Consider the following 230,686-nt stretch of genomic DNA (forward strand, 5'->3'; position numbering starts at 1 on the left):
CGATTGGCGGTTCGATTGGCGGTTCGATTGGCGATTCGATTGACTTTTCGGTCGGCGGTTCGCCTGCCAATTTCCTGCGCGGTTATCGGATGGTGACGGCGCAGGTCAAAACCTGCAAACCCGCATCCTTTTTAAGCATAACGACCGACTAAGCGCAAAATTCCTGCGAAAGTGCAGGCTTTACCGGAGCCTATGCCCATTTTCTGCGTGATCGGCCAGAAAAACCTGCATTTTGGCATCAAAATGCTCCATACGCCCACGATTTGCAGGAAAAGGCTGACAATTGCAGGATTGTTGCGGACGTCGACGGATTCGATTTTTCTAACCAATACGCCGTTTCGCCTTATGAACAAACCTGTTCGTGTTCTCGGCGTCCGGCTCGATTGGGTCTCGTCCAACGAAAAAGCTGTGCTTGACCTTGCCAACAAACTTATTCGTACTCACATCATCGGCTAGATTGATTTCTCCAATGAATACGCTGTGCTTCACCTTACCAGCAAACCTGTTCGTACACTCATCATCGGCTAGATTGGATTTCATCCAACGAAAAAAGCCGCTTTTTCAAACTCGCCGGGCCTGGTTGGATTTTGTCCAACGAAAAACCTGACATAAGCGACTTTTTCGAAAAATCGGTCCGCTTGGTTGGATGATTTCCAGCGTAGGATCGAATTTTGTCCGATTTCCCTTTCCTGATTGGATATTTTCCAACGTAGCCCCTCATTATCGACGTAGGCAGGTGACGTGCAAATGAAAATCAGCAAAATGACGCGCGCCGCAACCGGATGGACGGCCGCCATCGCCCTGCTGTTGGCGGCGAATCTCCCCGCGACGACGGCTTCCGCGGCGGAACTGCCCGCTATAGCGGCTTCCGCGGGGGATCTCCTCGTGACGGCTGAGCCCGCGGCAGCTTTCCCCGCGGCGGCGGCACCCGCGGCTTCTCCCGCGGCGGCGATCCGCACCTCCGCCGCGCTTAGCGTCGCCCCGGCGAGCACTGACGGCGCGCCCGGCGCAGCCGCGGCCGCAAGCCTGGCCGCGGCTTCCTTCCGCTCGCCGCCGGACGTGCGCGCGCTTTCGCTCCGGCCGGCGGCCGAAGGAACGGCAGCGAAGCTTCGGGCCGCGGCGGCGGAATGGATGAACCGGCTGGCGCGGGAGCCGGCGTTCGCGGAATGGAAAGACGCGACGGCGGAAATCGCGCCGCTCGGTCCGGGAACGCATGCATGGCTCGCCACCGTGAGCAATAACGGCAAGCCGGTCGGCTACATGGTCATCTACGCCGCCGAAGACGGATCGTACCGGCTCGGCGAATACGGCGCCGGGCCGCAGCCGTTGTTCGACGCGGCCGCGCTGAGGCGCTCGCTGGAGGAAAACGGGCTCATCACCGCCTCCCAAGCGCGCGCCGAATCATACCGCGCGGTCCGGCATTATTTTCATCCGTTCGCGGCGATGTGGGAAGCGCGCGTCGGAAGCGAGACCTACTGGCTCGACGCCAAGACCGGCGAACTGCTGCCGATCGGCGTCTCGGGCTGGGACGAGCTGCGGCGCAAGCTGACGGCCGACGCAGCCTCTTACGTGCCAGGCGCTTCTCCGGATCCGAAAGCGGCTTCCGGCCGTTTCGTCCTTAACGAAACGTTCGATCCTTACGAACGCCTTCCCTGGCTCATGAACGAAAGTCCGTTCGACGGAGCGGACGACGCCAAAGTGAAAACCCGCTTGGAGCAGAGCGGCCATTTGCGGTTCGTCGTTTCCCCTTTCGGCGAATCGATGCTGTATGCCCAGCCCGTCGTCGGTTATCACCAGTGGTCCCCGCAGCGGCTGGATCTGGCAATCGACATGAACGGGATCCGCTTTATCCCGGCAGATACGCTGAAGAAACTAGGACTGTTTTATCTATAATAAAAAACGCTGTCCGTTATATGAAGAGGGTGTAAGGTGAGCCATTTTTACTAAGCAGCTTACGGAAGGGTGTGCTTGGCGGGTTGAGATGAGTCGCCACGACTCAACCGGATCGACAGCAGGCGGGCGATGGCGGCGAGATGAGTCATTTTTACTCAACTGCTTACGGATGCGTGCGCTTGGCAGGTTGAGATGAGTCGCCACGACTCAACCGGATCGGCAGCGGGCGCGCGATGGCGGCGAGATGAGTCATTTTTACTCAAATACGTACGGATGCGTGCGCTTGGCGGGTTGAGATGAGTCGCCACGACTCAACCGTACCGGCAGCGGGCGCGCGATGGCGGCGACATGAGTCATTTTTACTCAACTGCTTACGGAAGCGTGCGCTTGGCCAGTTGAGATGAGTCGCCACGACTCAACCGATCGCGGAGGGGCCGAGCCGTCGGCGAGCGGTGCGCCTGTGCCGCGTAAGCTTGCGTTGAGCGCTTTCACGCCGTGAAGAATTAAACTTCCTTAACTGCAAACAAGTTAAACAAGCCGCGGCGCTCCCGATTCACGAACCGGGAACGTGCGGCTTGTTTTTTTTCCGCTCCTGCCACCATAACTGAACGCCTACCGCGAGCAATCCGAACCAGCGGACGCCCCAAGGCTCGCGCGCCTGCTTCCGGCGCTGCTTTTGCTCTTTTTTGCTTTCCGCCGGAGTCGTCAAATATGCCGCAAACCGGTTGGTCAGCAGCTTCAGCCATTCCAATCCGTCGCCCATTCCATCCGCCTCCTTGTCGGCTCACTGCCTATAGGATGCCCCGCCGGAGACGTTTCCAAACGGCCAGAGTTTTACGCGAACCTGCATGAGAGCCACCTTCCCGAGCCAATCTAGAAAAAGCAAACCGCTAACGAAGGAAGGAAAAGCGATGAGGTCGTCCATGAACCGCGCGCTCCGAGCCGCCTTATCGGCGGCGTTTGCGCTCCTGCTTCTGTATTCGCCGGCCGCGGCTGCCGGCGCGAAAGACAGCGTGCCTTCGGCCGGGCTCACGACCGGCGCGAAAGACAGCGTGCCCGCCGCCGGGCCCATGGCCGGCGCAAAAGGCGGCCTGCCCCCGGCCGGGCCCGAGGGCGCAGGCGTCCCCGCGCGCGGGCTTTTGCCGCATTCGCTGCCCGCCGCGGACGTGCTGATCGATGCCGGACACGGCGGCATCGATTCCGGAACGCATTACAAAGAGGTAATGGAAAAGGATATCAACCTTGCCATCGCGCGCAAGCTTTACTTGATTTTGCGCAGCCACGGCGTGCGCGCCGTCCTGAACCGGACCGGCGATTATGCGCTGAGCGACGAAAACCGCTGGCACCGCGCTTCGCGCCACAGCCGGGATTTGTCCCAGCGCGGCAGCTTGACCGAGGAAATCGAGGCGCGAACGTTCGTCAGCATTCACGTCAATTGGTCGCCGAAAGGCAGCAAGCGCGGCCCTCTCGTCATTCACCAGAAAGAAGGCCGAAGCGCCCTGCTCGCTTCGTTCATCCAGCAGTCGCTGAACCGTCAGCAAAACACGAAAAGACTCCCGCAGGCGGGAGGCAAATATTACGTGCTGAACCGGATTCGGGTGCCGAGCGTCATCGTCGAAACGGGCTTCCTGAACCATGCGGGCGACCGGGCGATGCTAACGAGCTCGCACGGGCAAACCCGGGTGGCGGCGGCCATAGCCGAAGGCATTTTCGCTTATCGCTGCGTGACTACTTGAACCAGCCCTTCTCCTTGAACCGAGTGATAGCTTCGATCCGGTTGCTGACGCCCAGCTTGTCCAAAATGACCGAAATGTAGTTTCGCACGGTTCCGGTCGTAATGTACAGCTGGCTGGCGATTTCCTTCGTGTTTTTGCCGTCCGCGATCAGTCCGAGCACCCGCTTCTCCTGCTCGGTGAGCGGATTTTCTTCGCCGTACACCTCGTCCATCAGCTCCGGCGCGAAAATCCGCTGACCGGCCATCACCTGCCGGATCGAATTCGCCAGCTCCTCGCTCGGGCTGTCCTTCAGCAGATAAGCCGAGACGCCGGCTTTCAGCGCCCGGTTGAAGTATCCCGCGCGGGCGAAAGTGGTCAAGATCATCACCTTGCAGCCCGTGCCTTTCAGCTCCTCCGCCGCTTCCAGCCCGCTTTTGACCGGCATTTCGATGTCCATGATGCAGACGTCGGGCCGATGAAGCCGGGCCAGGGCGACGGCTTCCTCGCCGTTGGCGGCCCGGCCGACGACGCGCATATCCTCCTCGAGCTCGAGCAATGAAGCGAGAGCTCCCAGCAGCATCCGCTGATCTTCCGCAATGATCAAGGAAATCATGGCAAATCGTCCTCCTTCCCCGCGCCGGCCTGTCTCGTCAGGTTCGGCACTTTGATGATTAACGCGGCTCCGTTTCCCTGGCTCGATATAATCTCCAGGCTGCCGTTGACGAATTCGAGCCTTTCCGCCATTCCCCGCAAGCCATTGCCGCGGGCGCGGCCCTCTTTCCCGGTAAATCCGATCCCGTCATCCGTTACCCGGATCGTAAGCTCCGTCGGCGAAGGCTCGATATCGACGGAGCAGATGTCGGCGCGGCTGTGCTTGACGACGTTCGTGACCGCTTCCTTGAGACACATGGCCGCAACGTTTTCGTTCAGCATCGATATCGTATTCAAGTAAGGCTCGCCCGTCAGCCTGAATTCGATATGGGCCGCGGACAAAATCTGCTTCACCCGAAAGATTTCGTCGGACAGGCGCGAGCCGCGCATCTCCGTCACCAGCTCCCGGACTTCCTTAAGCGCGGTTCGGGCCGTCTGGCGGACATCCGCCAGCTCCGCCTGCGCGCGCCGCGGGTCCGCGTCGATCAGCTTGCCGGCGAGGTCGATTTTCAGCCCGATAAGCGACAGCTTCTGGCCGAGCGTATCGTGCAAATCCCGCGCGATCCGCTGCCGCTCCTCCTGCTTGACGAGCTCGGCGATCCGCTTGTTCGCGTCCTCCAGCTGCACTTGCAGCTGTCCGCGTTTATTCCGGTAATACGTGCTGAACGGCAGCAAAATGACGGCGACGAGACAGACGAACATAAACGGAAACTGGTTGAGAAACACCTGCTTCGATACGAAAATGCCGAAATTGACGCTGACGAACGTCGACAGCAGATGAATCGAGTACAGCGTAAAGAAACCGACCCTGTTTTGAATGTTGCCGATAAAAAAGGCGAGAAAAATCGAAAAATAAACGTAGCCGTACGCCATCGTCATCACGATCGAAATCACGATCTGGATGCTGGTCCAGAAATAGACCCACCATCCCTTGGTGACGAAGGACATCATGTAGCAGCCGAAAAAAAGAAAAATCATGACGATGCCGACAGCAATTTCGTACGGAGACGACGAGCGCAAAATGAAATAAAACGGCAGAATACAGAACACAACCCAAACATATGGGCTAAGTCCTGTATTCCTCGTGAAAATCTGGTACCATTTCTGCATGACGGCCCACCTTTGTGCCGGATGTCCGCTAGCCGGTCGCTCCTATTTTACCATATCCCGATTCCGCCGGGCCATCGAAGGCATCCGCCCCTTTGGCGCCGGGAGCTCTTTCTCCCGCTATGCGGCGGCGTCGGGCCGGGCCGGACGGTTTCGCCACGCCTTGAAGCTGACGAACGTTTCCGCTTCTTCGTCCCACAGGTGAAACCGGAGCGACTGCAGGCTCGTGCGCAGCGTAATCGTCGTAGCCTTGTGCAGCGGAGGCGTCGCGTTGTGCGCCTCTTCCAAATAATAATTGGGCACCCTCGGATTCAAATGATGCACGTGATGATAGCCGATATTGCCCGTAATCCATTGAAGCGGCTTCGGAAGCTTGTAGAAGGAACTGCCTTCGACGGCGGCTTTCACATAGCTCCATTCGTCGTCATGCTCGTAGTACGATTCCTCGAATTGGTGTTGAACGTAAAACAGCCAAATGCCGAGCGAGCCGGAGACGAAAAAAACCGGCGCCTGCACGAGCAGGAACGCTTCCCAGCCGAGCGCCCACATGAGCAGCGCGTAAAGCGAGACGAGCGCGATATTGGTGACGTACGTGCTGATGCGCTCCTTGCGCTTCGCTCCTTTGCGGTTGAAGCGGTATTGGATCAGAAACAGCGCGATCGGGCCGAGGCCGAACAGGACGACAGGATTCCGGTACAGCCGGTAGGCGAGGCGGCGAATCCGGGAAGCCGCGGCGTACTCGTTCACCGTCATGACCCAAATATCGCCGATGCCCCGCTTTTCCAGATTGCCGCTCGTCGCATGGTGGATCGCGTGGGTGTTTTTCCATTGTTCGTAAGGGCAGAGCGTAATGACGCCGGCGATCGTTCCGACGATATCGTTGGCACGCCGGCTTTTGAAAAACGATTGATGGCAGCAATCGTGAAAAATAATGAACAAACGGATGACGAATCCGGCAGCCGCAATCGCGAAAACGAGCGTCAGCCAGTAGGAGACGGACAGGCTCAGGTAGGCGGCCGTCCACAGCAGCAGCAGCGGCACCGTCGTATTGAATAGCTGACTCGCGCTTTTTCGCTTGTCGGTTTTCTCGAAAACGGCGACTTCTTTTCTCAAGCTTGCTTGCTTGGCTTTCATCATCGTACGATTCCTCCTCGTCAAAACGCGGGTCCCCGCGCGACGCGTCTATATTCTTATCGTAAGGAATCGGGCGTCGTCGTTGTAGTCATAAACGTCAGGAGACGGGGATGACAAATGTCATGGTTCGCCGGGCGCGCCCGGCAAAAAAAGGCGCCCGGAGGCGCCCTCAGCCGGCCATATCGCTGTCAGCCCGCCGCTTTTCGGACCAGGTCCGGCCCCAATTGCGACAGCGTGACGAACTTGACTTTCTTTTGCAGCTGCGGGATGGCCGATTTCAGCGCGTCCGACGTAATGAGCCCGGGAGGGCCGACATGGCCGATGACGACGCATTTTTCATCCTTTTCCAGCTTTTCCAGCACGACGCCGAGCTGCCGGGCGACGTGCCGGGCCGAATAGACGTCGTCTAGAAACACGTCGTTTCGGATCGTCGGCACGCCCAGCTCCGCGGCCACTTTCGAGACGACGGACCGATGGCTCGTGCGGCTGTCGAGAAAAAACAACCCTTTTTCCTTGCAAACCTGCAGCACGATTCTCATGACCCGCTCGTCCGCCGTCGCCCTGGAGCCCATATGGTTGTTCATGCCGACCGCATGGGGCACGTCCGCGATCGCCTTTTCGACGCGTTCGCGAATTTCCCCGTCGGACAGCGACGTCAAAATCGCGTTCGGGCCGAGCCACTTCGGATTCCCGCGAACCGGCTCCATCGGCATGTGCACGATGACGTCGTGGCCTTTGGAGTGCGCCTCCTCGGCATCGCGCCGGGTCGTCGGAAGAAAGGGCATGACCGCGACCGTCAGGCGAACCGGAAGCTCGAGCATCTGTTCCGTTCCTTTCATGCGGTTGCCGAAGTCGTCGATGACGATGGCGACTTGCCGCGGCGTTTCCGGGAAGCCCGGCAACGCGGGCGATGCCGGCGCAACGCTTGCCGGAAAGACCGTCCCCGCGATCAAAAAGGCCAAACCAAACGACAGGGCGCGCCGCGAAAGTCCTTTTTTTCTCACCGTATCCACGTTCCTCCCCGGTTTTATTTGGAAGCCGTTCGGTTACATTTTGGCTCGCCGGGCCGCGAAATATTCCCGGGCCGATTTTTCCCGGGGGACGTTCGTGTATAATGGTAACAAGATTACGCGCGCAAGGAGGACGCCCGCCATCGAAGCTCTCATCCGCAAAATCAGATCCGAAGGCATCGTCATCGGCGATCAGGTGCTGAAAGTCGACTCGTTTCTGAACCATCGCGTAGACCCCGTTCTGATGGACGAAATCGGGGAAACGTTCGCCGGCCTCTTCCGCGAAGAGGGTATTACGCAGGTGCTGACCATCGAATCTTCGGGGATCGCCCCGGCCGTCATGACCGCCTTGAAGCTGAACGTTCCGCTCATCTTCGCGCGCAAGCGCAAATCGCTGACGCTGAACCGCGATCTTTTGACCGAAAAAGCCTACTCCTTCACCAAGCGGGAGGAGAACGAAATCACCGTCTCCAGAAATTATTTAAACGAACGCGACAACGTGCTCATCATCGACGACTTCCTGGCCAACGGACAAGCCGCGCTGGCGCTGGCGCGCATCGCGAAGCAGGCCGGCGCCCGGGTCGCCGGCATCGGCATCGTCATCGAAAAGTCGTTCCAATCCGGCCGCGCCGCGCTGCTGGAAGCCGGCTACCGGGTCGAATCGCTCGCGCGCGTCGCCTCTTTGGCGGACGGAGTCGTGACATTCGCGGAAAATCGTTAGGCAGACGAGGACTAGGCATTCATACAAGCGTAGACATTCATCCCTTCGTATATTGTAAAACACCCAGCGAAAGGAGATGAATGTCTTGTCTTCGTGTCCAGAAGATTCCCTCTGCCCGGCGCAAACCGTGTATGATCCGCCCGAAGTCGTCTACGAGGACTACTACCATCCGCAAGTCGTCAACGTCGTTCATCAGGTGGAAGTGATCCGCCGCCACCACTGCGTGCCGGTCCCCCACCACGTCGTATCCGTCACGGCGAAAGACGTTTTTTGCGGTTCGAATCCGCACGACTATCGCGGTTCCTCCCGCTCCCGGTCTTCCGGCCAGCGCAAAAAACGTTAATCCGGTGCGATTTTACGCGGCTCCCGCGCCGAGCCTTCGGGCTTGCACGGGAGCTGTCGTTTTTCGCCCAAAAGTTGACGTTAACGTTAAGGTGAACTAAAATGGATCATGGGAATGAAAGGAGGCAACGGCGCATGACGCAAACGTATAAAATCGACGACGTCGCCAAGGCGTGCGGTTTAACGAAACGAACGATCCGCTATTACGAAGAAATCGGATTGCTCCCGCCCCCGAACGAAGCGAGGGCGGCATTCGGCTGTATACGCGCGAGCATATCGACCGGCTCAAGCGGCTGATCGACGCGCGCGACGTGCTCGGTTTTTCGCTGCAGGAGCTGCAGCATTATTTGGGCATTATCGAAGAGCTGGAGGACCATCGGAAAGGATACCGGGAGCTGGCCGACGACGGCCGGAAGCTGCGGAAGCTGCTCGAAATCGAACCGGTCGTCCGCCGCCAGCTTGACGTCATCGGAGAGAAGCTGGACAAAATGCTGCGAATGCGTCAGGAAATCGAGGAATTTCACGGGCGCGTCCGGGCCGGGATCGAACGGTTGGGCGGTGCGGAAGCTCAAGAAAAGAAAGATTGAACGCAAAACCCTTTTTAAGGAGAGAACATCATGCCATCCGAATTGGAAACACGACAACATCTTTTCAACCAGCCCAAAGCCGTTTGGGCGGTTTGTTTCGCCAGTATCATCGCGTTTATGGGAATCGGCCTCGTCGATCCGATTCTGCCCGCGATTGCGGCGCAAATGAACGCTTCGCCGAGCCAGGTCACCTCGCTGTTTACGAGCTACAACCTCGTCATGGCGGTCGCGATGCTCATTACCGGCGCCGTATCGTCCCGGCTCGGCATCAAATGGACGCTGCTGGCCGGCATCGTCATCATCGCCGCGTTCGCCGCGCTCGGCGGCGCCTCCGACAGCATCGGCGCGCTGATCGGACTGCGGGGCGGCTGGGGGCTCGGCAACGCCCTGTTCGTCGCCACGGCGCTGTCGGCGATCGTGTCGCTGTCGACGGTGGGCACTGCCAAGGCGATCATCTTGTATGAGTCGGCGATCGGGCTCGGCATTTCCGTAGGTCCTCTGCTCGGCGGCGAACTCGGTTCGATCAGCTGGCGGGGGCCTTTTTTCGGCGTCAGCATCCTGATGGCGCTGGCTTTTTTGCTCCTGCTTTTCATGATGCCGAAGTCGAAGCAGACGGCCAAAAAGAAAACGTCGCTCGCCGATCCGTTCCGCGCCCTGAAGCACCGGAGCCTGCTCATTCTCGGCATCACGGCGCTGCTGTACAACTTCGGATTTTTCACGCTGCTGGCGTACTCGCCGCTCGTCATGGAGGAAGTGATGGGCCTCGACGCCCACGGGCTCGGGTACGTCTTTCTCGGCTGGGGGCTCCTGCTCGCCTTCACTTCCGTCTTCGTCGCCCCCAAGCTGGAGTCGCGGTTCGGAACGGTCACATCAATGTGCGCCATGCTCGTCCTGTTCGCGGCGACGCTGCTCGCGATGGGCATTTGGACGTCGACCGGCTGGCTGCTCGCGGCTGCGGTCATCGTGGCCGGCGCCTTCCTGGGCAACAACAACACGCTCATTACGACGGCCGTCATGCAGGCCGCTCCGGTGGAACGGTCGACGGCGTCGGCGGCGTACAGCTTTTTGCGGTTTCTCGGCGGAGCGATCGCGCCGTGGCTCGCGGGGAAGCTCGCGGAGCGATACAACCCGCACGTCCCTTTCCTCGTCGGCGGCGGCTTCGTCCTCGCCTCCGTGCTGTTCATCCTGGCCAACCGCCGGCATTTGCGGCACATCGGCCAAGCGAGCTCCGCGCACTGACAAACGATCGCCCGATCATCCGGCCTCGATTCCGCAAGTAGTGCACCGGGTGCGCTACATGCCCGCCGCCACCGCCGTTTTCCCTCGATGTGGTGCACTGGATGCACTACCTGCCCGCCGCCGCCATTTCCCCTCGATGTGGTGCACCGGATGCACTACTTGCCCGCCGCCACCGCCGTTTTCCCTCGATGTGGTGCACTGGATGCACTACATGCCCGCCGCCACCACCGTTTCCCCTCGATGTGGTGCACCGGATGCACTACTTGCCCGCCGCCACCGCCGTTTTCCCTCGATGTGGTGCACTGGATGCACTACATGCCCGCCGCCACCACCGTTTCCCCTCGATGTGGTGCACCGGATGCACTACTTGCCCGCCGCCACCGCCATTTCCCCTCGATGTGGTGCACCGGATGCACTACATGCCCGCCGCTGCCGCCATTTCCCCTCGATGTGGTGCACCGGACGCACTACTTGCCCGCCGCCACCGCCATTTCCCCTCGATGTGGTGCACCGGGTGCGCTACTTGCCCGCCGCCACCGCCATTTCCCCTCGATGTGGTGCACCGGATGCCTGTTCGAGGCGGCGGCGGACGGCGCGGCGCGATCCCGCACCGCCGTAATGCTCTCCTGCACGACGCGGACCGCGATTTCCCTGCCGTATGATCGGCGAACGGACGCGGAGCCGCCGCCGGGCGCGGCTTCCGTGTCCGAAGCCGGCTCGGCCGACGGCACGGCTTCCGTGCCCGAAGCCGGCCCGGCCGTTTTCGTCGAGGCCGACGGCGACAAGCTTCGCCCGCCCGCCGGCTCCCCGTCCGCGGCCGTCAGTCCCAGCTGCTCCTTCAGCGAAAGAACGCGGCACGCTCGATCCTTGAGCGCTTCCAGTGTCAGGCGGCCGCTCGCCAGCCGCTTCTCCATCTCCCGGTAAAACCGGTCGTCGACGCGCGGGAACAGCAGCATGTCGCAGCCGTTCTCGATCGTGTCCGCGCAGGCGTCGTAGTAGTTCATGAAGCCGACGACCCCGCCCATTTCGATCGCATCCGAGACGATCAGGCCTTCGAAGCCAAGCTCGCCCCGCAGCAGATCGACGAGCAGCCGCTTCGACACCGTCGCCGGCGGATACAGCCCGCGCCCGTCCGGCTCGTCGAACGCCGGCAGCGCGATGTGGCCCGGCATGACCGCCATCGCGCCTTGATCGATCAGCTCCCGAAACGCCCGCCCGGGCCCGCTTCTCCATTGGTCCGCCCCGAGCGGGCACACGGGCGTCGTCAAATGCTGATCCCACGTCGTAAAGCCGTCGCCCGGAAAATGCTTGATCGTCGCCATCATCCCGTTCTCCTGCAGGCCGCGCATGTAGGCTCCGGCCATCCGGACGACATGCTCCGGCGTATGGCCCGCGCTGCGCGAGGCGACGACCGGGCTGTCCGGTTCGACGGCCAAATCCGCCACCGGCGAAAACGTCCAGTTATAGCCGATTTCCCCGGCTTCCAGCGCCGCGATTTTGCCTGTTTCGTACGCCAGCTCCTCCGAGCCCGTCTGGCTGATGCCCATCATGTGCGGGAACCGGGCGGCGCCGAGCACCATGTCTCCCGGGCCGTTTTCCATATCGCTGACGATCAGGGGCGGGACGGCGCAGCTCGCCTTGAACGCGCGAATCTGTTCGTCCAGCTCGGCGCGCGGCTTCGGGTGGAAAAACATCGCCCCGAACTCCTGCAGGTTGGCGGAGCCGAGCCGACCGAAGTTCGGGCAAAGCACCTGGTTCAGCAGCCGGCGAACGTCCCAGCTTTCGACCGTTTCCCGGGCGCGCGGCGACAAGGCGATTTTGAATTTCATCCGTGCCTCTCCTTTCATTGTCCGGTTCCGCCGCGCAAGCGACGGGTCAAACCGGACACCCGTTTCCATTCGTTTCCATCCGTTTTCATTCGTTCATTCATTTTTATCCGTCCGCGCGGAAAAGCGGGAGCAGCCGAGCCGACCGCATCCCGCCTTGCCTGACATAGGTTTACTGCAGCCCCGCGTCCTTCAGGGCCTGATCGTAAGCGGCGTTGTAGAATTCCGTAATCTGGTCGGCCCCCGCCTTCTTGAATGCGTCGAGCGCCTCCTGCTTGTTTTTCGCGAATTCCTCGTCCGTCTTGGACAGGATGATTTTCGCGGCCGACCGGGCGGCCAGTTCCTTCAGCTGGCTTTCCAGCTTCAGCAAGTCCTCGGTCAGCACCGGAGCCACGACCGTCGCTTCCTGCAAAATTTGCTCCTGGGTTTTGCCCTTGAGCGCCGTGTTCGAGTCGATCAGCTTGCCTTCTTCGATATACTTGGCGAATACGTCGCCCGGCTGGCTGACGCCGTAGTATTCGCTGAAATCCTTCTGCAGCGCGTTCAGGCTCTTCATGATCGCCTCGGAGGTGGAGAACAGGTCGACCGGCGTGTTCGTGGCCGGATCGACGACCGCGGAGCCGAGTGCGATCAGGTTGCGGTCGAGCGCGATGCCCGTCGATTCCCACTGCTGGCCGCCCGCCGTTTTCAGCGCGAACGTTTCTTCCTTGAGCTGCGGCTTGCCGTCCACCATATCCCAGTGCGTGCCTTCGATGCCGCTGTACATCGTCCTTGCGCCTTCGTACGAATACAAGTAGTTCAGGAACTGCATCGCCTTCACCGGATGCTTCGAGCTCTTGGAAATACTGTAGCTCTTGTCTCCCCAGCCGATCGGATTGACGCCGCCGTTCCAGGCGAACTTGCCGGCCGGAACGACCATGAAGCCCTTGCCGTCTTTGGCGTACTGCGAGTTGAAATCGCCCATCGCCCAGTCGGCCGGTCCGGAGACGAGCTGCCCGGCGGTCGCCTTCGCCATATAGTCGTTGTTTTTCATCGTCAGCGCGTCCGGATCGAGCAGCCCTCTGCGGTTCGCCTTGTTGTAATAGTCCATCGCGAGCCAGTAGTTGGACGACTCGTCGGTCAGGATGTTGATGAAGTCGTCGGCTCCCGCCGCCTTTTGCATAAGGTCGGTGGTGACGGCCGTTTGCGACGTCTGAAAGACGAACGGAACGATATACGGCCACAGGCCCCAGTCCTGCCACATCGAAACGCCGTACACCTTTTTGCCGTCTTCGGTCGTCGGGTGGTTTTTGACGATTTGCTCGATCACGTTGAGCAGGTCGTCCGTGTTGTTGATTTCGGGAGCGCCGATTTCCTTGTACCAATCCCAGCGCAGCGTCGGTCCGATCGTCAGCGGCTTCACGACGTCGCTCGGCTGCGGCTGCACCTGCGGCGGCAGGAAATACAGCTTGTTCTGGCCTTCGCTCCAGTTTTTGCGGCTGTAGTCGACGAGCGTCGGAACGTTGGCCGTAATGTCCTTGCCGAGCTCTGCCAGCATATCGTCCATCGGGATGACAAGATCGCCTTCGATCAGCTGGCGCCCGTATTTGTTCGGATCGGCGCGGACGATGTCCGGCAGATCCCGCCGGCGAGCAAAACGTTGAATTTGTTTTCGTCGGCTTCGACATACTCGATCTTGACGCCGACTTTGTCCGCGATCGCTTGCGCGACCGCGCTGTCGGGGTACGTATTCCATTTCGTCCCCGATTCGATGACGAGCAGCCGCAGCGTCACGACCTCATCGGAGCCGCCGCTTGCGGATGCGCTCGCGGAAGCCGAAGCCGAAGCCGTCTCCGAGGCGCCTTGCGAGCTTGCCCCGTTTGTCGGCGAAGCGTTATTGCCGGAGCAAGCGGCCAGCAGCAGCGAGAGCGCGAGCAGAACCGGCGCCGCGGACTTTGCAAACCCTTTCATTTTCATCGTTTTTTCCCCTCCAACGATTGTTTGTATAATTATCGGCAGCGGGCGGGCCGCCAGGCCCGATTCCCGCGCCGGATAATCCTCCGTAAGCGAACGGCTGACCGAATCAAAATCAGCCCTTGACGGCCCCCAGCATGATACCCTTGACGAAGTACCTTTGGAGCAGCGGGTAGACGAGCACGATCGGCAGCGTCACGATCATCGTAATCGTCATCCGGATCGATTCGGGCGTCATCGCGCGGACCGTATCTCCCCGCGTCAGCTCTTGCGTGGACATGTTGGCGATCGCGTTCGACTGGTTGAGAAATTGATAGAGCATCAACTGAAGCGTTTGCAGTTTCGGATTTTCCACAAGGAAAAAGTTGTCGAACCACGTGTTCCATTGCCCGACGGCGGCGAACACGGCGATCGTGGCGATAATCGGCATCGACAGCGGAAAAATAAGCTTCGTGAAAATGGTGATGTAGCCGGCTCCGTCGATTTTGGCCGATTCCTCCAGCGACGCGGGGAGCTGCTCGATGAACGTTTTGACCAGAATGACGTTGAACCCGACCAGGGCGGTTGGCAAAATGTACAGCAAAAAGTTGTTTTGCAGCCCGTACGCCTTCATCGTCAGGTACCATGGAATGAAGCCCGCGTTGAAATACATCGTGATGAGGACGAACCGGTAAATCGCGCGCCGGAACGGCAATTCCTGCTTGGTGATCAGATAGGCGAAGAAGGAGCAGCAGACGACGGTCAAAATGGTGCCGAGCACCGTTCTCGACAGCGACACGACCGCCGCGTCCTGCAAACCTTTCAGTGCGAACGTCGACTTGTAGCTTTCCAGCGAAAATCCCGCGGGCCACAAATATACGCCCTTTTGCGCCTCGATGGGATCGCTTAGCGAATAGATCAGAATGTAGTAGAAAGGATAAATCGTCACGATCACGAGCAACGACAAAATCGTATAGTTCGCGACGCTGAACAGCAGATCGGGAAGTTTAAGGCTTCGCTTGGTCATTTTTCATCTCTCCTTGAACTGGGCGCTGCCGTCAAACGATGCTTTCGCCGCGGATCCGTTTGGACAGGCCGTTTACCGTGAACAGCAGCAGGATGCTGATGACCGACTTGAAAATGCCGACGGCGGTCGAATACGAATAGTCCCTTGTCACAAGGCCGAGCCGGTAAACGTACAGGTCCAGCACCTCGATCCGGTCGGCGACCATGATGTTGTTGAACACCAGGTACTGCTCGAAGCCCGCCGACAGCAGGTTGCTGATCGAAAGCAGCAGCAGCACGAGAAACGTCGGCATGACGCTCGGAATCGTAATGTGCCAGATGCACCGGAAGCGTCCGGCCCCGTCGACCTTGGCCGCGTCGTACTGCTCGCCGTCGATGCTGACGATCGCCGCCAAGTAGATGATGGCGCTCCAGCCGACCGATTTCCAGACGAGAAGCAGCGTTTGCACCGTCCATACCCGCTCCGCGTTCCCGAGCACGTTGACCGTCGTCGGGCCGAAGCCGAGCTTTTCGATGATCTGGTTGACCGCGCCGTCGGCGCTGAACATGCTGAACGCGAGCGAGAACACGATGACCCAGCTGATATAGTTCGGCAGAGTCGACGTCGTTTGCACGAGACGTTTGAACCATCCGCTTTTCACTTCCGAGATGAGGATCGCCAGCACGAGCGGGAGCGGCGAGGTTAGGATGGACAGAAAACTGAGCGCCAGCGTGTTCGTGAGCACCCGCGCCATATTCGGATCGCTGAACAGCTCCGCGAAGTTTTCGAGCCCGACGAACGGCGTGCGGCTGAGCGGAATCCCCGGCTTGTAATCGAAAAAAGCGTAAATCCACCCGAACAGCGGCACATAGTGGAAGGCGAACGCCAGCGCGATGAACGGGATCGCCATCAACAGCAGCTTGAGGCCGTCTCGCCGGAACAGCTTCGATTTCTTTTTCAATTCCGGCTGACTGCGCGCGTAGGTGATTTCCATGGTCTTCTCCTTCTTTCTCCGGCTTCTACGCTTCAAGGATACCGCGGCCGAAGGCCCGTCAAAATGAACGATCTACCGAATCCGTTGAAAAAAATCCCCCGGTGTCCGCGCCGAGGTTGAACAATTTTAAGGCGAAGTTGAACGATTATGCAGCCGCGCGCGGAAAGAGCCGAGACGGCCGCCGCGATCGCGCCCCGCCGCATAAGGCCCCGCCTGCCTACCGGATCGCCGGCAGCCGCACGACGACCTCCGCTCCGATCGTCCGCGGGACGAACCGAAGGCCGTATTCCGGGCCGAAATAAAGCCGGATCCGCTTGTTCACGTTGTACAGCCCGATGCCGTTGCCCCCGCCGCCTCCCCCGACGGCGTCTTCCGACCGCTCGCCGGACGCGAGCATCCGGTTCAGGGCTTCGAGCAGCTCGGGGGCGATCCCTTCTCCCGAGTCGCTGACCGCAATGCGCAACTCCCCGTCCTCGCAGGCGGCGAAAATGCCGATATGAATGGAAAAATCCTCAGCCTGCCGCCCGGACGCGATCGCGTTCTCGACAAGCGGCTGCAAAATAAACCGCGGCACCTTGTATTCAAGGTCCCGTTCCGCGACGCTCAATTCGAATTCGACGCCGTTGTTGAACCGCCAGTTGATGATTTTGATGTAATTTTCCAGATAGTTCAGCTCGTCGCGCAGCGTGCACATCGCTTCCTTGCTCGCGAAAGCCGGCCGTAAAATGTTCCCGAGCGCCACGACGCTGCCGACGATGTTGTCGGCCTTGATCATGGAGGCCATCCACCGGATCATGTTGAGCGTGTTGTACAAAAAATGCGGGTTGATCTGGTACTGCAGCGCCTCGATTTCCAGCTCCCGCTTCGCTTCCTGCATCCGGTTGTTCTTGTCGATCAGGTCGACGATGCTGAGCGACATTTCGTTGAACCGCCGGACGACGGTCCCCAGCTCGTTGTTCGGGACCTCCTCGAACGTCACGCCAAGTTCGCCGCGGCTCATGTCCTTCATCTTGGCGGACAGTTTGTGAAGCGGCCGGAAAATTTTGCGCAGCCAGAAATACGAAACGAGGAACATCGCCAGCATGCTGAGCAAAAACACGGCGACCATCGTCCGCTGCGCCTGGAAAATTTGCGCCGAGTACAGGTTGAGCGGGATTTCCTTCATGATGTACCACCCCGCGTCCTGCAGCTTGTAATAGACGACCTGAACCTCCGTGCCGCCTACGACAGTGTCGCGGCTGCCGAAAATTTCCTCCTCGCCGCTCTCGCCCTGCGGGGCCGGAACGGACTGCGCGTTCCGATCCGCTCGGGACGGCTGCTGGAAATGATGACGCCGTCCGAATCCGTCATATACATATCGCCGCCTTCGGCGTCGAGCTCGACCGCGTAGATCGAGGCCAAATACCGCTCGTCCACGTTAAAAATCAGGGTAGCGCTCGTTTTCGGGTCGTAAATCGCCCGCACGCCTCTCATCAGGCTGACGAGCGTGCCGTCGTTGGCCTCCGTCATGTAGGGGTTGTAGAACGATTTTTTGAGGCCGCCGACGATGATCGGCTCCGGGAACGATTCGAGCGTACGGCGATAAAACGCCGACCCGAAAAAGCTGTTCCCCCAGTCCTCCTTGGGATGGACGAGCGTCGTATCGGCGGTGCCCCCGATGGCGCCTTGGCTTTCCGAGGTCAGGTAGACGGAATGAACGAAGCCGTAGTTGCCGATGAACGTATTGATGCGGGCATGCAGCATGTTCTTGTAGTTCAGGAATTCGAGCTCGCTTTTGTCCGACAGATGGAGCAGCAGCTGCTGCATTTGCTCGTCCTGGAGAAACAGCTTGGACAGCCGGTCGATGTCGGCGAACAGCGCGCGGATGTTGTGATCGAGCTGCTGAAACTGCTGATAGAGCGACCTTTGGTTCTGGTCCTTGATCATGTTTTGCATGATCGAGTACATATAGTAGGAAGCCGCGGACAGCACGATCAGGCTGATGAGCATGAAGACCAGGATGAGCTGCGTCCGCAGGCTCTGAAGCTTGGCCGGCCACTTCATCGCTCGCTCCGGCACCCGGCCAGCCACTGCCTGCGGTACTCGTTGGGATTGAGACCGGTCACTTTTTTGAAAACCTTGCTAAAATACGTGTACTCCGGGGAAAACCCGACCTGAACCGCGATGTCGTACGATTTCAGCTGCGTGCCGGTCAGCATCTCCTTCGCCCGTTCGATCCGGTACCGGTTCAGATAGTCCACGAACGTAATCTGCAGCTCCTTTTTAAACAGGTTGCTCAAGTAGCCGAAGCTCAGATTGACGTGGTCGGCCACCGTCTGCAGGCTTATATTTTCCGCATAATGGCGCTTGATGAACTGAATCGCCTTCGTAATTTCCCCGCTCATCTGCAATTGGCTCCGGGCCTGCTCGGCCATGTCGGACAAGTAGGCCGAGATCCGGTCGAGCATATCCGGCAGCGAATCGCATTGCTCCAGATGCTCGGTGATGTTGAACAGCAGCGTTTTTTCGTTTTGCCGATCATCGTAAACGTTCGTCCCGACCCATTGGACAAACTGGAACAGACCGATTTCGATCGCCTTCCGCTCCTCCGTTAAACCGCTTTCAATCAACTCCACAAAACGCTCGTACTCCTTCAGCTTCATCGGCGACAGCAGCGCGCGAAGCGGCTCGAAGTTGCGGATCGCCTCCAGGCGAAGCCGGATCGGTTCCATATCGGCCGGCTGCTGCGGCTCGTGCATGAGGCCGGGGCCGGTCCAAAATTTCCGCTCCAGCGCTCGCCTGGAATCCGCGTGCAGCTTGGGCAGCGAGCCGAAGCCGCTCTGCACGCCGCTGCTGCCGAACGAAACCGAGCCGTTGAAGTAGGTGCGGATCGCTTCGCGGATCTGGCCTAAAATGACGGTCGTCTCCCGCTTGATCGCCAGCTCCGAAGGCGTGTCGGGAAAATCGAACAGCAGCAGGTAATGCGTCTCGTCCAGGAAGAACGCCTCGCCCCGCTTGTGGCCGGACATGATCTCGCCCAGCAGATTCAGCAGCGTCATTTTGATCAGATGGCCGTGGCCGTCCTTGAACTTCCGCTTGAGCTCCCCGTAGCGGTCCACCTCCATCGTGCAGGCCACGGTCCGCGAGCCCGTCAGCCGCATGCCGCTCTGCTCGGCGAACCGCTCGAACTCTTCCGCTTTGAGAATGCCGTAAAAAAGGAAGTCCTTCAGCATCTTCTCCTTGATCAGGTCGAGGCTGGCGCCCAGCCCCTGGAGCCGTCCGGCGAGCCCCCGCCGCCCAGTCGGTCCAGCTCCTCGCGAATGCCGTGCAGCGTCTCCGAAATCTCCTCCTCCGTCATCGTCAGCTTCAGAATGTAGCCCGAGACGCCCATCGCCATCGCCTTCCGGGCCAGCTCGAACTCCTCGAGGCACGACAGGACGACGATTCGGGTCGCCTTGTCGCGCTCGCGGATGTTCGCGATCAACTGCATGCCGTCCATGCGGGGCATTCGGATGTCGGTGATGACGACGTCGGGTTTATCCCGCAAATACCCGTCCCACGCTGCCTGTCCGTCGGGATAGTCAGCGGCGACCTCCATCCCGAACCGGTTCCAGTCGACCGAGCTTTTCAGTCCGATCCGCACGAGCATTTCGTCTTCCACGATCATCACTTTATACATGGCGCACTCCCTCCATCACCAGTATCCAATCGTTACCGCGTCCGCTCGAAGGGGCGTCGAACCGCTGCGTTCCGGCGTTGGGCCGTTCGCCGACCGGGCGGTAAACGCCTTCCCGCGGACAGTACCAGGACACCCTCGCCCGCTCGCCCGCGATCCGGCCCATGACGGCTTCGACGTACAGCCCGTTCGGGCAGTAAATCAGCGCGTAATCGGCGCCCCTCGCAGCCGCCATGTAATTGGATCCGGGCCAGTTGCGCGCGACAAGCCCCTGATCCGGAACCAGCTCGAGCAGGTTGCGGGATTCCAGCAGCGTCCGCAAATGGCGCATCTGCCGCGCGCCGGGACGGTCCAGCGCTTCCTTCCAGCCCATGATGAAAAACGGGCCCGGCTCGGCCATGTCCGCCGACGCATATTTGCCTTCGCACATCGACCATACCGAGTGATGGCCGAACGCGCCGGACAATACGGCGTAATAGGCCGCCCGGCGCACGTCGGCCTCGTCGAAATACCCCCGCGCCGGGTCGAACCCGACGGGGATGTCCTCGTAGCAGGGCTCGGCGTCGAGCGTCGGCTTGACGGGAAGGCGCTCGTAATCGGCCTGCACCCGCTTGTAGTTGTCGATCTCGGCCTCGCCGTGGCCCGACTGGATCATGTTGAAGTCCAGCCAGCTCTCCTCGTGAAGATGATGGGACGACGACTCCGCCCCCTTCGGGTGGAAGCTGATCAGATGGCTGCCGCCGTCCCCTTCCGCGAGCCCCGCGGCCATCCCCTCTATAACGGCAAAATGCCGTCGCGTAAGCAACGGCCGGTCTCCCCCAAGCACCCAGACGATATTCGGCCGCTCGCGATACCGCGATCCGAGCCATTTTCCGTACGTTCCGGCATTGTCGGGCGTAAATATTTCCGGCCCCTTGCCCCACATTCGGTTAAACTTGTCCCCCCAGGTCGGCAGCAGCGCCACGTACAGCTCGAGCGCCGCGGCTGTGTCGACGATATAGTCGAGATGCGCCCAGTACGAATACTCACCCCTCGTATCCGGCCGCGCCGGGTCCGGCAGCCCGTTCGCATCCGTTTCGAGCGGCCTGCGGCCGTAGGCGTTATCCGTCGTCGCGCCTTCGAACTCCGCCAGCGCCACCGTCTGGATTACCGTAAAGCCCTGTTCGGCCCGCTTCTCCAGATACAGCTTCGCGTCCTCCCGGTCAAGCCGGTGCGCCAGCTCCCAAGCGGTATCCCCCAGCCAAAAAAACGGCGTCCCGTCCTCCCGGACGAGAAACCTCCCGTTCTCGCTCACCCGCAGCCTCTGCAATGGTTTCGTCATGCGCTATCCTCCGTTTCGCTTTTTTCTCGGCCTCTTCGCAAGTCTCGTTGCCTTCTCTGCCTTCGTTGGCGTCATTACCCTTCGTTGCCTCAGTTGCCATCGCTGCCATCGTCGTCCCTCGCTGCGCCTTCGTTGGATTTCATCCAACCGGGAGCGGCATTTTCGCTCTTCTCTCAACCTTCGTGGGATTTCATCCAACCAAAAACGAGCTTTTCGCGAAAAATCTCCTCTTCCCCGACTGCTCGTTGGACAAAATCCAACCTAGAGAGCTTTTTTCGCGATTCTCGCTCCGCTGATTGGATAAAATCCAACCTAGCCGGAGAGCGGCAAGGGCTCGTGCGAACTTCACCGCCTCACAGCGAACGCCCGTGCCAAACTCACCGCTCGACACCAAACGCTCGCGCCAAACTCACCGCTCGACACCCATCGCCCGTGCCACTCACCGCTCGACACCAAACGCTCGCGCCGTACTCACCGTCCGACATCCATCACCCGGCCAAACTCACCGCCCGGTGGCGAACGCCCGCGCCGGGTTCGTCACCATCAGCTTGCGAATTTGCTCTTCGGTCGCCCCCGCTTCCAGCAGCTTCGGCGTGAAGCTCTCCATAATGTGCGTCAGGCCGATCTCGCCGCCATAAGCCCGAAGCCTCGCCCTCGTCGTATCCAGCCCGAGCAGCAGGCGATCCTCCAGCCCGGCTTCCAGCATGCCGGCGATCCACCTCGCTTCCTCCTCGTCGCCATGATACTTGTACCGTCCGATCGTATCGTATTCGAGGTAAACGCCTCGCCGGGCAAGCCCGAGATGAACGTCGGGACGTTCGTGCTTGCGGTCGAGGTGGCAAACGATGATGCTGCCGGCGGGCACTCCCCTGCTCTCGTAAAAATCGCACAGCCAAACCGCCTGCTCCGGACTTTCGACGTGGCAGAGGATCGGCGTTCCCGTTTCCAAAGAGGCTTTCGCCGCCGCGGCGAACCACCGCTTGTCGGGATCCGCCATCCGCTCGCCGTCGACGGCGGTCTTGATCACGCCCGCCCTGGCATCGATCCTCGCCGCCGCGGCCGGTTCGCGATCGTCGGTGCCTTCGAACATCCCGTCCCGCAGCTCGGCGATCATGACATCCGCCAGCTCTTCTTGCGTCAGGCGGCGAATCCAGTGACCGTCGGGGTAAAAGGCCAGCTTGTGAAAACCGGTGGAAGCGACGACGCGAACGCCGCTTTCCTCCGATACGCGGGCCAGCCACCCGGCCATTCTCCCGCAGCCGAGCGGCTGCGCGTCGACGATCGCCCGGCCCCCGGCCTCCCGGAAGTCCGTCACCTCCCGCAAGGTCAGGCCGTAATCGTCGATGCGCAAATCCGGGTTCAGCGTCTGCGGATGGCCCGCCGCCAAAAAAAGGTGCTCGTGGCTGTGACAATAGCCAAGATCGGCCGGATCGACGGGACCCGTCACGGTTTCAACGCAAGGTCGGCCGGCCGCCTTCTCCCGCGTCATGCGTTCCAGCCCCTTGTGCCGACGCCCGCCGTTTCGCTGACGCTGACCGTTTTCGACTCGCCCGGATCCAGCCAGAAAAAGTTGTCCCCCGCCACGAACGGCTCGGCCGAGTCCCGGTAAAGCTCCACGCCGACAGCCGGGAACGCCCCGACGTTGACAACGGTCGCCGTGCCGGAGGCGTCGTCGGCCGCAACCTCGAGGGAGGTTTTCGGCAAGCGCATCAGCACGCCTTGGCGGAAGTCGAAATTCAGCCAATAAAACGTCCGGTACAGCGGCGAACCGCCTTCGTCGAGCAGTTCCGAGACGATCAGCGCGGGCGCCCGCTCCGGCGGTGCCGCCTTCAGCTCGAAACTGCCGACCCGGCTCGCCTCCGGCGCGCGGCCTTTGCCGGGAAACGTCTTCTCCGACACGAGCGCAAGCGCCGGATCGTACGCCCGGACGCGGACTGTCCAATCGCCGTCGAGCTCGCCGTTGTCATCCAGCACGTAGACCGGCAGCTCCTGATCCTCCTCCGGGCTGTTCAGCTTGCCGAACCGGACGACCGCGGCGAGCGGGGAGTTGGCGTCCTGCGCGAAGTAGTGGGCCATTTTCGGGGCGCCGTACCAGTCGACCGTCGCCCACGAGACGCCGATGTACACGTCGTTCAGCTTGTACGTGATGTTGCCCGTTTCGTGCGGCCAGCGGGTGCGGGCCTGCTCCATTTTGTGCCGCAGCGACGTCGCCTGCGCCAGCTGCGTGCCGGTCACGAACGCTTCGACCGAATCGCAGCGCGCGAACGACTCCGCGAACTCCGTCAAAATCCGCATCTCGTCGCGCGTATCGAATGCCGGGAGATGGTGGTAAAAGCTTTTGCCCGGCTCCGGCGGCCACTGTTCGAGCTCTTCCTTCGGCATGTAGCGGCGAACCGATTCGAGATTCGGCGCCGAAGCGAGCCCGTATTCGCCCAGAAGCACCGACTCCAGGTTCGCGTAATAGTCGAAGCTGTAGGCCGGCGTCCAACCGTTCCAGACGATATGGTCGTGCGTGCTGCCTCCCCACGGATCGGTCAGGTGAAAAGGCCGCGTCCCGTCCAGCTCCACGCTGAGCCGGCCCATCATATCCATCGAGGCGCTGTCGAGTCCGCTGCCGATCTCGTTGCCGCCGCCCCACATGACGAGCGAAGGATGATTGCGCAGGCGCAGCGTATTCAGCCGCACCGTCTCCTCCAGCGCGTCGGCGGGCTGATGCACGTGGCTGCCCCAGCATGTCGGCCATTCCTGCATGACGAGGATGCCTTTCCGGTCGCACAAATCGTAGAAATCGTCGGTTTCCGGCATCCCGCCGCCCCATGCCCGAAGCAGCTTCACATGCTGGGCGGCCGCCAGCGTCAGAAAATGATCGTATTTTTCCCTGGAAAAATCCATCAGCGCGTCCATCGTGCACCAGCCGCTGCCTTTGGCGAAAAACGGCTTCCCGTTGACGACGAACGTCCAATCGTACCGCTCCGGGTTCGAACCTTCCGGCAGGGGCGCCATTTCGATCGAGCGAATGCCGAACGTCGTCTCCAGGCTGTCGGGAAGTCCGCCGCCTTCCGGCGCGAACGACAGCTTCAGCCGGTAAAGCGGCTGCTCGCCCATATCGAGCGGCCACCAGAGGCGCGGGCTTTCGATCGCGGCCCGAATCCGCAGCTCGCGCCTGCGCTCGCTTTCGCCGACGCGCAGCTCGAACGTTTGCGCGGGACCGTCGAAGTTGTCGGGCTCGATCGTCCCGCGCAGCGTTCCCGACCAGCGGTCCGAGCGGCCCGTCAGGTCCAGGGAGATGTCGACGAGACCTTCGGCGGCGTTCGCGGCGCTCGTCGCGGCGACGAGCGGAGGGCCGATCTCGACTTCGGCCGCTCCCCGAATCCGAACCGGACGCCAAATGCCGACAGCCGGCAGGTTGACGTAATGCCAGCCGTAATTGCAATTGAACACGACCGTTTGGTGCCAGACGTTCCATTCGTTGCCGAGCGGAGCCGGATGCACCTTGACGATCAGCTCGTTTCGTTTCCGCAGCGGCTCCCCGAGCTCGACGTGCGGTCCGCCGAAGGCGCCGTTGTGATAGCCGAGCGGACGGCCGTTGAGCCATACTTCGCAAGCGGGCGATACGCCGTCGAACAGCAGCCTCGGCGCCTGCATCCCCGGCACCGCCTCGAACGTGCGGCGATACCACCACGTCCTGTGGCTGTACGCCTTGGCCAGGGGCGCATTTTCTCCGAACGACGGATCCGGCAGCTTGCCCGCTTCGACCAGCGCCGTATGCACGCTGCCCGGCACTCGCGCCGGAATGGCATCGGTCCAAGCTCCCCCGCCAAGCCGTTCCGCGTCCTCCCCTCCTTCGGCCAGCTCCCAAAGGCCGTCCAGCACGATCGTCGGGGGCGCCTCCGCATGCGGCGCCTTGCCTTTCGTCCATTCCGGCGCAGCGATCGGCCGGTCCAGCGGCGACGGCCCGGGCTTGAACCGCTTTCGTTCGATAACGTCAAGGCTGGAAATTGGTTCGGTCATGTTTCTCTCTCCTTAAGCCTGTTGATAGGCCAAAATCCGTTGCCCGCACTTGCTCGCACTCGCCCGCGTTCACCCGTACAGCGGCCCGTACGCCGCGCAAGCCCGGTAATCGGCGCCTTCCGGGTCCTTCGTCCCGAACGCGCTCCACGCGCTCGGCCAGAACATCCGCTTCGTCTCCACGTTGTGCATGTTCACCGGAATTCTGAGCATGCTGGCCAGCGTGATCAAATCCGCCCCGATATGACCATAGCTGACGACGCAGTGGTTCGAGCCCCAATTCTCCATCACCGCGTATACGTCGTCGAATACGGGATCGCCCTCTACCCGCTTCGGCGCGAACCACGTCGTCGGCCACGTCGGCGTCGTCCGCTCGTCCAGCTTCGCGTGCACCTCCGGCGGCAGCTCGACCGTGTAGCCTTCGGCCAGCTGCAGCACCGGGCCGACGCCTTCGACGAGGTTGATCCGCGCCATCGTGACCGGCATGCCGCCCCGCGTCAAAAAGTCGGTCGAATGCCCGCCCCCGGCGAACTGATCCATATACGTCGGCCGCCACGACGTCGCGGCCAGGCAGCGCTCGATCTCGTCTTCGCCGATCTCCCAGTGCGGCTTCAGGACCGGCTTGCCGTCGCGCGTCTGCTCCCCGGTTCCGTCCAGCGCCGCCGGACCGGAGTTGATCAGGTGAAGGATGCCCCCCGCGGCCGCTCCTTCCAGCCGGTGGCCGGTCACCCGCTCGACCGCCTCCGGGCTCCAGAACGTCCGCACGTCGGCGAAAATTTGCGCCGTATTCGTCAAATAGTGGCCGAACAGCATCGTCACCGCGTTCAGGTTGTCGTTTTCCGTGGCGACGATATAGGGCTCCCGCGTCCCGTTCCAGTCGAACGAGCTGTTCAGCACCGCCTCGAGAAAATCCGCGCTCGGAAAATGATCCGTCCACTCCCGCTGCCCCTGAAATCCCGAGGCGATCGCGTTATAGCCGTACGCTTCTTCCTCGAAGCCCATGGCGGCGAGCCGGGGATTGCCGATCATCAGGTCGCGCGCGATGAGCGCCATTTGGACGACCGTCTCCCAATTCCGCTCCTTCCGCTCGTCGGACAGCGCGAGGTCCGCCGGGTTCGGGTCCGGCCCGACGCGGCATTTCTCCCGCACCCAGGCAAGCGCGCGTTCGAATTCCTCGCGGTCGTAGATGCCCTTGTCGATCCGCCGCGTCACTTCGGTCATGTCGACGTACGCGTTTTTCATGCCGAGGTACCGCTGGAAAAACCCGTCGTCGACGATGCAGCCCGCGATGCCCATCGATACCGAGCCGATCGACAGGTACGATTTGCCCTTCAGGAGCGCGACCGCAAGCCCCGCCCGCGCGAACTGCAGCAGCTTGCCGCGCACGTCCTCCGGCACCTCGCGCTCGTTCATGTCCTGGACGTGGCGGCCGTAAATTTTATAAACGGGCAGCCCCTTCTGGTTGTGCGCGGCATGCAGCGCTCCCATATAGACGGCCCCGGGACGTTCCGTGCCGTTGAAGCCCCACACCGCATGCGGCAACAGCGGGTTCGTCTCCATCGTCTCGAGCGGGTAGCACCAGCCCGAGGCGACGGTGACGATCAGGCCGACGCCTTCCTTCGCGAAGCGGTCGGAGCATTCCGCCGCCTCCCGAAAGCCGGAAATGCACGTTTCGTTCACGACGCATTCCGCCGGCGAGCCGTCCGGATAGTTCAGCTCCGACGACAGCGCGCGGGCCGCGGCGAGCGCGAGCTCCATCGTCATGTCCTTCGTCGCCGCCTTGACCAGCTTGCGGCGGTCGATAATCGGCCGGATGCCGATTTTCGGAAAGCCGCCTGCGTACCGATGCTTCAAATCTGCCATAAGCTCATCCCCTTTTATTCAAACGCGCAAGCCTCGCTTTTTTCCAAATCGCGTTCTGCCGCCTTCGCTCGCGAAGGGCTGACGGGCAGACCGCGCCGGACAGCCTCTCCGCAGTCCCGGGCGGTCAGCCCGTCAGCCCATGCTGCGCCATTTTTCCGCGAATGAACGCGACGCCCTCCGCAACGAGCGCATCGCCGCTCGGCGCGAGCTGCCGCCATACCCACGTGTTCATGTTGTCGGTGACGTCGACAAACGACTCCAGCGCCGCGTAGCCGTCGTATTTCATTTCCCCGAGCGCGCGGAAGATCGCATCCCAGTCGACCAGCCCGGTCCCGGGAATGCCCCGGTCGTTTTCGCACAAGTGATAGTGAACGAGATCGTGGCCGGCCGCCTTCGTCGCGTCGTAAAAGCTCTTTTCCTCGATGTTCATATGATAGGTGTCCAAATGAATCTTGATATTCGGCTCGCCGATCCGCGCCTTGAGCGACAGCGCCTGCTCGCACGTGTTGACGAGATTCGACTCGTAGCGGTTGACCGGCTCGAGCCCGATTTGGACGCCGAGCTCCCGGGCGTAAACCGCCGCCTCCCGCAATCCTTCCGCCGCCCACTCCCGCTCCTGCTCTGTCGGCCTCGCGTTCGCGTTTTTGACGTGCTCGGAATAGACGACGCCGGACAGGTTCGTTTTGCCGATTTCGGCCGTCGCGCGCACGCAATCCTTCAGATAGGCGATCCCGGCCGCCCGCACGGCGGGGTCGAAGCTCGTAATGTCGGTGCCTTTCAGCAGCACGGTCGACGTTACGGCGTCGATGCCCGCGTCGGCCAGCCTTTTTTTCACCGCGGCCGCGTCGAACGTATCGAGCGTCATAAGCGGAAGTTCGATAAAATCAAGCTCCAGCCGGGCGACCCGGTCGATCAGGTCAAGCGTGGCGTTGCTCCATTGCGAGCACCAGGCGTATGCGTGAATGCCGAGTTTCATCGTAATTCCTCCCCGCATAAATATCGGATGACGTTCCGGGAAGCCATCAGTCCCATATTGTCGACCGCCTGAACCGTCGAAGCGGCGCAGTGCGAGCCGATGACGATGTTGTCCAGCCGCAGCAATCGTTCGTTCTCGGGCGGCTCCCGCTCGAAGACGTCGATGCCCGCTCCCCAAATGCGGCCGGACTGCAGGGCGTCCAGCAGGGCGTCCTCGTCGACGAGGCCGCCGCGCGCCGTATTGACGAGCACGGCGGTCCGCTTCATCCGCTCGAATCGTTCGCGGCCGATCAGATGGCGCGTTTGCTCCGTCAGCGGCACGTGCAGCGTAACGAAATCCGCTTCCGCCAGCAGCGCGTCGACATCCGGCGCGTAAACGACGCCGTATTCCGCCGCGAACGCTTCGTCGCGCACCGCGTCGAAGGCGACGATCCGCATGTCGAAGCCTTTGGCCCTGCGAACGACGGCTTTGCCGATCGCGCCGAGGCCGATCAGCCCGAGCGTCCGGCCGTGGACGTCGACGGTCGTCAGCTTCCGCCAGTTCCGCTCCCGGCATTCGCGGTCGATCGGCACCAGCTTCCGGGCCGCCGCAAGCAGCAGCGCGAACGTGTAATCCGCCACCGCCTCCGTGTTCGCGCCGACGGTCGTCGCCACCGCGATCCCGCGCTCGGCCGCATACGCCAAATCGATGTTGTCGGTGCCGACGCCGTATTTGGCGATGACTTTCAGCTTGTCGGCCTTCTCGAGCACGCCGCGGTCGAGCGGGTCGACGCCGACGATGACGGCGTCCGCGTCGCGGATGCTTGCGATCATTTCCTCGCGGTCCATGATCCGGCCGTGGGGATTGCGGACGACTTCGAGCCCGCTCGTCCGCAGCAGTTCGAACGGTTCGACGCTTGTCTGTCCGAAGGAACGCGGCGTCACCAGCACTTTTTTGGCCCCCATCGCTTCGTCCTCCTCCGTCAGTTCCACTTCGGATTGTCGACGACGGCGGGGCGTCCGTTTTGCTCGATTACGATTTTGCGGAAGCCCTTCGTCTCGATCGATCCGTAATCGTGGCCGGCGTCCGCGCGGAAGACGTAAAACGTAATGAGCGGCTCGGACCCGGTATTGATGCTGCGGTGCGCGTACCGTCCGGGAACGTAGACGGCCCTGCCGGGCGAAAACTCCTGAACGTCCCACTCTCCCTCCGGATTTTCCATCAGCATCAAGCCTCTGCCGCCGATGCAGTAATAGACCTCCGCCGTGTCGAGGATCGTATGAAAATGCCCCTTCGTCATGAAGTACTCGTTTCCGACCTTGCCCGGGGAGACGATGCTCGTGCCAAACGCGAGATTGCCGGCGGCCTCGGGTACGCCGAGATCGTAAAATTCGTACAGCAGCGGATCGCCCTCCCGGAGCAGCCCTTCAAGCGCGGCGTCGTCGGCGTACATGCCGCGCATTTGGGACAGCCGGCGCTTGAGCGAAGGCCTCGTGTCGGACAACCCGTTGTTCAGACTGAAATAGACGGCAAACGGTTGCAAGGGCGCGGAATCCCCCAGCCCGGCGTTTGCCGGTTTCATAGAGACCATCGGGGTCGTCGGGTTCATCGGGGCCCGCCCCGTTTCGTTCGTCATTGGCCCCTCTCCTTTCCGGCTCGGCCCGTCTGCAGGCTCATGGCGATTTCCTCCAGTTGCGAAAAGGTGTCGCGGTCGATTTCAAGATCGAAAACGTCCTGGATGACCTGCGTCCATCCGTGCAGAAAATACACCCAGCCGTCTTCGACATGAAGGCCGCGCCGGCTTCTTTGCGCTTCGGCCTGGCGCTTGAAGGTGAGGTCTCCCCGGTAGTTGAGCTCCCAGACGAGGCATCCTTCGGGAAAAACGGCATCGTCCGTCAGCGGCGAGCCGGGGCGGTCCTTGCCGAGGCCGGTCGCGTTGACGACGAGCGAATGGCTCGGCAGCTCGCGAAGCGCCCGGTCGTTGTCCGCGGGTTCGGGGCAAAGCCGGTATTCGAACTCTGTCTTGGCGTCAAGCTTGCCCAGCAGCCTACGGGCGGAATCAAGGCGCGGCCGGCTCCGGTTGGTGATGACGATTTTGGCCGGGACGTTCGCTCCGTGCTCCTTTTTCGTCAAATACGAGGCGATGGCCAGCGCGCTGCCGCCGGCGCCCATCACGAGCGCTTCCCCGCCGCGCGACCAGAACCGTTCCGGGATGAACGCTTCCATCGCGAGCCCCCCGGACACGGGATCTTTGGCCGCGCCGAGCAGCCGGCCTCCTTTTTTGTAGATCGAGGACAATTCTTCGAACATCGTCGCGTATGGATCCAATTCGTCGAACAAGTCGCCCGCCGCGCGGTACAGGTCGATTTTGTGGGTCGTCACGAGCGCCCCCAGCGCCAGCGGATCGTTCTTGATAAAGGAGACGGCTTCGCGGTAAGCTTGCGGATCGGCATGAATCGGCAAATCGATCCCTTTGATGCGCGCGTCCAGGCCGAGCGCTTCGGCCCAGAGCGGGAACAGCTTCATAATCGAGGAGCCCGCGGTCGTCACGCCGATAAAATAAAACGTTGGCTTGTCGTTCGGCTCGTAGCTCACGTTGCGATCTTCCTTTCGTCGAGGGTCGTCTTTTTCAGGTTTCCGTACAGCGCCGCCATCCCTTCGACGGCCATCCTGTATTTCTTCGTCAAGCGGTCGTACGCGCCGCGCAGCGACAAGTCGGGCTCATAGCGCCGGTCGTACGCGATAAACGATTCGGCTGTCGCCGCGAGATCCGCATAATGCCCGATGCCGAAGCCCGCGATCGCCGCGACGGCCTGGAGCGCGGAATCGGCGTTTTTGAGCGCGGTTACCGGAAGGCCGAGCGCGTCCGCCTTGATCCGGGCGAACAGGCTTCCTTTGGCGCCTCCTCCGACCGCATGGACGCCGGAGTACGGAATGCCTCCGGACAAGCGTTCCAGCGTGTCCAGGTAGATCCGGTATTCGCAGGCAATCGACTCCATGATCGAGCGGAACATCGCCGCCTTGCCGTGCGACCAGTTGAGCCCGATCCAGCTTCCCCTCAGGTCCGTATCGTTCGGGCATACCCTGCCGCCGAAGTGGGGGACGAACAGCAGCCCGTCGCTTCCCGGCGCGATTTTTTCCGCCAACTCGCTCAGCTTTTCGTACGATAGCGGCTCCCCGCCGTCCGCGCTGACCAGCTTCCGGTACCAGGACAGGCATTCGCCGCCTCCGCTTATGTAAGCGTGCGGAGCCCACAAACCCGGCAGCACCGACCGGGCGAAAATGAGCGTTTTCGTTTCCGCGTCCGGGCTGTAGCGATCGACGCAGCCGGCGAGAATCGAGGCGGTGCCCGCGATATCGAGCAGCCTCCCCGGGCGGACGAGCCCGCCCCCGAGCGCGGCGGCCGCGCTGTCGCCGCAGCCGGCGACGATCGGCACGCCTTCGGGCAATCCCGTCTCAAGCGCGTATTGGCCGGACAAGCTTCCGACGACATCCCACGGCCGGACGATGGCGGGAAGTTTGTCCCCGTCCATGCCGAACGCTTCGAGCAGCTCCTGCGACCACCGCATCCCGCTCACGTCCGCAAATCCCGAAAAATGCAAATGCGTGTAATCGATAAAAGCCTCGTCGGCTTTAAGCCCGGCCAGCCGGCCGGCCGCATACGCGCTGGGCACGACGAATTTGGCGATGCGCCGGTAGACGTCCGGCCGCTCCCGCTTCCACCACAGCTTTTTCGGCCCGTGCGCGTACGTCACCGGACTTCCCGTAAGGCGAATGAACCGCTCCTCGCCCCACGCCTTGATTTCCGGCATATGCTTCTCGCATCGCGTATCCAGCCAAGAGTCGTAAGGCGTGACGGCGTTCCAGCTCTCGTCGATTCCGAGGATGCCGGCCATCTGGCCGGCGAGGCCGATCGCGGCGACGCGTCCCGGTTCGACGGAGGCGGCATCGAGCGCTTCCCGGATGCCTTCCGTAACGGACCGGAACATTTCCTCCGGATCTTCCTCCACGCTGCCGCCCGGCCCCCGGATCAGCCGCGAGGGCCGAAACGAGGCGCCGGCGATGCGGCCGGTTTCGTCGACGATCGCCGTTTTCGTGCCTTGCGTGCCAATATCAGCGCTTACAAAGTAACGCATCGTCGCTCAAGCTCCTTTTCAGCGGAAGGCGATCAGCGTCTTGATGCCTTCCGAACTCATGGCTTCGGCCACGGCCTGCTCCATATCGGCGACGGCATAACGGCCCGTGATCAGCCGGTCCGCATCGACGATGCCGTTCGCGATAAACTGCAGCGTCTTCCGAAAATGACGGTTGTTCGCCTTCGTCGATCCGGTGGCGACAATCTGCTTATAATGAATAAGATTCGTGTTGACTTCGACATTTTCCTCGGTCTTCGGCAATCCGCCGAAAAAATTGATTCTTCCGTTCATCGCCGTCAGCTCGACGGCCGTTCGCTGGGATTCCGGCGACGGATTCGCCGTCACGCAAACGTCGACTCCCCTTCCGGCCGTAAGTTCAGGGATGCTCTCCTTCAATTTCGACGCTTCGAGCAAAATGAGCGAATCGTCGATGCCGCGGGCAAGCTCGAGCCGTTTCGCGGAGCGATTCGCCAAAAACACCCTTCCGGCCCCGGCCCGCTTCGCCAGCAGCGCGTACATGATGCCGATCGTGCCCGCGCCGATCACGAGCACGTCGTCCCCGAGGCGAATCGGGCATTGCAGAATGCCGTTGTACACGCACGACAACGGTTCGATCAGCGCCGCCTGGTCGAACGTAACCCGGTCGGGAAGCGGAGCGACGTTGCCGAATCGCACCGCCGCCTCCGGGATGACGACATATTCGGCAAAGCCGCCGTCCAGCTGGACGCCGAGCGCCCTGTAGTCCGGACATAGATGCTGATCGCCCTGAACGCACAGATCGCAAATGCCGCAGCCGATGTTCGGCGCGACCGCGACTCTCATGCCGGCTTCGTACCCGCGCACGGACCGCCCGACTTCCGCGATCACGCCGCTGATCTCGTGTCCGAGCGTCCGCGGGCTGTCCGGACCGATGCCGGCGTAGCCGTTTCGGATCATCCGCAAATCGGTTCCGCAAATTCCCGCGCTTTTCACCTGAAGCAAAATTTCTCCGTCCGAGACGGACGGTTTCGGTATTTCGGCCACTCGGACATCGTGAGCGCCATACATTCGCGCCGCCATCATGGTCCGCATCCCACCCGTGTTTATTGTCTTTTATTATTATTTGTTATTACATTACGATAATATGATGATATTCGATGGGTGTCAACCGTTTTTCAGGGGAAAAGTGTTTTATTATTGTCCTTAAATGATAATAAATGATATAATCGTTTCAATCATTTCATTTGGAAGACGAAACGGAGACGCTGAGATATGAGCGACAAGTCTAACGATATTTTGTTCGCGGAGGAGCGGCGGGCCGAAATCGTCCGGCTCGTCAACGAGAGGAAAAAGGTGCTCGTCCCCGATCTGATCGAATTTTTCAAAGTGTCTCCCGCCACCATTCGCGGCGATTTGCGCGATCTGGAGGCGGGCGGCCTCATCAAGCGGACGCACGGGGGCGCCATTCCGAGCGACTCCGCCAAAGTCGGCTTCGAGCCGGACACCGCGGCCAAGCACGTCGCCCATTTGGCGGAGAAACGCCTGATCGCGCAAAGAGCGGCCGACATGGTCGAAGACGGGGACATCGTCATCATCGATACCGGAACGACGACGCTTGAAATGGCCCGGCTGCTCAAGGACAAAACGAACGTTACCGCCATCGTCAACGACATGGAGATCGCCCTGTGCCTGGAAGCGTTTGCCGGCGTCAACGTCGTCGTCATCGGCGGAACGCTGCGCAAAAAATTCCACTGCACGGTCGGTCCCTTCGCCGCCAAGCTGCTGTCCGAGCTGAACGTCGATAAAGCGTTTCTCGGCACGAACGCCTTCAGCGTCCAAAAGGGCTGCACGACGCCGGACATCAACCAAGCGGAGATCAAAAAAATCATGGTCCGGGTCGCCTCCCGGGTGATCGTCCTGTGCGACGGCAGCAAAATCGGCAAAAATTCCTTCGTCCAGTTCGTCGGTCCGGACGAAATCGACGCCTTCGTGACCGACGACCGCGCCGATCGGACGCTGCTGGCCGAAATGGCCGAGCTTGGCCTGGAGGTCGTGGTCGCCGGCAAATAGCGGCAAGCGCTGACGCGATTCGCCCCCTTTCTTCGCCCGGGCGCGCTATTTCCCCACGCGGACGGCCTTGCGGGCCGCGAGCGAAGCGTTGCCGGCCTCGACCGCCATGACGGCCATTTTGCCGTCGTGGCCGGTTACGTACGGCTCGCGGTCTTCCAGGATGCACTTGACGAAGTCGGTATCCTCGGCCAAGTAGGCGTCCTTGAACAGCGAGCGCCAGCTCGTCGTGAACGGTCGGCGGAGCGCCCCGTCCCGGCTCGCCGTCACGATCGTTCGCTCATGCGTCTGCCCGAGAAAAATGACGCCCTCCGTCCCCACGATTTCGGCCCGGCTGTCGTAGCCGTATTGCACGCCCATCGCGCCGTCGACGCTGCCCGCCATGCCGTTGCGGAAACGGGCCGTCAACGCGACGTTGTCGTAAAAATCCGGGAACCGGTCCCGGATTTCCCCGCACCGGTAGTTGCCCCCGACCGCGTACACTTCCTCGATTTCGGAACCGGCAAACCAGCGGATCGTATCGATGTCGTGGCTGCACACCTCGGCCAGCGGCCCGTTGCTTTTGCGGATATCGTACATCCACGGCTGCGGCGTGCTCGGCCCTCGCGTAAGCGATTTCACGAGCACGACCTCGCCGATTGCCCCTTCCTCGATCTGCCTTTTCGCCTCCCGGTAACTGGCGTCGAACCGCCGCATGAACGCGAGCTGCAGCTTGACGCCGGCCGCGCCGCACGCCGCGATCATGTCGTCGCATTCACGCGCGTTCATCGCCATCGGCTTTTCGCACAGCACATGCTTGCCCGCCGCCGCCGCCGCCGCGACGATTTCCCGATGATAGACGGTCGGCGTCACGACGACAACCCCGCGCACCCGCTCGTCGGCGAGCAACTGCCGGTAATCGGTATAAAACGCATCGATCTCAAGCTCCCGCGCCGCCCGCTCGGCGGTTTCGCGGTTCGGATCGGCGACCGCGACAAGGCGTGCGTAAGGGACGCTTTTCCGAAAGTTGACCGCATGAATAAGTCCGGCCCTGCCCGCACCGATAATCCCGATTCCGATTCCCGAATTCCCCATCTCGGAACTCACCCCAAATGATTATTTTCTATCGTTTACTAATTTATATTATCATTTGTGGTGAAGTCAATAAAATTCAACAGCATTCAACAATATTTAATTCCGGTTTCACGCCGCATTTTTCTTTTTCAGCCAAATCGGCACCAAATAAAAGATCAAGAGCATCGCGAAAAAGTAAGTAAAAGCCGGCCACACCTCGATAAAAGCATGAACGACGATCAGGCTCGGTCCAACGTGCTTCGACATTGCGATCATGATCGCCCCGAAGGAAAACGCCAGCGGCTTGGCGTTTTTCAGCCCGAGCAGTTGGCCGAAGCCGGACATGGACAAAAACAGGAGAAGACTGTTTTTCAGAAAAAGGGAGGCCATCCAGAGAGCGATGACGAACGGATCGATATTCTCAAGAAAGTCGCCCAGCCGCACCGTCCGGATCAGTTCGAGCGACGGATACGTCAGCTGGGCGGTCAAATGCTTGCCGAACGTCAAATAGCAAGGAATCAAAACCGTCAGCACCATGACGAGCGATATCGCGCTGGCGGCGGCCATCGTGCGAAACGTTTTTTTCTTGTCCCTGAGGTACGGATAAAGAAACATGACGAACAGCGAGTCCTGGAAATAGGAAGGCGTGCCGACCGTGCCTTGAACGAGCTGCCGCAAATCCCAGTCCCGGATCAAGGCGCCGGCGATCGGCCAGATGTATTCCTTGCTCAGCATGAACGGAACCAGGACGAGCCCGATGACGATAAAAAACAGAAAGCCTTCCGCGCAGCGAAAAATGGACTCGATCCCCGTGCGGGCGGCCAGCGCGCAAACGGCTCCGAACAATGTCAAAATCGCCCATTCCGGCGTGTTGATGAAATACGAGTGAATCAAAAAGTCGCTCAACTCGCGCAGAATGGACGCGCCGACGTTCATCATGTAATAAATGAGCAGCAGCATGACGATCGGATGGAGCCATCTGCCGATCAGCGATTTTCCGAAATGGGTAACGAACGCGTCCGGCCGGTAAGAAGCGATTTTAAGGGAACCCGCCAGCCCGAGCAAGGAGATCGCCCAGCCCAAAATAAGGCTGAGCCAGCCCGCATAACCGGTCGTCTGAGTCAGGGCGCTGATGACAAACCCCGCGTTGGCGCCGTAATTGCTCAGGACCATAAACATCAGCAACTGGGATTGCGAAATCCGTTCCATGGCCTTCTCTCCCGCAAACTGGCTTTTTTTAGTTTCCCGACATCCACTTCATGACCGGTTCGAAAATGGGGAGCAAGGTAGGGTAAATATAAGGGATCGAATTCGTTTTGTCGCCGTAATACACGAACGTGACATAAACAAACGAGAAGGCGAAAACGCCGAACACGATCCCTTTCGTTCTTTTTTTTCGGGTATGTTTTTTCAAATAGCCCCATTCGACCCAAAAAATCGCGCCGTAGACCAGCACGATAAAGATCATTTACGCTCCTCCTCCCGGTCCCGGATCCAGAACGAATTGCCGACTCCGCCCGGCCTTTCGATGACGATATGGGCGCGGATTTCGAAATCCACGTCGTTCCGGTAGTGCTCGCGCCACCGATCCTTCCATCGATTCCAAATGGAGGGGTAGTACCATTCGACATACCGCCCCAATTGAAACATATCGACTCCGATCGTTTGGGAATAATCGAGCACGGCCAAAATGCGCCGTTCGATGTCCTTTCTCAAACGGGCCTGCAGCTGATCCACTTTTTTCGGGTCCAAAATGTCGATATCGGAGTTGGAGGAAGTGACGTCGTCGACGGCCTCGACATGGATTTGAAATACGATGCGGCCGTTTCGCGCTTTGACTTTAATGCCGGATTCGGCTTTCACGACCATAAAATCGACCAGCTTGCCGTCCGTCGGCGATTCGATCGTCACGAGCGCGTCCCGCATTTGCCCGTTAATCCACATGGCGCCCCTTTGTTGAATCGGATTCAGGCTTCCGACAAGCTTATAATCGGATAAAATACCGGAGCCTGTATTTTTCAGCACGTTCCCGGGCTTCCCTTTTTCGCTGACAAGGCGGCCGGCCGACACGTCGATTTTGCCGATGAGACCGTCTTTCACATCGGGGCCGCCGATCAGCAAGTCCCGGACCGTCGTATTGATCAACGAGCGCCGGGCCGCCAACTCCCGGATAACTTCGGTCGGAAATTGCTCGTAGATCGGGGTCATCATGATGATATTTCGCGCATCTCCTTCGCTAAGAAAAACATACGCCTTGGATTGGAAGGAAGGCTGGCGCATGACGAATTCCAGCAGGGGCTCGATTCCTCTGCGGGCAAACCGTTCGCCGACGATGAGGACCCGCGTATGTCCCCAGTTGATTTGGCGGGAAACCTCGGTTTGCATTTTCCGGTAGGCGGCGGCGATCGTCGGTCCGGTGCGGGTTACCGTCGCATACGGGTTGCCGTCTCCGCCGACATTTCCTTGCTGAATGCGCGTCAGCCGGTTCGGCAGCGGAAAGCCGAGCGTCAGGGTGATTTCGTCTTCTTTTTCCGCGGCATCGACCAGCATGACGGAAACGAACAGCCGGTCGTTCACTTCGACACGCGACCAGCAGCCGCCTAGCAAGAGCATAACGGCAAGCAGGGGCGACACCCGCAAGAGTCGAGCATGCCGCGGAGAACGAATCAACATGTCTAGTCTCCCTCCCAATGATCCGGCAATTGCGGAAGGTTGACCCCCTTTTCCCGCACGCCGGCTTCGGTTCCGTACAGCACCGGTCTTCTGCGCATTTTCCACCACGGCACCCGCACGAATACGTCCTTCAGTCCCTGAAACTGCATGGGCGCAATCGGGGACAGGTACGGCGTTCCGAAGGAGCGCAAGCTTACCAAATGGAGATACAGAAGGAATATGGCCACCATGACGCCGAACAGCCCGAAGCTGGCCGCCATAAACATGATCGGAAAACGAAGGAAGCGGAACGTCAGCCCGAGATCGTAGTGCGGAATAATGAACGAAGCGATGCCGGTTATCGAAACGACGATGACCATCGGCGCCGAGACGATGCCGGCTTCGACCGCCGCCTGCCCGATGATCAAAGCCCCGATGATCGAAATCGTCTGGCCGATCGCCTTCGGGATGCGCAATCCACCCTCGCGCAGGGCCTCGAACATCAGCTCCATGATCAGCGCTTCGACAAAGGCGGGAAACGGCGTTCCCTCCCTCGCGGCCGCCACGGTCGTCAGAAACGAAGGCGGAAGCATCTCGGGGTGAAACGTGCTGATGGCGATGTATACCGACGGGAACAGGAACGAGACGACGAGAAAAATGTAGCGGATCCAGCGAATCCAGGTCGCCGCGATAAACTTCTGATAATAATCCTCCGTCGATTGCAGCAGCATGCTGAGCGTTACCGGCAGCAGAAGCGGAATCGGCGTGCCGTCGACGAGAACCGCGATTCTTCCTTCCAAAACCCCGGCGGCGACGGTGTCGGGTCTTTCGGTGTACTGCAGCTGCGGAAACGGGGAATACGGATTGTCTTCCAAATACTCCTCCAGGTAGCTGGAGCCGAGCACCCCGTCGATCTTGATGCGGCCAAGGCGAAGTTTGACCTCGTCGACGAGCTCTTTTTTGCAAATTCCGTCGAGGTATACGAGCATGACCTTCGTATGCGTGTACTTTCCGAACCGCAGCTCCTCGGTTTTCAAGGCGGGATGCTTGATCTTTCGGCGGATCATCGTCAAATTCGTGTCCAGATCCTCGATAAAAGCCTCGCGCGGTCCCCGGATGACGCTTTCGTTGGCGGATTCCGAAATCGCCCGCTTGTCGATCTTGCGAAGCGGAAACAGGCAAACCTGCTCAAGCCCGTCCAGCAGCAGCGCCAGATGGCCTTCCAAAATCTGCTGAACCGTTTCGTTCATGCTTGCCGTCAGCCTGTAACTCGAAATCGGCACCTCCGGCATCTTCCTGATCCAGGAAAAGGGGCCTTCCGAAGCGTCGCGGTCGATGAGCGCTAGCCCGTTCTCGAGCATCGACTCGAACAGGCTGGAATCGACCATGTTCTGCACGAAAACGACGGCGCCGCTGCGTCCGCCGGCTGTCCGGAACGATTGAAACACGATGTCGGAGTTCCGGTCGAGCACGGTCCGCAGCCAATTCATCCTGGCTTTGAGCGTTCCGGATTCGGGTTCGGGCGCTGCCGGCTCGTAAGCGGCGCGAAGGGTCACCTTCGCCTTCGGTTTTCTTTTGAATCCGTTCAGCCACCACCGCATCGCTCGCGTCCCCCCCAACCCTTCGCAAAACATTAAACTGAGCTTGTCGTTAATGTTTTCCTTTTTCGCCGTTTTGATTCCAGCCCAGGCAAACGCCGGACGGCATCCTTGCAATGACTGGACTTTCCGGGGATCGTGAATATTGGCGACACTCAGAGCACGGCCACTGCGCTCGGTTTTAGGCGCTTGGCTGGGCGAGTGCGGTTACTGGCGCACGGTCGGGTGAGTGCGGTGCTAGGCGCTTGGCCGGGCGAAATGCGTAATTTTTACTCAAATGCATGTGGTTCTTGGCGCTTGGACGGGCGGGATGGGTAAATTTTACTCAACTGCATGTGGTTCTAGGCGCTTGGCCGGGCGAGATGCGTAATTTTTACTCAACTGCATGTGGTGCTAGGCGCTTGGCCGGGCGAAATGCGTAATTTTTACTCAACTGCATGTGGTGCTAGGAGCTTGGCTGGGCGAGATGCGTAATTTTTACTCAACTTGGCACGGTGCTAGGCGCTTGGCTGGGCGGGATGGGTAAATTTACTCAACTGCATGTGGCCGCATGGGCATGGGGCGAAATTGAGTCGCCATAACTCAACCGGATTCCCGGGGGACGATCCGGATTCCCGAGCGAGAGGGGGAGATGTTCGGAGAACTGTTTCGCGCTGCCCGAGCGGCGCGCCCGTGCCCCGCGAGCCAGTCCGGGGCCTTCGCAAAAAAGCCGACGTCCGCAGCCTTCTCGTCGACGGCCGCATGGCGTCGGCATCGTTTTTCCCGTCCTAGCTTATCCGGAATTCCATTTTCGCGACTTTGGCAAGATCGTTCCTAAACGCCTCCAATTCGAAGCTTTCCTCAATATGGTACACGCCCGGGGGGCATTCGTCGCCGTAAACTGATCTTGCGACCCGGACGGCCGTTATTGCGGTGGCTTCCGCTTCGCGCTTACCGTAGAGGAAACATTCGGCCCGTGCGCTTTCGCCTCCCTTCGTTCCCCGAGCGTCGATTTTGACTGCAAACATCGGTTCTCCTATTTTTACGGAAAGAAGACGATTCACCAAACCGTCCCGAATCGTCTTGCTCCGAAGCAAGCGAAGCGCTCCGAGCGTTTTCAGCCCGGCCAGCAGGCCGGTCAGCGGGGCGGAGTCGAACGCTAGGCGGGTGGAAACGGTCGGAACCCGAAGCGTCTGCGGCAAAATATGCTGATCGGCGAAATTGAAGCGATATGCCTTCCGTTTCCCGAGACGCCCGCCGAAATCGGCGGCATAGCCGTCGGTAAAGCTGTCGGCTTCGGCTGGCATGCCTTGTTTCGTGACGGCGAATTTCGCATTCAAGTTGTCGACGGTCCATTCGACGGCCGCTCTTCCGTGCGCGTCCCCAAGTCCGAGCATAACGGAAATGTCGATCGACTCCGTCCGGTCGAGCTGGCGATTCGCCTGGAGCGCAAGCAAATTGGTCAGGCCCGGTGCCAGTCCGACGCTCAGTACGGCCGACGCGCCGCCCTCTTCGGCCAGCGAATGAAGCGGACGGAGCCGGGAAAGAAACCCGTAGTCCGCGGATATATCGATATAATGGACGCCGTGCCGAAGGCACTCGCGTGCGAACGCGGTATCCGTCTGATCCAGGCACATGACGACCAGCTTCGTTTCCGAAAAAAACGACGGATCGGGGGAGCGGGTCAGGTCAATCTGCATCGGCAGGGCCCGGCCTTCCGTTTCCCGGCTCAAAGCTTCGGCCCGTTCCCGGCTTCTCCCGGCCGCATGCACCCGGCCCGGAAATGCCTGGGCCAGTTCCTTGCTGATCATGCCCCCGACTTGCCCGTATCCCCCGATGACGACAATGCGGTTTTTCATGCCTCATTCTCCGATCTTGACGGTTGTGTTTCGACTAAGAGCGAACTTTCGCCCGCTGCAGCCTGAGCGCGTTCAGCACGACCGAGACCGAGCTCAACGCCATCGCCGCGCCGGCCACCCACGGGGCCAGCAGCCCGATGGCGGCCACCGGGATGCCGAGCGTGTTGTACCCGAGCGCCCAGAACAAATTTTGCTTGATGTTGCGCATCGTCTTGCGGCTCATTTCGATCGCGTCCGGGATGCCCGACAGATCGCCGCGCATGAGCGTCACGTCCGCCGCTTCCATCGCGACGTCCGTGCCGGTTCCGACGGCCATGCCGACGTTCGCCGTCGCAAGCGCCGGCGCGTCGTTGATGCCGTCCCCGACCATCGCGACCGTTCGGCCGAGCGCTTGCAGCTTGCGGACTTCCGCCGCCTTCTGCTCCGGCAGCACCTCCGCCCGCACTTCCGCGATGCCGACCTGATCCGCGATCGCCTTCGCCGTCCGCTCGTTGTCCCCCGTGATCATGATGACCTGAATGCCCATTTCGCGGAGCCTGGCGACGGCGGCTTTCGACGTTTCCTTGACCGTATCCGCGACCGCGACGATGCCCGCGAAGCGCCCGTCGACCGCCGCCAGCATCGCGGTCTTGCCCTGCCGCTCCAGCGCCTCCAGCTCTTCGTAAGCGCCGCTTGCGTCCACGTCAAGGCTCTCCATCAGACGGCGCGTTCCGATCCAGATGCGCTTGCCCTCGATTTCGGCCTTGACGCCGAAGCCCGGCAGCGCTTCGAAGGACGCCGCTTCCGGCAGCCCGATGCCGCGCTCCCGGATGCCGGCGACGATCGCCTCCGCAAGCGGATGCTCCGACGCTTTTTCCGCCGCGCCGACGAGCCGGAGAAATTCCGTTTCGTCGTCTGCGGCCCGAACGTCCGTCAGCTCCGGCTTCCCTTTCGTCACGGTTCCGGTTTTGTCCAGCACGACCGTGTCGATTTTATGGGTTTGCTCCAGATGCTCGCCGCCCTTGAACAGGATGCCGAGCTCCGCGGCCCGGCCCGATCCGGCCATGATCGAAGTCGGCGTCGCCAGGCCCAGCGCGCAGGGACAGGCGATGACGAGAATCGCGATCGCGTTCTCGAGCGCTTCCGAAAGTTCTCCCGGCGCCGCGAAGAAGTACCACGCGACAAAAGCGGCCGCGGCGACGGCGACGACGATCGGAACGAAAATGCCGGAGATGACGTCCGCGACGCGCTGAATCGGAGCTTTCGAGCCTTGCGCCTCCTCGACGACCCGGATAATTTGCGCGAGCGCCGAATCCTTGCCGACCTTCGTCGCCCGGAAACGCAGCGCGCCGTTTTTGTTGATCGTCGCCCCGAACACGGCGTCCCCGGCTTTTTTGGCGACGGGAAGGCTTTCCCCCGTCAGCATGGATTCGTCCACTGCCGATTCGCCGTCGAGCACTTCGCCGTCCACCGGAATCTTCTCGCCGGGACGCACGAGCACGATATCGCCGCGGACGACTTCCTCCGCGGGGACCTGCCGTTCCTCTCCGTCGCGAACGACGACCGCCGTTTTCGCCCGGAGCTTCATCAGCGAACGGATCGCTTCCGACGTGCGGCCTTTGGCGAGCGTTTCGAACCATTTGCCGAGCAGCACGAGGGTAATCAGAATCGCGCTCGTTTCAAAATACAGCGACGGAGCGTGATGGGCGCCTCCTCCGCTTAACGACCAGTCGACCGTCAAATACAAGCTGTAAAAATAGGCGGCCGAGGTGCCCAGCGCGACGAGCACGTCCATGTTCGCGCTTTTGTTCCGAAGCGCCTTGTACGCCCCGACATAAAACGCTTTTCCGATATAGAACTGCACCGGCGTGGCCAATGCGAGCTGAACCCACGGATTCATCAGCAAATCCGGGATATACATCCATGAGGTGAACGAAAAATGCGCGACCATGCTCCACAGCAGCGGCAGCGAGAGCAGCGCCGACGCGATAAGCTTTCCTTTTTGCCGCCGAAGCTCTTTGTCCCGGCGATCGTCCGGCTTGTCGCCCTCCCGCTCCGCAACCGCCTTGTAGCCGAGCTGTTCGACTTTGCGCTGCATGTCCGCCACGGATACCGCTCCCGGCGCGTACTCGATCCGGGCGGTTTCCATCGCGAAATTGACGGAAGCGCTCGCGACGCCGGGCATTTTGCTTATTCCTTTTTCGATTCGGTTCGCGCAGGCGGCGCAGGTCATTCCTTCGAGCTTGAACCGGGCGATTTCTTTTTCCGCGTCCGCGGCCGAGATCGAGTCCATGTTCGATTCCATGATGTTTTCCTCCTCGTCTTGCTTCATATACCCCTATACCCTATATTGAAAGCCAAGCAAAAACGCCTTTCGGCGTTTTTCTACTTCATCAGCTTCTGGATCGTCGTCATCAGCTCCGATACGACGTCCTCGTCGCCTTCCTGGATCCGCTCGATGACGCAGCTTTTCATATGGTGCTCCAGCAAAAGCTTTCCTACTCCGTTCAGCGCGGCCTGCACCGAGGCGATCTGGTGAAGGACGTCGTCGCAATACGTATCCTTCTCGATCAGTCCCTTGATGCCGCGCACCTGGCCCTCGATCCGGTTCAGCCGGCTGATCAGGCTGCTCTTGACTTTATCCGAATGGTGACTTTTTCGCGTCGTTCCGCATTCGCTGCCGCACCCCTGCTCGCCATGTTCGCCATGTTCGCCATGTTCGCCATGCCCATGCTTTGCGGCTTCGGCCGCGATTTCGTTTGTTTCGCGTTCGGCCGGTTCCGATTTCGCCATTATGCTCGCCTCCGCTCCGCTTCGCTTCCATAACGCCTGCCAACGCGAGGGCGTTACGAAGTTTTGTTCGATTCTTGATTCTTACTATATACCCCCCACCCCTATATGTCAAGCTAATCCGAACCGCTATGCGCGCGCCCTTATTTCCGGAACAGGCCAATATTGGAAGCTCCTACTTTGTCCATCATCCTGATCGAGCTTAATTGGACGCGGTGCGGCATCCGGCCCATTCAATCCGAAAACTGCGGGGAGACATTCAGTAAACGACTTTCCGTCAGCATTGCTTTGGCTTTCCGGCGCTCTTGCTCGAAAGGCGATTCGTCCACTCCAACCATTGCGGGTTTTCATACATTATCATGATCGGGCAAGGGCAGACATTAGTAGAGGTGGAATGTTATGAATACGCGAAACATAACCCTATCCGTCATCGGGCTTGGTTATGTCGGCCTTCCGCTGGCCCTTCTGTTTCTGGAGAAGGGGTACAGGGTTATCGGCATTGACAGGGATCCCCGCAAAATCGAAATGCTGAAGCGGGGAGAAAGCTATCTGCCCGATCTGACGGACGAGACCGTTCGCTCCGCGTTGGATCGGGGCTTTGTAATCGCCGCCGATTACGATGCGCTGGCCGGGGCCGAAGCCGTCGTTATTTGCGTTCCCACCCCGCTGGACGAACGGCACGAACCGGATTTGAGCTATTTGATGGAGGCCGCGAGGAAATTGAAAGACAGGCTCCGGAGCGGGCAGCTTGTCGTTCTGGAAAGTTCGACTTACCCGGGAACGACAAGGAAAGCCTTGCTTCCGGTACTCGAGGAATCGGGGCTTGCGGCCGGCAAAGATTTTTATTTGGGATACTCTCCCGAGCGGGTCGATCCGGGCAACCGAACGCATTCGCTGCAAAATATCCCCAAAATCGTGAGCGGTGTCACCAAGCCCTGCCTGGAAAAAGTACGCGAACTTTACGGATCCGTGTTTGCCGACGTGATCGCCGTATCGACGACGGAAGCCGCCGAAATGACCAAGCTGCTTGAAAACGCCTACCGGTTCGTCAACATTTCTTTCATCAACGAACTGGCCATGATTTGCGACCAACTGAAGGTTGACGTTTGGGAAATTATCGACGCGGCAAAGACGAAGCCGTTCGGCTTCTCGGCCTTTTATCCGGGTCCGGGGATAGGCGGCCACTGCATTCCGGTAGATCCCATTTACCTGCAATGGGCCGTCCAGCAGCGCGGCATGGATACGGGCTTCATCGGTTTGTCCAGATCAGTCAATCACCGTATGCCCGCTTATATCGTCGAACAAATTCAAGCCAGGCTGTCTCCGCTGAAGCCAATAAGCGACTCCAGCATTCTTATATACGGAGTCGCTTATAAGCGCAATACGAACGACGTCCGGGATTCCGGGGCGCTGGAAATTTTGAAGCTGCTGAAAAAAACGGGCGCCGACGTCCGGTATCACGATCCCTATGTCCCTTCGATTCGGATTGAAGAGGAGCGCATGGAGAGCGTTCCGCTGACCGACGATAGCCTGGAGTCCTCAGATTGCGTCGTCGTGCTGACCGATCATTCCTGTATTCCCGCAGCACGGATGATGAAACGCGCGTCGCTCATTTACGATACCCGCAACGTATTCGGGGAATCGGCCGGCAAAGCCGCGATTTTCCGATTGGGAGGAGGCCGTTCATGAAAAGGCATCCGCATGTTTTTGTTCGCAAGGATCGGATCCTAAGCCTCGGCATCCCGCCTTGCAAAGAAGACCGGCAGCGAAAACGCTGCAGGTCGTTTTTTTTCGCTGTTGGAAGGCGATTCCTGCAAATCATGCCGGCTAGTAGGAAAAATCGGGTTTGTTCAAGATTCGCGCCGAAATGTCACGTTCAAACGGAAACGTATCCCCGCTCCTTCAAATATTCGATCGTTTTCGCCGCGCTCTCCTCCGCCGTCTCGTGTTCGGTATCGAGGACCAACTCCGGACGGTCCGGCTCCTCGTACGGATCCGAAATCCCGGTGAACGCCGGGATGCTTCCGGCCAGCGCCTTCCGGTACAATCCTTTTACGTCCCGCCGAATGCACTCCTCGAGCGGGCATTTGACATAAACTTCAACGAAAGGGTCGATTTCGCTGCGCAAAAAAGCCCGCATCGAACGATAAGGCGAAATGAACGAAGCCAGCACCACGACGCCGTGGCGCGTCAGCAGCTTGGCGACGTAGGATACGCGCTCGATGTTCCGAATCCGGTCTTCCCGGGAAAAGCCGAGATCCGGACACAGCCGGCTCCGGACTTCATCTCCGTCCAGGCGTTCCACCGGAACGCCCGCTTCGGAAAGCTTCCGCTCGACGAGCCGGCAAATCGTCGTTTTGCCCGCGCCGGACAAGCCGGTCAGCCAAACGGTTGCGCCTTTGCCCAAACGAATCCCTCCTCCTGACCGCTAGATGGATTAGCGGCGAGATCGTCAACGGCTCTCGAGCTCGCCGATCAGCGCCGCGATAGCCGCTCCCCTGCGTTCCCACGAATTGGCCAGCGCGAATCGCCTGCGCTCTTCGCCGTCTCCCGGCGATTCGAGCCGCCTCGATACCGCTTGGACGAATGACGGCCGGTCGGGCGCAATGTCGACGTGCGGCGCCATCAGTCCGCATTCCGGCAAAGCGGCGGACACGACCGGCTTTCCGGCCGCCAAATATTCGTAGGCTTTGACCGGATTCACCGCAAGCGTAAGCGGCGTAACGCGAAACGGGATGACGCAAACGGAAAAGCTCCGGATATAGCCGGGCAGCTCCTCGTGCGGCTTTAGCCCGACGAACCGGACGGAGCCGGCCGTCGGCCCGTATTTCCGTCCGAATTCCGGGCCGACCGCAACGACTTCGGCATCCGGAAGACGAGCCAGCTCGCGCACGAGCGGCACGTCGATCCACGGCGCCCACGCGCCGATGTAACCGATGCGCCGCTTCCCCGGCTCCGATACCGCGGGGTCCGCTTCTGCGCCCGGCGGGCCTGCGTGCAAGTTCATCGCCCGATCGTACCCGTTGCGGACGAGCTCGATCCGCTTGTCCGGATAGCTGCGCGCAAGCCGCTCCTTAAGCCGCGCGGACGAGCAGACGACGGCATCCGCCGCCGCGACCGCTTCTTTTTCGTAACGCAGCCATTCGGCCATCTCGTCCGCGCAATCGTAAACGAGCCAGTCGGGCGCGTAATCCCGCGTGGCTTCGCGAACCCGAAACGGAAGGCTGCACCAGACGCCGATCTTCCCGCGAGCGGAACGGCGGATGGCCGGCCATTGTTCCGATAACCAACGTTCATGATCGTGAACGACATGCAAATCGGGCTCGACCGTCTGAACGGGACGGGCCGCTTGCGTCCGGTTGCAGAAATAAACGGTATGCCCGGCCGCCGCCAACCGCCGCATCAGCTGCTGCGGACGCTGCTTCATCCAATGCCAATCCAGCGTCGGCGGATAGATCACCACGCTCATTTGCCCCAACCTTTCGGAAAACGATGACGTTTTTCGCCGCTCGAACATATCGTATAAAAGCCGTACACTCTATTTGCGCCGGAGGTTTCGATGCTCGTATTCATATTGGACGCCGCGGACGGCAAGCTCGCGCAGCGAACGGAGGACGGCATCGCGGCCGCTTGCGCCGGCTGCCGCTTCGTCCGGGTCGCTGCCGGCGCGGCGGCGACGATGAACCGCGTGCTTACGGATTACGCCGAACCCTTTTTCGCGACGTTTACGGCCGGAGATGCCGTGCAGCCCGAATTTTTCGAGCTCGTTGCGCGATCGCTGCCTTCGCTCGGCCCGAAGGACGCCGGAATCGTCGCGCTTCTAGCCGCGCGGAAGCCGAATCCGGCGGAAGAACCGAGCGCTCCGATCGTTTGGCGCACGGAAGCGGTCCGTTCGTCCGGGGGATTCGCCGAGCCGGACCTGCTGCCTTTCGAGCGGTACGTACTGCTGGAAAAAAAACTGCGGCTCGACCCATTTCATACGTGGAAAACGGTGCCCGCCGACGGCTTTCTTCCGAAGCCGCGGCGAAATTTGGGCTGGCACAAGACCGCGCGGGAATGGCGCGAGCTGAAGCCTCTGCTTTCAGGAACGAATACATCGCCTCTCGAGAACGAGCGGCCCTTGCTGTCGATCGTCCTCTGCACGTACAATAACGCGGACGTTCTGCTTTGGGCCGTACGCAGCGTGCGCGTCCAGACCTTTCGCGATTGGGAACTGATCGTAGCGGACGACGGCTCGACCGACCGCACGCGGCGGATACTTGACGAACATCCGCTGCTTATGGATTCGCGTGTGCGCGTGCTACGAATCGAACGCAACCGCGGCAAGGCGCGCCGCCTTGAATTCGGCTTTATCGGCCGCCAGAGGCCAATGGCTGATGGAACTCGACGCGGACGACTGGCTGGCGCCGGATTGCGCCTCCGCCATTGCGGCTCGCGCCCGGGACGACGACCGGGCGGGCGCCATCTACGCCGACTGCGTCGAATGGCGGGAACTGTCCGGCAAACGACTGGTCTACGCCGGAACCCGAAGCATTGCGGAGCCTCTCGACGCCTGGCGGCTGCTGGAACAGCCCTTTCCGCTCGCGCCGAGAGCTTTTCGCATCGCATTGCTGAGACGGCTGGGAGGATGGCTGGTGACGGATCCGTTCGACGGCCGATTGTACGAAGATTTGCAGATGCTTGCCCGCGTCATGCAGGAGCGACCTTTGCTCCGGATTCCCCAGGCCCTGTATAACAGACGGATCCGGCTATCCAGCGTAACCCAGCGAAACAAGGCGAACTACCCGGCATGGAAGGCATGGATGCGCGAAACGCTTCTTCGGGAGCGGCCGGACGATTAGGCCAGCACGCGCACGAACTCCGTGTTTTGGATCAGGATGCTGACCGGGCCCGTGATCGACGAATAACTGGAACTGACCGCATTTACCGTCAATACCCCGTTGCCGACTCCCAGAAGCGTGCCTTGGATAAAATCATTCGTCATGAACACCTCGACGCTCCGGCCGATATATTGCGCGATCGCCGTTTCAAAATCCAATTGTTCGCACCTCCCGCGTCAAGCGATAAAATTGATATTTTCAAAAAGGATAAATACGATGTCGCCCGTCGGCTCCTGAATTTGCACATAATTCGTTCCGACCGCGACGAGCGTGCCTGACACCGAACCGGCGTCCGTATCGACCGTAATGGTCGTGCCGACCCGGCCCTGCAGCGTCGCGGACAACCCCGCGTATTCCTCGGTAATGGCACCGACGACAGCCTGGATTTGCTGGATGGCCGCATTGGCCGTGCCGAGCTGCGTACCGAGCGTTCCGATTTCCGACGCAAGCGACGAATACTGGGAGCCAAGCGTTGCGATTTGCGATGAAAGCGTCCCGTTTTGGGATTGCAGCGCGCCGATTTCCGAAGCGAGCGACGCGTTCCGGGCTTCGAGCGCCCCGACCCTTTGGGCGAGGCTGCCGGACTGATTGTTCAGCGCGCCGACTTGTTGGCCCAGCGAGCCAACCTGGGATTGAAGCGTGCCGACTTGCGAAGTCAGCGTCCCGACCTGCGTATTCAACGATCCGACCTGCGTCGTCAGCGCGCCGACTTGCGTCGCGAGCGCGGCGATCTGTCCCTCTTTTGCCTGAAGCGACTCCACCTGATCCCGAAACGCGTCGACCTTGAACGCGAGATGATGAAATTTCTTTCTCAGCGCGCGCAGCGCTTTAAGAAAGAAGGAACGAAACGACTTCACCCGCCCGTGAATGACCCGTTTTTTCTTCTTCGGTTTAGGCTTTTTGCAAGCTTTGTCAATTGTCAACCGAAACTCACTCCTCCCAAGTCGATTTCCGTAGCAGGTTATGTGGATGATTGTACGATGGCAACTCGTCTATCCGAAGATGAGGAAACAACCCATCCGCAAGCGCACAATTGGCTGCCGCCGTGGACAAACGACCATATGGGAAAACGCCTGTTCACATAAACTGAAGCAGACTCGCGCGCGCGAAAAATGCCGGAGCCGATGGGGAGGTTGCGAAGTTGACCGCTGAACGAACGGATTTTGCGACAAATTATTTAAGCCGTCAACACTATTACAGGACGTTGCTTGCGAGACCGCCGGAGACGACGGCGCTGACGCTGATGAAAATATTGGGGGAAAACACATACAAGGCGATCGTCGTTTACCCGGAAGCCGTCGATTGGGAACCGCAGCAACGGCCGCAGCATTTGCTCCGGGAAATGGCCGCCAGGGGGTATCTCTGCTTTTTCTGCGAAAGCTCCAAGGAACCTTTCGAAGCGCGTCAAATCGAGCCGAATCTGTATGTGCTGCGCCGGGGGGAAGCCGAGCTGCTTTCCGCTCTCCGAAGCCAATCGGTCATCGTTCTGTGCACGTGGATCATGCAAATGGCGCTGGGCGAGCTGTTTCCCCATCGAACCGTCTGGTACGACATTCTGGACGATTTGACGTTTTTCTCCCAATATGACGAAGGCATGCTGCAAAAGCACCGGGAATTGCTGCAAAGAGCCGACGTCGTGACTTATTCCGCGCGCAAGCTCCTTTCCTACGCGGAAAGCAGGGCGGATGCCCTTTACTTGCCGAACGCGGCGCGGCTTGAAGATTTCGCGGACGTTCCGGCCGAAGCCCCGGACGATTTGAAACCGATTCTGGCATCGGGCTCCCCGATCATCGGGTATTTCGGCGCGATCGAACCGTGGTTCGACGCGAAGCTTATCGCCAAGCTGGCGCAAAAACGGCCCGACTGGCAGTTTGTCCTGATCGGCAAAATCGGGATCGATCCCGGAAAGCTCGCGCAAAGCAATATTCATCTCATGGGCTTCAAAATGTACAAGCAAATCATGCTTTACGCCCGTTATTTCCATGCCGCCGTCATCCCTTTCCTCGTGAACGAGGTGACCGACCGCGTGTCGCCCGTCAAATTTTTCGAATATGCCGCTTCGGGACTGCCGGTCGTATCCGCCCCGATCGCGGAAATGACCCCTTACGCTTCCCCATGGATGCGCATCGCGAGCGGAGCGAACGCTTTTTTGGCCGAACTCGACCACTGCCTGAAGGAGGAAACCGCCCGCCTGGCGAAAACGGAAGCCGTTCGCTTCGCCCGGGAACAGACGTGGGCGAAGCGTCTCGAGAAGGTGGAAGAACGATTGACGGCGGCGGCGAACGCCTGGAAAGCCTATGCCAACTACGATCCGGCGGGAAAAGTGGCGGTCATGGCGACGACGTTTCTCGATTTCGAGGGGGAACGGTTTTACTCCGGCGGCGCTGAGCGGTATTTGATCGATCTGGGCCGATTGTGCGAGCGAATGGGTCTCGGCTTCGTCATTTACCAATACGGAAATTATCCTTGGGTGCGGCGGATTCGCAATATCGATGTCGTGTCGTTGTCCAGAGGAGGCCAGCACGCGAGGGAATTCACCTTCTCCTCCGTTAAAATGTTCAACCGGCTGTTTCGGGAGCAAACCGCCGAACGCGCCCTTTTGGCCGTCTATTCCGCTTATTTCAACGCCTGGCCGCACGGAACGGCTACGCCCAGCATCGGCATCATTCACGGCGTCAGCTGGGATAATCCTGCTGCGAAGTACAAAGACGGCAGCGCGTTCTGGGAAATTAACCGGCGCTTCATCGAAGGTGCCCGGATCTGCGGCGAGCTTGTCTCCGTCGACACCAATTCGGCCAACTGGTTTCAAACGATCGATTACGAGCTGGGCCGGAAAATCAAAGTCATTCCGAACTACGTCGACGCCGAAGCGTTCTCGCCTCGGAAAGGCTTTCTCGAACCCCGCGACCGCACGGTCATCTTGTACCCGCGGCGGCTGTACAAACCGCGCGGCTTGTATATGACGCTGGATGCGGTCGATCGGATTCTGGAAAAGTACCCGTCCGTCGACTTCCATTTCGTCGGCAACGGGGACGCGGCCGACACGGTTCACGTGGAGGAAAAAATCCGCAAATGGGGAAACCGGATCCGGCTTTATTCATTGCCGCTCGAGGAGATGGCAAGCGCCTACCGGCAGGCCGACATCGCGCTGATTCCGACGCTGTTCAGCGAAGGCACGAGCCTTTCTTGCCTGGAGGCGATGGCGTGCGGCAACGCGGTCATCGCGACGCGCATCGGCGGACTGCCCGACCTGGTCATCCACGACTATAACGGGCTGCTGATCGAGCCGAATACGAAGCTCTCGTCGCGGCGATCGAGGAGCTGCTGAACGCCCCCGTCAAGATGGCCGTGCTGAAACGGCGCGCAGCCGAGGTTGCGAGCGTTTTTTCCAAGCGGCGCTGGGAAAGCAAGTGGTCCGACATCATCCGCCCGATGGTCGAGGCGAGCTCTCGAAAACCCGGGAGTAGCGCCGGAAAAGCGCGTCAAATCGAAATCTACCTGAACGATGTTCCGGCCGGCAACGGGAAGCTGGGCGCGACGATCGTTTCGCTTTTGAGCAGGGGCATCTCGTTTATTTGCGGCTTAAAACCGTCGCGCCGGCGGCCTTGCTTTCGTTCGGCCGCCTGCAGTGGATGAATTGGAGTACGGCCGTGCATTCGAAACCGGACCTGATTTTGGCGTTAAAGGAGATTCGGGACGATATCGGCCGCCCGGTCGACGGCGTTTTGAATGCGAAGGGGGAATGGGAATGGACGTCATCGTATCCGCGATCGCTTTTCGAACCGGATCCACGTTAGTCCAGCGTTTGTTCAATGCCCGCCCCGCCACCTTGATTTGGGGGAGCACGGGGGCATCGTCAGCGAATTCGTCAAAATCGGCGTCCTGGCGAAGCATTTTTCGGTTCACGGCAAGGCGGAAAGGGAGGCTTATTTCGCCAGCGGCGAAAATCCGAACACCTGGATCGCCAACATGTCGCCGGACGAACGCGCCGTGGACGAGGCGGTCGTCGCGGCGCTCAGGGCGTGCCTCAAGACGCTGTATGACGACCGGGGCATGAAGCACGATCGCATCGGCTTCAAGGAAGTCCGATACGGGAAAGCCGAAATCGAGCTGCTGAAGGCGTGCTTTCCGAACGCGGTCGTCGTGCTTCTCGTCCGGCATCCGGCTGACGTATGGAAAAGCGAAACCTCCTATTGGTCGGACGACGCCCGCCGGTTCGGGGAAACGTGGAACGCCCGGGCGCTGGAATACGCCTCGCTTTGCGATCCCGCGCGCGGCATCCATCTCGTTCGCTACGAGGACATTGCGGGCCGCGAGGAGCGCACGCTCCGGCTGCTGTCCGAGCTTGCGGACGTTCCGGTCGCGGCGCTCGAAAGCGTGCTCGGCGTCAATCTGAACAGCACCCGCGCCGAGCGATCCGGGAAGGATATCGCGGTTATTGCGGAAACTTGCCGCGAGGGCATGCGGTTGTTCGGCTACGCGTCGGACGAAATTAATCCCCTGCCCCGCGGATAGGATCTTTTGATTTTAGCGGCCCGGGAGACGCTACCCGAGCCGCTTTTTCCGCATTAATCGAAATCCTTCCCGACCCACTCGTCTTCCGGTATGCCCAGATCCTCGCCGGAGAAACGCTGCTCCCGGAACGGATCGGCGTAGTTGTGGAAGCCGTTGCGTTCCCAGAAGCCCGGGCGGTCCTCCTTCATGAACTCGATACCGCGAATCCATTTGGCGCTTTTCCAGAAATACAGGTGCGGTACGACGAGGCGCAGCGGCCAGCCGTGCTTGTCCGTCAGCGGTTTGCCGTCGAAATGGTAGGCGAGCAGCACTTCGTCGCCCAGCAGATCTTCCAGCGGCAAATTCGTCTCGTAGTCGTTGTCCCCGTGAATCATGACGTACTTCGCTTCCGGCTTGACGTCCGCCAAGCGGAGCAAATCGCGGAATCGCACGCCTTCCCATTCGGTATCGAACTTGGACCAGCGGGTCACGCAGTGGATATCGGCGACGACCCGGGTTTTCGGCAGCGCGAGGATCTCCTCGAAGGTAAACGAACGCGCCTCCGCGACTTCCCCGAATATGCGCAAATCCCACCGCTCCAGATCGTAAACCGGCACTTCGCCTTCGTGAAGGATCGGAAACCGCTCGGTCAGCACCTGGCCCGGCGGCAGTCTGCCCTCGAGCCCCGCCGGCGCTTGCGGCGCCTTCGTTTTTTTGATTCGGTCGGCTTTCATGCTCATCCGTTTCATCCTCCTTGACGGAAGCTTCCGTTCGCTATGCGAGCGTACCTATCGTAACCAAATTCGACGCTTTTCGTCAAATTGTTCACCGTACAACTTGCCGCGGCAGCCCGTGATAGACCGGCTTTTCCGAATTTCCTCCCGGCTTGCGAACGTTTGCGCGGTATTGCCCGGGCGTCAATCCCGTCCACTTTTTGAAAGCGTTTTGAAATGCGCTCGGCTCCGAAAAGTGCAGTGCGTAAGCGATATCGCCGACGGAAAGCCCGCCTTGTCGCAAATAGCCTTCGGCCAGTTCCTTCCGTACCTGAACGGATAATTCCTGAAAGGTCGTGTTTTCTTCTTTTAACCGGTTTTGCAGCGTTCTTGCGCTCGTGCCGAAAAATTCGGCCGTATCCTGCAAAGTCGGCAACGAAAAGGGCAAACTTTTTTTCATCCAGCGCGCGACCTGCTCCGAAAAACGGCTCATGCGGGCCAAATCGCCGTTTGTTTCCTGCGCCAGGCTTTCGAAAATGGAGAGCAGGCGGGAATCGGAATACAGCACCGGTACGTTCAGCAGATCTTTTTTCATGCGCAAAACGTCTTCTCCCGCAGCGAAAACGGGAACGATCCCGAACGCCTCCCTGTAGGGTTCGATATCCGCCGGCGCCTCATGCGCGAACCGGACTTCCAGCAGCGGAACGTTCACGTTGCTTAATTTTCCGATCAGTTGGTAGACCGAACTCGCCATATCCTCGACGCAATGACGGGAAAAGGTTCCCGGGTATTGCAGGACCGGCCGGATATAGGCGTCTTCCCCGCGCGTCTCGCAGATCAGGTTAAACCCGCTGCAAAAGATGTCGTTATACCGCCGGTAAGCGGCGAGTGCGTCGGCTACCGTGCGGGAGTGCATCATCACGTAGCCGAGAATGCCCATGTCCGCGAACTCCATCATCTGCCCCTGGCGCAAGCCGAAAAACTCGTCCCGCGTATACTCCGCGGCCGCCCGAACGATGCGCTCCAGCTCCTCTCCCGCGATGCGCGCCTCCGCATCCTGCAACATCGCGGGGTCGATCGATGCGTATTCGCAAAAACGGTTCGTGTCGTATCCCCTGCGCGCGATCGATTTCATAATCGGGTAGAGCATGGAAACGGCGACTGCCCGGTTTGTCATCCTCGGTTCCTCCTTGCGCGAAATCGCAGCTTTTTTTGCGCTGCCGATCATATGCCCGGGCCTCGCCAGCGCCTTATGATGATTGTATCAAAAGATTCAGTGGGGAAACATGAGGAGGAACGCGCAAATGAAAACAAAAATTGTCGTCGTCGCCGGACATCCCGATCCGCAAAGCTTCTGCTCGGCCTTGTCCGATGCCTATATGGAAGGGGCCTCCGGCAGCGGGGCCGAGGTGCGGAAAATCGATTTGAGCCGAATCCGCTTCGATCCGAATTTGCGTTTCGGGTATCGGCAAAGAACGGAGCTGGAGGAAGAACTGACCGAAGCGCAAAAATGGATTCGCTGGGCCGACCACCTCGTATTCGTCTATCCGACATGGTGGGGGGCGATGCCCGCCGTTTTGAAGGGGTTTATCGATCGCGTTTTTTTGCCGGGCTTCGCTTTCAAATACCGGAAGGATTCTCTGCTGTGGGATAAGCTTTTGACCGGAAAGTCCGCCCATCTCATCGTGACGATGGACACTCCGATCTGGTACAATCGGTGGATCTACAGGCGGGCGGGCATTCAGGTTATGAAGCGCAACATTTTGCAGTTTTGCGGAATTTCGCCCGTGCGCGTCACCGAGCTGAGTCCGGTCAAGCCGTCGACCGAGGAATTGAGGCGCAAATGGCTGGATCGGGCGAAGCGGCTCGGTGCCAAAGCGGCCGGCATCAAATGATCCGGAATACGGGGAGATCCTCGACAAAATGAACGGGAAGCTCCGGGAACGCAGCCGCGAGCCGGCCGGCCAAAGCTTTCATGCCGGGCGCTTCGCTTTCCGCGTGGCCCAGCATGACGAGCGCTTTGCCGCGTCCTTGCCGCGCCGCGTCTCTGACGTATTCCGGCGTTTCCCATTCCGGACCTTCCCCGGCCACGATCAGATCCAGCCGTTCGTTCTCGAATAACGGGATCGCCGTCGCGCCTCCGCCCCGGTAGCCGACGAGCACCCCCACTCGCTTGCACAAGGCCGCGAGGTCTCCGGCAACGCGCACGTACGGAATGCCCAGCCTTGTTTTCGCGTATTCCGCGGCTTCCTGCGCGTGCATCGGCGGAATCTCCAAAATCGCGGCGGCCGGCAGCTGCTTTTCCACGTATGCCTGCCAGCCGAGCGCCTCGATCAAGCCCTCCGTAATGCCGTCGGGCTGGCGGCGGTGCGCGTAGTCGTGATAGCGAAAAACGGCGATGCCCGTGTCCTGCAGCAGCTTCGCTTTTTCCCGATAAACCGGGTCGTGCTTAAGCCATTCCTCTTTGCCGCGATGGCTGAAAAAGATTCCCTCATGGGAGACGATCAAGTTGGCGCCCAAGGCGATCGCCCTCTCCACGACATGCCAGGTTGCGGCGAATGCGGTGACGATTCCCTTGACGGCCGCGTCCGGATCTCCCGGATCGAGCTTGTCCACGGTCGGATCGATCGGGCCGACATCCGCCGTCAACCGTTCCAGTACATCCCGAATCACGATCGAATGCGGCATCGCGATCCTCCTCTCGTTCGTTAACTTTATCCTAGCATGACCGCCTCCGAAGAGCCATGGACAGATCGATCCGATTTTTACCCGAAATGCTCCAGCACGATTTTGCCGATCGTCCGGCCGGACTCCACTTTGGCATGAGCCTTGCGCAACTGATCCGCGCCGATCGGCGTCAGCCTCTCCGTCATCGTCGTGCGAAGCGCTCCCGCATCCGCAAGCCGGGCGACCTCGTTCAACAGCCGGTGCTGCTCGACCATATCCTCCGTTCCGTATTTCGGACGCGTGAACATGAATTCCCAAGCAAAGGATGCGCTCTTATCTTTGAGCAGCGTCAAATCCAACGCCTCCTTCGTCTCCACGATGGAGCAGATTTTGCCTTGCGGCGCGATCGCTTCCGCCATGTTCCGCCAATGCTTCTCCGTAGCGTTCAGGCAGAAAATATAGTCGACGGTTTGCCGCCCGATCGCCTGCAGCTGGGGGACGAAACCTTCGTAATGATTGATGATATTGTCCGCACCCAGCACGGCCGCCCAATCCGCCGACTCCGGGCGCGAAGCCGTTCCGACGACGGTCAGTCCGGCAACTTTCGCGAGCTGAACGGCAATGGAGCCCACGCCGCCCGCGGCGCCAATAATTAAAATCGCCTTGCCGGCATTGTCTTCCTTGCTCCGGGAAATGCCGAGCCGCTCGAACAGCCCCTCCCAAGCGGTGATGGCCGTCAGCGGCAGCGCGGCCGCCTCGGCGAAATCCAGCGACGAGGGCTTCCTTCCGACAATCCGCTCGTCGACGAGATGAAATTCGCTGTTGCCGCCCGGGCGCGTAATGCTTCCCGCATAGTAGACTTCGTCGCCCGGTTGAAACAAGACGCATTCCGGCCCCGTTTGCTCGACCACTCCCGCCACGTCCCAACCCAGCACTTTGGGCGAAGATTCCGTTCTGTCCTTGGGCGCCCTGACCTTCGTATCGACCGGATTGACCGAAACGGCCTTCACTTTGACCAGCAAATCCCTTCCGGTCGGAACGGGCTTCGCAAGCTCGAGTTCGATCAGGCTTTCGGGATGCTCGATCGGAAGATAGTTATACAGGCCTACCGCTTTCATCGTGGTCATGTTTTCCACACTCCTTCATCGGATGTCTTGGTTTCTGTTGTCATTCTAAAGAAGAAGTTCTAGAATGAGAAGTACGTACATTCGTGTTGTATTGTATCTATTTGTATACTATTGGATGGCTAGGAGGGTTTTCTCATGCGCGATCGGAAAAGCGGTTACGGAATTTGTCCGAACGAGGAAGGCTGTCCGGTGGAATATACGCTCGACGTCATCGGGGGAAAATGGAAGGGCGTGCTGCTGTATCATCTCATCGAAGGGGCCAAAAGGTTCAGCGAACTTCGCAAAATATGTCCGGCCATCACCCAGCGGATGCTGACGCTGCAGTTGCGGGAATTGGAAGAGGACGGCATCGTTCATCGCGAGGTGTACAAGCAGGTTCCGCCTAAGGTCGAATATTCCTTGACGGAATTCGGGCGGACGCTCGTTCCGATTATTTTGCTCATGAAGAAATGGGGAGAAACGTACAAGGCGGAACCGGTCGGACGCAAGGCCGGAGCGCCGGAGCACGTCGAAGCGTAATTCGCATTGGCGAACGGCGGGGGGGCGGGCGCATGCGGCGCGAATGCAGTGCACCCGGTGCGCTACATGGGGCGAGCCCGGGGCCGAATATGCGAATGTAGTACACCCGGCGCGCTACATGGGTGGAATTCGGCGCTGCGGACGCGCATAGATTGCCGGTCGAGCGGCAATTGGCGCCGGAAATGCCGGAAACCGCCCCGCGCGGCTGTTCGAACTTAGCCCGCGGAACGGTCCCGTTTCTTCGATCGTTTTTTCCCGACAATGACGAGCTTATTCTCTTGCTCCACATACTCCGCGTACGCAATATCGCGAATATCGGCATAACCGCGACTTTTGGCCAACTCCCGAATGCCGTCTTCGGAAAGCGCTTTCCCCCGGAACGCTTCCTTCAGGATGTTCCCCGCTTCGATGACCGGGATCGCCGGAGCCCCCTCCGATTTCGGAACGACGCTGATTTTCCCGTTTGGCTCGTAAAGCGCGAAAACGGCCTCGTCCAGCCGAAAGATGCCGTTTTCGCGCAGCATCGACATCAGCTGGTTGAAATCGAGCTTGCACGCACGGAGCAGCTTCAGGTTGACTTCTCCCCGGTCGATGAGAAGCACCGTTCGCCCCTCCGCCAGCCGCCGCATTTGCGTGAAACGGATCGACAGCTTTTCGATGCTGAACGAAAGCAGCGCCCATACGGCCAGCGCGAACAGCAGATGCGCGAGCTTGACTTTGTCGTCGTAAATCGTGCTGCCGACAAGCTCGCCAAGCAGAATGGACGTGAAAAAATCGAGCGGCGTCACCTGGCCCAGTTGCTTTCTGCCGATGACGAACGTAATGAGCCACAAGCCGGCGAAGCCGATCAGCAGCTTGACGAGGATCATCCCGAACATCGTAAACCACGCTCCTCTTCCATCGGGCTCGGAAATACGGACGAGCCTTGCCGTAAGAGGAAGTTAACCGAATTGCGAAAAACGTAAACAGGACGCTTGCGCTTACCCTTCGTAGGCCTGACGAAGCGCCTCCATGTCCAGCTTTTTCATTTGAAGCATTGCCTTCATGACCCGATCCGTCGCCGCGGCATCGGGACCGCCGACCAGCTCGGTCAGGTTGGCGGGCACGATTTGCCAGGACACCCCGAACTTGTCCTTCAGCCAGCCGCATACTTGGGCTTTCTCGTCTCCGCCTTCGGACAGCTTGTCCCAGTAATAATCGATCTCTTCCTGCGATTCGCAATGGACGATAAAGGAGATGGCCTCCGTAAAGGCAAATTCGCGGCCTCCGTTTAAGGCAACGAAATGCTGGCCGTCCAGCCTGAAATCCACGGTCATGACTTGCCCTTCCGAAATCCCGTCGGTCTCATGCCTTTCTTGGCCGTATCGGGTGACGTTATCGATGCCGGAATTCTTGAATATCGACGTATAAAACGTTGCCGCTTCCTCCGCCTGATGAGCGAACCACAGATTCGGGGCAATCGTTTGGATTTTGCGTGTCATCGCGTCTCCTCCGTCGGAAAGGAAAGTTTTTTATGCAGTATACCATTCCGGGGAGAGACGCGTTTCTTACCGATTGCGATTATGCCGGGCGTTGAAAAAATCGGCCATTTTGCCGGCAAGCTCGCCCGGCGCCGTCATGACGGCCGAATGGTCCTGGCCGGGCAGCGTGCCGTATTCGCCGCTCGCAAGCAGCTCGCTTAAGGTCCTTGCCGCATCGCGGAAAAACGGCTCGCTATTTTCGCCGACAACGACGATGGCCGGAATCTCCGCATGCCAACGGTCGGTCGGCAAGGGCCGGCCCTGCTGGGTGTCGCCCATGACCGTTCCGTCATAAGCCAACGTATGCGCCATGCTCTCCATGACCTGCCAGGAAGGGTCCGGCCCGGAAACCGGACCGGCCGCCGATTTTCAGTCTGTTTTCAGTCTTCGATCTCCCAAGCCGGGTTCCAGACGATTTCCCACAAATGCCCGTCGGGATCCATAAAATGACCGGAATAGCCGCCCCAGAACGCGTCCTGGGCAGGCGCCACGATTTCGGCTCCCGCTCGTCTTGCCTGCTCCATGATCGCGTCCACTTCTTCCTTGCTGCTCACGTTGTGGCCGATCGTAAATTCGGTGGAGCTGCGCGGAGCGAGAGGAAGATTCGTTTCGTGGGCGAGATCCTTGCGGCTCCAGATCGCGAGCTTCACGCCCGCCTGCAAGTCGAAAAACGCAACCGCTCCATGCTCGAACTCCCGGCCCACGATGCCTTCCGTCGGCAGGCCCAATCCGTCGCGATAAAACGCCAGCGATTTTTCCAAGTCGTCTACTCCCAAGGTAAGGACGGAAATGCGAGGTTTCATGGCTTCGTTTTGCCTCCTTGGTAAATTCGGATTATTGCCATTATCGCCTGTTTAAGGCTGTTCGAATTGAAAAAAACGGACAAGTTCGCTTGGTTCCGTTCTTTTAAAAACCTTCCGACTCACGACCTATCGGCCGGAACGTCGCCGTCTGCGCCCTGACGGTCGGCGTTGCCATCTATACCGACCGTCGCGAAGCAAAAAGCGAAAAAGCGCGTTTTCATTCGCCCGGCACAGACCTGAACGAATGAAAACGAGCCGGCGGCTCCTCCTCATTTTTGCGCAAAGCCCATCTCGGCCGAAATCCGCATCGCCGTTTCTCTCACCCGTTCGCCGACCGACTGGAACTTGATGGCGGGCAAATCCTTGCTCAGCGCCGTCAAGCTGACGGAAGCGACGACCGAACCGGAAGGCCCGTAAACCGGCGCTCCGATGCAGCGGATGCCCTCCTCCATCTGCTCGTCCTCGATCGAATATCCGTGCTCCCGAATGAACCGGATATCCTCCGCCAGGCTTTCGGCCGTTCGCGCGCGCTCGGCCTCCGGCAAATCCGGAATGGCGGCGATCGCCTGGGCGAGTTCCGTTTCCGACATGCCGAAGGCGAGCGCCTTGCCCACGCCGGACGAATGCAGCGGCAGCGCTTGTCCCGCCATCGTCGCGAACCGGACGAAGCCGCTGCCTTCGCTCTTGTCGATGTAAACGGGCTGACGGCTGACCAAAACGGCCAAATGGGCGGTATACGGCGTTCCCTCGACAAGCTTGTCCAAATGCGGCCGGGCGACCTGCTTGATGTCGCTTTGCCGGTAATAATTCATTCCCCAGGATAAAACCCCGTGACCGAGCGCGTATTTGCCGTCGTCCAGCTTCTCGATGAGCGAATGCTTCTCGAGCGTGTTCAAAATGACGAACGCGGTCGATTTCGGAATGCCGAGCTCCGCATGAATGTCGGGGATGCCCATCTTTCCGTTCGCCGCGATCCCGTTCAGAATCGCGATCGCCTTTTCGATCGCCGGGACGGAATAAGGTTTATTTTCTTTGGCCATGTTCGCGCCCCTCGCTTACCGAGCGACGAATCGTTCGATAAATTGGATATAGACCTGCGTCGCAAGCGCAAGCTCCTCGATTTCGACGTACTCGACGTCCCCGTGGGCGGTCGACGCGTCCGGGCCGTGGCAAATGACCGGAATCCCGAGCGCCCTCGCGAAAATGCCGGCGTCCGTCACCGTCTTTTTGCCGACGAGCGGAACGTCGATGCCGCGTACGCTGCCGATGGCCTCCACCATCGCGGCCACCGCCGGGCTTTGCTTTTCGATCCGGTAACCGTCCCTCACCTTCTCGAGCTCCAGTCCGATCCGGATGCCGTTCCGCTCCGCGATCGGGGCCAGCAGCGCGCGAAATTCGGCTTCGACAGCCTCCAGATTTTCCTCCGGTCCGTACCGCCTTACGCCGACCAGTTCCGCCGTCGTCGGAAACTGATTGTAAAATTTCCCGCTTTGCACGGAGCCGATAAAGTAAGAGCCGCAGCCGATATCTTCAAAATAAACCCGTTCCAGTTCCTTGTTCTTCGCGTCGAGCGCCAGAACGATTTCGGCGGCGGCGGTCATCGGATGCGGGGTTCCCGCAGGGGTATACAGCTGATGGCTCGTCTCCCCTTCGCGCCGGACCTCGATCCGAAACGTCGCGGAGCCGAGCTGGGCGACCGTGCATTCCTTCGTGGCCGTTTCCATGACGATGCCGGCGTCCGCCTCGAGCGGGACCCGCTCGGTCAGGGCGATCAAATCCTCTCCCCGGCCCCCGGGCTTTCGTGCAAGCTGCTTGCGACGACCAACAGTTTGACCGGCAGATGCGATCCATGCTCGCGAACGACCCGGACGACCTCGAGAATGCTGGCCAGCGAGCCCTTCATGTCGCACGTGCCGCGACCGTATACCCTGCCGCTTTCGATCTTGGCCGGCCCGTCGTGCTCGAGGGGGACGACATCCATATGTCCGCTGAACAGAACGGTTTTGGCCCGTTCCGCGTGACGGCCGGAAGCAGCCGCTTCGGCATAGGCGGGCGTTTCATAGGCGGCCACGAGAGTCGGATTGCCGGGATAAAACTCGTACCGCGTCAGCTCGCAGCCCGCCTGGCGGAGCATCTCCCCGTACCGGTCCGCCATCGCTTTCGTATTTCCGGTTGCGCTCGGGATGCGCACGAGCTCCAGCGTGTCCCGCACCACATGTTCCGTTTGCGCGTAATTCATTAAGCTGACCATGCTATCGGGTCCCTGCCTTTTCGAATGAAAATTCGCTTTCGATTCCATATGCTGAACGATATTCCATGTTTTAAAATCGAAGTCCCGGATTCAACTTCTTCCCACGATCGGAGGCACGAACCGCGCGTCCTGCTTCGTCGCCGGACGAAGAAAATCGAGGTCGCAGCCTTCGTCGGCCTGCAGCACGTGATCGGTAAACAGCTTCAGATAGCCCCTCGGATGTCTCGTCTTGAACGGCGGAAGCTCCCGGTGCCGCTCGGCGATCGTCTCTTCGGACAGCAGCACGTTGAGAACGCCCCGCTCGACGTCGACCTCGACGAGATCCCCGTTTCGCACGATGGCCAAATTGCCGCCGACGGCCGCCTCGGGCGAAGCGTGCAAAATGACCGTGCCGTAGCTCGTGCCGCTCATTCTGGCGTCGCTGATCCGGACCATATCCTCGACGCCTTGCTTGAGAAGCTTGGTCGGAATCGGAATTTCCCCCCACTCCGGCATGCCGAGCGCCGCAGGTCCGCAATTGCGCAAAATGAGCACGGTCGACGCCTCGACATCCAGGTCGTCGCTCTCGATCTCCCGCAGCAGCTGCTCGTAGCTGTCGAACACGTATGCTTTGCCCCGATGCTTCCACAGCTCCCGCGAGCTGGCCGACAGCTTCAAAATCGCCCCGGCCGGCGCCAGATTGCCTTTCAGCACCCGGATGCCGGACTCCTTCTTGAAAGGCTTGTCCAACGTCGCGATGATGCGCGGGCTTTCCGGCTTGCGCGTATATACCTCTTTCAGCGGCTTGCCGAGCGCGGTCAGGCAATCGCCGTCGAGCGCCGGCATCAGTTCATGGATGACCCCTGGCAGCCCCCCCGCGCGGAAGTACTCGTCCATGCCGTATTCGCCGCTCGGCTGCAGGTTCACGAGGAGCGGAACGCTCTCCGACAGCTCCTGATATTGCTGCAGGTCGATCCGGATTCCGAGCCGGCCGGCGATCGCCGTCAAATGCAGCACCGCGTTGGACGATCCCCCGAGCGCGGCGAGCAGCTTGATCGCGTTGCGGAACGCCGCTTCCGTCATCAGCCTGGAAGGGGTCAGCCCTTCCTTGACCATGTCTACGATCCGGGCGCCCGTTCGCTCGGCCGCGATTCTTCGTCTCGAGTCGGTGGCCGGGATGTCCGACGTCCCGGGGAGCATCATGCCCATCATTTCCGAGACGCTTTTCATCGTGGAGGCGGTTCCCATGACCGGGCAGCCGCCAAACGAGCAGGAAATGCCCTTCTCCAGCTCCTTCATGTCCTCGTCCGACAGCAACCCGGCTTTGTGCATCTCCGTATACTTCCATAAATCCGTTCCGTAGTTGACGGCTTTCCCTTTGAAATAGGCCGTCGACCGGTGGCCGGCCGCGAGCTGCAGCGTCGGAAGGTCGCAGCTCGCGGCTGCCATCAGCTGCGCCGGCGTCGTCTTGTCGCATTCGCACAGCAGCACGATTCCGTCGAGCGGCAGCGAACGGATCATCTCTTCCACGTCCATCGACATCAGATTGCGCAGCGGCAGGTCGGACGGTTTATTGAAATCGGCCGAGGCGGTGATCGTATGCATTTCGACGGGGTAGCCCCCCGCCATCAGCACGCCTTTCTTCACGAATTCGACCAGTTCCTTGTGAGGGGCGTTGCAGCTGTTCAAATCGTTCCAGGAATTAAAAATGCCGATGATCGGCTTGCCCTCGTAAGATTCCGGATCGTGCCCGCAAGCGCGCATCGCGGAAGCGTGCTGGAACCTCGTTTCGAACGAGTCGTGTTGAAACCACTGTTGACTCCGCAATTGCATATTCGGCCGCTCCTTGCCAAGTAAGTATTCGGAATGCGTGATGAACTTAATATATTGAATAGTATTCAAAATACTAAATATGAGCCCAATCTAGCACAGCCGCCATGCGTTGTCAATTGCCGCCGTCGCGTCGAAAGAAGCGCCGTTCACTAACCGGAGATCGTCTGCTCCAGCTCTTTCGCCCGCTCCAGCGCCTCTGCGGCAGCCTGGCGCTCCTCGTCGCCGAGAGCGAGCTGCCGCGCTTTCGACAACAGTTTGCCCGCAAGCGTATAGTCGTCCATGGAGACCGCCGCGTCGGCCCGGAGCACGAGCGCCTTGAAGCGAAGGGCGGCGGATGCTGCGGGTTCGGCCTTCGCAAGCGCGGCGTCCAGCACTTTCGCGGAAGCCGCGGCGTCGAGTTTCGCGTACGCCAACGAATAAGCGGTTTCGAAAGCTCTTGCCAGCTGCGAGTCCGGTTCGCTTTGCAAGCCGCTCGATGGGGAAGCGTCCGGGACTTCGAGCGTTTGTCCGATCATCAGGTGGTTGCCGCCGGGATCGACAAGGTTGAACCTGCGGTCCGCGGCCAGCGTATTCAATTTCGTTATTCTCGGGATGCCTTTGGAGAGGAGTTTTCCGTACGTTTTTTTCAGGTTGCCCGCCATCTCGCGATAGACGTCATCGACATCCGGCACGCGGATGTAGCACATGCCGTAAGATTCGGAAGGATTAAACCCTTTGATCGTAAAAAAGTGCAGCACTATACCTCTGCAGGAGACGCAAGCATACGCATTCGGCCTCGTTTGCCGATACGTGATCTCAAAGCCCAACGCGCGGTAAAAGTCCAGCTGCTCGTCGATGGATCGGCACGGAAGGATGGGGATGGCAAAAGGGGGCGGTCTGCTCTCGGCCATAAAGACGGTTCTCCTTTCGGGAGTTCTCTCCCTGCGAAGTTAACTTGCAGCTTTAGCATACGACATTTATGCAAATGCCAAGGTTCAACCCTTCATCTGTCGTTAAATATAGCTTAGCTTGCGATAATCTGTCATCTGCTTCAAGCTTGCTCCGGAAGGTTTCCGGTTCTTGGACCGAGGCTGCCGACACATTGCCGGTCTTGCCCGGCAATGGGCTGCGCACGGGTTAAGCGAATCAACCTCGAAGCAAGGGGCCACGGAGTCCCGCTCGATCAACGTGCACAAGGCGATGTTTCTGCGCGCATCCTAAAATCAAAGCCCCGGTTTCGGCATAACCGAAACGCAGGGCTTTAATGAATTTTCGTACTCGAATTCAGTTTGCCGGAGGACTCCACTTCATGGCGAGATACGGCGGAAATTCCCCCGTTGTTTCGAAGACCGGCCGCCATCCCCAGGCTGAAACCTCCGAACTTCTCGTATCCGCGTATATACTTCGAATAAAAACGGATCATCCTCCAAGGGCTAAATCAGCTCCGATCTTTGCAGGAGCCTTTGGAACATGACCGCCGCCTCAGCCCGCGTTAAGCGATCCTGAGGAGCGAGCTTCGTTCCGTTTTTGCCGGTGACGATTTCGGCTTGCAGGACATCCGCCGCATCCGGCTTTGCCCAAACGGATACGTCCTCGGTATCGGCGAACGGTTGCAGCAACGCGTCCGCTTCTTGCGGCGGCAGCTTCGCTTTTAACCCGGTTAGCATCATGGCCTTGGCCATGATTGCCATTGCCTGCTCGCGGGTAATTTCATCCTCCGGATGGAACAGACCGTCTCCGTAACCGTTAATCAGCCTGTAGGCATAGGCGGTTTTCACGGCCCCGTTATACCACTCCGTATTGTTCACATCGGCAAAACCCGATTCGCCAGCCTCTATCTTCAGTCCCAAAGCCCGAACCATCATGGCGGCGAACTCCGCGCGCGTTACGTTGTGGTCCGGATTGAAAGAGCCGCTTCCGTTACCGCCAACAACCATTCTCGAGCCCATGTCGTTTACGGCTCTCTTTGCCCAGTGGTCGGCAACATCCGCAAATTCGACCGGATTCCAGACGACTGCATACGTACTGTTGGTCAGACTGTTGATTACCGCGACATACTTCCCGTCCTGCTCTTCAACCTTGGTGGGCACATGACGAACGGTCCCATCCGATTCGATAACGATGCCGGTCGTAATTCTGCTCGGATCGGTACCTGGTGGAACCGTGACGGTCCGTTCAACGTAAGCATTGAAACGGCTGACGTCGACCGTTTGTCCGTTGAGCGTCGCTGTAACGATAAATTCCAACGGCGGAACGACGATGGCGAATCCGTCTCGTACTTCCGCATTCTGAACGATGCTTACCGTAGTTGCCGCCGGCACGGCAATATGAATTTGAATTTTGATTTCCTGAAGTTCTATGGCTTGTCCGAGCTGTTCGGAAATCCGGTCGATCTCGAGGAGCTGCGCGGGCAGCGTGTAAGCTGCGTTATCGGTCTTGATGACGAGCACCGCTTGCCTGCGCTCCATATTTTTGATCATCTGACCGTTAATCTCCCCGATCACCGTATCGAAATCGGATTTTACCGGAATGGTGACGATCGCGCCATTTCCTTCCGATGCAAGCTTCTCCTCCAGTTTTTCCGGATCGACCGTGATCGTCGTGACGGTTCGATTATTGACCGTCGTTGTCGTCGCTCTGCCCGCGTTTTCGATTTTGCCGTTTACGAGAATCTCGACATTTGAATCGGAAGTATCGCTTGTACCTGTTGAAGGCATGTCCGCGACGCCAGCGGACGGCGTCCACGGCGTGACGGACGGGGAAGCGGCCGATTCTTCGCCGCTGCCTGCAGCGTTCAATGCCCTTACCGTAAAGGTGTAAGGCAGGCCATTCGTCAATCCGGTGACGATAATGGGGCTTCCGGTCCCTACTGCCGTGATTCCGCCCGGAAACGCCGTGACCTCGAATCCGGTAATCGGGGTGCCTCCATCGTCGCTCGGAACCGTAAACGTAACGGTTGCTTGTTCGCTGCCTGCCATCGCTTCAACGTTCGTCGGAGCGGACGGAACAGTCATGGGCGTCGCGTTCGCTTCGCGGGACGGCGCACTCAACCCTCCCCTATTGACGGCTTTAACGACAAAATAGTAGGTCGTGCCGTTTTCCAAATCCGGAACGTTGGCATAGGCCTCGTTAACCGTCGCGACCGGTTCGCTGCCGTATTGCCCTGAAGTCGTCCCCATATAGACGTTGTAGAAAGATGCGCTTTCCACGGCTTGCCAGGTCAAGGCGACTTTTCGGTCTTCCCCTCTAGCCGCTAGATTTTGCGGGTTTGCGGGCGCGTTCGGCCGATTGACCGTTTGCGTTACCGTAAACGTCACGTCCGTCATTTTGTCCGCCGTTATGGTGATAGCAGCCGTATATGTTCCGGCAGTCAATCCGTTTTTGGCTTTTACGTTAAAGCTTGTCGCCGGATCGCCGCTGTTCAGCGTTGCCGCCGGCTGCGTAAGTTCAAAGGAGTTTGCGCCGCTGCCGCTTATCGTCGCCGACAGATTCGTCAAGTCTCCCGTGCCCGTGTTAATGATGCTGATCGTCTTCGTCTCCTGGGCCCCGGCTGCATATCCTTCCGTTAACGGCGTCGCCGATTGATCGGGAATCGCGGCGATTAAATACGTGGGCGTAGCCGTTACCGTAATCGTTGCCGTGCCAAACTTACTGCCGTCAAACGTTGATGTTGCGGTAATGGCGTACTTCCCTGGCACAGCATCCGGAACGACCGAAACTTTACCCGTACTGTCAACCGACACTTTTCCGCGAGAGTCGCTGCTCGTCCACATTACCGTTTGAGCTGCTCCGCCCACTACGGTTACCGCCGCCGTCAGTTGTTCGCTTCCTCCTTGCGCAATGACTGCGTCAGTCGGACTTACCGTTACGCTGGTTACAGCCGGTACTTGGGGGGATTTCAATACCCTAACCGTATACGCCTGGTGCGTGCCGTCCGCCGCCGTCACCGTGTACGTCACTGGATTGGTAAAATCCTGAGCGATGCCTGATTTTGGCGACACGCTCGCTCCCGTGTGCGCGATCGTCGGCACCAAATTCGTCAGGTCCGTTCCGTACGGCACCGTCAGCTCGATCTCATGATTTGCTTCGTCCACCGTTCCGACGACCGCAGGCGTCAACTCGTTGAACGCGAACGACGCGATCGCCTTCGCCGGGTTCAGACCCACCGCTACCGTCACCGCGTACGCCTGCTGCGTGCCGTCCGCCGCCGTCACCGTGTACGTCACCGGACTCGTAAAGTCCTGCGCAACGCCCGTATTCGGCGACACGCTCGCACCCGTGTGCGAGATGGTCGGCACCAACGAGGTGACATCCGTTCCGTACGGCACCGTCAGCTCGATCTCATGATTTGCTTCGTCCACCGTTCCGACGACCGCAGGCGTCAACCCGTTGAACGCGAACGACGCGATCGCCTTCGCCGGGTTCTGCCCCACCGATACTGTGACCGTGTACGCCTGCTGCGTACCATCTTCCGCCGTGACCGTGTACGTCACCGGACTCGTAAAATCCTGAGCAACGCCCGTATTCGGCGACACGCTCGCACCCGTGTGCGAGATCGTTGGCACCAAATTCGTCAGGTCCGTTCCGTACGGCACCGTCAGCTCGATCTCATGATTTGCTTCGTCCACCGTTCCGACGACCGCAGGCGTCAACCCGTTGAACGCGAACGACGCGATCGCCTTCGCCGGGTTCAGACCCACCGCTACCGTCACCGCGTACGCCTGCTGCGTGCCGTCCGCCGCCGTCACCGTGTACGTCACCGGACTCGTAAAGTCCTGCGCAACGCCCGTATTCGGCGACACGCTCGCACCCGTGTGCGAGATGGTCGGCACCAACGAGGTGACATCCGTTCCGTACGGCACCGTCAGCTCGATCTCATGATTTGCTTCGTCCACCGTTCCGACGACCGCAGGCGTCAACTCGTTGAACGCGAACGACGTGATCGCCTTCGCCGGGTTCAGACCCACCGCTACCGTCACCGCGTACGCCTGCTGCGTGCCGTCCGCCGCCGTCACCGTGTACGTCACCGGACTCGTAAAATCCTGAGCAACGCCCGTATTCGGCGACACGCTCGCACCCGTGTGCGAGATCGTTGGCACCAAATTCGTCAGGTCCGTTCCGTACGGCACCGTCAGCTCGATCTCATGATTTGCTTCGTCCACCGTTCCGACGACCGCAGGCGTCAACCCGTTGAACGCGAACGACGCGATCGCCTTCGCCGGGTTCAGACCCACCGCTACCGTCACCGCGTACGCCTGCTGCGTGCCGTCCGCCGCCGTCACCGTGTACGTCACTGGATTGGTAAAATCCTGAGCGATGCCTGATTTTGGCGACACGCTCGCTCCCGTGTGCGCGATCGTCGGCACCAAATTCGTCAGGTCCGTTCCGTACGGCACCGTCAGCTCGATCTCATGATTTGCTTCGTCCACCGTTCCGACGACCGCAGGCGTCAACCCGTTGAACGCGAACGACGTGATCGCCTTCGCCGGGTTCAGACCCACCGCTACCGTCACCGCGTACGCCTGCTGCGTGCCGTCCGCCGCCGTCACCGTGTACGTCACCGGACTCGTAAAGTCCTGCGCAACGCCCGTATTCGGCGACACGCTCGCACCCGTGTGCGAGATGGTCGGCACCAAATTCGTCAGGTCCGTTCCGTACGGCACCGTCAGCTCGATCTCATGGTTCGCTTCATCGATCGTCCCCGCAACAGCAGGCGTCAACCCGTTGAACGCGAACGACGCGATCGCCTTCGCCGGGTTCAGACCCACCGCTACCGTCACCGCGTACGCCTGCTGCGTGCCGTCCGCCGCCGTCACCGTGTACGTCACTGGATTGGTAAAATCCTGAGCGATGCCTGATTTTGGCGACACGCTCGCTCCCGTGTGCGCGATCGTCGGCACCAAATTCGTCAGGTCCGTTCCGTACGGCACCGTCAGCTCGATCTCATGATTTGCTTCGTCCACCGTTCCGACGACCGCAGGCGTCAACTCGTTGAACGCGAACGACGTGATCGCCTTCGCCGGGTTCAGCCCCACCGCTACCGTCACCGCGTACGCCTGCTGCGTGCCGTCCGCCGCCGTCACCGTGTACGTCACTGGATTGGTAAAATCCTGAGCGATGCCTGATTTTGGCGACACGCTCGCTCCCGTGTGCGCGATCGTCGGCACCAAATTCGTCAGGTCCGTTCCGTACGGCACCGTCAGCTCGATCTCATGATTTGCTTCGTCCACCGTTCCGACGACCGCAGGCGTCAACTCGTTGAACGCGAACGACGCGATCGCCTTCGCCGGGTTCAGACCCACCGCTACCGTCACCGCGTACGCCTGCTGCGTGCCGTCCGCCGCCGTCACCGTGTACGTCACCGGACTCGTAAAGTCCTGCGCAACGCCCGTATTCGGCGACACGCTCGCACCCGTGTGCGAGATGGTCGGCACCAACGAGGTGACATCCGTTCCGTACGGCACCGTCAGCTCGATCTCATGATTTGCTTCGTCCACCGTTCCGACGACCGCAGGCGTCAACCCGTTGAACGCGAACGACGCGATCGCCTTCGCCGGGTTCTGCCCCACCGATACTGTGACCGTGTACGCCTGCTGCGTACCATCTTCCGCCGTGACCGTGTACGTCACCGGACTCGTAAAATCCTGAGCAACGCCCGTATTCGGCGACACGCTCGCACCCGTGTGCGAGATCGTTGGCACCAAATTCGTCAGGTCCGTTCCGTACGGCACCGTCAGCTCGATCTCATGATTTGCTTCGTCCACCGTTCCGACGACCGCAGGCGTCAACCCGTTGAACGCGAACGACGCGATCGCCTTCGCCGGACTTTCCGCGACTTCCGTAGTCAACGATACCACGTTTGAATAACCCGCATTGCTGCCGCCTGTCACTTGCAAGCGAAAATCGTAATCAGATCCCGAAGTTAAACCTGTAACGGTAGCTGCCGTATCATCCGGCGCGATCGGTACTGTAGTACTCGAAGCCGTCCAAGCATCCTGTCCGGCGGGAGACTGCTGAAGGGCCACCTCCGTCGCGCCCTTTACCGTTGTCCATTCAAAAGAAGCGGTTGTTTCCTGCACATCGTTTTTTTTCAACATGGGAGGAGTGTTCAAAGGATCGCTATAGGAAACGGTCCCATCGCCGCTTACCCTGAACGTCACGCTCCCGGTAACGCCGACATCAAAGCTGGTCATGACGATGTCATATCTGGTTCCTTGCTCGAGCTGAATTTGAACGATTTTGGAAAGATAGTTTTGAGCTTCAGAATCAATGTCGTCGTTTCCCGCAATTAAGTTGCTCTGCGGACTTGATTCAATAAATTCGTCTTTATAAAGAAACAGCGTGGTATCCGGGGGGATACTCGATGGAAGGTCCGCGGAAATCACTCCAATGTCGTAAAGGCCGGAAATCGACGGAACAATGCTTTGAACGAAATAGTTTCTTTCATAGGAAGGGTCGGAGGGCTGATTAGGCTCTACGATCGTTCCATCGCTCCATGTATTCGAATCTTCATCAAACATCCATGTGGCGCTGAAAGCTTTAAAATAGATGACTTCGGATTCGCCGTTTTCATAACTGACATCACCCGGCATTTTCGGCCTGATAAACGTGTGGTCCGTGCTTAAAGTTCCGCTGAAATCGGTGTCCGCAGCCCTTGAGACCGAAAGAAACTGCGGCAAAACGCCGAATATGCAGATCAATGCGATCAACGTGCAGGCCATCCATTTACGGAACATTTTCTTCAACTTAAACCCTCCACTAGAAATCCCGGTTGTCGGCGGTTTCATGCGAATCCCCCTTTAGTGCCGATCACGGAATATAACGTGTCATTCCCGTTGATTGACAATGACTGGCCATTGCAAAACGCCCACCCTTGGGGAGCATAATTGCCTGAAAACATGCGGATTTCGCCAATATACTGATCGCTCATTCGATTTCCCCTTCCGATGGCCGCGCTAAAAGCGGACGTTTCGCCAAGTCACATTCAATATACCTACTTCCGCTTAACAAACTCTTAAAAACTAAAGCTCAAGTTCTGCGCCTTTAGTCATATGGCGGGGCAAGACGGAGCAAATCCACTCAACTGAACGCAGCTTTAGGCTTACGGCACGCGGAAAAAGAGCTGCGCCCCTGTCATGAACATCATGACGGGGCGCAGCCCGGCCTAGCGTAATTTTTATATCGTTTCGTCCCCGTTCCCCGTCTCCCGGAAAATCGAGGCTTCGTACGGAGCCAGGAAGCCGTGCGTTCTCGACTTGACATTGCTCAGCGCAAGCCGCCCGTTCTCGGGCATCCGCGCCGGCACCGGCTCTCTGGTGAAGTTGCACAGGACGGTCCACTTCTCGCCGCCGAGGCTGCGAACGTAGCCGCCGATTTGCTCGGAATCCGCGTACAATTCGCAGAAATCGCCGTACACGAGCGCCCGGTTCTCCCTGCGCAAGCGGATCAACCGCTTGTAAAACCACAGTACCGAATCCTCCTCGCGCTCCTGGCGCTCCGCGTTGATTTCCGGATAGTTGGGGTTGATCCTGAGCCACGGCTTGCCGGCCGTAAACCCGGCATTTTTTCCCCCGCTCCATTGCATCGGGGTTCGGCCGTGATCCCGGCTCCGTTTCGCGAGATAAGCCAGCATCTCCTCTTCGGAACGGCCCGACTCAAGCCCTTCCCGATACAAGCGCAGGCTCATAATATCGTCGTAGTCGCCGATGCCGTCCATCGGGCAATTCGTCATGCCCAGCTCCTGCCCCTGATAAATAAACGGCGTCCCCCGCATCAAAAAATAATACGCCGCGAGCATTTGCGCCGATTCGGTCCGATACTCCCCGTCGTCGCCGAATTTGCTGACGGAGCGAACGTGATCGTGGTTTTCCAGATACAGCGCCATCCAGCCGTACTTTTCCGTTTCCCGCTGCCAGCCGGCCAAAGCCCGCTTGAAGTCGGTCAGCCGCCAGGGATGATAAACCGCCTTCGGCCCCGGCTTCATGTCGAGGTCGACGTGATCGAACTGAAACAGCATCGAAAACACGCCGTCCCGTTCGTCCAAATAATCCGGCACCTGCGAGAGCGACACGCCCGGCGCTTCGGCCACGGTTACCGCATTTCGGGGCTCCAGCACCTCCCGCTTCATCTCCCGCAAAAAATCGAGAATGCCGGGCTGGTTGAGGCTCCCCCCGTTCAGCGAGGCCAGCTCCCGTCCTTCTTCCGCGGGAAGCTGCGGAAATCGCTGGTTTTTTTTGATAAACGTGATCGCATCCACCCGGAATCCGGCGACGCCGCGGTCCATCCACCATTCCATCATCCGGTATACCGCCTGGCGCACCTCGGGGTTTTCCCAGTTCAAATCGGGCTGCTTTCGCGAAAAAGCGTGGAAATAGTACTCGCCGGTCGCCTCGTCGTACTCCCATGCCGAGCCGCCGAAGTTGGACTCCCAGTTCGTCGGCGCCTTGCCGTCCGCCCCGGGAGGTTTCCAAATGTACCAGTCCCGTTTCGGATTGTCTCTGGAGCTGCGCGATTCGACGAACCAGGCATGCTCATCCGAGGTATGGTTGGCCACAAGATCCATGACGATGCGGATGCCGCGAGCGGCCGCCTGTCCCAGCAGTTCGTCCATATCCTCCAAGGTGCCGAATTCGTCCAGAATGCGATGATAATCCCGAATATCGTAGCCGTTGTCGTCGTTCGGAGAATCGTACACGGGACAAATCCAGATGACGTCGATGCCGAGATCGCGAAGATAGTCCAGCCTCGAAATGACGCCTTGCAGATCGCCGATGCCGTCCCCGTTCGAATCTTGGAAGCTTCGCGGATATATTTGATAGACAATGCTCTCTTTCCACCAGGCCGGTCCGGTTTCCATCCGTTCTTTTCCTCCCGTTTCGCCTTCGTTATCCGACGTTCGTTCAGGCGGTTTCTTCGCCCGCCCGGTTCAAGCTCCGGGCCAGTTCCCATTTCCGGAGGGAAACGATTCGCAGCGGTCCGTCCCCCACGAAGCGGACGCCCGTCGCTCCCGCGCCCGGATAGATTCGCGCGGTCATCGCGATTTCCCCGTCCTGGGCGAACACCTCGACCGAAGAACGGTCGACGAACACTCTCAGGCGGAGCAAACCGTCCGCCCCGACCATCACCGGAGCGCGCCGGACGCCGCCCGGTCCTTGGCCGGAGCGCTCGCGGTCCAGCAGCAGCTTCCCGCTTTCGCGATCGTAGAGAACGACCGTCTCTTCTCCGGCCGCCGGGTCGACGCGAAGCTTGACTCCCGCGCTTTTCGTCTGCCCGACGTCCAGCAGCAGTTCCAGCTCGAAGCAGTCGCCCGAAATGCCGGGCAGCTCGGTTTCGCCCTCGACCGTCACCCTCTCGCGGACAGTAGGAGAAGAACGCAGGGCGGACAGCTCGGGAACAGGAACCGTAAGCAGCCGCCCGCGCTCGTAACGAAGCTCGCGGGGAAGCGTCATGGCCCCCGCCCATTGCCTCCGCTGTTCCGGCATCTCGCTTTCCCACATCGCCATCCAGGCGATCATGATTCGGCGGCCCTTCCCGTCGAGAAGCGTCTGCGGCGCGTAAAAATCGAACCCGTAGTCGAGCATCGCAAACTCGCCGTGCTCGAACTTTCCGGTTTCGTAGTCGAGACGCCCTTCCAGATAGCCGGCCTGATGCAGGTTCAAATATTTATCCCCGTCCGGCTTCATCCCCTGCGGCGAAAGAACGAGCACGTCCCTTCCGTCCAGAGAGAACAGGTCGGGGCATTCCCACATGTAGCCGTTTCCCTCCCGGCCTCCCGCCATCACGCTTATGAAACGCCAGCTTTTCAAATCCTCCGAGCGGTAGAGCAGCGCTTGCCCCTTGTGGTCCTTCGTGCGGGAACCGAGCACGGCGTAGTACGCGCCGCCATGCCGCCATACCTTCGGGTCCCGGAAATGAAACGGGTGAATGTCGCCCTCCGGCGCCTCCGAGATGACGGGATTTTCCTTCCATTTTTCGAAACGAACGCCGTCCTCGCTGACCGCCAGGCACTGCACCTGCTTCAAATCCGCATCCCGGTCGTCCCCGGTCCAAACATTGCCCGTATAGAGAAGATGGAGCTTGCCGTCCTTCTCGATCGCGCTTCCCGAAAAACAGCCGTCGCGGTCGTAATCGTCCCCGGGCGCGAGCGCGATCGGAAGGCGGCGCCAATGGACGAGATCGGCGCTGGCGACGTGCCCCCAGTGCATATTGTCCCAAATCGGAGAGTAAGGATGATGCTGATAAAACAAATGATATTCCCCGCGGTAAAAACAGAAGCCGTTGGGGTCGTTCATCCAAAAGGCGGGCGGCGCCACGTGGTATCGGGGGCGCCACGGATCCGACGCCGCCCGGTCTCGAACGGTCCGCAGCGACCGTTCGGCCGCCGCTATCCGTTCCTGATGCTGATCGGTCATTTTGCCACACCTCTTGCCTTATTTTACTGCTCCGTCCATGACGCCTTTGATGATGTGCCGCTGCATGGCCAGATAAAAAAGAATGATCGGGATGATCGACAGAACGAGAGCGGCCATCGCTTCGCTGTAGTTGGACGTATATTTGCCGAAGAAATAGAACGTGGACAACGGCAGGGTCCGGTTCGCGTCGGAAAGCAGGACGAGCGAAGGCAGCAGGAAGTCGTTCCAGATCCACAGCACGTCCAAAATCGCGAGCGTCGTCGTTATCGGCGCCAGGATCGGGAAGACGACGCGCACGAACACCTGGATGCGGGTAGCCCCGTCGACGAACGCCGCCAGTTCGAGATCCTTCGGAATCCCTTTGATGAATCCGTGATACATGAACGTGGCCAGCGGAATGCCGAACCCGGCATAGTAAAAGCAAAGCATCCATTTGCTGTTCAGCAGGCCCAGCTCCCCGTAAATCGTGACGAACGGGATCATTAGCGACTGGAACGGAACGATCATGGACGCAACCAGCGCCATGAGCACGCCAGAGCTGAATTTCGATTTCCACCGGACGAGATAATAGGCGAGCATCGCCGCCGTCAAAATGATCAGCGCGACCGACACGACGGTCACGAGCAGTGAATTGCCGAGAGCGTGGAAGAAGTCCATCTTCCGGATCGCGCTGGCGTAATTGTCGAAGTTGAACTCGGCCGGCAGCGAGAGCGGATCGCTTACGACTTTGAGCCGGGTTTTGAACGAGTTGATCAGGATAAGCGCAAACGGAAAAATAAACAGGACGAAAAGCGCCAGGACAAGCAAAAAGGTCGTCAGGCTCCGGATCGTTTTCAGGAGGCGCATCACGATTCGACCTCCAATCGTTTCATCGCGCCCACCTGAAGCAGCGCAATGGCGGCGACGATGACGAAAAGGACGATCGCTTTCGCCTGCCCGACGCCGAAATGCTGAAATTTAAAGGCTTCGTTATAAACATGCATGGCGATCATTTCCGTGGAACGGTACGGACCGCCGCTCGTCAGCGAAAGGTTCGTGTCGTAAACCATGAAGCTGCGCTGCAGCGTCAAAAACAGGCTGATCGTAAACGCCGAAGCCATGAGCGGGATTTTGACCCGGAGCAGCTGGCCCCACCAGGAGGCGCCGTCCAGCGAAGCGGCTTCGAGCAGCGACTTGTCGACGCCCTGGATGCCCGCGATGTATATCAGCATCATGTAGCCGGCATTTTGCCAGACTCCAACGATGATCAGCGCCCAGAGCGCTTTTTGCGGGTCGCCGAGCCAGGAGCTGGACAGCAGGCCGATATCGAGCTCCTTCCCGAAATAAACCATGACGCGGGAGAAGACGAACTGCCAAACGAAACCGAGAATGATGCCTCCGATCAGATTGGGCGTAAAAAATCCGAGCCGGAAAAAGTTTTGTCCCTTCATTCCGCTGGTCACGAGCAGCGCCAGAAGGAACGCGAGCACGTTCGTCAGAACGAGGCTGAAGAACACGTATTTGAGCGTAAGAAGCATTGAATCCCAAAACAGCGGATCGTTAAACGCCGCGGCATAATTAGCAAAGCCGCTGAAGTCCGCCGTGATCGTCCCGCCCGCCGAATCGGTGAACGTCATGTATACGCCGACGAAAAACGGAACGGCCATGACGAGCGCGAATATGAGAAGCGGGATAAAGCCAAAGGTCAGAAAGGATTTGATTTTGTTCGAAAGCGTATCTTCGGTGTACACGGAAGCGAAAACCTCCTACCGGAAGGGGAAGAGGACAAACGCATGGCTTGTCCCGTTCCGGCCGTCCGTTTATTGAACGCTGGCCCAGTAAACGGCCAATTCCTTGGCCAAAGCGGTCCGATCGATGGTGCCGGCCAAATATTTCTGCATGATCGCTCCCATCTTCGGCCAGCCGTCGGCCGGATAGAAGTTGTTCATCCATTCCAGCGTTTGATCGTTATCCATATAAGCGATGACGGATTGCGAAATCATGTCCTCGGGCATGACCGAAAAATTGTCGTATACCGGCACGTAGTTGAACTTGTTGACGTAAGCGTCCTGCCCTTCCGGATCGCTGACAAGCCAGTTCAGGAAGTCCTTGGCGGCCTGCTGCTGCTCCGGAGTCGACGTCGACGCGTCGACTGCCCAGTATTGCGGCACGCCTACGGAAATTTGGGAATTGCCGTAATCGTCCGCATTGTTGCTGATCGGAAGCGGCAGGAACCCGTATTCCGCGCCGGGGTTGGCTTCCTTCAACTGCGGATACGCCCAGTTGCCCATGAACCACAAGCCGACTTCTCCGCCCGCCAACGCCAGCGTGCCATCGTCGTATACCGGCGCAAGCGGCGCATCCTTCGTCGAATTGTATTCCTTCATCAGGTCGATCGTGTCGACCCAGCCGTTAAACACGGCGTTGGATGCGAGATCCGTTTGGCCCGATTTGAGGCTGTCCATAAACGCGTGGCGCTCTTCGGACTGAGGGGATTGCGTCGTGAACAGGATATTCGTCAAATGGGCCCCCAGGGACCAGTCCATCGGGGAGACGTGCAGCGCTTCGACGCCCGAAGCTTTGACCTGATCGAACAACGATTTCAGATCGTCCCGGGTTTTGACGGAGGCCGGGTCGAAGTCGCCGCCGACCGCCTTGTCCAGTACTGCCTTATTGTAGATAAACCCGAACGCCTCGACTGTCGCCGGCATGCCCAGCACCTTCGAATCGTCGGTCACGAAATCGAGCGTTCCCGATTGCGCGTGGCTTACCCAGGGCTGATCCGACAGATCGGCCAGCTTCGATTTCATCTCGGGAAATTCCTGGCCCAGCATCATGACGGTCGGCGCATTGCCGGAAGCGTACAGCGTCGTCAGCCGTTCGTATGCCGTTTGGGTGCCGAGCGGAATAATATTGATATCGACGTTCTTCTCTTCGGCGTATTGACCGACGACTTCTTCGAACTGCTCGGCGATTTCAGGCTTGCCGATCAGGATGGAAAAGCCGGCCCCGCCTCCTCCGGAAGAAGCGCTTTCTTCGCTGCCATTACCGTTGCCGCCGCAAGCCGTAAGTATGGTGCCGAGCACAAGCGTCAAGGCGGCAAGCAGCAGAACCTTTTTCTTCATTTCCAATCCTTCCCCTCACAAAAAGTCTTGATGTTGTAAATGCTTTCAGACTGTATTTTAAAGTCGGACACTTGATATGTCAATCGTTTTCATATAATTATTCATTTTTAATCCAAAAACATGATTAATCCTCGCAAAAAACGCTTAATTTCAGCGTGTTTTCGGTAATTTAAATGTATGTTAAGGTTTTCATATATTGTATTCCCAAAGCCCCTCCCGTTCATGATATAATTAAGAAAATCAAAGGCCGCATGCAAAGGAAGGAAACTGAAGATGTCCAATATCAAGGAAGTAGCGAAAGCAGCCGGAGTCTCGGTGACGACCGTCTCCCGAGTCATTAACAACCGGGGCTACATCAACAAGGACACCAGGCAAAAGGTTGAAGCGGCGATGGCTTCGCTCGACTATCATCCGAACCAGATCGCCCGCGCCCTGCAAAGAAGCCAATCCGATTTGATCGGCATCATCGTGCCCGATTCGAATCACCCCTTCTTCGCGGAACTCATTCATTACGTGGAAACCTATGCCAACGATCTCCAATACAAGATCCTGATCTGCAATTCGCTCGGAAATTCGGAGAAGGAAGCCCGCTACATCAGCATGCTGAGGCAAAACCGGGTGGACGGCATCATCATGTGCGGCCACTCCCTGAATCTGGAGCTGTACAAGAAAGTGAATCTGCCGATCATTTCGTTCGACCGGATTATCTCCTCCAACATTCCGTATGTCGGAGCCGACAATTTTCTCGGAGGAGAGCTTGCGACCGAACACCTGATTTCCCGCGGCTGCCGGAAGCTGCTTCATATTTCCGGCCCGCTCAAGATCGATCTGCTGCCGAACCGTCGCACCGACGCGTTCCGGCTCGTCTGCATGAAGCACGACATTCCGCACCGGGTGATCGAAGGAGAACCGTACAAGCTGACCTTCGAATATTATTGGGACTTCGTCGAACGCGAGGTATCCAAACATTTGCCCGAGTACGACGGCGTATTTTGCAGCAACGACATTTTGGCCTATGCGCTTTACATTTATGCGGTTCAGCACGGCATTCGCGTGCCCGAACAGCTCAAAATCGTCGGCTACGACTACCACAGCTTCACGAGAATGCTTCAAACTCCGAAGCTGACGACGATCCGGCAGCCGATCGAACGAATCGGGAAGGCGCTATGCTCCAACCTGATTCAGCTGATCGAGGGGAACACCGAGTTGAGCAACACGGTCGTGGACGTCGAACTCGTGAAAGGGGAAACGACCTGACCTGGGACGGCCTTCGCCGGAATCAGCTCCGCAGTCCGTTATCCGTTCTGTACACAGCCCAAAAAGAGCCCCCGCCGCCGGCAGGAGCTCTTTTTGGGCGTTGCGGCCTGGAAACGGCCGCCATCGCCTCTGTCCGATCGCGTCAGTCCGCTCCAGTTCGACCAGAACCGGACCTTCCCCGCCGCGCGTCGTTATGGCCATCACCGAATAAAATGCCGCTTGTTCTTCCGCCGCGGCCGGCACTCCGTCTACGTAGACCGCGGTCGGCTTGGCGTCCGCGCGAAATTCCGTCCTGTCGAACCGAACCGGACGCTCGGCCCGATTCGGCCTATCTACAAAGCCCTCTTCCTCCCGTACACGAAATAAAGCGTGATCGCGGACATGATCATCAGGATGACGGTATAGACCAGCGTCAGCGCCCTCGTGTCGGCCAGCGCCTGCGCGTCCGTGCTGTTTTTGATCACGATGCCGAGCGGCTGGTAAAGCGGATGATACAAAAAGACGGTCAGGTCGTAATCAGCCAAAATGCCGTTGAAGTTCAGCGCCAGCACGGCGAGCGTCGACGGCAGGATGATCGGCAGAAGCACCCGGCGGAACGTGTAGAAGGGCTTCGCTCCCAAATTGCGCGCCGCATCCTCCAGATTGCCGTCAAGGCTGAAAAACGACGCCTTCACCATCCGCAGCGTGAACGGGATGTGCACGATCACGTAACCGAAGAACAGCATCCATGCCGTTCCCACCAGCACCGCGTTCCCGATGACGAGCCGCGGCACATTGAACGTGACGATCAGCCCGATGGCGATCAGCGTGGCCGGCAGCATCCATGGGATGAGCAGCGCGTATTCCAGCGCCGTCGCCCACTTGTTTTTGTATTTGTGCAAAATCCGCGAGGCGGCCAACGCCAGAGCCACGACGGCAACCGACGCCGCCGCGGCGTACGCGACGCTCACCAGGTACGGCTTGAACGCGCTCATGCTCGAAAAGACGAGCGCATAGTTGTCCAGCGTGAAGCTGCCTGCCCCGAGCGTGCCCGTGGCGATGCTGCGCGCGTCGGTGAACGAGAAGACGACGATCAGCACGACCGGAATGACGTAGATGAGGAACAGCACGTAAGCCAGCGCGTGTACGGCGACGTTGCCGATCTTGCTGTCGATCTTCTGCTTGACGAGCTCCGACTTCACTTTCGATACCGACATGAAGTTGCCCTTGCGCTCGAGCCGGATCATGATCGTCAGCAAAATCAGCGTGGCAAGGCCGAGGACGAGCGCCAGCAGCGCCGCCAGATCCCGCGAAGTCATGCTTTTGGAAAAGGTCAAAATCATCGGCGTAATCGTCTGGAACTCGGCGCCGCCCAGAATAAGCGGAGCCGACGTCGCGGAGAGCCCCGTCAGGAACACGAGAATCGTCAGCGCGAACAGGGTCGGCTTGAGCACCGGCAGAACGACCTTGCGTAAAATGGTAAAGGAAGAGGCGCCCATGTTCCTCGCCGCTTCGACCGTCTGAAAATCGATTTTGCGGATCGCATTGCCCAGAAACAGCACATGGTTCGACGTGCAGGCGAACGTCATGACGAACAGCACCGCCCAGTAGCCGTGAAACCACGCCGGATCGAAGGACGGAAACAGGCTCGCCAGCACCCTGGTGATGAAACCGTTTTCACCATAAACGAACTTGTACCCGGAGACGAGCACGACGCCGCCGTAGATCAGCGTGGTAAAATAGCCGAGGCGAAGCCATTTCGCGCCCTTGACGTCGAAATATTCGGTGATGAGCACCAGCGCGATGCCGACGACGTTGACGGTAACGACCAGCGACACGGCCAGCAAAAAGCTGTTGGACAAGCTCGTCATCGCCCGCTTGGACGACAGCAGCTTTTCCACCGGCTCGAGCGAAAAAGAACCGCCCTTAAAGAAAATTTCGTAATAAACGTTCAGGTTCGGGTATATCAGGAAGGCGATGACGAACCATGCGATCAGACCGTACAGGATCAGTGCGGTCGGATGAATCGACTTCAGCCTCTTGCTCCAAGTTTGCGCGCTCAAAGCCCTGCCTCCCGTCCCCCGTATTGCAAAATGTCGCCGGCCCGGATGTACACGTCGACTTCGTCGCCGATCGTCCGCTGCTCGAGCCCGCTCTCCTTCTCGATCGTCTTCAGCAGGCCGCCGCCGGCCATCCGCAGGACGTACTTGCTGTACAGCCCGTAAAATTCGCGCTCGGCGATCGTTCCTTTAAGCTGCGCGGCGTCCGGCCCGGACAGCGGCAGCAGGCTCACCTTCTCGTTGCGGATGTAGGCCGCGCGGTCCGGGGCGATCGCTTCCCGCAGGCGTTCGCTGCTTTGGATCAGCTCCGGCTCGATGCGGTTGATATCGCCGACGAAATTGCACACGAATTCGGTCTGCGACCGGTTGTACACCTCTTGCGGAGTGCCGACCTGCTCGAGGTTGCCGCCGTTGAACACGGCGATGCGGTCGGACAGCGTCAGCGCCTCCTCCTGATCGTGCGTCACGTAAATCGTCGTAATGCCGAACTGCTTTTGCAGATGCTTCAGCTCGTTTCGAAGCTGTACCCGCAGCTTGGCATCCAGGTTCGACAGCGGTTCGTCTAGCGCCAGGATCGCCGGCTTCAGCACGAGCGCCCGCGCGATCGCGACGCGCTGCTGCTGGCCGCCGGACAGTTCGGACACTTTCTTGAACAGCTGGTCGTCCTTCAAATCCACCTTGCGGGCGATTTCGCGCACGTCCCGGTCCGTCTCGGCCTTGGTCGCTTTTCTGACGCGCATGCCGAAGGCGATATTTTCATACACGTTCATGGTCGGAAACAGCGCGTAGCTCTGGAACACCATGCCGATGCCCCGCTTCTCGATCGGGACGTCGGTGATATTCCGGCCTCCCAGCAGAATGCTCCCGCCCGAAGGCGCGATGAATCCGACGAGGCTGCGGAGAATCGTCGTCTTGCCGCAGCCGGAAGGACCGAGGAAGGTGAAAAACTCGCCTTCCTCGATCGTCAGATTCAAATTTTTCACCGCATGGAACGATCCGAAATGAATTTGCACATCGCGAAATGTAATCATCGTTACCTCGTCTTGTTTCGTATTTCGCTGCGGTTACGGCATGATTTGAAGTTCGATCTTCTCGACCCACAAGTCGATGTTTTCCGCGATAAACGCCCAGTCGAACGGCTGCGCCTTCAGATCCGCGAACAGTTCCTTGACGGAATCGTTCGCTTGTTCGGCCGCCTTCGTATTCGCGGGCATCGCGTTGAACTCCGCGGCGAACTCGCCCTGCACTTCGGCGCTGCCCATCCACTCGACGAACCGTTCCGCCGTTTCCTGCTTCTTCGTGCCCTTCACGATCGCCGCATGCTCCACGATCATCGGAACGCCGATTTCCGGGCTCACGATGCCGGCTTTCACGTTATATTGCTCTTCCTTCGCGGCCAGCGTGCCGGAGACGAGCGCTCCGAGCGGCGTCTTCCCGCTCGCCAGGTTCGCGTAAAAATCTTCTCCTTCGACGGCCCGAACGCCGTTGTCGTACAGCTGTTTGATTTCGTTCCAGCCTTCCTCGGAAATGCCGAGATCGCCGTTCGGATCCTGGTACCGGGTCAGAATGCCCGCCACGACGAGCCGCGGCGTATTTTGGCCGAGCAGGGTCGGGGCTTCGTATTTCCCTTTGAACGCGTCGTTCTTGTACAAGTCCGTCCAATCCTTCGGCGCCGTCTCCGGCGTGAACGCGTCGGGATTGTAGCCGAGCAGGATCGCCTGCTTCACGAGCCCGTGATAGTAGCCCTCCGGATCGTTCAGGCCTTCCTCGACTTCCGCAGCCCATTGCGGCACGTACGGAGTCAGCACGTCTTCCTTTTTCAAGTTCTCGTACAGCATGTTGTTCAAGCCGTAGACGACGTCCGCCGTCGGATTGTTCTTCTCCGCGATGAGCCGGTTCGTCAAATCGGCGCCGCCCGCTCCGACGAGTTCGATGTCGAATCCTGCGCTCTTCGCCTTCTCGATCAGCCATTCGCCCCGGCCGTCGGAATTCGCGTTCGTGTAGACGACCAGGCTTTCGTTGGCCGCCGGCGCGGAAGCCGACGCCGATGCGGCAGGGGAGCCCGAAGCGGGCGAAGTCGACGCGTTTCCTCCGTTGCCGTTGCCGCCGCCGCAGGCTGCGACCGTCAGGCTGAGCGTTGCAAACAGTGCCGCCGTGATCCATTTTTTCATGGGGTTACCGCTCCTTTTGTTCATTGAAATTATAGGTGCATGACGAGACCGTCATAAGCCGTAACGATGCCGTACGGGCTGAAAATGGCGTCGAACTCTTCGTGGAGAAGCTTGGAATTGTGGCTGAAATGGGTGACGGCGATTCGCCCTTCGGGCTTCAGAACGCCCAGCCGGCGAAACTCGCTCTGCGCCTCCAGCACCGTCTCCACGCACATGTGGTTGCGGTCCCGGGAGTTGCCGGTATAGCCGTGCGTGCAGTCGAGAATCGCGCCGTCGAGCTCCCGCTCCCGCAGCCATTCCCAGGTCGCCTCCGGAAACCATCCCGAATCGTGCCCGTACAGCAGCTTTTTGCCGCCCTTTTCAAGGACGTATAGCAGGCACGTCTCCATCCGGTCGTGGTCCGCCAGCAGCGGCGTCACCTTCGCGTCGCCGGCATCGAACGTCTCGAACGGGCGCAGCAGATGGAACGCGAACCGTCCCCCTTCGAAGCGGCCGATCGCAGCTCGCGTATGGTGCATGACGGCATCGTTCCCGTAAATGTGCAGCGGATGCTCCAGGCCGTGGGCGATGCCTTCCCGACGGCACTCCAGATCGTACGCGTTAAAGTGGTCGGAATGCGTGTGGGTGACGAGCAGATGTTCGATCGCGCCGAAATCGATGCCGTCGCGAAGCGCCTGCATGTACGAATCGGGCGAATAATCGAACTTGATCGTATCGTCGACGATGGCCGAGCTGCGCGTGCGAATGTTCCGCCCGCCGAGCTTGCGAGCCTTGCCGCAAAACTCGCAGCGGCAGAACGCGTTCGGAAACCCTTCCGCCGCCGCCGTGCCGAGAAAATGAATTTTCATCACAAATTCCCTCTGTCCGTCACTGATTTTCTCTCGATAATTTCCGTTTGAATCTTGACCGTCAGTTGCTTCTCCTTGGACCGGTTTACGCGCTTCATCAACAGTTCGACGGCCGAACGGGCGAGCCGTTCCGTATCCTGCCGGACCGTCGTCAGCGGAACCGGCGTCAGCGCCGACAGCTTGATGTCGGAAAAGCCGACGATCGACAGCTTGTCCGGCACCGGAACGTTCAGGTGCAGCGCCGTGAACAAGGAGGAAATCGCAATGTGGTCGTCCCCGCACATGACCGCCGTCATCTGCGGATTGCCGCCGATGAACTCCGCCTGCTCCGGGTCGCTTTCGCTCGCGCGGCTCGGATCGCAGGGCGTGCTCCGGAAGTGGATGTACTCGTTCTTGACCGGAATGCCGTGATCGAGCAGCGCCTGGATGTAGCCTTGGTACCGTTCCTCCCGGCTCGTGATGTTCTCGATCGCGTTGGACGTATAGCCGATCTCCCGGTGCCCTTTGGCGATCAAATACTGCGCCATCTGGTACGAGCCCTGAAAATGATCGTGGTACACGCAATCGATCTGCACCTCGCGGAAAATGCGGTCGATGATCACGATCGGAATTTGCTCCAGCTTCAGCCGCAGCACCTGGTCGCTGCACGTTTTGCGGCCCTGGGGGAACAGAATCAGGCCGTCGACGCCTCCGTCGACCAGCTTTTGCAGGCAGCGATCCTCGTCGTCCTTGTCCTTGCTGATTTTCAGGATCAGATCGCCGTCATGCTTGCGCACCTCGCCTTCGACGGCCGCGATGATGCGGGACGTGTAATCCGACATGTGGGGCAGGATGAGCGCGATCTGCCGGCCCTTCGCCCACCCGGGCGGGATCGGCGGCCGTCTCTCCGAAACCCTGCCGGCGGCAGGCTCCCCTTGGCCTTCCCGTTTGCCGGCCAGAAACGTTCCCCTTCTCGGCAGGCGATACACCAGGCCTTGCTCGGCCAGCCGCTCCAGCGCCAGCTTGCTCGTCATCCGGCTGACGCCGAACAGCTTCGCGAGCTCCCCTTCCGAAGGAACGGGATCGTGCGGCTGAAGCTTGCGCTCCGCGATAATGGCCATCACCTTGTCGGCGACTTGCAAATACAGCTGCTGCTTCGGTTTCGGAGACGAAGATTCTGGCTTCATGTCATGACATTCCTCGTTCTGTCTTTAGACTTCCGGGCCGGCGCTTGATCTGCGTTGTTTATCTCGAGCTCGATTAATTCGAACTTACTATATGTCACTGACACATTCAATGATATGTCCGTTAAGGGGGTGTTAAAAATGATTAACTCTATGTAAAATCGAGGTTTTTCCGGGATATGACATGCAAAAAGGCATATCAGTAACATGCTTGCGGCGACATTTCACCCGACTGGAAAAGCTTTTATTCGCCAAGCCGGATACCCGGTTCTTGAACGGCCGATCCGTTCGCCAAGCCGGAACCTTATCCGAAACGCTCCGTACAAGTAAGTAAACGTTCGAACGATTCCGGACCAAAGTTTCGTTTGGAAACTGGGCGCAAGTCCGGAGTCATTGCATAAAATTTCTGTTAATGTTACTTTGGTCGCATATATCTTGCAAAGCGGTAAAATAGAATGTATCCGCGCGAAATCTTGAAACCGAGGTATCCTTCAGCCTATGACGATAAACTTGACGGAACGGACAGACATCTGGTACTGCAAAGCGGAGCGGGAAGCCGCACGGTATTTTAAAGAGCTTCAGTCGCAGGTAGCGGACAAAGCGTTCGCGCCGGCCCTGACGAAAGATATCCAAGCGTGGAAAAGGAACCATGTCCGCCGCGATTCGTTCGTCTCTTTTTTCGCCGGCAAAAAGAACGGCCCCGATCCTGCCGATTATCGCAAATATATCGGATGGCTGGACCGGGCGGGCAAATTGGACGATTATTTGGATCGCAGCATCTCCTACATTTATTTGCGCGATTTGGGCAAGGACCTGGCCTCGCCCGAGACGCAAGCCCGAATCGGGCGCGTCGCGGCCGACGTCAAGGCACGGCTGCTTCGGCCCGCGGGAGCCAACCGGAAAGACGGGTCGGAGTTTTTCAGCCTGGCGGCGCTGTACCGATGGGCCCAAAAAGAAGGGATCGAGCAGGCGATCATTTGGGTCGTCGGCAAGCTGAAGAGCGTGGCCGACCATATTCCCGAGGAGATGAACGCGGAGGAAACCCGGAGGAAACTGGCCAAAATCATTCTCGGCGTCGTGCTGCACGTCCTTGACGGGCTGGAAGGCGCAGCGGAACCCGCGGAACGCTCCCGCAGATTGGACGAAGCCGTCCGGTTGGGTTATTTTTACGGCCTGACTTATCCTTTTATCGACGATCTTCTGGATTCCAACGTATTGGACGCCCGGCAGAAGGAGCAGTATTCCCGGATGATCCGCGCCACGCTTGTCCGGGGGACGGTTCCGAAGCTCGGAGACTGGACCGAAAGCCGCGCCGAACTGATCCGTTACATCCACGGCGAGCTTCGCGACGCCTACGAATATATTCGCAATTATCAACGCGCGGACACCCGGGATACGTTTCTGGAGCAATCCTACGTGTTTTTCGAAGCCCAGGAAGCGGACCGGGCAAAAAAGCTTTCGAATCCGTCGTATACGAACGAAGAGCTGTATTTGCCGATCATCATCAAATCCGCATCCTCCCGCTTGATCGTCCGTTCCGTCATCGGCGCTCCGAAGGACGAAGGCTTCGAATCCCGGACGTTCCATTACGGCTTGTACAACCAGCTTGCCGACGATTTCGCGGACATGTTCGAAGACATGCAAAACGGAGCGGTGACCCCTTATACGTATTACCTTAAATACCATCGCGAGCGGCCGGATTTGATCAATCCGTTCGAGCTGTACTGGGCGGTCATTTCCCATTTGATCCGTCACGTGTACAAGTCGGACGCCAAAACCCGCGAAGTCTTGCTGGATCGCGCCGTCAACGGGCTCAAACGCTACAAAAAACGCGCCGGCCCCGAGAAATATAACGAATTGATGGGAATTCTTTTAGGCGAAAACCCGGAATTCAACCGGCTTATCCAGCACGTCGTCGGCAAAGCGGAGGACGTGGACTTCTTCGACAAGCTCGTTCGGGATCAGTGGCTAACCGTCATGAAAAACGAGCGGAAGGAGAAGGAAATCTTTTTCGATCAACTCGAAAAAGCCCGCCAGCGCATCAACGATCTGCTGCGCATTTCCAGGCCCGAGCTGCCGTCCGTGCAGCAGCTGCTTTTCGATACGGCCAATTACAGTCTCGAAGGAAGCGGCAAACGCATTCGCCCGATTCTGGCCTGGGTCATGGGCGTAAACGAATACGGCTTGCAGGCCTCAGCGCTGGCGCCGATATTCCGATCGCTCGAATTCATGCATACGGCGTCCCTCATTTTTGACGACCTGCCGTCGCAGGACAATTCCTCCACGCGCAGGGGACGGCCGACGCTTCACCGGGTGCACGACAGCGCGGTTGCGGAATTGACCGGGCTTTTTCTGATCCAGAAGGCCATGGAAGAGCTGGCTTCGCTGCAGGGCTTCGACAACGGCGCCGTGCTCGCGCTGATTCGGTACTCGTCGCAAAAAGCGAGCGAGATCTGCACGGGGCAGGCGATGGATCTTCAGTCGAAAGGCAAAGCGCTGACGTTGGAGCAGCTGAACCGGATCTGCTTTTACAAAACGGGGCTCGCCTTCGAGGTTTCCCTCGTAAGCCCCGCTATTCTCGCCCAGGCAAGCGAGGCCGAAATCGCGATCCTCAAGAAAATCGCCTATCACGCGGGCATCGCCTTTCAAATCAAAGACGACCTGCTGGACGGAGAAGGCAATGCGCGCCTGCTCGGCAAACCCGTCGGCAAGGACGAGGAAAACAACACCTCGACGTTCGTCACGGTTCTCGGCGCGGAAGGCGCGAGCAAAGCGATGTGGGAACACTACTGCCTGGCCATGGAGGCGCTGGGCGAGCTGCCGCGGAATATCGGTTTTCTGAGGTATTTGCTGGATTACATGATTCATCGGGACCGCTGATCGCGCCGAGGGGAAGCGGCGATGGATCGCCCTCCTGCGGCAAAGCAAAGCCTCGCGGCGAAGCTTGGTTGGATTTTCTCTAATCAAAACCGGCTTTTTCGCGAAACTTTTCGGCTTCGTTGGATTTTGTCCAATCTGGCGAAGCCTTTTCGGCGTTTTCATCCAAATTCCAAGTTTCTCGTTGGATAAAGTCCACTCTAGACAACGATTTCCCCGTTTTCCGTTCCTTTGATTGGACAAAATCCAACATAGACCTCCTTCTGCTTGAATGGTCACCCGCCTCTTCGCCGGCCCCTAAGCTCCACGCACAGCTCGGGACGTCCTCGCGGCGCCGGATCAGTCCCGTTCCGCGACCCAAAACATCCCGATATGAAAAAAGCCTCGCGGTTATCCGAAGATAGCCCTCGAGGCTTTATTCGTTATCGTTCCTTCGGTTCCAGCGCCTTAAGCACCTCGCCCACGCCGTACGAATTGCCGATCGGGCCGTAGCCGAGGGCGAGCTCTCCGTTGATCGCGTAGACATGGTTGTTCTCGACGGCCTTCAGTCGGCTCCATACTTCGCTGTCCTCCCATTGATCGGTCAGAGCGGGCACGGATTTGTCGCCGTAGTTGAAGTAGCCGAGGAACAAATGATCCGGGTCGAGGGCGGCAAGGCCCTCGAGCGATAGCTCCGCGCCCTCCGCGATATCGGCGGATTCGGGCGGCGCGAGCCCCAAACCTTCGTAGTAAGGCGTCAAGTAGTTCATCCCTTGAAGGTAGACCTGCTTCTCCCTCGCTTGGACGAAGGCGACCGTTCCCTCGAGACCGGCCAGCTTCTCTTTGGCCGACTGGAGTTTTGCGTTGTAATCGGAAATATAGCTCTCCGCTACGTCCTCCTGGCCGAGAATCTCCCCGAACTTCGTCACGACCGACGGCCAATCGCCCCATACGTCCGTCGCTTGTTCGTCCAAGATGACGGTCGGCGCGATCTTCTCGAGTTCGGCGACGATATCCTGGTTGATCGCGTTGCCGCCTATAATCAAGTCGGGCCCGTAGGCGAGCAGGGCTTCAAGGTTCACCTTCGTATTTTCCCCTACGATCTCCAGCTCCTGCACCTTGTCGACGTAAGGCTTGTAGCTGTCCGTATGGATGACGGAGGTTTTCTCGCTGAACGGCAGCGCCAGCCCGACGGATTCCAGATTGAACAACAGAAGGGAATCCCCGTAGCCCCAGTGGACGACGGCAACCCGCTGCGGCTGCTCCTCGATCGCGATGTCGCCGTTGGCCGCGGAGATCGTTCTCGGGAACGCGGCGGTCACCGAAGAAGCGGCGCCTTCCCCTGTTCCTTCCGCAGGCGGCGATGCGGATGAAGCAGGCGTTCCGTTCGGCGCCGGGCTGCCCGAGGGCGAAGAATCGGCGTTCGAATTCGCGTTTCCGCATGCGGCGACAAGCAGCATGACGCAGAAGAGGGCCAGCATCGCGGCCCATGAATTGGATCGGTTCGGCATGTCAAGCATCCTTTCTCTACCCCAACTTATTGTTGATAATGTTTCTCATTATCACTCCCATTGATAACATTACCACCATGTCCGCCCTATGGAAATGGAGATTTTCCCGAACTTAAGATGGACTATTTCGCCTTCGTTGCAAGCCGACTTTGCCCGGTGGCAAGCCTTTATGCTTCTTGAAGAGACGGCTGAAGTAATAGGCGTCGGCATAGCCCACGCTCCGGGCGACGGCGGAAACGGGGAACCGGCCCGTGACAAGAAGCTCGTTGGCCCGGTTCATCCGGTACCGGATCAAATAGTCGATCGGGCCCATGCCGGTATATTTCTGAAACAGATAGGAAAAATACTTGGCCTTCATATGGTAGCGTCCGGCGAGCATGTCCAGCGTCAGCGGCTCCATGTAGTGCGTTCGAATGAAGCCGATCGCGTCGTCGATCATCTCGTAGCTTTCCTTGTTCCGGACGAGCCGTTCCGACAGCAGCAAAGTGTTCAGCAGCCGGTAAAACAACGCCTTCTTCTCCAAAAGGCTCATGCTCCCCGGAGAAGACGAAGCCGCGAGCAGCTGCTCGAGCAGCCGAACGAGTTCCGGATCCGAGCCGACGCGGAGCATCGTCACGTCCGTCAGCCTCCGCAAGTCCCCGGATGCCCCGGCTGCGGGCAAGTAATGCACGAGGCCGTATTCGAAGCCCTCGCCCCCGACCTCGATTTCAAGCCGCATGTCCAGGCCGCCAAGAAGCACGGTTCCCGGCTCCAGACGGTAGCGTTCCTTCCCGTTGAAAATGAAGTCGGCCTCTCCCCGCAGCCCCATCACGACCCCGCACATCGTTGTCGGGCGATGGACATGGCCGGCGTAAACCGTGCCTGCCGTCAGTTCCGTGCGATAAACGCCGAACACGTCGAGCGGCACTCTCGCGAATTCCGTCGCCAATTCTTCGTAAGGCAGCGCCATGTCCCCGCCTCCAATTCGTTGATGTTTCCCCCATTCTACCTTACCGAAACGAACCTCGGCAATCTGCCCGTTCCCGGAAACGACTCGCTTCCCGATAGAATCGGCGATCGCAAAAAGGGCCGTCCCCAAGTCCGAAGACTTTGAGACAGCCCTGTCATGTCGGCGCCTTGCGATTCCTCGCGTCTCGAAAATTAACGCTTGGCCGCTTTTACGATTTATAACCGAAATCGGGAATGGAATGCCATCTCTTTCTCAGCTCGTGCGCCGCGGCTTTCGGTTTGCGGTCGCGGGTGAAGACCCTTTCTTGTTGCCCTGAACCCGAATGATATTTTGGCTCGTATTGAAGTCGGCAAAGTTCCAGACGTGCTCCCCGACGAAATTGGCGCATTCGTCGAACGCTTCATGGTTCGCTTGCAAAAACGCGACCTGGAATTCCTCGGTGAACATGACGGGATCGACATCGTGGAACCCGGCGATCGTATCCGCGCCATACTCCGTCATGAGGATCGGCTTATCCGGACAGCGCTTGGTCCAACCCTCGAATTCCCGGCGCAGCTTGGCTTTGGCCAGCTCCCACTCCCCGCCTTCCACATACCAGCCGTAATAGCGGTTCAAGCACAGAACATCCGCCAAGTCCGATACTTTGCAATGCTCGGGACTTCCCTCCTGCAAGGTCACCACGGTGACGGGGCGCTTTTGCGGGTCGCATTCCTTCGCAAGCCGGAAGAGCGGCTCGAAGTACTCGTACGCCCCGTCCTCCGCCGTCGCGGGTTCGTTGGCGATCGACCACATGACGACGCATGCATGGTTTTTATCTCTCGCGATCAACTCGCGAATCGCCTGCCGGTGGGCCTCATGGGTTTTGATTTCCTCCCACGTGTTCCGCTTCGGGCCGTTCGAGTGAATCGCGATAAAGTTCAAATGCAGGCCGACGGCCGCCACCTCGTCGATGACGACAAGCCCTTCCCGGTCGGCCAACCGCATAAGCTCCTCCGAATACGGATAGTGGGACGTGCGGAACGAGTTGGCGCCGATCCATTTCATCAACCGAAAATCCGTCACGTTGGCCGGTTCGTTAAATCCTCTGCCGTGAATCGGGGAGTCCTCATGCTTGCCGAAGCCTTTGAAATAAAACGGTTTTCCGTTGATGAGGAACTTGCCTTCCTTCACTTCCACGGTCCGGATTCCGAAGGGCAGCTCGTACTCGTCGACCGGCTCGCCGCTTTGCAGCAGCTCGATTTTCAGCCTGTACAAGTACGCGTTCAGCGGTTCCCAGAGCTTCGCATCCGCGACCATCAGGCTACCGCCGGCCCCCTCGCCTTCCGCGACAACCGCCCCGTCCTCATCCAGAATGCTGACACGTGTCTCCGCCTCGCCGCTGAGATCCACCCTATAGCTTACCGCGGCGAAACCGTCAGCCCGCACGTCGGATACGATTTCAACGTCCCGAACGTAGGTCCAGGGCGTCGTATAGATTTTCACCGGCCGGTGAAGTCCCGCATAATTGAAGAAGTCGAAATTCGGACGATTGCGAACAATTCTGCCTAGCCCTCAACCTCTTGCTCCGTATAGTTGCCGACGGGCAACGTCGATTCGTCCAGCACGTTATAAACGGCAACGGTAAGCCGATTTTTTCCCGCGGTCAGCAGCCCGTTGATTTCCGCCTCGAACGGCGTAAACCCGCCGACATGCCGGGCGGCAAGCGTACCGTTGACGTAAACCTTCGCTTCATGCGTGGCCGAGCCGAACCGGAGAACGATCCGCTCCGAGGAAAGCGCGTTCGGCACGACAAATTCCCGTTCGTACCAAACCCAGCCGACATGATGGCGAATCTCGGCGGTTACGCCTGCATCATTGTATGAAGAAGGAACCGCCATTGGGATGGTGTCGGAGAGCGGCCGTTCAAACCATTTATCGGCGAATCCGTTGCCGGAATCGAGCTTGAAATTCCAAATTCCGTTTAAATCGATGACAGACCGGGAAGCGGTCACAATCGGGTAGAGCATCGGGGTCCCTCCTATTTGGAATCGATGATTTTCTGAATGCGTTCCTGGGCATTTTTAACGGTGGTCTCCAGGTCCTGACCCGACAGCATCATCGCGTCGAATTCCTCCACGAACGCTTTTTCCAGCTCCGCATGGAAAGGCACCGCGACCGCCGCCGTCGTTTGCTTCGTATTTTCAAGGACGTAAAGCAGCGATTCCTTGTCGATCATTTCCGGGGTCTTCGTGCCGGCAATGATGGTGTCGACGATTTCGTTCAAATCCGCTTTTTTCCAGGATGGAAAGTACTTCCCTTGCAGCGCGATTCCTTCCGTCGTATACCACCGGATAAACGCATAGGCTTCCTCCTTGTGCTTCGATTTGCTGTAGATCCCCAACACATCGCCGCTCGCATTGCCCGAAATCGGATCTTCCTTGTTCGCCTTCGGAAGGGGAGCGAACACCGTTTTGAACGTTGCCGGCACCTGCTCCGTCCCCCCGGCCTCCGGAACGAGGAACGAGCCCATCGAAAGCATGCTGGCGTCCTGATTGAAATACTGCGGGCGGTAGTTCAATTTCTGGCTGACGACTTCCGCATACGGCGTTGCGGAGCCTTCCTTCTCCCCTTGCAGCCGAAGCTCCAGCGACTTGCGAACGTACGGCGTATCCGCGTTCGCTTTCGTTCCGTCGTCCGTCGTCAGATTCGCACCGACGGCTTGATTCATATTCTGAATAAAGTACGCTACCGTGGCCCAACTATGGAAATAGGTGCCGTATCTCGTTTTGCCGCCTTCGGTTTTCGTCATCGCCTTGGCATATTGCATGAACTCGTCCCACGTCCAATCCTTCGGAAGCTCGAGCCCCGCCTCCCGGAGATGGTTTTCATTGATGAGCACCAGGGGCATAACGGATTTGCCCGGCAGCCCGTACGTTTTTCCCGCGATCCTTGTGTCCAGCGTATACTCGTCTTCGAGAACGACTCCCTCTTGTTCCAGGTAACCGTCCAGCGGTTCCAGCATGCCGAGCTCCATGCGCTGGTTAAGGAAATTCATATTGCTGAACATGACCACATCCAGCGCTTCCCCGGAGGCGGCGGCGAGATCGAGCTTTTTGTAATATTCGTTGGAATTGTTGTCTTCCGCGGAAACGAACTCCACTTTGATATCCGGGTATTTCTTTTCGAATTCCGCGATGACGACATCCCAGTTGTCGGTTTTCTTCGGATACCAGGTATGAAGCTTGATGGTTGCGATTGCGGCACCCTCCGCCGCGCCGCCGTTCGAGCCGGCCCCCTGGCTGTTTTCCCCCGAACCCGAAGAACATCCCGAACCGATGAGCGCAAGGATTGCGGACGCGACGAGCAAGCGGCTCCACTTTTTTTTCAACATGCGACTACCCCCTGTTTTTGAAAAATAGTTATCCTTTGACACTTCCCGAGGCCACGCCTTCGATGACTTGTTTTTGGCCTGCGACGAAGATGATCAACAACGGTAAAATAGCGGATACGGCTCCCGCCATCATGAGCGAATAAAATTCGCCGTTAAAATCGGCAAATTTGCGGATGCCGAGCTGCAGCGTGAACAACGAATCGGTGCGGAGGAAAATGAGCGGATTCTGATAGTCGTTCCAGGTCCAGATGAACCGGAGAATCATGTAGGTCGCAAGCGCGGGCTTGACCAACGGCAGTCCGATCCGGAAAAAAATCGTCCAGTGATTCGCTCCGTCGATTCTGGCGGACTCGATGATTTCGTTATGGACCCCCATGAAAAACTGCCGCAGCAAAAACGTGCCCAGCACCCCCGAAGCGCCCAGCAGCACGAGGCCAAGGTGGTTATCGAACAGTCCGATCCAGCGAAACATAATAAATTGCGGCACGAGAATCGCCTGATGCGGAATCATGTACGTGGCGAGCACCAGCATAAAGACCGCGTCTCGTCCTTTGAAATGGACCTTTGAAAATCCGTAGGCCGCCATGGCGGAAATGATCAGAGACAACGCGGTCGTCAGCAAGGTCACTTTGATGCTGTTCAAATAATAAAGCCCGAACGGGATGCTGCCCAGCCACACTTGGCTGTAGTTTTCGACGATCTTCCAGGTGCTCGGGATCCATTGAATCGGGTACGTCATCACCTCGAGCTCCGGCTTGAACGACGCCGACAGCATCCAGAGGAACGGCAGGATAAAGAAGATGCCCGCGATGCCCATAAGCGCCGTGATGACGACCCGATTCAGGCGAATGGAATTCATGTGTCAAGACCTCCTAGTAATTGACCCACTTCTTCTGACCGACCCATTGGATCAAGGTCACGAACAAGATCAGAATCAAGAGAACGATGCCCATGGCGGACGCATAGCCGGATTCCAGATTCACGAATGCCGCCTCATACAGGTAGAAGACGATGACGGAGGTCGAACCGGCCGGCCCGCCGTTCGTCAACACCATGATCAGGTCGAAAACCTTGAACGATCCCACAACCCCCGTAATGAGCAGGAAAAAGGTCGTCGGCGAAAGCATGGGCAGCGTAATGTTGAAAAATTGGCGAACCGGCGAAGCGCCGTCCACGTCGGCCGCTTCGTACAGATCCTTGGGAATGCTTTGCAGCCCGGCGAGATAGATAATCATGTTAAAGCCGAGCGAGGTCCAAACCATGATGACCATGACGGCCAGCAGCGCGTAATTCGGATCCGCCAGCCACATCGGCGGATTCTCGATGCCGATCGACCGCAGGAAACCGTTAATCGGGCCGCTGTTCGGGTGGAACAGCACTCTCCACAGCAACGCGATCGCCACGATGCTCGAAATAAACGGCATAAAATAGATGACTTTAAAAACGTTTTTGAAATACGTTCCCTTGTTGATCAAAGCGGCCAACGCCATCGCTATGAACATCGACGCCGGAACGACCGCGATCAGCACGAGGTTGTTTCGCAAGGAGCGATGAAACGCCTCGTCCCGAAACAGATCGATGTAGTTGTCCAATCCGACGAACTTCAGTCCGCCGATGCCCGCGATGAAATTCCAGTCCGTGAAACTGATCGCGCCCGATAGCAGAATCGGAACGACGACCAGCGTCATCGTCAGAACCAGCATCGGCAAAATAAACAAATAACCGGTAACGGTTTCGTAAAGCCTTCGTTTTCGAATCCGTCGGGCAAGATCATTGCCGAATCCCCGTTCAACATTTCCTTCCATTGCCTGCCGCACCCTCGTCACCTCGTTGTCGTTCTCTGTTCCTCTCTCATTATAGGTCCGGCGAATCCGGCAAGCATGAAACGAATTTTTCTAAACGAAAAAGATTTTTGCGATATTTTTTTCCGCATAGCAAAAAATGTTGAATGATTCCTTCCGCGGAATGCTTTAGTATTGCTTTATAATGTAACCGATTACTTCATGGGCGAGGTGGCAAAAAGCGAATGGGGATCCGAACCAACTTAAAGCCTGTGTCCTTGCGGCAGAAACTGATGCTGACTTCGATTGCTTGCCTTGTGCTTCCCGCGATCGGCATGCTGTACACGACCGGAGTCTACTCCAAGATCATTATTCGCGAGCACACGCTGGGAAAAGCCATGCAATCTCTCATGATCGTGCAGTCTCAAGTGGAAGCGATACTGGAGGAAATCGTTTCCATATCCAACTTCGTCCAATTCGATCCGGAAATCAAAACGCTATTGGAAGAGGCGAAAGGCAGCCCGGTCGCCGCGAGGCAGCTGACGACCCGGTTGGAGCAAATCGCCGGCGAGAAGCGGGACCTGCGCCTGACCTTGCTGACGAGGGACGGCCGGGCATATTCCGACTATTCGTTTTACGACTTCGAGCCGCAACGCTTTTTCCGGCAGGACTGGTTTTCGAGGGCGGAACGCCTGACGGCTTACGAGACGTTATTTCTGGGCGGACTGGAAAACTACCTGCCTCCGCTGTACCCGGAACAGAAATATGTGTATATGACCGCGCGGGCATTAACCGAGACGCTCGATCATCCGCCCTTCGCTTACCTGATCGTAAGCCGTACGGAAAACTCCATCCGGGAGCTCTTTGCCGGCATGGAAGAGGACGTGTTTCTGCTGGACGAAAACGATCGAATTCTTTCGAATCGAAATGCCGAATGGATTGGAGACCGGTTCGGGAACGTGCTGCCGCGGGAGGCGCTTTCTTCGCCGGAAATCATTCACGTCGACGGAGAAAATCAATTGTTTCTTTCGCTCCCGCTTCGTTTCGCGGGATGGAGGCTCGTGAGCGTGGCTCCTTACGAGCAGCTTACGGAAAAGTTGAACGGCTTGTATCGAACGATGTTATTTCTGCAAGCCATGTTCGCGATCGGCTTTTTGCTCGCGCTCACCTATTTATTGCGGCGCTTTACGAAGCCGGTTCTGGCGCTCGGGGAAGCGGCGAAAAAAGTCGAATCGGGAGATTTGAACGTTCGTTCCAACATTCGCGGACCTGACGAAATCGGCCGGCTCGGCCGTTCGTTCGACTTTATGCTCGATCGCATCCAGCAAATCCTGGCGCAGGTGAAGATGGAGCAGGAACTGAAGCGGCAGGCGGAAATGGCGCTGCTGCAGGCGCAAGTTCATCCGCATTTTCTTTTTAACGTCCTGAGCTCGATCCGCCTGAAGCTGTTGATGAAGGGCGACGAAGAAACCGCGCTCGTCGTCGGCTCGCTCTCCTCGCTGCTTCGGGCGAGCCTTTCCAAGCAGGATGAATTCGTCGCCCTTTACGCGGAAATCGAAACGGCCAAACAATATACGGACTTAATGAAGTTTGCGATGCGTTTCCCGATCGAGACCCGTTGGGAAATTCATGGGGACCCGTTTTCCGTTGCCGTTCCCCGCTTTATTTTGCAGCCGATCATCGAGAACGCTTATAAGCACGGCTTTGCCCAAAACGGCGGGAGGATCTCGATCAAGACGGAAGCCGCCGGTTCGGCCTTGCGAATAACGGTCGAAGATAACGGCCTGGGCATGACTCCCGAGACGCTCGCGGAATTGGAAAAGCGTCTTAACTATCGAAAGCGGGAACTGATCGAGCAAATGATATCCAACGAACGGGTCTCGCCGTCCGGCATCGGACTTTATAATGTTTACAGCCGATTGAAGCTGGTATACGGGGAGCGGTTTGAAATGAAAATTCAAAGCGTGCGCGGCCGGCGCACGACCGTGGAACTGCTGTTGCCGATCGGGCAAGAGGAGGAGGGCGGCCATCATGTTTAAAGTTCTCGTCGCCGACGATCATTATCCGGTTCTGGATTATTTAAGCGCCGGCATTTCCTGGCCCGCGCTCGGTCTGGAATTGGCGGCGACTTGTTCCAACGGCGGCGAAGCCTGGGAAGCTTGCCGGATCCATCGTCCGGACATTCTCGTAACGGATATCGGAATGCCCGTGATGGACGGATTGGAATTAATCGAAAAGGCGCGCGCGATCAACCCTCGGCTGAAAGCGGTCATCTTGTCCTGCCATGAAGATTTTCACTATGCGCAGCGGGCCGTAAAGCTGAACGTTAGCGATTATATTTTGAAGGAAAGCCTTCGGATCGACCAGGTCGTTGCCGTACTTAGCCGGTTGGCGAACCAATTGACCGAGGAAAAGCGCTCGGAAGACGACCGGCACCAGCTCAAAAACGTGGTTCGGCAAAATCTTTCCGCCATTCGCGCCGGTCTTATCCGCAAATTCCTCGAACAGCCGGTCTGGAACGAAGCGGAATGGGCGAACGAATGGCAAAATCTCGGCATTCAACTCCGAAACGGCGTTCCCTATCTTCCGGTTGCCGCCTGGCCGGAACGGGCCGCCGAATTGGAAATCCGGTTCGGCGGGCCGGTCAACATGCAGTTCGTCATCGATAACGCCTTGCAGGAATTAGTCCGCTACGACGGAAGCTTTCTGTTCGTTCCGAACGAACGACAGTACCTGTTCCTGTTCCCTTTCCCGCATACATTAAAGCGAAATCTTCATGAGGATATTCGAGTCGAACTGCTTCGCGTCCAGCAACAGATGCAGCGGCATCTGCGAGTCGGGATTTCGTTTATTTGCGGCGAAGTCATCCGGGATTTGATTCAATTGAAAAAAGAAATTCAAAAGCTGTTCGACGCGAAAACGTTCCGCTTCTATGCGGGCGAGCGCGTATATGCGAAAATCCGGCCCGTGCAGACGACGCAAGAGGATATCTTCCTCCATTATTCCAAAGCCCTGCAAGCGCTGAAAGACTGCATTCTGGCCGGAGACAACGCCCGGATTGCGTTTGCCGTCAAGGAATGGAAGCAGTTTATCGAAGACAGGGCCTACCCGGTCGAAGCCGTCCAAAGCTGGGTGCTCAAAATAACGATGGAACTCCAGCTCAAGTACGCGGTCATGCAGAACTTCGTCACGAACTTCAACGCCGAGCTGCTTCAGCGGAAAATCGCTTCGATCGAAACGCTGGACCACCTGTTGGAATGGCTTTGCGCGTTTCTCGAGCAAAAATCCGTCGAAATCCGGTCGCTTCGGGAACAAACCGTGCGCAGGGAAATCGCGGAAGCCCAGCGATACGTCCAAACCCATTTGGGCGAGAAGATCGCGATGGAGGAAATGGCCCATCGGTTGAATTTGAACCCGTCTCATTTCAGCCGGATTTTCAAGCAGGAAACCGGGGAAACGTTCGTCGAATTCGTCACCCGCACGAAAATGGAACGGGCGCGGGAGCTGTTGAACCAATCCGATCTGAACGTCGCGGAAATTTCCCAACGGCTCGGCTACGAGCATACGAGTTATTTCATCAAGCTTTTCCGGAATTATGCCGGCATGTCCCCGAACGAATTCCGCAAATCGATTTAGCCTGTCTCCCGGCTCGTCAAGCCGCCGCATCGGCGGTTCGCAAACGGCGGATGGCGAGCGCGGAGACGAGGATGACGTACAGGCTGGTCATGGCGTAAAACAGGCCGATTTCGGCGGCGGGCAAGCTCTGCTGGCTGAGCACCCCCATGCCGATGGTCAGCAGCGAGTGCGGGAAAATCAGGCCGAGCTTGGCCACGTACAGGCCCAACCCGATGAAAACGGCGCTCGCGCCGATGCCGATCGGCACCGCAAAGCTGTGGATCCGCATGGACAACCAAAGCTGAACGGAGCCGATGGCAACGGAGGCCCACCAGCCGCGAACGGCCCAGCCGGCGAGAGCCGCAGGCAATTCGGAGCCGAGGCCGAAGCCGAGGCCCGCGCCGATGTAGAGCAGCGCGAACAAAATTTGTACGAAGCCCAGCAAAACCGCGGTCACCGCCAATTTCGCGATGAAAAGGTGGGCGGCGGGAACGGGAGCGGTAAGGAGCAAATGCCAGTTTTTGTTCGCATGTTCCAGTCTGCATAAATAGGCGCAGAGGATGGCGACAAGGATCGGCAAAAAAAACTCCCCGTAAAACAAGCCGACTTGGGTCCACAAGCTGTACCAGCCGTTTTGCAAAGCGCCCTGGTTGAAGGCATAGTTGGCGCAGCCGATCAGCATGCTGATCGCCGGCAGCGATACGAGAATAAGCCAAATGCGGGAGCGGCGCAGCTTGAGCCATTCCGCCCGGATGGAGCGTGCGAGCATAAAATCCCTCCTGGTTCGGGAAATAGGAAACGGGCTTTGCGCGAATCATATTTCTTGCCGGGAAACGTGGATGCTGCCGGCGATATACGCCGCTGCCCCCATCGCAAGCGCGGCAAGCGCGTGCGAGGGAGAGATGTCGCGCAGCACGTATCTCATCGTCTCGTCGATGTAGCCGAACGTGACCGGGCTTAAGCCCGTGAAGTAGGACCAGATGAGCCCGGCGCGTATTCCGGCGGGGAATAAGTCCGCCGTCATGCCGGCGAAGCCGCCGAGCATGCCGAGCGCCAGCGCGAACGCCTGGTTTTTGACGGCGAGCGACAGCCATTGCTGCAGCGCGACGATCGCCGCGGTGGCGAGCATCGTCCCGGCCGCGTACCGGAGCAGCAGCGCGACCGGCACGGCTTCGGCCCAGCCCCGGGCCATGCCGAATGCCGCGATGCCCGCCGCCTGCAGCGCGACGGCAACCGCCAGAAGCAGGCAAGCCGCAATGTATTTGGCGGCATAGATGCGGCTTCGGGCGACGGCAGCGGACATGAGCAGCTTCCATGTCTGGCCCTTATGCTCCATGTCGCATATGCGGGATACGATAACGGCCGACAAGATGGGCAGGAACAGGCCGTTCATCGAGGCGACCGTGGCAATGGCGGCGGGCCAGCCGGCATTGTCCGGGCGGCGGGCGATCGACATGCTGAGCGACGCGAAAGCCCAGCCCAGCTCCACGGCCAGGAACAGCGCGAACATGAGCGTCAGCCGCTTGCGGCGCAGCTTGTAAAATTCAAGTCGGATCGCGTGCATCACAGACTGCTCTCCTTCCCCGTAAGCTCCAGAAAGATGCTCTCCAGGCTGCGCTTGCGCTCCTCGATGCGGACGACGTCGATGCCGGCGCCGACGAGCGCCCGGTTGCAGTGCGCGACCTGCGCGTCGCTCCATTCGCGAAACGTCAAGTACCCGTCGCCGCCGCCGGATGGCGCCAGCCCTTCGGCGGCCAGCAGCCGCGCCGCTGCTTCGTTGTTTTGCGTTCGCACGGCGATATGGGAACGGCTGCGGCTTTTCAGCTCCTCCATGCTGCCTTGGAAAGCCAGCTGCCCGTCGCTGATGATGCCGACCGACGTGGCTGTCTGCTCGATCTCCGACAGCAAATGGCTCGACAGCAGCACGGTGATGCCGTATTGCTGCGGCAACGACCGGATCAGCTCGCGAATCTCGCCGATGCCGGCCGGATCGAGACCGTTCGTCGGCTCGTCGAGCACGAGCAACTTCGGGAAGGCCATGAGCGCCATGGCGATGCCGAGCCGCTGCTTCATGCCGAGCGAATAATGGCCGACTTTCTTGTCCTTTTGCTTTTCGAGGCGGACGATTCGCAGCGCCTCCGTCACGTTGCGCTCCGGCACGTTGCGCAGCCGCTGCATGACCCGCATATTTTCCAGGCCGGTCAGGTGGTGGTAAGCCGAGGGCGACTCGATCAGCGAGCCCGTCCTGGCGAGGATGGAACGGCGGTGCTTGCGCAGATCCTGGCCGAAGACGAGGATCTGGCCGGATGTCGGCTTCGCGAGGCCGAGCAGCATTTTCAGCGTGGTGGACTTGCCGGCGCCGTTCGGCCCGAGGAAGCCGTAGATTTCCCCTTCGTACACGGTCAGGTCGACCTGGCGGACCCGGTAAGCGTCGCCGTACTTTTTGGACAGTCCGTTTGTGGATATAATCGCGTTCATGTTCCGAATTCACTCCCGTCTGGATGGACCCCTGCGTCGTATGCGTCGTATTTCGAACCCAAGTATGACACGGTGTTCCTACGCCGAGCTGAAGCCTGCCTTACGGCAGCCTTAAATCCGTCCGGGGGCATGGTTCTCGGCCGGCGCGGCCCGGTATAATGGTGACAGAGAAGGAGGGCCGTCCATGATGGAGGAATGGAGAGGAAAAAAGATACTGCTGGCTGACGACGATCCCGACATTCGGCAGATGATCGACGGCTTTTTGCGCAAGGACGGTTTCTTTCGCATCTATCATGCCGCAAGCAGCGAGGAAGCGCTGGCCGTTTGCCGGTCCCAGAAGCCGGATGCCGCCATACTGGACGTCATGCTGCCGGACGGAGACGGGTTTGCCCTGCTGACCGCGATTCGGCGATTTTCGCAGATTCCCGACCTGTTCCTGTCCGCAAGAGGCGAGGATGAAGATCGGCTGCTCGGGCTCGGACTCGGCGCGGACGATTACATGGTCAAGCCGTTCCTGCCGCGCGAGCTGTCGCTTCGGCTATCCGCCGTCTTGCGCCGCGTGTACGCCGCTCCGACGGAGGGGCGGCATCCGGCTTTCCGGCTCGGCGGTTACACGGTCGATTTGGACGGCGCCGCGGTGCGGGGACCGGACGGCGAGCAGCCGTTGACGGCCAAAGAGCGGGCGCTGCTGCTCAAGCTCTATGAAAACCGGGGACGCATCGTCACGAGCGACGCGCTTTGCCAGGCCGTTTGGGGAGATGAGTATGACAGCTATGAAAACACGTTGATGGTGCACATTCGCCGGATTCGCGAGAAAATCGAAGCCGCGCCGTCGGCGCCGCGGTATTTGCTGACCGTCCGAGGGCTCGGCTACAAGCTGGAGGCGGCGGAATGAACATGGACGGAGCGGCCCCTATGGAGACGGAAGAATGAGGTTGGACGGGGCGGCCCCTATCTTGCGGCGGTTCGTCGGCGCGACCCTCTGCATCTCCGTCTTGTTGCTTGCCGTCAATTTCGTCATGCTGGGCGCGTGGCTGTTCAAGGGGATGCGCGGCGGACAACCGCCCGCCGACACCGTACGTCTGACGGCGGAAGGGCTGACGGCGGACGGCGGCGGCTTCGCGCTGAGCGCGGAGGCGGAGCGGCAATTGAAAGCGAGCCGCGCCTGGGCCATGCTGCTGGACGCAAGCGGGACCGCCGTCTGGAGCTACGCGCTGCCGGACGAACTGCCCCGCGTCTACTCGCTTGCCGACGTGGCGCGAATGTCCCGACACTATCTGATGGACTATCCCGTTTTCGTCTGGGAGCACGAAAGCGGGTTGCTCGTCGTCGGTTATCCCAAGGGCAGCATCGCCAAGTACGCCGTCGACTTTCCTGTCTCCTGGCTGCACGAGTTGCCATTCCGCTCCGTCGTCCTGGTCATCGCCAACCTTGCCTTGGCGCTTCTGTTGTCGCTTGCGATCGGCGCGCTGCTCATCCGGTCGATCCGGCCGCTGATCCGCGGAATCCATGCGCTGCCGCACGACCGAGGCGTTGAAATCCAACCGCGCGGCATGCTCGCTTCTCTCGCGAGCAGCATCAACGCCACCTCCGCGCTGCTGCAGCGGAAAAACGCCGCTCTCAAAACGAGAGACGAAGCGCGCTCCAACTGGATCGCCGGCATTTCCCACGATATCCGCACGCCGCTCTCGTTGGTGCTCGGCTATGCGAGCGAGCTGGAGGACAGCGCCGACGTGCCGTCCGAGCAGCGAAGAAAAGCCGGCATTATCCGGCGCCAGGCCGAGAAGCTGCGCTCGCTCGTCAGCGATCTGAACCTGGTATCGATGCTGGAGTACGAGATGCAGCCGCTCGATGTCAAGCCGATCCGCCTCGCGGCGCTGGCGCGCCGGGCAGCGTCGGACGTATTGAACAACGGGCTGGACGAACGGTTCGCGCTCGAGCTGGACGTTCCCGGCGAGCGGACTGTCGCAGCCGGAGATGAGCGACTGCTGCTGCGGGCCGTGCTCAACCTGCTGCACAACAGCATCGATCACAATCCGCAAGGCTGCCGGATCGTGCTGCGGACGAGCGAGTCGCCGGAACGCGGCACCTGCTCCCTGATCGTAGCCGACGACGGCAAGGGAGTCGCGGCCGGCGACCTGTCCGGCTTGCTGGAGCTGCCGTACGCCTCGACGCAGCGGCGCCGCGCGGCGAACGGCCGCGGGCTCGGCTTGCCGATGGTAGCCCGCATCGCCAGGGCGCATGGCGGCGAGCTGCGGCTGGCAAGCAGCCCCGAGCAGGGAATGCAGGCGGAGATCGAGCTGCCGGCCGCCCCGCCTCCGCTTCCGCTGCGGAATCAGGATAAATCTTAATCGGGATGGTCGCTCGTCATAAGAACAAACCGCAAAAAAAAGCAACAAGACTCCGCTTCGGAGTGCTTGTTGCTTCCGGTTCAGTGCTTGCCTAAACGCCGCTCAATGCGACGGATGCATCGCCCGGTGCGACACGATGACGCGGCGGATGAACAAGGCCATCGCCAGCCCGAACAACGTCACGATCAGGGCGAAATGAAACACGTTCTGAGAGCCCGACGCCATCGCGTTCGCCACCTCGGCGGCCTCGTTCGGAGCCGCTGACGCGCCGAGATACCGCTCCATGCCGTGCGTCAAGATGCTGATCGCGACGGCGGTTCCGACCGCGCCCGCCACCTGCTGCAACGTGTTCATGACCGCGGTGCCGTGCGGGTAAAGTTCCGGCGGCAGCTGGTTCAGACCGTTCGTCTGCGCCGGCATGAATACCATCGAAATGCCGATCATGAGGCAAATATGCAGCGAGATCATGAGCGCGACCGAGGAAGCCGGAGTGACGCCGGAGAAAAACCATAACGCGGCCGCCACGACGACAAGCCCGGGCAGGACAAGCCACTTCGGACCGTATTTGTCGAACAGCTTGCCCATGCGAGGCGAAAGGAACCCGTTCAGCGCGCTGCCCGGCAGCAGCATCAGGCCCGCGGCAAATGCCGAAAGTTCCATGCCTTTCTGGAAATACATCGGCAAAATGATCATGCTGGACAAAATGATCATCATGCAGGTAAGCACAAGCAGCAGTCCTACGATAAACATCGGGTACTTAAACACGCGCAAATTCATCATCGGCTCTCGCATGAACAGCTGACGAAGCACGAACAGCGCAAGCGCGGCGAGACCGATGGCGATCGATGCGACGACGACCGGATTCGTCCATCCCTCCTCCCCTTCGCCCGCTTTGCTGAAGCCGAAAACGACGCCTCCAAAGCCGAGCGTAGACAGGAGGACGGACAGCAGGTCGATGCGCGGTTTCGTCACTTCGGTGACGTTCTCCAGATTTTTCAGGCCGACGAGCAAGCCGAACACGAGGAACGGAAGCGACAACCAGAAAATGAAATGCCAAGTCAAATATTCGATCATAATGCCCGCCACGGTCGGCCCGGTCGCCGGAGCGAACATGATGACGAGACCGACGAATCCCATCGCCGCGCCGCGTTTCTCCGGCGGATAGACGACCAGAATCGTATTGAACATGAGCGGAATCAAGAGCCCCATTCCGACCGCCTGCAGGACGCGCGCGATCATCAGCATCTCGAAATTGAACGCGAGCGCCGCGATCAAGGTTCCGATGATGGAACTCGTCACCGAGGCGATGAACAGCTGCCTCGTCGTGAACCATTGCAGGAGCAATCCGGACAGCGGCATCAGAATACCCAGCGTCAGCAGGAACCCCGTCGTCAGCCACTGCGCCGTCGCCACCGAAATTTGGAACACCTCCATCAGATTGCTTATGGCGATGTTGAGCGCCGTTTCGCTGAACATGCCGATAAAGCCGCAGATCAGCAAAGACGCCATGATCGCGCGAGTATTGTACTTTTTCATGAATTCTCTCCCTCTACCCTATCCGTAGGTTTATTTACGCGGAGCTTTTTCTGCACCGCTATCTGTTAATTTAATGGTTACAGTTTAATAAGTCAATAACAACCTTTATTCTTTTTCCTCCGATGTAAGTATATAAGGAATGCGCGGATAACATTTCTCATGGATTGCTGAAATAACGGGAAAAGGCTTGCCGATCTTTTTCACTTTAATTTTCTTTCGCGCACATCTTTGGTTCCCGAAAGCGAATCCGGATCTGGCCGAGGCGGCCGCCCTCCCGGAGTCTTACGTTTGCTTTACCGGATGTCTGGTCTTCTTTGCCGGACGTGAGTTTTGCAGGACGGATACGTTTGCCGCAGTATGCCTGTTGATTGACCAAATTTTGTGGCGTGGACAATGGGGGCTAGTCCATTCCCGATCGAAAACCGGCATTATCCTCCTCTGCCGGCCCATCGGTTTGATCGACGGATTGTTCGGTTGAAAGGACGGCAAGCAGCGCGCTAACGGATGGCAGAGACCTTATTTCGTCGAAATTCAGGTTTAGGAGAATGTAACGGAACTGGAGTACGCTATTAACGAAAATTCGACGCGTAAACGGGGGAAAATGAGGAAATAAGGGCGCTCAGCTCCATTACATTTTGAAAATGCACGATTTTGTCAAAATAGCGAACCCCATCTCCGTTAGCGGAAGAAAATGAGCCTTAAGCGAGAAGCGATTTGTTGGCTGCCATTTCGTGGTTAATCAACAAGCCTGGCTCCGCAAAGCCGGGACACCGTCTTTCCGGTTGTCGTCGTCAGAGGCAGCCCGTGATTTCGAAGCCAGTCATGACTTCCTCCAATACCGTTATTTCGGATGACGAGCCGATTCCGGCCTCTCCCAAACGAAATAACGGCCTCAACGGGCCGTTATGTCCCTGCGTTGCGGGATATTTCGCCAATAGCAGCCTCGACAGACCACTATTTCGGATGACGAGCCGATTCGGCCTCCCCCAAACGAAATAACGGCCTCAGCGGGCCGTTATGTCCCTGCGTTGCGGGATATTTCGCAATTAGCGGCCTTGACAGACCGCTATTTCGGATGACGAGCCGATTTCGGCCTCCTCTAAACGAAATAACGGCCTCAGCGGGCCGTTATTTCCCTGCGTTGCGGGATATTTCGCAATTAGCGGCCTCGACAGACCGCTATTTCGGATGACGAGCCGATCCGGCCTCGATCGACCGTTATTTCGGAATGACGGACCGTATCCAGCCTTCCTCAAACGAAGCTCGCATCGCCTCCGTCAAATTCCGGATTGCGCCGGATTGCCGACCGCAGCAAACGGGTCTGCCAAAGCAAAGTTAAGCAATAAGAACTACACCACTCGGATCCTTTTCGGCGCGCCTTCGTAAATGCAGCTCCCGTCGCGATCGATTCGGCAGTAACCCGGCTCCATGTGCGCGTCGATGCGATGCCCGCGGAACGTATAGCCAATCAATGTCACGCGGCCCTCGGCCGGCGGCCGGGGGAATGCCAGGAGACTGCCGTCGAGCTGCGGCCGCATGCCCGCCATGCCGAATAGGATAGCCTGGACTCCGGCCAAACCCGAAATGTTATTGGCACGCTTGTGGGCAGGCGTCATGGGACGGTCGCAATAATGTTCTTGCGGGAAATAAGGCAAGTGGCTCCCCATCCACAAATGCCGCTTGAGCACATCCCAGGCCAAGTCCGGGTGGCCGGTCTCCCACAACGTTTGCGCCAGAATGGGACCCTCGCCGGCGAAGCTTCCGCCTCCCGACCAATCCGGGTCGTTCAATTCATAGTGCAGCTCGTCTTCGGCGGAAACGCTGGATACGCCGTACGGCCCGAGAAACTTCCCATCTTGCAAATGGGACAACAATGCCATCGCCATCTCCGAAGTGCAAGCCCCCATGCGCAGCGCGTCGTATGCCTGGATCGAATAGACGAGCTCGCGATGTCCGTCCGGATATACGCTATGAAACCAGCCGGCGGATTCGTCCCACAATTCCTCGCGAATCGCTTCCCGAATCCGGTCCGCTCGCTCCTTCCACCCGGCCGCCCCCTCCATTCCGAAAAATGCCGCCAGGTCGGCCAGCCGCTCGTAACACCACGCCCGTTCGGCGTTCGGGCTGCAAACGACATGTTCGTAGCCGCTGCCGCGCATTTCCAGCAAATGATGCTGCTCCCCGTAATCCAGCAGATCTCCGTGCCGGGACAGACGACGCTCATCCACTTCCAGCACCCGCCGAAGGACGGAAAACCATTCGCGATCGGCCCCATGCTGGCAGAACGTCGACCATGCGAAATGAACGAACGACCACAGACTGTAGGAGTAAGCGAACGGCTTATCTCCCGTTCCGTCGGGAGCGAAGCTGATGTGCCGGTCGATTCCCCCTTCTTCCATAAAACGCAGGTACTCCATCGATTTGTCCGCGCCGAGCAGCATCGTCAGCACTTGCCCCGCGTAACCCGCGGCATCCCACGGATAGCTGTTGATGCCTCCTCCGTCCATTCCGGATACGGAAGGCAGCGGCTGGATTTTGAAGAGCGGATGCTCCCACAGGCAGATCAGTCCGCTGATCAGCGAACGCCGGTAATAGTCTTCCAGTCCGGGGATATCGCTCTCCAGCCGCGGCACTCTTTCTTCCGCTTGGCGAATTCGCTGCCGCCACCGCCCGGTCGTCTCGTCTTCCCGCTCGGCCAGGCTCGGTTCCGCGACATCCGATTCGGCATCGGCTCCGGCGTCGGTCAGCACGACGGCCAATCGACAGACGGCCTCTTCGCCATGATCCGGATGAAAAGCAAGGCCTTCATGCCGCAGCGAGATTCGAACCGCTTCGCTCTCCCAGATCCCGTCGCCCCGGCTTGTCGGCAGTCGTCCCCCGGAAGGGGGGACGAAATTCCATTCGCCGAGCGGGACCTTTCTCACCCGACCGGGATCCAATCGCGGGACGATTCGCAACGGGACGGCTCTTCCGCTGCGGTTTCTCGCCCGGATGACGAGGACGAAGCCGGCGGCTCCGGACAGCGGGACCAACTCGCTGACGACGGAGAATGACAGCGTCTTGCCCTCTCTCCGCCAATGGTAGGTCCCCTTCGCACGATGCGGTCCGGCCGCCAGACGATTGCGGCCGGCAGCAAGCCGCAATCGTCCTTGCCCAGACTTCCGGCATCGTCGATCAAGCGGTCATCCGCCTCCAGCCGTACGCTCAGAAGCAGCTCGCCTGCCGCATATGGGGGAGAAAAACATCCGATAACGCCCATAACCGTCCCGTGCAGCGGCGACGTCACTCCGAACAGGCTGCCGACGCCGATATGATTGGGAGGCGCCGTGCTTTTGCGAAGATCGAATGCATACCGTTCCAATGGATCGTTCACGTCTAATTCACCTTTCCTTCGCGGGCATCCGGCAGAAGGCCCGATTACGGTTTGGCCAGATGCGGAATAATCTCCTCGATCATCCTGTCGGCGAATGCCGCGTCGATCTGTCTGCCGGATAATGCCCTTACCATGTTCTCCAGCGCTTTCAAGCCAATAAGCAATTTCCTCCGGTCCGTTTGCCGCATCAGGTAATCGGCCATGGCCAGCAGGCTGTGCAAGACGAGCCTGTTTCGAATCCAGCCCATTTGACCGGCATATTTCAGGACGGACTTCAGTTGGGACAAGTCCATTTGCACTTCCAGCACATACTGCCCGACGGCTTCGTTGCCCGCATGGTCCAAAGCTTCGGCCGCGACGGTATGGCTGCCGATGGACAGCTCCATCGGTTCCAGAACGAACGCCAGGGCGACCGCTTCCCCGTCGAGCGTGGCGTTGCCGCTCGCGATGCCGCTCAACGCATCGGCCAGCGATACGCTCACCTGGATCCGGTCGGTAAGACCGAACGTCGGACCGGGAACGGTTCCCGCGGGGCCGATCGCCGAAGCGGAGATCTCGATCGTCGGAGGCGTCAGGTCGATCTTCACCTGCGTCTGCCGGACGACCTCCTGATTGCCGGCTCGGTCGATGCTGTAATAGCGAATCGTATGCGCGCCTTCGCCGTCGACCGCGATCGTATTGCCTTCGGCAAAAGGCCCATCGTTCAGGCTGTACATCGTCTTCGCCACGCTGCCCCTGTCGTCCGTCGCGGTCAGCGTAATCGTCTGGGCCTGACGGTGCCAGCCCGGCTGCGCATCGTCGACGGTCGTGGGAGGCGTCGTATCGATCGGAACGTTGCGGAACGTAATGTTGCCCGACTTCGCATAGACGCCGAAGTACCCCGCTTCCGCGATGCGGCCGTCTCCTTCGTCGAGAAAATCCATGACCGGATATCCGTTGACGCGGAGCGTCAGCCTCACGCCCCCGGCCTCGTTCACGGCCGCCGTCTGCACCAGCATATCCTGACCGAACGTAAAGTAGCGGTTGGGAATGGCCTCTCCGCCGATTCCGAGCTGTCCTTCGATGAAGCCGAACAGCACGGTTCGCACGCCGGCATTGAATCGCTGAACCTCGATGATGTCCGGCTTGAACGTGATCATATACGCTTCGTTGCCGGCGTCGAAGATGCTCAGGTCCGGCTGCCGGTTCCGCAGGCTGATCGAAGGCCAGCCGACAATGCTTTCGATGTTCATGAAGAAGACAAGCTGGTCGTCTCCGTACGTTCTTCCCTGGTACGCGGCGAATCCGCTGGGCGTTACTCCGGGGGTAAACAGCGTTATCGAGTTTTCGTCCCCGGACTTGGTTCCGTGGCCGTCGAGAAGCCAGGCATCGAAATCCGCGATCGCGTCGTTTAGAGCCGTGCCCTTGTAATCGATGACCTGTACGGCGAACGATTCGGTCACGACGGCTCCTTCATAAGCGGCCGTCACGTCGATGATCGACGCGCCGGGGAGATGAGCGGCGAGCCATCCGTCGCCATCGACCGATACGATGTCGGGATCGCGGCTGGCGAATTGCAGCGTCGCGTTCGAAAGGATTTGTCCGTACAGAGAAAGCACGATCGTCTCCAATCGCTTGGACGAGTCCAGCAGGACGTGAACCGGAGTTTCATGGGGACGCGCCGGTTCGATCCGGTCCAACCGGTCGTCGACATATACGTTTACTGTCGCCGTCACGGTCGTGTTTCCTGCCGTGACCGCCACGGTAACCTTCGATTTTCCGGAGCCTGCGGCCGTCAGCTTTCCTTGTCCGTCCACGAGGACGACGCCGGCATCTTCCGATCCGTACTCGATCCGGGTCACGTTGCCGAGGTCGAACGGCTCCCCCTTGGGCGTCAGCACCGCGATCGGCAAATCGAAAAACTCGCCGCTATTCAAATTGACCGTTTCCGGAGCCGCTACCTCGCCTAGCCGCATTTCCCCGATATCCCGGTACTCCGCCTCCAATCCCGATCGCGCGATAATATCCAGCGCTTCCTGCGGCCACTGGCCGTTCGGATAAACGCGGGTATCCGTAATCCGGATATCGACGCCGCTGTTCTGCAAATAGGCCGTCGTGGTGTAGTTGCCGTCCAGCGTGATTTCGCGGATCGAATTCGTCCAGATGTGCAGCCACCGCGGCACGAATTGGTTCTCCCAGAAGGTCGATTTGCGCAGATCGACCACGTTGCGGTCGATTCGCCAAAAGGTCGACCCTTCGTCCGGGTACAGCGCGCCCGATTGATTCATCTGGTTTTTGATATAATTTTCCGCGATGACGTTTGGCGAATCCGCCGTGCCTCCCGTTCCTCCGAGCGTATAGACGGCCCCGCCGTCGTAGAGGCCTGCTCCGAGCAGGTCGTAGATGAAATTGCGCTCGATTCTCACGTTCCGTATGGCCGACGTCGGAATAAATTGCCAGCCGTAGCCGATATGAATGCCGCTGTACGGAATGTTGAATATCTCGTTGTGGCTGATGTCCATATCGACCGGAAATCCGGCCGAAATGGCCGAAGCCGAACGATATTCGACCCCGATGTCGTGAATATAGTTGTTGACGACGTCGTTGTTCTTCATGAGCAGCCGGCTGTCCGGCGGATCGAAGATGGCGGGTCGTTGCGGGTCGGTTCCCCGATAGTGACCGCCCCGCCCGAAAGATCATAGAACTTGTTGCCGCGGATCATGCTGTTGCGAACGCCTTGAACCATCTTCAAAGCAGTGGAACCGAGCTTGCTGAATTCGTTCCGCTCGAAGACGATGCCGTTCGCTCTTCTGACCGTTATGGCGGCATCGGGAAGGGTGTCGATGCCGTTCGTGCGGATGTGATTGTTCTGGGCGTCCGGGTGGCCGATGCTTCCGTTCGGATGCAGCCAGGTCGTATAAGCAAAGCTCAACCCTTCGAACCGAACGTCCCGGATCGGCGCATCCAGGCTGCTGCCCTCCGCCGTTATCAATTTCTCCAGGACCGGAGCGATAACCTCGGCCGAAGCGAGATCCTCTCCTTCCCTCGGTTTGTAATAGAACGTATCGGTCGTCCGGTCCAGATACCATTCGCCTTCCTCGTCGAGCAGCTCGTAGGCGTTCTCGTAATACCAGGGCGCCTTGGCCGAATGGCTTCCTTTATGCGTAACGTAATACCAGCCGGGCTGCTTCATCTTGATCGTCGCAATCCCGTTCTCCGCGGTGATCGATTCCACGCCCATGCGCGAATTGGTCCACAATGATTTGTATACCATTTCCATATCGGATACGTTCCCCCACTCGGCCAGAAACGTATCCGTCGTCGTATGGCCGACCACGCCGTCGTCCCACGTCGCGTTTGAAAGTCCGCCTGCGCTTCGCGCCCGTATGCCCCGCACGCCGTTGACGTACAATTGGCGGGTTTCGATATCGCCGCCCGCGTAGGCGCGGTAAATGTTCTTCTCCGGATCGTGCAGCGTCCATCCCGTGATCGCCTTGCCGCCGCCGATCACCGCCTTCTCGCCGGAATAAGCCTGATAGACGATGCGGTAGCCGTTCGAGCCCGAATCCCGTTCGTCCAGCGCAAACGTATCGTTCAGCGCGTACGTTCCGCCGCGAAGAATGACCCTCACGTCCCCGATCAGCGGACGCTGAATCGCCCGGACGGCATCGCGAGCCCGCTCCAGCGTCCCGAACGGGGCCGCCTCCGTCCCCGGATTGCCGTCGTCGCCGTCAGGAGACACGTAATAGTCCGCTTGCACGGTTCGCGGAACGACCGTTACGGCGCATTCCGCGCGAAACTCGCCATCGTTCGACACGGCGGCAATGACGGCCGTGCCCGTTCCGACGAGGAACGCTTCCCCTTCCTCGTTGACGACGGCGACGGTTTCGTCGCTCGAACTCCAACGCACGCCCCGATCCGTCGCATTCGCCGGCTGCACGATCGCTTCAAGATCGAGGATGGAATCGACCGGGTGCGTCGCTTCGGCTGCGTTCAATTCGATTCCCGTAACCGGCTGGTAAAAGACTTCGACGGCTGCGGAGGCGCTCAGGCTCCCATCCGCCGACGTTGCCGTGATCGTCGCCTCCCCGGCGCTTTTGCCCGTGACGATTCCGTTCATATCCACCTCGGCGACGCCCGGATCGCTCGAGCTCCATTCGACGCATCGAAAAGCGGCGTTATCCGGCATGATCCTCGCGGTCGCCTGCTGCCGGTTCCCGACGGACAGCCGGAACTCCGCCGGCTCCAGCCCGATCGTTTCGACGGCGCGGTAGTCGTAAGCGGCGATCCAATCCAGATAGATCGCCCCGCTCTCCGTTCGATAGATTCCGAACTGCAATTGTTCGATCCGGGCGACGGGGTTGAGAAACGGAAGCCGCGTTCGGACGATCGACCCGTCGATGAAGAAATTGTAGGTCCCGGCATCGGCGTCAAGCTCGAGCCGGAACTCGTACCAGCGGCCGGGCTCGTAAGGCTGAACCCGCTGCCATGTCGTGCCGACGAGCACCGCTAAATATCCGTCGTTGTAAAACGCGACTTGCGCAACCGACTGCCCGTTCGTTCCGATGACCGATGCGGGGTATGCCATCGCGTTGTTTTGCATCGCCATCGCCCGGACGACGAGCGTCGTTTTGGAGGCGGGCTGCAAAAGGACGTTCCTTGCATAGAAGCTCGAGTCCGTCGGAATCGGCTTGACGATATGCATGGCCTGGCCGGATGTCGACGGAGCTTCGGCGATTACCGCGAAAGCCCCGTCGGTTGTCGTGAACGACCAGCCGGCAGGCGGCGATCCGATCGGCTGGCGGTTGAACGTCTCGTGCAGCAATTCGCCTAGCACGATGTCCGAAGGCTGCACCTGGACGACGCTCGTCGCCCGGATGCCGCCGTCCGATGCCGTGGCCGCGATGACGGCTTCGCCCGAGCTTGCCGCGGTCACGATCCCGTTCGCATCCACTTTCGCCGCGAGCGGATTGCTCGAACTCCATTCGACTGAACGGAACGTCGCGTCCGCCGGCTCGAACGATACGGCCAAGCCCAAGCGATCGCCGACCTCGAGAAGGGTGGAAGCCGGCTGTACCGTCAGTTGTTGCACGGCGCGATAGGGCTGATGCCGATGCTGTCGTAATACGCGGTGCCGGCGTCGGTCCGGAAAATGCCGATCTGCAATTGCGCGATAACCGCGGACGTTTGAAAGCCGATTCGCGCTTTCGTCAGCACGCCGTCAATCGAAATATCGTAGGTCTGCGCAACCGTATCAAGCGCCAGGGTAAAATCGTACCAGCGGCCTGCTTCGTAGCGCTGGAGAGGGATCCATCTCGTTCCTTCCAAATACGAAATGTAGCCGTTGCTGTTGAAGCCGAACTGGACGAGCGCCTGTCCGTTTCCGCCCAGAAGCGAAGGCGCGTAGACGAGCGCATTCGTCTGCATTGCCATGACCCGAACGCTTACGGACGCTTTCTCCAATCCCGACGGAAAAGGGGTCCTCGCATAAAAGCTGACGTCCGTGGCAGCCGCCTTGCTGATCTGCATGCTTTTGCGGGTCGAATCCGGAACTTCCGCCACGATAGCAAACGCCTCTTCCAACTGGGTATACGACCACCCTGCCGGCCGTTCGCCGGTCGCCAACGAATCGAATGTTTCGTTCATGACGTCTCCTCCTTCGTTTCCGGTTCGAGAGACTTGGCGCTAACGGCAACGAGACGCAAGTCGCTGCCGCCAACGCCGCAACGCTCGCCCAACTTTCGGCTTCTAGCTTCTTGCGCTTGCTTTTGCCCTCCTATGATGAAGCGGCATTACGGCATTACCGCATTACCGCATTACCGCGATGCCTTCCAGGCGTCGATCTGCTTCTGCTTCTCAGCGATGATGGCATCCGCCCCGGCCGCCTTCAGCCGGTCCAAAAATTGCGGCAAATACTTTTCCGGATCGACGGAGCCCGTCAGCAATCCCGGAGTATACTCGTCGAGCACCGATTGGGTTTGCGCGATTTCCGCTTTGACCGGTTCGATATCGAAGTTGAATCCAAGCAGCTTGGAACGTTCCGCCCGATTGTTGAGATCGATCGTTTGCTGCCAGACGTCGTCGGGCTGCTCCGGCAGCAGGTACGCGTTAAACTGGTTGCCGAACGACCAGGACTTGTTCGGGAAGTAGCCGCTGTCGGCAATCGGTTCGATGCGGTCGGCGCCTGTCTTCTTGTAATGCTTGTTCTCGATGCCGAAGCTGAGCAAGTTGTACAGTTCCTTGTCCGTGTTCATCAGTTCGATGAGCATCATCGCCCGCTCGGGGTTTTTGGACGTCCGGCTGATCGCTTGCAGCGTAATCGAAATATTCGCCGTCGTGACGAACGGCCGGTCCAGCACGTGCTGCGCGACGTCATTCCCGCCTACAAGCGCTTTCATCTCCGCGTTTCCGCCAGGCTTGATATTGTTCCACATGCTGAGCGACAGGCTTCCGTCGGAGGTGCTGCCGACCTGGGCGGTCGCCACGTCCTTGTTGATATAGCCCTTCTCGTACCAGTCGCGGATCAGCTTGATATGCTCCAGGAAGGACGGCTCGGTATACTGGTTGATGACCTTCAGGCTGTCGTCGCCGATTTTGACGGTTCCGGGCGACATCGGGGACAGGATCGAATCGAAGCCGTAATAAGTCAGCATATCTTTCCAAATGCCCGCCTTCGACATGTAAAACGGCGTGCTGTTGCTGCTCTCTCCTTCTTTCATGCTTTTAAGCAGGGGCTCCAGTTCCTCCAGCTTGTTCACGCCGGTCAGGTCGAACGCATATTTGTCGAGCATCCGCTGCTGCACGACGACGCCGTTTTGCCTGGCCACGATTTGATAGTTCGGGACGCCGTAGATGCGCTTGTCGACCGTGACCGCCTCCCAGAAGTCTTCGGGAATGGACGCGAACGTCTGCGGAGCGTACGTCTTGATCAAATCGTCGAGCGGAATAAACGCCCCTTTGGCCACGCTCCCGTAAAAATCCCCGCCAAGCGAGGAGGAAGCGAAGGCGAGATCGAACGTTTCTCCTGCCGCGATCATCGTTTTGATTTTCGTATCGTATACGCCGCCGTCAATAAAACGAAGCTCCACTTCCGCGTTGATTTTCTCTTTTACGATTTTATTGAACGCTTCCTGAACGGCGGCCCCGTCCGTCTGCGGCGATGCCCTTAGCAGCCAGACCAGCTTCGCAGGAGGCAGCGCATCCGGCGTTTCGCTCGCTCCGGTCTGTACCGGCGTTTGCGTTTCCGCTGCCGGCTTCTCGTTCGACGTGCCGCACCCGGCCAAAGCCGCGAATGCCAACGCCAAGGCAATACCAAGGAACCCCGCCTTTTTTCCGACTTTCATTCCGTTTCCTCCCTGATTTGTATTGCGCACTATCATTCTATTCATCGCGGACTACCCTTTGACCGCTCCATCCGCCAATCCTTTGACAAAGTATTTTTGGAAAAAGGGGAATACGAGCAGCATCGGCCCGGCCACGACAAGCGCCATCGCCATGCGCGCCGCTTCCGACGGGAAGTCGGCGATTTCCACGATGCCCGTATCCAGCGCCGTTCTAAGCAATTCCTGGATATTGGCCATCATGACGTACAGGAGCAATTGCAGCGGATATAAATTCGTACTGTCGATATACAGCAGCCCGAGAAACCAGTCGTTCCAATACCTTAGCACCGTAAGCAATCCGATCGTCGCCAGCGCCGGCTTGCTCATCGGGATGATCAAGGTGAACAAAATGCGTTTTTCGCTGCAACCGTCCACCGTCGCCGCTTCGATGATCTCGTGGGACAGCTGCGAGAAGTAGGTCCGCAGCATAATGATGAACCAGGGAGCGGCGAGATAGGGCAAAATCAACACCCAGAGCGTATCCTTCATCTGAAGATAATTCGAAATGACAATGTAAGTGGGAACGAGTCCTCCGTGAAACAGCATCGTAAAGACGACATAAAACATCAGCTTGCCCCGATGGATGTAATCTCTTCTGGACAATGGGTAGGCAATCATGGACATGACCAGCAGAGAAAGAAACGTTCCGGTTATCGTGACGAACAACGAAACGCCGTAAGCCCGAAAAATGCGCTCCGACGCCATGAACACATACTCGTACGCCTCCAGATTGATGTCTTGGGGCCAAAACGAATACCCCGTCGCCGCGATTCTCTCCCCGGAGGACAGCGAGATCGAGACCATGAGCGCAATGGGCGCAATGCAGGCGATGGACAGCAGCAACAGCGGGATGTGCGCGATCCATCTGGCCGTTCGGGATCGGGTTCCGGACATGCCGCGTCCCTCCTTTAGATCGACTATGTTAGAATAAAGCGTTTTCTTTGCTGTGTTTCCGAATCAGCACATTGACCAGCACGATGAGCACGAACCCGACGACAGATTGATACAGCCCGACTGCCGAAGCCATGCCGATATCGCCGATCGTTCGCAAAGAACGGTACACATAGGTATCGATGACGTCCGTCGTCGAGTAAAGAATGCCGCTATCCTGCGTGACCATATAGAAGAGCCCGAACTCGGCGTGAAAGATGTTCCCGAGGCTGATCAGGAACATGATAATGACCAAGGGAGCCAGCATCGGCACCGTTAAATACCGGCGCATTTGGCCGTTCGTCGCCCCGTCCACCGCCGCCGCTTCGTAGTAGGTTCGGTCAAACCCCATAATTCCCGCGTAATAGATGATCGCGCCGTGGCCGACATACTTCCAGAAGTGCACCGCCGTCAAAACGAAGGGCCAGACCTGAGGCTCGGAGTACCACGAAACCGCTTCCAATCCTAACCATTCCATGCCTTTGTTCAGGATGCCCAGGTCGATGTTCAAGAACGCGTACACGATCAGGGCGACGACCGGCCACGATAGAAAATAAGGAAAGAACATCGTGGTCTGGTAAAATTGTTTCAGCCATTTTCGATGGACCTCGCTGAGCAGAATCGCCACGGCGACGGAGCCGATCGTGCCGACGACGATAAAGATGAAGTTCAGGCCGATCGTGTTCCTCGTTACTCTCCACGCATCGGCGGAAGTAAAGAAGAATTTGAAATTGTCGAAGGCCGCCCATTCGCTGCCCCACACTCCGAGGTCGTAGCGAAAATTTTTGAACGCGAGCACGATACCGCCCATGGGGAGGTATTGAAACGTAAACAACAGGAGGATGGCCGGCAACGCCAACCATGTGAGCTGTCTGGCCTGTCTTCTTCGATAAACCATCCCTTTCCTTTTAACTTTAACTTTCTCTTTCCCGGCGCCTGCCGGTTTTTCCGCTGCCGCTTCATTCAACATTCAACATTCACCACCATCCCTATAACGAGTGCGGCTCACTACACAATATAGGGAAGCCGGGCGGCGATTTGCCACTTGCAATTTCAAGGATTTATCGCTTTGAGTATGTCAATTTCCCGGAATCCCATGCCGGACGCGTCCGCTTACATCGGACCGGGGCGCTTCATTTGCTCGACGACCGCATGCATGCGGTATTCGTTGGGCGTCACGCCGAACTCGTTTTTGAATGCCTTGTAAAAGCTCGCTTCGTTGTGGAAGCCGGACGAGGCCGCGATTTCCCGAACGCTCTTGTCCGTCGATTTCAGCAGATAACGAACCTTCTCCATGCGGAGATCGAAAATGTATCTCGATATCGATTTCTGCGCCGCTTCCTTGAACAGTTCGCTCAAATGGCCGACCGACAACCTGAACTCCGCCGCGATGGCTTTCGGGCTCAGCTCCTCGTCGGTCAGGTGAAGATGAATGTAGCCGATAACCGATTCGACGATGACCTGATGCTTGGTCGCAACCGATTGGGAGGATTGCCGGACGACCGTCTCGAACAGTTGATCGAAATGGCGCCGGATTTCCTCGAGCGTATCCGACTGCAAAATGACGCCGTGAAACCGGTCCATATCGAGTTCGATTTTTTCGAACCGGCTGCGGTTCATTTCGTGCAACGTTCTGCCGATGGCCAGAGAGAGCTGCAGCAGCGACAGAGAGAGGCGTTGATTGTCGCAGCAGCCCAGCGAAGCGATAAACTGGGCAAACGCCTCCTTCATCGCTTCGGCGTTTTGGGCTTTGATCGCTTCCGTCAGCTTGCGTTCCGCCGTTTCGGGATAGTCGGACTTGTCGTCCCGTTCCGGGATATCGCCGACTTCGATAAGGCAGCCGCTTCCCAGGGACATCTGATATTGCCGAAGCCGCTGGGTGTTTTTGAACAGTTCCGACAGCCTCGAGATATCGCCGGACGATTGGCCGATGATGGCCGAAATCGTCATCATTCGGCTAACCCGATTGACCAGAGACTGTATCATACGAATCTGCTCCCGCAAATGTTTCATCGCATCCCCCATGCCTTGAACGTCCGTGCCGAGCAAGTAAGCGTACTCGCCGTCGCCCAGATCCGTTTTCGCGCAGGCCGCCCAAGCGCCGAACACCTCGTCGGCGATGTTGAACAACGAGAGCTTTACCAGCTGCCTCTCGGAGTTGGGCATTCTCGCATACAGCCGGGTCTGGTCGAAGGTCAGCAGGACGAGTGCGTAGGATCTGCCCGCCTGGCATATGGCCTCCAGTTCGCGCAGCGCCTCCCCCATGACCGGCGGTTTCGCCGATACGGATTCCGTCAGCAGCGATTTCAGCACATTTTCCTTGATCAGCTCTCGGGTCGACGTTTTATAGACCTCATACTGCCGGATGCTCGAGTGAAACGCCTTTGCGATATAGTCGGTCTCGTCTTTGGCGTCGCTCATTTCTCCGGCAACCGACATGACCTTCTTCACCAGATTGGCGATCGGGGAATAAAAAACGCGCGAAAGCGCCACCGATACGGCAACGGCGGCGAGCATCGCCAATACCGCGTATATAATGGTCTGCCGCCTCGTGTCGAGAATGAAATGAAAAAGACTGTCGTACGGCGCATCGCTGACAAAAGTCCAATCCGTTCCCGGAATGGCATGCGAGGAGATGACCCTCTTCTGCCCGTCCTCGGTCGCGATCGTGCGGCTTTCCTTTCCGCCGGCCGTTTCCGGCTGCCTCGCGATCGGCCACTCGATCGACTCGAAGGGCCGATATCGTTCTCTCGCATCGACGATCACCCGTCCGCTGCCGTCGACGATCATATAATGGGTATCGTCGTCGATCCATTTGAGCAGCTCGCCGCGCAGCCAATCCATCTTCACGTTCAGGATCAGCGCGCCGTCTTCGAGCACGTTGCCGCCCCTTTTCTCGAACATGTAGTAGGTGAAAACGGGGATAAGCGTATCGTTCTCGTTCAGGATCCGGGGAACCGGCTTCAATACGGGCAACGATCCCCCGTCCTTCAGCATGTTCTGCAAATCCCGGTCTTCCTCGGCTCCGATATAATGGTATTGTTGAAGTCGGTGATTGTACAAAACGGCGGAGTGCAGCATCGGGTTGTTGACGATAATGTTGTGAAACGCATGGACGTACTTGATCCGGTCGAAATCGTTCAGTTCCTTGGCCTGCATCAGCAATATGTTGCCCGGCGTGAAATATTGCGTGATGGAGAGAGTTCTTACCGTCTCATTCATATACTCGATGTTGTATGTCAACTGAGCAAGCAGCTTTTGATTGAGTTCGTAGGCGTTGTCAAAGCCGATCTGCTCGAATTTGTCGTACAGTAATTTGGACAAAAGAGCGACCATCAGCAGCATCGCTATCGCCATGTACGCGATCATCTTCATGAACGATTTCGAAATGTTCAGGCGCATCAAGCGGATCATCGAACCGCCTCCCGCTGTTCGGAATGGCAAACCGTATTTGTGGATCGGAATTTAGAGAGAAGCAGCCTCAAAGAAAGCGGAAGCAGCGGAAAATCGTGCAAGGCGGAGTTGGCCGGAGTCGCGTACTCGTTTGAGTCTATAGTGGATTATAAGGGAAAGGAACGAATTTTAAAACCTGCCAAAAATATTGCGAATTCAAAGTTTTTGGTGTTTTTTGTCCGGTTCGTGCGGCGCGGATGGGATGGTTCGCCTGCAAATTAAAAATACAGGGGAATATGCCGACATATAACCTGTATGGAGATGTCATCCATGAATGAAACAAGGCGTTCTTGGGGGATATGGACCGCAAATTCCAGGATACATCCTTTGAAAACAAGGACTTCTTGACAAGAAATATCGAATATTTCGCGCTCATTCTTGAGAAACGGATCTAGCATTCTTTCCTTGAGGAGTTACCCGAATAATGCGGCATTGAACAGGCATTGCGAAATCCGCCGTTTCGCAACGCCTGTTTTAAAGTCCGCAGTCTCCCTGAGCCGAAGCGGGGAAGCGGTTGGTCTTAAACCCTCGTCATACGTATCGCCATATAGGGTCTTCCTGGCAGCTCAATGCGAAACGTTCCTTCATACGGCTCGGGCAGCCGATCGATCGTCATGTTCCACGTATCGATCACCTCCACCTTATAGCGGATGCCGGGTTTCATGCGAAATGACCGGTAGCTCGGCTGGTTGAACCCGTAGTAAAACAAATAGTGCTCATCCTGCACGCCCGCCGAGGGAGCGTCCCATTCCGACTTCAACGGATCGAGTCCTTGCGCCGGCCCCTCCTCCATGATTTTGCGCAAGAAGGCGATTCTGGCCGGGCTCGTCCCATGCAGCCTTCCGCCTTTGGACCACCACAGAATGTCGTCGGGATGGAGGTACGTCTCCCCGTGCCCGACATAGCCGCCTCGCACCGCCCCTTCCCAGAAGCGGCGAACCATCTCTTGCCCGGTGATGTTTCCCCAGCCGAGATCGATATTTCCTTCGTAGGCGCATTCGTCGACGACCACCGGCTTTCGCCACTGCTCCCGCCAGTCGTTCGCGTTCTCCGCCGTTCGGTAAACGTCGATCCGCTGCACGCTGCAGTGCGTGATCCATGGCCGGCTGTAATCGTAGAACTTGAAGCAGTTATGGATCGAGATCAGATGTCCGTACGGATCGTTCTCCGTTACGATCCGGGCGAACCGCTCCCAGTCCGCTTCTTCCTTCGACCACATCAAGTCGTATTCGTTCGCGAGCGACCACCATATGTTGCGGAATGCCGCCAACCGGGCGGTCGCATATCGCAGGTATAGATCGTCGGCCCAAGGCTTCATTTCCGAGAACCCCCACCGATCGTACGGGTGGAACAAGATCAGGTCCGCTTCGATGCCCAGCCTGCCCAAATCGGCAATCCGGTTCTCCAAATGCCGGAAAAACTCCGGCCGGAAGCGGGCGAAGTCCCAGCCTTCTTCCGGGGATCCTTCGAAGGGATAAAGCTCGGGCTCATCCTCGTTGTATTGGTAGAACTTCGGGAACGCGCACATGCGCAATTTATTGAAGGGAGAATCGGCCAGCGTCCGCAGCGTCTGCTCTTCCAGCTCTCTTCCCTGATGGGTCCAGGCATAACAGGTCGTGCCTACCGGGATGTAAGAATCGCCGTTCGCGTACGCAAAATGAAACGTATTCCGCACCCGCACCGGCCCGCGGTTGCCCGCGGCTGCCGGAACGCACGTCCACTGTCCGCCGATCCGGTCCAGCGACCGCGCATTGCTCCGCGTCACGAAGCTCCATTTCCCTTCGGCGTCCGGCATGAAGCGAAGGCGGTACACCCCGTCCCCGTCGTAAAAACCGGGAACCCGCACGACCCGGCCGTCCTCGCCGCAAGCAAACTCGGCGCTCAGCTCGACATCGACGAACGGGTTGCCGTGCCTTGGCCCGCGAAGCTCCGCCTCGAAGACGCCCCACTTCTCCGTTTCCTGCGGATAAACGACTTTTGCCGATGCGATCGGCGTTGCCGGGCTCTCATAATCCTTCGCCGCGGCGGGAACCGAATCTTCCGTCGGGGCGGGCGCAAGGCTCGCAAGCTCCGCCAGAATGGCTTCCAACAGCCCCGGAGGCCACGCAAATGTCTGATCGGATTCCGCGAGCATCGGCAGCGTTCTCATTTTCATAAACGACAAATAGGGATTCCCCTCCAGGTAGGGAAGGTGCTTCAGCAGCACCTTGCGCCCCGAAGGGTCGGCCCAAATATGGCCGATCTTCGTCTGCTCGTCAAATCTCATGCGGGTTCTCCTCCCTCTACCGCTTCCTCTGCAAAGCGAGCCACGCCATCAGCGTTACTTCCTTGCCGTCCGCCGAGACCGGCTTCCCGTCGTAATCCAGGCGGCAATCGTCGTTCAAGGCGTAGATCCAGGAAAAATGACCGTTGTAAATATACGGCTTCTTCTTGTCCTCCGTAAACAGGCCATGGAGATCCGCCACTCGATCGAATAAAGAAAAATGCACATTTGGGGCTCCGGCCTTTAGCAGGCGCTTATAGGTCGGCACCGCCGTTTCTTCCGGATGGACGACCTCGTCGTCCCTGGAATGGACGAACCAGATCGGCACATGCTTGATCGCTTCGATTTCCGCATCGCTGACGGCATCGTCGTACAACGCCTCGCATACCGGATAAGCGGCGGCGAAAAAGTCCGGATAATCCAGCAGCATCCGCATGGTCATGAATCCGCCGTTGGAGCAGCCGCCGATATAGATCCGGTTCGTATCGATCGCCGCATCGTTGCGGGCGATGAACTCGTCGATCAGCGCCTTCAATGCCTTTCCGTACTTGGATTTCCCCGACCTGCCGTACTGTCCGCTGCCGTCGTTCATCCAGAAGGTCGCGGTCTGCGGCACCAAGACGAACGCTCCGCCGAACTTGGCCTGGATTTCGTCGCCGGCCAGGTTCGCCGCCTTGTTGCCCGCATAAGCGACCGTCGGATCCTGTCCGCCCTCTCCGAAGCCGTGCAGCCAAATGATGAGCGGCCGTCTGCCGCCCCCGGCCTGCGGCACGAAGTAGCCATACTTCAACGGCTCGTCTTCATAAGAGGAAATGCCGTGCAGAAACTTTTCCGCTTGCTTCATCGTATCTCCCGCATGCCGGTCGAATATGAGACCGGTCAGCTTCCCTCCTTCAGCCGGAATCTCCGCAATCTGGGTAATCCGGCAATCGCAAAGGAAGAACTCGTTCTTTCCGTCCGGTGCGGCAAGCGGGGAGTTGATGCCGAACGGTTTATTTTTCAATACGAGCGTAACGAACTCTCCTTCTTCCCTTCTTTCGCCATCCAGGCAGGAAGGATACGCGTCCTTTATCTCGCAGTACCCCTTGCTCGGCTCCTTCGCCTCCCTCTCCGACCAGCTCTTCGGAAGCATCAGAAGCTTTCCTTGCTTGTCTTTTCGCTCCACATGGACGTTGAAGCATTCCGGCCTCACCGCTTCCGCCTTCACGCTTGCCGCCATCGGCAGCACGATTTTCGTTATATACGGGCCAAGATCCGTAATCTCCGTAATCGTAAAATAGCGATTTCCCATCGGAATCCCCCTCTAAGTTCGACCGATTAACCCTTGACGGCCCCGATCGTGATTCCCTTCACGAAATATTTTTGAAAAAACGGATACGCAAGCAAAATCGGAATGACGCCGACCACGACGATCGCCATCCGGAACGAGGCCGACGGCAGGGTCATCATCGACTCGGAAGCCCGGGCGCTCATGGCCGCATTGGTCGAGAGGAACTGGATGTCCGACATGATCCTATTCAGGATGTTTTGCAGGCTGAACAGCTTCGGGTCCGTAATGTAAATCAAACCGTTAAACCAGTCGTTCCAGTAGGCGATGGCCTGAAAAAGCCCGATCGTCGCCATGATCGGCGTCGACAACGGCAGCACGATGCTGTAAAAAATCCGGATTTCTCCCGCTCCGTCCATTTTGGCCGACTCCAGCACGGCCGGCGGAATCGTCGTCATGAAGAACGTTCGCATCAGCAGCACGTTGAAGCCGTTCATCAGCAAGGCCGGAATCAGCAGCGCTGCCAGCGAATTTTTCATATCGAACACTTGCGTGAAGACGAAATAGGTCGGAACAAGCCCCCCGTTGAACAGCATCGTAAAGAACACGTAGAAGGCGAGCGGATTGCGGTAAGGCAGGTCTCGCCTCGAAATGGGGTAAGCCAGCATGGACGTGATGGCCAGGCTCAGCGTCGTCCCGACGACGGTAACGAAGACCGTGATTCCGTAAGCCCGCAGAATGTCCGTGGACTCGTTCCATAAATAACGATAGGCTTCCAGACTGAATTTCTCCGGGAAGAACGAATAGCCGTTCTTGATGATCGTGCTCTCGTCCGTAACGGATGAGGTAAGCAGAAGCAGGAAGGGAAGCACGCACGCCGCCGCATAAACCAGCAAAATCGAATGTCCCGCCCATTGCCATGCCCTGCTCTCGATGTTTCGGTTCACCAGATCTCCCTCCTCAGAAGAGCGCGTTTTCCCGATTGATTTTGCGTACGACGTAATTGGAGAGCAGAACGAGCACGAACCCCACAAGCGACTGGTACATCCCTGCCGCCGAAGACATGCCGATATCTCCCAGCTGCATCAATCCGCGGTACACATAGGTATCGATGACGTTCGTCACGTTAAAGAGCGAACCGGAATCCATCGGAACCTGGTAAAACAAACCGAAGTCCGAATAGAAAATGCGGCCGATCGCCAGCAGCGTCATCATGATGATGACCGGCGTGATCAGCGGCAGCGTGATGGACCGTATTTGCTGCCATTTGGACGCGCCGTCCAACGTTGCCGCTTCGTAGTACTCCTGATCGATGCCGATGATGGCCGCCAGATAAACGACGCATAGAAAGCCGGCCCCTTTCCACGTGTGAACGAGGGTCAGAATATTGGGCCAGTACTTGGGCTCGTTATACCAGGCGATTTCCTCCATTCCGAGGGCGGGAAGGATGGTCTTGTTGAGGAAGCCGGTGTCCATGCTCAGCAGCGCGTAACCCAAATAGCTGACGATGACCATCGAAATCAGATAGGGCAGGAGAACGACGCTTTGATAAAACCGGGCCAACAGCTTGTTTCGGATCTCGTTAAGAAGAATGGCGACGCCGACGGCAACGATAAGGTTTAAAACGATAAACACGGCGTTATAGAGAAGAGTATTGCGCGTGATCAGGATGGCGTCGCTTGATTTGAACAAATATTCGAAATTTTTAAACCCGACCCAATCGCTGCCGAGTATCCCCTTGCTGAAATTTACGTCCTTGAAGGCGATCACCAGACCGAACATGGGCAGGTAATTGTTGATCAACAAGTAAAGCAGCCCCGGCAACGTCAGGAGATACAACGGCGCATAGGTTTTCATCGTGAGCCAACGCTTCGGCGCTGTCGGTTTTTGCATTCGAATCCCTTCCTCGCATCGCTTTGTCGTCACGACCCGATCGGACGAGCCGACCGGGCCGCAGGGAAGCGCATCAGTTGTTCTTCTTCCATTCGTCCAATTGCTTCTGTTTCTCGGCAATGATCTTGTCGATGCCGGACGATTTGAGCTTGGCGATGAATTCGGGGAGCATTTTGTCCGGATCCACGCTGCCCGTTTCGATCGGAAGCTTATACTGGTTGATGACGTTCGTCACCGCCGCGTATTCCGTCTTGACGGGAGCGGCGTCGAAGGAGAAGCCCAGCGCCGGGGATTTGACGGAGTTCGCATTATACTCCTCCATCTTCTGCCAAAGCTCGGGATCCTCGCCTTCCATAATGTAGGAGAGCATCTGGTTGCCGAACATCCATCCAAGGTTCAGGTTGTACGCGACGTTCGTCGCGTCGACGCCTTCCGGGTAGCCGATGATCGGATCCGATTTTTTCACGTAGTCTCTCCCTTCGATCCCCCAGTCGAACAGATTGACGATATCCCTGTCGGTATACATGAGATTCAGGAACTGCATCGATTTTTCGGGGTTTTTCGCGTTATGAGGGATTCCCCAGTTCACCCCGGCAACGGTGGACGTCGTCGCATATGCGGGGGTCAGCGAGATGACGGCCGCCTCTTCCCCGTACTCGATCGAGGCCTGTCTTTCGTACCCCGGCTTAAGGTTCGACAGCCGGGCTACGCCTTTGCCCGCCTTGATCAGCTCATTGCCGTTATCCTTGTTCGTCGCGGAATCCTTCATAACGTATCCGGCTTGATACCATTCGCGTATTTTCTTGACGAACTCCGCATATTCGGGCGTTTCGTACAGGTTGGTTACCGTCAGGCCGCCGTTGAAGTCGGGCAGAACGCCGATCGAGTCGCCAAGCGGATCGAACCATCGGAAGCTGTCCACGAAGGAGATGCCGGCGGACTGCGGCACCAGCACGGCGGGCAGATTCGGTTCGCCATCCTTGATCGTTTCGAACAAGCCGTCCAAATCTTCCAACGTTCGGATGGAATTCGGATCGATGCCGTATTTGTCCGTGTACCGTTTCAAAATGGACAAGCCGTAGTCGACGGCCATTTCTCTCTTGGAGGGGACGGCATACGTTTTGCCGTCGACCTGAGTCGCTTTCAGAAATTGAGGGTCGAACGCCTCCCGGATGCCTTGGCCGTGATCGTTCAGCAAGCTGTCCAGTTCAAGCAGCTGTCCTTTGGAAACCAGTCCGGTAAAAGCGGTGCCGCTCACGTACAGGAGATCCAGCTTTTCCCCGCTGGTCAGCATCAGGTTGGATTGCTGCGTCCAGGCGCCGATGCTGATCGGGGTCAGCTTGACGGTGACGTTGATTTTTTCCTTGGCAAGATCGCTGATCGCCTTCTCCACTTCCGAAATACCCGACGGAACGGCTCCGAAGATCGGAAAAGCAACATTCAGCTCGTAAGGCGCTTCCGTTTCCCCGCTCCCCGTTGCGGCCGCCGACGATTCCCCGCCCGGGGCCGCCGAACCGTTCGAGCCCGATCCGCAAGCGGAAAGCGCTATCAAAACCATGACCAACAGCAAGCCGAATCCCATTTTTGTCGCCTTCATCGTATTCCCCCATCGATCAGATTGATTTTGTAGTTCTACATCGATTGTACGATCCGCAGGGAAAGACCCGCTAACCCGAACTCGACCTTTCGCTTGCCTCAATTCGACCTGCAGGTTTTATTCCTGGACCGGTATTCGCTCGGGTTCAGGTCGGTCTTTTTCTTGAATAAACGGGTGAAGGCCGACAGACTGGAATATCCGACCTGCATCGCGATTTCCGTTACCGGCAACTCGGTTTTGACCAGCAATTCCTCCGAAACGCGGAGCCGCTCGTTCCACAAGTATTCCTTCATCGACATCCCCGTTTCTTTTTTGAACAGCCGGTCCATATAATCGGGATTCAGGAAAAATTGCGAGGCCAGCATTTCCCTGTTCAATTCCCGGTCGAGATGGCTTTCGATATACTTGCGCGCTTTATCCACGACGGAGCCGGACTGTTCCGTCTCTTGCGCCTGATCGAAGGCTTTCCCCGCGGCATGTCTGACCCACTCGAGCATATCCGGGATGGAACAAACGGCTTGGCGGGACAATTCGGCGGAAGTGCTGTCCTGAAAGAGCTGCCGCGCCTCGATATTTTTGTTCTGCAGATAGACATACAGCATTTGCAGAAAATTCTGGTGAAAATGACTGAGCGAGCGCGCATTGAAGCCGGAATGATTGACCAGCGATTTCAAATAGGTTTCCGCTTCCGCGATCAACTGCCTCTTCGAACCTTTGGTCAGCATGACATACCAGATTTTCATGTCGGGCATCGCGACGCTGTCTTCCTCCGCCGGTCCGGCATTCTGCAGAAAAACATGATTGCTGCAGGCGACATTGTCGTTTTGCAGTGCGAGAAGCTGCTCCGTCCGCTCGGCGAGCTCGTGAACGGGCGAGGCATGACCGACATAACACGAGATATCGCAGTAAAAATAAGGACGGCAGGATAGAATATACGATTCGAATAAAGCCCGAAGCCGTTCCGGACGAAAGTCGGCGTCCGGCGTCGCTTCGACGACGGCCAGCAATTTGCGAGGCTCGAACGCTACCACTTTCACTTTCGCGCCCGACTCCCGAATCGTCTCTTCGGCTGCGTTTTTTAAGGCGTACTCCAAAATTTTCTCGTCGCGCGGCTGAAGTTTTTTGTACCAGCGTTGAACGTGGATCAGCACCGGCAGAACTTGCGAATCGGCCTCGACCGGAATCTTTCGTTCCCGTACCGCTTGCCGCACGGCCGCCAGGCTCGGCGGAATGACGAGATGGATCAAATCGAGCCAGAAACGATCGATAAACAGCGGATGGTGCTGCACCCAGGATTGACTTTGCTCTGCCAATTCGTTCTGCTTGCGGATTTTTTCGATCAACTTCTGAACGACGGACTCCAATTTCTCCGGCGGGACGGGTTTCAGAATATAATCCGAACTCCCCAATTCGATGGCTTGTCGCGCGAAGGCGAAATCGGCATGGCAAGTCAGGAACACGGACTCCGTATTAGGGGAATGGTCTTTGACCCACGCCAGCAGATCCAATCCGCTTTCCTCCGGCATCTCGATATCGCACAGCATAATGTCCACTTTTCCGTCTTTGAAGATCTCCCTGGCCTGTCTTGCGTTATGCGCGGTCAACACGTCGGTCACTCCGATCCGTTCCCAATTCACGGACAGCTTCAGGCCATTCACGATGAACGGTTCGTCGTCCACGATCAACACTCGGGTCATCGGTCATCCTTCCTTTCGATTTCGGACTCCGGCTGCAGCGGCAGCGATATTCGGACGACGGCCCCTTGGGGGACCGCGTTGGAAAATTCAAGCCGGGCTTTGCTGCCATATAACAGGCGCATGCGATGCCAAACGTTCCAGATTCCGATATGCTCGCCCTGCTCGTCGACGATTCGGTTGCCCTGCCGAAGTTCGCGAAGAACAGGTTCCTTGAACCCTTTGCCGTTATCCCGAATCAGGACATGAAGATAAGACTCCGGCGCCGCATGTTCCGCGCGGATCTCGATCGCAATTTGGAGCGCATGATCGAGCGATACGGCATGCTTGATGGCATTCTCGATAAACGTTTGAATCATGAGCGGCGGAACGTGGGCTTTATCGAGATCGTCCGGCAAGCGAATGTCGCATTTCAATTCCTGCTGATAACGAAGCTCGTGAATCCGGACATAATTGAGGACATGCTCAAGCTCCTCCCGCAAAGGAACGAAAGTAAGATTGCTGCGAAACATGTAGCGGAAATATTGAACTAAGAGCAGGCTCATCTCCTTGATGTTCTCGTAGTTCTTCGTCAACGCCAAATTATAAATAATCGATAACGTATTCATGAAAAAAATGGGGATTGATCTGCAGCTGCAAATGCTGGAGCTCGGCTTTCTGTTTGTTCAGCTGCTCTTCGTAAACGCTGATCTTCAGTTCCTCGATTTGGGCCATCATCCGGTTAAAGGTGTTATTCATCATGATAAACTCATCCGAGGCGGGAAAGGACTCGACCCTGAATTTGAAATTCCCTTCCCCGATTCGCTTCATGACCGCCTCGATTCGTTTCAGCGGAATGAGCAGCGCCTTCCTCAGAAACAAAAGAAAACCGGGAAGAAGAACGATCCCTATCGCCGAAATAATAAAGACCAGCCTGTTCAAATAAGGCAAATTTTGCAGGATGACCGAACTTGGAATCAGGGCGACCAGACTGAAATCGCCGCTGCGCGAGCGTTCCCCCGCGACGAGATATTGCCTGCCGTCGCCGTTAAGGGAGTAGCCGTTCCCATCCTGCCGAAAAGACAGGCTCTGCCGCGAATTGACGCTGTTCGTGCCGATCATGACGTCGCCGCCTTCGCTCAGCAGCAAGGCGCCGCCGCTCGCGCCGAAATCGATTAATGAGAGCGGTTGCAACAAGGTGTTCGCCTTTACCCACGCCCCCACCAGGATGTCTCCCACCAGCATCATGCGCATGAGATAATACTGCCCGTTGATATTCACCGTAAACCAATGCAAATTGCGGGCGGCGTCCCAAGCAGGGGAGGATTGCGCGCCTTCGCGAATAAAATGTCGGACCGTTTCTTTCTCGCTTATTTCGATCCGCCCGTCCACCACGTCCATCAAATCGTCGTCGGAAATCGAATAGACGAAAAAAGCGTCGGTCTTGTAAATCAGGAGATGGTTGGAAAGCTTCTGGGACAATCTCGTTTTGGACATGATGTAATCGTCGGAATTCTGGGGCAAATCGAGAATTTGCACGTCCTGATCGGAGGAAACCAGGGAATTCAAGTACAGGTTGACGTCTTCCAACCCGTTGTCGATTTCCCGCATGTAAAGGGACATCATGTTTTTATTGGAATTGGCGACTTGGTCCCGAACGACATGGATCGCATAGTAGTTATTGTAGAACAGCAATCCGATAAGCGGTACCGTCGCCAACAAGCCGCTTACGACCAATTTGACGCGAATCGAGTTCCAGCGAATGTTCAGTCTGCGCATGCAAAGAGCCTCCCTGAAGTCTAAACCCCGCGTTGCGGCCATATTCTCTTATTCTATTAAAAGAATAAGACGGATTTTAGAATTTCGCTATGAATATTTCGACCTTTTCCGATGTAAAAATCGACCACCCCGGGACGCTTCAAGGAATATCGAGGACAGAAAAACGGCAGCCCCGAAGTCCGTCGACTTCGAGACTGCCCCTGCTGCTTGATTCAAAGCGAAGGACGCTTTGCAGATCATTTGACCATGCCGAATCCGTTCTTACTCGGGAAGCTGCGGCGCCATTTCGAACACGGACAGCGAGATCAGCCGGAAATCCTCATCGTCGGCCTCCAGCGAGAGCCCGTTCGATTCCGAATCGGGAAAAATCAGGTCGGTGACGACCGCCTGCCCTTCGCAAGCGAATACTTCGACGGAAGCCCGATCGACGAAAATCCTTAGATCGATCCGGCCGCCCCGCGGGCGAAGCGCCGCCGTGTGCACGCCCCGGAACTGCTCGTGGAACTCATGCTTTCCGGATTGCGTTCGATCGACATACACTTCTTCGCGATCCGCGTCGACGCCGACGACCGTCTCCTGGTCTCCCCCCATCCTTACCTTGAAGGCAAAGGAGCGGCCGGCTTCGGCTTCGGCGACCAGCTCGTAGCTGTCCAGCCGCAGCGCTTGCAGCGCGGCTTCGGCCTCCCGCCGCGTCGCGCCCGCGAGAGTCAGCACCGGAACGCGGGCGCGTTCCAGTTCCCGGACGGGTCTTTGCGCCAGGATGACGACGCCGTCCCTGTCTTCGAGCGCAAGCTCCCTCGGCACCGTCATCGCTCCGCGGAACATGTCCGCCGGCGTTAAATTCGCGTACTTCCAGTTGCTCATCCAGCCGATCGTCAGACGCCGCCCGTCCTCCGGAGGAATGTCGGACCAGCTGACGCCGGCGTAATGGTCCCGGCCGCCGTCCAGCCAGCGCACCTCCTTGGAGTCCGCGTCCGGCACGAACGAGATCCCGTCGAAATCTCCGGTAAAATACTGCATTCTCGATCCTTCCGGGAAAGCCGGATCGTCGCCGACGCTGACGAGCATCACCCATCGGGTTCGGGCGGGATCCCCGTCTACCGCGAGCGGGAACAGATCGGGGCACTCCCATACCCCGCCGTGAAATCCCAGGCCGTCGCCGAATTCGCTTCCGAACGTCCACGCCTTCAAATCGGGGGAATGATACAGGCAAACCGTCTGCCCGCAAGCCAAAATCATGACCCAGCGCCGGGTCTCCTCATGCCAGAACACCTTGGGATCGCGGAAATCGGCATAAACGTCGTGCGCGAGCACCGGATTGCCTTCGTATTTCGTCCAGGTGCGGCCTTTGTCCGCGCTGAAGGCCAGGCATTGCGTCTGAACCGGGGGGGTCCCTTCGGCTTCGCAATGCCGGGTATAGATCGCGACAAGCCCGGGCTCCTCCCCGAAAAAACCGGTCGTATTCCGCCAATCGACCACCGCGCTTCCCGAGAAGATCGTCCCGTTCTCGTCGGGTGCGAGCGCGATGCCGAACTCTTCCCAGTGAACGAGGTCCTTGCTTGCGGCGTGGCCCCAATGCATCGGTCCCCACGTCATTCCGCCGGGGTGGTGCTGATAAAACAGATGATATTCCCCGGCAAAATACACCAGTCCGTTCGGATCGTTCATCCATTTTTCCTTCGGCGAATAATGGTACCTTCCTCTATAGTTTTGCTTGGCGACGGTCGACATCCGGCGTCTCTCCTTTGCTCCCTCGGTCGGGTCTCGTATTTGTCTTGATTCGTCATTACCGCCGGGGCCGCGGTCATGGATTCGCGGCTCTGTCGTAGCCGGTTTGCTTGATTTCGAGCCATTCCTTCAGCCCCAGCCGGTCAAGCTCCTTCAGATAGCCGTCCCACTGCTCGTCGATCTTCCCGTTCTGATACCATTCGGTCCGCATTCTCAGGACGTAGGCGAACAGATCCGTTTCGATCGTCGTCAGACGCTCCAGCTCTTCGATCGAATGAAAGACGTTCGGCATGGAAAAGTCCGATTGCATATGGGGCGCCATCACTTCCTTGACGATCCGCATGCGCTCCTTGGCGTCGTCCGGCAAGGTGGTGTACTTGCCATAGTAGCTGTCCAGAATCGCGAGCGGACCGCCGACGCTCGTCTTGTCCCGCAGTTCCACCGGAGCGGTCCCGTTCAGCGGCAGATGCTTCAGCATGTTTTTCTCCGCGTCGTATTCGAAAATATTCTGCTGCGTTTCGTCGCCATACGTTCCCCAGTTGTTCTGGACGGATTGGATCGGGTCGTACATTTGGTCGACCCACTTGGCCGTCGTCTCCAGGTTCTTGTTGGCGCTCGTGATGACCATCCGGCCGCGGTGAAAGCCGAGCGCGTTCGTTTGGGCCACGTTGACGCGCCCGTCCGGTCCGGCAAGCGGAGACATCACGGCGTAGCTGTCGTTGTCGCCCGTAATGTTCGCCTTGTCCCACGAGAAGTACACGCCGTACTTTTGGTCTTTTCCTTTGGCGACATACGTGTTCCAGTCTTGCGTAATCGCTTCAACGTCGATCAAGCCTTCCTTGTACAGCTCGCCGATATAGCCGACGGCGTTCCTGTACCCTTCTTCGGCGGGCGCAAAGACGACCTTGCCTTCGTTCGTGACGACCGCGTGATCCGGATTTTCCCCGAGGCCGAACGAGCCGAAGAGAAAGACCAGATCCTCGGCGCCCGGCTTATTGATAAAGGACAGCGGAATTTCGTCCGCATGCCCGTTCCCGTTCGGATCCCGGGTCTTGAACGCGATCAGCACATCCTTCAGTTCCTCCGTCGTCTTCGGCATTTCAAGCCCGAGCTTGTCGAGCCATTCGACATTGATCCACGGGACGGCGTCGACCGCCTGAATCCGCTCCTTGCCGCTGCCGAGCTCTTCGATCCAAGGAAAGGCGTAGATGTTCCCGTCCGGCGCGGTAATCATCGACTTGTACTCCGGGGCTTCTTCCAACACCTTCTTGAAGTTGGGCATATGCCGGTCGATCAGGTCGTTCAGCGGAATGATCGCCCCGTCTTTGGCCAGCTTGAGCAGCTCATAGTCGCCGTACCCGGCATCGAAAATCGCGTCGGGAAAATCGCCGCTCGCCATGGCGAGATTCCGCTTTTCCACGAACGCGTCTTTCGTATAGTTGATCCAGTCGATGCGGACGTTCATTTTCTCCTCCAGCCGCTTGTTGATCAGCTTTTCGTTTGGATCCGCCGGCGCGAGCGGCGAGCTTTGGGTCATGAACGCCAGCGTGACTTTGCCGCTTGGGTCCTGGCTGGGCGAACTGCCGCTCTCCTTGCCGCTGCAGGCCGACAGCAGGAGCGCGGAAGCGATGACGGCCGCGGACGCGGATTTGAGGGCGAATCTCGTTTTTCGGTTATTTTCCATGCGGATGGACCTCCCGATCGGTTGTTTTTTTCATAAGCATCTATGTGCGCAGCCGGGCCTTATTTCAGGGATCCGACCATGACGCCTTTTTCGAAATATTTCTGGAAGAACGGGTACATCACGACAAGCGGCAGGCTGGAAATGACGATCGCCGCGTATTTGATAATCTCGGACAGTCGCTTGAGTTCCGCCATCGCGAGCCGGTCGGAAATCATGCCGGGATCGACCTGGTTCTGGATCAGGATCGACCGCAGAACGAGCTGCAGCGGGTGCAATTTCGGGTCGTCCAGGTAGATCATCGCGTCGAAGTAGGCGTTCCACTGCCCGACGAAGGCGTACAGCGCAAGCACGAATACGATCGGCTTGGAAAGCGGGAGGACGATATGGAAAAAAATCTTCGCCTCGGAAGCGCCGTCGACGTTGGCGGCCTCCTTCAGCTCGACCGGCACGCCTCTGAAGAACGTCCGCGCCAGGATGATGTTCCACACATTGACCGATCCGGGAATGATCACCGCCCAGACCGTATCGAGCAGGCCGAGATTTTTAACCAGCAGGTACGTGGGAACGAGCCCGCCTCCGAAAAACATCGTGATCAGGAAAAAGGTCATGAAATACCCGCGTCCTTTCAACCTGCGATCCGACAGCGCGTAGCCCGCGAATACGGATACGGTTACGGTGACGAAGGCGAAGGAGACCGAGTACAGCACGGCGTTTCCGAACCCCCGGACCATGGCCGGATTGCCCAGAATCTTCCGGTAGCCGTCCAGAGACCAGTCGGAGACGTTGAACGACAAGCCGCGGCTCAGCAGCACGGAAGGATCCATGAAGGAAGCCGCCGCGATGTACGCGAGCGGAACGACGACGAGCAGGACGGCCGCGGACAGACCGACGGCGTTTACGGCAAGCAGGAGGCGGTCGGTTCGGGAATGTTTGACAGGCATTGGGGTTTTGCTCCTTTCTTCAGTAGAGACCTTCGCCCTCGTTCAGCCTTTTGACGATAAAGTTGACGGCGGCAAGCAAAATGACGTTGATGACGGAATTGAACAGCCCCACGGCGGAGGAATAGGCGTAATCCCCCGACTGCAAGCCCAGCTTGTACACGTAGGTCGGAATGATCTCGGACGCCGGCAAATTCGCGGCCGTCTGCATCAGATAAGCCTTCTCGAACCCGATCGACATGATGCCGCCCGCGGCCAAAATGAACACGATCGCCATGATCGGCCGGATGGTCGGCAGATCGATATGCCGGATTCGCTGCAGCAGGCTGGCGCCGTCCAGATTCGCCGCGTGGTGCAGTTCGGGGTCCACGTTCGCCAGCGCGGCAACGTAAATAATGGAGGACCAGCCGGCCGTCGTCCAAATATCCGATAAAATGTATAGCCACCGGAAATATTCGGGGTTCGACATAAACATGATCGGCTTGTCCGCGAACCAGGCGAGCAGTTGGTTGACAGGCCCGGTCGGCGACAGAAAGATGAACAGCATGCCGACGATGACGACGACGGAGATGAAGTTCGGGGCGTACAAAAAAAGCTGAATGTTCTTCTTGACCCTTGCCTTGCGAATCTGGTTCAACATGAGCGCAAGCAGGATCGGGACGGGAAAACCGAGAACGAGCCCGTACAAGCTTAATTTAAGCGTATTCATAAAAATGACGTCGAAATTCGGCGACGAGAAAAGCTTGTCGAAATGCTTGAGCCCTACCCAATCGCTCCCCCATATCCCCTTGATCGGGTTGAAATCCTTGAAGGCGATGACCGCGCCGTACATCGGGCCGTATTTGAAAATCAAGGTCAGGATCAGGGCCGGCGCCAGAAGCAAATAAAGAAAGCCTACCTTGCTCGTTTGCTGCAATCGGATACCTCCGTTCTCGCTAAGTTTGCATTCACACTTCAGTAAGGGCTTTCAACAACAACAAAATCCGTTCGCGCTTCCCGTTTCGTCCTCCGGTTCAAAACCAATATTAGTAAAGGACAAGCGGCAATGTCAATACATTTTGTAAAAATTTAATTTCACAAATGACAAATTAATAATCGAAGTACTAGTGCAAAATATCGATGATTTTGATAGAAAAATCAACAAAATGCCTATTCCCTTGGGAAATCAGGCGATAGGATCGGAGGTTTGATCAAATTTCGGCTTCATCCGTAAAGACCCTCGAATTTTCCGAATGTCAATTTTCGCCAACTTTTAATTGTTTAAATGTAAATATAATTGTGCATTTGTAAACTTTATATTGCTATTTTGCACGAACTGTTATACATTTGAAGGAGACTAGCGGCATCAGGGAAGACCAGGCACGCAGATCTCATCGAGGTGGAACGATGGCGAAGGAGAAAGTAACGATTCAAGACATCGCCGACGCTTTGGGCATTTCCCGGAATACGGCCTCCAAGGCGCTGAACGGCAACGAGAACATTCCGGCGGAGACCCGCAATAAAGTGATCAAAAAGGCGATCGAATTGAAATACAAGCAATTCGCGTTGATGGAAAGCGAGAACCTGTTGCCCAAAAACTCGGGCAACATCGCGCTGCTGACGGTGAACCTGCCCAATACCTCCCACTTCGGCTCGGCTCTCATCAGCGGCCTGGAGAAAAGAATCAGCGCGGAAGGCTATAATTTGTCCATCCACATCGTCCGGGACATCGACATTGCGTCCCGGTCGCTGCCGAACAACTTCGATCCGTCCAACGTGGACGGGATCGTCTGCATCGAGCTGTTCGACCTGGCGTACAGCAAGCTCGTGACGCAGCTCGGGATTCCGACCATTTTTGTCGACTGCTCGGCCTTCGTTTGCTACCCGGATTTTCCGGCCGACATTCTGCTGATGGAGAACGAGCACAGCATCTATTCGCTGGCCCGGAAGCTGATCGAAAGCGGTTGCGAAAGCTTCGGGTTCGTAGGGGACGTTCAGCATTGCCTCAGCTTTCACGAGAGATGGGTCGGCTTTAACCGCGCGCTGTCCGAGGCGGGCATCAAGCTCGACCTCGACCAATGCATCGTGGACGACGATCGCCTTTTCTTCTCCGAGCCCGATTGGATGGAGGAGCGGCTGGACCGGATGGCCAAGCTCCCCTCGGTCTTTGTGTGCGCCAACGATTTTATCGCCGTCGGCTTAATGAAAGCGCTCAAAAACCGGCAGCTTTCCATTCCGCAGGATACCGTCGTTTGCGGCTTCGACAACGCGCCCGAATCCGTCATCGTGGAGCCTCATCTGACTACCGTCCATATCTATAGCAACGAAATGGGCATCAAGGCTGCGGAGATGCTGCTTTCCCGCATTCAAGATCCGAATCAGCCGTATCAAATTTCCCATATTTACACCCGGCCGATCGTCCGGGAGACGACCCCGAGCATCGCCTGGCCTTGAGCCCCGCCGTTAAAAAGACAGAACAAGCAAAAACGATTTCGTCGTCCTGAAGACAGGGAATGTCGTTTTGATCGGAAACGATTCATTCCGCGCAAAGACGCCCATGCCGCCAACGGCGGCATGGGCGTTGAAAAGATTCATTTCCTGTCGAACTCTTTTGGCCGTCGAGCCCGTTCATGAACTTAAGCGTTGACAGCGCCAAGTCCCACCTTTTTAAGAAGTTCCGTCAAGTCGGTTTTTTCCTCCTTGTTTAAGGGCGATAAAATCCGGGAAATCGCTTCGACGTGCTGAGGGAAAATTTCTTGAAACAGACGCTGCCCTTTCTCGGTTAATACGACATTAGAAATCCGCCGGTCTGTCGGATTGGGGTGCCTCTTTACAAATTCGTTTTTCTCCAGCTTGTCCACAACGTACGTAATGCTTCCGCTGGGAATGGAAAAGGTTTCGCTGATTTTTTGAATGGTGTGAGGGCCCTTGCTGTAAAGAAGTTCCAGGATCATGAAATTTTCCATGCTTATTCCATATCTTTCGATATCTTTTGCGATTAGATTAAAAACGGTTTTGCTGGCTTTGAGCCAGACGCGGAAAAGCCGCAAATCCGTTTGACTTTTTTCGTCTCCTTGGATCAATTCCAACGCTCCCTCTGTCCGTTCCTTCCTTTCAACGGTTAACTTCGTTTATTGTATAAAGGATAATCGACTTCCGTCGGAACTTCAATCATAAAGATTCTAAGTTCTCGATCCGAAGCATGAAGGGAAATTTCTCCGCTTTGTTCCGTTTGAATGACAATAAAATCTTTATGCATAAAATGGAGAGGCAGATCCGTTTCCGTTGTTAAGTATCCGTCGCCTCTGATCGCCAGTCCGGCTAACGTTCGATTTTGCGCAAGACGATGGCTATAGACTGCTCCTTTAGGAATACGGATATCCCACATTCGGGCATCCGTTACGATCTTCATCGGCGAATCGTTTCCCAATATAGTTTTGATCGTCACGCCGTCTTTGACCCCTGCGGGGAATTCCTCGGCGTGATAGTGCGAATAAGTCGGCGTCCTTTTTACCGCTTGGCTTAAATGCGGTTCAAACCAAATTTGAAAGCTTTCCGACGGTTCCTTTAACGCTTCCGCATGGTGCACGCCGGAGCCTGTTTGCATGAGTTGGGCTCCTTCTGCTTCGACGACGCTTTCCGTACCAAGCGTATCGCGGTGATACGTGTTCCCTTTAATCACATAAGTGATGATTTCGAATCCCCGATGCGGATGGAAGCCGATTTCCGCGGGCCCCTCCGAATGTCCCCACGCCCAATAAAATAATGGCCCTAACCGGCTTATGAGCGAGCCTTCGCCAGGAAAGCCTATCGGCTTTTGCTCGCGAATCTTTCCGTCGTCGAATTGTCCGTTCGCTTGGTCGCGAGGATGAATGATCTTCATTTGCATCGTTAGCTTCACTTCCTTTGAAAAAGGTTATCCCCATAACGTTTCGAAATGGATCCCAAACACGATCAACCCTAATAGGAGCAAAATGATCGGCATCATCATTTGTCGAACCTGATCTTTGATTTTAAGATGCGTAACGATCGCTCCGATCATCGTGATCACGATAAGTAAGCTGCCCCAAGCTGCCAAAGTTTCATTCCAAATGCCCGCAATCGTCAATCCTCCCGAGACGAGTTCGACTAATCCCGTGAATACTCGAAACCAGCCCGGATAACCGTAATGCTTGAATCCTTCCACCATTTGTTTGGACCCAAACTTCATCATTCCGAACATGATAAAACCTAACCCTAAAATCACTTGCAAAACAATTGAAAAAATGTTCATTCCCCATTCTCCTTTTACTCTAACACAAGATATCCTAATCTTAGAATAATATTATCCTATCATTAGGGTATTTACGTTGTCAACAATCCATGTTCTGTCAACGGGAACGAAAACAGCGATACGGGATTGTCGACGATGCTTTGCGAAGAAAAAAGAGACCTGCCTCCTTTACGGGATGCGGTCTCTGGTGTTCTCGCCGGTCAAATCGCCTAAGGGTAATTTCTCTTCTCCGCTTCGGTTAATCAATGCTTTTTAAGGATTCAATCATATGGATCCGGTTTACTTTTGTCCGAAGCAGCAAGTTCGACAGGACGGTAAGCAAATAAGCAAGGACAACGGCTACGAGCAGGATCGGCACATTTAATTGATTCGGGATTTGCTGATGGGAGCTCGACAGCGCCTGTACGATCACCCCATATAGATAGCCGCTTATCGGCAAGGCGGCAACGATCGCAAAAGCGGTTAGAATATTATTTTCAAAAAAGATAAGCCGATTGATTTTACTTTTCTGGTAGCCTAATACCTTAAGCGTCGCAAGCTCGCGATTTCGTTCGTAAATGTTGATGTTGGATATCGTGTAGATCGCGCCGAAGGACAGAATAACGGCGCATACGATAAACATGATGAAAATAAAACTGTTTTGCTGCAAAATAAATCGGGCCGATTCCTTTAGATCGTTTTGATCCGCAATCGTTTCTACGCGTTGATCCTGCTCGAAGAAGTCGCGAACGTGGGCAAGATCCGCGGCGCTATCGGCTTTGACCAAAAGCGAGGTCGGGCGGTAGTCGATGCCAAAACTTTTTAAATAAGCGGGAGTGCAGTAAAACGACGGATTCGAGTACTGCGCGGATATGTGCAGTACCTTCATCTCGACCGTTTTATTTTTAAACTCGGGCGCCGTAAACCGGATGTGGACGGTATCCCCTTCCGCGATGCGATATTTGTCGGCATAGGATTGGGGGACCAGCACACCGTTATTTTCCAAAAACAACTCATTTTCATTCTTGTCAAAAAATTGAATAAGGTCGTTCTCCTTTTCCGTCACGACTAAGGTGGCATTTTCCTGCTCTTTGTCTTTTATGAACGCGATTGGAAAGGAAGTTAAATCATAGCTGTTCCGGATTCCGGAGGGCAGGTTTGGCGAGCCCGTTAATGCCGCCGTTGCATAATCCACTTTTAAATCGTAAGAATAAACTTCTTCCACTTGGTTCGCTACTTTAAGCAATGCCGATTGAGTGCCGAAAGCCGTGATCAATAAAACCGTGCTGATCATCACGCCGATTGAACTCGCTATCGCTTTTGGTTTATTCAAAAAAATATTTCTGATAATGAGTTTGGAACTGTAGGAGAGAGGACGCCAAATTCCCGGCACTCTTTCGATAAGCAGCTTCTTCATCTTCTTGGGCGGTTTTTGACGCATCGCCTGGGCCGCATTTTCTTTTAATATCGTTCTGCCGCTCAGGTAGCAGGAAAGAATTCCGAAAGCGCTGGAGAAGAGGATCGGAGGGATGACGGAAAAGAGGGAAAACGAAAATGAAATGTCGGGCAGCGAGTAAGCCCTCGCATTAGACATCGTTACGTAAGGAATGAAAACCAATCCGGCAATGACGCAGCCCAGAATAGAGCCTGCGATGCCGATCGCCAAAGGGTATCCCATGTAATGGAGCATGATGCTTCTGTTTTTGACCCCCAAAGCCTTCATGATCCCCACTTGATTTCTTTGAGAATCGATCATCCTCGACATGGTCAGAAACAGAATGATGGCTTCGATGATAAAGAGCAGTAAAGGAATGACCCTGCTCATCATTTTATTATTGTAAATCGTCTCGCTGATCTTGGAATAGCTGAAGGTCCGCTCTTTGCTTGCTTGGTTTAAATAGGGGAGGTGTTGGGATTGCCGTTCGATGGCTTGACCTAATTGATCGATATCGTAGCCTTCTTGCGCATCGACCATGATTTCATTATAGGCTAAGCCGCCTAACAGGTCGGATGCCGTCACTTCGGCTATATAAGCAAATCCGTGGGTTTTATGGTCCTGGGTTTCGTTCTTTTTTGCATATTCGACGTTTTCGCCCAAACCGCTGATGACGAACGTCACATCGTTTTCATTCACGCTTAAACGGAGCCGATCGCCAACATGAAAAAGATGTTCTTTTGCATAATGGGAATCTAATAAAATCTCCCCTTTCGATGACGGAACGGCGCCTTCTATCAACGTAGGCGTGTTTATTTCATTGTTCGCGGGGATCGAATGAATTTTTAACGAAGCTTTACTGTCTTCAAAAACTTGCACGGCATCGAAGGTGTACCGTCCTTCCAGTTTATCGATCCCTTCGATTTCGCTTAAACCGGCCGCGTCATCTTTGGAAATTTGACTGTAATAAACGTGCAAGTCGCTTAATCGATGATCGTTAAAATAATCCTTCGCATACGCATTGAGGTTGCTGCTGTAAGTGATCAGCCCCGCGTAGAAGAAAGCGCCTACGGCGACAACCAAAACCAGGGCCATAAATTGTCCGAACGATTGTTTCGTATCCCTTGCCAGTTTGAAAAATAATTTCATGCTCACCACTCAATCCCTTCGACGCTTTGTTTTTCCTCATTGATCTGAACGCTTTCGATCCTTCCGCTTTTGACTTTGATAATTTTGTCGGCCATGGGAGTGATAGCGGAATTATGCGTGACCAATACGACGCATTTTTTCGTTTCCTTGTTCAAATCCTGAAGAAGCTTCAACACCGTTTTTCCCGTTTCGTAATCCAAAGCGCCGGTCGGTTCGTCGCAGAGCAGGAGCAAGGGATTTTTGGCAACGGCTCTCGCGATCGCGACTCTTTGCTGTTCTCCTCCGGAGAGCTGGGAAGGGAAGTTTTTGATTCGATTTTTTAACCCAACCTTATTCAGGATTTCTTTAGCGTCCAGATGGTTTTTGCATACTTCGGCGGCAAATTCGACATTTTCCAACGCATTTAAATTCGGAATCAAATTATAAAATTGAAAAACGAAGCCCACTTTTTCGCCGCGATATTGCGTCAGCTTTTTGTCGTTGAATCGGGTTATTTCCTGACCGCCGACGATTACTTGACCGGAAGTCGCCGTATCCATCCCGCCAAGAATATTCAGAATCGTGCTTTTACCGGCACCGCTTGCGCCCAGAACGACGACGAATTCCCCTTCGGATATAGTAAAATCAACGCCATCCAAAGCCCTGATCGGGACTTCCCCTATCCGGTATTCCTTTGCTACGTTTCTGAATTCGATTAACGTTTTCACTTGGCCCATCTCCTTCATGAGTTCGAAATGATCGCTCGCGCATTACCAAGTTGATTATACGTGTAGAAATAAATGGAAGTATCCACCTGCGGGCTATTCCGGCGCTGGACAAAAGTCGGGCTCAAACGGAAGGAAATCCCGGACCATGCGAACAAAAAAATCGAAGTCCCCGTCAAACAGCGGCGGGGACTTCGATATTCATTTTCCGAGCGAATTCGTCGCTTGTTTTCGACGGGTTATTCAAATAACTTGCCGTATAGGCAATAAATTCGGAAACATGGTCAATGAAATCCATCGGTTCAACATGCATTCCGGATTGTTCCATGGCTTGTTTTTGGATCGGGGCGGGCGATGCCAGACCCGTTCTAATTCTCCGAAAAATCTTGTCCGATCGGATGTTCGATCGCGTTCTCTATCGAATGTTCAGCTTATGACAGTTGGCATGAGAAGGGCGCAATTACCGAATCGATCGTCGACGGATTCGCCTTTGCTTAAGCGCTGTAGGACAGGTAAAAAGGCATTGGGTAGCATCACCTGAAACCAGAGTATCCTGACAAACAAAAAAGGCCCTGCTCCGCGCAAAATCGCAGATCAGAAACCTACTGTTGATAAGTATGGTGCGGTCGAGAGGACTCGAACCTCCACGGCTGTTACACCACTAGAACCTGAATCTAGCGCGTCTGCCAATTCCGCCACGACCGCAAGCAACATGATTGATTATAGCGGCATCGGGCGAAAATGTAAAGCGCAAGTTAAATTTGGCTAGTTTCATCGCAACTTCCGAAGGGGCAAAGGGGCGAGAAGGTACCCCCTCCCCCGGTCTTGCGCCGATTCGGCTTACTCCTCGGCCGCCTGCGCCAGCATGCTTTTTACGCCTCGCTCTTATGCGGCTGCAGAGCCGTCGAGCCGAATCCGAACAAAACGGCGGCGAAGACGACCAGTATGCCCGCATGCAGCGCGATTTCGGAAAAACCGAAGCCGGCCGAGCTTTTTTCGATCGCGTCGATCGCCCAGTATTGGGGCACGAAATAAGCGAGCTTTTGCATCCACTCCGGCATCATGGAAACCGGCCAGAAGCAGCCGCCGATCATGCAGGTCGGAACGAGGAGCAGCGAGTTCAGCAGTCCCCCCGACCGGCTGTTGCGGATGACGCCCGCGGCCGCCGTAGCCATGCCGACGCAAGCCAGCAGGAACAGCTCCACGATCAGAAATTGGACGGCGAACGGCAGTCCGAAATCATAGCCGACGACATAACGGGCGAACAGCAGGACGAGCACGACTTGGACGCTTCCCGCGAGAAAGCTGCCGAGGAAATTGCCGAACGTAATTTCCCATGAACGGACGGGAGCCGTGTACGCCCGGGCCATCGTTCGCAGCCTTCGGTCTTCCATCATAAGGTTCACCGTCGACGAAATGTTGATCATGAGAAACACCAGCAGCAGGCCCGTCGCAAAACGGGCGCCGTTATTCGGAACAAGGCCGAGATCGGTTGCGAAAAACGAGATCCGGTTTTTCTCCGCCTGCCGGAGAACCGATTCCAGCGCGGCGTTCCGGTCGTCTCCCGCAACGCCCGAAGCCGCAACCGTCCTCGCCAGATCCGCGTACCGTCCGATGGCGGTTTCCGCCTGCAGTTGGATCGCGGCGGAAGCTTCGCTGACGCTCAACTGGAACAGCTCCGCTTCCGGCCGTTCGCCGTTCAGGAGCCGCTCGGTGAAGTCGGCCGGAATCCGGATGCCGGCCGTCGCTTCCCGATCGGCGACGCTTTGCTTCAGCGCGTCGACGGACGCCTCCTCCGACAGCCGGTAGGAGGCGTTTCCCGCGAATTCGCGAACGAGGTATTCGCCCGCGAACCCCCGGTCGCCGTTCGCGTAAGCGATCGTATAGACGTCGCTCCCGCCGCCTCCGACGACCGCAATGAGGACGGTCACGGCCGCGACCGGAAAAACGAGATGAATCAGCAGCCCTTTTTTCCCGTTCAGCATTCGTTTCAACAAGTTCCAAGCCAAATATACGCTGTTCATGAATGATACCCTGCCTTTCGGTAGACGACGATCGCTCCGGCCATAAACGCGGCGGCGATGACGCCCAGGATCGCGACGGGCTGCCCATCCGTCCGGCCCAGCATCGAATCGAGAAAGCTTTGGAAGCCCCAATGGCTGACGGTAAATTCCCCGATCCGCCGCAGCAAGCCTTCGGGAAGCCGGATGAATCCCCCGCTGAAAAAGGTCATGAGATTGATGACGATTTGAAAAATAACCAGCATCGGCCCCGAACCTTTCGCAAGCGAAAGGACGATGACCGCGAGACCGAACGAGAACAAGATGATGCACAGGCAAGCCGCCGCGATCGCCGCATACGACGTGCCCCAATCCACGCCCAGCACGAACCGGGTAAACGCGACGATAAATGCCGCCTGCAGGACGGCAAGCAGAAAGCTCCCTCCAAGCTTGCCCGCCAGGATGCGCCAGGCAGGCAGCGGCATCGAATGCAGGCGCGCCAGCGTGTTCCGTTCCTTTTCGAGGGCGAGGTTGATCCCGGTCGTCATGCCGGAATAGAGCAAAAACATGACGAGCATCGCGGCGGCGTAATATTGCATGGCCGAAAAATCGCTGCCCGCCGCAAGCTGCCCGACCTTCACCGCCCCGCCGAACGCGCCGCCCGAAGCCTCCGGGCTGTCCGGGCCCGTTCCCGCCGACGCCTGCGCGGGCAGGCCCTGCGGAGCGCCGGCTCCAAGCGCCAACGCGGCCGCCTGCCTGTCGTTCAGCCGCTCCAGAAGGCTGCCGAACATGGCCGTCGCGGCCAGATTTTTGCGGCTGTCCGCGCCGGAAATCAATTCCCACTGCGCCGCTTCGCCCGCTAGCAGCGCCTCGCCGAAGCCGGCAGGCACGACGACCGCGAAATCCGCCGTCCCCTCCCTCACGCGGCCGACCGCTTCTTCCCGGGTTGCCGCCTTCGTCAGCTCCAGCCGGCTTTCGAGCGCCGGCGACCGGAACGCGTCGTCCAGCAGGCCGCTCGTCTCGCCGCCGTCCTGCCGGACGATCGCCACCTCGACCCGTTCCAGCGTTTCGTCGCGAACCGTAAAGTCCGAATCGAGCGCCGTGCCGAGAATCGCGATCAGCAGCAGCGGCAGGAGAAGCTGCACGATCGCAAAAGCCGGCTGCCTGGCGACCCGGCGGATTTCAAACCCGACAATCGTCCAAAATGTCATGTTCCCGCCCCCTAGTCCCGCAAGCTGCGCCCCGTCAGAGCCAGAAAAAGCGTTTCGAGATCGGGCCCCGACTGCGTCAATGTCCGGATTCGAACCTGATGCTTGGACAAAATGAACAAAATATCCTGCAAATACGTTTGCGACGACGCCAAATAGACGTCCAGCGAATCGTCCCGTTTCGCGACCCGGACGACGCGGGGATGCTGCCCGAGCTCCTCCACCGCCGCCTCCGGAATGTCCGGGGCCGCGATCGCGAGCTTCTCTTCCCCGGATACCTTGGCCCGAAGCTCCTCCTGCGTGCCGCAGGCGATCAGCCGCCCTTCGTCCATGATGCCGACCCGCGTCGAGATCGCCGCGACTTCTTCCATGTAATGGCTCGTGTAAATGACGGACGAGCCCATTTCGTTCAGCTTTCGCACCGAATCGAGAATATGGTTGCGCGATTGCGGATCGATGCCGACGGTCGGCTCGTCCATGATGATCAGCTTGGGCCGATGCGCGATGGCGCAAGCGATGTTCAAGCGGCGTTTCATTCCGCCGGAGAACGACTTCGGCTTGTCTTTTTTGCGGTCCTGCAGCCCGACGAACGCAAGCGCCTCCTCCGCCCGCTCCTTGAGAAGGGTTCCTTTCAACCCGTATAACCGGGCGAAAAAAACGACATTGTCCCAGGCCGACATATCTTCGTAAATCGCGAGGTCCTGGGGCACGAGCCCGATTCTTCGCTTGGCTTCCAGCGGCTGCTCCCGCACGGAGAAGCCCGCCAGGCGGATCGTGCCGCGATCGGGCTTCAGCAGCCCGGCCAGCATGTTGATCGTCGTGCTTTTCCCCGCCCCGTTCGGTCCGAGCAAGCCGAAAATCTCGCCCTCCCGGATGTCCAGATTCAAATGATCGACCGAAACCTTGCTCCCGTACTTTTTAACGACGCTGTCCAGTTCCACGAGACGCTGCACTCTTTTCCACTCCCCGTTTGCGTTTCATTGGCTTCATTATAGACCGGGCGCCGGCGCAGCGCAGGTGAAATGCGTCACCGGCTTCGCGTGACTTAAGTCACGTTATGGTTTTTCTTGCCTTCGTCCCTCGGGCGGCATATGCTATACTTTTGAAAAACGGTCACGATCGACGAGGAAAAAATGGAACGCATGCAGCTTTATCTTCGCAGCCTGCACGTATTCGCGCCCGCCGTCTGCTCCCTGTATTTGGAGCCTTACGATTCGTACGGCTTGTTCACGCTTTTCGTTCTGCTTCAGCTTGGCATCGCCAACCTCGTATCGCGGGCTCCGGAACGCTGGACGCCCGCATTGGTGCTGCTGGAAATCGGGTACGGGGCCTGGATGAACGCCGCCTTCGGCGGAATGATGTATTTGGCGCTGCTGGCGCCGCTGCTCGTCTACGCGACCCGCGCGGCGTTCCCGTTCGCCTGGCCGCTCGCGCTGCTTCATGCCGCGCTCATGAACGCGGGCTTATGGGATCGTCCGGCGTCCGCCATCGCGACGGCCAATCTCGTGTTCGTTTTCGCCGGGCTCCTCCTGCTGCAAGTAAGGCGGGCGAAACGGAGCCAAACGGACGTCGAGGAGCTTTACGACGAACTGCGCCTTAAGCATGCGGAGCTGAACGAAGCGCGGAACCAGATGGTCGAATACGCCAAAAAAATCGAGGAAATTTCGCAGCTCGCCGAGCGGAACCGCATCTCCCGCGACATCCACGACGAGCTCGGCCACAAGCTGATTCGGCTGAAAATGATGTCGGACGCGGTCGTCCGCATTTTGCCGGATCGGCCCGGGCAGGGGCTGCAAATGGCGGTGTCGGTGCGGGACCAGCTCGCCGAAAGCATGGAGCTGCTGCGCAGCACGGTCCGCAAGCTGAAGCCGGAAGAGGGAGCGATGCGCTCGTATTCGCTGACCCGGCTGATCGAAGACATCGGCGAAGAACAAGGGACGAACGTGAGCTTTGCGATCGAAGGGATGCCTTACGCCCTGTATCCGAGCCTGGACTACATCTTGTACCGCAACGCCAAGGAAGCGGTATCGAACGCCATTCGGCACGGCGGGGCCACGGCTTTCGACATTACGCTCGCCTACGAGCCGAAGCGCGTCGTGCTGACCGTCGCGAACAACGGCGCCGTGCCGGACGAAGACCGCCCGTGGGGACTCGGGCTGACCGGCATGAAAGAACGCGCCGAGCTCGTGGGCGGCGAGCTTGCGGTCCGCCGGTCGCCCGGATTTGCGGTGACGACGGCGCTGCCGACCTACCGGACGTCGGCCCAATAACGAGAACGGAAAGAAGGAGTTCGTTTGATTCGCTTGCTCATCGCGGATGACGATCCGTTCATTCGCGAAAGTTTGAAGCTGATTTTGAATCTGGACCCGGAGCTTGAAGTCGCGGATACGTGCACGGACGGAGAGCAAGCGTGGAAAGCCGCAAGGCGGCTGGAAGGGATCGACGTCGTGCTGATGGACATTCGCATGCCGGGCTGCGACGGCGTGGAAGGAACGCGGCGCATCAAGCGGGATTGCCCCCGCGTTCGCGTGCTTATCCTGACGACGTTCGACGACGACGAGTACATCATCGAGGCGCTGCGCGCCGGGGCGAGCGGCTATTTGCTCAAAAATCTTCCCCCCGAGCGCATCGCCCAGGGCATCCGCACCGTCAGCGAAGGCAATTTGCTTATCCACCCGGATATCGCCGAAAAGCTCGCCTCGCTGATCGGGCCCGCGCCGAAGGCGCCTTCCGCGGCGGCGGGACCCGATCCGTTGCAAGTGCGCGGCCTGACCGAAGGCGAACGGGCCGTCGTCGCCAAAATCGCGGAAGGCCTCTCCAACAAAGAAATCGCCCGGGAACTGTTCCTGAGCGAAGGCACGGTCAAAAATATGGTCACGAGCATCCTGGGTAAGCTGGGCCTGCGCGATCGGACGCAAATTGCGATCTTTTATTGGAAAAACCGGCCGGCGGACTGAATCCGCCGGCGGGGGCGCCGTTTTCGCCGCCGCCCCGCGATCACGAGCGTTCGTCCGCCAGCTCGATCCATCGGGTCGCCCAATCCGCCACGTTCTCGAACAGAGGCGACAGCGCCCGTCCTTTATCCGTTAACGAATACTCGATCCGAACCGGGATCTCGGGGTAAACGTCCCGGCGAATGAGTCCTTCCGTCTCCAATTCCTTCAGCCGCTCCGAAAGCACCTTGCCGCTCAAGTTCGGCAGCAGGTTTTCGATTTCGCTGAAACGGCGAGGTCCGGGCATCAGCCGAAAAACGATAAGCGCCGTCCATCGCTTGCTCAGCATTTCCATGGCTTTCTCGAAACGTGGACACATTTCCGAGTTTTCCATCGCGATCATCCTTTCTTCCCTATATTATAAGGCTCCGCAAAATTTTAAACAACATAACGAAATACCACCCGGTTACGAATGGTAATAAGGAGATCTTGGGATAAAATAGCCATAATTGCGAAGCCTAGTCGAGACTACTTACATGGAGTGAATGCGATGAACAAAGCGTTGCGGCCCGTCGTGCTGCTGATCGCCGTCGTGTCCCTTTTGACGGCGGCCGTTTGGATGGAGGTTGCCCCGGTTTCCGCTCGCGGACAACAGCCGTTTAACTTCGGCTTCAAAAAAAGCCGAAACGGCAGTCTCCCCTCGATCGCCCAGGAAGGCTTTATCGACATCCTGAAGCGGCATGAGGCCGTCTTTCTGGGGAACACGAAAGAAAAAGAGCTTTACTTGACCTTCGACAACGGCTACGAGAACGGCTATACGGGCCGAATTCTCGATGTGCTGAAGGAAAAGCAGGTGCCTGCCGCTTTTTTCGTAACGGGGCATTTTGTCCGCGACCAGCCGGAATTGATCAAGCGAATGGCGGCGGAAGGCCATTTGATCGGCAACCATTCGTGGAGCCATCCGGATATGACCCGCTTGTCCGCCGAACAGATTCGCGCCGAATTGGACAAAGTCCGGCAGGAAGTGGCGAATTTGACGGGACGGCAGGAGATGAACTTCATGCGCCCGCCGAGAGGCGTCTTCAGCGAACCGATGCTCGCCGCTTGCCGGCAGCTCGGCTATACGAACGTCTTCTGGTCGGTCGCCTACAAGGATTGGGACGTCAATTCGCAGCGAGGCGGGAGTTACGCCTATGAAAGCGTCATGAGCCAGCTGCACCCGGGCGCCGTCATTTTGCTGCATTCCGTTTCCAGCGACAACGCGAAAGCTTTGGGCGACATCATCGACGCCGCCAAGCGGCAGGGGTACGCGTTCAAAAGCCTGGACCGGCTCGGCGAAAAAAGCTACGTTTGACGGTTCTCGCGCCGATATGATCCCGCCATTTTCCCTGAAAGCTGCGGCAGCTAGCTCCCCCCTGACAGATCGCGAAGTCAGGGGGAATTTTGTTTCATTCGACCGATTAAAACAGCGGAGAAATCAGCCGAGCCCACACCTCATACGCGCGCTGCTTCCAATTCCGCCCTTCGAATTCGGCCGGGCTTATGGCCTCGCAATCCTCCAAATCCCGAAAAAAATCCCGCGCCAGGCAACCGACGACATTTCCGTCCCAAAACAACGCGTCGATTTCGAACTGTCCCCAGAAGCTCCGCATGTCCAGGTTCGCGCTGCCCGAGAAGGCCACGTCGTCCGAGATGATGACTTTCGAGTGGATAAAACCTTTTCGATAGCGGTAAAAGCGAATGCCGGACGGCTGCATCTCCCTTACGTAAGACATCGTTCCCGTATACACCAGTTTTTTGTCGGGCTTGCCCGGAAGCACGACGGCGACATCGACGCTTTTGGCGGCGGCCGTCTTGAGCGCCAACATCACCGCCGGATCGGGAATGAAATAGGGCGACTCGATATAAAGCCGCTTCTTTGCCGAAACGATAAGGGAAAAAATCAGCTCGTGAAGCCTTTTCGTCGGATCGCTTCGAATGATCTGCACGAATTCTTTGCCTATGCCGGGCTGATCGGGAAAATAGCCTTCCTCTTCGGGAAACCGCCCATGACCCGAAGCCAATCCGCCAAAAACGTATATTGCAGCCAAAGCACCGCATCGCCGGCGATGGCGAAATGGGTATCCCGCCAGTAGCCGTATCGCCGGCTTCGTCCGAGATATTCTTCCCCGATGTTCAGTCCTCCGAAAAATCCGGTTTTCCCGTCCACGACGACGATTTTGCGATGATTGCGGTAATTGAGCCGCCTGCCGAGCAAGGCGGAGCGAATGGGAAAAAAGCACCCCGTCTCCACGCCGCCCGCCCGAAGCCGCTTCAGGAACGACTTGTCCAGATGCCGGCTGCCCACGCCGTCGTAGATCAAACGCACCTTGACCCCTTCCCGGGCTTTCCGGACGAGCATCTGTTCGAACCGGTTTCCGAGCCGGTCGCTGCGGACGATGTAAAACAGAATATGAATGTGATGCCGCGCGGACGCGATCGCATCCAGCATCGCTTCGAAAGCCTGATCCCCTTTGCTGAATACCGTCGTTTCATTGCAGGCCGTTACGGGAAAACCGGTCATGCCGCGAAACAGCTTCGCTTGCCGCTGCCATTCGCTTTCGTTTCCCGAATGGGCGTCCGTCCGCTCCAGGCTCCGCTTCATGATGTCTTCCCGGATTCGTTCCAGCCTTTCGAACCCGCTGCCGGCGGCCGATCGGAAACCGGCATATTCTTTTGCGATCAAAAAATAGGCCAGCAAGCCGACGACCGGGACCAGAAACGAAAGCGCAAGCCAGGTCAAGGCTTTATAAGGCCGGCGATATTCCGCGACGATGATACAGGCAAGCTGAACGATAAACAGCGACAACAGCAGCACAACGATCCAGAGAAACAGTTCCGACGGACCTCCTTGGCCGATTCGATTTTCCTTTCGCTTAGTATGTATAGGGGAATTCCCTGATACGCAGGATTTGGGCGGAAGGATTTTGCAAGAAGGAGATTTTTCGAATGAACCAAAACCTTGAACATCGATCGCCGCTCGTCATCGGCATCGATGTCGGTTCGACACCGGTCAAAGCGACTGCGGTCGATCCTGCAACGAACCGGATTTTATGGTCGGACTATCAGCGTCATCACACGAAACAGGCCGAAAAAGTGCTGGAGCTTCTTGTCGCGATCGGCCAAGCGTTCCCGAATCCCAGGCAAGAGGATATTCGCGTATTCATGACCGGCTCCGGCAGCGGACCGATCGCCCCTCACGTCGGCGCCAAGTTCGTGCAGGAAGTGAACGCCGTCACGATGGCCGTCGAGCATCTTCACCCCGATGTCGGCAGCGTCATCGAGCTCGGCGGACAAGACGCGAAAATCATCATTTTTAAAGCGAACGAGGAAACCGGAGACAAGCAGGCGATCACGTCGATGAACGACAAATGCGCTTCCGGCACCGGCGCGACCATCGACAAATGCATCATTAAAGTCGGGATGCCGACGCATGAAGTCGGCAAGCTTCATTTCGGCGGCTCGAAGCTTCATCATGTCGCCGCCAAATGCGGCGTCTTGCCGAAACGGATATTGTCAATTTGGTCAAGAGCGGCATCCCTTCGGCGGAAATCATGTGCTCCCTGGCCGACGCGATCGTCATGCAGAACCTGTCCGTCCTGACTCGCGGGAACACGTTGCGCCACCGGGTGCTGCTGCTCGGCGGCCCCAACACTTACCTGCCGTTCTTGCAGGAATGCTGGCGGCTGCGAATCCCGCAAACGTGGCACGATCGCGGCTACGAGTATCCGCAAGACGTCCCTCTCGAGAGTTAATATTCGTTCCCCCGAATTCCCAATATTATGCCGCCTACGGCGCCGTCATGTACGGGCTTCACGAACCGGCCGACGTCGGCCGCTACGAAGGACTCGATCGGCTCCGGGATTTTATTGCGCACGGCCGCAAAGCGAAGCTGGGGGAAAATGCCGGCCCCCCGCTTGTCGCGAGCGAATCGGAAATGGAACAATTCCGCCGTGCCTACTGCATCCCCCGATTTGCGCCCGCGACATTCGCTCCGGGCCAGAAAGTGCGGGCGGCGATCGGGCTGGACGGCGGCTCCACCTCTTCCAAAGCGGTGCTCGTCGACGAGGACGGCTCCATTCTGCTCAAGGAGTATCAACTGTCCAAAGGCAATCCCCTCGAAGACACCAAGGAGATGCTGAAACGGATTCGCGACAAGGTGAAGGAGCAAGGGGCCGAACTTGAAATCATCGGCTTCGGAGCGACGGGTTACGCGGCGGACGTGCTGGAAAAAACGCTGAAAGCCGACGTCAACATCGTGGAGACCGTCGCGCACATGATGAGCGCCGTTCATCAGTTCGGAGACGTCGACGTCAACTGCGATATCGGCGGGCAGGACATCAAGGTCCTGTTCATGAAAAACGGCGACTTCCGCAATTTTAGACTGTCCAACCAATGCTCGGCCGGCAACGGCATGCTGCTGCAGGCGATGGCGGACCAGTTCGGCATTCCGACCAGGAATATGCCGAAACGGCGTTCGCGGCCGAGCTAAGCCCGAAATACTCCTACGGCTGCGCCGTTTTTCTCGACGCGGACCGGGTGAATTTTCAGAAGGAAGGTTATTCCAAAGAGGAATTGCTCGCGGGGCTTGCTCTCGTCCTGCCGAAAAACGTCTGGCAATACGTCGTGCAAATCCCCCGGATGGCAGAGCTCGGGCGCGATCGGGGCGGCGATGGAGACGCTGCGCGTCGTCAAACGGCGCGGATATTCGACGTTTCTCGGCCTGGAGGCGGCCATCTATTTGAGCTACGTCTCCCGCAACGACGAATCGACCCGGTGCGGCTTTTGTCCGAACCATTGCAGCCGCACGTTTATCGATTCGAAGACCCCGGACGGACAGACCGCCCGGTACATCTCCGGTTTCAGCTGCGAAAAGGGAACCGTCGAGGACGAAAAGGCGGTCGTGGAGCTCAACAAGCGGCGGCAGGATCTTAAGAAGCACTACCCGAACCTGGTGGAATACGAAGCCCGCCGAATGTTTCAGCATATCTACGATCCGGATCCGATGCCCGGAAACGATCAGTTCGTCCGGGACACGCAGGTTCGCCGCGGTTTGCTCGGCTTGCGAAAAACGTCTTCCCTGCGTTCTTTCGAGCGTTCGCCGAAAGAAGCCGCCGAGCGGCGGGGCTGGATCCGCATCGGCATCCCGAAAGTGCTGAACATCTGGTCGACCGCTCCGTTTTGGCGGACGTATTTCGAGACGCTCGGCATCGATCCGAAAAACATCGTATTCAGCGACAATGCGATGACGGAGGACGAAAGCGATTTTGCCGCCGACCAGGGATGGAAGGCGCTGGATCTGTTCGATGCCGAAATGCAGGAGAAAGGCCGCCAAATCCTGGAGCAGGTCGAGCAGGAAAACCGCTTGGCCATCCTGCTGATCGGACGGCCCTACCATTCCGATCCGGGCCTGAACCACGGCGTGCTTGAGGAGTTTCAGGTGCTGGGCTATCCGGTGCTGTCCATGCGGTCGATTCCGAAGGACGAAGGCTGGCTGCAGCGGTTTTTCCGGGAGGATCTGCAGAGCGGGCGCGTCGAATATGAGCTGGAAGTCTCCGACGTATGGCCGGAAAATTTCAGCGCCAACAGCGTGCAAAAGGTATGGGCGGCCAAATTCGCCGCGCGGCATCCGAATGTGGCCGTTTTGGATCTGTCCAGCTTCAAATGCGGCCACGACGCACCCACTTACGGGTTGATCGACTCGATCATCTCGGCGGCAGGCACGCCTTATTCGGCGCTTCACGATATCGACGCGAACAAGCCCTCCGGATCGATCAAAATCCGGGTCAAAACGTACGCGCACAGTTTGGGGCTTCACGAAGAACGGCTGCAGGATCTGGCCGACAGAAAAGCCGAGCTGCAGCGGCTGCTGGAACAAAAGCGCGACGAGCTGCTCAAGAAAACGATTTAAGGACCCAAACGTATAACAGGAGGAATTGGGACAAATGGCATCGAAAGCATTGGAAACGATGGAAGAGGAGCTGCTCCAATTTCGGAAGACAAAGCAAGCACCACGATTCTGTTCGGCGGGCTGACGATGGCCCAGGATTATTTGGTGGAAGGCGCCTTGGCCGGCCTGGGCTACCGGGTGCGCCATCTGGACTGCCCCGACAACGACTCGCTCCGGTTCGGCAAGGAGTTCGGCAACCGCGGACAATGCAACCCGACTTATTTTACGGTCGGAAACCTGATCAAGCATTTGCAATACCTTCGCGATGCGGAAGGGAAATCCAAGGAAGAGATCGTTCGCGACTATTTGTTTGTCACGAGCGGTTCCCGCGGCCCATGCCGCTTCGGCACCTATGTGACCGAGTACCGCAAAGCGCTGCGCGACGCCGGCTTCGACGGCTTCCGCGTCCTGCTGTTTCAACAGACGGACGGGCTCAAGCAGGCGACCGGAGACGAATCGGCGCTCAAGCTGAACGCCGCGTTTTTCCTGGCTTTTCTGAAAGCCGTGCTGCTCGGCGACATCCTGAACGCGCTCGGCTACCGCATCCGCCCTTACGAAGCGGAGCCCGGTTCGACGGACGAGGCGCTCGAGCGCTGCAAGCGGCATTTGCACGCCGCGCTAAGCCGGCGAAAGGCGTTGATTCCGGCGCTTCTCCGGTGCCGCAAGGAATTGCGGGGCGTTCGGGTGAACCGGGCGCAGCCGAAGCCTAAAGTAAGCGTGATCGGAGAATTCTGGGCGATGACGACGGAAGGGGACGGCAACTACCATTTGCAGCGATTTCTCGAAAGCGAGGACGCGGAGGTCGACGTCCAGTCGGTTACGGCCTGGATTCTGTTTTTAATCTGGTCGGGCCGGTACGATACCAGGAAACGGATGAACTTGCGCGAGGCAGACGGCGGACGAAGCGGCCTGCAAGGGAAAAATCCGGTCAAACGGCTGTATTTGCTGGCGCTGGCCGACCGGGCGGTTCGGATTCTGTTTCAGACGTTTGCCCGGCTCATGGGGCTTCGCGGATATCACCTGCCCGATATGGAGGAAATCGCGAAAGTCGCGCACGAGCACTACAACAACCAGCTTCGCGGCGGCGAGGGGCATATGGAGGTAGGCAAGCTGATCCTGAATGTCGCGAAACGGAAAGCGAACATGACGATCTCCGTCAAGCCGTTCGGCTGCATGCCGTCCTCCGGCGTCTCCGACGGCGTGCAGTCGCTGATTACCGAGAAATATCCCGAAGCGATCTTTCTGCCGGTCGAAACGACCGGAGACGGCGCGGTCAACGTGTACAGCCGAATTCAGATGATGCTGTTCAAGGCGAAGCAAGCCGCAAAAAAAGAATTCGAAGCCGCCCTGGCAAGCAAGGGATATTCGCGGGAGCGGTTGCCGAAAAGCGCGGGTATGACGGATCCGCTTCGCGCAAGCCGCCACGTCGTCGCCTGCACCGCCGCCAATGCAGTGTACGGTTCCCCCCGGCCGATCGGCTCGCTGCCGCTGCGATTCAAAAAACGAAAGGCGGAAACTTCGGGATTCTGAAAAGAGGATTCCGATCATGCAAGAGGGCGTCCCAGAAGTCATCCTTGTTGACTGAGGGGGCGGCCTCTTTTGTAATAAAGTGAACGTTGACAAATTTTCTACCCACTTAATTACCTGTACTTTTGTAATGTTTGATACCGAATAAAAAAAAGAGCCAGCTTACGCTAAAAAAGAAAATGCCGATCAAAATATTGTATTGTCCGACCCAGCTATAGGCATCCGTTGGACCCAAGCCAAGTAACCATTTGGTCGGGTAATAAGAAATAAAAGCTAAAGGAAAAAATGTCATCGCATACTTGAATACGGGGTCATAGACATGCAGAGGGTAGGTCAAATAGTTTGCGTTAATCGACCATCCTAAATCAACAAGGCTATAAGTGTTCACTATCCAAAAGCTTAATGCAGCCCAAACTAACAGCAATCCAGCTTGAATCAAAACACCGCCAATGATAAGAAGAATGAACCAACATAGTTGATGCATGCTAAAAACTATATGAAGCTGACGAGAACACCAGTACACGATGGAAGACCCAAACAGAATATGGGTCCATGAAGTGAGTTCCAACTTACCACATAAAACCTGAAATAAAATGGAATGTGGTCGGATGAGAAGTATATCGAAATCACCATTATGGATCATTGCTGAAAAATCTCGGATTCCCGAAAAGAAAGTAATCATAAGACCATAAGTCAACAGCCACATTCCATATAAATAAATAATATGGTATAAATTCCAACCAGCTATTTCTTTAAAATAATGCAATACAGTCCATACTACCATGAACTGAGATCCATAATTAAACAAAACACCTAACAAGCCAAACCAAAAATTCGCCTTGTAAGTTCGAAATGTCTTCCACTGCATCAGGAAGGACTTCAAATAAAGATCTGCACTGTGCATGTCTAAAGGTCACCCCCCACCGATGGTGATTTGAAATACAGCTTTATTCCAAATCCATCTGGAAATAAGCACCAATAATACTGTCCAAACTAGCTGAACGAATAAAAATAATCCCACCATAGCAGAGAATGAATCTTGTAAATAGATATTAATGGGAATAAACACGATAGACGAAAAAGGAAGCCATTTGATCACCTCACCCAAGTGCTCGGGAAAAAACCAAAGCGGCACATAAAAGCCGGAAAAAAATCGTACAATTTGCCCCTTAAAAATATTCAAACTGTACAATTGGGTAATCCAGAAAGATGACAAAGCGGTAATGTAATTTATATAAAACATAATAAGGAATGAAAATACAAGGCTAATCCCAAATAGACAGGCAGTTAATACTGAAGCAGGAGGCTTTATACCAATCATTATAAAAACAAATACATAAACCGGAAAAATAAGAAACATCAATTTATGCAAGTACCGACCGGCCTCTTGGCATAACAAATAAATTGAGTAATCGATCGGTCTCACTAATTCACTTGCAATTTCTCCGGTCAGCACTCTTTTTTGAACGACGGAAACAAACTCCATGTCAATCGTCGTAATCATCCGAGTTAGTGCCAAATAAGTTATCAATTGATGAAACTTTAAGCTTCCAATAGGTGAAACGTACAGGGCGCTCCAAAGCTCAATGGACAAGATGATGAATAAAATCTCACGACTTAATGTAATGAAATAATTTGCACGGAAAACCATCGCGTTCTGCCATGCCTGCCTTGCAATAATATAATAGGCTGCCAATGAACGATCACTATTCATGAAGATGTTCCTTCTGACTGTATACATGCCTGACTAAATTTTCAATCTTAGGTTCGGTTAACTCACAATCTAGAACCGGATAAGAGGATGCCAGCTCCTGAATTAACTGGGTTGCGGTGACTTCGTTTTTCTGAAAAACCAAAGTCGCCCTTTTCCGTTCGTTAGCTACGACCCTTGCGCCTGCAATATGAAGCGAAGGAACTTCCTCTTCAAATTCAACCGTAAGGACCCTCTCCGTTCCATAAGTTTGCTTGAAATCTAAAGTTGTCCCATCATAAATGAGTTGACCATGGTCGATCAGCACTAGCCTCTCACATATTTGTTCAATATCATCCATGTCGTGTGTAGTTAATACGATGGAAACTTGTTTATAACGATTAATCTCGCGCAAAAATCTCCTTAGTTCTTCCTTAGCCACAACATCTAATCCGATCGTCGGTTCGTCCAAATAACAAATAGCCGGTTCATGGAAAAATGCACATGCAACTTCAGCTCGCATGCGTTGTCCTAAACTAAGCTGACGGACTGGCGTATTTTCAAATTCCGCCAAGTTTAATAGCTCCATCATCAGCTCTAGAAGTCCGGTGATAAAGTCCGCGTAAGCAGGCTTTTATCACGGTTTTGTCGAATTAATATCGTAACACGACTATCGAAAGAGTGATTAGGTATGAAAGCCCGCAAGTCATCGGCTATCCAGCCTCAGATGTTCCAATTCGTGGATATGGATGAACTCGTGCCGAAAAAGCACATCCTGCGCCAACTGAACGAAGCGCTTGATTTTTCCATCGTTCATGATTGGGTGGCGCCTCTATATACGGAACGTACCGGCCGCCCGGCGGCTGACCCGGAGCGGATGGTTCGACTGATGCTGCTTTCGTATTTGTTCAACCATTCCGAACGGGAATTGTATCAACTGTTGCCCATGCATGCGGGCTATTTGTGGTTTTGCGGACTGGATTTCGAATCCGTCGTGCGCCCGGACTCATCGCGGCCGTCCCTGCCGGATCGGACGACCTTGGTGAAGACCCGGAAATTGTGGCGAACGCACGGTGTTTTTGAGAAGCTGATGAAACATGTCGTCGATCAGTGCATCGCCGCGGGACTGGTCCAACCCGATGTGCATGTCGGCGTCGACGGCACCCAGGTACGGGCCAACGCATCCATTCACAGCTTGAAAGAAATCACCCTGGCCCCGGTGGAGTCGATTGAAGACTATTTGGCTCGCATGGCCCGGCAAGATGAAGAGACCGGTGGTGTCGCCCATGATTCCGATGATGACCGACAGCCGCCCGCACCGCCCGCGCAAAAAGAGCGGCTGCTGGAAGACGAAGCGACGCATGAAGATTTTCATGGCAAAACGTTCTCGAACAAGACCCACCGCAGCGTAACGGATCCGGATGCCCGCTTGTACAAAAAGAGCAACGGTCAGGAAGCGCATTTGCGGTATTTGGTGCATGATGTGACGGATATCAAATCCGGCGTCATTCTGTCTACGCAAGCGAGCATCGCGTCCGGAACGGCTGAGCGTGAAACGAGCTTGCGGCAGCTCTTCGCGATCCGTTTTGCCCATCCGCAAATCCGGATTCGGACGCTTTCTGCCGATAAAGCCTACGGTACGACAGATTATCTGCAAGCGTTGTTCGAGCAAGGGATTGTTCCCCTGGTTTCGCTTCGCAACCTGACACTGGAAGATGTACCTGCTTGGAAACGTCAAACGAACGATCCGGAGAAACAACGCAAACGGCTGGCCAAAATCCGGGAAATCCAAATTCGAAACAAAGCCAAACGAATTCAGCTTATGGGTTCTTACCGTCATCTGCAAAAGTTGCGGACGCGGTGCGAGCATGTGTTTGCCGAAAGCAAAGTCGCGCATGGCCTGGGCCGCGCACGGAGCCGTGGACTGGACTGCATGCAAGAGCAGGCGGTGCTCACGGCCATCGTTCAAAATCTGAAAAGACTGTGCCGGTTTAAGAAAAAGCGACCACAAACCGGTGTTTTGGCATGTCCAAAACCGAAATCCGTGATGATGGAGGCAGTGTCGGACCTGCTCATTTCGGCGCTGGTTGGGTTGTTTTCCTCTTTTTTTATGCCGAAGAGACGGTTACAACTGACCTAAATCACCGGACTTCTAGATTAGTTGTGAAAACTCCTTTAGGTATGCGGTATATATGTCTAAATAGCTCGAAGGTCTCCTTGATATTTAAATCCCACCATAATTGTGATTTTTGGCCAAAGACAACCCCAATTTTCGCAGCATTTTCCTTGCGATGCTTGCTCGGTTCAAGTCCATTAACTTTGACAGTTCCCTGGGTGGGTGATAAGATACCGGTCAACATTTTAATTGTTGTGGATTTGCCTGAACCATTCGGACCGATGTACCCAACGGCTTCTCCCTTTGCTATAGACAGATTTATACCTCTTACCGCTTCTTTGGTTACATAAACGGGTGAAAATAAGTCTTTCATTCCCCCCCAAAATCCAGTTCGATGCTGTTTGATATTATAAATTTTCCAAACCTCTTTTAGCTGAATTATCTCCATGCTTGACCCCCTGCTCAAACATCTGCTATAATGAAATTTTTATATCAGGATTTTCAGAAATCAATTTCAATATATTATTAAGATCTTTCAATCGTCCAAATTGTTTTTTTAGCCGAAGAATATCCTCGTGGTGAACAATCGAAACACAAATGTCATGCCAAATCACTTTTTGTAATCGATGCTCAATTTCATGATTTACTAACTGTTTATAGTGTTGGTTGATTTCTACATCAATAGTGATGTTTCCATCCTTACTTTGGAAAGACATGTAGCCTTCCAATCTTTCTAAAGCCAAATACTGCAATGTTGACGTAAAGAAATTATAGAGTGAGTTGAGCTTATCTTCCAAATTTTCACCAATAACTACTACATCAATATCAGTGGAAGATTCGAACTGGCAGCCCAGAAACAACCCCATACCGCCACCGATCCCATAAGTAATACCTTCTATTTCACAAAAATGATGTATTTCCTGAAGCACAGTTCGAAGGTGGTTCAGCATCTCTCGTCTATCGATGGATAAATAGTCTTTTTCGTGGGAGGTCTTTTTAATATCCCTTTGTGTCAAAAACAACTCAACGTTCCAATCGAGCTTGATAATTTCAAGCTTATCTTTTACTTTATCGAACGATAAATTATTACTTTTCCATGAATCCAAAGAAATCTTGCTTAAATAACTTGGATACGTATCCGACTTACGATGAGTACGGGCAACAAACGGCACCCATTCCTTATATGGTATTTGCGCCAAATGTAGAAAGGATGCTAACACTAGATGCAACCGAGGCTCTAACCGTTCGAATACGCTGGTCAGATTAAGTTTCTTTCCCCATTTCAATAAGAAAGGAACAACGAAATGGCTCAAGTAATTGCTCTCTTTTAAATAATCCAGCAACGTTTCTTCTAAAGACAAGATAGTAAAGCCTTTGTAGGTACTTATTGGATTGATCTCGCGATCTGTATAATGCTCGACATAAGAAGCTACCATGGGAGTAAGATAGAGACTTGTCGTGATCGGATGGCCTAAAATAACATTAGGATTAAACGATTCGTCTTCTACACTATCAGTGTTCCGCATTCTAAGTCCCTTTCCGTCAACCATTTGTATACACGATCCGCCTCTAAACCATTCAAGATCGTAATCGGAGTCCGGCTTTGCTTAGCTAGTAGAGGGAAGGTCTCGTCGACGCAATCTTGTTTGAGATTTGCAAAATCATCAAAATTGATTTCAGGAATCACCTGTTTGTTCTGATCTAATAGGCCTTCGATACTTTTCAAGATGACGACCTCCGCCACTTCAAGAAGATGGCCCATATATAGTGCCATACCATCAGAGCTGATGCGATTCGTATAACGGAAAGGGTCCAGCCCGAACACCACATCCGATGGCAAGAACACCGCAACTTTGCGCTGTTCCAGAATGCGTCGACATTCGATAAATGATTTAAACGGAATGAGGTCCTCTTCGAAATTAGAAAACAATAGGCCAGTTTGGTCAAGCGATAACATGGTGGTGTGATGAAAAACATCTCTTTTTAATGGGAATTTCTTGTGATAGCTTTCAATGTAGTTATCGATCTCCCCGCCACCGGGAAACAGTACGATCCGTTTGTTCTTGCCGGCCTCGACCAGAGAAGCGGCTAATTGCTTGCATTCCTCAACATGCTTAAGCAGACTTCCCCCACTTTAATGAGGTAATCAATTTTCAAATGATTCATACCTGTACTGATTTCCAGCATCTCTTTCACTCCTTATAAGTTATTCATAATCGTGTTACCATAGTATTCTACTAACTCATCCCCATCGGGATGGTCAAATCGTGGAAATCCAACTAGTAGCTTGAAATATTGTTCCGTTACAGGGAAGTCACCGGGACCGTATCTATTCCAAAGCTTTGCGTTAAGAATGTATTGTTCCGGCGGTTGTTGAAATAAGGATAAATAGTGAAGCGGTTGTGCACTTGCCCTTCGAACCTCTAGGTTCACTGATGCCAAACGTTGTATCACATCTTCCACAGGTCTGTTTTGATTTTCCCTTGGTAGATATCTTACCCGATTCATAAAATAGGAATAACGGTCTTCTTCACTCGCTTCAATTAATATATCGAAATAAGGAATCTGCTGTAAATAGCTCGCTAATGTTCGAATTCGCCTTCTCCTAATATCTAAATACTTTTCAAATCGTGAAAAAGAAACGATAGCGCAGATGGCAGCTAGCGGGTGAATCCGATATTTAAGCCCCAGGCCAGTCTCCCAATATGGAGATAGTTGCTCATTTTTAATGCTCTTTTTAGCTCTTTCTCCGAATTGACCGAGCAGAACTGCACGTTCGTAAATTTCGGGATTCGAAGTGATGAGCATTCCACCTTCTCCTGCCGGGATCAGCTTGGATTCTTGCATGCTGAAGGTGGCAACGTCCCCCCAAGTCCCCACCTTTTTACCTTGATAGATCGTGCCGTGGGCGTGGGAACAATCCTCAATTATGTAAATCCCATGGGCCTTTGCAATTTTTACAATCTTCAGCATATCCGCCGGGTACCCCCACATATGCGTCACTACGACAGCCTTAGTCCTAGGGGAGATCTTGTTCACGAAGTCTTCTACATCCAGATTTCCAGAAATCCCATCCGTTTCACATAGAATCGGAATTCCTCCGCACTGTATAACGGGAGTTATCGCAGCATGAAACGTACTCGTCTGAGAGATGATTTCGTCGCCTGGATTAACTCCGATTGCAATTAGTGCCGAATGAACCGCAGCCGTACCAGAGTTGGTCGCTAATGCATAGGGGACATCAAAATAAGCTTTATAGCAGTTCTCAAGCTCTTCAATTACCCCTGTACCATCTTTAATGGATAGTAAATTCCCATCGTATAAATATTTATGGATTGAGTCCCCCATTTGATTTAGCCACTCTCTGGGCGGCCAAATATCATGGGGTGAATGAATGATGGTGGACTGTTTCATGGAATACCGCCTTCCTTTCGTTCCTATGCATAATTAGGTTGAACCCTCGAATGTTTGCTTTAAGCAAACAAATCTTGTTTAGCAGTTGGAGTTTGGGGTCAATGAATGGCAGAAGATTCGCAAAAGGAAGTGACTCCGCTTTGTGCCCATCTAAGTATTCTGGAAAAAAACGCTTGGGAAGCAACAATGAGTCACTGAAGGATAGGTTCGTGATGTACTGTTCGAGTCGGGCATAGTGGCGATACGCGATCGGTGAAACATAATCCAACCGATTGACATCAAAGACTTGTGCTTTGTCTATATTCGCCCTGAATTGCTTTTCCCAATGATATTCAACAGCCTTGATGTGTACTATATAAAAGTGCCGGTTTAGTAACATTTGAATCGTTTGCAAAGTTTTCCCTGATCCAACGTTATCATCGATTAGAAGCATGGGTTGGTTAACATTATACGTGTTCTTCAAATAATGAATTTGGTAGAACATGTTATCCTTCTGCGAGCAGGATGCCTTATCATACTGTGAGTAAGATATATAGTCGAATCCAAAATGGGTTCTTGGCTGTCCTATCAGATCTTGAAATAACCAATGGAGAGCGATGTAAATAGGGGGATCATAACCCCCCTAGAAGCGGTGCCAAAAGTATTTCATACCGATTAATTTCTTCATAAAAAAGCAAATAATCCAGTAACAAGATCAGTTTGTGATCCATTTCCACGTAAGCCCTAACCGTCGTTATTCTCTCAGCCTTTTTTTTGATAACAGAAAGAGCAGCCGTAAGTTTAGGAAGCGGAAGGAAGTTATCCCTAAAAACAGCGGATAACATGGACTCGGACGTTTCCAAAAGCCCTCTCTGAAATTCCCGATACCCCTCGGCTAATTGCTGCGGGGGTTGGCCAGCCGTCATTAATTTCGCGATGGCTACCAGCATATACTCACACAACGTGAAAAAGATAAATCTTTTTGTTTCTTCAGGTATCTCACTAATCTGAACTAGCCGTGAGTGCCTTGGAAGATTCTCCGCAAGTGCATAAACTTCATCAAATGATTCGCTGTAATAAAGTCTCGTTCGATTCACATACCACGGTTCATGTGGTAGTTTACGAAAATAGGACTCCATGAAAGGCTTCCAGTAAATCTCGAGTTGACTCATTGGAAAATAACTTTCCCCGGCTAGTCCGAATCTATAGAACGATAATTTTAAATTTTTTATGAACTGTCGTATGATTAGCGGAAATTCTCCATGTGCCATCCCATTCGTCCTCACAATTCACTAATCTTAAATAATCCGGGACTAACAAGTCGACTCTCCAGCTTTAAATAAAATCCAGGCCGGGATGAACTGAGTAGCTTCTGAAGGATTAGAATATCACTTGGGATAATATAGTAACTATTCTGTAAGTTGCTCATTGCAAACCTTCGAATCTCGGACTCCGGCAGATGAACATCGTCCAGAGAATCCATGGAGTCCAGCAAGCAAATATGCAGAATCACATGTTCGAAACGTCCTGCTCAATTATTAGTTCGGAAACAACTCCAACTACGGCTGTACAGTGTACACGCAGGACCGTTTCTTCTCGAAATCCTCTTACAATAGTATCGTCCAGATGTTCATGTGCTTCCACCTTCCCTTCTGGTAATCCCCAGAGTCCGTTGTATGAATTACTATTTCTTTTGACGAATAAGTACTGGTTACCACTGCGTAAAACACCAATCACAACATTTATTGGTTTCATGATCAACCCGTTTATGAAATATGTTCATGGTACGTCTTCAGTTTCTCTGTACGAAGGTCAATGAGATCGTCTTGACCTGGGCCTGTACCCAGCAACGTTACTGGAGTACCATACTTACGTTCCAGATCTTCGATAAACTTTTTGGATTTATTGGACAATTGAGCATACTTGTTGACTTTATAATCGCTGCTATCAATGTAGTCAACGAAATTGATGGCCAATTGTGTTGGTCGGTTGATACGAACAGCTCGTTCAACGAGATCCTCGTCGAACTTGCCGACTCTGCGGATTTTTTTAGTCACGGATGTCGTTTCCTGGATCTTATTTTTGGAATTTGCCAACATAGTTACATCATCCCATGTGATCTCCTCATGCAATGGCCCATTGGATGAATGAATCGGATAGGTTCGCAATACTAATACGATTTCGTCTACAAACCGCGGGCTAAGTCCTGCCTCACCACAAAAAGTAGCTGCAGTTGTATCCCGGCTTGTCACATAAGGATAACTTCCATGATGAACACTCAAGTCGAATCCTTGTGTACCTTCAATCATGATGCGTTTTCCTTTGTCCAGATACTCGTTGGCTATTTCGGATACATTCGCAAGGTACGGTTGAAACTCCTTAATATCTTTCGCTAATCTGAAATCCGGTTTACGCATAATTTTTTCTACTGTAGCCGAACCAACACCTGAGCCGGTAGACAATCTATTCTTAAGCATCTCCGCCTCGAATTGGATATGGCGCTCTTCAATGATACCTGCTTGTGGGTCCACTATTAAACGGTCTTTTGGAATATTTAGTCGATCGATTTCAGACAGTAAAATTTCCGGATTGATTAGCGACCCCGCCCCCATTGCCAGAAGACACTTTTCATTCACAAAGGCACATGGCATCAGCTGTACAATATATTTATTGCCGTTCAAATTCACCGTATGTCCCGCATTTGGCCCGCCGGTTCGTATACTCACTTCATGTTCACTGGCCAAATAAGCTGCAATTTTTCCTTTACCTTCACTGCCAATTTGTCCACCTAGTACAACGGTAATCATATTCAACAACACTCCAATAAATTTTTGAAGATGCACGAGAAAAATTGTTTTTGCTTTGAGTATTGTTCTTTCTTTCAATTACCACCTTTCCAAGATGCACAAAAACCCCACCAAACTTGGCGGGGTTTTATATTATTATTATTATTATTGACGTGCAGCACAAAAAATACTATTGAAATATAGTATTAGGCTCTGTACAATAATAATGGCATCGTCCTTTTGATCGAGGCTGATGTCGCTGAGACCGTGGCTCCCGCCAAGTTGACACGGTCTTTTGTATTTCCTAAAATCCCCTATACTGACTATACTTCCTATGAAGGGGTAATTAGGTTTTCTAAATATTACAATTTCCTCGAGTTTTTGTCAATGATGCCTTTAAATTTTATCATTGTTGAATATTGCAAAACTATTGCCATCCCTAGTTTTATATCCGGCTATCGTCCAAGCCGATCAAATCTATCGCACCCGCGAGAATCGGAGTTTCTTCAACAGCATGGCATCCGGCTAAGCGGGCCGGCATTGGAGACGGGCTTGGCTGTATTCGAGTGCGCTCGCAAAGACAAGTGAATCCGTTATCACACTGCAACTTCTGGTGATGAACCTGGAGCGCAGGCTCCACATTCTTTTTTGCCTCATTTTTACGATGCTGTCTAGTGGCGCCTAGCCTGAATTTCTGTTAAAGAATCGTTCAGCAAGCCCTATTTAGAAAAATTTTTGTTTATAATATTATTTTCATATTGTGTTACTGCTCAGTTTCCCTGTCGGGAAACGAGCGGTCAGACTGTCGACAAACCCCCTTTAATTATTTGGGGTGCAGATTCAGAGCTTTTTTAAAGTGCCAGCGGGCGGTTATGGTTGAGTTTGAGCCGGTCCCGAAGGTAAGGCTCGGATATATCCTACTAGAGCATGAGGTCTCCCATCTCTAATCGAATAAAATAACGGATCACTTCCATCTCTGTTCGAATGCGAATGGAATTCCTGAAGAAAATGATTGAGATGGGCAACCGTTTTCTTCATCAATGGGACATTGCGACTCTTATTGCCTTTACCAGTCGAGGTAATGAAAGGCGTCTTTACATTGACGATGTCAGATCACGCAGACCAGTTCCTAGGCCCTCGCGCCTGTATTATACAACAGGATGAGCATCATGCGATAACGTTTCCTTAAGGCACTTTACTGCAAGTTACCTGATTAAACATGGCGTCTGCCTTAAGGAAATACAATTGTGGCTCGGCCATTCCGTCTATAGTACCACGGTGAACATCTTTACTCACCTTGATATGGAATCCAAACAGGAAACGCGAGCATAAAATCAACGCTCTGTTTTCCACAAGAGCTGAGGAAGTGGTGCTTCAATGAAATTCGTGAACATTATACGATGCAGGAATCTCTGGCACACTTTTGGACATGGCAAAAACCTATTTAAAGCTTGTTTTAGAGCACGGGGACAGAAATCTTTACCTTGTCGCAAAGAAGCCATTAAAGCCGAAATTCAGTGTCTGCGAACGGAGCGTGACAGGATAATCGATTGCATCTGTCTGGAACGTGAATCGCTCAATTGAACCTAAATTACGAAAGCCTATAGAATCAGGCTTTTGAAGACGCAGAACTTGGATTTCACAACCAATTATGGAGGCAGAATATGCAGTCAAAATGGAATGCGAGCAAAAATGCCGTTACTTTCCCCCTCCCCACATGAAGGGGCAACGGGATTTCCAAGACACAAATTGGGATTATCGTTTATTCCAATAAAATACTTTTTCGCTCCATTCGTCGCCATGCCCACTGGTTTTGGAAAGACGTACTCAGTTTCAATGTCATTTGGCGGGCATGCTGGACAAACACACCTGCACAAACAAAAAACGTTCGCCGGAACCGCTGGATGGTGTAGGATCGGTGAATCGGCTCACAACAATGATGCTTGAATCGCTCAAAGAGATTATAGGCGAGCAGCTTTAAGAGCAGGTCGATTTCATTGGCGGCAAACGACTGCGTTGGAATGCGGTGGATGGCAAAGCCATTCTTGCCTTCCTTGATGTAGTTCTCCATGCAGCAGCGCTGGTTGTAGAACCGCCACACATCGATGGCTTCCCATTCCTCCGTTGTGACCATGGCTTCGTATTGCCAAAGCAAATCCAGTTCCAACTGAGACTGATCCCCGTCCCAACGCGGCATTTTGCGGATGACAGCAACACGACGCATCTTCTTCCAACCGATCGCTTGGTAGGCCAGCACGATGCCTTCAATGATCCAGTCCTCGTCCACAAAGCGTGTCCAATGCGCACAGGTTTTGACTTGGTCCTGGAGACGACTTGTCCATTTCAGCTTGCCGACGTAGCCGATCTGACGGGACTCCCAGAACGCGTAGAAGTCTTCTCCGCCAAAGCCTTTGTCAAACCGGGCATAGCGTACGTGGTGGGATTCCAACAACGCCAGCGTTTGCCGGGCAAACGAAAGGACGTCGGTCGAACTGCTCGTGTTGCCGGGACGCAGCGCGGCATTCACTAGCATTCGCGACTGCCCTTCGTACACGAGAAGGGGATGATAGCTCTTTCGGCCGCGCTTCTGACTGTTAAAACCGACTTCCGCTCCCTGCTGGTTGCCGTACACCGTCTCAACAGTCGAATCCAGATCGAGAATCAAGGAGTCGGGTAGCTGCGGTGCAATGATTTCGACATTCAGGTTTCGCAGGGCTGGCGCTAAATGGTCGTGGGCTTTGCCCAGACGAAGCAATTCCTTGTTTAACAATGTGTGATGCGGCACCCGGCCGCCCAGCGCCTGGGCGATCAAGGCATCACCTTGTAGGGATTTGAAATGAAAGAGACGTTCGCAGCCCAAAATCCAGCCGATGATGAGCATCTGCAGAATGCGATGCGTCGGAAAGATGGCATTCGCCGCTTTGGCTAGTCCAAGGCTCCGAAGGGCTTGATTCAAACCGATGTTTTCAAGAAATCCGAGGATCACCTTGCTTCCTGCAAAATTTGTTGCATTTCTCATAGAAAATGCCGTTTTCAATGACGCGATTTTTGTGGTAGACTTCACCTTAAGGGTGCTCCTCTCTTGGTTGGTGATGTTCTAGGCAAACACCATTCTACCAAAGATCTGGGCACTTTTTCATGTTTTTATGAGGTGGTACTTTCGTAATTCAGGTTGAAGTATGTTCCAACATGGTTCCCATTATGCCGGAAAGCCCGAAAATACACAAAAAAAGAAGCGATGTTAGCAAAATCGCCCAATCAACGAACAAGGGTTTCAGCTCATGAGCTGAAACCCTTGATAATACTGGTGCGGTCGAGAGGACTCGAACCTCCACGGCTGTTACACCACTAGAACCTGAATCTAGCGCGTCTGCCAATTCCGCCACGACCGCGAATCACAAAAATTATATTATCATGGCGGGACGGGCAAAGTCAACAGCTTTTTTGAAGTTCCAATTTTCGGTCAACGCTCGCTCCTCGCTCATTCGAACGTCGGCCGCGGCGCCGACGCTTCGGCGATCGCGTATTCGCGGCTCAGCTTGACGACGCGGCGGTTCGGGCGGCGAATGAGCATATGGGTATCGTCCCAGGCGACGACGATGCCGGTCACGTCGTTTATTTCCAGCGCATCCCGCACGACGCGCACCTTCGTGCCTTCGACCCGGTACTTGTCCAACGTTTCTTCGCTTACCATGTCGTTCGGATAACCTCCTTGCGGCGCAAATGGAACGAAGACCCGTCTTGCGGACGCCGAACGTCCGGACGGGTCTTCAAGCTATACGTTCAGCAGCGATTCAGCCTACATGCTCGCGCGTATCGTTCGTCTCGTACCAGTAGTCCAGCACCTTGCTGGACATGACGCGACTGCGGACATATTCGATCTGGCGCTCCGTGAAATGATCGGTCCAGGGAATGTCCAACTCGTCGCAGAGCTTGACGACCGTCAGAAGCTCGGACCAAGCTACATACCGTTTGTACCAGAAAAATTGCGGGTGCTCGATCATGTAAGGATACAGATCGTCGAATTCCGTGTGCTTGCAGTCGAGCGCGCGCTCGAAATGGTTCTTGGCATCATCCAGCTTCCTTGCGAAAAATTCAATCGGTTGATCGACGGCTGCCATTTGGTGCTCGCCTCCCCTCTGCAACTTCATTCTTATTATAAATCATATGGCGCCGGAAGGAAAAGAGAATCGGCTATGATTGGGCTTGGAATCGGCAGGAAGGAGGGCTCGCGCCCCGTTACTCGAATTTGATGACGTTGCCTTCGAGGGACGCGATTTTGACGAGCGATTCCACCCGGTATCCCATGTCCCGCAGCGTGCGCCCGCCGGCCTGGAACGTTTTCTCCAGGACGATGCCGATTCCCGCGACGGATGCCCCCGACTGCTCGACGATTTTGAGCAATCCCCGCGCCGCGTCCCCGTTCGCGATAATATCGTCGATAAACAGCACCGAATCCTCAGCGCTCAGCAAGTGCCGGGAAACGATCAAATCCGTCACGATTCCTTTCGTAAAGGAAGGGACGCGTTCGACATACGCGTCGTTGTCGCCGATCAGCGTCTTTTTGCGGCGGGCGAAAACAAGCGGTACGCCAAGCTTATATGCGGTAGCGAAGGCTGCCGGAATTCCCGAGGATTCCACCGTGATCACCTTCGTAATGGTCTCGCCGCGAAAACGGTTCGCGAACTCCTCGCCCATTTCCATCGTGAGCTGAGGATCGACGCCGTGATTCAGAAGCGAGTCGAGCTTCAGCACGTCGGAATTCATGACGGTCGCTTCCCGCAGAATCCTTTCCTTTAGAATATCCATCCGGTTTCCTCCGTCTCTTCTTTTCCGTTTAAAGTACCATATCCGTTACCTCCCGCGCAAGATACCGCCCTCGGAATCGTTCTCGGTTTTTGCCCTCGATTCGGCACGTTCCCCATGACTTTCGATGCGAGCCGGACGATTCGCGATAAGACAAAAGTAGGGAATTTGCCGAATGTCGAATTTTTGTGAAACTTTTCTAAGCCGAACGTAGTCCTAACTAGTAACAGGAAAAAAAGGGGGGGATTCGATGCGCAGAACCGAAAAATTCGGCGGACTTTTAATCGGAGCCGTGTCGGCTTCTTTGTTTCTCGTTTCTTGCAGCGGATCGATCGAGCCGCAAGCCGCCCCGTCCCCTTCCGGCGTTCCGTCGAACGAAATGCCCGCCCAGGATCGCGGGGGCGACGCGGCCTTGTCCGGGCCGCGGCCGCCGCTGCCATTGCCGTCTTCCTCCGGCGAGAGGGAGACCGTTCGCCCGAATCCGCGCGAAACGGGCGAAGCGTCCGCCGACTCCGGAGATGCCGTCCCCGCGTCGGCCTCCTCGGCTAAACCCGAAACGGAGGAGCTGCGGCAGCAAGGCGTCCAGGAAAGCCCCGCAGCGACGCCGGCCGCGCCGGATACCCGTCCGTCGTACGCCGGTCTTTCGCTCGGCATGAGCGTCAATGAAGTCATCGGACAGCTGGGAAGTCCGAACGACCGGTACCCGATCGCCGACCGTTCCGGCAACGTGCAAATGCACGAATACGACGGGCTGACCGTCGGCTACGACGCGTCGGGAGCAGCCGTTTATATCGAGATTACCGCGGCATCGGTGCCGACCGGAATCGAAGGGCTAACCGTCGGACAAGCCGAAGCCCGGGCCGCCGAAGCGCTTGGAATCGAAGTTCCGTCCGATTCGAACGTGCTTCAGGCCTCCGCTGCCCAAGGCTGGGTCAAAGCGGACATCGATCCGTCGACGCGAACGGTTTTGTCCGTCAAATGGTTCAAGCAAAACTAGGCGCTCCGCAAATCCTTTTGTCATGCCCGTCCTCTTCCGCTCATACCTTGTTAAAAGAGACTTAGGACAAGGCAGGGTAAGGGGGCGCTGAAGCATGAAAGCATGGTTCCGCAGTTTTCAAATCGCCTTTACGTTTATCGGAACCGTGGTCGGCGCCGGATTCGCAACGGGAAAAGAAGTGCTGCAGTTTTTTACCCGGTTCGGCCATATAGGTGCGCTGCTCATTTTGATATCGACGCTGTTTTTCGTGTGGCTCGGCGCGAAGATGATGCTGCTGTCGGCGAAAATCAAGGCGAGGTCTTACGAGGATTTGAACAAATATCTGTTCGGAGATCGGGCGGGCGCCTGGGTCAGCCATGTCATGCTCGGCATTCTGTTATGCGTCAATTCCGTGATGCTGGCCGGAGCCGGTTCGATTTTCTCGGAACATATCCATATAAGCACCCAAAGCGGGATGCTGCTTACGTCGATCGCCTGTTTTTACCTGGTTCGAAAAGGCATCAACGCCATCATTTCGGTCAATTCGATCATCGTCCCCCTCATGCTGCTGTTCACGCTCTTGATCGTGGCCGACACCCTCAAAGGCCCGGGAATCGACAATTGGATAACGCTCGAAACCGGATTGTCCCCCGTCGCCGCCTGGATGTCCCCGTTCCTGTACGCATCTTTCAATCTGTCGATGTCGCAAGCGGTCCTAGTCCCGCTGGGGTCCCTCGTCGGGGACGCCAAAATCTTGCGCCGAGGCGCCATACTCGGCGGCATCGGAATCGGAACGATGCTGATGGCCGGCCATTTCGCCCTGTCGGCGCGCATGCCGGGCGTTCAGCAATTCGAAATTCCGATGGGCGGCATCGCCCGCGAGCTCGGGCCGTTGATCCATTGGATTTTCGTCTTTCTTATCTTTGCGGAAATCTTCACGACGCTCGTTGCCGACCTGTACGGGCTTACGCTGCAGGTGCAAAGAAGGATCAGCGCATCCCGAACGTGGATTACGCTGTCGCTTCTTCTATTCTGCTTCCTGCTGGGGCAAGTCGGGTTCGGCACGCTGCTGACGACGCTTTATCCGCTGTTCGGGATGCTCTCTCTCGGCTGGCTGCTGCTCATCATACGCAACCGGGATCTTAAGGCCAAGCCTCCGCTCCCGCCCCAGCCTGATCTCGTCCGGCGAACCGTTACCCTTCCTTGCCGGGCGCCATATCGAGATAAATTTTCTTCAATTCGGAAATGACGCGATTGAGGGAGTACGCCTTCTTGGCCTTGTTCCAGGCGGCTCTCGCCATTTCGTAACGGAAATGCGGATCGACGATCATGTTGTCCAGCGCTTCGGCAAGCGCGTCCGGATCGTTCGGCGGAACGAGCCGGCCGTTCACGCCGTCCTCGATCTGCTCCGAAATCCCCCGACGTCGGTTCCGACAAGGGCGAGCAAGCACAGCGCGGCCTCCGCGAATACGGAGCCGAACGCCTCCGCGCGCGACGGCAAAACAAACACGTCGAAAAACGGCATCAGCTCTTCCGGATGCAGCATATAGCCGTAAAAGATCGTATCCTCGTAAATGCCGAGCTGCTGAGCCAGCGACTCGAGCTCCTCGCGAATCGGACCGTCGCCGATAATGTGCAGGACGAACGGCCTTCCTCTGCGCCTCAGTTCCGCGCAGGCGCGCAGCAAAATATCGATTCCCTTGGCGGGGACCAGCCGGCATACCGTGACCAGCTGGGTGACCTCGTTGTCGTGCGAAATCGGCTTGAACCTTCTCTCGTCATAGCCGTTCGGCATGACCCTCACCGCTTCCGGCGCGGCCAGAAATTTGCCCATGTACCGGGCGAACGAATGCGACACCGTCATAAGCGCGTCCGTCTTGCGCTCCAATTCGCCGTACAGCGATGTGAGAAACCGATGCTCGGGCCCGCCTTCGGCAATGCGCCCGTTCAAAATGAGCTCCTTCTCGAAGCTGGAGTGAACGGTCATCAAAATCGGGGTATCCGGGTAAATGCGCCTCATCGCGAGCGCGGCCACCGGATGGTGCGCGTGAATCAAATCGTACGAGCCCTTGAGCCGCAGCCTGATCCACCAAATGTAGTCTTTAAGCGTTTGAATATATTTGTCGACGGTCGGGTTGCCCGCGAAATCGCGCCAATCGAACGTTTCGAACTCGATATCCTCCTGGCCCTTGTTGCGAATTCGCTTCGGCAGCGAAAACAATTCCATTTCCCAGCCGATTTTCCGGAACCGCTCGCCGATGTACGGCACCATGGAAGAGACGCCTCCCGGTTGCTCCGGGGGGAAAAAAAGCGCCTGCAGAATATTCATGGGCGACTCCTCCTTTCAACCCGCTACTCGCTCTATTAAAGTTATGATATATTAGAACATATGTTTCTGTAAAGGAAACCGCTGGGGGGCATCTATGAATTCCGCTGCGTTCTGGGAGAACAATTTAAACTTGCTGCATCCGTTCTCTTCGCTCATTTCTTTCATTTTGCTATTTCTGATGTTGTTCATGGCATACCGGCTTCATATGCAAACGCGGCGGCGAACGTATTTGGATTTGCTTGTCGCGCTTGCGCTCTGTCTTGCGCACCAGATTTTCGAACTGGCGATCGCAGTCGGCGGCGGCGAACAGGCGCTTCTCGTTTTCGTTTCCGACGCGCTGAACGTCGCTTCCTTCATCGTCGTCAACTTCTCCATATTTGAACTCTACCACAAAAAACGGTCCCGCACACGCGCTTGGTTCTACTCCTTGCTCGGCATCGGCGCTTCCATCGCCGTCACGGGACTGTTCGCGGGCACGGAATCCCTGGCGCAGCTTTGGGAAAACGGGACGAAAGCGGCCCCGGTTTTCGACATTTACCTGCTCGTCTTGTGCCCGCTGTTCGGGCTCATGTTCGCCCCCCATATCGGCCAGAGAGTCCGTTACGTCGTCAGCCTGGCCATCGCCGCGCTCCTTCATTTGCTGCAGCTGGCAAGCCGTTTTTTCGATCTCGGTTCTTTATTCTATTCATCGTTGTCGGCGCTTTTGCCAATCGCGTATTTTATCTTTTTGTTCATGATTTTGTTCGAGCGCGTCGTCGAAATTTTGCAATCGGCGTATCGTTCGTCAATTACGGACGGCCTTACAAGCCTGTTCAACCGGCGCTTCTTCTCCTCGCAGCTCGAACGCGCCTTGCGCGACGGCCTGCCGGTCGGCGCCATCTTTTGCGATATCGACAACTTCAAAAAGCTTAACGACACCCAGGGGCATCAGCAGGCGGACGTCGTGCTGAAGCAGGCGGCGGCGATTCTGATGGAGGAGACGGAAGATGTCGGGCTCGCCGGCCGCTACGGCGGGGAGGAGCTTGTGGCCTTTGTCTCGGCCGGTGGCGTTTCCCCCGAGAAAGTTGCCGAAGCGATCCGCGCCCGAATCGAGAAGGAAACGATCGTCACGGTCAGCGTGGGCGTAAGCCGCGCCGCCAAAGGCATCACTGCGGAGCAGCTCATGAAGCAGGCCGACGAAGCGATGTACCATTCCAAAAAAACGGGCAAAAACCGGGTCACGGATTTCGCCTCGCTCGTGTAATCCCCTTCCGGTCGTGTATACTGGTACCGACCAGCCATTCGATCGGAGAATTCCGAACGCCTTGAAGGAGAAGACCTGTATGACGCGACTTCCGCAACCTTTCGTCCGGCGCATCCGAGACCTGCTCGGAGAGCGGGAGGCCGGCGAATTTTTGCAAGCTTACGATCGGCCTCGGGCTTACGGCCTGCGCCTGAATCCGGGAAAGCTGAACCCGGACGACATCCGGTTTGCCGGGATTCGGGATCGCTTCGGGCTGCGAAGGGTGCCCTGGTGCGACACCGGCTACTACTACGACGAAAATGCCCGCCCGGGCAAGCACCCCTATCATGCCGCCGGGCTCTTTTACATCCAGGAGCCGTCGGCGATGATCGCCGCGGAGCTGCTCGATCCGCAACCGGGCGAAATCGTGCTCGATCTCGCCGCGGCGCCCGGGGGCAAGACGACCCAGATCGCCGCCCGCATGAAGGGGCGGGGCCTCCTCGTCGCCAACGAAATCCATCCGTCCCGCGCCAAAATTTTGGCCGAAAACGTAGAACGAATGGGCATCGCCAACGCGGTGGTCGTCAATTCCGCCCCGGGACCGCTCGCGGAGCGGTGGCCCGAGGCGTTCGACCGGATCATGCTGGACGCGCCCTGTTCCGGGGAGGGCATGTTCCGGAAGGATCCCGATGCGGCCGCCGAGTGGTCCGAGGAGGCGGTGGCCGGCTGCGCCGCCCGTCAGCGCGACATTTTGCGCGATGCAGCAGCGATGCTGCGGCCGGGCGGACGGCTCGTTTATTCGACTTGCACGTTCAATCGCGAGGAAAACGAACGAACGGTTCGCTGGCTGCTTGGCGAATTTCCGGAATTCGCGCTGCTCAAGGAAGAAAGATTATGGCCGCATCGGGTAGAGGGCGAAGGCCACTATGCCGCCGTGCTCGAGAAGCGTTCGCCCGACCGGGCGCCGCCCGAAAACAAGGGATCGAAATCTCGCGCCCGGAGCGCCGACCGGAAAGCGGCCAAAACCGACAAAGCGGCAGCGACCGCCTTGCAGTTGTTTCATGCGTTTGCGGAGGCGGCGCTGCCCGGCTTCCGCCTGCCCGCGGACGGCGTCCCCCTGCTGTTCGGGGACTCGCTCTACTGGCTGCCGCAGCCGGATGGCTCCCCGCTGAGCGCCGCATCGCTGGACGGGCTGCGCACGCCCCGTCCCGGCCTGCACCTGGGCGACGCGGTCAAGGGCCGCTTCGAGCCGTCCCATGCGCTGGCCATGGCGCTGGACGCCTCCGCCGCGGCTTGCGCGGCGGACTATCCGGCCGATTCTCCGGAAGTCGCCGCGTACTTGCGGGGGGAGAGCCTGGCCGCAGGAAGCGAAGTCAAGGGCTGGGGCTTGCTCACGGCCGACGGCTGGCCGCTCGGCTGGTTCAAAGCGAGCGACCGTCAGCTCAAAAACCGGCTTCCCAAAGGGCTGCGCATGCTTTAGCCAAGCCGATCGGCCTGGATTGCCGTTTGACGGATTTGACGGTTTTATTGGATTGGTTGGAAGAAGTAAATTTTTTGCAGTTCAGCTGTTTCGCCAAGACTCGGCGGTTTTGGCGGTTTTGGCGGTTTTGGCGGTTTTGGCGGTTTTGGCGGTTTTGGCGGTTTTGGCGGTTTTGGCGGTTTTGGCGGTTTTGGCGGTTTTGGCGGTTTTGGCGGTTTTGGCGGTTTTGGCGGTTTTGGCGGTTTTGGCGGTTTTGGCGGTTTTGGCGGTTTTGGCGGTTTTGGCGGTTTTGGCGGTTTTGGCGGTTTTGGCGGTTTTGGCGGTTTTGGCGGTTTTGGCGGTTTTTCCGCTATCGCCCAAAATCAGCCGATCCGGGGTAAATGTCCAATTCGGGACTTCGCCTTCCTCATAGTATAGTGTAGACCGAAGAACGGGACAGTTTGCAAGCGCGGAACGCCCGCTTCGGCAACCAACAACACTTTCTCTTGAAGGAGGAATTTGCATGTCCGGTGTTGTCGGCGGCTACTACGCATCGGCAGCCTTCGTGCTGGTCCTGTTTATCCTGCTCGTCATCATCCTCAAAGCCGGTTACTGATAACCGGCGGAATTTCGCTTTCCGCAAAGCGGAAAAGGGAAGAAGGGGCTGTCTCGAAAGGTCAAAATTGACCTGAGAGGCGGCCCCTTCTGTCGTGAGGCAAGCCTCCCGGGGCCGTTATTTGGCCGCAATGCGGGATATTTCGTGAATAACGGCCTATCGAGGCCGTTATTGGCTCGCATTGCGGATTATTTCGCGAATAACGGCCTCCCGGGGCCGTTAATTCCGCCAACGGGCCGCTTTCGGCATCATTTAAACGAAATAACGGCCTATCGAGGCCGCTATTTACCCGTATTGCTGGAAATTTCGCGAATAACGGTCTCTCGGGGCCGTTATTGGCCCGCATTGCGGAATATTTCGTGAATAACGGCCTATCGGAGCCGTTAATTCCGCTGACGGGCCGTTGCCCGCCTCGTGAACCTGACGCTGGCCCAAGCATTTTTTGCTTCGGTCTCTTGACTCAGCCCGACCCTCGCCCGTAACCGCCCCTTAGACAAGATTGGCGTTTAGCGGACGGCGCCGCCGTTCGCCGGACGAATCACCTTCTCCTCCAGAACGACGGCCACGCCGTCCTCATTGTTGGAGACGGTCGTCTCGTCGGCGGCTTCCTTGACCGGGTCCGGAGAGTTCGCCATCGCGACCCCCAAACCCGCGAAACGAATCATCCCGATATCGTTGTAATAGTTGCCGATCGCGAGCACCTCCTCCGGACGGACGCCGCGCTGGCTTGCCAAGTGCGCCAGGGCCGCGCCCTTGGTCGCCTCCTTGTGCTGCACGTCGAAGAAATAATCCCCGCTCCGCACCGTTTGCAGCTCATGCTCCCACGACGCCCATTCGTTTTCCATCCGGTCCAGCGCTTCCTTTTCCGCGAAGATCGATACTTTCAGCAGCCCTTCCGGCACGCCGCGGCTTTGCTCCCAGAGGATCGGCTTGACGAGCAACCGCTCGTACATGCCGGCGATTTCGTCGGTCATGCTTTCCACGTATAGATCGAATGCCGTGTTCATGTCGAAATGAACGCCCGATTCGCGACAATAGGCCAAATACTTGCCGATTGCGTTCGCTTCGATGACGGACTCCCGGAGCGCTTTGCGCGATTTGCTTTCCACGATGCAAGCGCCGTTGTGGGTGACGAGCGTCCCTTCCAATCCGAGCGAATCCAGAACGGGAAGCGCGCTGTTCGAACCGCGCCCCGTGCAAAGCACGATTTCCGCCCCTCCGGCCGCGGCGGCCCGGACCGCGTCTCTTACGCGCGGGGTCAGCTCGTGTTCGTCGTTCAGCAGCGTCCCGTCAACGTCCAATGCAATTAAACGAAATGTCATCGTTCAAAACCCCTTCCGATACTCGCGAAGCCGCTCCATTTCCGCTTCCGTCAATTCCCGCCATTGCCCCGGTTCGAGAGCCGGGTCTAGCGACAGCGGCCCTATCGCCGACCGACGCAAGTACAACACCCGTTGGCCGACCGCCTCGAACATGCGCTTGACCTGATGAAACTTCCCTTCCTGGATCGTGAGCTCGATCCAGCTAAGCGCGGAGCGACGGCGCTCCGCAAGCTCCAGTTCCGCCCGCCGCAATTCGGGCGTCCGCCGGACCCGCTCCATCGCCTCGGCCATTTCGCGATCTCCGGGCTCGGCTCCGGGCGGAGCGGCCGCAAGCACGCGCAGCCGGGCCGGCAGCGTCACATACCCGTCGTCCAGCGTCACGCCGGCCGCGAACGCTTCCGCGTCCCGCTCCCCCGTCTCCCCCTCGATCAGCGCCCGGTACGTCTTCGGCACGTGCTTTCGCGGAGACAGCAAATCGTGCGCCAGCTTGCCGTCGTTCGTCAGCAGCAGCAAGCCTTCGGTATCCTTGTCCAGCCTGCCGACGGGAAAAGGCGCGCGCGCGCGAAGCTCGTCCGGCAGCAGATCGACGACCGTCCGATCGCGGCGGTCTTCCGTGGCGGAAACGAGTCCGGCCGGCTTGTTCATCATGACGTACACCGTTTCGCGGTATACGACCGGCTCTCCGTCGAGCGCGACCGCATCCTCTTCCGGCCGGATCTGCATGCCGGGATCCTTCGCCGCAACGCCGTTCACCGTGACCGATCCCTGGCGTACCCATTGCTTGACTTCGCTTCGCGAGCCGAAGCCGAGGTTGCCGAGCATTTTATCGAGTCTTATCGTTTTTTTCAACGTCGTTCACTTCTTTCTTCTCCGATCCGGATCGTTTCCTTGCATCTCTTAACTGTACGGGAGGAATCGGAACTTGTCCACTTTTCGGCGAACCTCGTCACTCTTCCTTTGGCACTCTTCCGTCCCCCATCCCCCGTCACCCGTCAACCGTTTCCCGCATGCAAGTCCGCAAGGTCCGCCCTGTTGTATAAATAAAGGAATTCAGCAAACGCGACGGGAGGAGAACGCTCCGCATGTCCAAGGCACAACCTGTTGGCGATTTTATGGCTGCTTAAATCCGGACGCCGAATGACCGCCAAAACCATCGCCGACCGGCTTGAAATGCATGTCCGCACCGTCTACCGCTATATCGACACCCTTTGCGCGAGCGGCGTTCCGATCATCGCCGATTCCGGACATAACGGCGGCTACCGGCTGCTAAGGCCGACGGACGAGACGCTGCTCTTTTTCGACCAGGAGGAACAGAAAGCGCTTGTGCACGCCGCGCAGTTCGCCGAGAAAGCGGGTTATCCGTACGAAGAGGCGTTAACGAGGGCGGTAGCAAAGCTCGCGGAAACGCTGACCGGACCGATTCAAAGCGTTTTCCCTTCGTTGCGGGACGCGCTCCTGCACATGTACCGGATCGACAACGTCTGGCTCAAGGCGCTTTCGTCCTTGCTTTATCCGGATATCGTGGACAAGGTGAGCGAACGGATGGCGCAGGCGCAAAGCTTTGCGCTCGACGAACTGGAGCAAGCCTTCGAAGCGCTGGGGCAGGAATTTCTGGCGCTCGTCGATTCCCTCGAGGACGTCGAAGCCGTCAAGGAATACCCGCATCCGACGTTCGGCACCTTGCGCGCGCCGCATTCGGAAATCGTCGAGCATGCCGTCAATCACGGCACCTATCACCGGGGCAATTTGACCGCCATGCTTCGCCAGCTCGGCCGTCAAGGCGTCCCGACCGATTACGTCTTTTATCTGTATCAGATTTAGCGGGCCGTTCATCACGACCGGGATGAACCTTCTCTATTTCGAATCGTAAAAAAACCTTCCGTTCGCGGCATCCGAAGGCCGGGAGCGGAAGGTTTTTGCATCTATTACGGGTTGGAGCTTTTGCCCGCGCGCACGAGCGCCTCCTGGATTTCCGCGGACAATTCGGTCAGTCCCCAAATATCCTCCTGCTCCCACAGCTCGTTGAAGCGGAGCTGGAACTGGGCCGCTTCCCGGATCCGGCGGAAAAAATAGAGGCTTTGAATGTCGTTCAGCACTTTGCGGACAATGCCCGACTTCTCTTCGAAGCCCTGCTGGGCCTCGACGATTTCCTGGCGGATGCTTGACATTTCGGTGTCGAGCAGAAAAGCGGCTTCCGCGGCTTTGTAAAGCCGCTCCTTCACGTCCTCGGGCAGCTGCTCGCGATATTTGTAATTGAGCGAATGCTCGATCGTCGCCCAAAAATTCATCGCGAGCGTGCGGATTTGAATTTCCGCAAGCACCGGCATCGAGCCGAGCGAAGTCTGGACCGGGTAAGTGACGATAAGATGATAACTCCGGTATCCGCTTTCTTTCGGATGATTGATATAATCCTTCTCGTAAACGATCGCCAAGTCTCTGCGCTTGCGAATGAGCTCCGCTACCGTGCTGATGTCCTCCACGAATTGGCACATAATCCGAATGCCCGCGATATCCTCGATTCCCGTTTCGATTTGGTCGAGCGGAACCGAAAGCCGTTTCGCCTTTTCCAGAATGCTGGAGATTCGTTTCACCCGGCCGGTCACGAACTCGATCGGAGCGTACTCTTCCCTTGCCTTCAGCTCGGTGCGCAGCGTCTTGAACTTCACTTTCAATTCCTCGACCGCCTGCTGGTACGGGAGCAAAAATTTATTCCAGTCTCTGCCGTCCATGCTGCCTCCTTTCCGCCGCTTTTACCGGTGATCCGCTCCGATCGCTTGGGCAATCCGTTCGAACCCGTCCTTGCGCAGCAGCTCCTTGAGCCCCCGGACAATCTCGCCGACGACGCCGGGGCCTTTGTAGATCATCGCCGTATACACCTCGACGAGGCTTGCACCCGCACGGATTTTATCGTAGGCGTCTTGCGCCGTGAAAATGCCTCCGGAGCCGACAATCGGCAGCTTCCCGCCCGTCATGGCGTAAAGCGTCCGGATCACCTCCGTCGAGCGCTTCGTCAACGGCCGGCCGCTCAAGCCGCCCGTTTCGCCGGCGTTCGCATGCGTGAGCCCGTCCCGCCCGATCGTCGTATTCGTCGCGATGATGCCGTCCATGCCGCTGATCCGGATCGCTTCCGCCATGTAGGCGAGCTGCTCCTCGCTGTTGTCGGGCGCGATTTTGACGACGATCGGCTTCGGCGTCCCTCCGGCTGTCCGCGCCTGGCGATCCCGCTCGTCGCGGACCGCGTCCAGCAGCCCCCGCAATTCGTCCCCGTGCTGCAGAAGCCGCAAGTCCGGCGTATTCGGCGAGCTGATGTTGACGACGAAAAAATCCCCGTGCGGGTACAGCAGCCTCAGGCACTCCCGGTAATCGTCCGCCGCATGCTCGTTGGGCGTCGCTTTGTTTTTCCCGATGTTGACCGCCAGCGGAATTTTCCGGCCTCCGAGACGGGCCAGACGCGCCGCCATCGCTTCGGCCCCTTCGTTGTTGAATCCCATCCGATTGATGAGCGCCTCGTCGGGCGGCAACCGGAACAGCCTCGGCAGCTCGTTGCCGGGCTGGCCTTTCGGCGTTACCGTTCCGACTTCCATGAACGAAAGCCCGATGCTCGAAAAGCCGGGAACCGCCTTCGCGTTCTTGTCCAATCCGGCCGCCAGGCCCACGGGATGGGCGAAATGCAGTCCGAACAGGTCGATTTCGAGCTCCGGAGCCCGGCCGACGCCCCAAATTCCCGACAGAAGCGCCGTCGTTCCGGGAATCCGCCCCGCCGCGCCCAGGCCGTCGACGACGAGGTGATGCGCCTTTTCGGCGTCCATGCTGAAAAATAATGGTTTGACCAACTTATACAACAACCGTCCGACACCCGCTTTGCACCAGAATAAAACCTTCGGGTATCAGTTTAGCCTTTTCTTCGGGAAAAGAAAAGGGAGCTTTGCGCCCGTAAGCCGCCCGGCCGGCCCCAAATCTGGCTTTTTGCGGAGGAACCGTTTACAATATAGATTAAGCATTATTTTATCCGTTATGAAAGGTTTGATATCGATGAGCGCACCGAAAAAGAAACCTTCCGCCATGCCCCAGGCAAAGCAGAAGGAGGAAGTCAACAAAAAGGGATTGATCTGGATCGGCGTAGCCTTCGGCGTCGTCGTCATTGTCGTCGGAACGCTGCTCGCGTTGAACATTTGACGGTTTTCCGCCGCGCTTCGTCATCCCAGCCAATTATAGGTTTTATGAGGGTTTGTCTCGTCCTGCGCCGGCGTTAGCCGGAAGCGTTCCTCGGGAATGCGCAGGGTCGTGGGCAGGCCCTCTTTGACGATGGTGACCTGCGTTCCGAGCGGAACCAAATCGTACAGCTCCTCCAGATCTTCCTTTCCCATTCGCACGCAGCCGAGCGAATCGTCCTTGCCGATGCTGTCCGGCTCGTCCGTGCCGTGGATCGCGTACAGCGTATCGGAGAGCGTCATCCCGCGGCTTCCGAACGCTCCGTCCGAGCGGCCGTTCGGATCGCGTACCTTCTCGGTGATGACGAACGTGCCTTCGGGCGTCTTGTCTCCGCCCAGGCCGACCGGATAGTTCCGGATGAGCACGTTTCCGCTGACGACCGCGAGTCGGTAATTTTTTTTATCGACGATGATTCGTAACGGATGCTCGGTCATCGAAGCGAGCGAACCCGCCGGCATGCCGATCCCTTGCGCCGTCGTTCCGCTGGCGTCGGGCCAGCCGACCGTCTTCGGAATGGCGCCGTCGACCTTCTCCAATTCCTCGCGAAGCTCCGCGAACCAGGCGCCCAAATCTTCCGACCAGCCGGCGACCGCATTGGCCGGATACGCGCCCGCGAGCTCTTCCGGAGACTTCGGCCAGCTTCCCGTCCGCTCCTTGTAATGGAGCATCGCCGAGCGCAGCATCAGCTTGCCTTCCTGCAACGGCTTCCAGTCCGCGACCGCTTGCTGCGGCTCGGTCGGATCCTGGGCCGTGCCGCATGGGCACCACCTCGGATCGTACCAATCGATCGCGGCGGCCGCATCGGAGCGGTACATCGCCACTTTGGCCAGCGGCTTCCCGCTTCCGACCCAGTCGGTCCACTTGCCGAGCGCCGGCGCCTGGACGAGCAGCGACTCCGTGCCCCCGGCCTCCGCGGTCAGCAGCTGGCCGAGGGCCTGCATGCCGTCCGCCTCGGGAGTCGCGGCGCCCGCCACGTAGGCGAAGCCGCCGCTTGGCGGAGCGGTGGCGGCCGGGGGCGCCGGTTCGGGCGCGGCCGGCGTTCCGGACGGCGAAGCCGCTGCCGGGGGCGCTTCGGCCTGCGCTTGCGGGGCCGTCCCGTCGGCTTCCGTCGGAGCCGCCGCCCGCTCGCCCGGCAGCGCGATCGCCGCCGCGACGACGAGCGCTGCGCCGAGTAGCGAAACGGCGCGGCGCAGGCGGCTGCGCCGTGCCGGCTTGGGCGCGGCCTCTCCCTGAACGGAAAGCAGCGGATTCGCCCGCGCCTCGAACGCTTCGTAGATGGGACCGGCCTGGCCGAAGCAGTAGTTGGCTTTCGCTTCCTCGCCGCGCGCGGCGTACTGCTTGCCGAGCAAATACCACGCCATCTGGTTATTTTCATGCTTCAGCAGGTAATCCTTCAAAGGCAACGAATCGGCCACATCCGGCACATTCTCGTAAAACTGCCGGATCTGGTCTTCCAATTGATCGTCTTTTCGCATCCGGAATCCCCCTCCGGTCTCTCGTTTCTCCTATATATCGGCGAAGAGAGAACGGAATTTCAGGCTGCCGGAAAATCCGCGACTTCCGATCTACCCGACGTCCGCTTGTTTGGGACCGATCAGCTCGAACACTTTAATGGGCAGGGATTTGCCCTTGAACATCCGATCCTCGCCCTCTCCGAAGGAAAAAACGTGTTTCGTTTTTTCATAGACGGCTTCGGACACCATCACCTGCCCCGGCTTCGTCTGCGATTCGATCCGCGCCGCGATGTTGACGTTGTCGCCGATCGCCGTGTAATCCACCCGCAAATACGAGCCGATATTGCCGACGACGACGTTGCCGGCGTGAATGCCGATGCCGACGTTTACTTCGCAGCCGTAGCGCTCCGCAATTTGCTCGCGGATCGACTTCATGCCCTCCTGGATTTCGAACGCCGTCTTGACCGCCAGCCGTTCGTGGTCCTCGACGTCGAGCGGCGCATTGAACAGAATCATCGCCGCGTCCCCGATAAATTTGTCGATCGTGCCGCGGTTGTCCAGCGTCGTCCGGGTGATCATGTCGAACATCGTGTTGAGGGTATCGACGAGTTCGGGAGGCGACAGCTTCTCCGAGAGGGGCGTAAACCCGCGAATATCGAGAAACAGGACGGTAATGTTTTTCGAAACGCCGCCCAGCTTGATGTCGATATCCTGCGAGACGATCTGCTTGACGAGATCCGGCGAAATGTAGCGGCCGAATTGCCGCGTGACGAAGCTTTTTTGCGAGCTTTCCAAATACGACTTGAGCGACACGTTCGCGAGATAAGCCAGCGTGACGGCAAGCAGCGCGGTCGTAACCGGAATATGCGTCTTGCCGGCCGCGTACAGAGCCTGCTGCCCGTAAACGATGCCCGCGCCGACGGCCAGGAAGATCAGGATGGAATAGACGTTTTTCGTCCGCCAAGGCAAATAGATGAAAAATAAAAACAGAACGAGGCCGGCCAGCAGAACGAGCCACCCGTCCGCGTAAGAAACGGAGGTGCCGTGCATAAGCTGGTTAACGATGTTGGCATGGACGTAAACGAGACTCATATGCTTCTCGATCGGCGTCGCCCCGGTATCCTGCGCCGACGCGTCGGACAGCCCGGCCGCCGTAAAGCCGACGAGCACGACCGCGTCCTTGAACACGCTCGGGTCGATTTCTCCGTTCAGCACCCGGCTGAACGACACGGTTTGCACGTCTTCGCTGGTCAGCTGGTAGTCGATCGTGATCGTGTTTTTGGCCGCGCGCTTGGAATCGAACAGCTTGTCCGGATCGGTCATATCCTCGTATTTGCTCAGGTCCGCCCCGGCCATTTCGGCAGCCAAAAGCCCGAGCGAAGGGACCGTCTCCCCGTCCCGGGTCCGGATGTTCAGCCACGTCTGCCGGATGACGCCGTCGGGGCTGACGACCCGATTGATATGAGCCAGGCGCGCGTTGTCGGCGAATTCGGGAATCGGCATCTGAATATCGTAGGCGGTAAGAAAATCTCCCTTCGATATCGTCGTCGTGCCGAACACGTCGCCTTCCGTTAGTCCGATAACGGGGAGAATAACGTTGTCATACTGCGCAAGCGCCTCCGAAAAAGCGGCGTCGTTGTCCGGATCCGAGCTCTCGGAAAAAACGATATCGAAGCCGATGGCGGCCGGCTCGAAGCCGGGCTGATTCAGCATATCCAAAAAAGGCGCGTAAATCGCCCGCTCCCAGGGGAACCTCCCCAGCTCGGCCAGCGAGTCGTCATCGATCGCGACGACGATAATATCTTTGGAGGGCAGGGCGGCGGATCTTGCCATATTCGCGTCGAATAGCAAATTATCGATCCGCTGGAGCCATTTTTCCTGATGGACGAAAAAGACGGCAATCAATAAAATCGCGTTAAGTACGATGGTCCACCTTTTCACGCGTTCGCGCAAGCGTTTCCCCACCTTTATGCAGATGCTGACAAGTGTTTTCCATTATATCGCGGTTACGTTAAGAAAACTTAAAAATCGACAAATTTCTCGGGACTCAACAAAAAAGCCCTCTCGGGCCGCACGCCCAAGAGAGCCAGATGACGCAAAATCAGTTATTGAAAGGCGAGTCCGAAATTTTGATCGAATCGGTCGGACAGCCGTCCGCGGCGTCCTGGAGGTCGTCGTACAAGCTTTCCGGGATTTCCGTGTTGCCGTGGTTTCCGTCGCCTTCATATATAACTTCGGCAAGACCCTCGTCGTCGTAATCGTAAATATCGGGGGCCGTTGCGCCGCATGCTCCGCAAGCGATGCATGTATCCTTATCTACGTAAGTGAATTTAGCCATGAATGTAACCTCCTCAAATCAATCCAGCCAAAAAGTTCATAATTTCAATATAATATAAATGCTATACGAGATCAAACAAAAAAAATCAATGGCTTGGATCACATTTCCTTATAAATTCGGGTCTTGAAGAGGGTCCTGTTCGCGCAAAAAATCGGTTTCGAGCGACGTTCCCCGTATTTTTTTGTTGCGAATGAGCGCGGACGGATCGTCCGTCAGCATTCCGGCCGTCAGCACGGCGTTTTCGCCGTATTTGTCGCGAAGCCGGTCCATGACCGTATGAAGCCGTTCCTTGCGCGGAGCTTCGCGGTAGCTGAACAAGTCCAGCTGCACCGGCGTTTCGCTTTTGGCCGACAGCCCTTGGAGCGTAATGCCGAGCAGGCGGATCGGCTCTCCCTCTTTCCAATGGATGTCCATCAGCCTGCAGGCCTCGCGGTAGACTTCTTCGGCGGATTCGATCGGCGCGTTCAAGGTCGTCGCACGCGTAATGGTTTTCATGTCGGGATCGCGAATGACGATTTGCACCGTCGAACAAAGCATCGATTTGCGGCGCAGTCTCCTCGTCGTCTGGTCGGCCAGATTGAGCAAGACCCGGCAATATTCTTCCCTCTTGGTCAAATCGGCGGGAAGCGTCGTCGTATGCCCGACCGATTTCGCGGCTTCCCGGATCGGCTCGACCGGCGAGTCGTCGATTCCGTTCGCCGCGCGCTTCATCCATTCGCCGTAAACGCCGAATTTATCCTTCAACAGCGCGACGTCGGCAGCCGCGAGCTGGCCGATCGTGCGGATGTTCATCTTTTCTAGTTTAACCGCGGTCTTTTTGCCGATACCATACAAAGTTTGACAGGGCTGGCCCCACAGCAAAGCCGGCACCTCGCGTCTTCGCAGCACGGTGATCGCGTTCGGCTTGCGCATGTCGGAAGCCATTTTCGCCAGCAGCTTGTTCGGCGCAACCCCGATGGAGCAAGGAAGGGACAGCTCTTCCCGGATTCGCCGCTGGATCGTTTCCGCGATTTCCATCGGCGTTCCGAATTGGCCGCTGCCCGTAATGTCCAGAAAGCACTCGTCGATGGACACCGCCTCCACTAGGGGCGTATAGCTGCCGGCGATGCGAAGAAAACCCCGGGAATATTTCCGGTACAAATCGAAATCCGGCGCGATGAGCGTAAGCTCCGGACAGGCGCGTTCCGCCTGCCGGACGGTCATCCCGGTGCGGACGCCTTTCGCCCGGGCTTCGTACGAGCTGGTCACGACGATGCCTTTGCGAAGCTCGACGCTGCCCGCCACGGCCGTCGCTTTGCCCGCGTAGCGTTCCGGGTCTTCAGCCGCGTGAACCGAGCAATAAAACGCGTTCATGTCGATATGCAAAATGATTCTCCGTTTCGGCTCGCTCACGCGGCATGACACCTCCGATTCGCTTTACGGCTTTCCTCCATTATAGTCCCGGCATACCTGCCCCGGCAACGAACCGGGCGTTTTCCGGGACGAACCCGGCCCAGGCGCGCGGGACGTTCGCTCTCTACATTTGAGGCAAGGCATGGTATAATAGTTTCACTTGTTTTGAAGGAGGCATCCCGTTTTTCATGTCTACGTCCATCAGCATTTTCGATACGACTCTTCGCGACGGCACGCAAGGCGAAGGCATCAGCCTGACAGCGGAAGACAAGCTTAAAATTGCGGTTAAACTCGACGCGCTCGGCGTTCATTATATTGAAGGCGGAAATCCGGGAAGCAACGGCAAGGACATCGAGTTTTTCAAAAGAGCCCGCGCGATGAACATGCAGGCGAAGCTGACCGCTTTCGGCAGCACCCGGCGCAAAAACAGCACCTGCGAACAGGACGCCAACCTGCGCCATCTGATCGAATCCGGCGCGAAGGCGGCTACCCTGGTCGGCAAGTCGTGGGATTTTCACGTCCATACGGCGCTGCAAACGACCTTGGATGAAAATTTGGCGATGATTTACGAGTCGCTTGCATTCGTGAAGCGCCACGACATGGAAGCGATTTTCGACGCGGAGCACTTTTTCGACGGCTTCAAGGCCAATCCCGAATATGCCCTCTCGGCGCTCCGGAAAGCGAAGGAAGCCGGCACGGACTGGATCGTGCTGTGCGATACGAACGGCGGTACGCTGCCGTCCGAAATTCATGAAATCGTATCGCGCGTCGCGGCCGAAATCCAGGCGCCGATCGGCATTCATACGCACAACGACTGCGAGCTTGCGGTCGCCAATACGCTGGCCGCGGTTTCAGCCGGCGCAAGGCAGGTACAAGGCACGATCAACGGGTACGGCGAACGCTGCGGCAATGCGAATTTGTGCTCGATTTTGCCCACCCTCCAGCTGAAAATGGGGTACGATTGCATAACGAACGAACAGCTTCAATCGCTTACGAGCGTAGCGCGCTACGTTGGGGAAATCGCCAACGTCATGTTGCCCGTCAATCAGCCTTATGTCGGAACGGCCGCTTTTGCCCACAAAGGCGGAATCCACGTGTCCGCCATCATGAAAGATTCCAAAACGTACGAGCATATCGAGCCCGGCCTTGTCGGCAACAAGCAGCGGATTCTCGTCTCCGAGCTCGCCGGCCAGAGCAACATCGTGTCCAAAGCGCAGGAGCTCGGTCTCGATATCGCTTCGCACAGCGACAAATCGCGGGAAATCATCGACCGGGTCAAGGAACTCGAACATCAAGGGTACCAATTCGAAGGCGCGGACGCGTCGCTCGAGCTGCTGTTGCGGGAAGCGTTCGATGACGCGGTCGAAGTGTTCGCGATCGAATCGTTCAAAATCATGGTGGAAAAAACGAACGCCGGCATGACCTCGGAAGCGATCGTGCGATTGCATGTCGGGGACAATCACGTCTACACCGTCGCCGAAGGAAACGGCCCGGTCAACGCGCTCGACAATGCGCTGCGCAAGGCGCTCGTCCAATACTTCCCCGGCATCGCCGACATTCACCTGAGCGATTACAAGGTCCGGGTGCTTGACGAAAAGGACGCGACCGCGGCCAAGGTGCGCGTCCTGATCGAGTCGACGGACTTCAAGGACACGTGGAGCACGGTCGGCGTTTCGTCCAACGTCATCGAAGCCAGCTGGGAGGCGCTCGTGGACAGCATCCGGTATGCCCTGCTGGGCATGCCGAAAAGCGCGGCCACCCCCGGTATCCAGCTGGAAGCGCACGGCTTGATCAATCATTAAAAGCACAGCCCCATAACGAAGGCCCCGCGTCGGTTCGACGGGGGCCTTTCGATTAGTGCCGCGTTAAGCGTCCACGACTTCCCGAATCATGTCCTCCCACTTTTCCAACGGTTGAATCCCTTCGATTCGTTCGCGCACGACGCCGTTTTTATCGATGATGAAGCTGATCGGATACGAATAAACCTTGTACAGGTCGCCGGCCTTGTTGTCCGTATCCATAATGACCGGAAACGTTATTTGCTTCTCTTTCACGAAATCCTTCGCTCCGCGCACCGTATCGTATTTCGTCGCGTTAACGGCGTACAAATCCAGCTTATCCTTGTATTTATCGTAAATCGCCTGCAAGTCCGGAGCTTCCAGATCGCAGGGGCCGCACCACGAAGCCCAGAAATTGATAATGAGCGCCTTGTCCCTCGGCCCTCCGACATCGTACTGCGTTTGCTCGTCTATCGTGGCCAGAGAGAACGAAGGGGCAAGGGAACCCTCCACCGGCTCGACCTTCAGCGCTTCTCCCCCGGCTCCGGAAGTGGCCGCCGCCGAATCGTTCCTGTCGGCCTCTCCGCCCGATTGGTTCCACCACAGGACTGCCGCAACGGCTATGATGACAAGACCCAATATCGCCAAATTTCGTTTCATTCTCATCGTTTCCCTCTTTCGCGAATCCTTGGTTGCCTCTCTATATTACATGATAAGCCGCCCCGATTCCAACCATACCTTTCCTTTCCCGTCCCGGCATGATTCGCGTTTCGCGGGGGTACATTAGACCTGTTCGTTATCGAAACGTCCGAGGAGGAGCCGTATGGCAACCGCAGCATCCAAAAACCGTACCGCCGCCGGCAGCGCCGGATCGATATCGCGCGAACGCCAAAATTCGGGCCAAAAGACGTCGTCCGGCCGGAAATCGAAAACATGGGAGTACATCGCGCTGGCTTCCGTTCCGGTCGTGCTCGTGCTCGGCAACTCGATGATCGTGCCGATTTTGCCCACCTTGCAGCGCGAGCTTGGCATTTCGTCGCTGCAGAGCAGCCTGGTCATTACCTTGTTTTCGTTGACCGCCGCTTTTTTCATTCCGATCGCCGGTTTTTTGTCGGACCGGTTCGGCCGCAAATCCGTCATGATCCCCGCATTGGTCATTTACGGAGGAGCGGGCATCTTATCGGGGTTTGCCGCCGTTTGGCACAGCTACTGGCTTTTGCTCGTTTCGAGAGCCATTCAAGGAATCGGAGCGGCCGGAACGACGCCGATCGTCATGGCTTTGACAGGCGACCTGTATAAGGATGCGGAGGAAAGCCAGGCGCTTGGCCTGATCGAAGCCGCCAACGGCTCGGGCAAGGTCGTCAGTCCCATTATCGGCTCGTTGTTCGCTCTTATCGTCTGGTACGCGGTCTTCTTTTCCTTCTCGGCCTTTTGCCTGCTCGCCTTGATTGCCATCCTGGTTTGGATTAAGGAGCCGAAACGGGAAGCCGAGCCGATGAAGCTCAAGGAGTATACTTCGAAAATCGGCCAAATTTTCCGCCAGCACGGGAGATGGCTGTATGCTTCGTTTTGGGCGGGTACCGCCGCGCTGTTCGTCTTGTTCGGCGTCTTGTTTTATTTGTCCAATACGCTGGAAGAAGCCCCTACAAGATCGAAGGCGTTCGAAAAGGGTTCATTCTCGCCATTCCTTTGTTCGGGATGGTGACGGCCGCGTACGTGACGGGGCATATTATCAAGAAAAACGGCGTGCTGATCCGCTGGATGATGAATATCGGACTTGTCCTGATGACCGTTTCGCTTGCCCTGACGATTTGGCTGAACCAGAATATTTACGTGTTCATCGGCCTGCTGACGACAAGCAGCATCGGAACCGGCATGCTTCTTCCTTGCCTCACGACGATGATCACGGGCATCGTAGAAAAAACCGAACGGGGCATGCTTACGTCGCTCTACAGCAGCCTGCGGTTTTTCGGGGTCGCGCTCGGACCACCCTTGTTCGGATGGATGATGGGGATATCCGACCGGACGGTGTTTATTTCGGTATCGATCCTGGCCGCCGTTACGCTCGTGCTCGTGTTTTTGTTCGTAAAACCCGCCAAGCAAGTCAAATAAGGAAAGTTGCCGTTCGGCCTCGTCTTCCCTCATACTGGAGGGGAGAGGAGGTTCTTTCCATGACCGCGATCCGCCAAGCGAATATGAGCGAAGCCGCGCGCGAGAAGCTGATCCGCGATTGCCTCGCGCGCGCGCCATACGAAACATGCGGCATCCTGTTGGGCACGATCGAAAACGATCGCCTGTACGCGGACGAACATCGGCTCGTGCGAAACGCAAGCGCGGAGCCCTTCGCGACGTTTCGGTTCGATCCGGCCGATTGGGTTCGCGTTTATTACGACGCACAAAAAAACCAACGAAGCATCGTCGGTATTTTTCATTCCCACCCGCAGGGGTCCCCCACGCCGAGCGCTCTCGATCGGGCGGGTTGGGACGGCTGGGCCACTTATTGGATTGTATCGCTCGCCGACGGGCATGCGAACGTTCATGTTTTCGGTCGCACGCCATGGAACGAATGGACAAAAATCGCGACAAACCCGAAACCCCGGTAAGGTTAATGCCTGCTTAAATAGGCGTACAGGTCGCCGAGAGTCGATACTTGCTTCGCGCGAATAATTTCGAGCAGGCGGAACCACAGCTTGGCGGTCATGACCGAATCGTGAAGCGCATGATGTCGCACCGTAACTTCCACGTGATACGTCTCCAGCAATTCATCGAGCCCGTAGCTCATTCGTTTCGGTTCCAGCCATTTCGCCACCATCATCGTATCCAGCACGCGGTGGGTCAGATTGATTTTGGACGTTTTCCATAAGGCCGCATTCAAAAACTGCTTGTCGTGCCCGCTGCCGTGGGCAATCAGCACGCGCTTGCCGGCAAAATCCATAAAATCGTGCAAGCCTTGCACGAGCTCGGGAGCGTTTTCCGCCATTTCATTCGTAATGCCCGTCAATTCCGTAATATGGCGGGGAACTTTGCGCTTCGGATTGACGAGCGTATAGAACGGTTCGGCATCCTGCAGCTCCCCGCCCTTCGTCAGCACGCCCCCGATCGATAAAATTTCGTCCCCGTTATACGGGTGAAAACCGGTCGTTTCAAGATCGAACACGACGGTTTCCAGCTCGTCCAGCGGCGTGTCCAGCAGCGATTCCTTGCGCTGCTCGCGAGACATCGAACGGATGAACGCCACCTGCTGCGCATGGTTGGAACCGAGCATCGACGCGATCGCCGGGGTAATGCCGCCTTGCTTATACAAGTGCCACATTCGTCCCATCGGACTTTTGGGCTCTTTCATGATGTTCACCTCCCGCCGAAGCGGTCACGAATCCCCTTTTCCAGTTGGCGTTGAAGCTTCCTTCCGAGTCTCAACGCTTTCTTCAAAGGTTTGGTCCATTCCGACGCCAAAAGCTTGACCGGAACTTTGCCGGACCCGATCCATTGGCCGTCTTCCATCTTTGCCATGGACAGCAAACGCAAACGCAAAAATAACGTAAACGCTTCGTTCGCCGCGAGCTGCTCGCGCTCCGTAATCAGCCCGGCATCCGCGAGCGCCCGAATCCGCCCGAGCGTGCTCGTTTCCCGAATGTCGGCTTTGATGGCAAGCAAGCGGAACACGTTCACCATCGGAATATAAGCGCCGTATTTGATGTCAAGGCTGCCCGCCTCTTCCCCGTAGCTTTCGGTCAGCAATTGACCGAAAACGCCGATCAGCACTTTATGCCGCAGCGTATTTTCCATCATGCGGCGCGCGATAACCGGATTGTGCAGCACATCCCGGTAAAATCGGTTTTTCCATTGCGTCGCGAGCGCCTCGTTCCCGTAAACGAAACGGGCGTCCGCCACGATGAGCAAGTAACGCACATGCTCCCAGCTCGGTTCGTCGAACCAGCCGTCGAGCTTTGCTTCCCACCCCGTCATGGACAAGCACCATTCGGGATTCGAGGCGATGACATTCCCCTCGCAAGGAGGATACCCCGCCTCGACGAGCCGTTCGACCGCTACGCGTCCCAACTCCCGAAAATACGGCTCGCAGCGAGCGGCGTCGGCCGTTTCGCCCGGGTCCGCGTAGACGATCGCGCTGTCCTGATCGCTGCTCATCGTCTGCTCGCTCCTCCCGCCGCTGCCGAACAGCACGTAAGCGTAAGGCACGGGCGGATTTCCGAATCCGGTCCGTTCCAACTCGCTTTCGGCAAGTTCGAGCGCGCGGACGATGATGGCGTCGTGCAGCTCGTTCAATTGTTGAATCACTTGTATCACCGGAGAAGAGGAGAGAACCGCCGACAAGCGGTTCTGCTCCTCTTCCCGAATCGATCTCAGCTCTTCCGGATTTCCGGCGCCGGTGACGTTAAGCAACCGCTCCTGCCTGTGCAGACTGGACATGCGGGCTTTTTCCCTCCTGTTGAACGCCGGTAATCAAGCGATAGGTATTGATCCGAACTTACACCGACGTCGTGCCTGGTTTTTTGATGGCTTCCGGATAGCCGTAGTTGCCGTGCTCGCTAAGGTCCAGACCGAGAATTTCTTGTTCTTCGGAGACGCGCAGGCCGATGACTTGCTTGATGACCCACAGGACGATAAACGAAGCAAGGAAGGCGAAGGCGCCGCAAACGACGACCGATTCGAATTGAACCCACAACTGTTCGCCGCCGCCGCCGTAGAACAGTCCGGGTCTGCCCGTTGCCGTTCTTTCGACAAGCTCCGGAGTCGCAAAGAAACCATTCGCCAGCGTACCCCAAACTCCTGCCGCTCCGTGCACGGACATTGCCGCAATCGGATCGTCGACTTTGATTTTTTCGAAGAAGTTCATGCAGAAGAAGACGAGTACGCCTGCGATCAGGCCGATCACGACGGCTGCCCAAGGCTCTACGAAGGCGCAGGATGCGGTGATGGCGACAAGGCCCGCCAGCGCGCCGTTCAGCGTAACGCCGATATCCGCTTTGCCTTTTACGATCCAGGAGATAAGCAGCGCGGCTACCGCGCCGCCCGCAGCGCCCAGTTGCGTCGTGAACGCGACGTAAGCAAAGAAGCCGTCGCCGATGCCGACCGTGGAACCTGCGTTGAATCCGAACCAGCCAACCCACAGAAGGAGAACGGCCAGGGACGTGTAGACTTGGTTGTGACCGAGAATTTCGTTGGCGGAACCGTCCTTGTTGTATTTGCCGATCCGCGGCTTGAGCAGAATCGTAGCGGCAAGCGCGGCCATCGCGCCGGTCAAGTGCACGACCGTGGAACCTGCGAAGTCTTGCGCGCCGTCCGCGAACAGCCAGCCGCCGCCCCAGATCCAGTGCGCGATAATCGGATAAATAACGCCGGCAAAAATAACCGTGAAGATCAGGTAAACCGACAGTTTGGCGCGTTCGGCGAATCCGCCCCAGGCGATCGACAGCGAGACCGCCGCGAAAGCAAGTTGGAAGACGAAGAACACGGCCGACGGATAGCTGTCTTCCGCGCCGGCCGTAATGGCCGGATTAAAGAAAAAGTTGCCGAGCCCGATAAACTTGTTCAGCCCTTCGCCCGCATCCCCACCGAATGCGAAGCCGTAGCCGACGGCCCAATAGACCAGGGAACAAAGACCTACCGTGAAAATCGTTTTGCCTGCAACGTGACCCGCGTTTTTCATTCGGGTCGAACCGGTCTCTAGCAGGATGAATCCGCCTTGCATAAGCAGGACGAGTATAGCGGCAACCATGATCCACAGTGCGTTTAGTCCCATCGCTGGCGACGGTTCACCATCCGCTGCGAACGCCATCGTCGGGAAAAGCACGAGTAAAGCCGCGATTGCCATTAGACTCTTCTTAACCATTTGCCGACCACTCCCCAAATTGTGATATTTCATAACATTTCAAGAAAGGCTTAGTGCCATTATAGTAAGAAGTTCACGATTTGACAATATGAAATTATGATAATTGTTAATGAAAAACGAAAAATACCTAACATTAGATTCGATTCAAGGCCCGAACGTTAAGAAATAACCTTATTTTCCAATGATTTTTTCACTTGAATAAGGATTTAGTCCTATATCGCATTTTTGTCGTTATTTCACAAAATATAGGCATTTCTCGATTTCTGACATGAATCTTACGTGACTTTTCCTTCCCCGTTTAAATTGCCGTAATTTCGTCAAATGTTCCAAAAGCATCACGTTTGACTGTATGGTTCCGGATCGGTATGATAACAATAGATAAGAATATGGATGTTATTAAGGAAAGAAGGTGGCTGTTGTGCGTCATGGATCGCCCGAAAAGAATCGCAACATGTATCGAATCGGGGAATTGGCCCGACTTGCCGGCATCAGTCCCCGAACCATCGATTATTACACAGGTTTGGGTCTCCTGTCCCCCGTCAAACGTTCCGGAGGAAATTATCGGCTGTACGACGATGAAACTTTGGAGCGAATACGCCGTATTGAACAGTTGAAAGCTCAGAAATTTTCCCTGGAGGAAATTCGGGAGAAATTCGCCGCGTTGAGCCGGGTAACTCCCGACGAGCAAGTGTCGCGCAAGCTGGCGGATTTGCAGAGCCATCTCGTTCAGCTGGAACGGGAAGTCAAGGAGCTGGAACCGGTGCTGGAGCAATTGAAGCCCCAGCAGGCCAAGCGCTTGTACCGGACCCTTTCCCCGCAAACGGCCGCCTGCGTCGAAGCCCTGCTGCTGCTTCTGAGCAAGAGCAACTTGATGTAAGCCGTCCGAGCCAATTTAATGGAGGTATCGACTATGAACTCTAACTGGATGTACATTCCGATTATTCTCGCTTTTCTATTGTCGCTATGGGCGCAATTCCGCGTCAGCGGAACGTTTAACCGCTTTTCGGAAACCCGGGCCAGCAGCGGAATGACCGGTTACGATGCCGCAAGACGAATGCTGGACCGCAACGGCCTGCACGACGTGCCGATCGAGCCCGTACCCGGCAAGCTGTCGGACCACTACGATCCGATCAACCGCGTCGTCCGCTTGTCGGAGCCGGTATATTACGAAAGCTCCATTTCCGCGATCTCCGTCGCTTGCCACGAAGTCGGCCACGCCATTCAGCACAAGGAGCATTATCCGGCGCTCGTGCTTCGCCACCGGATGTTCCCGGTCGTCAACATCGCGTCCGGCATCGCGCCCTTCCTGTTGATCGCCGGCTTCCTGTTCAGCTCGTTTAACCTGATCGGACTGGGCATCATCTTTTTCTCGGCTGCCGTAGCGTTCCAGCTTGTGACGCTGCCCGTCGAGTTCAACGCCAGCTCCAGAGCGCGCAGGCTGATGGTCGCCGAAGGGTTTATCGCCGGCGACGAAGAGCGCGGAGTCGCGAAAGTGCTCAATGCGGCGGCTCTCACCTACGTAGCGGCCGCGCTGGTCTCCCTGCTCGAACTGATCCGGCTGATTCTAATGTTCGTCAACAACCGCGAATAACGAAACGGCAAGGGGCTGTCCCAATGGTCGAACGGACCTAAGGGACGGCCCTTTTTTGCTTAAAGATAGACGAAGCAAAAGAAACCGCTCTTGGGCAAAACGGAAGCGGCGAGCAACCATTCGCCAAGAGAGAATGGAAGTGTCGAGCAGACCGTTATTTCGAATGACCAGCCGCTTCCGGCCTCAACGAAACGAGATAACGGCCTCCGCGGGCCGTTATCTCGTTAATCCTTTAATTTCGGGCATTCGATTGGGACTTGTCGTATTCGCTGCGGAAATATTCCAGGACGAAATGATGGAACAATCGGACGACCGGCGAAGGCTTCTCGCCGGCCCGGCGGATGAGGCCGATCGTTCGCGTCACGCGCGGCTCCTCGATTTTGACGACGGCCGGCATCATCGTTCCGGTGTGATGGAGCGCCATCTCCGGAAGCAAGCTGACGCCCATGCCGGCGGCAACGAGCCCGCGGATCGTGTCCGTTTCTTCTCCTTCAAATCCGATCCGCGGCAAAAATCCCGCCGCCTTGCAGGCCTCCCATACGATCGGACGCAAGGAGTACGGATTGCTGAACAACACGAAGTATTCATCCTTAAGCGCGCGCAAATGAATCGACTTCTCATTGGCGAGCGGATGATTTTGCGGAAGGATGGCGAACAATTCTTCCGTCAGGACGATTTCTCCCGTTACCGATTCGTTCTTTTCCGGGAAGGGAGAAATAAACGCCAAGTCCACCTCCGCTTCGACGATATCGCGAATCAGCGAAGCGTACATCCCCTGGCGGAAACGGAATTTGACCTGGGGATGGACTTTGCGAAAAGCCGCAATGACCTGGGGAATCAGCAGAATGCCGAGGCTGTGCGGAAAGCCGAGACGAATCTCGCCGGCTTCGGGGTCCACGAATTCGTGAATTTCCGTCACCGCGTTGTCCAGGTCCTGCAAAATGCACTCGGCCCGCTTCAGAAACAAATGGCCCACGGGCGTCAATTGCACGTTGCGCCCCCGCTGCATGAACAGCTGAACCCCCAACTCTTCCTCCAGCCGGTGAATTTGGCGGCTTACCGCCGATTGTGCCACGTGCAGTTCTTCAGCCGCTTTTGTCACATGCTGCAGTTTCGCAACGCGGATAAAATACTGCAGTTGTCGCAGTTCCAACTCAAGTCAAACTCCTTCCGCAATGTCCGGGATGAACTCTCGAACTTCCGCCGTCGTCAGCGGGCGATTTTTCCGCCCAATATTTTGTAAAAAACAAATCCCGCCGCAAGCCCCCCTATATGCGCCCAATAGCCGATATTCGGGACAAGGAAGGAATGGATAAGCCCCATGGCCAAAATGGCGTAGACGGTCGTACGGGACGCCTGGTCAAGCATCTGGCGCTGGAACACCGTCATGTACAGATAAGCGCCGTAAATGCCGTAAATCGCGCTGGAAGCGCCCATGCCCACCCAAAAATCGGAACCCGCCAGCATAACCGCCGCCAGATTGCCAAACATGCCGGAAACGACGTAAAACAGCGCGAACCGGACATGGCCGAAAATCCGTTCGAGCGGCGGGGCGAACACGAACAGCGCGAACATGTTGAAGAGCAAATGGGACCAGCTTCCGTGAAGGAACAGCGCGGTAATGTAGCGCCACACCTGATTGAGGCCCTCGACGTTCGTCAAGGCGCCGAATTCGATCAGATGAAAGATCCCCGTCCCCCCGGTCGCCGTCAAGACGATAAACATGGCGATGCAGGCCGCGATCAGGAACGTATTCACCGGATAAAGCCGAATGTATTGGCGAAAGCTTTCGTAACGCAGGAAAATCAAATCGATCCGCTCCTTTTCCGACGGCGCCCGGTTTCCATGGAATGGACAACCGCGTTTCTCAACGATTATAATAAATTCGGCAAGCTTATCAAAGTCTGGGTTTTCCAGTCCGAACCCGGCTCTATTCCCTGGAGGAGGTAATTCCGAATATGAGTCAAGAACGCGCAGGCGCAGCAACGTTTAAAGGCAACCCGATTACGCTCATCGGCCCCGAGCTCAAAGCAGGCGATCAGGCACCCGACTTCGTCTTGAACAAAAATCTGCTGGAAACCGTCTCCCTCAAAGATTTCGCGGGCAAAATCAAGCTAATCAGCGTCGTGCCTTCGATCGATACCGGCGTATGCGACGCGCAAACGCGCCGCTTCAACGAAGAGGCTTCCAAGCTCGGCGACGATGTCGTCGTCCTGACGGTCAGCGCCGATCTCCCGTTCGCGCAAGCCCGCTGGTGCGGAGCGGCCGGAGTCGATCGCGTCGTCATGCTGTCCGACTACAAAGACAACAACTTCGGTAAATCATACGGCGTTTTGATCAAAGAGTTTCAACTTGATCTCCGCTCGATTTTCGTTCTCGACAAAAACGATCAAATTACGTACGTCGAAGTGCTGGGCGAAATGACGGAGCACCCGAATTACGAGTCCGCCGTCGCCGCCGTCAAAAGCTTGCTGTAATCGTAAACCCGAAGGAACATAACAAAAGCGAGGCAGGCCGCGCGCCTTCCTCGCTTTATTATCGTATGCCGATTAACGCTTGTAAGCGGCAAGCTTCTTATCGAGCACCGCATAAATCTCCTGTATGACCCGGTAATTGGCGCCAAGATCGCCAAGCGATCCGCGGGAGGCCGAATAGATATCGACGGCCGAATTTCCGGGGCCGGTTCCGACGACCTGGACGGTAATGTCCATCGTACGGCCGGACAGCGTGCGCTTTTCCATGACGATTTCGCCGATGGTCGGCACTTCATGCAAGACGCGGTAGCCTTGCATCTTCTTGAGGATCGAGCCGACCTCTTCCCAAGCGCGGTCCTTGGACAGACGATAATAATGGGATTTCAGTTTCGGATCTTTGGCCCTGTCGCCGGTATGCTCCTGACTTCGAAACAATCCGATGAGTATTCGCTTTAGCAATACACTCTCTCCCTCCGGGTGCCAACTGTGCCAATTCTAATCTTACCACGTCAGTCCCGGGGTGAAAACAGTGAGATGAGAAAACCCGCCTATGCCGTTCGACGTGCAAGTTTCTGAACCCGCTCTCGCAGGTGGGTGTCCGCATCCGAGTTTTTGAAGTCCCCTTTAGGGGGCGTGACAGCCGCTCGGTCATATGAGACTCCCGATGAAACAGCATTGGTTCAAAACAATAAGCGCCGTAACGTACATCGCAGGAAGTACTCCCATTATAACATGCACCGTTCAAAAGTAAACCCGGGACGTGCTGGCATCGCCGACTTATTTGCCCTTCTCCTCTTCGTCTTTCATCTCCGATTCGTCCAGCGGCAGATCGTCTTCCTGGCCTTGCGCCTGCTGCGCTTTCATCTGCATTTTCTGAATCGTATGATAAAAATTGAAGAACGCGACGACCGCGACGATGCTGCCCATGAAAAACGGAATCAAAAAGGTGAACTGGAAAAAGCTCAAATAGATGACGAATGCGCTTATAATCGCCGTCGACAGCGAGCGAAGCGGACGCCCGATCGTCAGGATCAAAGCGTTTTTGAGCAATTGAAACGTTTTCATATGAAAGTGGGACAGAAGCGAGAAAAACTGAAACAATGAAATGAACAGCAGAACCATCAGCGCGAGGAACAGGATCGCCACGACGCCGAACCCTTCCAAATCCCTTAAATACACCTGATAGTCAACGATAAGGATAAAGAACAGGACCGCATACAAAAGCCCCCAAGCATCGCCTGAAGGTAATTTTGCTTGTAATTGCGGAAAAACGTTTTGAACAGAGGGACGTCCGTCTCCCCCATCACCCATTTCCGGGCGACCGAGAACATGGCCGAGGTCGCCGGAAAAAAAGTGAACGGGAGCAGGATGGCGATCAGGATCATCGTTGAAATAAATTGATCCGTCGTTTCCGATTGCAGCAGCACCAGAAACATATACCAAATCGGCAGGGAACAGACGATCCACAGCACGTTGGTCACGGACAAACGCATAATCCATTCGGAAATTTTGTAAAAACCGCCCATCATGCCCCGCATTTCCATAGGATTTCCTCCTAGATGACGTGATCTCGATTTAATCTGTCGTCGTTACCGCGCCGATGTCAAATGTTGACGAAATCCTCGCTTTGCGAACGTGTATTGCGCGTATCGTCTCGTTGATCGTTGCGTCTGCCGCGGGAACCGCCGTCGCGGAACGTAGACGAGGAGTCATCGCGCCAGCTGCGTCCGCTGTTGCCGCCGCCTTCGCGATACGGTCTGCGGTTGCCGCCGCCGTAGCCTCCGCGATATCCGCCTTGGCCTTGACCGCCGCCTTGCCGCCAGCCGCCGTCGCGATTGCCGCCGCCGGGACCGTTGTATCGGCGCCCTTGACCGCCGTAACCGCCGCCGCCGCGTCCGTCGAATTTGCGTTTCTTCGAGCGGATCGGATCTTCCGGCGTAAGCTCGACGGAGACGTCGTTCTTGTCGCCCGCGAGAAGCTTCATCGCGGCGGAGAGCAGCTGAATCGAATCGTACTGCTCGAGCAATTGCGTCGCCGCCCACTTGAACGAGGACAGGTCCTCCTCGTTGCCGATCGCTTCGATCAGCCGGTCCGCGATGACGCGCTGCTTGCCTTCCATCGCTTCGGCAACCGTCGGCAGCGCCTTCTTGGCGATGCGGATGCGGTTAACGCGCTCGATAAAATGCAGGTGATCCGTCTCGCGCGGCGTGACGAACGTCCAGGAAGTCCCTTCCTTGCCCGCGCGGCCCGTACGGCCGATGCGGTGAACGTAGCTTTCCGGATCTTGCGGCAAATCGAAGTTGATGACGTGGGTAACGCCCGAGATGTCGAGACCGCGCGCAGCGACGTCGGTTGCCACGAGCACGTCGATGCTTCCGTCGCGGAATTTGCGCATGACCGCGTCGCGCTGGTTCTGCGACAGATCCCCGTGCAGCCCGTCAGCCGCGTATCCGCGCTTCATGAGCGCTTCGGACAGCTCCGCCACGCGGCGCTTCGTGCGCCCGAAGACGATCGCCAATTCCGGCGGCTCCATGTCGAGCAGGCGGGAAAGGCCGTCAAACTTCATGCGCTCCTGAACTTCGATGTAGAACTGCTGGATGGAAGCATTCGTCTGGTGCGTCTTGGGAATGACCGAAATATGCTCGGGGTCGCGCAAAAACTGCTGGGCCAGCTTTTGGATGTTCGGAGGCATCGTCGCCGAGAACAGCAGCGTTTGACGCTCTTCCGGAACGAGCTTGAGGATGGATTGAATATCGTCCATAAAGCCCATGTCGAGCATTTCGTCCGCTTCGTCCAGGACGACCGTCTGAACGTCGTCAAGGCGGATCGTCTTCCGGTTAATGTGGTCGAGAAGCCGTCCCGGCGTCCCGATAATGATCTGCGGCTTGCGTCTCAAGCCCCGGATTTGCCGGCCGATGTCCTGGCCGCCGTAAATCGCCAAAGAGCGCAAACCTTTGAACCGTCCGAGCTTTTCGATTTCTTCCGCAACCTGAATGGCAAGCTCGCGGGTAGGCGCCATGATCAGCGTGACGATGCGATCTTCGTTGGCCGCGATGCGGCTGACGAGCGGAATGCCGAAGGCGGCTGTTTTGCCTGTGCCCGTCTGGGCCTGGCCGATCATATCCTTACCGCTTAGAGCGACCGGAATCGCCTGGGCCTGGATGGGAGTCGGTTCTTCGTAACCAAGTTCCGAAATGGCTTGCAGCACGTCGGGCTCCAAACCGAATTGTGAAAATGTACTCAAATTGTTTTCAAACTCCTTCTGTTATGGGCCTTCTTTAAAGCTAATTGCGTCCCAAAAAATATACATTCCATTATAACACACAATCGACATCCAACACCAGCAAAGGTAAAACCGCATGCCTTCCAAAGCGAAGGGAACCCTAAATCCATCGCACATCGAATCGTATCGGCGGAGGAAAATCGTTCCCGATGAAAACCATTTTGCACGAATTGCCGGCTGTCGGACTTATCGTTCTGTGCGCCGCGGTCATCTCCGCCGGGTTCCAGCTGCTGCTTATTCCCCAGGAAATGCTCAGCGGCGGCATATCCGGCGTCGCCATGATCGTCGGTTACGTAACGGGTCTCAACATCGGCTGGCTTTATTTTGCCTTAAACGTCCCCGTTCTATTGTGGGGCTGGAAAGCGCTCGGCAAACGTTTCGTTTTGCTCAGTCTCGTTTCCGTGATTTCCGTTTCGGTGTTCATGCAGCTCATCCCCGTACGCCCCTTTTCGGGGAGCCCGTCTTATCCGCCGTATTCGGAGGCGTTCTGGTCGGAGCCGGCACCGCCGTTTCGCTTCGTTACGGAGGCTCTACCGGCGGGTTCGACATCATCGCCTCCATCATTTCCCGCTCGCGCAATTTGCCCGTCGGGGCGCTCCTGTTGGCGTTGAACGGAATCGTCGTCGCCGCCCTCGCCCTTTACGCCCGCAACGCGGATGCAGCCCTATATTCTATGCTGTCGATCTTCGCAACGGGAAAAGTAATTGACGCCGTTCACACGCCTCACCGGAAGGTTACGGCGTTCATCGTCACGAACCGGGCGGAGGAGCTCGCCGAAAAGCTCCTGCGAATTCCCCGCGGCGCGACCTTGCTGAAAACGAAAGGCGCGTTTACGAGCGCAGAACGGGATTTGCTGATGACGGTGACGACCCGTTACGAGCTTGCCGATTTGCGAAAGCTGGTCAAGGAAACGGACCCGCAAGCGTTCGTCAACGTCGTTCAGACAGTAGACGTCATCGGAGAGTTTCGGCAAAAACGCTAAGCGAGAACCGAACGGAGCGCCAAAGCGCCGGCCCGCGTTCTATAGCATGCGCAATTTTCGGCGAAACGGAAAGGCTGCTTCCCATGGGCGGCGGATCGCCGGGGAGCAGCCTTTTCCTTTTATCCGAGCCGGCCGTTATGCTCAACGACGTAGCCTGCTCCTTTTACGGCACGGCGCTTTTCGATCAGCACAAGCTCGCGCACGTCCTGCTTGCCGACAAAATGCCGCTCGAGATGGACTTCGGCCTGCTCCATCGCTTCGGCGTCGGAATCGCCCATCACGATCATCGTGACGCCGGGCCGATCGCCGAACACTGCCTCCAGCTTGTACAAGTACATATAGGCGTCCCCGTTTCGGGCGACCGCCCGCCCCTATTGGGCGAGGCGAATCGCCAAGTTGTACAGATCCATGTCGATCGCTTTTTTCGTGGATACGACTTTGTCGATGTCCGTGACGACAAGTTCGCCTTTGATGATGCCGCAGGCTTTGGCGGAATCGCCCTCGGCGAGCTTTTGCACGGCGAAGTCGCCCAGCCGGCTGGCCAAAATCCGGTCGTTGTGCGTCGGCGTGCCGCCGCGCTGGATGTGCCCCAGCACCGTCACCCGCGGCTCGATTCCGCTATGCTCCGTGATCTCGCGGGCGATGTCCTCGCCCCGGCCGACGCCTTCGGCCACGATAATGATGCTGTGGCGCTTCCCGTTCTGGAAATTTTCCTTCATCCGCGTCGAAATCTCGCGAATGTCAAACGGGACTTCCGGCACGAGAATCGATTCCGCCCCGCTGGCAAGCCCGGCGTAAAGCGCAATGTCCCCGCAGTGACGGCCCATGACTTCGACGACGGAGGAGCGCTCGTGCGACGTCATCGTGTCGCGCAGCTTGTTGATCGCGTCGACGACGATGCTTACCGCCGTATCGAATCCGATCGTAAAGTCCGTGAACGGAATATCGTTGTCGATCGTCCCCGGCAGGCCCATCGTCTTGATGCCGAGCTTGCTCAGCTTGTTCGCGCCCTGATAGGAGCCGTCCCCGCCGATGACGACGAGGCCGTCGATTCCGTATTTGCGCAGCACGTCCGCGCCCCGCTGCTGCCCTTCCGGCGTCATGAATTCCTTGCAGCGGGCCGTCTGCAAAACGGTGCCGCCGCGCTGGATGATGTCGCCCACGCTTCGCAGGTCCATCGGCCGCAGGTCTTCGTTAAGCAGCCCTTGGTATCCCCGTTGAACTCCGTATACTTCCAAGCCGCGGAAAAGCCCGCTCCGCACGACCGCCCTCACGGCCGCGTTCATCCCTTGCGAATCTCCGCCGCTGGTCAATACGGCAATTTTTTTCACTGCGCTCATGAACGATTCCTCCTAGAATTTCGTTGCAAACGGCCGCCGCTTTCGTTCGTGACGCTTGCAAATTTACATGGCCTTGCGAATGAAATGGCTGTTCAACCAGAAAAACAACCTTGTCCACGGACTGCCCTTCATCAAAATTCGGGCCGTGTGCTCGACTCTGCGCTGGCCCCGCACTTTCGGATCGGACAAATACAAGGCGAGCAAGCCTTCCACGATCATGCGGTGAAAGCCGGCAAACGGCAAATGATCGGCGGAAGCTCTTGCGGCCTGCACCATCCGGAGCATTCTGGCGTTGAGCTCGTCCTGATTCTCGTAATAGCTGCAAAAATTCAGGTCGCCGCCCTGTTCGTCCTCCGCCTGGTCGATCAGATAATCAAGCAAAATATGCAGCCCGTTGATGGCCGGAAAATAAGAGTCGCGGATTTCGCCGGCTTGCTTCGCGGTGAGCTTCTCGTCGCTGGCGGCGAGAAACAACATGAACATGCCGAGCGTCGACCCGGTCGCCGCGGCGAATTCGTTCCACAGCAGTTCCGGATAGCGGGGCGCGTGCTGCTGCCACCAGGCGAGCAGCTTGTCCTCCCGCAGCGGCTTGGCGATATGCTTGTACACTTGGAGATCGCCGTACAGGCTCACGAGCTCCCTGACGTCTTTCTGCACGAGGGAGTACGAAGGAAGGCGTTCGATGCAGGCTTGGCAGCGTCTGACGAGCGCTTCCAGGTAGCCGCCGTCGTTCTGCTCGGCGCGGAGCGCGTAATAATTCGTCAAGGGCGCACCGACCGTCACGGCATCCAGCATGCTGCGGTGAAGCAGCCGAAAATCGTCGGCGTCGAGCGACGTGCTGCGATCGCACAAGTTATCCAGGTAGTCGCTGATCGTCTGCAGCGCCACGATGAGCGGGATCAGCACATCCCTTTGCTCCAGGTTCGCGGCGGCGTAAACCGCCCCTCCCTGGCAATGGAACTCCTTATGGGCGATGCTGCCGAGCGCCTGCTTCCGCAATTCGGAGTCCGGAATGCTCTCCGCCATCCTCCGCCATCCTCCGAGATGTTCCTTTACGCCGGGAAGAATGTACTTGTAGACGCGATGCATCAGGGCAAAAGGACCCCGAGGAGAGCGGCCGGCAAGCAACGTTTGATTCATGCGGCGCAACCTCCACCTGCTAGCCTAAGCTCAGCTGTGTTTTCGTCGTTCTTCATCCATATCCTGCTGGGTCCGGTACCAAATATGCAAGTCGTTGATCCTGCTGGCCAGCTCGGCGATCGCGCCGTTCAGGCGGCAGGATTCCTCAAAGTCTTCCTCTTCGTACAGGCCTTCCTGCAGCCTCTTGATTTGCTCCTCGAACGCGAAAATCCGATCGGGGATCGTTCCCCGGATCCGTTCCCACGCCTCGAGAAGAAGCGATTGCCTCGACCGGCTCAAGCTTTCCCATGGAACGGCCAAACAAGGCAGCGTGATGCCCAGCCGTTCGCTTGCCGCGAACTGGCTCTCCACCCAAATTCGATCCTGAAGTTGTCCCATGCTCAACCCCTATTTCCGCATCATTCTTTAATTTATCATTTCGAATGGGCTAAATCCAGTGAAAAAGTATTGAAAACGCCTACTCAATCGTGACGAACCTGCTATAATACACGGGTAGAGATAAGGAGATGAAACGCTTGGGCTCGCAACAGGAAAGCGTCACCTTAAGACGTCTTTTTTTCTTTTTTATTCCGTTGGGCTTATCGGCGCTGCTGATCAACCTGTCGCACGTCATCGTCAACGGCACGCTCGCCCGCGCCGATCATCCGGAGCTGATCCTGGCGGGCTACGCTACGGCGATGAGCCTGCTGTCCGTCACCGAGAAGCCGGCCATCCTCTTTCGGGAAACGTGTTCCGCGCTCGTCCGCGACCGGCTGTCCTTTTCGGCCGTCCGGAAAGTGGCGTTTATCGTTTTCGGCGGATCGCTCGCCTTCGGTTTTATGATCGCATTCACGCCGGTCGGCTATTGGGTGTTCGGCGGCGCGTACGGAGCGGAGCCGGAAGTGGCCGAATCCGCGGTGAACGTTTACCACGCGCTCATGTTCCTCAGCGTGTTTTCGGGCATACGCTGCTTATATCAAGGCGTTATCATCTACAAAATGCGCACGCGCTGGCTCACGATCGGCATGGTGATCCGCCTTGCGGCCATGTTTCTGATGTCGCAATATATGCTGCACGTTGGCGTGACCCATTCCCGGCAAGGAGCCGTTATTTTCGTATTCGGCATGATCATCGAGGCCGCCGTCAGCTGGTTCGAGGGAAGCAAACTTGCCCGCGGGCTGCCGAAGGAAGAGCCCGATTGCGACATCCGGCGACCGAAGCAGGTGCTTCGTTTCTACAGCCCGCTGTTGTTTTCCTCCCTCATTATCATGTGGGTGTCTCCGGTCATGAACGCCCTGCTGGGCCATACCGATCAGGGCACGCTTGCCATCGCTTCCTTTTCCGTCGCGGCGAGCTTCATGAACATGTTTCTCGGGTTCTTTTCCTATTTTCACCAAATCTCGTTGCAGTTTTATCGAACGCATCCCCTGCTCGTGCGCAAATTCGTCCTGCTGATGGCGTTCATACCGGGAACGCTCATTTCCTTGATGGCGTTTTCCCCGGCGGGTCCCTGGCTGCTTGCGAACGTCATCGGCGTGGAGGACCGGCTGCTGGAATCGTGCGTTAACGCGCTGCGCGCCTTCATCCCGTACGCGTTCGTCTTTCCGTGGCTGGATACGCTGAACGGCGTCATCTTGTCCCAGGGGCAAACGAAGCTCATGTTCGGCTCGCAAACGTCCAACGCGGTGCTGACGCTGATTTTGATCGTCACCCTGACGCTTTCGCTGCCCGGCTGGACCGGCGCCCTCGGCGCGCTATCCCAATCCGGCGGCATTCTGGCCGAACTCGCGCTGCTTTACTTTCTGTTCAAACGAACCAACCGGCAGGCAAGGCTCGAAACCGGACTGCGGCCTCCGGCAAGGGGGCCGGCGCATGAAAAAGCTGCAGACCGATTCCGTTCAGTTGGCCGTCCTGCGCTGCCTTCATTTCGCCAACTATGCGACGATGGCGCTCGTCGTGTCGTTTTTCCCGCTTTATTTCGACGACATCGGCTTCTCGAAGCTGCAAATCGGAGCCGTCTATTCGATCGGACCGATGCTCTCCATTTTTTCGAACCTGCTGGCGGGCATCATCAGCGACAAAACGAAAAGCCTGAAGCTCGTGCTGAACCTTATTTTCGTCGGGCAAATTATAGCGCTCGCCCTGCTGCTTCCCCAGCGGGAATTTGCCGTCGTCGCCGTTTTCATGGGGCTGTTTTATTTTTTCCAAACTCCCGTCAACACGATGATGGACAGCTTGAGCCTGCTCGCCTCCGAACGAATGAACCGGTCGTTCGCTTCGATCCGGATGTTCGGCTCCCTCGGCTATGCGGCATGCGCGGTCGTCTTCGGCTTCATCCTGAAAGCGACTGGCTCCGGCCTGACGTTGTGGATCGGCCTTGCCACCGTATGCTGCTCGCTTGCGCTGGCCATCGCGCTCGGAAACTTCCAAAGCTCGCTCAAAAAATTCGAATTCGGCGGGCTGATCGACATTATCCGAAAAAAGGAAACGCTCGTCTTCTTCCTGCTCGTGGGCCTCGTTTCCGTCGCCCATCGCATCAACGAAGGCTTTCTCGCCGTCGCAATGCGCGAACTGGGCGCCAGCGACTCGCTGATCGGCACGGCCTGGCTCGCTTCCGCCGTCAGCGAAATCCCGATGTTTTTCCTGCTGGCGAAATACGGCCATCGGTTTCGCGAGCTTCCGCTGCTGGCGTTCGCCAGCGTCTTCTACATGATTCGGATGGGGCTGCTCGGAATCATCGAGGAACCGTGGCTGTTCGTGCTCGTCCAAATGATGCACAGCATTACGTTCGGCATTTATTACATTACGGCGCTCCGCTATCTGCAATCGATCGTGCCGGACGAATTCCGCTCGTCGGGCCAAGCGCTGTACGCCGTCGTCTGGACCGGCCTGTCGGGGCTGGCCGCGGGTACGATCGGCGGCTGGATCTACGACGCCTTCGGGCAGCCGGCGGTCTTCCGGACGGCCGCGCTGTTCGCCTTGACCGCGGCGGTCGGTTTTTTGGCGGTGCACTTCATGCGGGGCAGACATTCGTAACGGCAAAAAAAAGGCTCTCCCGGCTAATCGACGATGGCGGGAGAGCCTTTTTTCTATTTCTTCATTTGTCCGTATATGTTAACCTGTTTCCGCCTGAACGCCTGCCCAATTGGCGACTTCGATCGGCTTTACTTGAATCCGCGAAATGCGCAGGTTGTCGGTTTCCTCGACGACGAACAGAAATCCGCCTTCCACTTCGACCGTCTGACGCTTCGACGGAGGGATTTCGATTTGCGAATACATCCAGCCGCCGATCGTATCGTAGTTGTCCGTCGGAATGTCGAGGCCGAAATATCTGTTCACCTCTTCGATCAGCATCATGCCGCTGATCGAATACGATTGGTCGTCCTTCTTTTCCAGGTCGGGACGCTCTTCGTCGAATTCGTCCTGGATTTCGCCGACGATTTCTTCCATAATATCCTCGAGCGTGACCAGGCCGGACGTTCCGCCGTATTCGTCGATCAAAATCGCGATCTGGGATTTTTTCTTCTGCATCAGCTTCAGCAGCGTGCTGATCGGCATGCTTTCCGGAACGGTCAGCATCGGCCGAAGCAAATCGCCGATATCGCGAACGGAGCCGTCGGTCGCTTTAAGCAGATCCTTGATGTGTACGAAGCCGATGATGTTATCCTTGTCGCCGTCGCAAAGCGGGTAACGGGTATGCATTTCCTTTAGCGCGATCGTTTTGTTTTCCTCGAAGGAAAGATTCGTATACAGGCAAATCATGTCCGTCCGGGGAATCATGATTTCGTGCGCGTTCGTTTCCGCGAATTCGAAAATATTGTCCACAAGCGTAAGCTCCGTGTTGTCGATCAATCCGCTTTCATGGCTTTCTTTCATCAAAATCCGGATTTCCTCTTCGGTGCGGGCCGAAGAAATTTCGCTTGCGGGCTCGATGCCGAACAGCTTCAAAATCGATCTGGATATGCCGTCCAAAAGCCATAAATACGGGCTCATCAATTTGCGGAAAACGATAAGCGGCGCCGCCGCGAGCTGCGTGATCTTCTCGGCTTGACGAACCGCCATCGTCCTGGGCGCAAGTTCCCCGAGAACGATATGCAGGGCCGCAACGATCAAAAAGGCGAAAACGATGGACAACGCTTGAATCCAGCCGTCCGATAAGCCTAACCAGTGAAGCGCGGGCGCAAGCACGCTCGCGATGACCGGTCCTCCGAGCCACCCGAGTCCAAGGGACGCCAGCGTGATGCCAAGCCGGCAAGCAAACAAATACGCGTCGAGTTTGTCCGCCAGGCGCGAGACGAATTTGGCTTTCGAATTCCCTTCCTGCGCAAGGGTATCGATTCGGGCGCCGCGAACTTTGACCATCGCAAACTCCATGGATACGAAGAAGCCGTTCAGGAAAACCAATATAAACACCAAGATTAGATCTACCGTTAACGGAAACGGGTCACTGTCCAAGCGCTTCCTATCCCCCCATTCGTCGGAGGATAGGTACACCTCCTTTGATGAAAAAAGATAAATGATGGAAAAAGCACACAGCTTTACTTTAGCTTAGACGTTTTGCGATGAACCGTCAACGAACGGATCGCCCCGCAAACGGCCGTAGTATCCATCTGTATTCGCGGTAATCCCCGTCCTATGCCGGTTTTTCGGACGGTACGGCTCGAAACGGCCCAAATCGTTCGACGAGCCGCCTATCTTGCCCTGTTTTGCCGGCGCCGGCGCTCCTGGTTTTGGCGGATTTTATCTTCCATTCCTTGCTCCGTCGCCTCGTAGAAGATGGTTCCGTGCAGCTTGTCCGGCAAATATTGCTGTTCGACATAGTGCCCGGGATAGTCGTGCGGATACCGGTAACCGACATGCCCCAGCTTCTGCGCGCCGCTGTAGTGGGCGTCCCTCAGGTGCATAGGCACCTCGGAGGTTCCCGCCGTGTCCATGGCTTCCATCATCCGGCCGATCGTCGCGGCGATCGAGTTGGACTTGGGACTTTCAACCGCGAACAGGATCGCCTGCGCGATAATGTACTTGGCCTCCGGCCAGCCGATCCGGTGGTACGCTTCCATCGCGCTGACCGCTTGCACCATCGCTTGCGGATTGGCAAGGCCGATATCCTCGCTGCAAGCGACCGTCAACCGGCGGAGGAAGGTCATCGGATCCATGCCGAGCCTCTCGACCGCGTACAGGAACCAGTAGAGGGCAGCGTCGCTGGAGCCCCTCACGCTCTTATGAAAAGCGGACAGCACATCGTACTGCGTCGATTCGTCCGCTTGAACTTGCGGCTGGCGAATCGATTCCTCCGCGATTTCCAACGTAACGCGAACCGTCCCGTCTTCGCGGGAAGGCGTCGTGACCGCCGCCAGTTCGAGCGCCGTCAGCGCCCTGCGGATATCGCCGTTCGCCATCGCGGCAATGTGCAGCAGCGCTTCTTCGTCGACCTCCAGCTTCATGAAGCCGAGGCCTTTGACCGGATCCGCGAGCGCTCTTCGCATCGCGATCAGCGAATGCTCCTTCGTAAGCGCATGCAGCCTGAACAGCGTGGAACGGGAGAGCAAAGCCCCGTTGATCGAATGGTACGGATTTTCCGTCGTCGCGCCGATAAACACGATAATTCCCTTCTCGACGGCCGGCAGAAGGGCGTCTTGCCTGGCGCTGTTGAAGCGGTGAACTTCGTCGAGGAACAAAATCGTTTTGCGGCCGTACAGATTTTTATTGTCTTCGGCCCGATCGATCACTTCCCGCACGTCTTTGACCGAAGCGTCGACGGCATTCAACCGGACATAGTCCCCTTCCGTTTTTTTCGAAATAATATGAGCGAGCGTCGTTTTCCCCGAGCCCGGGGGTCCGAACAACAAAATCGAGGACACCGTATCGCCCTCGATCGCCCTCCGCAGCAGCTTGCCCGGACCTACGATATGCTCTTGGCCGATATATTCATCCAGCGTCTCCGGCCGCATCCGGTCGGCAAGACGTCTGGAGCGCGGCTCGGTTTCCGCGCCGATGCTGAACAAATCCATCGCTTATCCCGCCTTTCCTGTACTCTCCATCATACCAGATTCGGAGGCGGGCGTTCCAACCCGGGCGAAGAAGCCGCGCCATCGCTACAAACGCGAAAGGGCGGATGCGACGATCGCTCTTCGTTCCCGGATATAGTTGCGGATGACGTTCGGTTCTCCCAAAAACTGCTCGTACGGCCACTGCTGCAAACGATCCCTTCGGACGTACGGCGATATTGAGCCATGCATTTCCGCCGCCGCGCGCATGATGGTTTTTTCGGTAAACGTTTCGTCCAGCGCCTTCCGCAAAATCCGCTTGTAGCGCAGCATATAGGGACGGTGCTTCAACACCTTTTCGGTCAAATGATTGTAGCCGGCAATATCGACGAGGTCGCTCTCGACCGCCCTGCCGTAGCAGTTGCGCCCCCACGTTCCTTCGTAATCCCAGGGGACGATGCGCCACTTCCCGCTTGCATGGTGCCGGTACAAGGAATAATTTTGCTCGAACCCGTCGAAATTGCCGGTAAGGACGGCGCCGGCGAGCCACTTCAAGTAATTGTCGACATCCAGATTCCGGTCGAGGTAAGCCGCCAGCCGGCTTTCCGGGGTGCGGTGGATGCCGCGTATGAACGAAGCGAGCCTTGCTTTTTCGTCTTTTTCGCCGAATCGGTATTCGTACCCGGATAACTGCGAAGCGGAGTCCCGCACCCCGAAATCCGCCCGATTGTTGACCGCGTAAAAAAGCGATCGGGCTCCGATCCCTCTCCGTCGGAAAAAACCTCGCTCCACCGCTTCGATTTCCAAATAGACGCCGAGGGAAATGCCGTTTCGGACGAGCAGCACATGCTTCGTTCGCGGGCTGGGCACGCCAAGCCGTTCCAAAAACCAAAAGGAAAGCGCGTTCCGGATCATCGAAGGGTCGTCGAACTCCGCGTTGTAATGAAACGTTTGGCCTTTGCGGACCACCTCGTAGGAGCGCTTGGGGTACCCCCGCGTATGACCGCCGCGATAACGAATTTTCACCGGCGTCGTCCTGCCGTTCGTATGAAGCGCCGCTTGAACGTACCGATCCCTCCACAGATTCATCTCCAGCTGTTCGCTTTCGGCTTCTCCGATCGCGAGCGATCTTACGGGAATATGCATAACGACTCCGCCTTTCGTCATGGAAGCCACGGATACTCGCCTTGTTCAGCGTATGTCCCCGGGAAAAAAGCGGAAACGGCAGCTGTCACGGTTCGATTGCAAGAAAAAAGCCGACCGGTTTGCGAGGTCGGCCTTTTGATCGTTTCCGAAGCAACGGATCATTCATCGATGACTTCGGTTACCGAATGATCGTGACGACGTCCGCATCCGCATGGGCCTAGCGAGAGCGGACCCCACATCTGGCGCTGAACGCCGGCGTAGTACGTTCCCGTGCGGTGTCCCGCCGTGCGATTGCCCATCGTGCGATTGCCTCTTGTCTTATTGCCCGTTCCGCGATTTCCTCCTATCCGGTTCGCCGGCTTGCGATGGCTTTTACGGTGCTTTTTGCAGCCGCTTGCCTTTAAATTGCGGGCGCCTGCCTTTCGATTCGCGCCTCCTTTTTTTCTGCTGAAAACGCCCCAGGATTGATCGTTCACCCTTTCCACCTCCATATCGCGTGATAATCCAATCTATGAACGATCTTGTCCCACTGATAGAGACAAGCGTCATCCGGGCCGCAAAAAAGGCATCTTCTCTCTAGCTTTTGCGGAATCGCGAGATTCGGCGCACGGGTCCGAACCCGCGGCGATGGGCCGCTCCCGGCCTCGTTAAACGACGTAGCGGGAGATTCGGGCGAGTGACTGGAGCCGCAGGGCGCCGGCGAACTTTTGGGTGAAGACGGGAGGCAATGGAGTGCCATGAACGAAATGGGGGACTTTTCAAGCAAAAAGGGCGACCCAAACGGCTGGAATGGCTTGCCGAAAGGGTGCGCCCTCATCTTTGTGCGAGACATTAGATCGGGAAATCGGGGATTCGGATCGCGATCCTAAGCCGTCGGTCGGCTTCCGCGCTCCAGCAGCTCGCGAACGGCGACGCTGACCATAATCAGCCCCGCCACCGGCGGCACGAACGCGTTGCTGGCGGGCGGCTGCTGGGCCTTGCGAATTTCCTTGGGCGCCGTCTCGGGCACGATGCGCTGCGTGACGTCGTCGCGCGGCTTGAGCGGCTCCTCTTTGGAGAAGACGACCTTGACCCCTTTTTTGATGCCTTCCTTGCGAAGCTTCTGGCGAACGACGCGCGCGATCGGATCGACCGTCGTTTTCGAAATGTCGGCCACTTCGAAACGGGTCGGATCCATTTTATTCGCGGCGCCCATGCTCGAAATGATCGGTATTTTTCGCTCGAGGCACTGCTTGATCAAATGGATTTTGAAGGAAATCGTATCGGAAGCGTCCAGCACGTAATCCAGCGGAAACTTGAACAGCTCTTCGTACGTCTCCTCCGTATAAAACATGCGCAATGCGATCGCGTCGCAATCCGGATTGATCAGCTTGATGCGGTCGCGCATAAGCTCCGCTTTCGGCTGGCCGACCGTCGTCGTCAGGGCATGGATCTGCCGGTTAATGTTCGTAATGTCGACGACGTCCTTGTCGATCATCACGATCCGGCCGACGCCGGATCGGGCAAGCGCTTCCGCGGCGATGGAACCGACGCCGCCGATGCCCAGTACGGCGACGGTGCTCCCTTTCAAAATCTCCAACCCTTCCGGTCCGATGGCAAGTTCCGTTCTGGAGAATTGGTGCAGCATTTGGATGATTCCCCTTCCTTGTCGGCGAATGCCGCTGCAAATTGCCGAAGCCCAGCCTTTTCGGCCGTTGTCCGGCAGCGCGGTCCGATGGCCGTTGTCCGGCAGCGCGGTCCGACGGCGCAGTCCGGCGGCCTGTCGGCCGCCATCCTGAACCCGGCCGCTCAACTCCTGCGGCGCAGCTTCGCCCTTCGCTTGACGCGGCCGTCGGGCCGGCAGTTTAGCCTTGCGGCTGCTCCTGGTCGGCCGGCTCCTTGGCGTCAGCCGGAGCTTCGGCCTTGGCTTGCGCCGCCAGCGCCTTCGCGGACAAGCGGATATGCAGTTCTTCCAGCTGACGCGGCGCGACGGTCGACGGCGCGTCGGTGAGCAGGTCGGTCGCGCTCGCCGTTTTCGGGAAGGCGATCGTCTCGCGCAAGTTCGTCCGGCCGGCCAGCAGCATGATGAGCCGGTCGAGTCCGAAGGCGATGCCGCCGTGCGGAGGCGTGCCGTACTCGAAAGCGTCGAGGAAGAAGCCGAATTTCTCCTTCGCTTCTTCAAGCGTGAAGCCGAGCGCATTGAACATTTTCTCCTGGACGTCGCGGCGGTAAATCCGCATCGAGCCGCCGCCGACTTCGTAGCCGTTCAGGACGATATCGTACGCTTGCGCGCGGATTGCGCCCGGATCGGTGTCGAACAGGGGCAAATCCTCGTCCCGCGGACGGGTAAACGGATGGTGCAGCGCCACCCAGCGTTTGGCCTCCTCGTCCCACTCGACGAGCGGGAAGTCGACGACCCACAGGAATTTGAATTTGCTGCTGTCGATCAGGCCGAGGTCGCGTCCGACTTTCAGCCGCAGGTTGCCCATGACGTCCGCGGCGGTTTTCAGCTTGTCCGCGGAGAAGCAGAGCAGGTCGCCTTCTTCGACGTTCAAGCGTTCGGTGAGCGCCGCGATTTCCTCCGGCTTGAAAAACTTGACGATCGGCCCCTTCCACTCGCCGTCCTTGACCGTAATCCACGCGATGCCTTTGCCGCCGTAGCGGACCGCGAACGGCTGCAGGTCGTCCAGCTCCTTGCGGCTCCAGCTCGCGCAGCCTTTGGCGTTAAGCGCCTTGACGACGCCGCCGGAACCGGCGACCGATGCGAACACCTTGACGTCGCTGTTTTTGACGATATCCGTGACGTCTTCGATTTCGAGACCGAACCGCAGGTCCGGCTTGTCGGAGCCGTATTTGTGAATCGCGTCGCGGTAGGTCAGCCGCTGGAACGGGGTTTCGATGTCGACGCCGATCGTTTCGCGGAACAGCTTCGCCATCAGCTGCTCCATCATCGTCAGCAGCTGATCCTGAGACAGGAACGACGTTTCGATGTCGACCTGCGTAAACTCGGGCTGGCGGTCGGCGCGCAGGTCTTCGTCGCGGAAGCAGCGGGCCACTTGGTAGTAACGCTCGAGCCCCCCGATCATCAAAAGCTGCTTGAACAGCTGCGGCGATTGCGGCAGCGCGAAAAATTCGCCCGGATGCACCCGGCTCGGCACGAGATAATCGCGCGCGCCTTCCGGCGTGCTCTTCGTCAAAATCGGCGTCTCGACGTCGAGGAACCCGTTTTCGTCCAGAAAATCGCGAAACACCTTCGTCGCTTTCGAACGAAGCCGGAGCGTCTGGTACATTTCCGGACGGCGCAAGTCGAGGTAGCGGTACCGAAGGCGCAGCGCTTCGTCCACTTCGACGCCGTCTTCGATCGGGAACGGAGGCGTCTTGGCCGCGTTGACGATTTCGACCTCCTGAACGCGGACTTCGATTTCGCCCGTCGCGAGATTCGGGTTGTACGTCTCGGGGTCGCGGTCGACGACCTCCCCTTTTATCGCAAGCACATATTCGTTGCGCGCGCGGCTGGCAACGGCAAGCGCGTCGGCGGAAAACTCCGGATTAAAGACGATTTGCACGATGCCGCTGCGGTCCCGCAGGTCGATGAACAAAATCCCCCCGAAATCCCGCCAGCCTTGCACCCAGCCGTTCAAAACGACGGTTTCCCCGACGTTCTTTTTCGTTAACGTTCCGCAATCGCGATCTTTAAGCATCATGTTCATTCTTCCCCTTTTTTGCTAGTAATCAAAGCTTGCACGTGCTCGGCCAGCCCCGCGAGCGGCACTTGCCGCTGCTCCTGGGTCGCCAGGTCCTTCAGCGAGATTTCGCCTTTGTCCAGCTCGTCGTCGCCGAGAATCGCCGCATAAGCCGCGCCGGCCCGATCCGCCGCCTTGAACTGCGTTTTCGGCTTCCGCCCCATATAATCGCGATCCGCGGCGAGCCCCGCGTCCCGCAGGCGCTGCACGACGCCGGCCGCTTCGCGTTCGGCGCGTTCGCCCAGCGCGATGACGTACACGTCCACCTGCGCTTCGGCTTCCGGCTTTACGCCCTGATGCTCGAGCAGCAGCAGCGTCCGTTCCAGACCGACCGCCAGGCCCACGCCCGGCCGGTCTTCGCCCCCGACCTCGGCGACAAGGCCGTTATAGCGCCCGCCGCCGCCGATCGTATCGATCGCGCCGATTCCTTGGGCTTTATACTCGAACGCCGTGTGGGTGTAGTAGTCCAAACCGCGCACGAGCCGATGATTGATCCGGTACGGCACGTTCATCGCGTCCAGACATTCCCGCACCCGGGCAAAGTGGCCGGCGCACGCTTCGTCCAAGCTGTCCAGAATGGAAGGCGCGTCCGCGAATTTCGGCTGGTCGACTTTGCAATCGAGCACCCGCAGCGGATTGCGCTCCATCCGCGTCTGGCAGTCCTTGCACAGGCTGTCCTTGATCGGCCGCAAAAACCCGAGCAGCTTCTCGCGGAACTCGGCGCGTACGGCCGGAGTGCCGACCGAGTTGATTTCCACCGAAATGTCTTTAAGGCCAAGCTCGCGATAAAACGCATACCCAAGGGAAATGACTTCCGCATCGAGCGCCGGATCGTCCGAACCGATCGCCTCGATGCCGAACTGATGAAACTGCCGGTATCGGCCCGCCTGGGCCCGCTCATAGCGGTACATCGGCCCGATGTAGTACAGCTTGGAAATGTCGGGCTCTCCGTACAGCTTGTTCTCGACGTACGACCGCACGACGCCCGCGGTTCCTTCCGGCCGAAGCGTCATGCTCCGCCCGCCGCGGTCGTCGAAGGTGTACATCTCTTTCTCGACGATATCCGTCGTTTCCCCGACTCCCCGCTGAAACAGCTCGGTCGCTTCGAACATCGGCGTGCGAATTTCCCGGAACCGGTACCTTCTGCAAATTTCTCTCGCCGTCTTTTCCACGTATTGCCACGCTTCGACGCTGCCGGGAAGCACGTCCTGCGTGCCCGGCGGTTTTTGAAATGCCATTTCGCATCCCCTTTCTCTCTTGCCGTTCCAGCCCGCAACGCAAATCGAAACGACCTCGTCGTCCGCAAGGGAAAATGCCGAACAAAAAAGGCTCCCGTCCCTCAGCCGCATTGCTGCCGCTCAAGGGACGAGAGCCTGTTCGTGCTCCCGCGGTGCCACCCGTCATTCGAACGCCCGCGAACGGAAATCCGCCGCGCTGCGCTCGCGCTTCTCCGGTTAACGCCCGGCTACGCCTCGACACTACTGAACCGAGGCTCTTCATGCAGAGCGTTCGGCGTTCGCATCGGGTTCTCGGGGAGGTCGTTCGTCCGGTCGTAAACGGAAAGCTTGCAGCCAAGGCTTCCCTCTCTGAAGATCCGGTTCCGGAGTACTCGTTCCCGTCGTCGAATTGATGGCTGGATCCAATTATTCCTCATTTTAATATGATGCTACACGGCATGTCAAGTTATCCCCTCATACCCGGCAGGTCCGAAAAAAAGAAAATAACCTGCCGCTTACTGCGACAGGTCCAATTGAATTTATATTGAAAAAAGGGGGTCGAGAATTATAATAACCCGATTATTTTAAGGATTAATGAAAATCAAATTACATTTTCATTACAAAAAAGGAAGCGTTCTCTTTGTCCCCGGCGCGCAATGTTCGGATTTTCCGAACGATCCGCTAGCCCCTGCCGCCGGGAGGATGCCGCCTGCCGAGCGCGCCTCCGAATCCCGGGCTCCCCCCGGGCTCGTCCGCAAATTCGGCCCCGGCCTGCAAGGCCAGCGCTTCCCGGCGTTCCGCCGCCGTTCCTTCCCTCGCCCAACGCAACAGTTTCGCTTCTTTGCCGGATTGCCGCACCTGTCGTCACCCTTTCGCAAGGTTATCCGACAGTAGTGTTGCCTGCGCGCCGATTTTCCATCCGCATTCCGGTTCCGGCTCCGGACCGAAGCTAACTTCGGCTGTCGACGATCAGCGTCACCGGCCCGTCGTTGACGAGGGAGACCTCCATGTCCGCCCCGAAAACGCCGGTACGCACCTCGAGCCCTTTGGCGCGAAGCCGTTCGTTAAACCGTTCGTAAAGCTCGTTTGCCTTCTCCGGCCGCGCGGCGGAGGCGAAGCTGGGCCGGCGGCCGCTCCGGCAATCGCCGTAAAGCGTGAATTGCGAAACCGAAAGTATCGCTCCCCCGGCATCCATGACCGAGTCGTTCATTTTGCCGCTGCCGTCTTCGAAAATCCGCAAGCCCGACACCTTTTCGGCCATCCACCCGATATCCCGCTCTTCGTCCTCTTGTCCGATGCCGACGAGCAGCAAAAGCCCGGTCCCGATTTCCCCGACCGTCTCCCCGCCGACCCGCACGCTTGCCCGGCTTACCCGTTGCGCTACCACTTTCACGAAATTAGAACCTCCCGAGAGCCTTACTGCATCAACCGCTGGACCGAGAAAATGTCTTTCACGCGCTTGATTTTCTCGACGACCGATTGCAGATGATCCTTGTTGCGGATGAGGATCGTCAAGTGCATGATCGCCACCTTGTTCCGGTCCGAACGCCCCGAAACGGCGGCAATGTTCGTTTTGCTCTCCGACACGGCCTGCAGCACCTCGTTCAGCAGCCCGCGGCGGTCGTGGCCGAGAATTTCGATCTCGACGCTGTAATTCGCTTCGGTCGTCTCTTCCCATTCGACCTCGATGACCCGCGCCGCTTCCTCGCCTTCGGCCGCGACCGGTATGTTGGAGCAGTCCGCCCGATGCACGGACACGCCGCGGCCGCGCGTAATGTAGCCGACGATATCGTCGCCCGGAACCGGGCTGCAGCACCGCGCAAAGCGGACGAGCAAATTGTCCACGCCTTTGACGGATACGCCGCTCGACGGCCTCGGCTTCCGCTCCGCCGGCTGCGGCTTCATTTCCTTCACGTCGGAGGAAAGCTGGATCTGGCTTGCTTCTTCGGCTTCCTTGCGCAATTTCTCCGTCAGCTTCGTAATGACCTGCGCGGCGGTAATGCCGGAGAACCCGATGGCGGACATCATATCCTCGATGTCGTTGAACGTGAACTTTTTCGCGGTTTCCGTCAGTTTGTCGTCCGTCATCCACTCGGCAGGCTCGAGGCCGATGCGCTTCAGCTCGCGCTCGAGCAAATCCCATCCCTTGCGCACGCTCTCCTCGCGCTTTTCCTTCTTGAACCATTGCCGGATTTTGCTGCGGGCATGGGACGATTTGGCGATTTTGATCCAGTCCTGGCTCGGACCGTAGGAGTGCTTGGACGTCAAAATTTCGACGATGTCGCCCGTCTTCAGCTTATGGTCGAGCGGCACGATTCTGCCGTTCACCTTCGCTCCGATCGTTCGGTTCCCGACTTCGGTATGAACCCGATAGGCGAAATCGAGCGGAACGGAGCCGGCCGGCAACTCGAACACTTCGCCTTTCGGCGTGAACACGAACACGAGATCGGTGAAAAAGTCCATTTTCAGCGATTCCATGAATTCGGCCGCGTCGCGCGTATCCTGCTGCAGCTCGATGATTTCGCGGAAAAAATTCATTTTATCCTCGAACGAGCCCTGCACCGCTCCCGTTTCCTTGCCTTCCTTGTACGCCCAGTGGGCGGCGATGCCGTACTCGCTCGTCCGGTGCATCTCCCACGTGCGGATCTGGACCTCGGTCGGCTCGCCCGTCGGGCCGACGACCGTCGTATGCAGCGATTGGTACATGTTCGCTTTCGGCATCGCGATATAATCCTTGAACCGTCCCGGCATCGGCTTCCATAGCGTATGAATGATGCCAAGCGTCGCATAGCAATCCTTCACGTTGTCGACGAGAATGCGGATCGCCAGCAGGTCGTAGATTTCGTTGAACTGCTTGTTGCGGGTGGTCATCTTTTTGAAGACGCTGTAAATATGCTTCGGCCGGCCGGAAATGTCTCCCTGGATGCCCATTTCCTCGAGCTTCTCGCGGATGCGGCCGATGAGATCGGCGATATACTGCTCGCGCTCCGTGCGCTTTTTTTTCATCAGGTTGGCGATTCGGTAATATTGCTGGGGATTCAAATAGCGCAGGGCGATGTCTTCCATCTCCCACTTGAACGCGCTGATCCCGAGCCGATGCGCGATCGGGCAGTAGATTTCGAGCGTTTCGTGAGCGATGCGCCGTTGGCTTTCTTCGGATTGATATTTAAGAGTCCGCATGTTGTGCAGGCGGTCGGCCAGCTTGATCAAAATAACGCGGATATCGCTCGCCATCGCGACGAACATTTTCCGATAATTTTCGTTCTGCTGCTCTTCCTTGGAACGAAACTGGATTCTTTCGAGCTTCGTCAGCCCGTCCACCAAACCCGCGATCGTCTCGCCGAACCGCTCCTTCAAATCGTTCAGCGTAACCGTCGTATCCTCGACTACGTCATGCAGCAAGGCGGCCACGACCGTGACGACGTCCATTTGCATTTGAACCATAATTTCGGCAACGGCTACAGGATGCAATATATAAGGCTCGCCCGACTTCCGAGTCTGACCGTGATGCGCCTTGTCGGCAAACTCGTAAGCTTCGCGGACGCGCTGCAAGTCCTGGTCTTTCATGTATGCGGACGCTAATTCGAGCAAATGCTCCATGCCCATGTCCATTTCCTTTCCTTTTTGACGACAGGCGCCGCCCAGTCCTATGAAGTATTCCTTCCATTATGCCTCTCCGCGGCGGCAATCGTCAACCTGGGGGCGGATTCCTCGGAACCTGGGCGCGCGGATAAGGAGGCGGATACACGATCGGCAATTCGAACGAAAACAGCGAACCTTCGCCCGGCTTGCTTTCGACTTTTGCCGTCGTTCCATGCTGTTCCAGCACGTTTTTGACAATGGACAGGCCGAGACCGCTGCCCGAGCGGGCGGATCTCGCTTTGTCGGACTTATAGAACCGTTCCCAAATCCGCTCCAGATTTTCCGACGGAATGCCGACGCCGTAATCCCGGACGCCGACAACCGCCGTCTTCTCTTTCCGTTCGATCGAGACTTCGATGGACCGGCCGTCCGGCGAGAACTGAATGGCGTTCAGCAGCAAATTGGACAGCACCTGATCGATCCGGTCCGGGTCGGCATACACCCAAACGTCTTCCGGCCCGGCATCCAGTTCGAAAGACAGGGAACGGCGGCGAAAATCCGGTTCAAGCGCGGCAAGCAGCCGGCGAACCCACTCCGTCAAATTGTAAGGAGCCGGCAAAAGCCCGGTTTGTCCGGCCTCCATCCTCGCCACTTCCAGCAAATCGTTGACGAGCCGGTTCATGCGCTGCGTTTGCTCGCGGATGAGCCCCAGGTAGGCGCCGCGTTTTTCCTCCGGAATGGCCCCGTCGATCATCGCCTCCACGTAGCCGCCGATCGACGTGAGCGGCGAGCGCAGATCGTGGGACACGTTGGCGAGAAACTCCCTGCGCATCCGGTCGAGACTGGCGAGTTCGCCCGACATTTCATTGAGCGAGACGGCCAGCTCTCCGATTTCGTCCCGCGGCTTTTCCTTCACCCGAACGTCGAACCGGCCCTTGGCGATAAGGCGGGCGGCCTCGCTCATGTTGCGCAGGCGAGCGGTCATGCCTCTGGACACCGCGAACACGATAATGACGGCCGTAATGAGCATGGATATAAAAATGTTCCGGTACAAGCCGTTGAACATGTTGATCTCCTGCCGGCGAACTCCGGACATCAAAACGACCGATCGGGCCGCAAGGTCGCTCGGACCGTTGATCGGCGTTACCGACCAGCGCAAATTCTCGTTTCCTTCCAGCGTCCGATCCGTAATGACGACGCCCTGGTCGAGCAGCGGCTGCAGTTGCTCCCGGTAGGCGGACAAATACTCGCCGTCCGGCCGCCCGGTATCGAGCAGCACGCCGCCCGAGCCGTCCACTACGTAAATGACTCTCCCGGGCGGGCCCGCCGTTGCCTGAAGCGCGGAGCGAAGCACGTTTTCGTCCCAATCTTCCCGGTATGCGGTGCGAACGAGCGCGGCGATCACGCTCAATTGGTCCCGCTCGAAGCGTTCGTTTCCGCTGCGCAGCTCCGAACGGACGAACCAGGTCGAGATGGCGGCCGTCACGCCGAACGAAATGAGCAACACGGCAAAAAAGGCAAGCAGCAGCTTGACGGTGATGCCATTCCACCGGATCATGCTCCGCTCACCTCGAATTTGTATCCAACCCCCCGTATCGTTTCGATGCGGCAGTGGTCCGACGTCCCGATTTTTTCGCGAATCCGTTTGATGTGCACGTCGACGGTGCGGGGGTCGCCTTCGAAATCGTATCCCCATACCCGGTCGATCAGCTGCTCGCGCGTAAGCACCCGATTCGGCATGGATGCAAGCAGATGAAGCAGCTCCATTTCCTTCGGCGGCAGCGTCATCTCCGTTTCCCCGCACTGCACGACGTAGCGGTCCAGGTCGATCGTCAGATCGGGCAAGCGCACGGGCTCCCTGGCAAACCCCGGCTTCGTCCGCCGCATGACCGCCTTGATGCGAGCCATCAGCTCCTTCGGGTCGAACGGCTTCACCATATAGTCGTCCGCTCCGAGCTCGAAGCTTTTGAGCTTGTCGTAGCTTTCTGTCAATATGCTGTAAAAATGTCACCATAACTCGTCTGTAAAAATGTCACTTTGCTAATTTGGGCAGCCGCCCGTTCAAGTGACTTGGACGGCTGTCGTTTTTGTGTTATCCTGTTGTTGTCTACAGTTCCATGCCAACCTCCAAGGGTGGTTGGCGGCGGGTTTGCGTGACTGCGCAGGCTCCGCCTTTTTTGTTTTGGACATCGGTTTGCGTACCGGCTTTTCCGTCTCTTTCAGCGGAATCGCCTGGCCATTGTGCCAAACGAGCACTTCTCCAGAGAGCGTTTTACGCACCTCTACCGTTGTTCTGGCTTCGAAACGGAAATCACAGGGCTTGGCGAAGGTATACACTTTCCCGTAATAAGAGAGTGTGTTTCCGTGTCCTAACTTTCGGTACTCGCGAATCGTGAACACATGATTCAAATTGACGGATGGATCCAGCTTCATATACGCCGATTCTACTTTTTTGGGCTGAACAGCAAATTTGCGATTGTGCTTCTCCAACAGCATGGGCAACGCCGCATTGGCCTCCTCAATCGTCTTTGCGCCGAGCAGCCTGAGTTCGATGACCAGGCGATCTTGGAACGTCTGCCAAAGCCTTTCTACACGGCCCTTAGCCTGCGGCGTAATGGCCTTGATATGCTCAATGTGAAGTTCGGCCATCGCCTTGCCAAAGTGAGAGAGCGGCTTCGTTTCACCAGCCAGTTCCTGCTCTACGGTCAGCTTTTCATTAGGAGAGCGAAAGATGGTGTGTCGGTCGCTGTACAGGCCGAGCGGTACGCCGTATTTCTGAATGCCTTGCTGCATGACGAGCGAGTATCCTTCGCGGCATTCGTTGAGCCGGAATATGGCGCCGACAACCGTGCCTGTGGCATCGTCGATGGCTGCATGGAGGGCAAAGGCAGGACCCCGGTCCTCCAGCCAAGCAAATGGCGTCGCGTCGATCTGCCACAGCATTCCGGCTTGCGGCTTGCGCTGACGTGGTTGATGAGCTTTGCTACGTCTGCGCTGCTTGGCTTGTTTGATTCCTTCAGAAAGCAAAATACGTCTTACACTGGAAGGACTCAATTTCAATGCTTCATGTTCCTCCAAAAGCTCCGCAAAATGGCAGTTGTTGCTACCATAGTATTTTGTGTTGTACAACTCAACGACCTGCTGTTTAACTTCCTCGGACAAGGCGTGCTTCGGCTTTTTTCCGCGATTGCGGTGCACCAGTGCCTGCGCTCCTCCCTCTTCCACATACTTTTTCTTCAGCCGAATCATTTGTCGCACTGTTAGTCCGAGTGTCGCTGCTCCTTCCACATTAGTCATGTGTCCGTCTAAAATCTTCTCCACGACAAGTACCTTTTTCAGTTCTGCTCTGGTCAATGTTAATGTCTCCTGTCCCATAGTGACATTATCTCAGAACAGTTACAGGGTGACATTATCACAGACGAACAACAGCTTGTCGTAGCTTTCCCCCTTGCCCGTCAGCACGATGATCGGCGTATCCCGTACCGTCCGAATGCGGCGGCAAACGCTCCAGCCGTCGGTTCCGGGCAGCATCAAATCCAAAATGACGAGGTCCGGCGGGAAAGCGACGAACTGATCGATTCCGTCCTCTCCGTCGTGAGCGACGGAAAAGTGGAAGCTCTCGCGTTTCAAATATAATCCGATCAAATCGCTAATATAAGGATCGTCCTCGATTACCAGGATGTTGGCGATGGCCATGCTTGGTAAAAACTCCTTTTCCCGCTGATCTGAATTAATGGCGAAGGGCTTCGACCGGATTCAGCCTGGACGCCCTTCTGGCCGGAAGAAACCCGAAAAGAACGCCCACGCCCATCGAAAACGCAACGGCCAAAACCATAATGTCCGCGGACGGAGAAGCGGGCGAATCCATCAGCTTGCCGGCAAAGTTCGAGCCGCTGGCTCCCACGATCACGCCGACGACGCCTCCGAGCCCCCCGATCATGGCCGCCTCGACGAGGAACTGGAACAAAATATCCCGCTGCTTCGCTCCCAGCGATTTCCGGATGCCGATTTCCCGCGTTCGTTCCGTTACCGAAACGAGCATCATGTTCATGATCCCGATGCCCCCGACAAGCAGGGAAATGGCGGCCACGTACGTCAGCATCGTCGACATCGACGTCGATACTTCCGTAATCGTCTCCAGCAGGTCGGCCTGGTTGAACACCGTATAGCTGTCTTCGTCCCCGCGGAAAAACGTCTGCAGATTGTACTCCAGCATCGTCTGGACAAAATCGACCTGGTTTTCGCTATCCGCCTGTACGTAAATGGTGCGGATCGCGTCCGTTTTCAGGCTGACGCGGGCCGTTTGCAGCGGAATGATGACGATGTTGTCGTTGGAGCCGGTGGAGGACGAGCCTTTCGATTCCAGCAAGCCTACGATTTTGTAGGGCGTCCCGTTCAGGGTAATTTGCTCGCCGACCGGGTTCGACATGCCGAGCTCTTCCGCCACTTCGGAGCCGACGACCGCTACCTTTTGGGAAAACGCCCCGTCGATGTCCTTGATGAACCGGCCCTGCGCGACCGAATAATCCCTGACGTCGGCGAACGACGGGGTGGAGGCGGTAACGGAAGCGGAATACGTCGTCGTCCCGTATTTTGCCGTCGCGCTGCCGGTAATGACCGGAGCGTACGCCTCCACGCCGTCGATATCGGCGATCGTTTCCGCATCTTCGAGCGAAATGCTCGTCACCGAGCCTCTTCCGACGACGTTGGCGGTCAGCATGTTCGTGCCGAGCCCCTGCATCTGGCTTTTCACCTGTTCGGCCGTGCCGTTGCCGATCGCGACCATGATCGTAACCGAAGCGATGCCGATCATGATCCCGAGCACGGTGAGCAGCGTCCGCATTTTCTGCGTGTAGACGCTGTGCCACGCCATTTTGATGCCTTGCGACAGCTTCATGAGGCTTCCGTCCTTTCCTCCGTTAGTCTGCCGTCGGAAATGCGCACGACCCGCTTCGCTTGCGCGGCCACGTTCGGGTCGTGCGTGATGAGCACGATCGTGTTTCCGTCACGATTGAGCTCTTTCAACAGCTCGATCACTTCCCGGCTTGTCTTGCTGTCCAGCGCGCCCGTCGGCTCGTCGGCCAGCAGGAGGGGCGGCCTTCCGGCAAGCGCGCGCGCGATCGCCACGCGCTGCTGCTGGCCGCCGGACAGCTGGTTGGGCAAATGGAACAGCTTTTCCCCAAGGCCTACTTTTTCCAGCGCTTCCTTGCAGCGCTCCCGCCGCTCCCGGGCCGACATGCCCCGATACACGAGCGGCAGCTCGACGTTGTCGATGACGCGCAGCTTCGGTAGCAGATGGTATTGCTGAAAGATGAAGCCGATTTTATGGTTGCGGATTTTGGCCAGCTTGTTGTCGCTCAGCTTCTCGACCTCGGCGCCGTCCAGAAAATAAGTGCCGCTCGTCGGCTGGTCGAGACAGCCGAGCACGTTCATCAGCGTGGATTTTCCGGAGCCCGACGGTCCGATGATCGCTACGAATTCGCCTTTGTTCACCGTGACCGAAACCCCGTCAAGCGCGAAAAACGTTTCCCCGGCCAGCTCGTATTGCTTGCAAATATTCTCCATTCGAATAAGGCATGGTTGTTCGCTTTTCTCGTTCATCTTATTGACCTCCGCGCGCGAAACCGCCGCCTCCGCCCCCGCCGGGGAAGCCGCCGCCTCCGCCGGAGAAGCCCGCGCCGCCGGCCGGGAACACGGTCGCGCCTCCCATGCCTCCCATGCCGCCCATCATTCCCGTCTGGGTCGTGCTCGTCGAACTGACGATTTGAATGAGGACGGTATCTCCTTCGCTCAGGCCGGAAAGCACTTCGACATACGAATCGGTCGTAATTCCTACCGTGATTTCCTTCAGCGTAAATTCGCCGTTTTGCTGGTTCATGCCGCCCATTCCCGCACCGCGGCCGCCCCCGCCGAAACCTGCCGGCGCTCCGCCAGGCACGGCTCCGCCCTCGGGCGCTCCGCTGGGCGCAGCTCCGTCCTCCGGCGCTCCGCTGGGCACGGCACCTTCCTCGGACGCTCCGCTTGCCGCGGTTCTTTCCGACTGCGCGACGTTTTGCGCCGCCGATCCGTCCCCGGACGCCTGCTCTTCGGCGCCCGTGACGCCTTGACCGGCCGCTGCGGCTGCCCGGTCCG

At 57.2% G+C, this 230,686-nt stretch carries 198 protein-coding genes, 2 tRNA genes, 1 other RNA gene and 12 pseudogenes (1 of these 213 running past the window's edge); 47 read left to right on the plus strand and 166 right to left on the minus strand.

Going from position 1 to position 230,686, the window contains the following annotated elements:
- Positions 1-131 precede the first annotated feature (131 nt).
- Positions 132-329: a hypothetical protein gene (locus JW799_RS26150; RefSeq protein WP_139787263.1), complete on the minus strand. Its 198-nt coding sequence runs from the start codon at positions 327-329 to the stop codon at positions 132-134.
- Positions 330-747: 418 nt separating this feature from the next.
- Here JW799_RS26150 and JW799_RS26155 point away from each other — a divergent pair, with 418 nt between their 5' ends.
- The gene (locus tag JW799_RS26155) at positions 748-1,893 is read left to right on the plus strand and encodes a hypothetical protein (RefSeq protein WP_080837919.1); all 1,146 of its coding nucleotides are present in this window, start codon (positions 748-750) and stop codon (positions 1,891-1,893) included.
- A gap of 553 nt (positions 1,894-2,446) precedes the next feature.
- Here the strand turns inward: JW799_RS26155 and JW799_RS26160 are convergent.
- On the minus strand, positions 2,447-2,656 hold the full coding sequence (locus tag JW799_RS26160; protein WP_080837916.1) for a YqzE family protein: 210 nt from the start codon (positions 2,654-2,656) through the stop codon (positions 2,447-2,449).
- Between the two features lie 148 nt (positions 2,657-2,804).
- Between JW799_RS26160 and JW799_RS26165 the strand changes: the two genes are divergently transcribed.
- A complete protein-coding gene (locus JW799_RS26165; protein WP_240353410.1) occupies positions 2,805-3,629 on the plus strand; it encodes an N-acetylmuramoyl-L-alanine amidase family protein in 825 nt (274 codons plus the stop codon).
- Here JW799_RS26165 and JW799_RS26170 read toward each other — a convergent pair.
- From JW799_RS26170 to JW799_RS26185, 4 genes are all read right to left on the minus strand, one after another.
- Positions 3,622-4,221 carry a response regulator transcription factor gene (locus JW799_RS26170; RefSeq protein WP_080837915.1) on the minus strand — a complete coding sequence of 200 codons (600 nt, stop codon included), beginning with the start codon at positions 4,219-4,221 and terminating at the stop codon, positions 3,622-3,624. The two genes, JW799_RS26165 and JW799_RS26170, sit on opposite strands and share 8 nt — an antisense overlap.
- On the minus strand, positions 4,218-5,369 hold the full coding sequence (locus JW799_RS26175; protein ID WP_205432437.1) for a sensor histidine kinase: 1,152 nt from the start codon (positions 5,367-5,369) through the stop codon (positions 4,218-4,220). Before JW799_RS26175 ends, JW799_RS26170 begins: the two co-directional genes overlap by 4 nt.
- A 117-nt stretch (positions 5,370-5,486) precedes the next feature.
- The gene (gene desA / locus JW799_RS26180; protein ID WP_205432440.1) at positions 5,487-6,503 is read right to left on the minus strand and encodes a Delta(5) desaturase DesA; all 1,017 of its coding nucleotides are present in this window, start codon (positions 6,501-6,503) and stop codon (positions 5,487-5,489) included.
- A gap of 185 nt (positions 6,504-6,688) precedes the next feature.
- Positions 6,689-7,504, minus strand: coding sequence for a divergent polysaccharide deacetylase family protein (locus JW799_RS26185; RefSeq protein WP_338026331.1), 816 nt, complete (start codon positions 7,502-7,504; stop codon positions 6,689-6,691).
- Positions 7,505-7,652: 148 nt separating this feature from the next.
- On the opposite strand from JW799_RS26185, the gene JW799_RS26190 reads away from it, so the two are divergent.
- From JW799_RS26190 to JW799_RS26205, 4 genes and pseudogenes are all read left to right on the plus strand, one after another.
- Positions 7,653-8,231: a xanthine phosphoribosyltransferase gene (locus JW799_RS26190; RefSeq protein ID WP_080840901.1), complete on the plus strand. Its 579-nt coding sequence runs from the start codon at positions 7,653-7,655 to the stop codon at positions 8,229-8,231.
- 85 nt (positions 8,232-8,316) lie between these two features.
- Positions 8,317-8,574 (plus strand): hypothetical protein, encoded by a 258-nt coding sequence (locus JW799_RS26195; protein ID WP_176220829.1) that lies wholly within the window; start codon positions 8,317-8,319, stop codon positions 8,572-8,574.
- Positions 8,575-8,708: 134 nt separating this feature from the next.
- Positions 8,709-9,160, plus strand: a pseudogene (locus JW799_RS26200) (MerR family transcriptional regulator).
- 30 nt (positions 9,161-9,190) lie between these two features.
- The gene (locus JW799_RS26205; RefSeq protein ID WP_205432442.1) at positions 9,191-10,399 is read left to right on the plus strand and encodes an MFS transporter; all 1,209 of its coding nucleotides are present in this window, start codon (positions 9,191-9,193) and stop codon (positions 10,397-10,399) included.
- Positions 10,400-10,866: 467 nt separating this feature from the next.
- Here JW799_RS26205 and JW799_RS26210 read toward each other — a convergent pair whose 3' ends face one another.
- The 19 genes from JW799_RS26210 to JW799_RS26290 all read right to left on the minus strand — a co-directional run bounded on the left by JW799_RS26210 (position 10,867) and on the right by JW799_RS26290 (position 33,118).
- Entirely contained in the window at positions 10,867-12,228 is a 1,362-nt protein-coding gene (locus JW799_RS26210; RefSeq protein ID WP_205432444.1) for a glycoside hydrolase family 3 protein, read from the minus strand.
- 169 nt (positions 12,229-12,397) lie between these two features.
- The gene (locus JW799_RS26215) at positions 12,398-13,870 is read right to left on the minus strand and encodes an extracellular solute-binding protein (RefSeq protein WP_338026373.1); all 1,473 of its coding nucleotides are present in this window, start codon (positions 13,868-13,870) and stop codon (positions 12,398-12,400) included.
- Positions 13,795-14,181, minus strand: coding sequence for a hypothetical protein (locus tag JW799_RS29030; protein ID WP_240353411.1), 387 nt, complete (start codon positions 14,179-14,181; stop codon positions 13,795-13,797). Before JW799_RS29030 ends, JW799_RS26215 begins: the two co-directional genes overlap by 76 nt.
- Before the next feature lie 112 nt (positions 14,182-14,293).
- On the minus strand, positions 14,294-15,184 hold the full coding sequence (locus JW799_RS26220) for a carbohydrate ABC transporter permease (protein ID WP_205432446.1): 891 nt from the start codon (positions 15,182-15,184) through the stop codon (positions 14,294-14,296).
- 31 nt (positions 15,185-15,215) lie between these two features.
- Positions 15,216-16,157 carry an ABC transporter permease gene (locus JW799_RS26225; protein ID WP_205432448.1) on the minus strand — a complete coding sequence of 314 codons (942 nt, stop codon included), beginning with the start codon at positions 16,155-16,157 and terminating at the stop codon, positions 15,216-15,218.
- 217 nt (positions 16,158-16,374) lie between these two features.
- Positions 16,375-17,322 (minus strand): sensor histidine kinase, encoded by a 948-nt coding sequence (locus tag JW799_RS29035; protein WP_240353412.1) that lies wholly within the window; start codon positions 17,320-17,322, stop codon positions 16,375-16,377.
- Positions 17,323-17,378: 56 nt separating this feature from the next.
- The gene (locus tag JW799_RS29040) at positions 17,379-18,200 is read right to left on the minus strand and encodes a cache domain-containing protein (protein ID WP_240353413.1); all 822 of its coding nucleotides are present in this window, start codon (positions 18,198-18,200) and stop codon (positions 17,379-17,381) included.
- Positions 18,197-19,369, minus strand: coding sequence for a helix-turn-helix domain-containing protein (locus JW799_RS26235; protein WP_205432450.1), 1,173 nt, complete (start codon positions 19,367-19,369; stop codon positions 18,197-18,199). Before JW799_RS26235 ends, JW799_RS29040 begins: the two co-directional genes overlap by 4 nt.
- A gap of 11 nt (positions 19,370-19,380) precedes the next feature.
- Positions 19,381-19,815 (minus strand): response regulator, encoded by a 435-nt coding sequence (locus JW799_RS26240; RefSeq protein WP_205432452.1) that lies wholly within the window; start codon positions 19,813-19,815, stop codon positions 19,381-19,383.
- Positions 19,808-21,133: a glycoside hydrolase family 140 protein gene (locus JW799_RS26245; RefSeq protein WP_205432454.1), complete on the minus strand. Its 1,326-nt coding sequence runs from the start codon at positions 21,131-21,133 to the stop codon at positions 19,808-19,810. The genes JW799_RS26240 and JW799_RS26245 overlap by 8 nt, the downstream gene beginning before the upstream one ends.
- A 502-nt stretch (positions 21,134-21,635) precedes the next feature.
- A complete protein-coding gene (locus JW799_RS26250; protein ID WP_205432456.1) occupies positions 21,636-22,622 on the minus strand; it encodes a phosphotriesterase family protein in 987 nt (328 codons plus the stop codon).
- Positions 22,619-25,144, minus strand: a complete 2,526-nt coding sequence (locus JW799_RS26255; RefSeq protein WP_205432457.1) for a glycoside hydrolase family 2 protein — start codon at positions 25,142-25,144, stop codon at positions 22,619-22,621. The genes JW799_RS26250 and JW799_RS26255 overlap by 4 nt, the downstream gene beginning before the upstream one ends.
- A 69-nt stretch (positions 25,145-25,213) precedes the next feature.
- Entirely contained in the window at positions 25,214-27,004 is a 1,791-nt protein-coding gene (locus tag JW799_RS26260) for an L-fucose isomerase (RefSeq protein ID WP_205432458.1), read from the minus strand.
- A gap of 124 nt (positions 27,005-27,128) precedes the next feature.
- Positions 27,129-27,980, minus strand: coding sequence for a sugar phosphate isomerase/epimerase family protein (locus JW799_RS26265; RefSeq protein WP_080837862.1), 852 nt, complete (start codon positions 27,978-27,980; stop codon positions 27,129-27,131).
- Positions 27,977-28,924, minus strand: a complete 948-nt coding sequence (locus tag JW799_RS26270; RefSeq protein ID WP_080837860.1) for a phosphoglycerate dehydrogenase — start codon at positions 28,922-28,924, stop codon at positions 27,977-27,979. The genes JW799_RS26265 and JW799_RS26270 overlap by 4 nt, the downstream gene beginning before the upstream one ends.
- A 17-nt stretch (positions 28,925-28,941) precedes the next feature.
- Entirely contained in the window at positions 28,942-29,595 is a 654-nt protein-coding gene (locus JW799_RS26275) for a glucose-6-phosphate isomerase (protein ID WP_240353414.1), read from the minus strand.
- A complete protein-coding gene (locus JW799_RS26280) occupies positions 29,592-30,554 on the minus strand; it encodes a shikimate dehydrogenase family protein (RefSeq protein WP_205432459.1) in 963 nt (320 codons plus the stop codon). The genes JW799_RS26275 and JW799_RS26280 overlap by 4 nt, the downstream gene beginning before the upstream one ends.
- Entirely contained in the window at positions 30,551-32,095 is a 1,545-nt protein-coding gene (locus JW799_RS26285; RefSeq protein ID WP_205432460.1) for a xylulokinase, read from the minus strand. The genes JW799_RS26280 and JW799_RS26285 overlap by 4 nt, the downstream gene beginning before the upstream one ends.
- Before the next feature lie 18 nt (positions 32,096-32,113).
- Positions 32,114-33,118 carry an alcohol dehydrogenase catalytic domain-containing protein gene (locus tag JW799_RS26290; protein ID WP_338026333.1) on the minus strand — a complete coding sequence of 335 codons (1,005 nt, stop codon included), beginning with the start codon at positions 33,116-33,118 and terminating at the stop codon, positions 32,114-32,116.
- A 228-nt stretch (positions 33,119-33,346) separates the two neighbouring features.
- Here JW799_RS26290 and JW799_RS26295 point away from each other — a divergent pair, with 228 nt between their 5' ends.
- On the plus strand, positions 33,347-34,144 hold the full coding sequence (locus tag JW799_RS26295) for a DeoR/GlpR family DNA-binding transcription regulator (protein ID WP_205432462.1): 798 nt from the start codon (positions 33,347-33,349) through the stop codon (positions 34,142-34,144).
- Positions 34,145-34,189: 45 nt separating this feature from the next.
- Here JW799_RS26295 and JW799_RS26300 read toward each other — a convergent pair whose 3' ends face one another.
- The 8 genes from JW799_RS26300 to JW799_RS26335 form a co-directional block, all read right to left on the minus strand.
- A complete protein-coding gene (locus JW799_RS26300) occupies positions 34,190-35,215 on the minus strand; it encodes a Gfo/Idh/MocA family oxidoreductase (protein ID WP_205432463.1) in 1,026 nt (341 codons plus the stop codon).
- Positions 35,216-35,323: 108 nt separating this feature from the next.
- Entirely contained in the window at positions 35,324-36,403 is a 1,080-nt protein-coding gene (locus JW799_RS26305; RefSeq protein ID WP_205432465.1) for a GerAB/ArcD/ProY family transporter, read from the minus strand.
- 28 nt (positions 36,404-36,431) lie between these two features.
- The gene (locus JW799_RS26310) at positions 36,432-36,662 is read right to left on the minus strand and encodes a hypothetical protein (protein WP_205432475.1); all 231 of its coding nucleotides are present in this window, start codon (positions 36,660-36,662) and stop codon (positions 36,432-36,434) included.
- Positions 36,659-37,867, minus strand: coding sequence for a Ger(x)C family spore germination protein (locus tag JW799_RS26315; RefSeq protein WP_205432477.1), 1,209 nt, complete (start codon positions 37,865-37,867; stop codon positions 36,659-36,661). Before JW799_RS26315 ends, JW799_RS26310 begins: the two co-directional genes overlap by 4 nt.
- 2 nt (positions 37,868-37,869) lie before the next feature.
- The gene (locus tag JW799_RS26320) at positions 37,870-39,447 is read right to left on the minus strand and encodes a spore germination protein (protein ID WP_080840899.1); all 1,578 of its coding nucleotides are present in this window, start codon (positions 39,445-39,447) and stop codon (positions 37,870-37,872) included.
- 764 nt (positions 39,448-40,211) lie between these two features.
- A complete protein-coding gene (locus tag JW799_RS26325) occupies positions 40,212-41,282 on the minus strand; it encodes a saccharopine dehydrogenase family protein (protein WP_205432480.1) in 1,071 nt (356 codons plus the stop codon).
- A 34-nt stretch (positions 41,283-41,316) separates the two neighbouring features.
- Entirely contained in the window at positions 41,317-43,566 is a 2,250-nt protein-coding gene (locus tag JW799_RS26330; RefSeq protein WP_275901490.1) for a heavy metal translocating P-type ATPase, read from the minus strand.
- 80 nt (positions 43,567-43,646) lie between these two features.
- Positions 43,647-44,054 carry a metal-sensitive transcriptional regulator gene (locus JW799_RS26335; RefSeq protein ID WP_080837835.1) on the minus strand — a complete coding sequence of 136 codons (408 nt, stop codon included), beginning with the start codon at positions 44,052-44,054 and terminating at the stop codon, positions 43,647-43,649.
- Positions 44,055-44,450: 396 nt separating this feature from the next.
- On the opposite strand from JW799_RS26335, the gene JW799_RS26340 reads away from it, so the two are divergent.
- Positions 44,451-45,740, plus strand: a complete 1,290-nt coding sequence (locus JW799_RS26340) for a nucleotide sugar dehydrogenase (protein ID WP_080837833.1) — start codon at positions 44,451-44,453, stop codon at positions 45,738-45,740.
- 187 nt (positions 45,741-45,927) lie between these two features.
- Here JW799_RS26340 and cysC read toward each other — a convergent pair whose 3' ends face one another.
- From cysC to JW799_RS29045, 3 genes are all read right to left on the minus strand, one after another.
- Complete coding sequence (gene cysC / locus JW799_RS26345; protein ID WP_205432485.1) at positions 45,928-46,458, minus strand: adenylyl-sulfate kinase; 531 nt, start codon at positions 46,456-46,458, stop codon at positions 45,928-45,930.
- Positions 46,459-46,503: 45 nt separating this feature from the next.
- Positions 46,504-47,520 carry a glycosyltransferase gene (locus JW799_RS26350; RefSeq protein WP_205432487.1) on the minus strand — a complete coding sequence of 339 codons (1,017 nt, stop codon included), beginning with the start codon at positions 47,518-47,520 and terminating at the stop codon, positions 46,504-46,506.
- A 230-nt stretch (positions 47,521-47,750) separates the two neighbouring features.
- On the minus strand, positions 47,751-47,930 hold the full coding sequence (locus JW799_RS29045; RefSeq protein WP_240353415.1) for a hypothetical protein: 180 nt from the start codon (positions 47,928-47,930) through the stop codon (positions 47,751-47,753).
- Between the two features lie 304 nt (positions 47,931-48,234).
- Here JW799_RS29045 and JW799_RS30350 point away from each other — a divergent pair.
- Both JW799_RS30350 and JW799_RS29050 read left to right on the plus strand, forming a co-directional pair.
- Positions 48,235-48,318 (plus strand): annotated as a pseudogene (locus JW799_RS30350) (glycosyltransferase); the annotation flags it as partial.
- 1 nt (position 48,319) lies between these two features.
- Positions 48,320-48,892 (plus strand): glycosyltransferase, encoded by a 573-nt coding sequence (locus tag JW799_RS29050; protein ID WP_420830697.1) that lies wholly within the window; start codon positions 48,320-48,322, stop codon positions 48,890-48,892.
- Here JW799_RS29050 and JW799_RS26360 read toward each other — a convergent pair.
- Positions 48,889-49,089, minus strand: a complete 201-nt coding sequence (locus JW799_RS26360) for a hypothetical protein (protein ID WP_205432491.1) — start codon at positions 49,087-49,089, stop codon at positions 48,889-48,891. The two genes, JW799_RS29050 and JW799_RS26360, sit on opposite strands and share 4 nt — an antisense overlap.
- Before the next feature lie 18 nt (positions 49,090-49,107).
- A complete protein-coding gene (locus tag JW799_RS26365; protein ID WP_205432493.1) occupies positions 49,108-49,854 on the minus strand; it encodes a DUF2642 domain-containing protein in 747 nt (248 codons plus the stop codon).
- A 218-nt stretch (positions 49,855-50,072) separates the two neighbouring features.
- Between JW799_RS26365 and JW799_RS26370 the strand changes: the two genes are divergently transcribed.
- The 3 genes from JW799_RS26370 (at position 50,073) to JW799_RS26380 (ending at position 53,446) form a co-directional block, all read left to right on the plus strand.
- Positions 50,073-52,259, plus strand: coding sequence for a glycosyltransferase (locus JW799_RS26370; RefSeq protein WP_205432496.1), 2,187 nt, complete (start codon positions 50,073-50,075; stop codon positions 52,257-52,259).
- Between the two features lie 247 nt (positions 52,260-52,506).
- On the plus strand, positions 52,507-52,728 hold the full coding sequence (locus tag JW799_RS26375) for a hypothetical protein (RefSeq protein ID WP_205432498.1): 222 nt from the start codon (positions 52,507-52,509) through the stop codon (positions 52,726-52,728).
- Positions 52,729-52,765: 37 nt separating this feature from the next.
- A complete protein-coding gene (locus JW799_RS26380) occupies positions 52,766-53,446 on the plus strand; it encodes a sulfotransferase (protein WP_205432500.1) in 681 nt (226 codons plus the stop codon).
- 53 nt (positions 53,447-53,499) lie between these two features.
- On the opposite strand, the gene JW799_RS26385 is transcribed toward JW799_RS26380, so the two are convergent.
- Together JW799_RS26385 and JW799_RS26390 are read right to left on the minus strand one after the other, a co-directional pair.
- Positions 53,500-54,165 (minus strand): sulfite oxidase-like oxidoreductase, encoded by a 666-nt coding sequence (locus JW799_RS26385; protein ID WP_080837812.1) that lies wholly within the window; start codon positions 54,163-54,165, stop codon positions 53,500-53,502.
- An 85-nt stretch (positions 54,166-54,250) separates the two neighbouring features.
- On the minus strand, positions 54,251-55,315 hold the full coding sequence (locus JW799_RS26390; protein WP_205432502.1) for an AraC family transcriptional regulator: 1,065 nt from the start codon (positions 55,313-55,315) through the stop codon (positions 54,251-54,253).
- Between the two features lie 127 nt (positions 55,316-55,442).
- On the opposite strand from JW799_RS26390, the gene JW799_RS26395 reads away from it, so the two are divergent.
- Complete coding sequence (locus JW799_RS26395; RefSeq protein WP_205432504.1) at positions 55,443-56,033, plus strand: NAD(P)H-dependent oxidoreductase; 591 nt, start codon at positions 55,443-55,445, stop codon at positions 56,031-56,033.
- On the opposite strand, the gene JW799_RS26400 is transcribed toward JW799_RS26395, so the two are convergent.
- Both JW799_RS26400 and JW799_RS26405 read right to left on the minus strand, forming a co-directional pair.
- Positions 56,026-56,826: a Nif3-like dinuclear metal center hexameric protein gene (locus tag JW799_RS26400; protein WP_205432507.1), complete on the minus strand. Its 801-nt coding sequence runs from the start codon at positions 56,824-56,826 to the stop codon at positions 56,026-56,028. The two genes, JW799_RS26395 and JW799_RS26400, sit on opposite strands and share 8 nt — an antisense overlap.
- Before the next feature lie 77 nt (positions 56,827-56,903).
- Positions 56,904-57,932, minus strand: a complete 1,029-nt coding sequence (locus JW799_RS26405) for a zinc-binding alcohol dehydrogenase family protein (protein WP_205432509.1) — start codon at positions 57,930-57,932, stop codon at positions 56,904-56,906.
- 135 nt (positions 57,933-58,067) lie between these two features.
- Between JW799_RS26405 and JW799_RS26410 the strand changes: the two genes are divergently transcribed.
- Positions 58,068-58,451 carry a winged helix-turn-helix transcriptional regulator gene (locus tag JW799_RS26410; RefSeq protein ID WP_080837800.1) on the plus strand — a complete coding sequence of 128 codons (384 nt, stop codon included), beginning with the start codon at positions 58,068-58,070 and terminating at the stop codon, positions 58,449-58,451.
- Positions 58,452-58,666: 215 nt separating this feature from the next.
- On the opposite strand, the gene JW799_RS26415 is transcribed toward JW799_RS26410, so the two are convergent.
- From JW799_RS26415 to JW799_RS26490, 16 genes and pseudogenes are all read right to left on the minus strand, one after another.
- Entirely contained in the window at positions 58,667-59,329 is a 663-nt protein-coding gene (locus JW799_RS26415; protein WP_205432511.1) for a DUF421 domain-containing protein, read from the minus strand.
- A 102-nt stretch (positions 59,330-59,431) separates the two neighbouring features.
- Positions 59,432-59,932, minus strand: a complete 501-nt coding sequence (locus tag JW799_RS26420; protein ID WP_205432513.1) for a VOC family protein — start codon at positions 59,930-59,932, stop codon at positions 59,432-59,434.
- Positions 59,933-59,998: 66 nt separating this feature from the next.
- Positions 59,999-60,283, minus strand: a complete 285-nt coding sequence (locus JW799_RS26425) for an alpha/beta fold hydrolase (protein WP_205432516.1) — start codon at positions 60,281-60,283, stop codon at positions 59,999-60,001.
- A 68-nt stretch (positions 60,284-60,351) separates the two neighbouring features.
- Positions 60,352-60,774 carry a VOC family protein gene (locus JW799_RS26430; protein ID WP_080837790.1) on the minus strand — a complete coding sequence of 141 codons (423 nt, stop codon included), beginning with the start codon at positions 60,772-60,774 and terminating at the stop codon, positions 60,352-60,354.
- 269 nt (positions 60,775-61,043) lie between these two features.
- Positions 61,044-61,814 (minus strand): IclR family transcriptional regulator, encoded by a 771-nt coding sequence (locus tag JW799_RS26435; protein WP_205432518.1) that lies wholly within the window; start codon positions 61,812-61,814, stop codon positions 61,044-61,046.
- 15 nt (positions 61,815-61,829) lie between these two features.
- Complete coding sequence (locus tag JW799_RS26440) at positions 61,830-62,549, minus strand: M20 family metallopeptidase (protein WP_205432520.1); 720 nt, start codon at positions 62,547-62,549, stop codon at positions 61,830-61,832.
- Complete coding sequence (locus JW799_RS29430) at positions 62,546-63,025, minus strand: M20/M25/M40 family metallo-hydrolase (protein ID WP_205432522.1); 480 nt, start codon at positions 63,023-63,025, stop codon at positions 62,546-62,548. Before JW799_RS29430 ends, JW799_RS26440 begins: the two co-directional genes overlap by 4 nt.
- A 90-nt stretch (positions 63,026-63,115) precedes the next feature.
- Complete coding sequence (locus JW799_RS26450; RefSeq protein ID WP_205432524.1) at positions 63,116-64,837, minus strand: dihydroxy-acid dehydratase; 1,722 nt, start codon at positions 64,835-64,837, stop codon at positions 63,116-63,118.
- A gap of 149 nt (positions 64,838-64,986) precedes the next feature.
- Complete coding sequence (locus tag JW799_RS26455) at positions 64,987-65,727, minus strand: bleomycin resistance protein (RefSeq protein WP_205432526.1); 741 nt, start codon at positions 65,725-65,727, stop codon at positions 64,987-64,989.
- A 522-nt stretch (positions 65,728-66,249) separates the two neighbouring features.
- Entirely contained in the window at positions 66,250-72,603 is a 6,354-nt protein-coding gene (locus JW799_RS26460; RefSeq protein ID WP_338026334.1) for a DUF5018 domain-containing protein, read from the minus strand.
- A gap of 5 nt (positions 72,604-72,608) precedes the next feature.
- Positions 72,609-72,746, minus strand: a pseudogene (locus JW799_RS26465) (phage tail protein); the annotation flags it as partial.
- A 246-nt stretch (positions 72,747-72,992) separates the two neighbouring features.
- Positions 72,993-74,672: a glycoside hydrolase family 13 protein gene (locus tag JW799_RS26470; protein WP_205432536.1), complete on the minus strand. Its 1,680-nt coding sequence runs from the start codon at positions 74,670-74,672 to the stop codon at positions 72,993-72,995.
- Between the two features lie 43 nt (positions 74,673-74,715).
- Positions 74,716-76,227: a glycoside hydrolase family 32 protein gene (locus JW799_RS26475; RefSeq protein ID WP_080837764.1), complete on the minus strand. Its 1,512-nt coding sequence runs from the start codon at positions 76,225-76,227 to the stop codon at positions 74,716-74,718.
- A gap of 18 nt (positions 76,228-76,245) precedes the next feature.
- Entirely contained in the window at positions 76,246-77,073 is an 828-nt protein-coding gene (locus tag JW799_RS26480; protein ID WP_080837761.1) for a carbohydrate ABC transporter permease, read from the minus strand.
- Positions 77,073-77,957 carry a carbohydrate ABC transporter permease gene (locus tag JW799_RS26485; protein ID WP_080837757.1) on the minus strand — a complete coding sequence of 295 codons (885 nt, stop codon included), beginning with the start codon at positions 77,955-77,957 and terminating at the stop codon, positions 77,073-77,075. Before JW799_RS26485 ends, JW799_RS26480 begins: the two co-directional genes overlap by 1 nt.
- Before the next feature lie 69 nt (positions 77,958-78,026).
- A complete protein-coding gene (locus JW799_RS26490) occupies positions 78,027-79,331 on the minus strand; it encodes an ABC transporter substrate-binding protein (RefSeq protein ID WP_080837754.1) in 1,305 nt (434 codons plus the stop codon).
- Between the two features lie 273 nt (positions 79,332-79,604).
- Here JW799_RS26490 and JW799_RS26495 point away from each other — a divergent pair, with 273 nt between their 5' ends.
- Positions 79,605-80,588, plus strand: a complete 984-nt coding sequence (locus JW799_RS26495) for a substrate-binding domain-containing protein (protein WP_205432537.1) — start codon at positions 79,605-79,607, stop codon at positions 80,586-80,588.
- Positions 80,589-80,920: 332 nt separating this feature from the next.
- Here the strand turns inward: JW799_RS26495 and JW799_RS26500 are convergent, their stop codons facing one another.
- Genes JW799_RS26500 through JW799_RS26520 form a run of 5 tightly spaced genes read right to left on the minus strand, consistent with a single transcriptional unit; the run spans position 80,921 to position 86,812 of the window.
- Positions 80,921-82,630 carry an ABC transporter permease gene (locus JW799_RS26500; protein ID WP_080837748.1) on the minus strand — a complete coding sequence of 570 codons (1,710 nt, stop codon included), beginning with the start codon at positions 82,628-82,630 and terminating at the stop codon, positions 80,921-80,923.
- Positions 82,627-83,658, minus strand: a complete 1,032-nt coding sequence (locus tag JW799_RS26505) for an ABC transporter ATP-binding protein (protein WP_080837745.1) — start codon at positions 83,656-83,658, stop codon at positions 82,627-82,629. Before JW799_RS26505 ends, JW799_RS26500 begins: the two co-directional genes overlap by 4 nt.
- Before the next feature lie 33 nt (positions 83,659-83,691).
- Entirely contained in the window at positions 83,692-84,798 is a 1,107-nt protein-coding gene (locus JW799_RS26510) for an extracellular solute-binding protein (RefSeq protein ID WP_080837743.1), read from the minus strand.
- 29 nt (positions 84,799-84,827) lie between these two features.
- Entirely contained in the window at positions 84,828-85,646 is an 819-nt protein-coding gene (locus JW799_RS26515) for an MBL fold metallo-hydrolase (protein ID WP_205432538.1), read from the minus strand.
- The gene (locus JW799_RS26520) at positions 85,646-86,812 is read right to left on the minus strand and encodes a GntR family transcriptional regulator (protein WP_205432539.1); all 1,167 of its coding nucleotides are present in this window, start codon (positions 86,810-86,812) and stop codon (positions 85,646-85,648) included. Before JW799_RS26520 ends, JW799_RS26515 begins: the two co-directional genes overlap by 1 nt.
- A 495-nt stretch (positions 86,813-87,307) precedes the next feature.
- Here JW799_RS26520 and JW799_RS26525 point away from each other — a divergent pair, with 495 nt between their 5' ends.
- Positions 87,308-89,689, plus strand: a complete 2,382-nt coding sequence (locus JW799_RS26525; protein WP_080837736.1) for a polyprenyl synthetase family protein — start codon at positions 87,308-87,310, stop codon at positions 89,687-89,689.
- A gap of 79 nt (positions 89,690-89,768) precedes the next feature.
- Here the strand turns inward: JW799_RS26525 and JW799_RS26530 are convergent, their stop codons facing one another.
- The 7 genes and pseudogenes from JW799_RS26530 to JW799_RS26560 form a co-directional block, all read right to left on the minus strand.
- Complete coding sequence (locus JW799_RS26530; protein WP_205432540.1) at positions 89,769-89,939, minus strand: hypothetical protein; 171 nt, start codon at positions 89,937-89,939, stop codon at positions 89,769-89,771.
- 169 nt (positions 89,940-90,108) lie between these two features.
- A complete protein-coding gene (locus tag JW799_RS26535; protein ID WP_080837733.1) occupies positions 90,109-91,176 on the minus strand; it encodes an ABC transporter substrate-binding protein in 1,068 nt (355 codons plus the stop codon).
- A gap of 112 nt (positions 91,177-91,288) precedes the next feature.
- A complete protein-coding gene (locus tag JW799_RS26540) occupies positions 91,289-92,125 on the minus strand; it encodes a helix-turn-helix transcriptional regulator (protein WP_080837730.1) in 837 nt (278 codons plus the stop codon).
- 208 nt (positions 92,126-92,333) lie between these two features.
- A pseudogene (uidA, locus tag JW799_RS26545) lies at positions 92,334-94,131 on the minus strand (beta-glucuronidase).
- An 11-nt stretch (positions 94,132-94,142) separates the two neighbouring features.
- Positions 94,143-95,495, minus strand: coding sequence for an ABC transporter substrate-binding protein (locus tag JW799_RS26550; protein WP_080837725.1), 1,353 nt, complete (start codon positions 95,493-95,495; stop codon positions 94,143-94,145).
- A 28-nt stretch (positions 95,496-95,523) separates the two neighbouring features.
- Positions 95,524-96,354 carry a carbohydrate ABC transporter permease gene (locus tag JW799_RS26555; protein WP_080837723.1) on the minus strand — a complete coding sequence of 277 codons (831 nt, stop codon included), beginning with the start codon at positions 96,352-96,354 and terminating at the stop codon, positions 95,524-95,526.
- A 13-nt stretch (positions 96,355-96,367) separates the two neighbouring features.
- Complete coding sequence (locus JW799_RS26560; RefSeq protein ID WP_080837720.1) at positions 96,368-97,300, minus strand: carbohydrate ABC transporter permease; 933 nt, start codon at positions 97,298-97,300, stop codon at positions 96,368-96,370.
- A 221-nt stretch (positions 97,301-97,521) separates the two neighbouring features.
- Here JW799_RS26560 and JW799_RS26565 point away from each other — a divergent pair, with 221 nt between their 5' ends.
- Positions 97,522-99,315, plus strand: coding sequence for a sensor histidine kinase (locus JW799_RS26565; RefSeq protein WP_080837717.1), 1,794 nt, complete (start codon positions 97,522-97,524; stop codon positions 99,313-99,315).
- Complete coding sequence (locus JW799_RS26570) at positions 99,308-100,912, plus strand: response regulator transcription factor (protein WP_080837715.1); 1,605 nt, start codon at positions 99,308-99,310, stop codon at positions 100,910-100,912. The genes JW799_RS26565 and JW799_RS26570 overlap by 8 nt, the downstream gene beginning before the upstream one ends.
- Before the next feature lie 16 nt (positions 100,913-100,928).
- On the opposite strand, the gene JW799_RS26575 is transcribed toward JW799_RS26570, so the two are convergent.
- Genes JW799_RS26575 through JW799_RS26585 form a run of 3 tightly spaced genes read right to left on the minus strand, consistent with a single transcriptional unit; the run spans position 100,929 to position 103,369 of the window.
- Entirely contained in the window at positions 100,929-101,660 is a 732-nt protein-coding gene (locus tag JW799_RS26575) for an ABC transporter permease (RefSeq protein WP_080837711.1), read from the minus strand.
- A gap of 45 nt (positions 101,661-101,705) precedes the next feature.
- Positions 101,706-102,455, minus strand: coding sequence for an ABC transporter permease (locus JW799_RS26580; RefSeq protein WP_080837708.1), 750 nt, complete (start codon positions 102,453-102,455; stop codon positions 101,706-101,708).
- Positions 102,455-103,369, minus strand: coding sequence for an ABC transporter ATP-binding protein (locus tag JW799_RS26585; protein ID WP_080837705.1), 915 nt, complete (start codon positions 103,367-103,369; stop codon positions 102,455-102,457). The genes JW799_RS26580 and JW799_RS26585 overlap by 1 nt, the downstream gene beginning before the upstream one ends.
- 187 nt (positions 103,370-103,556) lie before the next feature.
- Here JW799_RS26585 and JW799_RS26590 point away from each other — a divergent pair, with 187 nt between their 5' ends.
- Positions 103,557-104,264, plus strand: a complete 708-nt coding sequence (locus JW799_RS26590) for a response regulator transcription factor (protein WP_080840896.1) — start codon at positions 103,557-103,559, stop codon at positions 104,262-104,264.
- Positions 104,265-104,304: 40 nt separating this feature from the next.
- A complete protein-coding gene (locus JW799_RS26595; RefSeq protein WP_080840895.1) occupies positions 104,305-105,720 on the plus strand; it encodes a sensor histidine kinase in 1,416 nt (471 codons plus the stop codon).
- Positions 105,721-105,822: 102 nt separating this feature from the next.
- Here JW799_RS26595 and JW799_RS26600 read toward each other — a convergent pair whose 3' ends face one another.
- From JW799_RS26600 to JW799_RS26700, 22 genes are all read right to left on the minus strand, one after another.
- Entirely contained in the window at positions 105,823-107,256 is a 1,434-nt protein-coding gene (locus JW799_RS26600) for a DHA2 family efflux MFS transporter permease subunit (RefSeq protein ID WP_080837702.1), read from the minus strand.
- 1,349 nt (positions 107,257-108,605) lie between these two features.
- Entirely contained in the window at positions 108,606-110,180 is a 1,575-nt protein-coding gene (locus JW799_RS26605) for an MGH1-like glycoside hydrolase domain-containing protein (RefSeq protein ID WP_205432541.1), read from the minus strand.
- A complete protein-coding gene (locus JW799_RS26610) occupies positions 110,177-110,629 on the minus strand; it encodes a hypothetical protein (protein WP_205432543.1) in 453 nt (150 codons plus the stop codon). Before JW799_RS26610 ends, JW799_RS26605 begins: the two co-directional genes overlap by 4 nt.
- Before the next feature lie 44 nt (positions 110,630-110,673).
- Positions 110,674-113,223 carry an OmpL47-type beta-barrel domain-containing protein gene (locus tag JW799_RS26615; protein WP_205432545.1) on the minus strand — a complete coding sequence of 850 codons (2,550 nt, stop codon included), beginning with the start codon at positions 113,221-113,223 and terminating at the stop codon, positions 110,674-110,676.
- A complete protein-coding gene (locus JW799_RS26620) occupies positions 113,220-115,700 on the minus strand; it encodes an Ig-like domain-containing protein (RefSeq protein WP_205432546.1) in 2,481 nt (826 codons plus the stop codon). Before JW799_RS26620 ends, JW799_RS26615 begins: the two co-directional genes overlap by 4 nt.
- The gene (locus JW799_RS26625; protein ID WP_205432548.1) at positions 115,688-116,254 is read right to left on the minus strand and encodes a hypothetical protein; all 567 of its coding nucleotides are present in this window, start codon (positions 116,252-116,254) and stop codon (positions 115,688-115,690) included. Before JW799_RS26625 ends, JW799_RS26620 begins: the two co-directional genes overlap by 13 nt.
- A 170-nt stretch (positions 116,255-116,424) precedes the next feature.
- Positions 116,425-117,951: an ABC transporter substrate-binding protein gene (locus tag JW799_RS26630; RefSeq protein ID WP_205432550.1), complete on the minus strand. Its 1,527-nt coding sequence runs from the start codon at positions 117,949-117,951 to the stop codon at positions 116,425-116,427.
- Positions 117,952-118,002: 51 nt separating this feature from the next.
- Positions 118,003-118,884, minus strand: coding sequence for a carbohydrate ABC transporter permease (locus tag JW799_RS26635; RefSeq protein WP_080837692.1), 882 nt, complete (start codon positions 118,882-118,884; stop codon positions 118,003-118,005).
- A 28-nt stretch (positions 118,885-118,912) separates the two neighbouring features.
- Positions 118,913-119,818 (minus strand): ABC transporter permease, encoded by a 906-nt coding sequence (locus JW799_RS26640; protein WP_205432552.1) that lies wholly within the window; start codon positions 119,816-119,818, stop codon positions 118,913-118,915.
- A gap of 215 nt (positions 119,819-120,033) precedes the next feature.
- Complete coding sequence (locus JW799_RS26645; RefSeq protein WP_080837686.1) at positions 120,034-122,334, minus strand: AraC family transcriptional regulator; 2,301 nt, start codon at positions 122,332-122,334, stop codon at positions 120,034-120,036.
- Positions 122,335-122,893: 559 nt separating this feature from the next.
- Positions 122,894-124,639 (minus strand): DUF5605 domain-containing protein, encoded by a 1,746-nt coding sequence (locus JW799_RS26650; protein WP_205432554.1) that lies wholly within the window; start codon positions 124,637-124,639, stop codon positions 122,894-122,896.
- A 16-nt stretch (positions 124,640-124,655) separates the two neighbouring features.
- Positions 124,656-125,927 (minus strand): prolyl oligopeptidase family serine peptidase, encoded by a 1,272-nt coding sequence (locus JW799_RS26655; protein ID WP_205432557.1) that lies wholly within the window; start codon positions 125,925-125,927, stop codon positions 124,656-124,658.
- Between the two features lie 26 nt (positions 125,928-125,953).
- On the minus strand, positions 125,954-126,853 hold the full coding sequence (locus tag JW799_RS26660) for a carbohydrate ABC transporter permease (protein WP_205433121.1): 900 nt from the start codon (positions 126,851-126,853) through the stop codon (positions 125,954-125,956).
- A 10-nt stretch (positions 126,854-126,863) separates the two neighbouring features.
- Positions 126,864-127,796 carry an ABC transporter permease gene (locus JW799_RS26665; RefSeq protein WP_205432559.1) on the minus strand — a complete coding sequence of 311 codons (933 nt, stop codon included), beginning with the start codon at positions 127,794-127,796 and terminating at the stop codon, positions 126,864-126,866.
- A 73-nt stretch (positions 127,797-127,869) separates the two neighbouring features.
- Positions 127,870-129,393, minus strand: coding sequence for an ABC transporter substrate-binding protein (locus JW799_RS26670; RefSeq protein WP_205432561.1), 1,524 nt, complete (start codon positions 129,391-129,393; stop codon positions 127,870-127,872).
- Between the two features lie 98 nt (positions 129,394-129,491).
- Complete coding sequence (locus JW799_RS26675) at positions 129,492-131,090, minus strand: response regulator transcription factor (protein WP_205432564.1); 1,599 nt, start codon at positions 131,088-131,090, stop codon at positions 129,492-129,494.
- Positions 131,087-131,695, minus strand: a complete 609-nt coding sequence (locus JW799_RS29055; protein ID WP_240353417.1) for a sensor histidine kinase — start codon at positions 131,693-131,695, stop codon at positions 131,087-131,089. Before JW799_RS29055 ends, JW799_RS26675 begins: the two co-directional genes overlap by 4 nt.
- Positions 131,670-132,845 (minus strand): sensor histidine kinase, encoded by a 1,176-nt coding sequence (locus JW799_RS26680; protein ID WP_240353418.1) that lies wholly within the window; start codon positions 132,843-132,845, stop codon positions 131,670-131,672. The genes JW799_RS29055 and JW799_RS26680 overlap by 26 nt, the downstream gene beginning before the upstream one ends.
- A gap of 261 nt (positions 132,846-133,106) precedes the next feature.
- Entirely contained in the window at positions 133,107-134,576 is a 1,470-nt protein-coding gene (locus tag JW799_RS26685; RefSeq protein ID WP_205432565.1) for a glycoside hydrolase family 32 protein, read from the minus strand.
- A gap of 73 nt (positions 134,577-134,649) precedes the next feature.
- The gene (locus JW799_RS26690; protein WP_205432567.1) at positions 134,650-136,257 is read right to left on the minus strand and encodes an ABC transporter substrate-binding protein; all 1,608 of its coding nucleotides are present in this window, start codon (positions 136,255-136,257) and stop codon (positions 134,650-134,652) included.
- Between the two features lie 59 nt (positions 136,258-136,316).
- Complete coding sequence (locus tag JW799_RS26695; RefSeq protein WP_205432569.1) at positions 136,317-137,198, minus strand: carbohydrate ABC transporter permease; 882 nt, start codon at positions 137,196-137,198, stop codon at positions 136,317-136,319.
- 19 nt (positions 137,199-137,217) lie between these two features.
- Positions 137,218-138,111: an ABC transporter permease gene (locus JW799_RS26700; RefSeq protein ID WP_240353419.1), complete on the minus strand. Its 894-nt coding sequence runs from the start codon at positions 138,109-138,111 to the stop codon at positions 137,218-137,220.
- 470 nt (positions 138,112-138,581) lie between these two features.
- Here JW799_RS26700 and JW799_RS26705 point away from each other — a divergent pair, with 470 nt between their 5' ends.
- The gene (locus JW799_RS26705; RefSeq protein ID WP_205432571.1) at positions 138,582-139,628 is read left to right on the plus strand and encodes a LacI family DNA-binding transcriptional regulator; all 1,047 of its coding nucleotides are present in this window, start codon (positions 138,582-138,584) and stop codon (positions 139,626-139,628) included.
- Positions 139,629-139,810: 182 nt separating this feature from the next.
- Here JW799_RS26705 and JW799_RS26710 read toward each other — a convergent pair whose 3' ends face one another.
- The 9 genes from JW799_RS26710 to JW799_RS26750 form a co-directional block, all read right to left on the minus strand.
- Positions 139,811-140,257: a MarR family winged helix-turn-helix transcriptional regulator gene (locus JW799_RS26710; RefSeq protein ID WP_205432573.1), complete on the minus strand. Its 447-nt coding sequence runs from the start codon at positions 140,255-140,257 to the stop codon at positions 139,811-139,813.
- Between the two features lie 38 nt (positions 140,258-140,295).
- On the minus strand, positions 140,296-141,063 hold the full coding sequence (locus JW799_RS26715) for a pirin family protein (RefSeq protein WP_205432584.1): 768 nt from the start codon (positions 141,061-141,063) through the stop codon (positions 140,296-140,298).
- A 27-nt stretch (positions 141,064-141,090) separates the two neighbouring features.
- Positions 141,091-141,447, minus strand: a complete 357-nt coding sequence (locus tag JW799_RS26720) for a DoxX family protein (protein WP_080837666.1) — start codon at positions 141,445-141,447, stop codon at positions 141,091-141,093.
- 238 nt (positions 141,448-141,685) lie between these two features.
- A complete protein-coding gene (locus tag JW799_RS26725; protein WP_205433122.1) occupies positions 141,686-144,010 on the minus strand; it encodes an ABC transporter permease in 2,325 nt (774 codons plus the stop codon).
- A gap of 2 nt (positions 144,011-144,012) precedes the next feature.
- The gene (locus JW799_RS26730) at positions 144,013-144,717 is read right to left on the minus strand and encodes an ATP-binding cassette domain-containing protein (protein ID WP_080837660.1); all 705 of its coding nucleotides are present in this window, start codon (positions 144,715-144,717) and stop codon (positions 144,013-144,015) included.
- A 615-nt stretch (positions 144,718-145,332) separates the two neighbouring features.
- Positions 145,333-145,419: transfer RNA gene (locus tag JW799_RS26735), tRNA-Leu, on the minus strand.
- A 167-nt stretch (positions 145,420-145,586) separates the two neighbouring features.
- Positions 145,587-146,738 carry an ABC transporter permease gene (locus JW799_RS26740; RefSeq protein ID WP_205432587.1) on the minus strand — a complete coding sequence of 384 codons (1,152 nt, stop codon included), beginning with the start codon at positions 146,736-146,738 and terminating at the stop codon, positions 145,587-145,589.
- A complete protein-coding gene (locus tag JW799_RS26745; protein WP_205432589.1) occupies positions 146,735-147,925 on the minus strand; it encodes an ABC transporter permease in 1,191 nt (396 codons plus the stop codon). Before JW799_RS26745 ends, JW799_RS26740 begins: the two co-directional genes overlap by 4 nt.
- Before the next feature lie 11 nt (positions 147,926-147,936).
- The gene (locus tag JW799_RS26750; protein ID WP_080837353.1) at positions 147,937-148,875 is read right to left on the minus strand and encodes an ABC transporter ATP-binding protein; all 939 of its coding nucleotides are present in this window, start codon (positions 148,873-148,875) and stop codon (positions 147,937-147,939) included.
- A 180-nt stretch (positions 148,876-149,055) separates the two neighbouring features.
- Between JW799_RS26750 and JW799_RS26755 the strand changes: the two genes are divergently transcribed.
- Both JW799_RS26755 and JW799_RS26760 read left to right on the plus strand, forming a co-directional pair.
- Complete coding sequence (locus JW799_RS26755) at positions 149,056-150,192, plus strand: sensor histidine kinase (protein WP_205432591.1); 1,137 nt, start codon at positions 149,056-149,058, stop codon at positions 150,190-150,192.
- Between the two features lie 24 nt (positions 150,193-150,216).
- Positions 150,217-150,879 carry a response regulator transcription factor gene (locus tag JW799_RS26760; RefSeq protein ID WP_080837348.1) on the plus strand — a complete coding sequence of 221 codons (663 nt, stop codon included), beginning with the start codon at positions 150,217-150,219 and terminating at the stop codon, positions 150,877-150,879.
- Between the two features lie 40 nt (positions 150,880-150,919).
- On the opposite strand, the gene JW799_RS26765 is transcribed toward JW799_RS26760, so the two are convergent.
- A complete protein-coding gene (locus tag JW799_RS26765) occupies positions 150,920-151,249 on the minus strand; it encodes a winged helix-turn-helix transcriptional regulator (protein ID WP_080840884.1) in 330 nt (109 codons plus the stop codon).
- A 156-nt stretch (positions 151,250-151,405) separates the two neighbouring features.
- Between JW799_RS26765 and pdaA the strand changes: the two genes are divergently transcribed.
- Positions 151,406-152,209: a delta-lactam-biosynthetic de-N-acetylase gene (gene pdaA, locus JW799_RS26770; RefSeq protein WP_080837345.1), complete on the plus strand. Its 804-nt coding sequence runs from the start codon at positions 151,406-151,408 to the stop codon at positions 152,207-152,209.
- A 106-nt stretch (positions 152,210-152,315) separates the two neighbouring features.
- Here pdaA and JW799_RS26775 read toward each other — a convergent pair whose 3' ends face one another.
- Positions 152,316-152,843 (minus strand): phospholipase D-like domain-containing protein, encoded by a 528-nt coding sequence (locus tag JW799_RS26775; protein WP_205432593.1) that lies wholly within the window; start codon positions 152,841-152,843, stop codon positions 152,316-152,318.
- An 11-nt stretch (positions 152,844-152,854) separates the two neighbouring features.
- Positions 152,855-153,703 carry a phospholipase D-like domain-containing protein gene (locus JW799_RS26780; RefSeq protein WP_205432595.1) on the minus strand — a complete coding sequence of 283 codons (849 nt, stop codon included), beginning with the start codon at positions 153,701-153,703 and terminating at the stop codon, positions 152,855-152,857.
- Between the two features lie 140 nt (positions 153,704-153,843).
- Here JW799_RS26780 and JW799_RS26785 point away from each other — a divergent pair.
- Together JW799_RS26785 and JW799_RS26790 are read left to right on the plus strand one after the other, a co-directional pair.
- Positions 153,844-156,805 (plus strand): annotated as a pseudogene (locus JW799_RS26785) (BadF/BadG/BcrA/BcrD ATPase family protein).
- Between the two features lie 126 nt (positions 156,806-156,931).
- Positions 156,932-158,374, plus strand: coding sequence for a 2-hydroxyglutaryl-CoA dehydratase (locus JW799_RS26790; RefSeq protein ID WP_240353421.1), 1,443 nt, complete (start codon positions 156,932-156,934; stop codon positions 158,372-158,374).
- 106 nt (positions 158,375-158,480) lie between these two features.
- Here the strand turns inward: JW799_RS26790 and JW799_RS26795 are convergent, their stop codons facing one another.
- The 3 genes from JW799_RS26795 to JW799_RS26805 are packed head-to-tail and all read right to left on the minus strand — an operon-like array spanning position 158,481 to position 160,653.
- Entirely contained in the window at positions 158,481-159,275 is a 795-nt protein-coding gene (locus JW799_RS26795; protein ID WP_205432600.1) for an ABC transporter permease, read from the minus strand.
- A 9-nt stretch (positions 159,276-159,284) separates the two neighbouring features.
- Entirely contained in the window at positions 159,285-160,085 is an 801-nt protein-coding gene (locus JW799_RS26800; protein ID WP_205432602.1) for an ABC transporter permease, read from the minus strand.
- Positions 160,078-160,653: an ATP-binding cassette domain-containing protein gene (locus JW799_RS26805; RefSeq protein ID WP_338026335.1), complete on the minus strand. Its 576-nt coding sequence runs from the start codon at positions 160,651-160,653 to the stop codon at positions 160,078-160,080. Before JW799_RS26805 ends, JW799_RS26800 begins: the two co-directional genes overlap by 8 nt.
- Positions 160,654-160,752: 99 nt before the next feature.
- Between JW799_RS26805 and JW799_RS26810 the strand changes: the two genes are divergently transcribed.
- Positions 160,753-162,201, plus strand: a complete 1,449-nt coding sequence (locus tag JW799_RS26810; RefSeq protein ID WP_205428726.1) for a transposase — start codon at positions 160,753-160,755, stop codon at positions 162,199-162,201.
- Between the two features lies 1 nt (position 162,202).
- Here JW799_RS26810 and JW799_RS26815 read toward each other — a convergent pair whose 3' ends face one another.
- The 7 genes from JW799_RS26815 to JW799_RS26845 form a co-directional block, all read right to left on the minus strand.
- Complete coding sequence (locus tag JW799_RS26815; protein WP_205432605.1) at positions 162,203-162,625, minus strand: ATP-binding cassette domain-containing protein; 423 nt, start codon at positions 162,623-162,625, stop codon at positions 162,203-162,205.
- A gap of 25 nt (positions 162,626-162,650) precedes the next feature.
- Positions 162,651-163,727, minus strand: coding sequence for a hypothetical protein (locus JW799_RS26820; protein ID WP_205432606.1), 1,077 nt, complete (start codon positions 163,725-163,727; stop codon positions 162,651-162,653).
- Complete coding sequence (locus JW799_RS30355) at positions 163,682-164,299, minus strand: amino acid kinase family protein (RefSeq protein WP_420830698.1); 618 nt, start codon at positions 164,297-164,299, stop codon at positions 163,682-163,684. Before JW799_RS30355 ends, JW799_RS26820 begins: the two co-directional genes overlap by 46 nt.
- A 77-nt stretch (positions 164,300-164,376) precedes the next feature.
- Positions 164,377-165,591, minus strand: a complete 1,215-nt coding sequence (locus JW799_RS26830) for a DegT/DnrJ/EryC1/StrS aminotransferase family protein (protein ID WP_205432609.1) — start codon at positions 165,589-165,591, stop codon at positions 164,377-164,379.
- A gap of 611 nt (positions 165,592-166,202) precedes the next feature.
- Positions 166,203-166,709 (minus strand): hypothetical protein, encoded by a 507-nt coding sequence (locus tag JW799_RS26835; RefSeq protein WP_205432611.1) that lies wholly within the window; start codon positions 166,707-166,709, stop codon positions 166,203-166,205.
- Between the two features lie 370 nt (positions 166,710-167,079).
- On the minus strand, positions 167,080-167,325 hold the full coding sequence (locus tag JW799_RS30360; RefSeq protein WP_205432612.1) for an NUDIX domain-containing protein: 246 nt from the start codon (positions 167,323-167,325) through the stop codon (positions 167,080-167,082).
- 11 nt (positions 167,326-167,336) lie between these two features.
- A complete protein-coding gene (locus JW799_RS26845; protein ID WP_205432613.1) occupies positions 167,337-168,455 on the minus strand; it encodes an adenylosuccinate synthetase in 1,119 nt (372 codons plus the stop codon).
- A 346-nt stretch (positions 168,456-168,801) separates the two neighbouring features.
- On the opposite strand from JW799_RS26845, the pseudogene JW799_RS30365 reads away from it, so the two are divergent.
- Positions 168,802-168,899: pseudogene (locus JW799_RS30365) on the plus strand (transposase); the annotation flags it as partial.
- Positions 168,900-169,550: 651 nt separating this feature from the next.
- Positions 169,551-169,688 (plus strand): annotated as a pseudogene (locus JW799_RS26855) (site-specific integrase); the annotation flags it as partial.
- Positions 169,689-170,118: 430 nt separating this feature from the next.
- On the opposite strand, the gene JW799_RS26860 reads toward JW799_RS26855, so the two are convergent.
- From JW799_RS26860 to JW799_RS26880, 5 genes are all read right to left on the minus strand, one after another.
- Positions 170,119-171,420, minus strand: a complete 1,302-nt coding sequence (locus JW799_RS26860) for an IS1380 family transposase (protein WP_080832311.1) — start codon at positions 171,418-171,420, stop codon at positions 170,119-170,121.
- A gap of 241 nt (positions 171,421-171,661) precedes the next feature.
- Positions 171,662-171,748 (minus strand) — tRNA-Leu (locus JW799_RS26865).
- A gap of 89 nt (positions 171,749-171,837) precedes the next feature.
- Positions 171,838-172,050: a hypothetical protein gene (locus JW799_RS26870; protein ID WP_080837319.1), complete on the minus strand. Its 213-nt coding sequence runs from the start codon at positions 172,048-172,050 to the stop codon at positions 171,838-171,840.
- A 100-nt stretch (positions 172,051-172,150) separates the two neighbouring features.
- A complete protein-coding gene (locus tag JW799_RS26875) occupies positions 172,151-172,477 on the minus strand; it encodes a hypothetical protein (RefSeq protein WP_080837317.1) in 327 nt (108 codons plus the stop codon).
- Positions 172,478-172,595: 118 nt separating this feature from the next.
- On the minus strand, positions 172,596-173,165 hold the full coding sequence (locus JW799_RS26880; protein WP_080837314.1) for a xanthine phosphoribosyltransferase: 570 nt from the start codon (positions 173,163-173,165) through the stop codon (positions 172,596-172,598).
- Between the two features lie 247 nt (positions 173,166-173,412).
- Between JW799_RS26880 and JW799_RS26885 the strand changes: the two genes are divergently transcribed.
- Both JW799_RS26885 and JW799_RS26890 read left to right on the plus strand, forming a co-directional pair.
- Entirely contained in the window at positions 173,413-174,159 is a 747-nt protein-coding gene (locus JW799_RS26885; protein ID WP_205432614.1) for a hypothetical protein, read from the plus strand.
- A 94-nt stretch (positions 174,160-174,253) separates the two neighbouring features.
- Entirely contained in the window at positions 174,254-175,387 is a 1,134-nt protein-coding gene (locus JW799_RS26890; RefSeq protein ID WP_240353422.1) for a YkvI family membrane protein, read from the plus strand.
- Here the strand turns inward: JW799_RS26890 and JW799_RS26895 are convergent.
- A pseudogene (locus tag JW799_RS26895) lies at positions 175,332-176,467 on the minus strand (glycosyltransferase family 4 protein). The gene JW799_RS26890 and the pseudogene JW799_RS26895 sit on opposite strands and share 56 nt — an antisense overlap.
- 94 nt (positions 176,468-176,561) lie before the next feature.
- Here JW799_RS26895 and JW799_RS26900 point away from each other — a divergent pair.
- Both JW799_RS26900 and JW799_RS26905 read left to right on the plus strand, forming a co-directional pair.
- Positions 176,562-177,710 carry a GGDEF domain-containing protein gene (locus tag JW799_RS26900; protein WP_080837300.1) on the plus strand — a complete coding sequence of 383 codons (1,149 nt, stop codon included), beginning with the start codon at positions 176,562-176,564 and terminating at the stop codon, positions 177,708-177,710.
- A gap of 79 nt (positions 177,711-177,789) precedes the next feature.
- Positions 177,790-179,169: an RsmB/NOP family class I SAM-dependent RNA methyltransferase gene (locus JW799_RS26905; protein WP_205432615.1), complete on the plus strand. Its 1,380-nt coding sequence runs from the start codon at positions 177,790-177,792 to the stop codon at positions 179,167-179,169.
- Between the two features lie 81 nt (positions 179,170-179,250).
- Here JW799_RS26905 and JW799_RS26910 read toward each other — a convergent pair whose 3' ends face one another.
- Positions 179,251-179,529, minus strand: a complete 279-nt coding sequence (locus JW799_RS26910) for a hypothetical protein (protein WP_205432616.1) — start codon at positions 179,527-179,529, stop codon at positions 179,251-179,253.
- Between the two features lie 142 nt (positions 179,530-179,671).
- Between JW799_RS26910 and JW799_RS26915 the strand changes: the two genes are divergently transcribed.
- Positions 179,672-179,764: a sporulation protein YjcZ gene (locus JW799_RS26915; RefSeq protein ID WP_136368515.1), complete on the plus strand. Its 93-nt coding sequence runs from the start codon at positions 179,672-179,674 to the stop codon at positions 179,762-179,764.
- Positions 179,765-180,270: 506 nt separating this feature from the next.
- Here the strand turns inward: JW799_RS26915 and JW799_RS26920 are convergent.
- Both JW799_RS26920 and JW799_RS26925 read right to left on the minus strand, forming a co-directional pair.
- Positions 180,271-181,086: a Cof-type HAD-IIB family hydrolase gene (locus tag JW799_RS26920; RefSeq protein ID WP_205432617.1), complete on the minus strand. Its 816-nt coding sequence runs from the start codon at positions 181,084-181,086 to the stop codon at positions 180,271-180,273.
- A 3-nt stretch (positions 181,087-181,089) separates the two neighbouring features.
- Positions 181,090-181,935: a pseudouridine synthase gene (locus JW799_RS26925; protein WP_205432619.1), complete on the minus strand. Its 846-nt coding sequence runs from the start codon at positions 181,933-181,935 to the stop codon at positions 181,090-181,092.
- Positions 181,936-182,184: 249 nt separating this feature from the next.
- Between JW799_RS26925 and JW799_RS30370 the strand changes: the two are divergent.
- Positions 182,185-182,484 (plus strand): annotated as a pseudogene (locus JW799_RS30370) (helix-turn-helix transcriptional regulator); the annotation flags it as partial.
- A gap of 42 nt (positions 182,485-182,526) precedes the next feature.
- Positions 182,527-182,907 (plus strand): annotated as a pseudogene (locus JW799_RS30375) (DinB family protein); the annotation flags it as partial.
- 104 nt (positions 182,908-183,011) lie between these two features.
- Here the strand turns inward: JW799_RS30375 and yjbM are convergent.
- Positions 183,012-183,815 (minus strand): GTP diphosphokinase, encoded by an 804-nt coding sequence (gene yjbM, locus JW799_RS26935; protein ID WP_205432623.1) that lies wholly within the window; start codon positions 183,813-183,815, stop codon positions 183,012-183,014.
- A 21-nt stretch (positions 183,816-183,836) separates the two neighbouring features.
- Entirely contained in the window at positions 183,837-184,931 is a 1,095-nt protein-coding gene (locus tag JW799_RS26940; RefSeq protein WP_205432625.1) for a quinone-dependent dihydroorotate dehydrogenase, read from the minus strand.
- Between the two features lie 187 nt (positions 184,932-185,118).
- On the opposite strand from JW799_RS26940, the gene JW799_RS26945 reads away from it, so the two are divergent.
- Positions 185,119-185,262, plus strand: a complete 144-nt coding sequence (locus JW799_RS26945) for a hypothetical protein (protein WP_176220805.1) — start codon at positions 185,119-185,121, stop codon at positions 185,260-185,262.
- A gap of 20 nt (positions 185,263-185,282) precedes the next feature.
- On the opposite strand, the gene JW799_RS26950 is transcribed toward JW799_RS26945, so the two are convergent.
- From JW799_RS26950 to JW799_RS26965, 4 genes are all read right to left on the minus strand, one after another.
- Entirely contained in the window at positions 185,283-186,773 is a 1,491-nt protein-coding gene (locus JW799_RS26950; protein ID WP_205432626.1) for a L,D-transpeptidase, read from the minus strand.
- Between the two features lie 90 nt (positions 186,774-186,863).
- The gene (locus JW799_RS26955) at positions 186,864-188,705 is read right to left on the minus strand and encodes a CHASE2 domain-containing protein (protein WP_139787249.1); all 1,842 of its coding nucleotides are present in this window, start codon (positions 188,703-188,705) and stop codon (positions 186,864-186,866) included.
- Positions 188,706-188,853: 148 nt separating this feature from the next.
- Complete coding sequence (locus JW799_RS26960) at positions 188,854-189,090, minus strand: ferredoxin (protein ID WP_080837279.1); 237 nt, start codon at positions 189,088-189,090, stop codon at positions 188,854-188,856.
- 108 nt (positions 189,091-189,198) lie between these two features.
- Positions 189,199-190,482: a DNA polymerase IV gene (locus tag JW799_RS26965; protein ID WP_080837277.1), complete on the minus strand. Its 1,284-nt coding sequence runs from the start codon at positions 190,480-190,482 to the stop codon at positions 189,199-189,201.
- A gap of 188 nt (positions 190,483-190,670) precedes the next feature.
- Here JW799_RS26965 and cimA point away from each other — a divergent pair, with 188 nt between their 5' ends.
- Positions 190,671-192,284, plus strand: a complete 1,614-nt coding sequence (cimA, locus tag JW799_RS26970) for a citramalate synthase (protein WP_080837274.1) — start codon at positions 190,671-190,673, stop codon at positions 192,282-192,284.
- A gap of 63 nt (positions 192,285-192,347) precedes the next feature.
- Here cimA and JW799_RS26975 read toward each other — a convergent pair whose 3' ends face one another.
- Positions 192,348-192,926: a TlpA family protein disulfide reductase gene (locus JW799_RS26975; RefSeq protein ID WP_205432627.1), complete on the minus strand. Its 579-nt coding sequence runs from the start codon at positions 192,924-192,926 to the stop codon at positions 192,348-192,350.
- Positions 192,927-193,083: 157 nt separating this feature from the next.
- Here JW799_RS26975 and JW799_RS26980 point away from each other — a divergent pair.
- Both JW799_RS26980 and JW799_RS26985 read left to right on the plus strand, forming a co-directional pair.
- Positions 193,084-194,372 (plus strand): annotated as a pseudogene (locus JW799_RS26980) (MFS transporter).
- A 59-nt stretch (positions 194,373-194,431) separates the two neighbouring features.
- Positions 194,432-194,863 (plus strand): M67 family metallopeptidase, encoded by a 432-nt coding sequence (locus tag JW799_RS26985; protein WP_080837267.1) that lies wholly within the window; start codon positions 194,432-194,434, stop codon positions 194,861-194,863.
- Positions 194,864-194,865: 2 nt separating this feature from the next.
- Here the strand turns inward: JW799_RS26985 and JW799_RS26990 are convergent, their stop codons facing one another.
- The 3 genes from JW799_RS26990 to JW799_RS27000 are packed head-to-tail and all read right to left on the minus strand — an operon-like array spanning position 194,866 to position 198,111.
- A complete protein-coding gene (locus JW799_RS26990) occupies positions 194,866-195,603 on the minus strand; it encodes an exonuclease domain-containing protein (RefSeq protein ID WP_080837265.1) in 738 nt (245 codons plus the stop codon).
- 5 nt (positions 195,604-195,608) lie between these two features.
- Positions 195,609-196,688 carry a DUF294 nucleotidyltransferase-like domain-containing protein gene (locus tag JW799_RS26995; RefSeq protein ID WP_205432628.1) on the minus strand — a complete coding sequence of 360 codons (1,080 nt, stop codon included), beginning with the start codon at positions 196,686-196,688 and terminating at the stop codon, positions 195,609-195,611.
- Between the two features lie 58 nt (positions 196,689-196,746).
- A complete protein-coding gene (locus JW799_RS27000; RefSeq protein ID WP_080837258.1) occupies positions 196,747-198,111 on the minus strand; it encodes an ammonium transporter in 1,365 nt (454 codons plus the stop codon).
- A gap of 451 nt (positions 198,112-198,562) precedes the next feature.
- Between JW799_RS27000 and JW799_RS27005 the strand changes: the two genes are divergently transcribed.
- Both JW799_RS27005 and JW799_RS27010 read left to right on the plus strand, forming a co-directional pair.
- Entirely contained in the window at positions 198,563-198,988 is a 426-nt protein-coding gene (locus JW799_RS27005; RefSeq protein ID WP_080840881.1) for a MerR family transcriptional regulator, read from the plus strand.
- Positions 198,989-199,021: 33 nt separating this feature from the next.
- Complete coding sequence (locus JW799_RS27010) at positions 199,022-199,702, plus strand: zinc metallopeptidase (protein ID WP_080837256.1); 681 nt, start codon at positions 199,022-199,024, stop codon at positions 199,700-199,702.
- Between the two features lie 232 nt (positions 199,703-199,934).
- Here the strand turns inward: JW799_RS27010 and gltC are convergent, their stop codons facing one another.
- Positions 199,935-200,855 carry a glutamate biosynthesis transcriptional regulator GltC gene (gltC, locus tag JW799_RS27015; protein WP_080837252.1) on the minus strand — a complete coding sequence of 307 codons (921 nt, stop codon included), beginning with the start codon at positions 200,853-200,855 and terminating at the stop codon, positions 199,935-199,937.
- A 56-nt stretch (positions 200,856-200,911) separates the two neighbouring features.
- Complete coding sequence (locus JW799_RS27020) at positions 200,912-201,511, minus strand: rhomboid family intramembrane serine protease (RefSeq protein WP_205432629.1); 600 nt, start codon at positions 201,509-201,511, stop codon at positions 200,912-200,914.
- A gap of 149 nt (positions 201,512-201,660) precedes the next feature.
- On the opposite strand from JW799_RS27020, the gene tpx reads away from it, so the two are divergent.
- Positions 201,661-202,179 (plus strand): thiol peroxidase, encoded by a 519-nt coding sequence (tpx, locus tag JW799_RS27025; protein ID WP_080837249.1) that lies wholly within the window; start codon positions 201,661-201,663, stop codon positions 202,177-202,179.
- A 72-nt stretch (positions 202,180-202,251) separates the two neighbouring features.
- On the opposite strand, the gene JW799_RS27030 is transcribed toward tpx, so the two are convergent.
- The 5 genes from JW799_RS27030 to cshA form a co-directional block, all read right to left on the minus strand.
- Positions 202,252-202,635 (minus strand): DUF1499 domain-containing protein, encoded by a 384-nt coding sequence (locus JW799_RS27030; protein WP_080837246.1) that lies wholly within the window; start codon positions 202,633-202,635, stop codon positions 202,252-202,254.
- Positions 202,636-202,713: 78 nt separating this feature from the next.
- A non-coding RNA gene (ssrS, locus tag JW799_RS27035) (6S RNA) lies at positions 202,714-202,895 on the minus strand.
- A gap of 58 nt (positions 202,896-202,953) precedes the next feature.
- Positions 202,954-203,340, minus strand: coding sequence for a YesL family protein (locus tag JW799_RS29070; RefSeq protein ID WP_240353423.1), 387 nt, complete (start codon positions 203,338-203,340; stop codon positions 202,954-202,956).
- 5 nt (positions 203,341-203,345) lie between these two features.
- On the minus strand, positions 203,346-203,720 hold the full coding sequence (locus tag JW799_RS29075) for a YesL family protein (RefSeq protein ID WP_240353424.1): 375 nt from the start codon (positions 203,718-203,720) through the stop codon (positions 203,346-203,348).
- Between the two features lie 59 nt (positions 203,721-203,779).
- Entirely contained in the window at positions 203,780-205,420 is a 1,641-nt protein-coding gene (gene cshA, locus JW799_RS27045; protein WP_080837240.1) for a degradosome RNA helicase CshA, read from the minus strand.
- Positions 205,421-205,608: 188 nt separating this feature from the next.
- On the opposite strand from cshA, the pseudogene JW799_RS27050 reads away from it, so the two are divergent.
- Positions 205,609-206,183: pseudogene (locus JW799_RS27050) on the plus strand (YitT family protein); the annotation flags it as partial.
- 132 nt (positions 206,184-206,315) lie between these two features.
- On the plus strand, positions 206,316-206,441 hold the full coding sequence (locus JW799_RS29845; RefSeq protein ID WP_338026374.1) for a DUF2179 domain-containing protein: 126 nt from the start codon (positions 206,316-206,318) through the stop codon (positions 206,439-206,441).
- A 119-nt stretch (positions 206,442-206,560) separates the two neighbouring features.
- On the opposite strand, the gene JW799_RS27055 is transcribed toward JW799_RS29845, so the two are convergent.
- The 7 genes from JW799_RS27055 to JW799_RS27085 form a co-directional block, all read right to left on the minus strand.
- Positions 206,561-206,779, minus strand: coding sequence for a DUF3906 family protein (locus tag JW799_RS27055; RefSeq protein WP_080837233.1), 219 nt, complete (start codon positions 206,777-206,779; stop codon positions 206,561-206,563).
- Positions 206,780-206,812: 33 nt separating this feature from the next.
- A complete protein-coding gene (gene pfkA / locus JW799_RS27060; RefSeq protein ID WP_080837231.1) occupies positions 206,813-207,781 on the minus strand; it encodes a 6-phosphofructokinase in 969 nt (322 codons plus the stop codon).
- A 63-nt stretch (positions 207,782-207,844) separates the two neighbouring features.
- On the minus strand, positions 207,845-208,921 hold the full coding sequence (locus JW799_RS27065; RefSeq protein WP_080837228.1) for a tetraprenyl-beta-curcumene synthase family protein: 1,077 nt from the start codon (positions 208,919-208,921) through the stop codon (positions 207,845-207,847).
- A 30-nt stretch (positions 208,922-208,951) separates the two neighbouring features.
- Positions 208,952-209,299, minus strand: coding sequence for a hypothetical protein (locus JW799_RS27070; RefSeq protein WP_080837226.1), 348 nt, complete (start codon positions 209,297-209,299; stop codon positions 208,952-208,954).
- A 200-nt stretch (positions 209,300-209,499) separates the two neighbouring features.
- Positions 209,500-209,832, minus strand: a complete 333-nt coding sequence (locus JW799_RS27075; protein ID WP_205432630.1) for a hypothetical protein — start codon at positions 209,830-209,832, stop codon at positions 209,500-209,502.
- 39 nt (positions 209,833-209,871) lie between these two features.
- The gene (locus tag JW799_RS27080; protein ID WP_205432631.1) at positions 209,872-210,324 is read right to left on the minus strand and encodes a hypothetical protein; all 453 of its coding nucleotides are present in this window, start codon (positions 210,322-210,324) and stop codon (positions 209,872-209,874) included.
- On the minus strand, positions 210,312-210,674 hold the full coding sequence (locus JW799_RS27085) for a hypothetical protein (protein WP_205432632.1): 363 nt from the start codon (positions 210,672-210,674) through the stop codon (positions 210,312-210,314). The genes JW799_RS27080 and JW799_RS27085 overlap by 13 nt, the downstream gene beginning before the upstream one ends.
- A 98-nt stretch (positions 210,675-210,772) precedes the next feature.
- On the opposite strand from JW799_RS27085, the gene JW799_RS27090 reads away from it, so the two are divergent.
- Positions 210,773-211,936, plus strand: coding sequence for an MFS transporter (locus JW799_RS27090; protein WP_205432634.1), 1,164 nt, complete (start codon positions 210,773-210,775; stop codon positions 211,934-211,936).
- 78 nt (positions 211,937-212,014) lie between these two features.
- Here the strand turns inward: JW799_RS27090 and JW799_RS27095 are convergent, their stop codons facing one another.
- The 16 genes from JW799_RS27095 to JW799_RS29440 form a co-directional block, all read right to left on the minus strand.
- Positions 212,015-213,355, minus strand: coding sequence for a hemolysin family protein (locus JW799_RS27095; protein WP_240353425.1), 1,341 nt, complete (start codon positions 213,353-213,355; stop codon positions 212,015-212,017).
- A 236-nt stretch (positions 213,356-213,591) separates the two neighbouring features.
- On the minus strand, positions 213,592-214,911 hold the full coding sequence (locus JW799_RS27100) for a replication-associated recombination protein A (protein WP_205432636.1): 1,320 nt from the start codon (positions 214,909-214,911) through the stop codon (positions 213,592-213,594).
- A gap of 84 nt (positions 214,912-214,995) precedes the next feature.
- Positions 214,996-216,033, minus strand: a complete 1,038-nt coding sequence (locus tag JW799_RS27105; protein WP_080840880.1) for a CotH kinase family protein — start codon at positions 216,031-216,033, stop codon at positions 214,996-214,998.
- An 865-nt stretch (positions 216,034-216,898) separates the two neighbouring features.
- Positions 216,899-217,660: a tRNA threonylcarbamoyladenosine dehydratase gene (locus JW799_RS27110; protein WP_205433125.1), complete on the minus strand. Its 762-nt coding sequence runs from the start codon at positions 217,658-217,660 to the stop codon at positions 216,899-216,901.
- A gap of 217 nt (positions 217,661-217,877) precedes the next feature.
- Positions 217,878-219,716 (minus strand): aspartate--tRNA ligase, encoded by a 1,839-nt coding sequence (aspS, locus tag JW799_RS27115; protein ID WP_080837214.1) that lies wholly within the window; start codon positions 219,714-219,716, stop codon positions 217,878-217,880.
- Positions 219,717-219,718: 2 nt separating this feature from the next.
- Positions 219,719-220,993 (minus strand): histidine--tRNA ligase, encoded by a 1,275-nt coding sequence (gene hisS, locus JW799_RS27120; RefSeq protein ID WP_080840878.1) that lies wholly within the window; start codon positions 220,991-220,993, stop codon positions 219,719-219,721.
- 660 nt (positions 220,994-221,653) lie between these two features.
- Positions 221,654-221,830, minus strand: a complete 177-nt coding sequence (locus JW799_RS27125) for a hypothetical protein (protein WP_176220804.1) — start codon at positions 221,828-221,830, stop codon at positions 221,654-221,656.
- A 91-nt stretch (positions 221,831-221,921) separates the two neighbouring features.
- The gene (gene dtd / locus JW799_RS27130) at positions 221,922-222,365 is read right to left on the minus strand and encodes a D-aminoacyl-tRNA deacylase (protein ID WP_080837212.1); all 444 of its coding nucleotides are present in this window, start codon (positions 222,363-222,365) and stop codon (positions 221,922-221,924) included.
- Positions 222,366-222,388: 23 nt separating this feature from the next.
- Positions 222,389-224,578 carry a RelA/SpoT family protein gene (locus JW799_RS27135; protein WP_080837210.1) on the minus strand — a complete coding sequence of 730 codons (2,190 nt, stop codon included), beginning with the start codon at positions 224,576-224,578 and terminating at the stop codon, positions 222,389-222,391.
- An 85-nt stretch (positions 224,579-224,663) separates the two neighbouring features.
- The gene (locus JW799_RS27140; protein WP_205432637.1) at positions 224,664-226,112 is read right to left on the minus strand and encodes a sensor histidine kinase; all 1,449 of its coding nucleotides are present in this window, start codon (positions 226,110-226,112) and stop codon (positions 224,664-224,666) included.
- Positions 226,109-226,546 carry a winged helix-turn-helix domain-containing protein gene (locus tag JW799_RS27145; RefSeq protein WP_240353426.1) on the minus strand — a complete coding sequence of 146 codons (438 nt, stop codon included), beginning with the start codon at positions 226,544-226,546 and terminating at the stop codon, positions 226,109-226,111. Before JW799_RS27145 ends, JW799_RS27140 begins: the two co-directional genes overlap by 4 nt.
- A 69-nt stretch (positions 226,547-226,615) precedes the next feature.
- Complete coding sequence (locus JW799_RS27150; protein WP_205428370.1) at positions 226,616-227,908, minus strand: ISNCY family transposase; 1,293 nt, start codon at positions 227,906-227,908, stop codon at positions 226,616-226,618.
- Positions 227,909-227,950: 42 nt separating this feature from the next.
- On the minus strand, positions 227,951-228,250 hold the full coding sequence (locus JW799_RS27155) for a response regulator (RefSeq protein WP_240353427.1): 300 nt from the start codon (positions 228,248-228,250) through the stop codon (positions 227,951-227,953).
- 34 nt (positions 228,251-228,284) lie between these two features.
- Positions 228,285-229,451: an ABC transporter permease gene (locus tag JW799_RS27160; protein ID WP_080837202.1), complete on the minus strand. Its 1,167-nt coding sequence runs from the start codon at positions 229,449-229,451 to the stop codon at positions 228,285-228,287.
- Positions 229,448-230,155, minus strand: a complete 708-nt coding sequence (locus JW799_RS27165; protein WP_080837201.1) for an ABC transporter ATP-binding protein — start codon at positions 230,153-230,155, stop codon at positions 229,448-229,450. Before JW799_RS27165 ends, JW799_RS27160 begins: the two co-directional genes overlap by 4 nt.
- 1 nt (position 230,156) lies before the next feature.
- On the minus strand, positions 230,157-230,686 hold the end of the coding sequence (locus JW799_RS29440) for an efflux RND transporter periplasmic adaptor subunit (RefSeq protein WP_205432638.1). The gene runs 979 nt beyond the window's last position; 530 of the gene's 1,509 nt are visible here — the last part of the coding sequence; its start codon lies off the right edge, out of view — the gene reads right to left on this strand; the stop codon is at positions 230,157-230,159.

The organism is Cohnella algarum, from assembly GCF_016937515.1.
Lineage (GTDB): Bacteria > Bacillota > Bacilli > Paenibacillales > Paenibacillaceae > Cohnella > Cohnella algarum.

Excerpts from the sequence above, each read along its gene's own strand:
- JW799_RS26905 (WP_205432615.1), top strand. The coding sequence starts at position 177,790 with ATGACGCGACTTCCGCAACCTTTCGTCCGGCGCATCCGAGACCTGCTC.
- JW799_RS26635 (WP_080837692.1), bottom strand. The coding sequence starts at position 118,884 with ATGTCCGGAACCCGATCCCGAACGGCCAGATGGATCGCGCACATCCCG.
- JW799_RS26820 (WP_205432606.1), bottom strand. The coding sequence starts at position 163,727 with ATGGTTGACGGAAAGGGACTTAGAATGCGGAACACTGATAGTGTAGAA.
- JW799_RS27090 (WP_205432634.1), top strand. The coding sequence starts at position 210,773 with ATGAAAAAGCTGCAGACCGATTCCGTTCAGTTGGCCGTCCTGCGCTGC.
- JW799_RS26570 (WP_080837715.1), top strand. The coding sequence starts at position 99,308 with ATGTTTAAAGTTCTCGTCGCCGACGATCATTATCCGGTTCTGGATTAT.
- JW799_RS26255 (WP_205432457.1), bottom strand. The coding sequence starts at position 25,144 with ATGACCGAACCAATTTCCAGCCTTGACGTTATCGAACGAAAGCGGTTC.
- JW799_RS26540 (WP_080837730.1), bottom strand. The coding sequence starts at position 92,125 with ATGGCGCTGCCTTACGAAGAATTGGCGACGGAATTCGCGAGAGTGCCG.
- JW799_RS26685 (WP_205432565.1), bottom strand. The coding sequence starts at position 134,576 with ATGTCGACCGTCGCCAAGCAAAACTATAGAGGAAGGTACCATTATTCG.
- JW799_RS27160 (WP_080837202.1), bottom strand. The coding sequence starts at position 229,451 with ATGAAGCTGTCGCAAGGCATCAAAATGGCGTGGCACAGCGTCTACACG.
- JW799_RS26580 (WP_080837708.1), bottom strand. The coding sequence starts at position 102,455 with ATGCACGCGATCCGACTTGAATTTTACAAGCTGCGCCGCAAGCGGCTG.
- yjbM (WP_205432623.1), bottom strand. The coding sequence starts at position 183,815 with ATGGACGGCAGAGACTGGAATAAATTTTTGCTCCCGTACCAGCAGGCG.
- JW799_RS27155 (WP_240353427.1), bottom strand. The coding sequence starts at position 228,250 with ATGGCCATCGCCAACATCCTGGTAATCGAGGACGATCCTTATATTAGC.
- hisS (WP_080840878.1), bottom strand. The coding sequence starts at position 220,993 with ATGGCATTTCAAAAACCGCCGGGCACGCAGGACGTGCTTCCCGGCAGC.
- JW799_RS26165 (WP_240353410.1), top strand. The coding sequence starts at position 2,805 with ATGAGGTCGTCCATGAACCGCGCGCTCCGAGCCGCCTTATCGGCGGCG.
- JW799_RS26285 (WP_205432460.1), bottom strand. The coding sequence starts at position 32,095 with ATGCGTTACTTTGTAAGCGCTGATATTGGCACGCAAGGCACGAAAACG.
- JW799_RS26875 (WP_080837317.1), bottom strand. The coding sequence starts at position 172,477 with ATGGCAGCCGTCGATCAACCGATTGAATTTTTCGCAAGGAAGCTGGAT.
- JW799_RS26385 (WP_080837812.1), bottom strand. The coding sequence starts at position 54,165 with ATGAGCATGAAAGCCGACCGAATCAAAAAAACGAAGGCGCCGCAAGCG.
- JW799_RS26900 (WP_080837300.1), top strand. The coding sequence starts at position 176,562 with ATGAATTCCGCTGCGTTCTGGGAGAACAATTTAAACTTGCTGCATCCG.
- JW799_RS27100 (WP_205432636.1), bottom strand. The coding sequence starts at position 214,911 with ATGGATTTGTTCAGCATCGGCGCGGAAACCGAGCCGCGCTCCAGACGT.
- JW799_RS26870 (WP_080837319.1), bottom strand. The coding sequence starts at position 172,050 with ATGGTAAGCGAAGAAACGTTGGACAAGTACCGGGTCGAAGGCACGAAG.
- JW799_RS26555 (WP_080837723.1), bottom strand. The coding sequence starts at position 96,354 with ATGAATTCCATTCGCCTGAATCGGGTCGTCATCACGGCGCTTATGGGC.
- JW799_RS26235 (WP_205432450.1), bottom strand. The coding sequence starts at position 19,369 with ATGCTGAAGGACTTCCTTTTTTACGGCATTCTCAAAGCGGAAGAGTTC.
- JW799_RS26715 (WP_205432584.1), bottom strand. The coding sequence starts at position 141,063 with ATGCAAATGAAGATCATTCATCCTCGCGACCAAGCGAACGGACAATTC.
- JW799_RS26275 (WP_240353414.1), bottom strand. The coding sequence starts at position 29,595 with ATGACGAACGAAACGGGGCGGGCCCCGATGAACCCGACGACCCCGATG.
- JW799_RS27000 (WP_080837258.1), bottom strand. The coding sequence starts at position 198,111 with ATGGTTAAGAAGAGTCTAATGGCAATCGCGGCTTTACTCGTGCTTTTC.
- JW799_RS26995 (WP_205432628.1), bottom strand. The coding sequence starts at position 196,688 with ATGTCCAGTCTGCACAGGCAGGAGCGGTTGCTTAACGTCACCGGCGCC.
- JW799_RS26460 (WP_338026334.1), bottom strand. The coding sequence starts at position 72,603 with ATGAAACCGCCGACAACCGGGATTTCTAGTGGAGGGTTTAAGTTGAAG.
- JW799_RS26815 (WP_205432605.1), bottom strand. The coding sequence starts at position 162,625 with ATGGAGATAATTCAGCTAAAAGAGGTTTGGAAAATTTATAATATCAAA.
- JW799_RS26495 (WP_205432537.1), top strand. The coding sequence starts at position 79,605 with ATGTCCAATATCAAGGAAGTAGCGAAAGCAGCCGGAGTCTCGGTGACG.
- JW799_RS26800 (WP_205432602.1), bottom strand. The coding sequence starts at position 160,085 with ATGAATAGTGATCGTTCATTGGCAGCCTATTATATTATTGCAAGGCAG.
- JW799_RS29430 (WP_205432522.1), bottom strand. The coding sequence starts at position 63,025 with ATGGTCAGCTTAATGAATTACGCGCAAACGGAACATGTGGTGCGGGAC.
- JW799_RS26880 (WP_080837314.1), bottom strand. The coding sequence starts at position 173,165 with ATGGATATTCTAAAGGAAAGGATTCTGCGGGAAGCGACCGTCATGAAT.
- JW799_RS26960 (WP_080837279.1), bottom strand. The coding sequence starts at position 189,090 with ATGGCTAAATTCACTTACGTAGATAAGGATACATGCATCGCTTGCGGA.
- JW799_RS26250 (WP_205432456.1), bottom strand. The coding sequence starts at position 22,622 with ATGACGCGGGAGAAGGCGGCCGGCCGACCTTGCGTTGAAACCGTGACG.
- JW799_RS26435 (WP_205432518.1), bottom strand. The coding sequence starts at position 61,814 with ATGGCCAAAGAAAATAAACCTTATTCCGTCCCGGCGATCGAAAAGGCG.
- JW799_RS26220 (WP_205432446.1), bottom strand. The coding sequence starts at position 15,184 with ATGACCAAGCGAAGCCTTAAACTTCCCGATCTGCTGTTCAGCGTCGCG.
- JW799_RS26755 (WP_205432591.1), top strand. The coding sequence starts at position 149,056 with ATGGAACGCATGCAGCTTTATCTTCGCAGCCTGCACGTATTCGCGCCC.
- JW799_RS26405 (WP_205432509.1), bottom strand. The coding sequence starts at position 57,932 with ATGACCACGATGAAAGCGGTAGGCCTGTATAACTATCTTCCGATCGAG.
- JW799_RS26240 (WP_205432452.1), bottom strand. The coding sequence starts at position 19,815 with ATGTATAAAGTGATGATCGTGGAAGACGAAATGCTCGTGCGGATCGGA.
- JW799_RS26245 (WP_205432454.1), bottom strand. The coding sequence starts at position 21,133 with ATGACGAAACCATTGCAGAGGCTGCGGGTGAGCGAGAACGGGAGGTTT.
- JW799_RS26675 (WP_205432564.1), bottom strand. The coding sequence starts at position 131,090 with ATGACCCGAGTGTTGATCGTGGACGACGAACCGTTCATCGTGAATGGC.
- JW799_RS26325 (WP_205432480.1), bottom strand. The coding sequence starts at position 41,282 with ATGAAAAACCGCATTGTCGTCATCGGGGGATACGGGCAAGTCGGGGGC.
- JW799_RS26690 (WP_205432567.1), bottom strand. The coding sequence starts at position 136,257 with ATGGAAAATAACCGAAAAACGAGATTCGCCCTCAAATCCGCGTCCGCG.
- JW799_RS26155 (WP_080837919.1), top strand. The coding sequence starts at position 748 with ATGAAAATCAGCAAAATGACGCGCGCCGCAACCGGATGGACGGCCGCC.
- JW799_RS26695 (WP_205432569.1), bottom strand. The coding sequence starts at position 137,198 with ATGCCTGTCAAACATTCCCGAACCGACCGCCTCCTGCTTGCCGTAAAC.
- JW799_RS26420 (WP_205432513.1), bottom strand. The coding sequence starts at position 59,932 with ATGACACGCAAAATCCAAACGATTGCCCCGAATCTGTGGTTCGCTCAT.
- JW799_RS26535 (WP_080837733.1), bottom strand. The coding sequence starts at position 91,176 with ATGCCGAACCGATCCAATTCATGGGCCGCGATGCTGGCCCTCTTCTGC.
- JW799_RS26470 (WP_205432536.1), bottom strand. The coding sequence starts at position 74,672 with ATGGAAACCGGACCGGCCTGGTGGAAAGAGAGCATTGTCTATCAAATA.
- JW799_RS26630 (WP_205432550.1), bottom strand. The coding sequence starts at position 117,951 with ATGAAAGTCGGAAAAAAGGCGGGGTTCCTTGGTATTGCCTTGGCGTTG.
- JW799_RS26670 (WP_205432561.1), bottom strand. The coding sequence starts at position 129,393 with ATGAAGGCGACAAAAATGGGATTCGGCTTGCTGTTGGTCATGGTTTTG.
- JW799_RS26650 (WP_205432554.1), bottom strand. The coding sequence starts at position 124,639 with ATGAGATTTGACGAGCAGACGAAGATCGGCCATATTTGGGCCGACCCT.
- JW799_RS26450 (WP_205432524.1), bottom strand. The coding sequence starts at position 64,837 with ATGCAATTGCGGAGTCAACAGTGGTTTCAACACGACTCGTTCGAAACG.
- JW799_RS26645 (WP_080837686.1), bottom strand. The coding sequence starts at position 122,334 with ATGATCCGCTTGATGCGCCTGAACATTTCGAAATCGTTCATGAAGATG.
- JW799_RS26410 (WP_080837800.1), top strand. The coding sequence starts at position 58,068 with ATGCGCGATCGGAAAAGCGGTTACGGAATTTGTCCGAACGAGGAAGGC.
- JW799_RS26300 (WP_205432463.1), bottom strand. The coding sequence starts at position 35,215 with ATGGGGAATTCGGGAATCGGAATCGGGATTATCGGTGCGGGCAGGGCC.
- JW799_RS26505 (WP_080837745.1), bottom strand. The coding sequence starts at position 83,658 with ATGATTACATTTCGCGATGTGCAAATTCATTTCGGATCGTTCCATGCG.
- JW799_RS27010 (WP_080837256.1), top strand. The coding sequence starts at position 199,022 with ATGAACTCTAACTGGATGTACATTCCGATTATTCTCGCTTTTCTATTG.
- JW799_RS26830 (WP_205432609.1), bottom strand. The coding sequence starts at position 165,591 with ATGAAACAGTCCACCATCATTCATTCACCCCATGATATTTGGCCGCCC.
- JW799_RS26915 (WP_136368515.1), top strand. The coding sequence starts at position 179,672 with ATGTCCGGTGTTGTCGGCGGCTACTACGCATCGGCAGCCTTCGTGCTG.
- JW799_RS26400 (WP_205432507.1), bottom strand. The coding sequence starts at position 56,826 with ATGCCGCATTCGATCGTGATTCGGGATGTACTGGAACGGTTGACGGCG.
- JW799_RS26550 (WP_080837725.1), bottom strand. The coding sequence starts at position 95,495 with ATGTTGAAAAAAAAGTGGAGCCGCTTGCTCGTCGCGTCCGCAATCCTT.
- JW799_RS26990 (WP_080837265.1), bottom strand. The coding sequence starts at position 195,603 with ATGAAAGAGCCCAAAAGTCCGATGGGACGAATGTGGCACTTGTATAAG.
- JW799_RS26430 (WP_080837790.1), bottom strand. The coding sequence starts at position 60,774 with ATGAAACCTCGCATTTCCGTCCTTACCTTGGGAGTAGACGACTTGGAA.
- JW799_RS26265 (WP_080837862.1), bottom strand. The coding sequence starts at position 27,980 with ATGAAACTCGGCATTCACGCATACGCCTGGTGCTCGCAATGGAGCAAC.
- JW799_RS27070 (WP_080837226.1), bottom strand. The coding sequence starts at position 209,299 with ATGGGACAACTTCAGGATCGAATTTGGGTGGAGAGCCAGTTCGCGGCA.
- JW799_RS26530 (WP_205432540.1), bottom strand. The coding sequence starts at position 89,939 with ATGTTGGATTTTGTCCAATCAAAGGAACGGAAAACGGGGAAATCGTTG.
- JW799_RS26170 (WP_080837915.1), bottom strand. The coding sequence starts at position 4,221 with ATGATTTCCTTGATCATTGCGGAAGATCAGCGGATGCTGCTGGGAGCT.
- JW799_RS26175 (WP_205432437.1), bottom strand. The coding sequence starts at position 5,369 with ATGCAGAAATGGTACCAGATTTTCACGAGGAATACAGGACTTAGCCCA.
- aspS (WP_080837214.1), bottom strand. The coding sequence starts at position 219,716 with ATGATGCTTAAAGATCGCGATTGCGGAACGTTAACGAAAAAGAACGTC.
- JW799_RS26575 (WP_080837711.1), bottom strand. The coding sequence starts at position 101,660 with ATGCTCGCACGCTCCATCCGGGCGGAATGGCTCAAGCTGCGCCGCTCC.
- JW799_RS26160 (WP_080837916.1), bottom strand. The coding sequence starts at position 2,656 with ATGGGCGACGGATTGGAATGGCTGAAGCTGCTGACCAACCGGTTTGCG.
- JW799_RS26205 (WP_205432442.1), top strand. The coding sequence starts at position 9,191 with ATGCCATCCGAATTGGAAACACGACAACATCTTTTCAACCAGCCCAAA.
- JW799_RS30360 (WP_205432612.1), bottom strand. The coding sequence starts at position 167,325 with ATGAAACCAATAAATGTTGTGATTGGTGTTTTACGCAGTGGTAACCAG.
- desA (WP_205432440.1), bottom strand. The coding sequence starts at position 6,503 with ATGATGAAAGCCAAGCAAGCAAGCTTGAGAAAAGAAGTCGCCGTTTTC.
- JW799_RS26510 (WP_080837743.1), bottom strand. The coding sequence starts at position 84,798 with ATGAAAAAATGGATCACGGCGGCACTGTTTGCAACGCTCAGCCTGACG.
- JW799_RS26920 (WP_205432617.1), bottom strand. The coding sequence starts at position 181,086 with ATGACATTTCGTTTAATTGCATTGGACGTTGACGGGACGCTGCTGAAC.
- JW799_RS26295 (WP_205432462.1), top strand. The coding sequence starts at position 33,347 with ATGAGCGACAAGTCTAACGATATTTTGTTCGCGGAGGAGCGGCGGGCC.
- JW799_RS26740 (WP_205432587.1), bottom strand. The coding sequence starts at position 146,738 with ATGAACAGCGTATATTTGGCTTGGAACTTGTTGAAACGAATGCTGAAC.
- JW799_RS26720 (WP_080837666.1), bottom strand. The coding sequence starts at position 141,447 with ATGAACATTTTTTCAATTGTTTTGCAAGTGATTTTAGGGTTAGGTTTT.
- JW799_RS26975 (WP_205432627.1), bottom strand. The coding sequence starts at position 192,926 with ATGAGAATGAAACGAAATTTGGCGATATTGGGTCTTGTCATCATAGCC.
- JW799_RS26225 (WP_205432448.1), bottom strand. The coding sequence starts at position 16,157 with ATGGAAATCACCTACGCGCGCAGTCAGCCGGAATTGAAAAAGAAATCG.
- JW799_RS26320 (WP_080840899.1), bottom strand. The coding sequence starts at position 39,447 with ATGCGGTGGTGGCTGAACGGATTCAAAAGAAAACCGAAGGCGAAGGTG.
- JW799_RS26625 (WP_205432548.1), bottom strand. The coding sequence starts at position 116,254 with ATGAACGAAACATTCGATTCGTTGGCGACCGGCGAACGGCCGGCAGGG.
- pdaA (WP_080837345.1), top strand. The coding sequence starts at position 151,406 with ATGAACAAAGCGTTGCGGCCCGTCGTGCTGCTGATCGCCGTCGTGTCC.
- JW799_RS27140 (WP_205432637.1), bottom strand. The coding sequence starts at position 226,112 with ATGATCCGGTGGAATGGCATCACCGTCAAGCTGCTGCTTGCCTTTTTT.
- JW799_RS26525 (WP_080837736.1), top strand. The coding sequence starts at position 87,308 with ATGACGATAAACTTGACGGAACGGACAGACATCTGGTACTGCAAAGCG.
- JW799_RS26520 (WP_205432539.1), bottom strand. The coding sequence starts at position 86,812 with ATGAAGCCAGAATCTTCGTCTCCGAAACCGAAGCAGCAGCTGTATTTG.
- JW799_RS26560 (WP_080837720.1), bottom strand. The coding sequence starts at position 97,300 with ATGGAAGGAAATGTTGAACGGGGATTCGGCAATGATCTTGCCCGACGG.
- JW799_RS26395 (WP_205432504.1), top strand. The coding sequence starts at position 55,443 with ATGAAAACAAAAATTGTCGTCGTCGCCGGACATCCCGATCCGCAAAGC.
- JW799_RS26305 (WP_205432465.1), bottom strand. The coding sequence starts at position 36,403 with ATGGAACGGATTTCGCAATCCCAGTTGCTGATGTTTATGGTCCTGAGC.
- JW799_RS26725 (WP_205433122.1), bottom strand. The coding sequence starts at position 144,010 with ATGAAATTATTTTTCAAACTGGCAAGGGATACGAAACAATCGTTCGGA.
- JW799_RS26945 (WP_176220805.1), top strand. The coding sequence starts at position 185,119 with ATGAGCGCACCGAAAAAGAAACCTTCCGCCATGCCCCAGGCAAAGCAG.
- JW799_RS26210 (WP_205432444.1), bottom strand. The coding sequence starts at position 12,228 with ATGAAATTCAAAATCGCCTTGTCGCCGCGCGCCCGGGAAACGGTCGAA.
- JW799_RS26390 (WP_205432502.1), bottom strand. The coding sequence starts at position 55,315 with ATGACAAACCGGGCAGTCGCCGTTTCCATGCTCTACCCGATTATGAAA.
- JW799_RS26310 (WP_205432475.1), bottom strand. The coding sequence starts at position 36,662 with ATGATCTTTATCGTGCTGGTCTACGGCGCGATTTTTTGGGTCGAATGG.
- JW799_RS26315 (WP_205432477.1), bottom strand. The coding sequence starts at position 37,867 with ATGTTGATTCGTTCTCCGCGGCATGCTCGACTCTTGCGGGTGTCGCCC.
- JW799_RS26665 (WP_205432559.1), bottom strand. The coding sequence starts at position 127,796 with ATGCAAAAACCGACAGCGCCGAAGCGTTGGCTCACGATGAAAACCTAT.
- JW799_RS29055 (WP_240353417.1), bottom strand. The coding sequence starts at position 131,695 with ATGAATACGTTATCGATTATTTATAATTTGGCGTTGACGAAGAACTAC.
- JW799_RS26950 (WP_205432626.1), bottom strand. The coding sequence starts at position 186,773 with ATGCGAAAAGACGATCAATTGGAAGACCAGATCCGGCAGTTTTACGAG.
- JW799_RS29030 (WP_240353411.1), bottom strand. The coding sequence starts at position 14,181 with ATGAAAATGAAAGGGTTTGCAAAGTCCGCGGCGCCGGTTCTGCTCGCG.
- JW799_RS26260 (WP_205432458.1), bottom strand. The coding sequence starts at position 27,004 with ATGGCAGATTTGAAGCATCGGTACGCAGGCGGCTTTCCGAAAATCGGC.
- JW799_RS26335 (WP_080837835.1), bottom strand. The coding sequence starts at position 44,054 with ATGGCGAAATCGGAACCGGCCGAACGCGAAACAAACGAAATCGCGGCC.
- JW799_RS26765 (WP_080840884.1), bottom strand. The coding sequence starts at position 151,249 with ATGGAAAACTCGGAAATGTGTCCACGTTTCGAGAAAGCCATGGAAATG.
- JW799_RS26835 (WP_205432611.1), bottom strand. The coding sequence starts at position 166,709 with ATGGAGTCCTATTTTCGTAAACTACCACATGAACCGTGGTATGTGAAT.
- JW799_RS26790 (WP_240353421.1), top strand. The coding sequence starts at position 156,932 with ATGGCCCAGGATTATTTGGTGGAAGGCGCCTTGGCCGGCCTGGGCTAC.
- JW799_RS26655 (WP_205432557.1), bottom strand. The coding sequence starts at position 125,927 with ATGGGAAATCGCTATTTTACGATTACGGAGATTACGGATCTTGGCCCG.
- JW799_RS29075 (WP_240353424.1), bottom strand. The coding sequence starts at position 203,720 with ATGGAAATGCGGGGCATGATGGGCGGTTTTTACAAAATTTCCGAATGG.
- JW799_RS26600 (WP_080837702.1), bottom strand. The coding sequence starts at position 107,256 with ATGAAAAAGTACAATACTCGCGCGATCATGGCGTCTTTGCTGATCTGC.
- JW799_RS29040 (WP_240353413.1), bottom strand. The coding sequence starts at position 18,200 with ATGAAGTGGCCGGCCAAGCTTCAGAGCCTGCGGACGCAGCTCATCCTG.
- JW799_RS26680 (WP_240353418.1), bottom strand. The coding sequence starts at position 132,845 with ATGCGCAGACTGAACATTCGCTGGAACTCGATTCGCGTCAAATTGGTC.
- JW799_RS26490 (WP_080837754.1), bottom strand. The coding sequence starts at position 79,331 with ATGAAGAAAAAGGTTCTGCTGCTTGCCGCCTTGACGCTTGTGCTCGGC.
- JW799_RS26340 (WP_080837833.1), top strand. The coding sequence starts at position 44,451 with ATGAATACGCGAAACATAACCCTATCCGTCATCGGGCTTGGTTATGTC.
- JW799_RS27065 (WP_080837228.1), bottom strand. The coding sequence starts at position 208,921 with ATGAATCAAACGTTGCTTGCCGGCCGCTCTCCTCGGGGTCCTTTTGCC.
- JW799_RS26615 (WP_205432545.1), bottom strand. The coding sequence starts at position 113,223 with ATGAAGAACAACGACGTCGTCAACAACTATATTCACGACATCGGGGTC.
- JW799_RS27135 (WP_080837210.1), bottom strand. The coding sequence starts at position 224,578 with ATGGGCATGGAGCATTTGCTCGAATTAGCGTCCGCATACATGAAAGAC.
- JW799_RS27105 (WP_080840880.1), bottom strand. The coding sequence starts at position 216,033 with ATGCATATTCCCGTAAGATCGCTCGCGATCGGAGAAGCCGAAAGCGAA.
- JW799_RS26890 (WP_240353422.1), top strand. The coding sequence starts at position 174,254 with ATGAAAGCATGGTTCCGCAGTTTTCAAATCGCCTTTACGTTTATCGGA.
- JW799_RS29035 (WP_240353412.1), bottom strand. The coding sequence starts at position 17,322 with ATGAAGGAAATCCCGCTCAACCTGTACTCGGCGCAAATTTTCCAGGCG.
- JW799_RS26640 (WP_205432552.1), bottom strand. The coding sequence starts at position 119,818 with ATGGTTTATCGAAGAAGACAGGCCAGACAGCTCACATGGTTGGCGTTG.
- JW799_RS26810 (WP_205428726.1), top strand. The coding sequence starts at position 160,753 with ATGAAAGCCCGCAAGTCATCGGCTATCCAGCCTCAGATGTTCCAATTC.
- JW799_RS26705 (WP_205432571.1), top strand. The coding sequence starts at position 138,582 with ATGGCGAAGGAGAAAGTAACGATTCAAGACATCGCCGACGCTTTGGGC.
- JW799_RS27005 (WP_080840881.1), top strand. The coding sequence starts at position 198,563 with ATGTATCGAATCGGGGAATTGGCCCGACTTGCCGGCATCAGTCCCCGA.
- JW799_RS26590 (WP_080840896.1), top strand. The coding sequence starts at position 103,557 with ATGGAGGAATGGAGAGGAAAAAAGATACTGCTGGCTGACGACGATCCC.
- JW799_RS26270 (WP_080837860.1), bottom strand. The coding sequence starts at position 28,924 with ATGGGGGCCAAAAAAGTGCTGGTGACGCCGCGTTCCTTCGGACAGACA.
- tpx (WP_080837249.1), top strand. The coding sequence starts at position 201,661 with ATGAGTCAAGAACGCGCAGGCGCAGCAACGTTTAAAGGCAACCCGATT.
- JW799_RS26745 (WP_205432589.1), bottom strand. The coding sequence starts at position 147,925 with ATGACATTTTGGACGATTGTCGGGTTTGAAATCCGCCGGGTCGCCAGG.
- JW799_RS26480 (WP_080837761.1), bottom strand. The coding sequence starts at position 77,073 with ATGCGCCTCCTGAAAACGATCCGGAGCCTGACGACCTTTTTGCTTGTC.
- JW799_RS26795 (WP_205432600.1), bottom strand. The coding sequence starts at position 159,275 with ATGCACAGTGCAGATCTTTATTTGAAGTCCTTCCTGATGCAGTGGAAG.
- JW799_RS27165 (WP_080837201.1), bottom strand. The coding sequence starts at position 230,155 with ATGAACGAGAAAAGCGAACAACCATGCCTTATTCGAATGGAGAATATT.
- pfkA (WP_080837231.1), bottom strand. The coding sequence starts at position 207,781 with ATGAGCGCAGTGAAAAAAATTGCCGTATTGACCAGCGGCGGAGATTCG.
- JW799_RS27080 (WP_205432631.1), bottom strand. The coding sequence starts at position 210,324 with ATGCGTTCGATAAAACTGCAACGAGATTTGGTGAAAATAGGAAAAGAA.
- JW799_RS26350 (WP_205432487.1), bottom strand. The coding sequence starts at position 47,520 with ATGAGCGTGGTGATCTATCCGCCGACGCTGGATTGGCATTGGATGAAG.
- JW799_RS29845 (WP_338026374.1), top strand. The coding sequence starts at position 206,316 with ATGACGGTGACGACCCGTTACGAGCTTGCCGATTTGCGAAAGCTGGTC.
- JW799_RS26515 (WP_205432538.1), bottom strand. The coding sequence starts at position 85,646 with ATGAAAATTCATTTTCTCGGCACGGCGGCGGCGGAAGGGTTTCCGAAC.
- JW799_RS26425 (WP_205432516.1), bottom strand. The coding sequence starts at position 60,283 with ATGGCGCATACGTTGGCTTATGACGGAACGGTCATGGGCGACACCCAG.
- cimA (WP_080837274.1), top strand. The coding sequence starts at position 190,671 with ATGTCTACGTCCATCAGCATTTTCGATACGACTCTTCGCGACGGCACG.
- JW799_RS26585 (WP_080837705.1), bottom strand. The coding sequence starts at position 103,369 with ATGAACGCGATTATATCCACAAACGGACTGTCCAAAAAGTACGGCGAC.
- JW799_RS27085 (WP_205432632.1), bottom strand. The coding sequence starts at position 210,674 with ATGCCGCCGGATTGGGATAGCGCGCCGAGGGCGCCGGTCCAGCCGGGC.
- JW799_RS26455 (WP_205432526.1), bottom strand. The coding sequence starts at position 65,727 with ATGGCCGAGAGCAGACCGCCCCCTTTTGCCATCCCCATCCTTCCGTGC.
- JW799_RS26805 (WP_338026335.1), bottom strand. The coding sequence starts at position 160,653 with ATGATGGAGCTATTAAACTTGGCGGAATTTGAAAATACGCCAGTCCGT.
- JW799_RS27055 (WP_080837233.1), bottom strand. The coding sequence starts at position 206,779 with ATGTACTTGTACAAGCTGGAGGCAGTGTTCGGCGATCGGCCCGGCGTC.
- JW799_RS27110 (WP_205433125.1), bottom strand. The coding sequence starts at position 217,660 with ATGCTGCACCAATTCTCCAGAACGGAACTTGCCATCGGACCGGAAGGG.
- JW799_RS26885 (WP_205432614.1), top strand. The coding sequence starts at position 173,413 with ATGCGCAGAACCGAAAAATTCGGCGGACTTTTAATCGGAGCCGTGTCG.
- JW799_RS26985 (WP_080837267.1), top strand. The coding sequence starts at position 194,432 with ATGACCGCGATCCGCCAAGCGAATATGAGCGAAGCCGCGCGCGAGAAG.
- JW799_RS26475 (WP_080837764.1), bottom strand. The coding sequence starts at position 76,227 with ATGACCGATCAGCATCAGGAACGGATAGCGGCGGCCGAACGGTCGCTG.
- JW799_RS26330 (WP_275901490.1), bottom strand. The coding sequence starts at position 43,566 with ATGGAATCGAACATGGACTCGATCTCGGCCGCGGACGCGGAAAAAGAA.
- JW799_RS26565 (WP_080837717.1), top strand. The coding sequence starts at position 97,522 with ATGGGGATCCGAACCAACTTAAAGCCTGTGTCCTTGCGGCAGAAACTG.
- JW799_RS26415 (WP_205432511.1), bottom strand. The coding sequence starts at position 59,329 with ATGTTCGGGATGATCCTCGTCAAGCTGCTGATCGGCTTCGCCGGCTTG.